The 220,056-nt window shown below is 75.9% G+C and carries 174 protein-coding genes, 1 tRNA gene, 1 pseudogene and 3 riboswitches; of the genes and pseudogenes, 89 read left to right on the forward strand and 87 right to left on the reverse strand.

From position 1 onward, the window contains the following. Both BM048_RS08880 and BM048_RS08885 read right to left on the reverse strand, forming a co-directional pair. On the reverse strand, nt 1-377 hold a 377-nt coding region (locus BM048_RS08880), incomplete at its 3' end, for a transposase (protein ID WP_175499425.1). Between the two features lie 59 nt (nt 378-436). Then, nucleotides 437-691: a hypothetical protein gene (locus tag BM048_RS08885; protein WP_139224387.1), complete on the reverse strand. Its 255-nt coding sequence runs from the start codon at nt 689-691 to the stop codon at nt 437-439. Nucleotides 692-747: 56 nt separating this feature from the next. Between BM048_RS08885 and BM048_RS08890 the strand changes: the two genes are divergently transcribed. The 4 genes from BM048_RS08890 to BM048_RS08905 all read left to right on the forward strand — a co-directional run bounded on the left by BM048_RS08890 (nt 748) and on the right by BM048_RS08905 (nt 3,859). Continuing rightward, on the forward strand, nt 748-1,182 hold the full coding sequence (locus BM048_RS08890) for a hypothetical protein (RefSeq protein WP_090032506.1): 435 nt from the start codon (nt 748-750) through the stop codon (nt 1,180-1,182). Nucleotides 1,183-1,306: 124 nt separating this feature from the next. Beyond that, nucleotides 1,307-1,792 carry a TIR domain-containing protein gene (locus tag BM048_RS08895; protein WP_090032508.1) on the forward strand — a complete coding sequence of 162 codons (486 nt, stop codon included), beginning with the start codon at nt 1,307-1,309 and terminating at the stop codon, nt 1,790-1,792. Next, nucleotides 1,762-2,694 carry an HIT domain-containing protein gene (locus BM048_RS08900; RefSeq protein ID WP_090032510.1) on the forward strand — a complete coding sequence of 311 codons (933 nt, stop codon included), beginning with the start codon at nt 1,762-1,764 and terminating at the stop codon, nt 2,692-2,694. The genes BM048_RS08895 and BM048_RS08900 overlap by 31 nt, the downstream gene beginning before the upstream one ends. A 118-nt stretch (nt 2,695-2,812) precedes the next feature. Then, nucleotides 2,813-3,859: an Abi family protein gene (locus tag BM048_RS08905; protein WP_203708900.1), complete on the forward strand. Its 1,047-nt coding sequence runs from the start codon at nt 2,813-2,815 to the stop codon at nt 3,857-3,859. An 88-nt stretch (nt 3,860-3,947) separates the two neighbouring features. Here the strand turns inward: BM048_RS08905 and BM048_RS08910 are convergent, their stop codons facing one another. Further along, nucleotides 3,948-4,787 carry a helix-turn-helix transcriptional regulator gene (locus BM048_RS08910; RefSeq protein WP_090032514.1) on the reverse strand — a complete coding sequence of 280 codons (840 nt, stop codon included), beginning with the start codon at nt 4,785-4,787 and terminating at the stop codon, nt 3,948-3,950. Between the two features lie 236 nt (nt 4,788-5,023). On the opposite strand from BM048_RS08910, the gene BM048_RS08915 reads away from it, so the two are divergent. Both BM048_RS08915 and BM048_RS08920 read left to right on the forward strand, forming a co-directional pair. Then, nucleotides 5,024-5,863, forward strand: coding sequence for a DUF3159 domain-containing protein (locus BM048_RS08915; protein ID WP_090032515.1), 840 nt, complete (start codon nt 5,024-5,026; stop codon nt 5,861-5,863). 73 nt (nt 5,864-5,936) lie between these two features. Beyond that, nucleotides 5,937-6,905, forward strand: coding sequence for an SDR family oxidoreductase (locus BM048_RS08920; RefSeq protein WP_090032517.1), 969 nt, complete (start codon nt 5,937-5,939; stop codon nt 6,903-6,905). A gap of 61 nt (nt 6,906-6,966) precedes the next feature. On the opposite strand, the gene BM048_RS08925 is transcribed toward BM048_RS08920, so the two are convergent. Continuing rightward, nucleotides 6,967-8,376 carry an MFS transporter gene (locus BM048_RS08925; protein WP_090032518.1) on the reverse strand — a complete coding sequence of 470 codons (1,410 nt, stop codon included), beginning with the start codon at nt 8,374-8,376 and terminating at the stop codon, nt 6,967-6,969. A gap of 211 nt (nt 8,377-8,587) precedes the next feature. On the opposite strand from BM048_RS08925, the gene BM048_RS08930 reads away from it, so the two are divergent. Beyond that, a complete protein-coding gene (locus BM048_RS08930; protein WP_090032718.1) occupies nt 8,588-12,022 on the forward strand; it encodes an ATP-binding cassette domain-containing protein in 3,435 nt (1,144 codons plus the stop codon). Nucleotide 12,023: 1 nt separating this feature from the next. Here the strand turns inward: BM048_RS08930 and BM048_RS08935 are convergent, their stop codons facing one another. After that, nucleotides 12,024-14,420: an FdhF/YdeP family oxidoreductase gene (locus tag BM048_RS08935; protein ID WP_090032520.1), complete on the reverse strand. Its 2,397-nt coding sequence runs from the start codon at nt 14,418-14,420 to the stop codon at nt 12,024-12,026. Between the two features lie 146 nt (nt 14,421-14,566). On the opposite strand from BM048_RS08935, the gene fdhD reads away from it, so the two are divergent. From fdhD to BM048_RS08965, 6 genes are all read left to right on the forward strand, one after another. Further along, on the forward strand, nt 14,567-15,427 hold the full coding sequence (gene fdhD / locus BM048_RS08940; RefSeq protein ID WP_239078896.1) for a formate dehydrogenase accessory sulfurtransferase FdhD: 861 nt from the start codon (nt 14,567-14,569) through the stop codon (nt 15,425-15,427). Then, nucleotides 15,424-16,182: a metallophosphoesterase family protein gene (locus BM048_RS08945; RefSeq protein ID WP_090032523.1), complete on the forward strand. Its 759-nt coding sequence runs from the start codon at nt 15,424-15,426 to the stop codon at nt 16,180-16,182. Before fdhD ends, BM048_RS08945 begins: the two co-directional genes overlap by 4 nt. 108 nt (nt 16,183-16,290) lie before the next feature. Continuing rightward, complete coding sequence (locus BM048_RS08950) at nt 16,291-17,832, forward strand: purine-cytosine permease family protein (RefSeq protein ID WP_090032525.1); 1,542 nt, start codon at nt 16,291-16,293, stop codon at nt 17,830-17,832. Beyond that, on the forward strand, nt 17,829-18,446 hold the full coding sequence (locus tag BM048_RS08955; RefSeq protein WP_090032526.1) for a cysteine hydrolase family protein: 618 nt from the start codon (nt 17,829-17,831) through the stop codon (nt 18,444-18,446). Before BM048_RS08950 ends, BM048_RS08955 begins: the two co-directional genes overlap by 4 nt. Before the next feature lie 2 nt (nt 18,447-18,448). Continuing rightward, a complete protein-coding gene (locus BM048_RS08960) occupies nt 18,449-19,048 on the forward strand; it encodes a YdeI/OmpD-associated family protein (RefSeq protein ID WP_090032528.1) in 600 nt (199 codons plus the stop codon). Nucleotides 19,049-19,072: 24 nt separating this feature from the next. After that, the gene (locus BM048_RS08965; protein WP_090032529.1) at nt 19,073-19,357 is read left to right on the forward strand and encodes a hypothetical protein; all 285 of its coding nucleotides are present in this window, start codon (nt 19,073-19,075) and stop codon (nt 19,355-19,357) included. A 90-nt stretch (nt 19,358-19,447) separates the two neighbouring features. On the opposite strand, the gene BM048_RS08970 is transcribed toward BM048_RS08965, so the two are convergent. Continuing rightward, nucleotides 19,448-20,695 carry an Nramp family divalent metal transporter gene (locus BM048_RS08970; protein ID WP_090032531.1) on the reverse strand — a complete coding sequence of 416 codons (1,248 nt, stop codon included), beginning with the start codon at nt 20,693-20,695 and terminating at the stop codon, nt 19,448-19,450. Between the two features lie 138 nt (nt 20,696-20,833). On the opposite strand from BM048_RS08970, the gene BM048_RS18155 reads away from it, so the two are divergent. Beyond that, complete coding sequence (locus BM048_RS18155) at nt 20,834-21,994, forward strand: GNAT family protein (RefSeq protein WP_175499426.1); 1,161 nt, start codon at nt 20,834-20,836, stop codon at nt 21,992-21,994. A gap of 34 nt (nt 21,995-22,028) precedes the next feature. Here BM048_RS18155 and BM048_RS08980 read toward each other — a convergent pair whose 3' ends face one another. The 4 genes from BM048_RS08980 to BM048_RS08995 are packed head-to-tail and all read right to left on the reverse strand — an operon-like array spanning nt 22,029 to nt 26,745. Then, complete coding sequence (locus tag BM048_RS08980; protein ID WP_203708902.1) at nt 22,029-22,730, reverse strand: haloacid dehalogenase type II; 702 nt, start codon at nt 22,728-22,730, stop codon at nt 22,029-22,031. Between the two features lie 8 nt (nt 22,731-22,738). Continuing rightward, a complete protein-coding gene (locus BM048_RS08985) occupies nt 22,739-23,782 on the reverse strand; it encodes an ABC transporter ATP-binding protein (RefSeq protein WP_373308442.1) in 1,044 nt (347 codons plus the stop codon). Then, nucleotides 23,776-25,593: an ABC transporter permease gene (locus tag BM048_RS08990; RefSeq protein ID WP_373308443.1), complete on the reverse strand. Its 1,818-nt coding sequence runs from the start codon at nt 25,591-25,593 to the stop codon at nt 23,776-23,778. The genes BM048_RS08985 and BM048_RS08990 overlap by 7 nt, the downstream gene beginning before the upstream one ends. An 18-nt stretch (nt 25,594-25,611) precedes the next feature. Continuing rightward, nucleotides 25,612-26,745, reverse strand: coding sequence for a thiamine ABC transporter substrate-binding protein (locus BM048_RS08995; protein WP_239078897.1), 1,134 nt, complete (start codon nt 26,743-26,745; stop codon nt 25,612-25,614). A 97-nt stretch (nt 26,746-26,842) separates the two neighbouring features. Then, a riboswitch (TPP riboswitch) is annotated at nt 26,843-26,972 on the reverse strand. 124 nt (nt 26,973-27,096) lie between these two features. Between BM048_RS08995 and BM048_RS09000 the strand changes: the two genes are divergently transcribed. Continuing rightward, on the forward strand, nt 27,097-27,387 hold the full coding sequence (locus BM048_RS09000; protein ID WP_090032534.1) for a DUF4235 domain-containing protein: 291 nt from the start codon (nt 27,097-27,099) through the stop codon (nt 27,385-27,387). Nucleotides 27,388-27,459: 72 nt separating this feature from the next. On the opposite strand, the gene BM048_RS09005 is transcribed toward BM048_RS09000, so the two are convergent. The 7 genes from BM048_RS09005 to BM048_RS09035 all read right to left on the reverse strand — a co-directional run bounded on the left by BM048_RS09005 (nt 27,460) and on the right by BM048_RS09035 (nt 34,723). Further along, nucleotides 27,460-27,816, reverse strand: coding sequence for a hypothetical protein (locus BM048_RS09005; protein ID WP_090032535.1), 357 nt, complete (start codon nt 27,814-27,816; stop codon nt 27,460-27,462). Between the two features lie 168 nt (nt 27,817-27,984). After that, nucleotides 27,985-28,449: a monovalent cation/H(+) antiporter subunit G gene (gene mnhG, locus BM048_RS09010; protein ID WP_090032537.1), complete on the reverse strand. Its 465-nt coding sequence runs from the start codon at nt 28,447-28,449 to the stop codon at nt 27,985-27,987. Beyond that, a complete protein-coding gene (locus tag BM048_RS09015; RefSeq protein ID WP_090032538.1) occupies nt 28,446-28,940 on the reverse strand; it encodes an MrpF/PhaF family protein in 495 nt (164 codons plus the stop codon). Before BM048_RS09015 ends, mnhG begins: the two co-directional genes overlap by 4 nt. Continuing rightward, a complete protein-coding gene (locus BM048_RS09020) occupies nt 28,937-29,500 on the reverse strand; it encodes a Na+/H+ antiporter subunit E (protein ID WP_090032540.1) in 564 nt (187 codons plus the stop codon). Before BM048_RS09020 ends, BM048_RS09015 begins: the two co-directional genes overlap by 4 nt. Continuing rightward, nucleotides 29,497-31,074 (reverse strand): Na+/H+ antiporter subunit D, encoded by a 1,578-nt coding sequence (locus BM048_RS09025; protein ID WP_090032541.1) that lies wholly within the window; start codon nt 31,072-31,074, stop codon nt 29,497-29,499. Before BM048_RS09025 ends, BM048_RS09020 begins: the two co-directional genes overlap by 4 nt. Beyond that, nucleotides 31,074-31,559 (reverse strand): Na(+)/H(+) antiporter subunit C, encoded by a 486-nt coding sequence (locus BM048_RS09030; protein ID WP_090032730.1) that lies wholly within the window; start codon nt 31,557-31,559, stop codon nt 31,074-31,076. Before BM048_RS09030 ends, BM048_RS09025 begins: the two co-directional genes overlap by 1 nt. Nucleotides 31,560-31,564: 5 nt before the next feature. After that, nucleotides 31,565-34,723 (reverse strand): Na+/H+ antiporter subunit A, encoded by a 3,159-nt coding sequence (locus tag BM048_RS09035; protein WP_090032543.1) that lies wholly within the window; start codon nt 34,721-34,723, stop codon nt 31,565-31,567. Nucleotides 34,724-34,997: 274 nt separating this feature from the next. Here BM048_RS09035 and BM048_RS09040 point away from each other — a divergent pair, with 274 nt between their 5' ends. After that, the gene (locus BM048_RS09040) at nt 34,998-37,340 is read left to right on the forward strand and encodes a (Fe-S)-binding protein (protein ID WP_090032732.1); all 2,343 of its coding nucleotides are present in this window, start codon (nt 34,998-35,000) and stop codon (nt 37,338-37,340) included. A gap of 40 nt (nt 37,341-37,380) precedes the next feature. Here BM048_RS09040 and BM048_RS09045 read toward each other — a convergent pair whose 3' ends face one another. Further along, nucleotides 37,381-38,187, reverse strand: coding sequence for an SDR family NAD(P)-dependent oxidoreductase (locus tag BM048_RS09045; RefSeq protein WP_090032733.1), 807 nt, complete (start codon nt 38,185-38,187; stop codon nt 37,381-37,383). Nucleotides 38,188-38,392: 205 nt separating this feature from the next. On the opposite strand from BM048_RS09045, the gene BM048_RS09050 reads away from it, so the two are divergent. Together BM048_RS09050 and BM048_RS09055 are read left to right on the forward strand one after the other, a co-directional pair. Beyond that, on the forward strand, nt 38,393-39,370 hold the full coding sequence (locus BM048_RS09050) for a L,D-transpeptidase family protein (RefSeq protein WP_090032544.1): 978 nt from the start codon (nt 38,393-38,395) through the stop codon (nt 39,368-39,370). A 19-nt stretch (nt 39,371-39,389) separates the two neighbouring features. After that, on the forward strand, nt 39,390-40,442 hold the full coding sequence (locus BM048_RS09055) for a glycoside hydrolase family 43 protein (RefSeq protein ID WP_090032545.1): 1,053 nt from the start codon (nt 39,390-39,392) through the stop codon (nt 40,440-40,442). Here BM048_RS09055 and narI read toward each other — a convergent pair. The 6 genes from narI to BM048_RS18160 all read right to left on the reverse strand — a co-directional run bounded on the left by narI (nt 40,346) and on the right by BM048_RS18160 (nt 49,393). Then, the gene (narI, locus tag BM048_RS09060; protein WP_090032546.1) at nt 40,346-41,113 is read right to left on the reverse strand and encodes a respiratory nitrate reductase subunit gamma; all 768 of its coding nucleotides are present in this window, start codon (nt 41,111-41,113) and stop codon (nt 40,346-40,348) included. The genes BM048_RS09055 and narI overlap by 97 nt on opposite strands. After that, nucleotides 41,110-41,877, reverse strand: a complete 768-nt coding sequence (gene narJ / locus BM048_RS09065; RefSeq protein ID WP_090032548.1) for a nitrate reductase molybdenum cofactor assembly chaperone — start codon at nt 41,875-41,877, stop codon at nt 41,110-41,112. Before narJ ends, narI begins: the two co-directional genes overlap by 4 nt. Further along, on the reverse strand, nt 41,874-43,640 hold the full coding sequence (gene narH, locus BM048_RS09070) for a nitrate reductase subunit beta (RefSeq protein ID WP_090032549.1): 1,767 nt from the start codon (nt 43,638-43,640) through the stop codon (nt 41,874-41,876). Before narH ends, narJ begins: the two co-directional genes overlap by 4 nt. Beyond that, complete coding sequence (locus BM048_RS09075) at nt 43,640-47,353, reverse strand: nitrate reductase subunit alpha (RefSeq protein ID WP_090032735.1); 3,714 nt, start codon at nt 47,351-47,353, stop codon at nt 43,640-43,642. Before BM048_RS09075 ends, narH begins: the two co-directional genes overlap by 1 nt. 132 nt (nt 47,354-47,485) lie before the next feature. Then, nucleotides 47,486-48,706: an MFS transporter gene (locus BM048_RS09080; RefSeq protein WP_090032550.1), complete on the reverse strand. Its 1,221-nt coding sequence runs from the start codon at nt 48,704-48,706 to the stop codon at nt 47,486-47,488. A gap of 198 nt (nt 48,707-48,904) precedes the next feature. Then, nucleotides 48,905-49,393: a MarR family winged helix-turn-helix transcriptional regulator gene (locus tag BM048_RS18160; RefSeq protein WP_175499428.1), complete on the reverse strand. Its 489-nt coding sequence runs from the start codon at nt 49,391-49,393 to the stop codon at nt 48,905-48,907. A 123-nt stretch (nt 49,394-49,516) separates the two neighbouring features. Between BM048_RS18160 and BM048_RS09090 the strand changes: the two genes are divergently transcribed. Next, nucleotides 49,517-51,406, forward strand: a complete 1,890-nt coding sequence (locus BM048_RS09090) for an ABC transporter ATP-binding protein (RefSeq protein ID WP_090032738.1) — start codon at nt 49,517-49,519, stop codon at nt 51,404-51,406. A gap of 3 nt (nt 51,407-51,409) precedes the next feature. On the opposite strand, the gene BM048_RS09095 is transcribed toward BM048_RS09090, so the two are convergent. After that, nucleotides 51,410-52,591 (reverse strand): hypothetical protein, encoded by a 1,182-nt coding sequence (locus BM048_RS09095; protein ID WP_090032553.1) that lies wholly within the window; start codon nt 52,589-52,591, stop codon nt 51,410-51,412. Beyond that, nucleotides 52,588-53,178: an NUDIX domain-containing protein gene (locus tag BM048_RS09100; RefSeq protein ID WP_090032554.1), complete on the reverse strand. Its 591-nt coding sequence runs from the start codon at nt 53,176-53,178 to the stop codon at nt 52,588-52,590. The genes BM048_RS09095 and BM048_RS09100 overlap by 4 nt, the downstream gene beginning before the upstream one ends. A gap of 91 nt (nt 53,179-53,269) precedes the next feature. Next, nucleotides 53,270-53,333, forward strand: a riboswitch (guanidine-III (ykkC-III) riboswitch). A 10-nt stretch (nt 53,334-53,343) separates the two neighbouring features. Here BM048_RS09100 and BM048_RS09105 point away from each other — a divergent pair. Beyond that, nucleotides 53,344-53,658, forward strand: a complete 315-nt coding sequence (locus BM048_RS09105; RefSeq protein ID WP_090032556.1) for a DMT family transporter — start codon at nt 53,344-53,346, stop codon at nt 53,656-53,658. 55 nt (nt 53,659-53,713) lie between these two features. On the opposite strand, the gene BM048_RS09110 is transcribed toward BM048_RS09105, so the two are convergent. Together BM048_RS09110 and BM048_RS09115 are read right to left on the reverse strand one after the other, a co-directional pair. After that, the gene (locus tag BM048_RS09110) at nt 53,714-54,514 is read right to left on the reverse strand and encodes an SDR family NAD(P)-dependent oxidoreductase (RefSeq protein WP_090032558.1); all 801 of its coding nucleotides are present in this window, start codon (nt 54,512-54,514) and stop codon (nt 53,714-53,716) included. 78 nt (nt 54,515-54,592) lie between these two features. Beyond that, nucleotides 54,593-55,177: a hypothetical protein gene (locus BM048_RS09115; protein ID WP_139224389.1), complete on the reverse strand. Its 585-nt coding sequence runs from the start codon at nt 55,175-55,177 to the stop codon at nt 54,593-54,595. Between the two features lie 129 nt (nt 55,178-55,306). Here BM048_RS09115 and BM048_RS09120 point away from each other — a divergent pair, with 129 nt between their 5' ends. Further along, nucleotides 55,307-58,459 carry a hypothetical protein gene (locus BM048_RS09120; protein ID WP_139224390.1) on the forward strand — a complete coding sequence of 1,051 codons (3,153 nt, stop codon included), beginning with the start codon at nt 55,307-55,309 and terminating at the stop codon, nt 58,457-58,459. A gap of 48 nt (nt 58,460-58,507) precedes the next feature. Here the strand turns inward: BM048_RS09120 and BM048_RS18490 are convergent, their stop codons facing one another. The 4 genes from BM048_RS18490 to dcd all read right to left on the reverse strand — a co-directional run bounded on the left by BM048_RS18490 (nt 58,508) and on the right by dcd (nt 60,761). Then, nucleotides 58,508-58,660, reverse strand: a complete 153-nt coding sequence (locus tag BM048_RS18490) for a VOC family protein (protein WP_203708904.1) — start codon at nt 58,658-58,660, stop codon at nt 58,508-58,510. After that, complete coding sequence (locus tag BM048_RS09125; protein WP_203708906.1) at nt 58,627-58,902, reverse strand: VOC family protein; 276 nt, start codon at nt 58,900-58,902, stop codon at nt 58,627-58,629. The genes BM048_RS18490 and BM048_RS09125 overlap by 34 nt, the downstream gene beginning before the upstream one ends. Nucleotides 58,903-59,013: 111 nt before the next feature. Beyond that, nucleotides 59,014-60,171, reverse strand: a complete 1,158-nt coding sequence (locus tag BM048_RS18165) for a hypothetical protein (RefSeq protein WP_090032739.1) — start codon at nt 60,169-60,171, stop codon at nt 59,014-59,016. A 14-nt stretch (nt 60,172-60,185) separates the two neighbouring features. Continuing rightward, on the reverse strand, nt 60,186-60,761 hold the full coding sequence (dcd, locus tag BM048_RS09135; protein WP_090032564.1) for a dCTP deaminase: 576 nt from the start codon (nt 60,759-60,761) through the stop codon (nt 60,186-60,188). A gap of 74 nt (nt 60,762-60,835) precedes the next feature. Here dcd and BM048_RS09140 point away from each other — a divergent pair, with 74 nt between their 5' ends. Further along, nucleotides 60,836-61,036, forward strand: coding sequence for a hypothetical protein (locus BM048_RS09140; RefSeq protein ID WP_090032565.1), 201 nt, complete (start codon nt 60,836-60,838; stop codon nt 61,034-61,036). Between the two features lie 72 nt (nt 61,037-61,108). Here BM048_RS09140 and BM048_RS09145 read toward each other — a convergent pair whose 3' ends face one another. The 3 genes from BM048_RS09145 to BM048_RS09155 are packed head-to-tail and all read right to left on the reverse strand — an operon-like array spanning nt 61,109 to nt 64,412. Next, entirely contained in the window at nt 61,109-62,182 is a 1,074-nt protein-coding gene (locus BM048_RS09145) for an Rv2578c family radical SAM protein (RefSeq protein WP_090032566.1), read from the reverse strand. A 44-nt stretch (nt 62,183-62,226) separates the two neighbouring features. Then, nucleotides 62,227-63,519, reverse strand: coding sequence for a D-arabinono-1,4-lactone oxidase (locus BM048_RS09150; protein ID WP_275407347.1), 1,293 nt, complete (start codon nt 63,517-63,519; stop codon nt 62,227-62,229). Nucleotides 63,520-63,575: 56 nt separating this feature from the next. Further along, on the reverse strand, nt 63,576-64,412 hold the full coding sequence (locus tag BM048_RS09155; protein ID WP_090032567.1) for an endo alpha-1,4 polygalactosaminidase: 837 nt from the start codon (nt 64,410-64,412) through the stop codon (nt 63,576-63,578). 123 nt (nt 64,413-64,535) lie between these two features. Between BM048_RS09155 and BM048_RS09160 the strand changes: the two genes are divergently transcribed. Together BM048_RS09160 and BM048_RS09170 are read left to right on the forward strand one after the other, a co-directional pair. After that, nucleotides 64,536-64,609 (forward strand) — tRNA-Gly (locus tag BM048_RS09160). A 521-nt stretch (nt 64,610-65,130) separates the two neighbouring features. Further along, entirely contained in the window at nt 65,131-65,916 is a 786-nt protein-coding gene (locus tag BM048_RS09170) for a tyrosine-type recombinase/integrase (protein WP_175499430.1), read from the forward strand. Nucleotides 65,917-66,461: 545 nt separating this feature from the next. Here the strand turns inward: BM048_RS09170 and BM048_RS09175 are convergent. Both BM048_RS09175 and dcm read right to left on the reverse strand, forming a co-directional pair. After that, nucleotides 66,462-67,805 (reverse strand): hypothetical protein, encoded by a 1,344-nt coding sequence (locus BM048_RS09175; RefSeq protein WP_090032571.1) that lies wholly within the window; start codon nt 67,803-67,805, stop codon nt 66,462-66,464. 11 nt (nt 67,806-67,816) lie between these two features. Further along, nucleotides 67,817-69,187, reverse strand: coding sequence for a DNA (cytosine-5-)-methyltransferase (dcm, locus tag BM048_RS09180; protein WP_090032742.1), 1,371 nt, complete (start codon nt 69,185-69,187; stop codon nt 67,817-67,819). Between the two features lie 117 nt (nt 69,188-69,304). Between dcm and BM048_RS09185 the strand changes: the two genes are divergently transcribed. From BM048_RS09185 to BM048_RS09195, 3 genes are all read left to right on the forward strand, one after another. Next, on the forward strand, nt 69,305-69,772 hold the full coding sequence (locus BM048_RS09185) for a very short patch repair endonuclease (protein WP_239078898.1): 468 nt from the start codon (nt 69,305-69,307) through the stop codon (nt 69,770-69,772). A 36-nt stretch (nt 69,773-69,808) separates the two neighbouring features. Further along, nucleotides 69,809-71,734, forward strand: coding sequence for a DUF262 domain-containing protein (locus tag BM048_RS09190; protein WP_175499432.1), 1,926 nt, complete (start codon nt 69,809-69,811; stop codon nt 71,732-71,734). 402 nt (nt 71,735-72,136) lie between these two features. Continuing rightward, nucleotides 72,137-72,355, forward strand: a complete 219-nt coding sequence (locus BM048_RS09195) for a helix-turn-helix domain-containing protein (RefSeq protein ID WP_090032574.1) — start codon at nt 72,137-72,139, stop codon at nt 72,353-72,355. 93 nt (nt 72,356-72,448) lie between these two features. Here the strand turns inward: BM048_RS09195 and BM048_RS09200 are convergent, their stop codons facing one another. Further along, complete coding sequence (locus BM048_RS09200; RefSeq protein WP_175499434.1) at nt 72,449-73,576, reverse strand: PIN domain-containing protein; 1,128 nt, start codon at nt 73,574-73,576, stop codon at nt 72,449-72,451. Between the two features lie 840 nt (nt 73,577-74,416). On the opposite strand from BM048_RS09200, the gene BM048_RS09205 reads away from it, so the two are divergent. The 5 genes from BM048_RS09205 to BM048_RS09225 all read left to right on the forward strand — a co-directional run bounded on the left by BM048_RS09205 (nt 74,417) and on the right by BM048_RS09225 (nt 81,733). Next, entirely contained in the window at nt 74,417-75,079 is a 663-nt protein-coding gene (locus BM048_RS09205; protein ID WP_090032577.1) for an SPFH domain-containing protein, read from the forward strand. A gap of 189 nt (nt 75,080-75,268) precedes the next feature. Continuing rightward, nucleotides 75,269-78,025, forward strand: coding sequence for a PAS domain S-box protein (locus BM048_RS09210; protein ID WP_275407348.1), 2,757 nt, complete (start codon nt 75,269-75,271; stop codon nt 78,023-78,025). After that, nucleotides 78,022-78,558 carry a GNAT family N-acetyltransferase gene (locus BM048_RS09215; protein WP_308439524.1) on the forward strand — a complete coding sequence of 179 codons (537 nt, stop codon included), beginning with the start codon at nt 78,022-78,024 and terminating at the stop codon, nt 78,556-78,558. Before BM048_RS09210 ends, BM048_RS09215 begins: the two co-directional genes overlap by 4 nt. 682 nt (nt 78,559-79,240) lie before the next feature. Beyond that, nucleotides 79,241-80,782, forward strand: a complete 1,542-nt coding sequence (locus tag BM048_RS09220; protein ID WP_175499436.1) for an HNH endonuclease signature motif containing protein — start codon at nt 79,241-79,243, stop codon at nt 80,780-80,782. 258 nt (nt 80,783-81,040) lie between these two features. Beyond that, nucleotides 81,041-81,733, forward strand: a complete 693-nt coding sequence (locus BM048_RS09225; RefSeq protein WP_175499438.1) for a biliverdin-producing heme oxygenase — start codon at nt 81,041-81,043, stop codon at nt 81,731-81,733. An 88-nt stretch (nt 81,734-81,821) separates the two neighbouring features. On the opposite strand, the gene BM048_RS09230 is transcribed toward BM048_RS09225, so the two are convergent. Continuing rightward, nucleotides 81,822-84,059, reverse strand: a complete 2,238-nt coding sequence (locus BM048_RS09230) for a SpoIIE family protein phosphatase (protein ID WP_175499440.1) — start codon at nt 84,057-84,059, stop codon at nt 81,822-81,824. Between the two features lie 208 nt (nt 84,060-84,267). Between BM048_RS09230 and BM048_RS09235 the strand changes: the two genes are divergently transcribed. From BM048_RS09235 to BM048_RS09245, 3 genes are all read left to right on the forward strand, one after another. Next, nucleotides 84,268-87,003: a diguanylate cyclase domain-containing protein gene (locus BM048_RS09235; protein ID WP_175499442.1), complete on the forward strand. Its 2,736-nt coding sequence runs from the start codon at nt 84,268-84,270 to the stop codon at nt 87,001-87,003. Between the two features lie 119 nt (nt 87,004-87,122). Next, nucleotides 87,123-87,836 carry a fasciclin domain-containing protein gene (locus tag BM048_RS09240; RefSeq protein WP_090032587.1) on the forward strand — a complete coding sequence of 238 codons (714 nt, stop codon included), beginning with the start codon at nt 87,123-87,125 and terminating at the stop codon, nt 87,834-87,836. Between the two features lie 263 nt (nt 87,837-88,099). Then, on the forward strand, nt 88,100-88,756 hold the full coding sequence (locus tag BM048_RS09245; protein WP_090032588.1) for a flavodoxin family protein: 657 nt from the start codon (nt 88,100-88,102) through the stop codon (nt 88,754-88,756). 84 nt (nt 88,757-88,840) lie between these two features. Here BM048_RS09245 and BM048_RS09250 read toward each other — a convergent pair whose 3' ends face one another. Both BM048_RS09250 and sigK read right to left on the reverse strand, forming a co-directional pair. Further along, nucleotides 88,841-89,773: an anti-sigma factor gene (locus tag BM048_RS09250; RefSeq protein WP_139224396.1), complete on the reverse strand. Its 933-nt coding sequence runs from the start codon at nt 89,771-89,773 to the stop codon at nt 88,841-88,843. Then, nucleotides 89,770-90,345: an ECF RNA polymerase sigma factor SigK gene (gene sigK / locus BM048_RS09255; RefSeq protein WP_239078773.1), complete on the reverse strand. Its 576-nt coding sequence runs from the start codon at nt 90,343-90,345 to the stop codon at nt 89,770-89,772. Before sigK ends, BM048_RS09250 begins: the two co-directional genes overlap by 4 nt. 360 nt (nt 90,346-90,705) lie before the next feature. Between sigK and BM048_RS09260 the strand changes: the two genes are divergently transcribed. From BM048_RS09260 to BM048_RS09285, 6 genes are all read left to right on the forward strand, one after another. Continuing rightward, entirely contained in the window at nt 90,706-93,531 is a 2,826-nt protein-coding gene (locus tag BM048_RS09260) for a circularly permuted type 2 ATP-grasp protein (RefSeq protein ID WP_239078772.1), read from the forward strand. After that, entirely contained in the window at nt 93,528-94,433 is a 906-nt protein-coding gene (locus BM048_RS09265) for a transglutaminase family protein (RefSeq protein ID WP_090032590.1), read from the forward strand. Before BM048_RS09260 ends, BM048_RS09265 begins: the two co-directional genes overlap by 4 nt. Before the next feature lie 139 nt (nt 94,434-94,572). Next, nucleotides 94,573-96,294 carry a CHASE3 domain-containing protein gene (locus BM048_RS09270; RefSeq protein ID WP_139224397.1) on the forward strand — a complete coding sequence of 574 codons (1,722 nt, stop codon included), beginning with the start codon at nt 94,573-94,575 and terminating at the stop codon, nt 96,292-96,294. Beyond that, a complete protein-coding gene (locus BM048_RS09275) occupies nt 96,258-98,123 on the forward strand; it encodes a putative bifunctional diguanylate cyclase/phosphodiesterase (protein WP_090032595.1) in 1,866 nt (621 codons plus the stop codon). Before BM048_RS09270 ends, BM048_RS09275 begins: the two co-directional genes overlap by 37 nt. Continuing rightward, nucleotides 98,120-100,063: a putative bifunctional diguanylate cyclase/phosphodiesterase gene (locus BM048_RS09280; protein WP_139224398.1), complete on the forward strand. Its 1,944-nt coding sequence runs from the start codon at nt 98,120-98,122 to the stop codon at nt 100,061-100,063. The genes BM048_RS09275 and BM048_RS09280 overlap by 4 nt, the downstream gene beginning before the upstream one ends. Nucleotides 100,064-100,177: 114 nt before the next feature. After that, nucleotides 100,178-101,326, forward strand: coding sequence for a GGDEF domain-containing protein (locus BM048_RS09285; RefSeq protein ID WP_090032598.1), 1,149 nt, complete (start codon nt 100,178-100,180; stop codon nt 101,324-101,326). A 3-nt stretch (nt 101,327-101,329) separates the two neighbouring features. On the opposite strand, the gene BM048_RS09290 is transcribed toward BM048_RS09285, so the two are convergent. The 5 genes from BM048_RS09290 to BM048_RS09310 all read right to left on the reverse strand — a co-directional run bounded on the left by BM048_RS09290 (nt 101,330) and on the right by BM048_RS09310 (nt 106,824). Continuing rightward, a complete protein-coding gene (locus BM048_RS09290; RefSeq protein WP_090032599.1) occupies nt 101,330-101,869 on the reverse strand; it encodes a DinB family protein in 540 nt (179 codons plus the stop codon). A 43-nt stretch (nt 101,870-101,912) separates the two neighbouring features. Next, on the reverse strand, nt 101,913-103,109 hold the full coding sequence (locus tag BM048_RS09295; RefSeq protein WP_239078771.1) for a poly(ethylene terephthalate) hydrolase family protein: 1,197 nt from the start codon (nt 103,107-103,109) through the stop codon (nt 101,913-101,915). A 96-nt stretch (nt 103,110-103,205) separates the two neighbouring features. Continuing rightward, nucleotides 103,206-103,613 carry a DUF779 domain-containing protein gene (locus BM048_RS09300; RefSeq protein ID WP_090032601.1) on the reverse strand — a complete coding sequence of 136 codons (408 nt, stop codon included), beginning with the start codon at nt 103,611-103,613 and terminating at the stop codon, nt 103,206-103,208. 83 nt (nt 103,614-103,696) lie between these two features. Then, nucleotides 103,697-105,220, reverse strand: coding sequence for an aldehyde dehydrogenase (adh, locus tag BM048_RS09305; protein WP_090032602.1), 1,524 nt, complete (start codon nt 105,218-105,220; stop codon nt 103,697-103,699). A 98-nt stretch (nt 105,221-105,318) separates the two neighbouring features. After that, entirely contained in the window at nt 105,319-106,824 is a 1,506-nt protein-coding gene (locus BM048_RS09310; RefSeq protein WP_239078770.1) for a helix-turn-helix domain-containing protein, read from the reverse strand. Nucleotides 106,825-106,950: 126 nt separating this feature from the next. Here BM048_RS09310 and BM048_RS09315 point away from each other — a divergent pair, with 126 nt between their 5' ends. Beyond that, nucleotides 106,951-107,562: a TetR/AcrR family transcriptional regulator gene (locus BM048_RS09315; RefSeq protein ID WP_090032603.1), complete on the forward strand. Its 612-nt coding sequence runs from the start codon at nt 106,951-106,953 to the stop codon at nt 107,560-107,562. 83 nt (nt 107,563-107,645) lie between these two features. Further along, nucleotides 107,646-108,842 (forward strand): class I SAM-dependent methyltransferase, encoded by a 1,197-nt coding sequence (locus BM048_RS09320; protein WP_239078769.1) that lies wholly within the window; start codon nt 107,646-107,648, stop codon nt 108,840-108,842. Here the strand turns inward: BM048_RS09320 and BM048_RS09325 are convergent. Next, a complete protein-coding gene (locus tag BM048_RS09325; protein ID WP_139224399.1) occupies nt 108,827-110,017 on the reverse strand; it encodes a DUF4214 domain-containing protein in 1,191 nt (396 codons plus the stop codon). The genes BM048_RS09320 and BM048_RS09325 overlap by 16 nt on opposite strands. A 153-nt stretch (nt 110,018-110,170) precedes the next feature. Here BM048_RS09325 and BM048_RS09330 point away from each other — a divergent pair, with 153 nt between their 5' ends. Both BM048_RS09330 and BM048_RS09335 read left to right on the forward strand, forming a co-directional pair. Beyond that, complete coding sequence (locus BM048_RS09330; RefSeq protein WP_090032607.1) at nt 110,171-111,238, forward strand: apurinic/apyrimidinic endonuclease family protein; 1,068 nt, start codon at nt 110,171-110,173, stop codon at nt 111,236-111,238. A gap of 104 nt (nt 111,239-111,342) precedes the next feature. Further along, nucleotides 111,343-112,263, forward strand: coding sequence for a glycosyltransferase family 2 protein (locus BM048_RS09335; protein WP_090032609.1), 921 nt, complete (start codon nt 111,343-111,345; stop codon nt 112,261-112,263). Between the two features lie 18 nt (nt 112,264-112,281). On the opposite strand, the gene BM048_RS09340 is transcribed toward BM048_RS09335, so the two are convergent. After that, on the reverse strand, nt 112,282-113,211 hold the full coding sequence (locus tag BM048_RS09340) for a glycosyltransferase family 2 protein (RefSeq protein ID WP_090032611.1): 930 nt from the start codon (nt 113,209-113,211) through the stop codon (nt 112,282-112,284). An 88-nt stretch (nt 113,212-113,299) separates the two neighbouring features. Between BM048_RS09340 and BM048_RS09345 the strand changes: the two genes are divergently transcribed. Then, nucleotides 113,300-115,303, forward strand: a complete 2,004-nt coding sequence (locus BM048_RS09345; protein ID WP_239078768.1) for an NHL domain-containing thioredoxin family protein — start codon at nt 113,300-113,302, stop codon at nt 115,301-115,303. A gap of 17 nt (nt 115,304-115,320) precedes the next feature. Here BM048_RS09345 and BM048_RS09350 read toward each other — a convergent pair whose 3' ends face one another. From BM048_RS09350 to BM048_RS09370, 5 genes are all read right to left on the reverse strand, one after another. After that, nucleotides 115,321-116,796, reverse strand: a complete 1,476-nt coding sequence (locus tag BM048_RS09350) for a GGDEF domain-containing protein (protein ID WP_275407336.1) — start codon at nt 116,794-116,796, stop codon at nt 115,321-115,323. Between the two features lie 127 nt (nt 116,797-116,923). Further along, nucleotides 116,924-117,181, reverse strand: coding sequence for a hypothetical protein (locus BM048_RS09355; protein WP_090032612.1), 258 nt, complete (start codon nt 117,179-117,181; stop codon nt 116,924-116,926). A 42-nt stretch (nt 117,182-117,223) separates the two neighbouring features. Next, nucleotides 117,224-118,273 (reverse strand): hypothetical protein, encoded by a 1,050-nt coding sequence (locus BM048_RS09360; protein ID WP_175499444.1) that lies wholly within the window; start codon nt 118,271-118,273, stop codon nt 117,224-117,226. 108 nt (nt 118,274-118,381) lie between these two features. Next, on the reverse strand, nt 118,382-120,505 hold the full coding sequence (locus tag BM048_RS09365; protein ID WP_239078767.1) for a S9 family peptidase: 2,124 nt from the start codon (nt 120,503-120,505) through the stop codon (nt 118,382-118,384). Between the two features lie 58 nt (nt 120,506-120,563). Then, the gene (locus BM048_RS09370) at nt 120,564-122,663 is read right to left on the reverse strand and encodes a bifunctional copper resistance protein CopD/cytochrome c oxidase assembly protein (protein ID WP_090032617.1); all 2,100 of its coding nucleotides are present in this window, start codon (nt 122,661-122,663) and stop codon (nt 120,564-120,566) included. Nucleotides 122,664-122,824: 161 nt separating this feature from the next. Between BM048_RS09370 and BM048_RS09375 the strand changes: the two genes are divergently transcribed. Then, nucleotides 122,825-123,262, forward strand: coding sequence for a nitroreductase family deazaflavin-dependent oxidoreductase (locus BM048_RS09375; RefSeq protein ID WP_090032618.1), 438 nt, complete (start codon nt 122,825-122,827; stop codon nt 123,260-123,262). A 21-nt stretch (nt 123,263-123,283) separates the two neighbouring features. Here the strand turns inward: BM048_RS09375 and BM048_RS09380 are convergent, their stop codons facing one another. From BM048_RS09380 to BM048_RS17840, 4 genes are all read right to left on the reverse strand, one after another. Next, nucleotides 123,284-124,849, reverse strand: coding sequence for a dihydrolipoamide acetyltransferase family protein (locus BM048_RS09380; protein WP_090032620.1), 1,566 nt, complete (start codon nt 124,847-124,849; stop codon nt 123,284-123,286). Nucleotides 124,850-124,880: 31 nt separating this feature from the next. Next, the gene (locus tag BM048_RS09385) at nt 124,881-125,873 is read right to left on the reverse strand and encodes an alpha-ketoacid dehydrogenase subunit beta (RefSeq protein WP_239078779.1); all 993 of its coding nucleotides are present in this window, start codon (nt 125,871-125,873) and stop codon (nt 124,881-124,883) included. A gap of 128 nt (nt 125,874-126,001) precedes the next feature. Next, nucleotides 126,002-127,228: a pyruvate dehydrogenase (acetyl-transferring) E1 component subunit alpha gene (gene pdhA, locus BM048_RS09390; RefSeq protein WP_175499446.1), complete on the reverse strand. Its 1,227-nt coding sequence runs from the start codon at nt 127,226-127,228 to the stop codon at nt 126,002-126,004. 44 nt (nt 127,229-127,272) lie between these two features. Beyond that, nucleotides 127,273-128,112 (reverse strand): glycosyltransferase family 2 protein, encoded by an 840-nt coding sequence (locus BM048_RS17840; RefSeq protein ID WP_203708801.1) that lies wholly within the window; start codon nt 128,110-128,112, stop codon nt 127,273-127,275. Between the two features lie 105 nt (nt 128,113-128,217). Here BM048_RS17840 and BM048_RS09400 point away from each other — a divergent pair, with 105 nt between their 5' ends. From BM048_RS09400 to BM048_RS09415, 4 genes are all read left to right on the forward strand, one after another. Further along, entirely contained in the window at nt 128,218-129,261 is a 1,044-nt protein-coding gene (locus tag BM048_RS09400; RefSeq protein ID WP_239078766.1) for a glycosyltransferase family 2 protein, read from the forward strand. Between the two features lie 307 nt (nt 129,262-129,568). Then, entirely contained in the window at nt 129,569-130,648 is a 1,080-nt protein-coding gene (locus tag BM048_RS09405; RefSeq protein WP_090032625.1) for an iron-containing redox enzyme family protein, read from the forward strand. Then, nucleotides 130,645-130,872, forward strand: a complete 228-nt coding sequence (locus tag BM048_RS09410) for a CDGSH iron-sulfur domain-containing protein (protein WP_090032626.1) — start codon at nt 130,645-130,647, stop codon at nt 130,870-130,872. Before BM048_RS09405 ends, BM048_RS09410 begins: the two co-directional genes overlap by 4 nt. A 160-nt stretch (nt 130,873-131,032) precedes the next feature. Beyond that, nucleotides 131,033-132,850: a putative bifunctional diguanylate cyclase/phosphodiesterase gene (locus BM048_RS09415; protein ID WP_090032628.1), complete on the forward strand. Its 1,818-nt coding sequence runs from the start codon at nt 131,033-131,035 to the stop codon at nt 132,848-132,850. 39 nt (nt 132,851-132,889) lie between these two features. Here BM048_RS09415 and BM048_RS09420 read toward each other — a convergent pair whose 3' ends face one another. The 5 genes from BM048_RS09420 to hisC all read right to left on the reverse strand — a co-directional run bounded on the left by BM048_RS09420 (nt 132,890) and on the right by hisC (nt 137,658). Then, the gene (locus BM048_RS09420) at nt 132,890-133,981 is read right to left on the reverse strand and encodes a YihY/virulence factor BrkB family protein (RefSeq protein ID WP_090032630.1); all 1,092 of its coding nucleotides are present in this window, start codon (nt 133,979-133,981) and stop codon (nt 132,890-132,892) included. A 78-nt stretch (nt 133,982-134,059) separates the two neighbouring features. After that, nucleotides 134,060-134,809 (reverse strand): DUF3618 domain-containing protein, encoded by a 750-nt coding sequence (locus BM048_RS09425; protein ID WP_090032632.1) that lies wholly within the window; start codon nt 134,807-134,809, stop codon nt 134,060-134,062. Next, nucleotides 134,806-135,258 carry a phage holin family protein gene (locus BM048_RS09430; RefSeq protein WP_373308416.1) on the reverse strand — a complete coding sequence of 151 codons (453 nt, stop codon included), beginning with the start codon at nt 135,256-135,258 and terminating at the stop codon, nt 134,806-134,808. The genes BM048_RS09425 and BM048_RS09430 overlap by 4 nt, the downstream gene beginning before the upstream one ends. Then, nucleotides 135,255-136,163: a hypothetical protein gene (locus tag BM048_RS09435; protein WP_090032634.1), complete on the reverse strand. Its 909-nt coding sequence runs from the start codon at nt 136,161-136,163 to the stop codon at nt 135,255-135,257. Before BM048_RS09435 ends, BM048_RS09430 begins: the two co-directional genes overlap by 4 nt. A gap of 439 nt (nt 136,164-136,602) precedes the next feature. Beyond that, complete coding sequence (hisC, locus tag BM048_RS09440; protein ID WP_090032636.1) at nt 136,603-137,658, reverse strand: histidinol-phosphate transaminase; 1,056 nt, start codon at nt 137,656-137,658, stop codon at nt 136,603-136,605. A 150-nt stretch (nt 137,659-137,808) separates the two neighbouring features. On the opposite strand from hisC, the gene BM048_RS09445 reads away from it, so the two are divergent. Continuing rightward, nucleotides 137,809-138,189, forward strand: coding sequence for a phage holin family protein (locus BM048_RS09445; RefSeq protein WP_090032638.1), 381 nt, complete (start codon nt 137,809-137,811; stop codon nt 138,187-138,189). 43 nt (nt 138,190-138,232) lie between these two features. Here BM048_RS09445 and BM048_RS09450 read toward each other — a convergent pair whose 3' ends face one another. The 3 genes from BM048_RS09450 to BM048_RS09460 all read right to left on the reverse strand — a co-directional run bounded on the left by BM048_RS09450 (nt 138,233) and on the right by BM048_RS09460 (nt 140,760). Then, the gene (locus tag BM048_RS09450; RefSeq protein ID WP_139224400.1) at nt 138,233-139,570 is read right to left on the reverse strand and encodes a hypothetical protein; all 1,338 of its coding nucleotides are present in this window, start codon (nt 139,568-139,570) and stop codon (nt 138,233-138,235) included. A 23-nt stretch (nt 139,571-139,593) separates the two neighbouring features. Beyond that, complete coding sequence (locus tag BM048_RS09455; protein WP_090032642.1) at nt 139,594-139,917, reverse strand: hypothetical protein; 324 nt, start codon at nt 139,915-139,917, stop codon at nt 139,594-139,596. A gap of 162 nt (nt 139,918-140,079) precedes the next feature. Continuing rightward, nucleotides 140,080-140,760 (reverse strand): DUF305 domain-containing protein, encoded by a 681-nt coding sequence (locus tag BM048_RS09460; RefSeq protein ID WP_090032643.1) that lies wholly within the window; start codon nt 140,758-140,760, stop codon nt 140,080-140,082. 270 nt (nt 140,761-141,030) lie between these two features. Between BM048_RS09460 and BM048_RS09465 the strand changes: the two genes are divergently transcribed. The 4 genes from BM048_RS09465 to purB are packed head-to-tail and all read left to right on the forward strand — an operon-like array spanning nt 141,031 to nt 144,373. Next, nucleotides 141,031-141,720 carry a response regulator transcription factor gene (locus tag BM048_RS09465; RefSeq protein WP_239078765.1) on the forward strand — a complete coding sequence of 230 codons (690 nt, stop codon included), beginning with the start codon at nt 141,031-141,033 and terminating at the stop codon, nt 141,718-141,720. After that, a complete protein-coding gene (locus tag BM048_RS19030) occupies nt 141,717-142,373 on the forward strand; it encodes a histidine kinase dimerization/phospho-acceptor domain-containing protein (RefSeq protein WP_308439501.1) in 657 nt (218 codons plus the stop codon). Before BM048_RS09465 ends, BM048_RS19030 begins: the two co-directional genes overlap by 4 nt. Next, nucleotides 142,370-142,849: a sensor histidine kinase gene (locus BM048_RS19035; RefSeq protein ID WP_308439500.1), complete on the forward strand. Its 480-nt coding sequence runs from the start codon at nt 142,370-142,372 to the stop codon at nt 142,847-142,849. Before BM048_RS19030 ends, BM048_RS19035 begins: the two co-directional genes overlap by 4 nt. Nucleotides 142,850-142,900: 51 nt before the next feature. Continuing rightward, nucleotides 142,901-144,373, forward strand: coding sequence for an adenylosuccinate lyase (gene purB, locus BM048_RS09475; protein ID WP_090032647.1), 1,473 nt, complete (start codon nt 142,901-142,903; stop codon nt 144,371-144,373). Between the two features lie 46 nt (nt 144,374-144,419). On the opposite strand, the gene BM048_RS09480 is transcribed toward purB, so the two are convergent. Further along, nucleotides 144,420-144,644 carry a hypothetical protein gene (locus BM048_RS09480; RefSeq protein WP_139224401.1) on the reverse strand — a complete coding sequence of 75 codons (225 nt, stop codon included), beginning with the start codon at nt 144,642-144,644 and terminating at the stop codon, nt 144,420-144,422. A 125-nt stretch (nt 144,645-144,769) separates the two neighbouring features. Then, on the reverse strand, nt 144,770-146,092 hold the full coding sequence (locus BM048_RS09485) for a glutamyl-tRNA reductase (protein WP_239078764.1): 1,323 nt from the start codon (nt 146,090-146,092) through the stop codon (nt 144,770-144,772). Between the two features lie 9 nt (nt 146,093-146,101). Between BM048_RS09485 and hemE the strand changes: the two genes are divergently transcribed. The 7 genes from hemE (at nt 146,102) to hemL (ending at nt 155,334) form a co-directional block, all read left to right on the forward strand. Beyond that, nucleotides 146,102-147,181: a uroporphyrinogen decarboxylase gene (gene hemE / locus BM048_RS09490; protein WP_090032762.1), complete on the forward strand. Its 1,080-nt coding sequence runs from the start codon at nt 146,102-146,104 to the stop codon at nt 147,179-147,181. Further along, nucleotides 147,178-148,668, forward strand: coding sequence for a protoporphyrinogen/coproporphyrinogen oxidase (locus BM048_RS09495; RefSeq protein WP_090032653.1), 1,491 nt, complete (start codon nt 147,178-147,180; stop codon nt 148,666-148,668). The genes hemE and BM048_RS09495 overlap by 4 nt, the downstream gene beginning before the upstream one ends. A 172-nt stretch (nt 148,669-148,840) precedes the next feature. Beyond that, a complete protein-coding gene (gene hemC / locus BM048_RS09500; RefSeq protein WP_090032655.1) occupies nt 148,841-149,842 on the forward strand; it encodes a hydroxymethylbilane synthase in 1,002 nt (333 codons plus the stop codon). Beyond that, entirely contained in the window at nt 149,839-150,753 is a 915-nt protein-coding gene (locus BM048_RS09505) for a uroporphyrinogen-III synthase (RefSeq protein ID WP_090032657.1), read from the forward strand. The genes hemC and BM048_RS09505 overlap by 4 nt, the downstream gene beginning before the upstream one ends. An 80-nt stretch (nt 150,754-150,833) precedes the next feature. Further along, complete coding sequence (hemB, locus tag BM048_RS09510) at nt 150,834-151,802, forward strand: porphobilinogen synthase (protein WP_090032764.1); 969 nt, start codon at nt 150,834-150,836, stop codon at nt 151,800-151,802. Nucleotides 151,803-151,937: 135 nt separating this feature from the next. Then, nucleotides 151,938-153,869 carry a reprolysin-like metallopeptidase gene (locus BM048_RS09515; RefSeq protein ID WP_139224402.1) on the forward strand — a complete coding sequence of 644 codons (1,932 nt, stop codon included), beginning with the start codon at nt 151,938-151,940 and terminating at the stop codon, nt 153,867-153,869. A 55-nt stretch (nt 153,870-153,924) separates the two neighbouring features. Next, a complete protein-coding gene (gene hemL / locus BM048_RS09520) occupies nt 153,925-155,334 on the forward strand; it encodes a glutamate-1-semialdehyde 2,1-aminomutase (protein WP_090032661.1) in 1,410 nt (469 codons plus the stop codon). 97 nt (nt 155,335-155,431) lie between these two features. Here hemL and BM048_RS09525 read toward each other — a convergent pair whose 3' ends face one another. The 3 genes from BM048_RS09525 to pulA all read right to left on the reverse strand — a co-directional run bounded on the left by BM048_RS09525 (nt 155,432) and on the right by pulA (nt 163,849). Beyond that, nucleotides 155,432-155,992 carry a DUF2382 domain-containing protein gene (locus BM048_RS09525; RefSeq protein ID WP_175499450.1) on the reverse strand — a complete coding sequence of 187 codons (561 nt, stop codon included), beginning with the start codon at nt 155,990-155,992 and terminating at the stop codon, nt 155,432-155,434. Nucleotides 155,993-156,200: 208 nt separating this feature from the next. Continuing rightward, on the reverse strand, nt 156,201-157,667 hold the full coding sequence (locus tag BM048_RS09530; RefSeq protein WP_090032666.1) for an HNH endonuclease signature motif containing protein: 1,467 nt from the start codon (nt 157,665-157,667) through the stop codon (nt 156,201-156,203). A 98-nt stretch (nt 157,668-157,765) separates the two neighbouring features. After that, nucleotides 157,766-163,849, reverse strand: a complete 6,084-nt coding sequence (gene pulA, locus BM048_RS09535) for a pullulanase-type alpha-1,6-glucosidase (RefSeq protein ID WP_239078763.1) — start codon at nt 163,847-163,849, stop codon at nt 157,766-157,768. A 376-nt stretch (nt 163,850-164,225) separates the two neighbouring features. Between pulA and BM048_RS09540 the strand changes: the two genes are divergently transcribed. The 8 genes from BM048_RS09540 to BM048_RS09575 all read left to right on the forward strand — a co-directional run bounded on the left by BM048_RS09540 (nt 164,226) and on the right by BM048_RS09575 (nt 174,574). Then, nucleotides 164,226-165,938, forward strand: coding sequence for an SdrD B-like domain-containing protein (locus tag BM048_RS09540; RefSeq protein ID WP_090032668.1), 1,713 nt, complete (start codon nt 164,226-164,228; stop codon nt 165,936-165,938). Between the two features lie 168 nt (nt 165,939-166,106). Then, nucleotides 166,107-166,403 carry a metal-sensitive transcriptional regulator gene (locus tag BM048_RS09545; protein ID WP_090032766.1) on the forward strand — a complete coding sequence of 99 codons (297 nt, stop codon included), beginning with the start codon at nt 166,107-166,109 and terminating at the stop codon, nt 166,401-166,403. Between the two features lie 76 nt (nt 166,404-166,479). Then, a complete protein-coding gene (locus tag BM048_RS09550; RefSeq protein WP_090032670.1) occupies nt 166,480-166,722 on the forward strand; it encodes a heavy-metal-associated domain-containing protein in 243 nt (80 codons plus the stop codon). Next, nucleotides 166,719-169,256 carry a heavy metal translocating P-type ATPase gene (locus BM048_RS09555; protein ID WP_275407335.1) on the forward strand — a complete coding sequence of 846 codons (2,538 nt, stop codon included), beginning with the start codon at nt 166,719-166,721 and terminating at the stop codon, nt 169,254-169,256. The genes BM048_RS09550 and BM048_RS09555 overlap by 4 nt, the downstream gene beginning before the upstream one ends. A gap of 177 nt (nt 169,257-169,433) precedes the next feature. Beyond that, nucleotides 169,434-170,201, forward strand: coding sequence for a CPBP family intramembrane glutamic endopeptidase (locus tag BM048_RS09560; protein WP_239078777.1), 768 nt, complete (start codon nt 169,434-169,436; stop codon nt 170,199-170,201). 52 nt (nt 170,202-170,253) lie between these two features. Beyond that, complete coding sequence (locus tag BM048_RS09565) at nt 170,254-172,779, forward strand: lysylphosphatidylglycerol synthase transmembrane domain-containing protein (RefSeq protein ID WP_090032671.1); 2,526 nt, start codon at nt 170,254-170,256, stop codon at nt 172,777-172,779. A 103-nt stretch (nt 172,780-172,882) separates the two neighbouring features. Next, a complete protein-coding gene (locus BM048_RS09570) occupies nt 172,883-173,212 on the forward strand; it encodes a YciI family protein (protein ID WP_090032673.1) in 330 nt (109 codons plus the stop codon). A gap of 126 nt (nt 173,213-173,338) precedes the next feature. Further along, on the forward strand, nt 173,339-174,574 hold the full coding sequence (locus BM048_RS09575) for an RNA polymerase sigma factor (RefSeq protein WP_090032770.1): 1,236 nt from the start codon (nt 173,339-173,341) through the stop codon (nt 174,572-174,574). Here the strand turns inward: BM048_RS09575 and BM048_RS09580 are convergent. The 7 genes and pseudogenes from BM048_RS09580 to dnaB all read right to left on the reverse strand — a co-directional run. Then, nucleotides 174,549-174,683: pseudogene (locus BM048_RS09580) on the reverse strand (VOC family protein); the annotation flags it as partial. The gene BM048_RS09575 and the pseudogene BM048_RS09580 overlap by 26 nt on opposite strands. A gap of 99 nt (nt 174,684-174,782) precedes the next feature. Then, nucleotides 174,783-174,947, reverse strand: a complete 165-nt coding sequence (locus tag BM048_RS18170) for a hypothetical protein (RefSeq protein ID WP_175499452.1) — start codon at nt 174,945-174,947, stop codon at nt 174,783-174,785. A gap of 16 nt (nt 174,948-174,963) precedes the next feature. Beyond that, nucleotides 174,964-175,039: riboswitch (cyclic di-GMP riboswitch) on the reverse strand. 275 nt (nt 175,040-175,314) lie between these two features. Next, the gene (locus tag BM048_RS09585; RefSeq protein WP_239078762.1) at nt 175,315-177,936 is read right to left on the reverse strand and encodes a glycoside hydrolase family 31 protein; all 2,622 of its coding nucleotides are present in this window, start codon (nt 177,934-177,936) and stop codon (nt 175,315-175,317) included. After that, nucleotides 177,933-178,757, reverse strand: coding sequence for a putative protein N(5)-glutamine methyltransferase (locus BM048_RS09590; RefSeq protein ID WP_090032675.1), 825 nt, complete (start codon nt 178,755-178,757; stop codon nt 177,933-177,935). The genes BM048_RS09585 and BM048_RS09590 overlap by 4 nt, the downstream gene beginning before the upstream one ends. A 46-nt stretch (nt 178,758-178,803) precedes the next feature. Continuing rightward, nucleotides 178,804-180,486: a histidine kinase N-terminal 7TM domain-containing diguanylate cyclase gene (locus tag BM048_RS09595; protein WP_239078776.1), complete on the reverse strand. Its 1,683-nt coding sequence runs from the start codon at nt 180,484-180,486 to the stop codon at nt 178,804-178,806. 240 nt (nt 180,487-180,726) lie between these two features. Then, on the reverse strand, nt 180,727-182,478 hold the full coding sequence (locus tag BM048_RS09600) for a histidine kinase N-terminal 7TM domain-containing diguanylate cyclase (protein WP_090032679.1): 1,752 nt from the start codon (nt 182,476-182,478) through the stop codon (nt 180,727-180,729). A gap of 204 nt (nt 182,479-182,682) precedes the next feature. Next, complete coding sequence (gene dnaB / locus BM048_RS09605; RefSeq protein ID WP_090032772.1) at nt 182,683-184,029, reverse strand: replicative DNA helicase; 1,347 nt, start codon at nt 184,027-184,029, stop codon at nt 182,683-182,685. 436 nt (nt 184,030-184,465) lie between these two features. On the opposite strand from dnaB, the gene BM048_RS09610 reads away from it, so the two are divergent. The 6 genes from BM048_RS09610 to BM048_RS09635 all read left to right on the forward strand — a co-directional run bounded on the left by BM048_RS09610 (nt 184,466) and on the right by BM048_RS09635 (nt 191,398). Continuing rightward, the gene (locus BM048_RS09610; RefSeq protein WP_373308414.1) at nt 184,466-185,758 is read left to right on the forward strand and encodes an MATE family efflux transporter; all 1,293 of its coding nucleotides are present in this window, start codon (nt 184,466-184,468) and stop codon (nt 185,756-185,758) included. A gap of 310 nt (nt 185,759-186,068) precedes the next feature. After that, nucleotides 186,069-187,328, forward strand: a complete 1,260-nt coding sequence (locus tag BM048_RS09615) for a branched-chain amino acid ABC transporter substrate-binding protein (protein ID WP_090032681.1) — start codon at nt 186,069-186,071, stop codon at nt 187,326-187,328. Nucleotides 187,329-187,406: 78 nt separating this feature from the next. Then, on the forward strand, nt 187,407-188,447 hold the full coding sequence (locus BM048_RS09620) for a branched-chain amino acid ABC transporter permease (protein WP_090032683.1): 1,041 nt from the start codon (nt 187,407-187,409) through the stop codon (nt 188,445-188,447). Then, nucleotides 188,444-189,700, forward strand: a complete 1,257-nt coding sequence (locus tag BM048_RS09625; protein ID WP_090032685.1) for a branched-chain amino acid ABC transporter permease — start codon at nt 188,444-188,446, stop codon at nt 189,698-189,700. Before BM048_RS09620 ends, BM048_RS09625 begins: the two co-directional genes overlap by 4 nt. Continuing rightward, nucleotides 189,697-190,692, forward strand: a complete 996-nt coding sequence (locus BM048_RS09630) for an ABC transporter ATP-binding protein (RefSeq protein WP_090032687.1) — start codon at nt 189,697-189,699, stop codon at nt 190,690-190,692. The genes BM048_RS09625 and BM048_RS09630 overlap by 4 nt, the downstream gene beginning before the upstream one ends. Continuing rightward, the gene (locus BM048_RS09635) at nt 190,679-191,398 is read left to right on the forward strand and encodes an ABC transporter ATP-binding protein (protein ID WP_090032689.1); all 720 of its coding nucleotides are present in this window, start codon (nt 190,679-190,681) and stop codon (nt 191,396-191,398) included. The genes BM048_RS09630 and BM048_RS09635 overlap by 14 nt, the downstream gene beginning before the upstream one ends. A 48-nt stretch (nt 191,399-191,446) precedes the next feature. On the opposite strand, the gene BM048_RS09640 is transcribed toward BM048_RS09635, so the two are convergent. The 6 genes from BM048_RS09640 to BM048_RS09665 all read right to left on the reverse strand — a co-directional run bounded on the left by BM048_RS09640 (nt 191,447) and on the right by BM048_RS09665 (nt 197,605). Next, nucleotides 191,447-193,225, reverse strand: a complete 1,779-nt coding sequence (locus tag BM048_RS09640; RefSeq protein ID WP_090032690.1) for a BCCT family transporter — start codon at nt 193,223-193,225, stop codon at nt 191,447-191,449. A gap of 195 nt (nt 193,226-193,420) precedes the next feature. Then, nucleotides 193,421-193,870, reverse strand: coding sequence for a 50S ribosomal protein L9 (gene rplI / locus BM048_RS09645; RefSeq protein WP_090032692.1), 450 nt, complete (start codon nt 193,868-193,870; stop codon nt 193,421-193,423). 14 nt (nt 193,871-193,884) lie between these two features. Beyond that, a complete protein-coding gene (rpsR, locus tag BM048_RS09650; protein WP_090032693.1) occupies nt 193,885-194,121 on the reverse strand; it encodes a 30S ribosomal protein S18 in 237 nt (78 codons plus the stop codon). 102 nt (nt 194,122-194,223) lie between these two features. Continuing rightward, entirely contained in the window at nt 194,224-194,769 is a 546-nt protein-coding gene (locus BM048_RS09655) for a single-stranded DNA-binding protein (protein WP_090032695.1), read from the reverse strand. 139 nt (nt 194,770-194,908) lie between these two features. Continuing rightward, nucleotides 194,909-195,202, reverse strand: coding sequence for a 30S ribosomal protein S6 (gene rpsF / locus BM048_RS09660; RefSeq protein ID WP_090032697.1), 294 nt, complete (start codon nt 195,200-195,202; stop codon nt 194,909-194,911). Nucleotides 195,203-195,313: 111 nt separating this feature from the next. Then, entirely contained in the window at nt 195,314-197,605 is a 2,292-nt protein-coding gene (locus BM048_RS09665; protein WP_139224403.1) for a transglycosylase domain-containing protein, read from the reverse strand. 464 nt (nt 197,606-198,069) lie between these two features. On the opposite strand from BM048_RS09665, the gene BM048_RS09670 reads away from it, so the two are divergent. From BM048_RS09670 to BM048_RS09685, 4 genes are all read left to right on the forward strand, one after another. After that, on the forward strand, nt 198,070-198,738 hold the full coding sequence (locus BM048_RS09670; RefSeq protein ID WP_090032773.1) for a PadR family transcriptional regulator: 669 nt from the start codon (nt 198,070-198,072) through the stop codon (nt 198,736-198,738). Next, nucleotides 198,735-199,826, forward strand: coding sequence for an inositol-3-phosphate synthase (locus BM048_RS09675; RefSeq protein WP_090032702.1), 1,092 nt, complete (start codon nt 198,735-198,737; stop codon nt 199,824-199,826). The genes BM048_RS09670 and BM048_RS09675 overlap by 4 nt, the downstream gene beginning before the upstream one ends. A gap of 160 nt (nt 199,827-199,986) precedes the next feature. Further along, a complete protein-coding gene (locus BM048_RS09680; RefSeq protein ID WP_090032704.1) occupies nt 199,987-201,294 on the forward strand; it encodes an MFS transporter in 1,308 nt (435 codons plus the stop codon). Continuing rightward, a complete protein-coding gene (locus BM048_RS09685; RefSeq protein ID WP_239078761.1) occupies nt 201,291-203,009 on the forward strand; it encodes a SpoIIE family protein phosphatase in 1,719 nt (572 codons plus the stop codon). Before BM048_RS09680 ends, BM048_RS09685 begins: the two co-directional genes overlap by 4 nt. A gap of 67 nt (nt 203,010-203,076) precedes the next feature. Here the strand turns inward: BM048_RS09685 and BM048_RS09690 are convergent, their stop codons facing one another. Next, entirely contained in the window at nt 203,077-204,525 is a 1,449-nt protein-coding gene (locus BM048_RS09690; protein WP_239078775.1) for a CCA tRNA nucleotidyltransferase, read from the reverse strand. A gap of 280 nt (nt 204,526-204,805) precedes the next feature. Here BM048_RS09690 and BM048_RS09695 point away from each other — a divergent pair, with 280 nt between their 5' ends. From BM048_RS09695 to BM048_RS09730, 8 genes are all read left to right on the forward strand, one after another. Further along, entirely contained in the window at nt 204,806-205,462 is a 657-nt protein-coding gene (locus BM048_RS09695) for an NUDIX hydrolase (protein ID WP_090032705.1), read from the forward strand. Then, nucleotides 205,459-207,972 carry a DUF6049 family protein gene (locus BM048_RS18175; RefSeq protein WP_090032707.1) on the forward strand — a complete coding sequence of 838 codons (2,514 nt, stop codon included), beginning with the start codon at nt 205,459-205,461 and terminating at the stop codon, nt 207,970-207,972. The genes BM048_RS09695 and BM048_RS18175 overlap by 4 nt, the downstream gene beginning before the upstream one ends. Continuing rightward, nucleotides 207,969-209,663: a murein biosynthesis integral membrane protein MurJ gene (gene murJ / locus BM048_RS09705; protein ID WP_239078760.1), complete on the forward strand. Its 1,695-nt coding sequence runs from the start codon at nt 207,969-207,971 to the stop codon at nt 209,661-209,663. Before BM048_RS18175 ends, murJ begins: the two co-directional genes overlap by 4 nt. Before the next feature lie 70 nt (nt 209,664-209,733). Further along, nucleotides 209,734-212,448, forward strand: coding sequence for a protein kinase family protein (locus BM048_RS09710; protein WP_090032709.1), 2,715 nt, complete (start codon nt 209,734-209,736; stop codon nt 212,446-212,448). 293 nt (nt 212,449-212,741) lie between these two features. After that, on the forward strand, nt 212,742-213,740 hold the full coding sequence (gene trxB, locus BM048_RS09715; RefSeq protein ID WP_090032779.1) for a thioredoxin-disulfide reductase: 999 nt from the start codon (nt 212,742-212,744) through the stop codon (nt 213,738-213,740). Further along, nucleotides 213,737-214,090, forward strand: a complete 354-nt coding sequence (gene trxA / locus BM048_RS09720; protein ID WP_090032712.1) for a thioredoxin — start codon at nt 213,737-213,739, stop codon at nt 214,088-214,090. The genes trxB and trxA overlap by 4 nt, the downstream gene beginning before the upstream one ends. 24 nt (nt 214,091-214,114) lie before the next feature. Beyond that, complete coding sequence (locus tag BM048_RS09725) at nt 214,115-215,458, forward strand: aminotransferase-like domain-containing protein (protein ID WP_090032713.1); 1,344 nt, start codon at nt 214,115-214,117, stop codon at nt 215,456-215,458. Nucleotides 215,459-215,592: 134 nt separating this feature from the next. After that, nucleotides 215,593-216,570: a D-alanine--D-alanine ligase family protein gene (locus BM048_RS09730; RefSeq protein ID WP_090032715.1), complete on the forward strand. Its 978-nt coding sequence runs from the start codon at nt 215,593-215,595 to the stop codon at nt 216,568-216,570. A 3-nt stretch (nt 216,571-216,573) separates the two neighbouring features. On the opposite strand, the gene BM048_RS09735 is transcribed toward BM048_RS09730, so the two are convergent. From BM048_RS09735 to BM048_RS09745, 3 genes are all read right to left on the reverse strand, one after another. Next, entirely contained in the window at nt 216,574-217,905 is a 1,332-nt protein-coding gene (locus tag BM048_RS09735; protein ID WP_090032716.1) for a ParB/RepB/Spo0J family partition protein, read from the reverse strand. Then, complete coding sequence (locus BM048_RS09740) at nt 217,902-218,834, reverse strand: ParA family protein (protein ID WP_090032781.1); 933 nt, start codon at nt 218,832-218,834, stop codon at nt 217,902-217,904. The genes BM048_RS09735 and BM048_RS09740 overlap by 4 nt, the downstream gene beginning before the upstream one ends. Nucleotides 218,835-219,804: 970 nt before the next feature. Continuing rightward, on the reverse strand, nt 219,805-220,056 hold a 252-nt coding region (locus BM048_RS09745; RefSeq protein ID WP_175499456.1), incomplete at its 5' end, for a transposase.

The raw sequence follows: 220,056 nt of genomic DNA on the forward strand, positions 1-220,056 counted from the left end.
GTGAGCGAGAGCACGAGCTCGTCCACGCCGTCCAGCCGCCGCTGACGCTTCTTGACGATCGCGGGCTCGAAGGTGCCCTCCCGATCGCGCGGGACGTCGATCTGCACCGGACCGATCTCGGTGATGACCCTCTTGGTCCTCGTCCCGTTGCGTTCGTTGGTGCCGGCCTTCGTGGCCCGGTCGCCGGCCGGATAGCCCAGGTGGTCGGTCAGCTCCTCCTCCAGCGCGGTCTCTAGGACCTGCTTGGTCAACCCGGCCAGCAGCCCGTCTGGGCCCACCAGGTCGATGCCGGCCTCACGCGCCTGGGCGACCAGCCGCTGGGCGAGCTCCTTCTTCTCCTCGTCGTCGAGCACCATGGGCTCGATCGTCTCGGTCATGCCGCCTGCTTCCCCGCCAAGCACCCGCCCGGCGCGTCAGGCCGACCCCCGCCCACCGTTCATCTGACAGACCCGAGGCCGGATGGCTCGACGGCGAGGGTGCGCCGATCGAACGCGAGTCGCTCCAGGCCGCTCGCGCTCTCCTGGCAGCGCTCACCGAGTTCCACGTCTCGTTGCCGCGCATCTACCCGACGCCGGCTGGCGGTGTGCAGCTCGAATGGCACGGGCCAGGCCCACGGGTCGAGGTCCTGCTTCTCGACCGCGTTCAGGAAGTCTTCGTGCTCCACGTCGACGGCAACGAGGACACCGTCCACGGGGTCGAGACATACGCCACCGCACGCATCGTCGCCGACCTGCTGGGTGGAGCATCGTGACCACGACGAACGGCTACGTGGCGCTCGAGCCGCACGAGATCGAGCTCGACCACGACGACGAGTTCTACTGGCGGCAGTGCCACCCCAGCTACCTCGACGGCGGGGTCCCGTCGGTCCAGATGTTCTGCGAGTCCACCGGCGACGACGGCAAGATCTCGGGTGCGCGCTCGGCCAAGGCAAGCGCGGAGCTCGCCTACGAGGAACGCCGCTCACGCGGCGGCCAGACCGCCGGGACGTGGGGCGTGACGGTCGCGGAGATCACGACGGCCGGCACCCGCGCGGTGGACGACTCGGACGGCGACGAGGGACTGCCGACCGGGCACACCTACGTCGACTACCGCCACCTCGACACGAAGCCGTCCCTGCGCGCGGTTCGATCACGCCTCCACGAGGCGGCAGTGTCCCGGCCGCGCCAGTGGCCAGCTTCCTGAGCGGGACGCATGCCCGCACGGCCGATTGCAAAGGATTACAAACGGAACGGGAGCCTTCGTGGTGCCGTCGTGTCGGTGGTCCGTGGCAGGCTCGAGCCACCATCGGCAAGAGGGAGAGTCTCGAGTGGCATCGTCCGTCTTCTACAGCTTCCACTACGAGCGCGACGTCAACCGCGTGCAGCTCGTGCAGAACATCAACGCGCTTGAAGGCCAGCCGCTCCTGACACCACAGGCGTGGGAGTCGGTGCGTCGACGGGGCACGGCCGCCGTTGCCGAGTGGATCGACGAGCAGATGAAGTACAAGAAGGCAGTCATCGTTCTCGTCGGACGCGAGACGGCGTCTCGCGACTGGGTCCAGTACGAGATCAACAAGGCGTGGGCAGACAAGCGTCCGCTCCTGGGGATCGCGATCCACGGCCTCTCGTCCTTCGGGTCGGTCGACTCCGCCGGACCGAATCCGTTCGACGCCGCCGGCCTCCCCGCCTCGCGCATCCCGCTCTTCGACCCGACCCAGCGCGACTACCTCGGGCGGATCGACTCGAAGGCGACGTACACTCGGCTCGCAGACAGCCTCGTCACGTGGTCGACGATGGGAGTGGTTCGCAAGTGACATCGCCCGGTTGCCCGTTCTGCCAGATCGCGGCGGCCCGGGTGCCCGATGCGCGGGTCGTCTACGAGGACCAGCACACCATCGCGTTCTTCCCCGATCGGCCGGCGACCCGCGGCCACACGCTGGTGGTGCCGAAGCGCCACGCCCCTTCGGTCTGGGACCTGACGCCCGAAGAGGGTGGGCAGCTCGCCCGGACCGTCCTGCTGGTGGCAGACGCAGTGCGCGAAGCCGTGCACCCCGACGGCATGAACATCGTGCAGTCGAACGGCGCCGTCGCGACACAGACCGTCGAGCACGTGCACGTTCATGTCGTCCCTCGCACGCGACGCGATCGTGTGACGTTGCGTTGGCCCCGTCGGGCCGCCGAGTCTGGCGTTGCCCTCGACGAGACGCGCCGCGCTGTGGCCGCTCGTGTGGGGCTGCAGAGCGGCAGCGCAGCACCTCAAACTCATAGCCGCGGTCCCGACACGATCTCGCCGGAGGATCGCCGCCAGCACCTCGAGTTCATCCAGTCAACGATCACCCGGATGTCGACGGCGTCGGCGAACGTGAAGACCTGGCTCTTGCCGATAGTGACGGCCGCCTACGGCTACGCAGCAATCCAGCGCTCATGGGGTGTAGCGGCGCTGGGGGCGGCCGCTGTGATGATCTTCGCCGTCCTGGACGCGAACTACCTCAAGCAGGAGCAGGCGTTCCGTCGCCTGTACGACTGCGTCGCCGCAGGCGACCCGATTCCGCAGTTTGCGATGAACCCCACGCTCGCTGCGCCCACCGGGGCGCGACGCGACTACTGGCCCGGCTGGGACCAGTTCCGGTCGTGGTCCATCGCGCTTGTCCATGGCCCGATGCTGTCGATCGGTCTCGCCCTGGTGGTCTGGGGCCTCGTTACAAGCTCACGATGAAGCACCAACGTCTGGGAGCGATCGCCGTTGCGCGTCCGCGCACTCTCGACGTATCCTCTCTCCAACACGCCCAGCCTTCCGCCTCGTTCTCGAGGGGGGAGGCTGGTTCTCTTTGTCCGTGACCTTCGTGCCCTACGAGAAGCCGTACCTCACGGTCGATGAGCAACTCGATCTGCTCCAGACGCGCGGCCTCGACCTCGGTGACCGCGCGGACGCCGTGGCGTGGCTGCGACGAGTCGGCTACTACCGGCTGAGCGGCTACTGGTATCCCTTCCGCGAGAGCCGCAAGCCGGCCGACGGACCTCGCGAGATCCTGGACACCTTCGTCCCGGGGACCACGCTCACGATGGTCACCGACCTGTACGAGTACGACCGCAAGCTCAGGCTGCTGGTCCTCGATGGCATCGAGCGCGTCGAGGTTGCAGTGCGGTTCCACGTCGGCCATGTCCTCGGACGGCGCGGAGCGTTCGCGCACGCCGACCCCGAGGCGATGTCAGATGAGTTCGCCGGCAAGGCGCCGAGCCGACCACCCGCTCTCGCGCACTGGATGAGCTCAGACCACGCCACCTGGCTCAAACGTCGCGCCGACGAAGAACGACGCTCCAAAGCCGACTTTGTGAAGCACTTTCAGGCGAAATACGGGCCGCCCCTGCCCGTATGGGTCGTCACCGAGATCCTCGACTTCGGGGGGCTCTCGATGCTCTACGCCGGCATGCTGCAGCGCGATCGCGACGAGGTCGCGGCCGCACTCGACCTGTTCGATGCCTCCGGCGCCGGCAACAGCGGAGCCCTCAAGGACTGGCTAAAGAACATCACGTACATCCGGAACGTCTGCGCGCACCACGGTCGGCTCTGGAACGTCAACGTCACGGAGCGGCTCAGCCCGAGCAAGCTGCGCCCCTTCTCGGAGCTCAGCCACATCAGCCGATCCGGCGCGACGTCGAGGCTCTACCCCACGCTCGCGATCCTGTCCCTGCTCACTAGGCGCATCCACCCGGGCGACGACTGGGCCGGCCGCATGGCAGCACTCGTCGGACAACTGCCGGCTGACCGCACCGAGGCAGAGATGGGGTTCCCTCATTCGTGGCGCGACCTGTCCGCGTGGTCCACCGACAGCAGTGTCCGGCACGAGTTCGAACACCGACGCGAGGATTCGGACAAGTAGGTGAGACGGCAGCGATCTCACTGACCTGTCCATCCGCAGGTCAGGGGACCGCCTCGGGGACAGGTGCGATGAGTTCCTACAGCAGCGCTCACCCCACGGGCTGTGCCCCCACGACGGCGAGCAGCTGCAGCCGTTCGTGGCTCTCGCTGCCCGGGACGGCGGTGTAGACGAGCAGGCGGTGCGACTGCTCGGGGTCCAGGAGCGTCTGGCACTGCAGCTCGAGCGGGCCGACCTGCGGGTGCACGAAGTGCTTGACGTCGTCGGGCCGGACCCCGACCTCGTGCCGCTCCCACAGGGTGCGCAGCTCCTCGCTGCGGGCCAGGGCCAGGTCCGCCAGCTGCGCCGCCCGTGAGCCGGGGCCGCGCAGCGTGACCAGCTGGCGCAGGTGGGAGGCGTAGAGCCGCGACAGCGACGCGTGGTCCTGGGGGCGGTACAACGACCGGGCGGCGGGGTCGGTGAACCACCGGTAGCCCAGGCTGCGGTCGGGTCCCGTGAACCGGGACTGGTCGCCGGTGAGGGCGACGCCGAGCGGCGTCTGGCGCAGCGTCTCGCCCAGCTCCGTGACGACCTCGGCGGGCGTGTCGACGAGCCGGTCGAGGATCCGCAGCAGCCCCGGGCCGACGTGCTCGCCGAGCGACCCCCGGACGGGCGGCCGGTGCCCCGCGAGGCGGAAGAGGTGGTCGCGCTCGTCGAGCGTCAGGTGCAGACCCTGCGCGATCGAGGCCACCATCTGCTCCGACGGCTGCGGGCCGCGCTCGCGCTCGAGGCGCGCGTAGTAGTCGGTCGACATGTGGCACAGCGCCGCCACCTCCTCGCGGCGCAGCCCCTCCGTCCGGCGTCGGGCGCCGCGCGGCAGCCCGACGTCCTGCGGCTGCAGCGCGTGCCTGCGGCTGCGCAGGAACCCCGCCAGCCCTGGTCGGTCGATCATCGCCTCGCGCCTCCGCCTCGTCGGGGCCGGTCCTCGTGCGGGGACGGGCCGTCGCGCCCTTTCGTACCGCGCCGCCGACGAGCGAGCCACGGCCTGACGATCCCCCGCTGCGGTGCGCCCGCCGCCAGGACCCGGGCGGGCGTCCGCGGCCCAGGGGCGGATCGGCAGGCCCTGGTTGCCCCTCCCGGGCCGCCGGAGGGTGGTGGCACCGCAGGCACCCCGACCGAGGAGGACGCATGAGCCACCCACCTGCCACCGCACACCGGCCCGCGAGCGCGCCGGGGGCGACCGCCGCTCCCGGGATTACCCCTGGCACCGGCGACGGCACCGGCAACAGCACCGGCAACAGCACCGGCACCACGCACGGCCCCGGCACCAGCGCGCTGGTCCGCCAGCTCCTCGGGCTGCCCGAGCCCGTCGTGCTGTCGACCGTCGGGCTCGCCCGCCGGCGGGCCCTCGAGCGCCTCGGCGGACCCGTCGGCCTCGTCGCCGGGACCGCCCCCACCGTCGCCTTCGTCGCGGTCGACGCCGCGGCCGGCCTCGGGCCGGCCCTCGCCGCCCTGGGGGTGACGGCCGTGCTCGCCGCCGGCCTGCGCCTGGCCCGCCGCGAGTCGCCGGGCGCGGCCGTGGCGGGGCTCCTCGTCGCCGGCGCGTGCGCGGGCGTCGCGGCGCTGGCGGGCGAGGCGCGGGCCTTCTTCCTGCCGACGATGGCGCTGCCCGTCGTGTTCGTCCTGGCGTACCTCGTCGCGTTCGCCGCCGGTCGGCCGCTGACCGGGCTCATGATCGGGAGGCTGTCCGGCAGCCCGCGCGACTGGTACCGGCACCGCGCCCTGCGCCGGGTCCACACGGTCGCCTCGCTCGTCGGGCTGACGATGGCGGTCGGCAACCTCGTCGCCCGGGTCGCCCTGTACCTGGCCGACGAGCCCGCGGCCCTCGCGGCGCTGCAGGTCGTCGCGACCAGCGCGTTCGCCGTCCACTTCGCCGTGACCCTCGTCGCCGCCCGCCGCGTCGTCGGGACGCTGCCGGGCGCGCCCGTCGCCGTCCCCGTCCCCGCCCCCGTCCCCGTCCGTGCCTGACGCCGTCCCGACGAGGACGACACCCGCCACGCACGGCACCACCACCCGCCCCAGCACACCGAGAGGTACCGCCATGACCCGCACGTCCCGCCACACCCCGTTCACCGTCCCCGACCTGTCCGGCCGCCGCGCCGTCCTCACCGGCGGGAGCGACGGGATCGGCCTCGTCATCGCCCGACGCCTCGCCGCCGCCGGGGCCGAGCTGGTCCTGCCCGTCCGCAACCGCGCGAAGGGGGAGGCCGCGGCGGCCGCCATCCGCCGCGAGCACCCCGGCGCGCAGGTCACGCTGCACGACCTCGAGCTGTCGTCGCTGCGGTCGGTGGCCGCTCTTGGCGCGGCGCTGCGGGCGGACGGCCGCCCGGTCCACCTGCTCGTCAACAACGCCGGCGTCATGACGCCGCCCGAGCGCTCGACGACCGCCGACGGCTTCGAGCTGCAGCTCGGCACGAACCACCTGGGGCACGTCGCGCTCGTCGCGCACCTGCTGCCGCTGCTCGTCGCGGGGCGTGCCCGCGTGACCTCGCAGATCAGCGTCGCCGCGCGCGGCGGCGCGATGGGCTGGGACGACCTCAACGAGGAGGGCACCTACGACGGCCGGCGCGCGTACGGGCGCTCCAAGGTCGCGATGGGCCTGTTCGGGCTCGAGCTCGACCGCCGCAGCCGCGCGGGGGGCTGGGGGATCACGAGCAACCTGTCGCACCCGGGCGTCGCGCCGACGAGCCTGCTCACCGCGCGGCCGGAGATCGGCCGGGACCGGGACACGCCGCAGATCGCGGTCATCCGTCGGCTGTCCCGCGCCGGCGTCCTGCTCGGCACGCCCGAGACCGCCGCGGAGCCCGCGCTGCTCGCCGCGACCTCCCCGCAGGCGCAGGGCGGCCGGCTCTACGGCCCGTCGGGTCCCGGGCACATGGGCGGCGCCCCCGCCGAGCAGGCGCTGTACCGACCCCTGCGGGACCCGCAGGACGCCGAGCGCGTCTGGCGGGTGTCGGAGCGGCTCGTCGGGGTCCCGCTGTCGCCCGACGGGGCCGTCCTCGCGGCCTGACCTCCGGCGCCCCTCCGGCCGCGGCGGTCCCGCGGCGGGAGGGGCGTCGGCGTGCGTCCGGTCAGGCGTCCCGTGCACCGGCCGGCGCGGGGGCGGGCTCGTCGTCGGGCGTGGGCGCGCCCTCCTGCAGGAGGCGCCGGCCGGACGGCGCGGCCGTCGCCAGCCCGACGACGACGAGCAGCGCCAGACCCGCCGCGACGAGGAGCACCTCGACGCTCACGCGGTCGGCCAGGGGGCCGAACACGGCCATGCCGACCGGCATCGCGACCGCCATGACGATCCCGACGAAGCCGAAGACCCGTCCCTGCTTCTCGGGCGGGACCGTCTCCTGCAGCACGGTCATCGTCGGCGTGGAGAAGAACGGCACGCCGAGCCCGATGAGGAACATGAAGGCGAAGAACAGCCACAGGGTGGGCGACAGGCCCAGGCCCACGTTGAGGACGCCGAACACCGCCGTGGTGCCCATGACGAGGGCGACGCGGTCCCGCGGCCCCCGGTTCCCGAACCGCCCTCCACCGCCCTCGCCGCCGCCCCACCAGGAGATGACGATCCCGCCGAGCAGCATGCCGACGCTGAAGGCGAGCTCGTTGACGGTCAGCTTCCACACCTCGTCGCCGAAGGTGCGCACGATCATCAGCGGCGTGAGGAACGACGGGGCCACGATGAGCAGGAAGACCACGCCCCAGAGCCCGAGCACCCAGCGCACGAACGGCGTCCGCGCGACGTAGCGCACGCCGCCGACGAGGTCGTCGACGTAGCCGCGCACGCCCGCGACCTGGTCGGTGCGCACGATCCGCGGCACGGGGACGAGCAGCAGCAGGCCGATCCCGACGAGGGCGGTGACGACGTCGACGAAGAAGATCGCCTCGATGGACGCGCTCGCGTAGATCCCGGCCGCCGCGGCGGGGGCGACGAGCATCATCGCGGACTGGATCGTGCCGTTGATGCCGTTGACGCGCAGCAGGTGGCGCGCCGGCGTGATCTGCGGCAGGAGGGCGCCGACCGCCGGCGTCTGGATCCCGGCGCCCGCCGACCGGACCGCCGAGACGAGGTAGAGCAGCCACAGCTCGCGGTAGCCGGACAGCATGAGCAGCGCGAGTGCCAGCGTCGTGGCCGCGATGGTGGCGTCCGCGGCGACGATCAGCAGCCTCCGGTCCAGCCGGTCCGCCCACACGCCGCCGAACACGGACACCACGGCCTGCGGCAGGAAACCGACGACGGCGTACACCGCCATGACCGTGCCCGAGCGCGTCTCCAGCGTCAGGTGCCACATGATCGCGTACTGCACGAGCATCGAGCCGAGCAGCGACGCCGTCTGGCCCGACAGGAAGAGCGTGACGTCGCGCCTCCAGCCGGGCCGGTCGGCGGGGTCGGCCGGGTCGGCCGCGTCGGCCGGGTCGGCGGGGCCGGCCGGGTCGGCAGGGCCGACGGCGGGGTCGCGGCCGTCGGCGGGCGGGTGGGCGTCGGTCATGCGGGGCCTCCTGGGTCGAGCGGCCGCGGCGGCCCCCTGCCGCCGCGCCCACACCTGCCGACCGGCGCTGGGGCCGGGACTCATCGGGCGAGCCCGGACGAGCCGGGACGAGCCGGGACGAGCCGAGCGGCCGTCGCTGAACACGTCGTGCCGTGTCGGCGGCGGCTGCCACCATGGCAGCACCGCTCCCCCGCTCGACGACAGAGGTCCCATGCGCCCCGCCCTCCACCCGTCCCCCTGGCGCCGGCTCGCCGGCCCGACGACGACGCTGGCCGTGCTGGCCGCGGCCGTCGCCGCGGCGGCCGAGACCGTCGGCACGGTGGTCGCCGGGCGGCTGGCGGAGGGGCCGACCGCGGCGGCGCTGACCGTGCTGGCCGTGCTCGTCGGCAGCGCGGTCCTGCTCGACACGGCGGGGCGGACGGCCTTCGCGGGCGTCATCGCGCGGGCGGAGGGCGGGCTGCGCCGGGACCTGCTGGCCGCGGCGCTCCGGCAGCCGCTGCCCGTGCTCGACGAGCAGGCGGTCGGGGAGGTGCTGGACCGCGTCGACGACGACCCGCGCCAGCTCGGCGCCCTGGCCCGGCGGACGGGGTGGGAGGTCGGGCGGGCCTGCCTGCGGGCCGTGCTCGCCTGGGTCGTCGCGGGGCTGACGTGGGCACCGGCGTGGGTGGTCTTCCCGCTGGTCGCCGCCGCGGCGCTGGCGGTGGCCCGGCCGCTGACGCGGGTCGTCGCCGGGCGCAAGGTGGCCGAGGAGGTGGCGTGGTCCGCGCACTCGGCGCAGCTCGAGGAGGCCGTGGCGGCGCGGGACGACGTGCGGTCCTCGCTGGGGCAGCCGCACGTCGTGCGGCAGTACGCGCAGCGCGCGTCCGAGGTGCTGACCCGGGTGCGGTCGGTGTCGTCGGCGTCGGCGCTCGTCGCCGGGCTGACGGGGACCGTGCTGCACGCGCTGGTCGCGGCGCTCGCGATCGGCGGCGTGGCGCTGGTGGCGCGGGGTCGCCTCGGCGTGGCCGAGCTCGTGACGCTGTGGCTGCTCGTGACGTCGTTCGTCGGGCAGCTCGGGCGCGTCGCGGACCAGCTCCCCGAGGTGCAGGCAGGGCTCGGCGCCCTGCAGCGCATCGACACGCTGCTGACCGCGGAGCCCGAGCCCACGGGCGGCGCGCCGGTGCCGGCCGGGCCCGTGGACCTCGAGCTGCGGGACCTCACGTTCACGTACCCCGGCGGTTTCGCGCTGCGCGGGGTGGACCTGCACGTGCCGGCGGGGACGAGCTGCGCGCTCGTCGGGCGGACGGGTGCGGGCAAGTCGACGCTCGTGCGCCTGCTCTCGCGCGCGGTGGAGCCGCCCCCGGGCACGGTCTTCGTCGGAGGGCAGGACGTCGCGGCGACCGACGTGGAGGACCTGCGGCGGGCGGTCGGCGTCGTCACCCAGCGGACGGAGATCCTGGCCGCCTCGCTGGCCGAGAACATCACGCTCCTGGCCGACGTGGCACCTGGCGTCGTCGAGGGGGCGGTCGAGGCCCTCGGCCTGACGGACTGGGTCGCGTCGCTGCCCGACGGGCTCGCGACGCCGCTCGGACCGGGCGGCACCACCCTCTCCGCCGGCGAGGAGCAGCTGGTCGCGTTCGCCCGGCTGCTGGTCCGCGACGTGCAGGTCGTGGTGCTCGACGAGGCGACGGCGCGCATGGACCCGCAGACCGAGGAGCTCGTCACCCGCGCGGCCGACCGGCTGCTGCACGGACGGACGGGCGTGGTCGTCGCGCACCGGCTGTCGACGACGCGGCGCTGCGACGCCGTCGCGGTGCTGGACGCGGGCCGGGTGGCGCAGCACGGGCCGCGCGCGGACCTGGCCACCACGCCCGGGCCGTTCCGCGACCTGCTCGTCGCGGCCGGGGCCACGGGCCGGGCCCAGCCGCCGGCCCCGCTGACCGCCCGCGTGGAGCGCCGCGAGCCGCGGCCCGCGCCGGCCGTGCCCCGCCCGTCGCTGGCGCGCACGGTCCTGCGGATGATCGGCTCCTACAAGCGCTGGGGCCTGCTGGGCGACGTGGGCTTCCTCGCGATCATGCTGCTCGGCGTCTCCGGGGCGGTGACGGGGTGGCTCTGGGGACGGCTCGCGGCGTCGCTGCAGGACGGCGGCGAGCCGTGGGGGGTGGCCTGGGCGCTGGCCGTCGGGGTGCTGGTGGCCCCGCTGGCGCTGGCCTTCGCCGTGAAGCGGTACTTCGTGTGGTGGCAGGCCGTCACGCTGCAGTCACGGCTGTCGGTGCTGGTCGGCCAGACGCGGCAGCACCGGCTGCCGCGCGTGCCGCCGGGCGAGGCGGTGGCGCGCGTGCTCGACAGCGAGCGCATGGTCCTCTACGTCGACCGCTGGGTCGACGTCGTCAACGGCCTGCTCGTCGTGCTGGTCACGGGCCTGCTCAGCGGCAGCGTGCTCGCGGCGGCCGTCGTCGGCGGGGTGCTCGTGCTCTCCGCTGCGATCTCCGCGGCCGGTGCGCCGGTGGCGGGGCGGACGGCGCGGCTGGCGGGCGACGAGCGCGCGCGTTTCGGGCACGCCCTGGCCTCCGTCCTGGACTGCGCACGCACGCTCAAGCTCGCCGCCGCGGTCGGGCCGGCCGAGGCGCACCTGCACCGCGTCGACGCCCGCCGGGTCGCCGCGTCGGTGCGCGAGCTGCGGGTGCGGGCCGCGCTCGAGGGGATCCCGCCGCTCCTGGTGCAGGCCGGGATCGTCGTGGGCTGGGGGCTGCACCTGGTCGGCACCTGGGACCTGGCCACGGCGCTGCTGGTCACCACCGCGGTGAGCGGCTCGGGCTGGTTCGGGACCGTGGCGGCGGCCGCCATCACCGAGGCCCCGGTCGCCCGGCGCTGGCTGGCCGCGACGGCCGAGCTCGCCGGGTCCGCGGACCTCATGCGCCTGCCGACGGGCGTCGACCTCGTGGCCGGCACAGCGCTGGGGCCGGACGCGCCGCCGCGCGTCCCGCTGCGGCGGCTGGAGCTCGAGGGCCTGACGGCCGTGCACGACGACGGGACCGTCGGAGTGACCGACGTCGACCTCACGGTGGACGCCGGGGAGCTCGTGCTCCTCGTCGGACGCGTGGGCTCCGGCAAGTCGAGCCTGCTCGCGGCGCTGGCGGGCCTCGTCGACCACGAGGGCACCGTGCGGTGGAACGGGCAGCCGGTCGACGACGCGCAGACGTTCCTGCGTCCCGGTCAGGTCGCCTACGTCGGCCAGGTGCCCCGCGTGCTGTCCGGGTCCTTCGCCGCCAACGTCCACCTCGACCACGACCGGCCGTGGCGGGAGGCGCTCGACGACGCGCGGCTGGGCAGCGACGTCGCGGCGGCCGGCGGGCACGAGGCCCTCGTCGGGCACCGCGGGGTGCGGCTGTCGGGCGGGCAGGTGCAGCGCCTCGCGCTGGCCCGTGCCCGCGCGACGGGCGCCGAGCTGCTCGTCGCCGACGACGTGTCCTCGGCGCTGGACGCGCGCACGGAGCTCGAGCTGTGGGACGGGCTGCGGGCCCGTGGCCTGACGGTCGTGGGCGCCTCGACCAAGGGGGCGGCGCTGGCCCGCGCCGACCGGGTGGTCGTGCTCGACGAGGGCCGCGTGGCGGCCAGCGGCCCGTGGGACGAGCTGCGGGAGAGCTGGGGCCACCTGGCCGGCTGAGTCAGGCCGGCGCGGGCACCGTCGCCGGCTCGAGCCGGACCAGCACCGACTTCGACGTGGGCGTGCGCGAGACGGCGGCGTAGGACGACAGCGGCACCAGGACGTTCGTCTCCGGGTAGTAGGCCGCCGCGTTGCCGCGCGGCGTGTCGTAGGCGACCGCGCGGAAGCCGGCGGCCCGGCGCTCGCGGCCGTCGTCGTGCACGCCGACGAGGTCCACGAGGTCACCCGCCGCGAGGCCGAGGTCGGCCAGGTCCGCGGGGTGCACGAAGACCACCCGGCGCCCGCCCCGGATGCCCCGGTAGCGGTCGTCGGGGCCGTAGACCGTGGTGTTGAACTGGTCGTGCGAGCGGATCGTCTGCAGCAGCAGCGTCCCCGGCGGGATCCGCGGGTACGTCAGCGCGTTGACGGTGAACCGCGCGCGGCCGCTCGGGGTCGCGAAGGTCCGGGTGTCCCGTGGCGGGTGCGGCAGGACGAAACCGCCGGGCTCGTCGAGGCGCGCCTCGTAGTCCTCGAACCCGGGCACGACGCGGCTGATCGCCGCCCGGATGCGCCGGTAGTCCTTCCGCCACCCGCGCCAGTCCACGCGCGGCGCGCCCGGGCGCCCGGCCAGAAGCCGCTCGGCCAGCTCGGTGATGATCGCGACCTCGCTGCGCAGCAGCGGCCCGGCGGGTTTGAGGCGCCCGGTCGAGGCGTGCACCGCGCTCATGGAGTCCTCGACGGACACCCGCTGACGGCCCGACGCCTGCACGTCGCGGTCCGTGCGGCCCAGGGTCGGCAGGATCAGGGCCCGCCGACCCGTGACCACGTGCGAGCGGTTGAGCTTCGTCGACACCTGCACGGTCAGCCGCGCCCGCCGCAGCGCCTCCTCCGTCGCCCCGGTGTCCGGCGTGGCCCGCGCGAAGTTGCCGCCCATCCCGACGAACACGTGCGCCCGCCCGTCGCGCAGCGCCTCGATGGCCGCCACGGTGTCCAGGCCGTGCGCCCGGGGCGAGGTGAAGCCGAACTCCCGGTCGATGGCGTCGTGGTACGCCGTGGGCATCCGCTCGAAGATGCCCATGGTCCGGTCGCCCTGCACGTTCGAGTGCCCGCGCACCGGGCACAACCCGGCTCCGGGCCGGCCGATGTCCCCGCGCAGCAGCAGCAGGCTGACGACGTCCTTGAGCGTGGCCACCGCGTGCGGGTGCTGGGTGAGGCCCATCGCCCAGCAGACGATCGTCGCCCGGGAGGCGGCGAACCGGTCCCCCAGCGCCCGGACGTCCGCCTCGGTCAGCCCCGTCGCCTCCTCGACCTGCGCCCATGGCAGCGCCCGCAGCGCCGCGGCGTAGTCCTCGAATCCCTCCGTGCTCCCGGCGAGGAACGCCGTGTCGAGGACCGACCCCGGGCGCGCCGCCTCGAGCTCGAGCAGGTGCTTGGCCAAGCCCTGGAACAGCCCCTGGTCCCCGCCCAGCCGCACCTGCAGGTAGTCGTCGGCCAGGTCGGTGCCGCGCCCGAGCGCCCCGGACGGCCGCTGCGGGTCGTCGAAGTGCAGCAGCCCGACCTCGCGCAGCGGGTTGACGGCGACGATCCTCGCCCCCGCCGCCTTCGCGCGCTGCAGCGCGGTGAGCATCCGCGGGTGGTTGGTGCCGGGGTTCTGCCCGGCGACGACGACGAGGTCGGCGCGCTCGAGGTCGGCCAGGTGCACGCTGCCCTTGCCGATGCCGATCGTCTCCGTCAGCGCGGATCCGCTCGACTCGTGGCACATGTTGGAGCAGTCGGGCAGGTTGTTCGTGCCGAATCCGCGGACCATGAGCGCGTAGGCGAAGGCGGCCTCGTTGGACGTGCGGCCCGAGGTGTAGAAGACGGCCTCGTCGGGCGAGGCCAGGGCCGCCAGCTCCCCGACGAGGACGTCGTAGGCCTCGTCCCACGTGACGGGCCGGTAGTGGGTGGCGCCCTCGTCGAGCAGGACGGGGTGAGTGAGGCGGCCCTGCTGACCGAGGGAGTGGTCGTCCCAGCCCGCCAGCTCGGCCACGGGGTGGTGGGCGAAGAAGGCCGGGCCGACCGTGCGCGTCGTCGCCTCCTCGGCGACGGCCTTGGCGCCGTTCTCGCAGAACTCCGCCGGCGAGCGGTGGGCGGCCTCCGGCCACGCGCAGCCGGGGCAGTCGAAGCCGTGGGTCTGGTTGACGCGGGTCAGAGTGCGGGCCGTGCGCACGGGTCCCATCTGCCGCAGCGCGACGTCGAGCGCGTGTGCCACACCGGGCAGGCCCGCCGCGTGCGTGGCGGGCGGGCCGACGCGCAGGCCGCTGAGCGTCGCGTCGTCGACGTCCTGGGCCCGGCGGAGCGCGCCGGCCGGCACCCGCTCCTCGTCGTGCTGCGCACCGGCGCGACCGCCCGCGGGGTCGCCCGTGATCCGTCCGGTCATCGTCGCTCCGTCCGCCAGGTCCGACGATCGTAGGCCCGACCCTCTCCCCGACACCGCGCCCGGGCCCGCGACCTACGATGGCCGCGGTCGACGACGACGCCGGGAGGCCCGATGAGCGCGCACGTGCCCGAGCACGCGAGCACCCCGTGAGCCGGGTGGTCGCGCGGCGGAGGGCCGTCGTCGTGCGCCTGGCCGGTGACGGCACCGGTGCCGCCACCGCGCACGAGCGCGAGCAGGCCCTGGCGGGCGAGGAGCCGCTGGAGATCCGGGCCGCCGGGCGCTCGCACAGCGTCACGATGCGCACGCCCGGCGAGGACTTCGACCTCGTCGCGGGGTTCCTGCTGTCCGAGGGCGTGCTGCGGGAGCGCGACGACCTCGTCGCCCTGCGCTACTGCACCGGCACGGACGCCGAGGGCTGGCAGACCTACAACGTCGTCGAGGCGTCCCTGGCCGCCGACGCCGCGCTGCGCGCGCTGGGCCGCGAGCGCCGCACCTACACGACGAGCGCGTGCGGGGTGTGCGGTCTGACGGCGATCGACGACGTCGAGGTGACCTCCGCGTTCGACGTGGCGGCCGACGACGTCGTCGTCGACGCGGAGGTGCTGGCCGGGCTGCCCGAGGCGCTGCGCGCGGCGCAGCCGCTGTTCGCGCGCACGGGTGGCGTGCACGCGGCCGGGCTCTTCACGGCCGGTGGCGACGCGCTCGTCGTGCGGGAGGACGTGGGCCGCCACAACGCGGTGGACAAGGTGCTGGGCCGGGCGCTGCGCGACGGGCTGCTGCCGCTGCGCGGGACGGTGCTGCAGGTGTCGGGCCGGGCGTCCTTCGAGCTCGTGCAGAAGGCGGTCATGGCCGGGGTGCCGGTGCTGGCCGCGGTCGGGGCGCCGTCCGACCTGGCCGTCGCGCTGGCCGAGCGCGCGGGGCTGACCCTCGTCGGGTTCTCGCGCGGGGACCGGCTCACGCTCTACACCCGGCCGGGGCGGGTGCGCGTGGGTAGCGTGCCCGTGTGACCGTCACCCGGATCGCCGTCCTGTCCGACGTGCACGGCAACCTGACGGCGTACGACGCGGTGCTCGCGGACATCGACCGGCGCGGTATCACGACGGTGCTCAACCTCGGGGACGTGGCGGGCAAGGGCCCGCGGGGGTCGGCGGCGATCGCGCGGACGCGCGAGCGCTGCGCCGTGACCGTCCGCGGGAACTGGGACGACGTCCTGCCGACGGGCGCGCCGTTCGCGGACCCGGCGGCGCAGTGGTGGCACGACGAGCTGTCGGCCGACGACCGCGCCTGGCTGACGTCGCTGCCGCTCGTGCACCACCTCGACCTCAGCGGCCGGCGCATCCGGCTGGTGCACGCGTCCGCGACGAGCGTCTACACACGCGTGCACTTCCACCACTCCGACGCGGAGTTCGACGCGATGTTCGCCACGACGGAGCTGACCGGGTCCGGACCGGAGCCTGCCGTCGTCGGCTACGGCGACGTGCACGACGCCTACGTCCGCAACGTCGACGGGCGCACCCTGTTCAACTGCGGCAGCGCCGGGAACCCGCTCGACGGGCCGGTGCCGTCGTACGCGGTCCTCGAGGGCGTGCCCGGCGGGACGCTCGACGACCCGTTCGTCCTCACGCTCGTGCGGGTGCCCTACGACGTCGAGGCGGAGCTCGACGTCGCGCGGGCGGTGGGCATGCCGGCCCTGCGCGAGTGGGAGATCGAGCTGCGCACGGGCATCTTCCGCGGGCGGCACGCGGGGCTCGGCCTGGTCTGACGCGCGCCGGGCGGCCGTGGGACGTCGTTGCCCGTGTCGGTGCTCGCCCCTACGGTCGTGCCAGGACGACCGTCCTCCCCACCGCACCCCTCCCACCCAGGAGCGCGCATGACCGCCGCAGCAGGACCCTCCGGACCGTCGGGTGCGACGGCCGCGAACCCCTCGGGCGGTGCGCTGCAGGTCGAGAGCCACGGCATCGACGTCATCGCCGACGCGGACCGCAAGGGCCGCCCGCGGGACCTGTTCTGGCCGTGGTTCGCCGCGAACGTCTCGGTCCTGGGGCTGTCGTACGGCGCGTGGGTGCTCGACTTCGGCATCTCCTTCGGCCAGGCCACCGCGGCGGCCGTCGTCGGGATCCTCTTCTCGTTCGTGCTGTGCGGGCTGGTCTCGCTGGCCGGCAAGCGCGGTTCCGCGCCGACGATGGTGCTCAGCCGGGCGGCGCTCGGCGTGCGCGGCAACCGCGTCGCCTCGGGGCTGTCGTGGTTGCTCACCGTCGGGTGGGAGACCGTGCTGGTCTCGTTGGCCACGTTGGCGACGGGCACCGTGCTCGGGCGGCTGGGCTGGGGCGGCGGGACGACGACGCAGGTCGTGGCGCTGCTGGTGGTGGCCGGGCTCGTCGTCGCCGGAGGCGTGTTCGGCTTCGACCTCATCATGCGGCTGCAGACGGTCATCACCGTGGTGACCGCGGTGCTCACGGTCGGCTACGTGCTGCTGGTGCTCGACGAGGTGGACCTCGACGCCGTGGCGGCGGTGCCGGCGGGCAGCGGGCAGGCCTTCGTCGGCGCGCTGGTGTTCATGATGACCGGCTTCGGGCTGGGCTGGGTGAACATGGCCGCCGACTACTCGCGCTACCTGCCGCGGACGAGCTCGTCGCGCGGGGTCGTGGGCTGGACGACGGTCGGCGCCTCGCTCGCGCCGCTGCTCCTGGTGGGCTTCGGCCTGCTGCTGGCGGCGTCCGACGACGAGCTGCGCGCCGCCATCTCGGCCGACCCGGTCGGGGCGCTCACCACGGTGCTGCCCCCCTGGTACCTCCTGCCGTTCGCGGTCGTCGCGGTGCTGGGCCTCGTCGGCGGGGCTGTGCTGGACCTGTACTCCTCCGGCCTCGCGCTCGTGGCGACCGGGCTGCCCGTGAAGCGACCCGTCGCGGCGGGCATCGACGGGGTCGTCATGGTCCTGGGCACGATCTACGTGGTGTTCGGCTCCGACGAGTTCTTCGGGGTGTTCCAGGGCTTCCTCATCACCCTCGGCGTGCCGATCGCCGCGTGGTGCGGGATCTTCCTGGCCGACATCGCGCTGCGCCGCCGCCCCTACGCCGAGCGCGACTTGTTCACCCCGGCCGGGCGCTACGGCGACGTCGTGGGCCCGACGCTGGCGGTCCTGGCCGTCGCCTCCTTCCTCGGATGGGGCCTCGTGGTCAACACCTACGCCGGCTGGCTGGCGTGGCAGGGCTACCTGCTCGGGCCGCTGGGTGGTCGCGAGGGCGCCTGGGCCTTCGCCAACCTCGGCGTGCTCGTCGCCCTGGCCGTCGGGTTCGTCGCCACGCTCGTGCTGCGCGCGGGTGCCGTGCGACGCCAGGAGAGCCTGCCGGCCGAGGCCGCCGTACCGGCCCGCGAGGTGGAGGCGTCGCTGCAGCCGGACGGCCGGCTGTGACGCCCGTCGGGTCGCGGACCGCGCTCGTCGTCGTCGACGCGCAGCGCGTCTTCACCGAGCCCGGTCAGCCCTGGGCGGCCCCGGCCTTCGCCGCGACGGTGGAGCCCGTGCGCTCCCTCGCCGCCGCCCACCCCGGCCGGACGCTGTTCACCCGGTTCCTGGCCCCGGCCGAGCCGCGCGGCGCCTGGCAGGCGTACTACGACGAGTGGCCCTTCGCGCTGCAGCCGGCCGACGCCCCGCTGTGGGAGGTCGTGCCGGCGCTCGCGGACCTCGTCGAGCGGCCGACGGTCGACGCGACGACGTTCGGCAAGTGGGACGCCCTCGTCCCCCGGCTGGCCACGATGGCGGACGAGGGGGGTGAGGCGCCGGTCCCGGTGGAGCGCGTCGTGCTGTGCGGGGTGAGCACGGACTGCTGCGTGCTGTCGACGGCCCTGGCCGCCGCCGAGTCCGGCGTGGAGGTCGTGGTGGCCGCGGACGCGTGCGCCGGCGCGAGCGACGCCGACCACGAGCGCGCGCTGGACGCCATGCGCCTGTACGCGCCGCTGATCCGCGTGACCACGACGGCGGCGGTGCTCGACGGGGTGACCGCCGAGGCCGCGGCGGCCCGGAGCTGATCGTGGCCGCCCACACGCCGCGCCCGGAGCAGCCCGAGCTCCTCGTCCCGGACGTGGCGGCCTGGCGCGCGTGGCTCGACGAGCACGAGGACACCTCCGACGGCGTGTGGCTGGTCCTGGCGAAGAAGGGCGCGGCCGCCCCGACGACCCTCGTCTACGCGACGGCGCTCGACGAGGCGCTGTGCAGCGGCTGGATCGACGGCCAGGCCCGCAGCGTCGACGACCGGATCTACCGGCAGCGCTTCACCCCGCGCCGGCAGCGCAGCATGTGGTCGGCCCGGAACGTCACGTACGTCGCGCGGCTGACCACCGAGGGCCGCATGCGCCCGCGCGGGATCGCCGAGGTCGAGCGCGCCCAGGCCGACGGCCGGTGGGACGCCGCCTACGCCGGCCCCGCCACCGCGGTCGTCCCGCCGGACCTGGAGGCGGCCCTCGACGCGACCCCCGCCGCGCGCGCGGCCTTCGACGCCCTCGACGCGACGAACCGCTACGCGATCCTCCACCGCGTCGGCGTCCCCCGGACGGAGAAGGGCCGAGCAGCAGCCGTCGAGCGCCTCGTCGGCCGCCTGGCGGAGGGCTGGCTGCCCCACCCCAAGCCCTGACCCCGACGGCGTTACTCTCCCCCGATGGGAGACGACCTCGCGCATCGGACGCGGGATGGCGACAGCTCGCCCCTCGCCGCGACCGGTGACAGCGACGGCGGGAGCACGACCGTCACGGGAGAGACCGGCACGCCGCGCGACTCCGTCGGTAGGCAGCGGCGGTTCGTCGACGCGAACGCCCTCAGGGCGCTCTACGAGAGCTCGCCGCTCACGGAAGACCAGGCCGAGGCCTGGAAGCGGGACATCCGTGCCGCGTTTGACGACGAGCTCGAGGACCCCTACGAGCGGGAGCGACGGCGCCGGGGCTGATCACCGCAACGACTCCACGGGGGAAGCACACCCTGACACGTGACGAGCGCACGACGTCGGCTTCTGGCCATCAGCCTGGATAGCAGGGCGCTACCCGCCCGCGAGGAGCGCCAGCAGGGCGACGTTCAGCGCGCCGACGAGGGCCGTGACGACCACGAGCAGGGCATGCACGACGCCGCGGGTCCGGTCCTCCCCCATGACCGACCGGCTGCGGGCCAGCAGCACGAGCGGGACCAGCACGAACGGCAGCCCGAAGCTCAGCACGACCTGGCTGAGCACGAGCGTCCACGTCGGATCCGCCCCGAGCGCGAGCAGCACGAGCGCCGGGAGGAGCGTCACCAGCCGGCGGACCAGCAGCGGGATCCGCCGGTGCAGCAGCCCGGCCATGATCGTCGCGCCGGCGTAGGCGCCCACCGACGTCGACGCGAGCCCGGCGGCCAGCAGTCCGATGCCGAAGGCGATCGCCACCACCGGTCCGAGGGCGGACTCGATCGCCGCGTGCGCACCCTCGATGGTGTCCGTGCCCTCGACACCCTGCAGGCCGGACGCCGCGAGGAGCAGCAGCGCGATGTTGACGACCCCGGCCACCGCGAGCGCGACGCCGACGTCCCACCGCGTCGCCCGCAGCAGCAGCCGACGCCCCTCCCCCGGCGCCGCCCGCCCGTGCCGGTCCCGCACGAGCGCGGAGTGCGCGTAGATCGCGTGCGGCATGACGGTGGCGCCCAGCATGCTCGCGGCCAGCAGCACCGCGTCCCCGTCGGGGAACCCCGGCACCATCCCGCCCAGCATCCCGCCGGCCGACGGCGGCGACACCAGCAGCCCCAGGCAGAACCCCACGGTGATGACCACGAGCAGCGCGACGACGACCTGCTCGAACCGCCGCGCGCCGTACCGGTCCTGCGTCAGGAGCAGCACCAGCGACACGACCCCGACGAGCGCGCCGCCGAGCGGCAGGGGCAGCCCGAACAGCAGCTGCAGCGCGAGCGCCCCGCCGACGACCTCGGCGACGTCGGTGGCCGCCGCGACGAGCTCCGCCTGCAGCCAGTACGCCCGCCGCGGCCACGGCCGCAGCCGCGTCCCGAGCAGGTCCGGGAGGGACTGCCCGGTGACGAGACCGACCTTCGCCGAGTGGTACTGCACCAGCACGGCCATGAGGTTCGCGGCCACGAGCACCCAGAGCAGCGCGTAGCCGTACCGGGCGCCGGCGGTGAGGTTGGCGGCGACGTTGCCGGGGTCGACGTAGGCCACGGCGGCGACGAAGGCCGGCCCGAGCAGCACCGGCACGCCGCCGCCGACCGGCCGCCGGCCGGCTCCCGCGCGCTCCTGCACCGCTGTCACGGCCCCTCCTCGTCGCCCGGGTTTCGGATGACCGAAACCTGCGCTCGGCAGCGTACGACTGCGGCGGCCGGGTCGCGAGGGAGGACGGGGGCCGAAATGCCGGTGACAGCGGCACGCCCTCGGCGGCACGCTCACCGGGTGACCGACACCGACGTCCCGTCCCCGCTCACCGCCGTCGCGTCCGACGCCCCGGACGGCGTCCGCGTGGTGCCGGTGCCGACGCCGGCCTCCCTCGACGCGCCGGACGCCTGGCTGCTGCACGGGCTGACCGCGGCGATGAACGAGGTCGTCGAGCACGAGACGGGGCTGCGCGACCACGCCGTGTCGCCGCTCGAGGTCCTCGCCCGCCTGCAGCAGGTGGTGCACCACCGCCGGGTCCGGCTCGTCGCCCTCGCGGACGACCCAACCGACCGCCCCGACCCGGCCCGGGTCCTCGGCTACGCCACCGCCGAGCTCCCGCTGACGGACAACACGACGGCCGCGGCGCTGGACCTCGGCGTCCGACCCGGTCACCGCGGGCGCGCCATCGGTGAGGCGCTGCACGTCGCGCTCCTCGAGGCGGTCGTCGCCGAGGGCCGGACGGTGCTCATGGTCTCCACCGACCAGCGCGACGAGCCCGGCGACGGACCCGACGCCCTCGCCCCGCCCACCGGCAGCGGCCACGTCCGGCGCAGCAGCCCCGGCGTCCGGTTCGCGCTGGCGCACGGCTACGTGCTGGAGCAGGTCGCCCGCTACTCCGCGCTGGACCTGCCCGTGCCCGACGAGCTGCTCACCCGCCTGCACGACGAGGCCCGCGCGGCGGCCGGTCCCGACTACCGGGTGGTCGCCTGGGACGGGCCCTGCCCCGACCGGTGGCTGGACGACCTGGCGGTGCTCTACAGCCGGATGAGCACCGACGACCCCTCCGCCGGGCTGCAGATCGAGGAGGAGCGCTGGGACCGCGCGCGCATCCGCGTCGCGGAGGCGCAGTGGGAGCGAGCCGGGCGGCTCGCCCGCACGGTCGCGGCCGAGCACGTGCCGACCGGGCGGCTCGTCGCCTTCACGACCGTCATCACGCGCGGCGAGGAGCCGGTCGCCGAGCAGGAGGACACGCTGGTCCTGGCGGAGCACCGCGGGCGTCGGCTCGGGATGCTCGTCAAGACCGAGCAGCTCCTGGGGCTGGCCCGGGAGCGGCCGTCCGTCCGGCGGATCGGCACGTGGAACGCCGAGGAGAACCGGTTCATGCTCGGGATCAACGTCGCGCTCGGCTTCCGCCCGGCCGGCGGCAGCGGCGAGTGGCAGCGGATCCTGCCGTCCTGAACGAGCTGCCGAGTTGCGCCGTCGCGCGGTGCCGTCAGGCGCCGAGCGCGGCAGCGAGCCCGACGAGGGACGGCACGGTCGAGGTCGGCCGCCGGAACACATCCGGGTACGGGGTCCCGGTGCGGTCGATCCACGCCGTCCGCAGACCGGCGCGCGACGCCCCGTCGACGTCCCACGGGTGCACGGCCGCGAGCATCATCTGCTCCGGCTCGGTGCCGCACCGCCGCGCCGCGTACGCGTAGGCGTTGCGCGCGGGCTTCCAGGCGCCGGCGTCGTCGACCGAGAGCACGTCGTCGACGAGGTGCGCGACCCCGCCCCGGTCGAGCAGCCCCCGCGTGGAGGCCACCGAGCCGTTGCTCAGGGTCACGCACCGGACGCCGAGGCCGGCCAGCCCCTCGAGCCCCTCCCGGACGTCCGGGTGCAGGCCCAGGTCGGACAGCCCCGCCAGCACGTGGTCGACCGACTCGTCGAGCGGGCGCGTGAGCGGCTGCGCCGCGAGCTGGACCCGCAGCGCTGCCCCGGCCACGTCGGTGAAGGCCGCCGGAGCACCCGCGGCCGTCAGCGCGAAGCCGTCCCGCAGGACGGTCGCGAACCAGGTCGTCACCAGGTGCTCGGGTGCGCCGACCTCCACGAGCCGGCCGCCCAGCGGCGCCATGTCCGAGAGCGTCTCGTTGACGTCGAGGACGACGACGTCGGGCCGGTCGTGCGTGTCGCTGCCGGCGGTGCTCTCGTCCACGGTGCTCCTCAGCCTGTCGCGCTCCTGGCGCCGACGGGGACGACCCGGTCGGGGTCCACCACCAGCGGCACGCTCGAGCCGACGGAGCCCGTCCAGCCGACGGGCGCCGCGGCGGTCACCACCCCGAGGCCCTGCACCGAGACGAGGACCTCCGTCCGGCCCCGGCGGGCACGGACCCGCACGACGCGGCCGTCGGTGGTCCCCGCGCCGGACGACGCGACGACGAGGGCGCCGGGGGCCAGCGCCACGGTCGCGGCGTCGCCCGCCCCCAGCACGGCCCGGGGCACGACCGCCTCGAACCCCAGGAACGCCGCCACCTCCGGGCCCGCCGGGGACCGCCACAGCTCCGTCGGCGTCCCCACCTGCAGCAGCCGCCCGGCGGACATCACGGCGACCCGGTCGGCCACCGCCGCGGCCTCGTCCTGGTCGTGCGTGACGAGGACCGCCGCGGTGCCCGTCGCCGCCAGGGCCGCGCGCAGGTCCTCGGCGAGCCGCTCCCGCAGGCCCTGGTCCAGCGCGGACAGGGGCTCGTCGAGCAGCAGGAGCCGGGGACGCGGCGCCAGCGCCCGGGCCAGCGCGACCCGCTGACGCTCCCCGCCCGACAGGGTGGCCACGGACCGGTCCGCGAAGCCCGCGAGCCCGACCAGCTCCAGCAGCTCGGCCACCCGGGCGCGACGGGTCGCGCGGGACGGGCGCGCGTCGCCCGGTCCCTCCAGCCCGTACGCGACGTTGCCCCCGACGTCGCGGTGCGGGAAGAGCTGCCCGTCCTGGAACAGCAGGCCGAACCCGCGCCGGTGCACGGGGACCTCGACCACCGACGCGCCGTCCCAGCGCACGTCCCCGCCGGCCACGGGCTCGAGCCCCGCGACGGCCCGCAGCAGCGAGGACTTGCCGCAGCCCGACGGCCCGAGCAGCGCCAGCACGCCGTCAGCCACCGCGAGGCTCACGCCGTCGACCGCAGCCGGTCCCGTGGCCGCGTACCGCACGACGAGGTCCCGCACCTCGAGCCCGCGCGCGGCACCCGGCCCCGCCGACGCCGTCTCGCTCACCAGTCGCTCACCGTCCCCGGCGCCCGCAGCCGCTCGCACGCGGCGATGACCACCGCCGTCAGCACCGCCAGCAGCACCGACGCCGCCAGCGCCTGCCCGTAGCTCTCCGCCCCCGGCCGGCCGATGAGCCGGTAGACCATGACGGGCAGCGTCGGCGCGTCGGCCCGGGCGACGAACGACGTCGCCCCGAACTCCCCGAGGGAGGCCGCGAGCGCGAACCCGACCGCCAGCCCGCCGGCCCGCGCGGCCAGCGCGCCGTCCACGGTCCGCAGCACGCGCCCCGGCCCGGCCCCGAGCGTCGCCGCGACCTGCGGCAGCCGCGGGTCCACCGACCGCAGGACGGGCAGCACCGTCCGCACGACGAGCGGCACCGCCACGACGGCCTGCGCGACCGGCACGAGCAGCGGGCTCGTCCGCAGGTCGAGGTCCAGCCCGAACGGCCGGTGGAGCGCCAGCAGGAACCCCAGCCCGACGGTCACCGCCGACACCCCCAGCGGCAGCATGACCACCGCGTCGAGCACGGACACCGCCCGCCGCCCCACCGCCGCGCGCGGCCGCCGCGACAGCACGAGCGCGACGAGCACCCCCACCACCAGCGCCAGCACGGTCGCGTCGAGCGCCGCCCGCACGGAGGTCACGGTCGCGTCGAGCACGCTCACCGGCATCCCGTCGGCGCGTCGTGCCAGCGCCCGGTAGTGGGCGAGCCCCCAGCCCTCGCCCACCCGCAGGGACCGCACGACGAGGTTGACCAGCGGGACGGCCAGCGCCACGACGGTCAGCGCCGTCACGACGACCGCCGCGACATCGCCCCCGCGTCCCTCGCCGCGCGGCGTCCCCGGCACCCGCCGCAGCCGCAGCACCCGCTCCGACGCCCGCCGCGTCCCCAGCGGCAGCGCCCGCTCGCGCCGCGCCCGCAGCCGCCCGGCGACGAGCAGCACCGACGCCACGAGCACGAGCTGCACCACCGACAGGACCGCCGCGGCCCGCAGGTCCAGCAGCTGCACGGTCTGGATCCAGATCTCGGTCTCCACCGTCCCGTGCCGCAGCCCCCCGAGCACCAGCACGGTCCCGAAGGACGTGGCGCAGAACAGGAACACGAGCGACGCCGCGGACGCGATCGCGGGCGCCAGCGCCGGCAGCGTCACCGTCCGCAGCACCCGCCCGGGCGAGGCGCCCAGCGAGCGCGCCGCCTGCGCGGGCCGCTCGTCGAGCTGCGCCCACGTCCCGCCCACGGTCCGCACGACCACCGCGTAGTTGAAGAACACGAGCGCCGCGACGATCCCCGCCAGCGACCCGTCCCACCCGAGGAACCCCAGCGGCCCGCCCTCGACGAGCAGCGACCGGAACGCCACGCCGACCACGACCGTGGGCAGCACGAACGGCACGGTCACCAGCGCCCGGACCAGGTCCCGCCCGGGGAACCGGCACCGGTGCAGCACGTACGCCCCCGGCACGCCGAGCCCCACCGCGACCACGGTGGCCACCGACGCCTGCAGCAGCGTCTGCCTGATGACGCGCCAGGTGCGGGGCCGGGCGAAGACGTCGCCGAACCCGGACAGGTCCAGCGCGCCGTCGGCGACGAACCCGCGGGTCACCGTCGCGACCACGGGCCACGCGAAGAACATCCCGAGCACGACGAGCGGCACGAGCACCGCCACGGTCCAGCCGAGCACCTGCGCGAGGGACGGCCGCGGCCCGCGCCCCTGCGCCGGGCCCCTGCGCGCGGCCCGCGCCCGCGCGGCAGGGACCCCGGCCGGCGGGCTCGCCGAGGGGACGCCGACCGGCAGCGGCGGGGCGGCGGTCTCCTCGCGCAGGGTCACCGGACGCGCCGCTCAGCCGGTCACGACGTCGGTCCAGCGCTGCAGCCACTCCTCGCGGTGCGCCTCGACGTCCGCGGCGGGCACCTCGAACGGCTGCTCGGCCAGGGGCGCCCAGCGCGCCCACTCCTCCGGCAGCTCCACCGCGGTGCTCACCGGGTACACGTACATGGACGTCGGCACGTCGGCCTGCACCTCGTCGGACAGGAGGAAGTCCAGCAGCTGCGCGGCGCCCTCCGGGTTCTCCGCGCCGGCCAGCACGCCGGCGTACTCGACCTGGCGGAAGCAGGTGTCGAGGAGGGCCGCGGTCGTCGGCTCGTCGCCGCCCTCGGGCACCGTGAAGGGGATGGACGAGGCGTACGAGAGCACGATCGGCCGCTCGCCCCCGCCGCCGCCCCCGCTGAAGTCGGTGTAGTACGCGTCGGACCAGCCGTCGACGACCCGCAGGCCGTTGTCGGTCAGGGCCTGCCAGTAGTCCGCCCAGCCGTCCTCGCCGAACGCCGCGACCGTCGTCAGCAGGAACGCCAGCCCGGGCGACGAGGAGACCGCGCTCGGGACCACGGTGAGGTCCCGGTACTCGGGCTTCGTGAGGTCCTCGAGGGTCGTCGGCTCGGCGAGGCCCTTCTCCGTGAACCAGGCGCGGTCGACGTTGAGGCACACGTCGCTGTAGTCGACCGCCGTCAGGGCGCCCTCGTCGTCGCCCTCCACCGCGTACTCCTGCGCGTCGGCGAGCGCCGCCGCGGACAGCTCCGCGGGCTCGACGACCCCCTCGCCCATCGCGCGGGAGGCGAAGGTGTTGTCGATGCCGAAGACGAGGTCGCCCAGCGGCGCGTCCTTGGTCAGCACCAGCTGGTTCGTCAGGGCACCGGCGTCGCCCTGCTGCAGGACCTCGACCTCCAGCCCGGTCTGCGCGGTGAAGTCCTCGAGCAGCCCCTCGGACAGGGCGAAGGACTCGTGGGTGACGAGGGTGACGGTGCCGGTTGCCGCGCCAGACGCATCGGCGGTGGCAGCGTCCTCGTCGGACGACGAGCCCGCGCCCACGGCCGAGCACGCGGCCAGGGCGGAGACGGACAGGGCGGCCGCCGACAGGCCGGCGACGACGCGTCGGCTGCCGCGCCTGCTGGTCCGTGCGGTCAGGGTGGTGCTCACGTGGTGCTCCTCCTCGAGGGTGCAGGAGGGGGTCGCCGCGGCGCGCCGGCCGCGCACGTCCCGTGGACCACGGGCCGGACGACGCCGACGACCACGAGGACTGAGAAGCCCGACTCCCTACGCCGGTGCGAACCGGATCAGGTGCGAGGGTCTGCGGAGATCCGCACTCTCAGCGTCCCGCACACCGGCCGGAGGGCCGGGGGGCGGACGCTCCCCTGTCGTTCGGGGCGAGCATAGACCGCGCCCGCCCGGCCCGCGCACGCCGTCCTCGCACGGGCGGGCGGGCGCGCGCCCCGCTAGGTTGACCGGCGAGATCTCTCGACGAGCACCCGACGAGCACGAGGAGACGTGATGGCGGACGACGAGTCCGAGTCGACGACCGCGAAGGTCATCGGGATGGTGACGGCCCTCGGCACCGCCTGGGTCGCGCGCAAGGTGCTGGCGGCCGTCTGGACGAAGGCGACCGGCCACGCGCCGCCCGACCCGGCCACGAAGGACCCGGACATCAAGCTGTCGGAGGCGCTGCTCGCCGCCGCCGTCACAGGTGCGGTCGCCTACCTCTCGCGTGCCGTCGCGACGCGCGGGACCGCCCGCATCTCGGGCCGCGTGCGCGCCGCCCGCCCGCCACTGCCCAAGCGCTGAGGACCGGCCCGACGGCCCGCACCCTCCCCGGGTGCGGGCCGTCGCCGTGCCCGCTCGGGCGCCGCCACCCGGTCAGCGATCCGGTCGGCCGTCCGCCCAGAGCTCCGGTCGCGCCCGCAGGCGCAGGGACGAGCGCAGGAAGAGCACGCCGAGGACGCCGTTCGTGGTGGCGGTCAGCAGCCGCACCGCGGCATTGGTCCCGTCGGGTCCTGGCGCCGTGACGGCGAGCTGGACGGCCTGGGCGAGCAGCAGCGCCCCCCACACGAGGCCGGACAGCGGTCGGCCCCTCAGGCGCCACCACGGTCGCGGGGGCGCGACCGCCTCCGCCGCCGGGTCCCGAAAGGTACGCACGGCCACCCCGACGACGAGGAGCTGCAGGGCGACGACGGCCGGGCCCGCCGCAGCCGGGCCGAACGTCGTCAGCAGCACCGCCAGGAGCAGCGCCGCCGCGAGGCCGGCCAGCAGGAAGTAGACGAACTTCCCGGCGGGCGTGGTGATGCGTACGCGGGCACGCTAGCGGGCCGCCCCGCGTGCGACCCCGGACCTCGTGCCCGTGACGGCGTGGGGCGGCCCGGAGCAGTCGCGCACGAGGCTCGGCTACCCGCGCCGGGCAGCCGGGCGCGGGTCGTCGTGGGGGTCGTCGTCCTGGCGGTCGCGGGTGCGGCGGGCGTCACCGCGCTCGTCCTGGTCGTCGAGGGCCTGCGCCTCGCGCTCGGCCTCGTCGAGGTCGGCCGTGAGCTCGTCGACGACGAGGGTGTCGTGGCGGACCTTGCCCGTGCGGTAGCCGGCGCGGCCCAGCAGGTGCGCGGCCACGGGGGCCGTGAGCATCTGGAAGACCGCGACCAGGACGAGGGCCCAGACGACGAGACCCGTCCGCAGCCGCAGGGCCAGGCCGAGCAGCACGAGGACCATGCCGAGCGTCTGCGGCTTGGTCGCGGCGTGCATGCGGGACAGCAGGTCGGGGAAGCGCACGGCGCCGACGCCCGCGACGAGCGCGAGCAGCGCGCCCGCGAGCAGCAGCACCGCCGAGGCGACGTCCGCCGTCGTCTCCCAGGCGCTCACCGGACCTCCCCCTCGGCGCCGCCGCCGTGCTCCTCCGGTGCGGCGTGCGCGCCGTGCTCGTCGGCGTGCTCGTCGGCGTGGCGGGTCTCGTCCGACGGGCCCTCGTCGGACGCGTCGCGGTCCTCGCGGCTCCTCGCGCCCGAGCGCTCGCGCTCGAGGGCCAGCGCCTCCTGGTGCTCCCGCTCCAGCGCCTCCGCGGCGATCTCCTCCTTCGTGCGCACACGCCCCTCGCCCTCGGGCTCGAGGTACGCGAAGCGCGCGATCGTCACCGAGCCGACGAACCCGACGAGGGACAGCGCGACGAGCACCGGCACGACGTCCGTCCGTCGCTCGACGGCGGCGAACACCGCGATCCCCGCGACCAGCACGGTGACGAGGATGTCGAGCGCGACGGTCCGGTCGAGCATCGAGGGACCGCGCTCGGCGCGGGTCAGCGCGAGCGCGGCGGCGACGACGAGCACCACCGCGCACACCACGGCGACCGCCGTCATGCGCGCACCTCCGCCCGGCCCGGCAGCAGGCCCGCCGCCCGCAGCTCCTCGTCGGAGGCGAAGGCGCGCAGCACGCGCTCCTCCTGGTCCAGCGCCTGCTGCCGCGCGCCCTCGACCCCGCCCGTGAGCCCGACGTCGAGGACGTGGATGTACAGCCGCCCCGTCAGCCGGTGCGCCTCCACGACGACCGACCCCGGCACGAGCGACAGCAGCTCGGCGGTCACCGTCATGTAGAGGTCGGAGTGCGAGCGCAGCTCCACCCGCACGACGGCGCTCCGCGGGCGCCGACCGGGCCGCAGCGCGACCCACGACACCTCGGCGCTGGCCCGGACCAGGTCGACGACGAACACCGCGACGAGGCGCACCAGCGCCAGCGGCCGCACCCGCCCGTGGAAGACCACCGGGGCCATCCGCAGCCCGCCGGTCACGAGGAGCCCGAGCAGCGCGCCGACCAGCACGTTCGCCACCGACAGGTCGCCCCAGAGCAGGACCCAGACGACCGTCAGCCACACGACGGTCAGCCACTGCGGCCGCCAGCGGCGGCGTGGGTGCAGGCTCATCCGCCACCCCCGCCCGTGGCGACCTCGTCCGACTCCCCGGTGCCGCGCAGCCCGTCGGGCAGGACGGCCTCGATGTACGGCGTGCGCTCGACGAGGGCCGTCGCCGCGCGCTCGGTGTACGCGTACAGCGGCCCGGCCGCGACCGTGAGCCCCAGGCCGACGACGACGAGCGCCGCGGCCGGCAGCACCATGCCCAGCGGCAGGTGGACCGGCCGGATCTCCTCCGGCGCCACCTGCCAGAACGCCTTGTTCCACGCCTTCACCAGCGCGTAGAGCGTGAGCAGCGACGTCACGACGGACCCGACGACGAGGACCATGGGCAGCCACGCGTCCTCCCGGACCCCGGCCTGCAGCAGCCCGAGCTTGCCCAGGAAGCCGGACAGCGGCGGGATGCCCGCGAGGTTCATCGCGGGCACGAAGAACAGGATCGCCAGCACGGGCGCGATGCGCGCCAGGCCGCCCAGCCGGTTCAGGGACGTCGTCCCACCGACGCGCTCGACGAGCCCCACGACGAGGAACAGCGCCGTCTGCACGGTGATGTGGTGCACGACGTAGTAGACCGCCGCGGTCCACCCCGCCGCCGACGACAGCGCGATGCCGAACACCATGTACCCGATGTGGCTGACGAGGGTGAACGACAGCAGCCGCTTCACGTCGTCCTGCGCGACGGCACCGAGGATCGCGATGACCATCGTCGCCAGCGCCGCCCACAGCAGGACGTCGTCGATGCGGCCCTCGGGGAACAGCAGCGACTGCGTGCGGATGATGGCGTAGACGCCGACCTTGGTCAGCAGGCCCGCGAACACGGCCGTCACGGGCGCGGGCGCCGTCGGGTAGGAGTCCGGCAGCCACGCCGACAGCGGGAAGATCGCCGCCTTGATGGCGAAGGCCGTCACGAGCATGACCTGCAGCACCAGCCGCACGCCGTCGTCGATCTCCGGCAGCCGCAGCGCGAGCTGGGCGAAGTTGAGGGTGCCCGTCGCGGCGTAGACGCCCGCGATGGCGACGAGGAACAGGACGGACGACAGCAGCGCCACGACCACGTAGATCGTCCCCGCGCGGATCCGCTCGGCCGAGCCGGACAGCGTGATGAGCACGTAGGACGCGACGAGCAGCACCTCGAACCCGACGTACAGGTTGAACAGGTCCCCGGACAGGAACGCGTTGTTCACGCCGGCCGCGAGCACGAGGAACGTCGGGTGGTAGATGGAGACGGGGGCCGACTCCTCCCCCTCGGTCTGGCCCTGGGCCAGCGAGTAGAGGAGGACGCAGAGGGTCACGGCGGCCGAGACGGTCAGCATGAGCGCTGCGAGGCGGTCCGCGACGAGCGAGATGCCGACGGGGGCGGCCCACCCGCCGACGTCCACCACCAGCGGGCCCCCGTCGGCGAGCACCGCGAGCGCGACGGCCACGACGAGGACGAGCGTGAGCACCACGACGCTGGTGAGCCGCTGCAGCCGCGGCCGCCGGTACAGCGCGAGCGCCAGGCCGGCGCCGGCCAGCGGCAGCACCACGGGGATGGGCACGAGCCAGGTGGCGTCGGTGGAGAGGGCCCAGCCGTCGAGCGGTCCCATCAGCGCGCACCTCCCCTGGTTCCCTCGTCCGTGTCGTCGTGCAGCTCGGCGGCCTCCTCGTCGAGCGACGAGCGGCCGCGCCCCGTGTCGGCCTCGGTGTCCGCATCGGTGAAGGCGCGTTCGTCGCGGGCGGCGAGGCGCGCGATGCGCCGGTCCTCCACGTCGTCCTGCACCTCGTCGTGGCGGTGCAGCTGCCAGGACCGGTACGCCATGGCCAGCAGGAACGCCGTCAGGCCCAGCGTGATGACGATGGCGGTGAGGGTCAGGGCCTGCGGCAGCGGGTCGCTGCTGGGACCCGGTCCCTCGTCGCCGGTCAGGGGCGGACGTCCGGCCGCACCGCCCGCGACGAGCAGCAGGAGGTTCACGCCGTTGCTCAGGAGCACGGCCCCGACGAGGACGCGGGTCAGGCTGCGCTCGAGCAGCAGGTAGACCCCGGTGCCGACAAGCACCGCGATGACCAGCACGAGGACGAGGCTGGGGCGCATGTCGATCACGGGCCCACCTCCGGACGGTCGCGCGGGGCGGGCGTCGCGGCGGGCGTGGCGGCGGTCGGCACCGCGGCGCCCGCCCCGTCGGAGGCGTCGGCGAACGAGCCACGCAGCTCGCTGCCGGCCGCTCCGACGAACGACCCGACCGCCCCGATGGCGTGCGACCCGTCGGCGACCTCGTCCTCGCCCGCCTCGGCGCGGCGGTCCAGCTCCGCGCCGAGGCTGCGCAGCACGTCCAGCACCACGCCGACCACCAGCAGGAACACCCCGATGTCGAACACGAGGCTCGTGACGACCTTCACGTGGCCGAGCAGCGGCACGTCCGTCTCGAGGATCCAGGACTGCAGCACGGTCCCCCCGGCCAGCAGCGCGGCCAGCCCGACCCCCGCCGACAGGAACAGGCCGAGCCCGAGCAGCACGCCGGGTTGCACGGGAGCCGCCTCGCCGAGCTCGTACCGCCCGCCCGCCAGGTACCGCACGACGAGGGCCGTGCCGACGACGAGCCCGGCGGCGAACCCGCCCCCGGGCTGGTTGTGCCCGCTGAACAGCAGGAACAGCCCGAAGACGACCATGGTGTGGAACAGCAGCCGCACGACGACCTCGAAGATCACCGAGCGCCGCTGCGGCGCGAGCGTCCGGGCCGACCGCAGCCACTCCGTCCGGCGCTCGAGGCCGGCGGCCGCGGCGCGCGGTCCGGCCCGCCGCAGGGCCGCCGTCGGGTCGGGCGACCCGCCCCACACGGCCCGGTCGGCGGGCGCCTCGTCGGCACGGAAGATCTGGCCGGAGCGGCGCTGGAGGAACACCAGGGACGCGACGCCGGTGGCGGCCACGAGCAGCACCGCGATCTCGCCCACGGTGTCCCAGGCGCGGATGTCGACGAGCGTCACGTTGACGACGTTCCTGCCGCCGCCGAACTCGTAGGCCTCCTCGGCGAAGTTCTCCGAGACCGGCGCGTGCACGCGGGCGGACGGCGCGACGAGCGCGACGCCCGCCACCGTCACCCCGGCCGCGACGCCGAGCGCCACGCGCACCCACCGGCTGGCCGCCAGCGGTCGATCGGAGAAGTACGCGGGCAGGCGGCGCAGCACCAGGACGAACACCACCAGGGTCACCGTCTCGACCAGGACCTGCGTCAGCGCGAGGTCCGGCGCCCCCTGGACGACGAACAGGCCGGCGATCGCGTAGCCGCACACGCCCAGCAGCACGACCGCCTTCAGCCGCCGCCGGGCCCGGGCGACGAGCAGCGCCGACAGCCCGGCGGCGACGGCGAACGGCAGCTGTGCGGGGTGGTCCCACGGGCGGGTGGCCACGTCCAGCGAGGTCCCGGTCAGGAGGGCGACGCCCGTGCCGGCGACGAACACGACGAGCACCACGCCGAGGTACACGGGCAGGGACCCGCGCTGGGTGATGGCCGTGACGTCGGCGGCGAGGTCGTCGAGCCGACGCATGGTGCGGCGGTAGACGAGGTCGGCGTCGGGCCCGCGGGACACGCGCGCGCCGAACGCCTCGAACGGTCCGCGGGCGACGAAGAGCAGGACGCCGACGGTCAGCACGGCGGCGGTGATGCCGAGCGCGGGGGTCAGGCCGGCCCAGAGGACCAGGTGGCCCGCCTCCCCCGTCGGCAGCGTGTCCGCGTAGGGGCTGAGGAGGTGCTCGCCGAGCGCGGGCAGCAGCGCCGTGGCCAGGCCGAGGACGGCGAGCACGAGCGCGGGCCACAGCAGGGTCAGCGACGGCCGCGTGACCTCGGCGGCGGCGTGCCGGTGGTGCGAGGCGTCCGGGACCGGTGCGGCGTCGGGGGTCCGTGCCAGCGGCGAGGCCGGGGCGGTGGCGGCGTGGGCCGGCGTCCCCTCGGGCACGACGGGCTTGGACGCGAAGGCGCCCCACCAGAACCGCAGGCCGTAGGCGACCGTGAACGCCGAGCCCACCGCGACGGCGACGACGAGCAGCGGCCCCTCCCAGCCGCCCTCGAGGTGCAGCAGCGCCTCGAGCCCGGCCTCCTTGGCGACGAACCCGGCGAACGGCGGCAGCCCGATCATCGAGGCGGTCGCGAGCGCGCCGGCGGTCGCCGTCCACGGCAGGGCCCGGCCCACCCCGGACAGCCGGCGCAGGTCCCGCGTGCCGGTGGCCGCGTCGACGATGCCGGTGACGAGGAACAGGGAGGCCTTGAACATCGCGTGCGCCCCGAGCAGGGCGACCCCCGCGAGCGCGGCGGCGCGCGTCCCGAGCCCGACGAGCAGGACGAGCAGCCCGAGCTGGCTGACCGTGCCGAAGGCCAGCACGAGCTTCAGGTCGTGCTGCCGCATGGCCCGGTACCCGCCGACGAGCAGCGTCGCCGACCCGAGCACCGCGACCGACCAGCGCCAGACCGGGTCGGCCGCGAACGCCGGCGCGAACCGCGCGACGAGGTAGACGCCGGCCTTGACCATCGCCGCGGCGTGCAGGTACGCGGACACCGGCGTCGGCGCCGCCATCGCCGCGGGCAGCCAGAAGTGGAACGGCACGAGCGCGGACTTCGTCACCGCGCCGAACAGCAGGCACGCGATCGCCGCGGTGGTGAGCGCCCCCGGCGGCGGGGGGTCGGCGATCACCGCGCTCATCCGGTACGTCCCCGCGGCCTCGCCGAGCAGCACGACGCCGACGAGCAGCGCCAGCCCGCCGGCGGTCGTGATGACGATGGCCTGCATCGCCGCCCGCCGGCTGGCCTTCTTGTCCGCGTTGTGGCCGATGAGCAGGTACGACGTCACCGTCGTCAGCTCCCACATGACGAACAGCAGGATCATGTCGTCGGCCAGGACCAGCCCGAGCATCGACCCGGCGAAGGCGAGGAACACCCCGGCGAACCGCCCGAGCCCGGCGGCCGAGGACTTGAAGTACGCCGAGCAGTAGGCGAGCACCAGGGCGCCCACGCCGCCGACCACGACGGTCATCAGCCACGCCAGCGTGTCGAGCCGGAAGGTCAGCTCGAGCCCCAGCGCCGGCACGTACCGCACCTGCTCGAGCGGCAGCTCGCCGCCCTGCACCCGCTCGCTCCACGTCAACGCCCACACCGCGGCGGAGGCGGGCACGAGGGCGAGCACGAGGAAGGCCCGCCGCCCCAGACGACCGACGAGTGCGGGCGCGACGAGGGCTGCGGCCAGGTGCAGGGCGAGCAGCATCAGCACGCGTCCGGCTCCGTCCTGTGGCTGGGCGGGTGGTCGGTCGTGGGTGGGACGTTGTGTTGTGGCGGACCGTATCGACGACGCCCGGCGGGTCATGCCGGGGTCAAGGAGGTGCGGGCAGCCTACCAAGGGGCGCTCGGACGAGCCCGGCGAGAGGGTCCGGGTCCACGGGCCGCGCAGCGCCGGGGGCGGGCTGGGGACGGCTCGGTGGCGGGCCGGTGGACGAGCCGGTGGACGAGCCGGTGGGGGCGTCGGCGGCCCGTCGTACCGTGTGCCCGTGAGCGTGCTGCAGGGGGTCTGCCTGGCGGTCGTCGCGGTGGCGACGGTGGTCGGCGTGGTGGTGTTCGCGCGGGGCGTCGCGACGATCGTGCGCACGGTCCGCGTCGGGGCGCCGCTGCCGGGACGGTGGCGTCCGGTCGGGCCGCGGCTGGCCGGGCTGGTCCGCGAGGTGCTGGGGCACGGGCGCTTCCAGCAGCGGCCGTTCGTCCGGTGGGCGCACTGGTGCGTGATGCTGTCGTTCCCCGTGCTGGTGCTGACGCTGGCGACCGGGTACGGCCAGCTCCTCGACCCCTCCTACGGGCTCCCGCTCGTCGGGCACCTGTGGCCGCTGGAGTGGGTGACCGAGGCGTTCGCCTGGGCGGGGCTCGTCTCGATCGTGTACCTCATGGCGCTACGGGCGCGGCTGCAGCCGAAGGCCGGGGACGACGAGGCGTCACGCCGCCGGTCCCGCTTCTTCGGCTCGAACGCCGCCGGTGCGTGGTTCGTCGAGGGCACGGTGCTCGTCGTCGTGCTGGCCGTGGTGGTGCTGCGCGGGCTGGAGTACGCGCTGGCGACGACGCAGGACCCCGAGATCGCCACCGCGCTGCACTTCCCGCTCACCGCGTGGCTGGGCGAGCTGTGGGCCGGTGCGTCCGTCGGGGCGCTCGGGACCGCGGTGCTGCTGGTCGCGACCGTGAAGATCCTCGTGTCGATGGCGTGGTTCGTCGTCGTCGGGCTGCAGCCGACGCTCGGGGTGGCGTGGCACCGGTTCCTGGCGATAGTGAACGTCTACGCACGGCGGGAGGTCGGCGGGGCGCCGGCACTCGGGCCGCTGCCGGCGCTGCGCGGCCCCGACGGGACGCCCCTGACCCTCGACGACCTGGCCGAGCTGCCCGACGACGTCCGGCTCGGCGCGGGCACGGTCGAGGACCTGCCCTGGAAGGGCCTGCTCGACGTCGCGACGTGCACGGAGTGCGGGCGCTGCCAGGACCAGTGCCCGGCGTGGGCGACGGGCAAGCCGCTCAGCCCGAAGCTGCTCGTCACGGCGCTGCGGGACCACGCCGCGGCGACGGCGCCCTACCTCGCGGCGTCGCGGGCGGCGGCGGGCGCGGCGGCCACCTCGTCCGGCACGGTGGACGGCGGGCCGGTGCCCGTGGAGGACCCGCATGCGCGCCTGGACCTGGTGCCCGACGTCATCGACCCCGACGTCCTGTGGGCCTGCACGACCTGCGGGGCCTGCGTGCAGCAGTGCCCGGTCGACATCGAGCACGTCGACACCATCGTCGACATCCGGCGGTACCAGGTCCTCATGGAGTCCGCGTTCCCCGCCGAGCTGGGCAAGACGTTCACGAAGCTCGAGCGGCAGGGCAACCCCTGGGGGCTGCCGGCCCGGCAGCGGCTGGCGTGGGCGAAGGACCTGCCGTTCGACGTGCCGGTGGTGGGCGTCGACGTGGAGTCCGCGGCGGAGGTCGAGTACCTGTTCTGGGTGGGCTGCGCGGGGGCCTACGAGGACCGCGCGAAGCGGACGACGAGGGCGGTGGCGGAGCTGCTCGACACGGCGGGCGTGTCCTTCGCGGTGCTGGGCGACGGCGAGACCTGCACGGGTGACCCGGCCCGGCGCTCGGGCAACGAGCTGCTGTTCCAGACGCTCGCGGCGCAGAACGTCGAGACCCTGACGGAGGCCGGAGCGCAGCGCATCGTCGTCACCTGCGCGCACTGCTTCAACACCATCGCGCGCGAGTACCCGCAGCTCGGCGGCCGGTTCGAGGTGCTGCACCACACGGAGCTCCTCGACCGGCTCGTGGCGGACGGCCGGCTGGTGCCCGCACCGCTCCCGGAGGACGACACGCAGAGCGTCACGTTCCACGACCCCTGCTACCTGGGCCGGCACAACGGCGTCTACACGCCGCCACGCGAGCTGCTCGCGGCGCTGCCCGGCGTGCAGCCGGTGGAGATGCCACGCTCGGGCTCCACCGCCTTCTGCTGCGGCGCCGGCGGGGCCCGCATGTGGATGGAGGAGTCCATCGGCACCCGCATCTCGACGACCCGCGCCGCCGAGGCGATGGCCACGGGCGCGGACGTCGTCGCGACGGCCTGCCCCTACTGCACGGTCATGCTGAGCGACGGCGTCGCCGCCAACGCGCGCGTGACCAGCTCCGCCACCGCGTCGGACGCGACCGGCACCACGGCCGGCGCGCCGACCGCCCGGGTCCCGGCGGGCGCGGTAGCCGGCAACCGCTCGGCCACCGGCACCGCGGCCCCATCCGCCCCGGACCGCGCCGCGATCGGCGTCCCGGAGGTCACGGACATCTCCCTGCTCCTCCTCGACCGCGTTCGCGCCGGCCGCCCCGCCGACCGCTGAGCCGTCCGGGGCGCCGGGATCGTCACGTCGGGGGGCGACGTCAGCCGGCGTGGTCCGGCTTGACGAAGGTCTCGTGGACGGCGGCCTTGGCCCTGTCGGGCAGCACGGCGGCGATCGCGCTCTGCATCTTGGTGCGGAGGCTCTTCACCTCGACCTTGTCCTTGCCGGCCAGGGCTGCCTCGATGCCCTCGCGGGCGACCTTCGCCGGGTCGTCCTTGCCGCCGCGGCCCGCCGTGGAGTCCTCGAGCTCGCCCTCGGCGAAGAAGTCGGTGTCCGTCGGTCCGGGGAGCAGCGTCGTGATGGTGACGCCCGAGTCCTTGACCTCGCGCCGCAGGGCCTCGAAGAAGGACTGCACGAAGGACTTCGACGCCGCGTAGGTGGCGTAGTACGGCCCCGGTTGCAGCGCGGCGACGCTGCTCGTCGCCAGCACGCGGCCCGTGCCGCGCGCGACCATCGCCGGCAGGAGCGCGTGGGTCAGCCGCACGTTGGCGAGGACGTCCAGCGCGATGGTCTTGAGGTTGTCCTCGAGCGGCCGCTCGAGGAACGCCCCGCCGGCCGCGGCGCCCGCGTTGAGGCAGAGGACGTCGACGGGACGCTCGACCGCCTTCACCGCGGCGACGAGCTCGTCGACGCCCGCGGTCGTCGTCAGGTCCGCACGCGTGGACCGGACCGCCCCGCCACCCGCTGACAGCGCGTCGGCCGCGAGGGTGATCTCCGCGTCCTCCGCGGTGACCAGCAGGTCGAACCCGCGCTCGGCGAGCTCGCGGGCCAGCTCGAGCCCGATCCCGCTCGAGGCGCCGGTCACGACGGCGAAGGGACGGGCCGCGTTCTCGATCAGGGTCTCCATGCCCTCGACGCTACGGCCGGGTGCTGCGACCGGCACCTGGGGCCGGTCCTGACCGGCCGCCGTCACGATCGGGCAACGATCCCCGTCGCCGAGCACACCACGTCGTCCGCGCGCCGCCCGATCCGCGAGGCTTGCCCCTCGACCCGGTCGGCCTCGAGGCGCCGGGCAGCAGCAGGCGAGCAGCACGACAGCAGCAGGGGGAGCGATGACGGCGGGGACGGGCGACGGGCACGGCCGGGGCTCACGGCGGCGCGGGCCGGTGGCGGCCGTGCGGGCCGCGACGGCAGCGCTGCTGGGGATCACGCTGCTGGCCGGGTGCACCACCGGCACGGACGCGGACCCCGGCGCGGCGGGTCCGGCCCCGACGGCCACCCCGTCCGCCCGGCCGTCGTCGGCCCCGCCGGGCGACCGGCCCACCGGCAGCCCGTCCCCTGACGCCTCCACCGCGCCGTCCGGATCACCGAGCACGTCACCGGTGCCGTCCCCGAGCGCGACGCCGAGCCTGACGCCCGCGCCGTCCCCGAGCGGGACGCCCACCCCGTCCGCGACGCCGTCCCCCGAGCCGACCGCACCCGCCGAGCCCGCCCCGCTGCGGCGCGGCGACGAGGGCGACGCCGTGCGGGTGCTGCAGGCACGCCTCGTCGAGCTCGGCTACGCGGTGGCCGAGCCCGACGGCCGGTTCGGGTCCGCGACGCAGCAGGCCGTGTGGGCGCTGCAGAAGGCGGCGGGGATCAGCCGCGACGGCCTCGTCGGGCCGCAGACGCAGGCTGCGCTCGACGCGGGGACCCGCCCCACGGCCCGCACCACGAGCGGTCGGGTCATCGAGGTCGACCTCGACCGGCAGCTCGTGCTGGCGGTGGACGGCGGTGTGGTGACCCGGGTCATCAACGCCTCGTCGGGCAACGGCGAGAGCTACGAGGCCGCGGGCCGGCCGCAGCGCGCGTACACACCGACGGGCGAGTACACGGTGGTCCGCGAGGTCGACGGGCTGCGCGAGTCCTCGCTCGAGCTGGGCACGCTGTACCGGCCGAAGTACTTCCGCGCGGGCTGGGCCGTGCACGGCTCGGACTCCGTGCCGCCGTGGCCGGCCTCCCACGGCTGCGTCCGCGTCGCCAACAGCGCGATGGACTGGATCTGGGACACCTGGGGCGCGCCGATCGGCACGCCGGTCGTCGTCTACTGAGGTCCTGTCTACTGGGCCCATGACGACGCCGTCCCCCGGCCGCACGCTCGCGGAGTTCTGGACCCACGACCCCTTCGTCCTCCCGCACGCGGCCAGCGGCACCTACCACCTGTACACGACCGACCCGGTGCTCGGCGCGGTCGTCACGTACACGAGCACCGACCTGCTCCTCTGGCACGGCCCGACCGAGGTGTTCCGTCTCCCGGAGGGTGCGTGGGCGTCGCCCGACGAGGCGCCCTGGGCGCCGGAGGTGCACGAGCACGCCGGCCGCTTCCACCTGTTCACGACGCTGCACGACTCGTCGACGCGGCTGCCGGACGCGGTCGTCGGCGGCACGCGGCTGCGGGCCTGGGGACCGGACGGCCGGGAGATGGTGCCGACGGCCCGCGGCACGGTCGTCGCGGTGGCCGACGACCCCGCGGGGCCGTTCCGGCTCGTGGACGCCGCCGCGTCCGTCGCCCCGGCGGCGTTCATGACGCTCGACGGCACGCTGTTCGTCGACGACGACGGCCGGCCCTGGATGGTCTACGCGCACGAGTGGGTGCAGACGGTCGACGGCACGATCGAGGCGGTGCCGCTGCGCCCCGACCTGTCGGGTGCCGACGGCGACCCCGTCCTGCTGCTGCGCGGCTCGTCGGCCTCCTGGCTCGACGAGGCCGTCCCCGGCCCGGCCGCCCTGCCGCCCTACGTCACGGACGGCCCACAGCTGCGCCGGTTGCCGGGCGGCGCGCTGCTCATGCTCTGGTCCTCCTACCAGCGCCGCCCCGCTGACGACCCCCGTGGTGCCGGCGACGACTACGTCCAGACCTGGGCCGTGTCGGACTCGGGTGCCCTGCGCGGGCCCTGGCGGCAGGGCGACGTCCTCGTCGGCGGCAACGCGGGTCACGGCATGACCTTCGACGCGTTCGACGGCACCTCGTTCCTCGTCCTGCACCGCGGCATGGGTACGTCGCCGCAGCCGCGGATGACGGGGCGTCAGCGGCGGCCCGCCGGCTCGCGGCGTTCGCTGCGCTCCCAGCCGGGGCGCGTGCCGCGCGAGCCGAGGCGGTCGCCACCGCCGCGCGAGCGGTAGACGACGTACGGCCGCCACAGGTACCCGACGGGTGCGCTGAACACGTGCACCAGGCGCGTGAACGGCCACAGCGCGAACAGCAGCATGGCGGTCATGCCGTGCAGCTGGAACCCCAGGGGCGCCGCCGCCATGAGCTCGGGGTGCAGGTCGAACCGGAAGATGCCGCGGAACCACACGGACACGCCCTCGCGGTAGTCGTAGTGCCCGCCCAGGTTGAGCACGGACCCGGCGACGGTGTTCCACAGCCCCAGGACGATGACCACGGTCAGGAACAGGTACATGACCTTGTCCATCCGGGTCGTCGCGCGGAACACCGGTCCGACGGTCCGCCGCCGGTAGATGAGCAGCGCGAGCCCCACGACCGTGCAGAACCCCGCAACCGCCCCGATCGACACCGCCAGGACGTGGTAGACCTCCTCGCTCATCCCCACCGCCTCGGTCCACGACTTGGGGATGCCCAGCCCCATGACGTGCCCCAGGAACACCGCGAGGATGCCGAAGTGGAACATCGGGCTGGCCCAGCGCAGCAGCCGGCGCTCGTAGAGCTGCGAGGAGCGCGTGGTCCAGCCGAACCTGTCGTACCGGTAGCGCCACACGTGCCCGAGCACGAAGACGGCCAGGCAGACGTAGGGGACGACGACCCACAGGACGACGTCGGCGGTGCTGGTCATCGGCGTGCTCTCCTCTTGGTCGAGGGCTGGGTCGAGGGCTGCCTCGAGGGCTGGCTCGAGGGTCGCGGGAAGGGGTGCGACGTGCTGTCCGGCATGTACGACGGCGGCGCGAACGGCTGCAGCCCGACCTCCTCGCCCGGCGGCCCCTCGGCGGCCAGCCGCGCGACGGCCGCGCGCTCGTCGCCGTCCAGGGGCGGCAGGGTGGCGCACACGGCGACGAGTGGGCCGGCCCAGGGCGAGCCCGCCTCGAGCAGCCCGAGCCGCAGCAGCTCCAGCCCCGCGCGGTGGGCCAGCAGCAGTCGCAGGGCCGCCTCCTGCGCGCGCTCGTCCCCCGACGAGCCGAACTCGAGCACGACGCACAGGTGGTCGGGCAGCTCGCCGTCGGGCAGGTCCTCCGACGTCGCCATGGTGAAGCCGGCGGCCCGGTACGCCTGCTTGAACTCGACCAGCGCCACGCCGCGCTTCCGGGTGTCGCCGTAGGCGTAGTAGGTCAGGTACAGCGACCGCCGCCGGGCCAGGTCGAAGGTGGTGACGTAAGCGGCCTCGAGCTCGCCGAGGTCGTGGGTGCGCAGGTGGTCCAGGGTTCCCTCGAGGGGTACCCGCAGGTGCGCCGGCAGCCCCTCGGCGGCGGCCGTCATCGTCGGGAGCAGGTCCAGCAGGTCGCGGGTCGGGTACTCCAGGAGCAGGGCGGCCAGACGCTGGACCACCGCGCTCTCGCGGCTCGCGACCCGGCGGGCGGCCGCGGCGCGGGCGACGCGGTTCACCGGTGGTCCCCCGAGCGCTCGCCGTCGTGCGTGCCCGTGGACCCCGGTGGGATGAGCGCAGCGGAGTCGTCGCCCTCGGGCTCGCGCAGGTCAGCGCCGTCCGGGCCCGGCCTGGGGGGGAACAGGCCCGCCGGTGCCCCCTTGCCGTCCCAGCTCAGCAGGTTCACGCGGGCCTTGCGGGTCGCCGGATCGGCGACCGTGTCCGTGGTCTGCCGCTCCTTGAGCATGTGGAAGTTCTCCACCGCGACGGGGTCGTTGCGGAACGCGCCCCCCGAGCCCTCGCCGAACGGCCCCGAGCCGCCCATGCCCGGTCCGCCGTCGTAGTCGAGCGAGCACTCCGTGGCCAGCTCCTCCAGGCGGTGCGCCTGCTCCGCGTGCGCGGTGGGGATGACGTAGCGCTCGTCGTACTTGGCCAGGGCGAGCAGGCGGTACATCTCCTGCATCGTCGCCTCGTCCAGGCCGACGGCCTCGGGGATCGCCGCCTTCCCGGGGCGGCCCATGTTCAGGTCGCGCATGTATGAGCGCATGGCCGCGAGCCGCTTGAGGACGGCCGTCACGGGCGCGGTGTCCCCGGCCGTGAACAGCTCCGCGAGGTACTCCACCGGGATGCGCAGGGCCTCCACGGCGGCGAACAGGTTGCCCGCGTCCTCCCCGTCCTCGCCCGTCTCGGCGACGACGTCGACGACCGGCGACAGCGGCGGGATGTACCAGACCATCGGCATCGTGCGGTACTCGGGGTGCAGCGGCAGGGCCACCTCGTACCGGTTGATCAGCGCCCACACCGGCGACCGCTGCGCGGCCAGCACCCAGTCGCGCGCGATGCCCGCCCGCTCGGCCTCTGCCTGCACCACGGGGTCGTCGGGATCGAGGAAGACGCGGCGCTGGGCCGCCAGCAGCTCGCGCTCGTCGGTCACCGAGGCCGCCTCCAGCACGCGATCGGCGTCGTAGAGGACCAGGCCGATGTAGCGCAGCCGCCCCACGCACGTCTCGGAGCACACGGTCGGCAGCCCGACCTCCACGCGCGGGAAGCAGAACGTGCACTTCTCGGCCTTGCCCGTGCGGTGGTTGAAGTAGACCTTCTTGTACGGGCAGCCCGTGACGCACTTGCGCCAGCCGCGGCACCGGTCCTGGTCCACCAGGACGATGCCGTCCTCCTCGCGCTTGTAGATCGCCCCCGACGGGCACGACGCCGCGCACGACGGGTTCAGGCAGTGCTCGCAGATCCGCGGCAGGTAGAACATGAACGTCTGCTCGAACTGGAGCTTGACCGTGTCGGAGACCTTCGCCAGTACGGGGTCGTCGGCCAGGAGTGCCGGCGCACCGCCCAGGTCGTCGTCCCAGTTGGCGCTCCACCGCACCTGCATGTCCTCGCCCGAGATGAGGGACTTCGGGCGGGCGACGGGGGTGTGCTCCTGCAGGGGCGCGTCGGTGAGGTTCTCGTAGTCGTACGTCCACGGCTCGTAGTACTCGTCGATGGACGGCATCTTCGGGCTCGCGAACACCGTGAGCAGGTTCTTCAGCCGGCCGCCGGCCTTGAGCTGCAGGCGGCCGCGGCGGTTGAGGGTCCAGCCGCCCTCCCACCTCTCCTGGTCCTCGTAGGTCCGCGGGTAGCCCTGCCCGGGCCGCGTCTCGACGTTGTTGAACCAGACGTACTCCGTGCCGGTGCGGTTGGTCCACGCCTGCTTGCAGGTGACCGAGCACGTGTGGCACCCGATGCACTTGTCGAGGTTCATCACCATCGCCATCTGGGCCATGACGCGCATCAGTACCGCACCTCCTGGGAGCGACGGCGCACGACCGTCACCTCGTCGCGCTGGTTGCCGGTCGGCCCCAGGTAGTTGAACGCGTAGGACAGCTGGGCGTACCCGCCGATGAGGTGGCTGGGCTTGACCAGCAGCCGCGTCAGGGAGTTGTGGATGCCGCCGCGCCGGCCCGTCGTCTCCGTCAGCGGCACGTCGATGAGCCGGTCCTGCGCGTGGTGCATGTAGACCGTCCCCTCCGGCATCCGGTGGGAGACGATCGCGCGGGCGACGACGACGCCGTTGCGGTTCACCGCCTCGATCCAGTCGTTGTCGGCGATGCCGACCTTGGCCGCGTCGACGTCGCTCATCCAGATGAGCGGCCCGCCGCGGGACAGCGACAGCATGAAGAGGTTGTCCTGGTACTCCGAGTGGATGGACCACTTGTTGTGCGGGGTCAGGTACCGCACGGTCACGCCGAGCCCCTCCAGGCCGTCCACCGGGCCGGTGTGCCCTACCGTCCGTTCGCCGAACAGCGCTCCCATGTCCAGCGGTGGCCGGAACACCGGCAGCCCCTCGCCGAGCTCGGTCATCCAGTCGTGGTCGAGGTAGAAGTGCTGGCGGCCGGTGAGGGTGTGCCAGGGCTTGAGCCGCTCGACGTTGACGGTGAACGGCGAGTACCGCCGGCCGCCGTGCTCGGTCCCGGACCACTCAGGTGAGGTGATGACGGTCGTCGGCGCCGCCTGCGTGTCCGCGAAGGTGATCCGCTTGCCCTCGTGCTCGGCGGCGAGGTCGGCCATCCGCGTGCCCGTGCGGCGCTCGAGGGTGTGGAAGCCCTGCGTGGCGAGGCGACCGTTCGTCGTGCCGGACAGGGTGAGCACCGCCTCGCACACGTGCACGTCGCGGCTGAGCAGCGGCCGGCCGTCGGCGACCGCGCCCGGCGCCCCGGGGCGGACGCGGGCGACGCCGTTGACCCGCCGCAGCAGGTCGATCTCCGGTACCACGTCGAAGGTCACGCCCTTCGTCGTGAGGCCCTGCGTGTCGGGGATCGGCCCGAGGGTGGCCAGCTTCGCGGCGACCGCGGCGTAGTCCCGCTCGAGGACGACGAGCTTCGGCATCGTGCGGCCCGGCACGGGGGCGCAGTCGCCGGCCTTCCAGTCCTGGACGCGGCCGTGCGGGTTGGCCATCTCGTCGGGGGTGTCGTGCAGCAGCGGGACCGCGACGACGTCCTCGCGCACGCCCAGGTGCCGCTCCGCGAGCCGGCTGAAGGCCTGCGCGATGGTGTGGAAGGCGTCGAAGTCCGTGCGGGTCTGCCACGGCGGCGCGATGGCCGGGGTGAAGGAGTTGACGAACGGGTGCATATCCGTGGTGTTGAGGTCGTGCTTCTCGTACCACGTGGCTGCCGGCAGGACGACGTCGGAGTAGACCGTCGTGCTCGTCATGCGGAAGTCCAGGGACAGCAGCAGGTCGAGCTTGCCGCTGGGGGCCTCGTCGCGCCAGACCACGTCCCGCGGCCGCGAGCCGGGCGGCGCCTCCTGCGCGCGGAGGTTGGTGTCCGTGCCGAGCAGGTGGTGCAGGAAGTACTCGTTGCCCTTGCTCGACGAGCCCAGCAGGTTCGCGCGCCAGACGGTGAGCACGCGCGGGAAGTTCTCCGGGGCGTCGGGGTCCTCGGCCGCGAACCGCAGGCGGCCCGCCGCGAGCTCGGCCGGGACGTACTGCTCGACGGGCTGCCCCGCGGCGGCGGCGTCGTCGGCCACCTGCAGCGGGCTGCGGTCGAAGGTGGGGTAGGACGGCATCCAGCCCATGCGCGCGCTCTGGGCGATGACGTCGGCGGTCGCCTTCCCCGCGAGGCCGCCGGTGCCCGGCAAGGCGGCGGCGAGGGTGTCGGCGCCGAACGCGTCGTAGCGGAACTGGTCCGTGTGCAGGTACCAGTAGGCCGTCTGGATCATCGTGCGCGGCGGCCGGTGCCAGTCCGTGCCCATGGCGTACATCTGCTGGCCGGTGACCGGGCGGACCTTCTCCTGGCCGACGTAGTGCGCCCAGCCGCCGCCGTTGACGCCCTGGCATCCCGTCAGCGTGGTGAGCGTGAGGAACGCCCGGTAGATGGTGTCGGAGTGGAACCAGTGATTGGTGCCGGCGCCCATGAGGATCATCGACCGGCCGCGGGACTCCTCGGCGTTGGCGGCGAACTCCCGGCCGATCCGCTCGGCCTTCGCCGCCGGCACACCCGTGAACTGCTCCTGCCACGCCGGCGTGCAGGGCTGCGACGGGTCGTCGTACCCGGTGGGCCACTCCCCCGGCAGACCGGGCCGGCCCACGCCGTACTGCGCGAGCAGCAGGTCCATGACCGTCGTGACGAGGTGCCCGCCGACGCGCCGCACGGGCACGCCCCGGCGGACGACCGCCGCCGTCCCGTCGAGCGTGTCGAACCGCGGCAGGTCGACGAGCACGGCGCCCTCGACACCCTCGCCCCCGGCGGTGAGCTGCGGGTCGACCTCCCCCAGGTCGAGGTTCCACCGGCCCTCGCCCTCCGGGCCGAACCGGTGGCCCAGCGACCCGCCCGGCACCACCGGCCGACCCGTGGCCGCGTCCAGCAGGACGGTCTTGAAGGCCGCGTGCTCGCTGCGGGCCTCCGCGCCCGGCAGGTCCTCCGCGGTGAGGAACTTGCCCGGCACGTACGCGCCGTCGTGCTCGTCGAGCCGGACGAGGAACGGCAGGTCCGTGAACCGCTTGACGTAGTCGGTGAAGTACGGGACCTCCCGCTCGACGAAGAACTCGCGCAGCGTCACGTGCCCCATCGCCATGGCCAGCGCGCCGTCGGTGCCGGGCGCCACCGCGAGCCACTCGTCGGCGAACTTCACGTTGTCCGCGTAGTCCGGGGCCACCGCGACGACCTTCTGGCCGCGGTAGCGGGCCTCCGCCATCCAGTGGGCGTCGGGCGTGCGGGTCACGGGCAGGTTGGAGCCCCACATGATGAGGTACCCGGCGTCCCACCAGTCCCCCGACTCCGGGACGTCGGTCTGGTCGCCGAACACCTGCGGCGAGGCCACGGGTAGGTCGGCGTACCAGTCGTAGAACGAGAGCATCGGGGCGCCGATCAGCGCGTGGTACCGGGCGCCGACGCCATGGGACACGATGGACATGGCCGGGATCGGCGAGAAGCCGGCGATCCGGTCGGGGCCGTAGCGGCGGATGGTGTGCACCTGGGCGGCCGCGACCATCTCGGTGGCCTCGTCCCACGTGGCGCGCACGAGCCCGCCCTTCCCGCGCGCCCGCTTGTACTGCCGGGCCGTGGCCGGGTCCTCGACGATGCTCGCCCACGCCTCGACGGGGTCGCCGAGCCGGGCCTTCGCCGCGCGGTAGAGGTCGAGCAGGACGCCGCGCACGTAGGGGTAGCGGATCCGCGTGGGCGAGTACGTGTACCAGGAGAAGGCGGCGCCGCGGGGGCAGCCGCGGGGCTCGTACTCCGGGCTGTCCGGGCCGACCGACGGGTAGTCGGTCTGCTGGGTCTCCCAGGTGATGATCCCGTCCTTGACGTAGACCTTCCACGAGCAGGACCCCGTGCAGTTCACGCCGTGCGTGGAGCGGACCACCTTGTCGTGGCTCCAGCGGTCCCGGTAGAACGTGTCGGCGTCGCGTCCGCCGATCTGGTGCAGCGTCCGCAGGTCGTCCGAGGTCTCGCCGCGGCGCAGGTGGCGGCTCAGGCGCAGCAGCGTGTCCGTGACGCCGCCGTCCATGCCGGGGGCGGCGCCCGTCCTCGCGCGGGTCCGCGCGTCGTCCTGCAGGGTCACGGGAGGGTCCTCTCGGTCGACGGTGCGTCGGGGGCTGCGGGCGGGGCGGCCGGTCCCGCGGTCGTCGGGGGCGGCCGGTCAGCGGCCCCGCGCGGCGGAGCGGCGGACCACCGTGTGCGTGAAGACGGCCGTCAGCAGGCAGACGACCGCCAGCAGACCCAGGCCCAGGCCGTAGTCGCCGAGCGCGTCGTAGACCGCGCCCATGACGAGCGGCGGCACGAACCCGCCGAGCCCGCCGGCGGCCCCGACGAGGCCCGTGACCGCCCCGACCTTCTCCGCCGGGGCGAGCCGGGCGACGAGCGCGAACGTCGCCCCGGAGGACGCGCCCAGCAGCGCCGCGAGCCCGAGGAAGGCGACCGTCCCCGTGGGCGCGAGCGGCAGCTCCAGCGCCGCGAGGCCCGCGAGCACGGCCGCGCCGAGGAAGCACACGACGCACACACTCACGGGGCCCACCCGGTCGGACAGCCACCCCCCGACGGGCCGCATGACCACCGCGAGCACGACGAACCCGGCGGTGCGCAGCGCCGCGTCGCCGGGCGTGAGCTCGAACGCGTTCCGCAGGTAGGCCGGCAGGTAGACGCTGAAGGCCACGAAGCCGCCGAACCCGACGGCGTAGAGCACCGACAGCTGGGCCGTGGCCGGCAGCTTCGCCGTGGCCCAGGTCCGGCCGAGGAACGAGCCCGTCGGCACCGGGCGGCCCGGCGCGTCGCGGACCAGCGCCGCCGCCAGCAGCGCGTACACGGTGAGCACACCCGCGACGATGAGGAACGGCGCCGATCGGCCGAGGGCGTCGGCCAGCCGGACCGTGGTGAAGGCGGCCACCGCGGCCCCGCCCATCCCGACGCCGAAGACGCCCAGCGCCGTGCCCCGCCGCGTCGGCGGGTACCAGGAGCTGACGAGCGGCACCCCGGCGGCGAAGGCCGTGCCGCCGATACCGAGGAAGAACCCGCCGACGATGAGCTCGCCGAAGCTGTCGGCGACGAGCCCGATGTACAGCACGGGCAGCACCGTCAGCAGGCTGACCGCCGGGAACATGACGCGCGCGCCGACCCGGTCCGTCAGCGCGCCGACCGGGATGCGGCCCAGCGACCCGACGACCACGGGGACCGCGACGAGCACCGCCTGCTGGAGGGCGGTCAGCCCCAGGCTCTCCCGGTAGCCGGCGCCCAGCGGCCCGAGGAGCGCCCACGCCCAGAAGTTGACGAGGAACCCGGCGGTCGCCAGCGCCAGGTTGCGCGGCGACCCCTGGACGGCGGCGCCGGTGCCGGCGCAGGGGGCCGTGCGGAGGGGTCCGTCGATCGCGTCGTCGCCATCGGTGCCTCGCGTGGGTCGTGCGACCGCGCCGGACGCCCGTGGGGCACGCCGGCGGCGGCGACGAGCACCCCCGGGTGGCTCCGGCGGGTGACGCCTGCGATCGACCGTAGTGCTTCACCCGTTCGGGGACCAGCCTCGTGGACGACCTGGTCAGAGGTGTGCGGCGATCGGCGTCACCCGCATCTACGGGGCGGGGGACACCGCCTGCGGGCGGGCTGCGGCGCCCGCGGGCCCATCGGCGTCGCCCGGGCCCGCGACCACCCGCAGGAGCCGCAGGAGCTCGGCACGATCGGCCTCCGGCAGGCGGGCGAGGCGCTCCTGCGCTCCCAGGTGCCGCCGGTGCGAGAGCCGCCGGAGGACCTCGCGCCCCGCCGGCGTCAGCTCGACGAGGGTCGCGCGGCGGTCGGTCGGGTCCGGCAGCCGGGCGACCAGCCCGTCGGCCTCGGCCTGGTCCACCTTCGACGTCATGGACCGCGGCGCGACGTCGAGCTCGGCCGCCAGCTCCCCCGGCCGCCGCGCGCAGCCGCAGCGCTCGAGGTGGCGCAGGAACCGCACCTGGCCCGGCGTCACGCCGTCGGGCTCACCGCTGGCTGAGGTCTCCCGGCGGAGCGCGTGCAGCAGCGTGTGCAGGAGCTCCAGGAACTCGGCACTCTCGTCAGGGCTGTCCGGCACGAGCCGAGCGTACCCCGGTGGTGTGTCAGGCACATAGTGAGTTAGACTCAGCACCGGCCCGGCTCCCCGATGCGACGACGCCCGCCGCCGGACGCCCGGACCAGGGAGGAGGCATCCGTGTCGATGCCCCACATGCCCGGTGGCGGCGGACCCATGTCGCGCACCTTCGGCCAGGACCGCAGCGTCGCCCGGCGCAAGCTCTCGCGCGCCACGCTGCGCCGCATCCTCGCCTTCGCCCGGCCCTACCGCGCCCGGCTGTCGGTCTTCCTCGTGCTCATCGCCGTCGAGGCCGGGCTGGGCGCGCTGACGCCGCTGCTGTTCCGGCACCTCATCGACGACGGCATCACGCCCGGCCGCACCGACGTCGTCGTCACCATCGCCGGGGTCGTCGCGCTCGTCGCCGTCGTCGGCGCCGCGCTGTCCGTCGCCGACCGGTGGGTCTCCGCCCAGGTCGGTGAGGGCCTCATCCAGGACCTGCGCACCGCCGTGTTCGACCACGTGCAGCGCATGCCGCTCGCCTTCTTCTCGCGCGCGAAGACCGGCGCGCTCGTCCAGCGCCTCAACGGCGACGTGCTGGGCGCGCAGCAGGCCTTCACCTCCACGCTGCAGAACGTCGTGTCCAACGCGCTGACCGTGGTGTTCGTCCTGGCGGCGATGCTGTCGATGTCGTGGCAGCTCACGCTCGTCTCGCTGGTGCTCGTGCCCGTCTTCGTGCTGCCCGCCCGCTGGTTCGGGCGCAAGATCGCCGCCATCACCCGCGAGAGCTACGAGCTCAACGCCGAGGCGGCGCAGACCATGACCGAGCGCTTCAACGTCGCCGGCGCACACCTCGTCAAGGTGTTCGGCGAGCCGGAGCGGGAGGCGGCCTCCTACGCCGGCCAGGTCGAGCGCGTCCGCGACATCGGCGTCAAGCGCGCCCTGTACTCCACGTGGTTCCGCGTCGGCCTGACGACGGTCGCGTCCGTCGCCGTCGCGATCGTCTACGGCCTCGGCGGCGTGCTTGCCATCCGCGGGGAGCTCACCGTCGGCGTCGTCGTCGCCCTCACCGCGTACCTCACGCGGCTCTACGGGCCGCTGACCGCGATGTCCAACGTCCAGGTCGACGTCATGACCGCGCTGGTGAGCTTCGAGCGCGTGCTCGAGGTGCTGGACCTGAAGCCGACGGTGACGGACCGCCCCGACGCCCGGGATCTCCGCGCGGCCGTGGCCCGGCGCGGCGCGGACGTCGAGCTCGTCGGCGTCGGCTTCCGCTACCCCGGCGGCGACGAGGTCTCGCTCGCCTCGCTGGAGTCCGTCGCGGTCCCGCAGCACGACGCGGCCGCGGACACCCTGCTCGACGTGTCGTTCCACGTGCCGGCCGGGCGCATGGTGGCCCTCGTCGGGCCGTCCGGCGCCGGCAAGACCACCATCTCCGCGCTGGTCACGCGCATGTACGACCCCACCCGCGGCGCCGTCCGGGTGGCGGGCGAGGACCTGCGCGACGTGACGCAGGCGTCGCTGCGCGCCACGGTCGGCATCGTGAGCCAGGAGGCGCACCTCTTCCACGACACCATCGCCGGCAACCTGCGCTACGCCCGTCCCGACGCCACCGACGAGGAGCTGTGGGCCGCGCTGCGCCAGGCGCACGTCGCCGACCTCGTCGCGGGGCTGCCCGACGGGATCGGCACGGTCGTCGGCGACCGCGGGTACCGGCTCTCGGGCGGCGAGCGCCAGCGGCTGGCCATCGCGCGGCTGCTGCTCAAGGCGCCGGACGTCGTCGTGCTCGACGAGGCGACGGCGCACCTCGACTCCGAGTCGGAGGCCGCCGTGCAGGCCGCGCTCGACCAGGCCCTCGCCGGCCGGACCAGCGTCGTCATCGCCCACCGGCTCTCGACCATCCGCCAGGCGGACCTCATCGTCGTCGTCGACCGCGGTCGCGTCGTGCAGCAGGGCACGCACGCCGAGCTGCTGGCCGCGGGCGGGCTCTACGCCGAGCTCTACCGCACCCAGTTCGCCCCCGCCGCGGCCGCCTGACGGCTACCCGTCACCGTCCGGACGCCAGCCGCGGCCCGGGTCGCGGTCGTCGCGCCGCCACGTGCGTGGCGCGCCCTGCTCGACGAGGGCCGCCCGCAGCCACAGCGTCGCGTCGGGGTCCCACCCGCCGAGGAAGGTCCGCGTGCCGGGTCGGCCGGGCACGGGCAGCGCACGGCCGGAGGTCTCGAGCCAGGCGAGCACGGTCAGGTGCACGCCGTCGGCGCCGTCCGCGAGCGCGTCGACGTCCGGGACGACCCAGCGGTCGTCGGCGCGGGATCGACCCGCCCCGGCCTCGCCGGGCAGCCCGCCGGTCGCCATCGACCAGAGGTACCCGCGCGACGAGGTCACCTCGAGCGGGTGCGCAGCCGTCAGCGCCGCCCAGCCGGCGGCCGACCGGACCTCGACGACGCGCGCCTCCGGGTCGACGACGGCCGCACCGACGTGCAGCGCCTCGTCGCCCGGGTGGTCCTCGACGAGGTCCAGCGCCCAAGGGACGCCGTCGGGCCCGTCGCCGGCGGTCGCCAGCGCCCCGTCCGCCGCCGTCGGGCGGCACCACCACGCCCCCGAGACCGGGGCCGGCGGCCGCCCCGCCGCCGCGCTCTCGGCGGCCCGCAGGTCCGCGCACCACCGGGCGACGACCTCGCGCGGGTCGGCGCGGTCGCGCAGGGAAGGCTGCGGCGGCGGCTCGTCGGCCCATCCGTGCTGCACCAGCCGCTGCGCACCGCGCTGCACCGGCGCATCCCAGGACGCGGCGGCGGGGTGGGCCAGCACCGCCGCGAGCGCCGGGGCCAGCGCATCGCGGACCGCGGGCTGCGCGAGCAGGCGGTCGAGCCCTTCAGGAGGCTGCCAGGAGCGGGCCGTGTCGACGACGGCGGCGAGCGTGGGCCGGGGGTCCGGCCCGCTGGCGAGCGCCTCGACCTCGACGCGGGCCAGTGCCGCGACGACGCCCGCCGGCCCCGGCGGCAGGCCCGCGGGGCGCAGGTCGTCGAGCGAGGGCACGCCGCCGCCGGACGCGCCGCGAACGGCGACCAGGGTCACGGTCGACCCGTCGTCGAGCGCCGTCGCCGGTGCGAGGGCCGCGAGCCGGAGGTCCTCGCCGCCGGGCGCGGTGGCGGCCGCCTCGAACGCCAACCGCCGCCCCCGCGGCCCGGCGAGCAGCCGGGCGACGAGGTCCTCGCCGCTCACCGGAACCGCCCGAGGTGGATCCCGGCGATCGCGAGCGCCGCGATGGTCTCGCCGTCGCGAATCGTCCCGTCGGCGACCAGGGCCAGCACCTGCGCGAACGGCACGCGTCGGACGGTGCTGATCCCCTCGGAGGCCTGCTCGGCGGCCGTCCCGGCGGCGCCGGCGGCCGGCAGCGGCTCGACGCCCTGCGCCAGCACGACGTGCTCCGGCGCGCGGGCGACGCCGTTGAGCGCCTCCATCCCGCCGAGCCGCGTCCACTCCCGCGCCGTCAGCCCGGTCTCCTCCGCGAGCTCGCGCCGCGCGGCGACGAGCGGGTCCTCGCCGTCGGTGCCGCCGCCGGGCAGCTCCACCGACCCCGGGCCGGTGGTGTACCGGTCCACGGTGACCAGCACGACGCGGTCCTCGTCGTCGAGCGCCACGACGAACACCGACGGCCGCCGCACCTCCACGACCCCGTACAGGCCGGCGCCGCCGTCCGGGCGGCGCACGCGATCCTCGCGGACGACGAGCCACGGGTTCTCGTAGGCGACACGGCTGTCGAGGGTCCCCCAGCCACCTGTGGACCCGCGCTCCTCGTCGTCCGCCATGGCCCGACCGTAGCGAGGGCCTCCGACAGGGGTGGAGAGGCACCTCACCACCTCCCGGCTGGACCCCCCGCACCGGCGTTGCGACCATGGCAGAGGCCCCGACGGTGGGGCGCCGGACGAGGGAGCCGTACCCGGAGCGCGACAAGACGGCCGGCGGAGGTCGTCATGTCGTGGGTCGTGCTCGTGCTGTCCGGGGTGCTCGAGGCCGTGTGGGCCACCGCCCTGGGCCGGTCGGAGGGGTTCAGCCGCCTCGGGCCGTCGGTGGTGTTCGGCGTCGCGCTCGTGCTGAGCATGGGCGGGCTCGCGTACGCGTTGCGGGAGATCCCGGTCGGCACGGGCTACGCGGTGTGGGTCGGCATCGGCGCGGTGCTCACCGTCGCGTGGGCGATGGCGACCGGCGCCGAGCCCGTGTCCGTGGTGCGCGTGCTCCTGCTGGCGGGGATCGTCGGCTGCGTCGTCGGCCTCAAGCTCGTGCACTGAGCCGGACGAGCGGGCCGGACGAGCGGGCCGGCGAGCGGGCCGGCGCACCCGCGCGTCAGATGGTCTGCACCGACCCGGCGTCGACGCGGTAGTTCGAGCCGTTGACGAACGACGCACGCTCGCTGACGAGGAAGCCGATGACGGCGGCGACCTCCTCGGGTCGGCCGCGGCGGCCGAGCTCCATGCCCGGCCGCTCCTCGGCGAGGAACGAGCGGATCGCCTCGTCGACCGAGGTGCCGTTCTCGTCCGCGCGCTCGTCCATCATCGCGTCCGTCATCGGCGTCTCGATGAACGCCGGCGAGACGGCGTTGACCAGCACGCCCTCCGACGCGTACGTCTTCGACAGGCCCTTGACCAGCGCGAGGACGCCCGCCTTCGCGACGCAGTACGGCAGCTCGTCGGGGTAGGGCTGCACCGCGTCCTCGGAGGCGACGAGCACGACCCGTCCCCAGCCCCGCGCACGCATCCCGTCGATGACGGCCCGCACCGCCCGCACGGCGGCGAACAGGTCCGTCTCGAGCGTCTGCCGCCAGCCGTCCTCGTCGATCTCGTGGAAGAGGCCCTGCGCGCCGGTGATCCCGGCGGCGTGGACCAGCACGTCGACCGCGCCGAACCGCTCGGTCGCCGCGGCGACGACCCGCTCGGCGCTGCCCGCCTCCGTGAGGTCGGCGGCGACGGTGAGCACGCGGTCCGCCGGGGCGTCCAGCGTCGCCGCGGCCTTCTCCAGGCGCTCGGCGTCGACGTCGGTGAGCACCACGCGGGCGCCCTCGTCGAGCAGCAGCGCCGCGGTGTGCAGGCCGATCCCGGAGTCGGCGCCGGTCACCAGCGCCACGCGTCCGTCGATGCCCAGGTCCATGCGAGGTCCTCTCTCCAGCGGGGGTTGCGGAGGGTGGTGTGGGTCGTGCACACCCGGACGATGCCGGGCGAGGTGCGCTCAGGGCCGGCGGTACGCCAGCTCGACGACGGGCGTGCGGCCGGCCGGCCGGCGTGCGGGGGCGGAGCCGGTGAGCGGTGCCGTGGGGCGCGGGGCGTACCGGTCGTCGTGCGCGGCGTTCCGGGGCGAGGACACGACGAGCGTCTTGGCGGTGTCGAGGACGACGAGGTCCTCGACCAGCGCGGCCCGCACGTCGGGCTGGAGCCACTCGGAGGAGGAGTCGGCGGCCCACTGCCGCCACGTGGCACCGGCGACGGAGCCGACGTACCCGCCCACCGCACCGGCCAGGAGGGCGACGAGGTGCGCGCCGCCACGGCGGTGCTCGAGGACCGACAGCGCCACGGCGCCGCCGGCGCCCGCGGCCACCCGCGCCGGCAGCATCGGCCACGCGAGCCGGCTGGGCGTCGTGGGCAGCTTGTCCGCCACCGCCTCCCCCACGAGCGCGGCACCCGCGGCGAGGCGCACGAGGGCCGCCCCCGGCCCGCGGCGGCCCTTGACGGCCACCAGTGCGGGGACCGCGAACCCCGTGGACGAACGACCACCGGCCGCGAGGCCCAGCGTCACCGATCGCGTCAGCACACCCATGGGGCGTGTCTACCGGGCACGGGGGGCGGCGGCATCTCGGCGGCGGCTCCGGGCAGGGACCGCGGCCACAGGTAGTGCTGCGGGCTGCGGCCCTCGTCGCCCCGGGTCCCGCGGCGGTACCGTCCACCCGTGGGACCAGGGGGCCAGGACCTCCCCGGGTGGCGGCGCGGCCCCCGGTGGGACGCGGTGCGCACCGGCGTGCTGGCCCGGCTGCGCGCGGGCGCGATCGCGGGCGGTGCCCGTCCGGCGCGCGTGCTGGCGGCCGTGCTCGTCGGCGCCACCGCCGTGGCGGCGCTCGTCGCCGACCCCGTCGTGACCCGCGCCGTCACCGAGCGGGCGCCCGCGACGAGCGGGGCCTACGACCTGCTGGTCACGGCGCCGGGGACGGAGGCCGTGCTCGACGGCTACGTCCCGCCGGCCCTGCTGGCCAACCTCCCGGAGCGCCTCGGGCTCGACGACGTCGCCCGCGTCCGGGCCGTCGACGGGGTGGAGGTCGCGGCGCCGCTGGGCGAGGTGCTGCTCGACGTGGCCGACGCGGACCAGGTGTCGTTCGTCGTGCCGGTCGACCGGTCCAACACGACGACCCCGAACCCGCAGGCGTACCGCCTCGAGCTGACGTGGACGACCGACGACGGGCTGGGCGAGCGCGTCGTGGACCACCGGCGGCTGGTGGCCGTGATCGACGACGCGGACCTGCCGCCCGTGGTGGACGACGACGTCGCCGCGCTGCCCGACGGGTGGTCCTGCACGGTCGACCGGCAGGTCTACTCCGCCGACGACCCGGAGTCCGCGCCGTGCCGCACGTACCCGCGCACGGCCGTGCAGGTCTCGGCGCTGGGCACGAGCTCGAGCTTCACGCAGGCGACCGCCAAGGAGGGCCTCATCTCCTTCGCGCTGGGCTTCACGCCGCGCGAGCGGTCGCGCGTGACCCTGGTCGACCCCGCCGCGGAGCGGGCCCTGCTGGGCGAGGCCGGCGCGTTCCTCGACCCGCTGGTCTCGGCGGCCGCCGCGGGGGCGGACGACGTGCCGTCGCTCGCCGCCTGGGCGGCCGAGCAGCCCGCGACCCCCTTCGTCGACGCCCTGCGGGCGATGTGGGAGCGGCAGGAGGCGGCCCGGACCGAGGGGCCGTGGGTGTCCTACGACTCCGAGGAGGAGCCGCCGTGGCCGGAGCCGCCGGTCGCGCCCGTCCTGGTCGCCGCCGGACGGTCCCCGCAGCTGCGGCTCACGGCGGAGGTCACGGCCGGCTTCGGCGAGGTGGGCGTCATCGGCGGACCCGGGCTGCAGACGTTCCTGCCGCCGGCCGGGGTGCAGGACGGCGTCGGTGAGCCCGTCGGCACCGCCGTCGTGGACGTCTCCCAGGCCGCCGACCCGCTGCTGTCCCGGGCGCAGCGCGTCGTGTGGCCGGGTGAGCAGGTGCCGAGCACCGACCGGCTGGCCTCGGCCCAGGACACCTGGGGGCTGCCCGCGGTGCTGGCGGCGACGACGACCACCCCGGTGCCGGCGCTACGCGAGAGCGACGGCGACCGCGTCCTGCGGCCCGAGGGGTTCGTCGCGCCGGACCGCGACGACTTCTGGGACGGCGGCGTCGGGATCACGACGGCGTCCGACGGCACCCCGGTGGGGCGCGAGGCCGCGTTCCAGGACGAGGTGGGTACGGGCTCCGCCGCGGCCGACGAGGACGGGTTCTTCGCGGGGACGTTCCTCGCGCCCGTCGCGCGCTACGACCCGGCGGACCTGCCCGGGCTGCTCGACGACGGCACCGGCGGCACGGCACCCCTGGGGCTGGCGGTGCCGGCACCGGTCCTCGTCGCCGACGCCGCGGGGCGGCCGCTGCGGGCGGCGGCGCTGCGGCCGACGCTGGCCGGGGTCGGGCTGGCCGACGCCGGGGCCACCGCGATCGCGGACGTGGCGTGGGGTGAGGCCTGGGGGGCCGACGCGGCGGTGAGCAGCGTCCGGGTGCGGGTGGCCCCGGCCGCGGACGTCGACGCGGTGGCCGCGGCGCTGCGCGCGGAGGGCTTCGTGGTGACGGCGGTCGCGGGGTCGGCGACCCGCACGGTGGACGTCGTCATCGAGCGGTACGCGCGCGGGACGGACGACCCGTCGGGCGCCCAGGCCGTCGGCGCCCTCGGCACCGTCCGGCAGGAGTGGGTGCGCGTCGGGCCGACGCACGTGGTCGCGGCGCCCGTGATCGGGGCCACGGCGACGCTGCGGCTCGTGGCGGTCGCGGCCCTGCTCCTGCTGCTCGCACCGGCCGCGGCCGGACTCCTGGCGCGACGCCGTGCCGCCGCCGTCGCGGTCGGCGGGGACAGCCTTCCCGCTCCCGCCGACGAGCCCCTCGGCGAGGAGCTCGCGCCGGCAGGCCGTCCTGGTCGGGGCGCGGCCCTCGTACGGGTGCGCGACGCGTGGCGGGACCGCGTGCGGGAGCGGCGCGCGCGGGCCGAGAGCGGTGTCGTCGACCTGACGGCCTGGGACGGCGACGGGTGGGACGACGACCGCTGGGACGACGACCGCTGGGCCGGCGACGGCTGGGGGCCGGGCGGTCCGGGAGCGGCGGGCTGGGCGACGTCCGACGCCTCGTCGTGGGAGGGGGAGCCGGTCCGCGGGCGTGCCGGCGCCGCAGCCGGGACCGCCCGTACCCGCAGCGGCTGGGCCGCGGTGGAGGACGAGGACGAGGGCGAGGGCGACGGCGACGGCCTGGCCGGCGGTGGCGAGCCCTCCCGGGACGCCGGTGTGCCGCCCGTGGTCGCCGCCGCCTGGGCCGCCCTGCGTCGGCGGGGCGCGACGTCGCAGGTGCTCGCGCCGCTGCTGGCCGCGCTCGCGGGCGGGGCAGCGACGGTGGTGGCGGCGCGGGCCGTCGTCGCGGCGGACGGGTCACTCGTCGCCGGAGCCGTGCTCGCCGGCGCGCTGCTGCCGCAGCTGGTGCTGGTCGCGGTGGTGCTCGTCGCCGCGGTGGCGGTCCTGCGCCGGGCGGCACGGCGGGTGCCCGTGGTCGCCGGGGCCGTCCTGGGCGCGGCGCTGGTCGGGGTGGGTGCCGCCGCCTGGACGCCCGTGGTCCTCGCCCTGGTGGCCGGGGTGATGGTCGGCGTGCTCGCCGGGACGACGGTGCGGGCCGCCGCATCGGACGGGGACGGGCACGAGGTCGGGCACGAGCCCGGTGACCTGTCCGACGACGTCGGGAACGACGGTGGCGCGGGGCAGGCCGACGGCGACGCCGCGGACGCGCCGGGTGACGGGGACCCCCACGACCCCCGCACCGCCGAGCCCGCACCCGCGCGCGGCTGAGCAGCACGACCGTCCGGCAGACCTCCCTCGGGCGCCGCGGCCGGTCCCCTACGCGCTGGCGAAGACGACCCAGAGGTGGTTCCCGTCCGGGTCGCGCAGGGAGAACATGAGCGGCGACCCGGGCACCTGCTGCGGCGCGGGGTCCAGGTCGAGGCCGCCCACGGCGGTCAGCCGGGCGTGCTCGGCGAGGACGTCCGCCACCTCGATGCCGATGGAGGACCCGCCGGGTGCGCCGCCCATGGGCGGTTCAGCGCCAGGCGCGCGACGGAGCCGGCGGGGGCCACCTCGACCCACCGGCCCTCGCCGTCGGCGCCGAAGCGGGTGTCGCCCCGGAGCTCCCACCCCAGGCGCCGGGTGTAGAAGGCGAGCGCGGCGTCCTGGTCGGCGACGGTGAACATGGCGGTGGTGAGGGAGGCGGTCACGGCCGGTGCGGTGGTGGTCATGGGCGTGCAGACCGGCCCGCCGTCGGGAACTCATCGGGCCGGGCGGCACGTCGTCCGCGTCCGCCGTCCGTCACGTCGGCCGGGCCGGCACGGGCCCGCGGGCGCGGCCCCTCAGGGCACGGCGACGACGTCCGCGGGGTCGACGACGAAGTCCGCCTCGTCGACGATCTCCCCGCCGACGACGTCGAGCACGGCCAGCGCCAGCGCGCCGACCGCGCCGGTCGCCCGACTGCGCGAGCCGCGGTGCTCGCGGGAGGTCCGCTCGAGGCCCAGCTCGGCGACGTCCGGCGGCTCCCACCGGACCCGGTACGCGACGACCTCGCCCTGCGCCCACGGCAGGTCGCGCACGAGCAGCGGGGGGTCCTCCCGCACGGACACCTCCACCGCGACGACGCCGTCCACGTCGAGGTCCACGACCACGCCGTGACCGGTGGGCGGCGGCGGGTCGGCGAGCACCGCCGCGTCGAGGTCGCGCGCGTCCGCCAGGAGCCGGTGCCGCCGCTCGGCGTCCGTGACGCCGTGCTCCTCCAGCGCGGCCCGCAGCGCGGCGAGGTCGGGCACGGCGGATGCCGCGACGCGCCGCCCGCGGCGGCCCGCCCGCTCGGCGACCGGGGAGGGCGGCGGCGGGCCGGTCGGCGGCTCGACGAGCGGGGCCGTGACCGTCGCGTCGACGAGGCGGCGCAGGTCGTCGGGCTCCACCCAGACGGACGTCAGCACGGTCAGGTCGACGGCGGCGTCCGGGTCGGGGACCAGCACGACTCCGCCGGCGTCCTCCTCCTCCGCGGTCCGGACAGCGCCGGTCAGGCGGCGGGCGGCGTCGACGAGCCAGCGCAGCACGCGCTCCTCCTCGCGTACCGGCGCGGCCGTGGGGAACGCGCGCCGCAGGCCCTCGCGATCCCCGCCGGGGCCCGGCGGCCCGCCGCGCTCGCGCGGGGCGTGCACCACCCACGCCACCGTCATGTCCTCCGGCAGGCCGAGGATGACGCCGGCGGCCGGCTCCAGCCGGTACGGCCCGACGAGACGCGACGACCGCCCCAGCCGCAGCGCCCGCACGGGCAGCGTGCGCGGCCCGACGACGCGCAGCGCCGTGGTCAGCGGCCGCCGCCCCCGCGCGGGCTCCGGCACGGCGGACCACCCGCTGCCGACGAAGCGGCTGGCCGCGAGCGTCTCGACCTCGTCGATGCCGACGCCGTCCGGAACCGCCAGCAGGTGCCGGGAGCGCACCTCGGGGTCGTCGGCGGGCAGGCGGGGCAGCAGCGACTCGGGCACGGGCAGGACCTGGCTCACACGTCGGTGCGGTGGAAGCCCTGCCAGGAGCGGGACGCCGTGGGCCCGCGCTGGCCCTGGTACCGGGACCCGTACGCGGCGGACCCGTACGGGTTCTCCGCCGCCGACGAGAGCCGGAAGAAGCAGAGCTGACCGATCTTCATGCCCGGCCACAGGAGGATCGGCAGGGTCGCCACGTTGGACAGCTCCAGCGTCACGTGCCCCGTGAAGCCCGGGTCGATGAAGCCGGCCGTGGAGTGCGTGAGCAGGCCGAGCCGGCCGAGCGAGGACTTGCCCTCGAGGCGGGCCGCGATGTCGTCGGGCAGCGTCACCTGCTCGAACGTCGAGCCCAGCACGAACTCGCCGGGGTGCAGCACGAAGGGTTCGCCGCCGTCGACCTCGACGAGCCGGGTCAGCTCCGGCTGCTCCGCCGCCGGGTCGATGACCGGGTACTTGTGGTTGTCGAAGAGCCGGAAGAACCGGTCGAGGCGCACGTCGATGCTCGACGGCTGCAGCATCGCCGGGTCGAGGGGCTCGAGGGCGATGCGCCCGGCGTCGAGCTCGGCCCGGATGTCGCGGTCGGAGAGCAGCACGGGGTCACGGTAGCCGGGCCGGGACCGACGCCGCGGACGCGCGGACCGGGCCGTCCGGGCGCAGGATGGCGGGCATGAGCGAGACCACACCTCTCCCCGGCCAGGACCCCGAGCTCGAGCAGCTCTCCGCCGAGCTCGACGCGCAGCCCGGCCCCGGCGACGACGACCCCACGCCCGACGCCGACGGCCAGGTCGGCGCGCTCGACCTCGTCGACGAGGAGGGCTCGACGTTCGAGCCGGAGGAGGACACCGACGCCGTCGAGCCGCCGGACTGACCCTGCCGACCCGACCTGCTGGACCCGACCTGCCGGCACCCCCGCCCGGCGCCGCCGCGCAGGACGGCGCCGTCAGAACAGCGTCGGCTGCGCCGCACCGGCAGGCGCACCCACCGCGGCCTCGAGGGCGTGCGCGTCGACCGCGCCCTCGGCGCCGGTGGTGGGCGTGCGCGCCGGGTTCCACGGCCGGTCGTCGTCGAAGCCGTGCCTCCGGCGGAGCGGCGCGACCCGCTCGCGGAGCCAGGTCCGGTACCCCTCGGGCACGTACGCGCCCCGCCCGTAGAGCTCCTCGTACCGCCCGACGAGGACCGGGTGCTCACGGCCGAGCCACTGCAGGAACCATGGCCGCACGGACCCGCGCAGGTGCAGCGGCATGATCGAGACGCTCGTGGCGCCGGCGTCGGCGAGCGCGCCGAGCAGGGCGTCGAGGTGCTCCTGCGAGTCGGTGAGCCACGGCAGGACGGGCGCGACCAGGACGCTGCAGTCCAGGCCCGCGTCGCGCACGGCCCGGACGAGACGCAGGCGGGCCCGCGCGTCCGGCGTGCCGGGCTCGACCGACTGCTGCAGCACCGGGTCGAGGACTGCGAGCGACACCGAGACCCCCACGGGGACGTCCTGCGCCGCGGCCCGCAGCAGGGGCAGGTCCCGCGCGAGCAGCGGGCCCTTGGTGAGCACCGACAGCGGCGTGCCGGACCGGGCCAGCGCCGCGAGGATCCCCGGCATGAGGCGGTACCGGCCCTCGGCGCGCTGGTAGGGGTCGGTGTTGGTGCCGAGGGCCACGTGCTCCCGCCGCCAGGAGGGCCGCGCCAGCTCGGCCTGCAGCACCTCGACGACGTTGGTCTTCACGACGATCTGCGTCTCGAAGTCGCGGCCCGCGTCGAGGTCGAGGTACTCGTGCGTCGGCCGGGCGAAGCAGTACGTGCACGCGTGCAGGCAGCCGCGCATGGGGTTCACCGTCCAGCGGAACGGCATGCGCGACGCCGCCGGCACCTTGTTCAGCGCGCTGCGGGCCGCCACCTCGTGGAACGTGACGCCGGCGAACTCCGGCGTGCGCACGCTGCGGACCAGCCCCTGCAGGGCCAGCCCGGGCAGGGCGTCGCCGTCGGTCCCCCCGTCACCGCCGACCCGCTGCCCGTCCCACCGCATGCCGTCATTCGAACACGCGTACGAGTCCCGCCGCAAGCCCTCGCTCAGACGAGGCCGTGCCGCTCCAGCCACGCGTTGTGGAACCGGCCCTGGGGGTCGTACCGGGCGAAGAGGGCGCGCGCGTCGTCGAACCGGGGGTAGGCCGCCGCGAGCGCGGCCGGCGAACCGGCGACCTCGGCCGTGAAGACCTTGCCCCAGTGCGGCCGCGCCCCCAGGGGCACGAGCGCCTCCTCGACGGCGGGCAGCACCCCCTCGACCTCCTCCTGGCGCCGCTGCCACGTGAAGTGCAGGGCGACGGAGTCCTGGCGGTAGGCCGTGCTGAGCCACAGGTCGTCGGCGGCGACGGTGCGCACCTCGCTGACGTGCAGCAGCGGCGTGATCCGCGGCGACAGGTCCCGCAGCCGCTGCATCGCCTCGGCGGCGTGCGCGCGCGGGAGCAGGTACTCCGACTGGATCTCCTCCCCCGCGCTGGGCGTGAACTCCATGCGGAAGTGGGGCAGCCGCTCGTGCCACGGCCCGGCGACACCGAGCTGCTCGGTCGGGCTCTGCGGGTCCCCGCCCGGGACGGGGTGCAGGGCGACGGTGGACGGGACGGCACCGGCCGGCGCCCGCCGCGGGTCCTCCGTGCCGTCCGCCCGCACGCGGCGCTTGCGCCAGAGCTGCCCGACGGCGTCGCCCGACCAGTCGGTGAAGAGGCTGACGGAGTCGGCGGTGGCGGTGACCGCGTCGTAGTCGGCGAGGACGAGGTCCCAGGGCAGACCGGTGGCGACCTCCTGGGCGACGTCGTAGGTCGGCTCGACGTCGAGCGTCAGCGCCGTGACGACGCCGATGGCCCCCAGGTGCACGACCGCCCCCGCGAGGTCGGCGTCGGCGCGGGTCAGCGTCCGGCGCTCGCCCGTCCCGTCGACGAGCTCGAGCCCGGCCACGGCCGCCGACAGGTTCTGCACGCCGTCGCCGGACCCGTGCGTGGCCGTGGCGGTCGAGCCCGCGACGGTGATGTGCGGCAGGGACGCCATCGTCGCCAGCGCCCAGCCCTGCGCGTGCAGCGCCGCGGCCACCTCCCCGTAGCGCAGGGGCCCGACGACGCGCACCTGCCGCGCGGCGGTGTCGACCTCGACGGACGCGGGCAGCGCGTCGAGCACGACGAGCTCGTCGGAGTCCGCGATGGCGTTGAAGCAGTGGCGGCTGCCGAGCGCCCGCAGCCGCGGCGCGCGCGCCACGAGGTCGGCCAGCTCCTCCACGCTGCGCGGCCGGTGCACGGCGCGGGCGGAGTAGGTGAGGTTGCCCGCCCAGTTGGTGAGGGTCGGTCCGTCCACGGCGGCGTCAGCGAGGGTCACCGGATCAGACTAGGTCGGGCAGGTCTCCGCCACGTGGCCGGGCGTGCCGGGGGTGCTCAGCGCGCGGTCGCGCAGCACGGTGGACGACGGCCGGTCGGGTCGGCGCAGGCGTCGGCCCAGCCGGCGACGGGGTCTGCACCGGCGCGCGCGTCGTCGGGGACGTACTCGACGTCGAGGACGTGCGGGCCGTAGACGGCCGCGTAGGCGGCGCACTCGTCGTACGCCACGCACTCCTCCGCGACCACGAGGTCGAACCCGGCCTCGTCCCGGCCGCGGGCGCCGAGGTCGGCCGCGTTCTTCTGCGCGACGGCCAGGCCGAGGCCGTGGGCGCGGGCGACGACGAGCCGGGCGAGCGCGAGCGCGTCGTCGGCGGTCAGCCGCCCGCCGGACCGCGTCCAGGAGTCGAGGTTGTCCAGCTCCACGGCGTCGAAGCCGGCGTCGGCGCAGCGCTGGAGGACGGAGTCGAGCCGCTCGGCGACGGCCGCGCGCCGGGCGGCGGTGGAGGTGTCGAGGAGCAGCTCGTCGGGCCAGCCGGGGTCGACGACGGGGGTGCCGCGGTCGCCGTGCAGGACGAGGTCGGGGTGGTCGGCCAGCCAGGTGTCGCGCTCCTGCGGCTGGGTCTGGAAGGCGTTGACGTAGCACGCGGACCAGAGCCCGGGGGCGGGGACGTCGGTGGCGTCGCGGACCACCCCGTCGATCCCGGGGGCCGGCGGGTAGGCGCCGCCGAGCTGGTAGTCGACGACGGCGTCGACGGGCGGCAGACGCCGTGCGGACGCGGCCTCGTCGCCGGCCGGGGTGCAGCCCACGAGCGGGACGAGCGCCACCAGCCCGAGCAGCACGCCCACGAGCCGTCGTGCACCGCCCCGGGCGCGCGCACGGGCACGGTCGCCCATCGGCGGTCCTCCCACGGTCGGCGCGGTCGTCCTGCACCACCCGCCGGGCGACCCCAGGAACCGGCACAGCCGTACCGGCGGAGCAGGTAGGATCGTCGGCGCACAGCCCCGCGGGGCCGTCGCGCGGGTGTAGTTCAATGGTAGAACTTCAGCTTCCCAAGCTGAGAGCGCGGGTTCGATTCCCGTCACCCGCTCCAGTATTTCCACAGGTCAGGGCTTTACGGCGGCCCTGTCAGACCTTGCTGGCCCCCTTCTGCTGGTCGGCTCGAGCCATAACGTGCCATAGCGAAGAGGTCCGACCATGACCGCTGCGACCGCATCCCGACGCCACCGCCGCGCCTCTGGCGCCGTCCGCCGACTGCCGTCCGGGAGGTGGCAGGCGCGGTTACGGGGCCTGACGGCGCGCTGCGAACCCTGGGACGTTCCCGACCAAGGTGGAGGCGGACCAGGAGCTGGCGCACGAGGTCTCGCGGATGGCGCGCGGCGTATGGCGGGACCCGCGGCTGGGCGAGCAGCCGCTTGGGGAGTGGTTCCGCGGGTGGATCGCGACCCGGACGGATCTGGCGCCGAGCACGCAGGCGTTGTACTCGCGGCCGCTCGAGCGGTGGATCGACGCTGAGGTGCCCGTGGTGGGCAAGGCGCGGCAGCGAGCCGTGCGGTTGGAGCGCAGTCGCTGGCGTCGGTGACGCCGGCGGTTGTGCGGGAGTGGGACGCCGCCGTGCTGGCCGAGGCGTCGCGGCGGGCCGCTGACCGGTGGTCGCGGGCGGCGTCGACGCCGAAGCGCGTCAACGCGGCGATCCGGACGTGGGCAATCGAGAACGCGCGCGCGGTCGCGGCGACCGGGCGGATGCTGGTCGAGCTGCGCGAGGCGTGGCTTGAGGCGACCGGTGGCGTCGTTGCGGGCCTGCGCGAGAGCCGACGGAACCTCGGCCACACCGAGGCGGCGCAGGCCTACCGGCTGCTGCACACCGGGATGGCTCAGGCCGTGTCCGATGGGCTCATCCCGGCCAACCCGTGCGCGGTCAAAGGCGCGAGCCAGCGCGATTCCCGACACCGGACGGAGCGGCGGGTGCTGGCGCCGGCCGAGCTGTGGGCACTCGCCGACGCTATGCCCGAGCGCTACCGCGCGGCCGTCGTGGTGTCGTTCCTGTCTGGACGGCGGGCGGGCGAGCTGTTCGCGCTCCAGCGGAAGCACGTCGACGTCGCGGCGGGGACGATCCGCGTCGAGCAGTCGCTCGCGCGCTCGGGCTCAGGCAGCGACGGCCCGTTCTCGGCGACGAAGTCCCGCGCCGGCCTCCGAACGGTCGCCGTGCCGGCCGTGGCTCTCGAGGTTCTCGCCGAGCACATGACGCGCGTCACGCCCGAACTAGGCAACGTCCTCGTTTACGGCACAGCGTCGGGCCGCCCGCTCACCAGCGGCAGCCGCTCGACGATGTTCGCCCGCGCCCGCCAAGCGATCGGCCGCGACGACCTCACTGGCACGACCTCCGCCACTCGGCGCTGACGCTCGTCGCACTCACCGGGGCGACACTCCCCGAGCTCATGCAGCGCGCTGGCCACTCCACACCCCGCGCAGCCCTCCACTACCAGCACGCCGCCGGCGACGCCCAACACCGCATCGCCAAGCGGCTCGAGGTTGTTCTCGCACCGCAGCGCCAAGAGGACGCAGCCACCATCCAGTTGATGAGCACGCTCTCGAGGTGCCGACAAGCCCGTGATTGGTCGCGCTATCTAGTCCGAGACCCGTGAGTCGGCGAAAATCGCCCGGGCGTATGCGGCTCCCTGGCGACCCCTCAGCCCACCCGGTCCGTCCGTCGGCATCATCTCGGCGGCCTTGCGGGAGTTAGTCTTGGAGAGAGAGCGGTTGATCTCCTTGCCGTCGCGCGTAACCCGAAGAAAGTCGCCGGGCACGGCGTAGGTGAAGGGCAGACCCGTGATCGTGTGGAACGTCTCGCCTGCGTGGGCCTGGATATGCCACCAGAGCCGCTCGCAGTCGTCTATCTCGCGAGTCTCGCCAGGTCCGGGCGAGCTGACGAGGCCGGCGCGTCGCTACTCCGTCGTCAAGGAGCGCGACGCCACCCTGCAGCCGCCGTACCCGTTCGCCGCGTCGAAGCGGATTTTCAGCTTCGGCTTCCGTGCATTCCCGTCCGGCTGTCTACCCTGCGCCATGACCGTGAACTGCCCATGCCGCATGGCTTCTTCGAGTGTGGGCTGATCTTGCAGGTGGTACGCGTCGAGACGCAGTGGCCTGAAGCCGGACTTGAGGGCGCGGGAACGCTCATGGGCCGGGCCAGCGCTCCGCTGCTCGCGATGCCAGGCGTCGAACGCCACGCTGTCGGAGTAGTCGGGGTCGCCCGTCAGCACGATGAAGCCGAGCCCGCCTGGCTCGGTCAGGCCAGCCTCGATCGCGTCGAGGTCGTTCAGGATCGCTGCGTTCTCTCGGCCAGTGCTGTGGGCCTTGAGGTCCCATGTGGTGCGCAGCGAGTAGTCGAACGAGGTGTTGAGGACGCGCTTGGGCCCGCCGCCGAACGTGTTGACGAGTGCGGCGATGCCGACGTACTCGAAGTGCCAGCCGATCCACTCCGTCTGGCGCCAGTGGCGGAACTCGGCGTCGCGCATCGCCTCCACGCAGCGCCGACCGTCCCATGTCGCGTCGATCGCGCCGTCGAGTGCTGCGAGGAGCGCGTGCGCCTCCTCGCCGGGTGTCGCGAAGGCGTCGGCAGGGCCCTGGCCAAGGAGGCCGAGGCGCCGTTCGCCGGCGGCCAGGAGCGCGTTGAGCCCTTCCAGGGTGATGGTCTGACCGGTGGACCAGTATCGCGGGCTCCAGGGTGCCCCGAGCCGTGCTGCGATGGCGGCGCCCAGGTCGACCTTGTTCAGCGCCGTGTCGACGTCGAGGCTGAGGCCGGTGGCGAGGTCCACCAGGACTGACTTGCGTTCCTTGCTGCCGGGGCCGAGGTCTTGAGGTCCGCTTCGGGTCAGGGCGGAGATCCGGTTGACGGCCTCGAGCTTGCTGCGAGCGGGACGGAAGCCGCCGATGCCGAGTTCTTCGGCGAACGCCTCCTCGACTGCGGAGCGGACGGCGCGTTGATGGAGCTCGAAGGTTGCGGCCTCGAGCAGCGTGTTCAGGCCGTGGAGGGTGATCGTGGAGCCGCGCGACCATGCGGCGGGCGTCCACTCGGCGTCGAGTGCGCGCGCGAGGTGGGCACCGAGTACGGGCTTGGCGGCGTGGTCGTCCACCGGCAGGTTCAGGCGGCGTGCGAGTGCGAGGAGGACCGACTTCTTTTCGGTGCTCCCTGGGCCGAGGGGCTCAGGTGGTGCGCCCGCGAGCGCGTAGAGCCGCGCGACCGCCTCGGCCTTCGAGGCAGCTGGGAGGAACTTCTCGGTCGGGACCATCAGCCGCGAGGCTAGCGGCCGGCGAGCATCTCCCGGAGGCGGTCGTCGGGCGAGCTCGGGGCGTCCAAGACAGCGGCGACGATGCGCTGGCCGACCGGCGTGCGCTTGAGTATGTCCTCGTCACGTGCGACGTGGGCTTTGAGGACGTTCCAGACGGCACCGACGTTCACGCCGTTGCCGAGCTGGCGGTACGTGGCTGAGGCAGGCTGGGTACCGAAGGTGAACTCGTCGGGCAGGCCCTGGAGCCGGGCGGCCTCGCGCGGGCTGAGCCGACGCCCGCGCGGTCCGATGATCGAGGTCTGGGTGATCGCGACGAGAGCAGGCAGGTACGTGGGCCGCTTGGCGCGGATCCCCGAGGGGCGGAAGTGCATGACGGTGTCCCACAGCCGCGGGGTGTCCTGCGCCTGCCACTCGAGCTTGCGGCGCGACGGGGGGAACGCCTCGGTGAAGACCCCCCACTTCGAGGCCCAACGGTCGATCACGCGGCGGTGGGCGTCGTAGAAGGCCGCGTTCTTCACGAGGAAGTCCCGCTTCCATGCGGGGGTCTCATGCGAACGGAACTGCTCAGCCAGGTCGGCAGCCTTGGCCGCAGTGGTGGGCCAGGAGTCGGCCCACAGCGGGAAGCCGGGCAGGCGGCGCCCCTCGCGCTCCTCCCACATCAGCTCGACAAAGTCGTTCCAAGCGTCGATCCACAGCTTCTCCTGAACGGACAGGTCGCAACCGGAGACGTGGTGGTCAGGGTCGAGGTAGTCGTCGAGCGACCACTCGGAGGCCGGATCGAACCCGTCCACGCGCGTGCGAGGGGTCACGACCGGCTCCGGCTCGATCCCTGCGCCGATGCCCTCGGGGTTGTAGGTCGCCGTGAGGAAGACCCGCTCGCGGACCTGCGGCCGGCCGCCGTGCGACCGCGGCAGCTGGTGGGGTGAGAAGACCGCAGGCGTCTCCGAAACCCGATAGCCCTCGTCGCGGAGCGTCTCGACGATGACCTGCCACTCGTGACGATGCCTGGGGCCGGCGAGATTCCGCACGTTCTCGAGCAGGAGCACCGAGGGGTGGTGGGCCCTGACGATGTTAAGGATGTTCCAGTACAGCGTCCCGCGCGTCTCCTCCATGCCGCGCTGGGCACCGGACTTGGAAAACGGCTGGCAAGGGAAGCCTGCGGCAAGCACGTCGTGCGCGGGGACGGTCATCTCGGTGTCCGTGGCGTCCCTGGTGACGTCGCCCAGCGGGCTGTGGCCCCAGTTGAGCTCGTAGACCCTCGCCGCGGCCGGGTCGATCTCGACCGAGTACACGCCCTTGCCCCCGAACGCCGCCAGCGCGGCGGCGAAGCCGCCGATGCCGGCGAACAGGTCAGCGAAGCGGAACGCCGGCTCGGAGGTCATACCCGAAGCGTAAAACGTCTGTTCGAGCCACTCAAGCTCCGTCACCGTGTCGCTGTGGGCACGTCGAGGTAGTCCAGGGCTGTGGATGGAGCGGGCTCGCGCGGCGAGGATGGTGGAGTGCCGCCCACCTTCCACGTCCCCACCCACCCCGGGTCCACGGGCGAGGCGGTGTCGCGGCGGATGAGCACCCTCAGACGGAAGGACAACGACGCCGAGCTCGCCGTCCGCAGGCTCCTTCACGCCGCCGGCTACCGGTACCGGGTCCACTACCCGATCCCAGGACTCCCGCGACGGACCATCGACATCGCCTTCACCCGCGCCAAGGTCGCGGTCTTCATCGACGGCTGCTTCTGGCACGGATGCCCGGACCACGGAACCGCGCCGCGCTCGAACGCCGCATGGTGGGAGGCCAAGCTCTCAGCGAACCGCCGTCGAGACAGCGACACTGCAGCTCACCTCCGCGACTCTGGCTGGACGGTGCTGCGCATTTGGGAGCACGAAGCACCACAGACGGCGGCCATCTCGATAACCGGCGCCCTATCGGGACGGACCGATATCCTCGGCAAGCACCCCACGGATCGGTGAGGCAGAGGGGTGGACACCGGGCAAGGAGGGGGAGTCGTGAGCACGAAACCTGAGCTGTGGTCTATTGGCGACCTTCGTGCCGCCCGACGCGCGCCTGCACCGACGGACCGCTACGTCTTGCGCATACCGCAGTTCCAGCGCGGCGTGGTCTGGGGTGAGCCGAAGCAGCGGGAACTGATCGCATCGATTGGCCTCGGCTACCCGATCGGCGCGCTACTCCTAGCACTGACAGGCTATGAGGATGTCCTCGACGGCTCGAACACGAAGCACTTGCCGGTCTACAGCCTGATCGACGGTCTACAGCGGACTACCGCACTGCTCAACTACATCGAAGAACCGCTGCTGCGGGATCCCGGCGACTTCCTGGAGGGGCCCGCACTGGACAATCTGACGGAGGAGTTTCGGCGCGCACTTCCCGACTGCGACTTCCTCAGCGCCGAAAGCGTCAAGACATCCATCATGGAGTGGATGCGAGCGACCAAGACCGTAGAGGTCACGAGCGGCTTCACTCCGTCCAAACTCTTGGCGCGCGTCGCCCATGACCACGACTTTGAGTACACGATGCCGATCATGGAGCGCCTGGAGGCCCCCCTCGGCGTCTTCCTTGCGAGCGTTAGCACGCACTGCGACATCAGCGGCGTGCAGATTCCTGTCCTGCTGTATTCGGGGCCGAGCGAAACGCTGCCAGAGGTCTTCAAACGCCTGAACAGCCAGGGAGCCCCGCTAACGAAGTACCAGATCTTCGCCGCCTCATGGAGTTCTGACAAGACGCGATTGGCGTCACCAGACATCCGCCAGGCGATCAAGGACCGGTACGACACCATCGTTGAGTCGGGATATGAGTTGGCGGACATTGACGCCGACGACCTGGGCGACTCCGTCAGCCTCTTCGACTACTTGACAGGACTTGGCCAGGTGTTGTCTCGCGCCACACCTCTCCTATTCGCAGAGTCCGAGCCCGACACCATTCAGTCCTTGGCGTTCTCCCTGGTCACGCTTGTCGCCGGGCGACGGCTCGAGGACATGGCCGCACTGCCTTCCTTCTTGAAGAAGCCCGGCTCGGACGAGATCGAACTTACTGCGTTCGAAGAGGCCGCGCGCTGGGCCTGTGGCTTCGTAGAAGGGCAACTCCGGGGCGTGCTCGGTTTCAAGCTAAACGCAGCGCAAGCGGGGTCCGGCGCCCACAGCGAGCTGCAAGTGGTCTCGATGGTCGCCGCTGCAGTCGTAAGCAGGTTCGATCCCGAGACCTGGAGTGAGCGGCCCAACTGGTCGGCGCGCGAGCCCCTCCTGAAGCGAGCAGTGACGCAGTACTACGTACTCGACATTCTGCGCCGAGAGTGGCGCGGAGGACTCTACTCGCTTGCCTTCTCTCGCGTCTGGAAGGAGCCAACAGAGAAGGGCTCGCGGGCCGTCGAGGTCGCTCCGTACTACTTGACCCCTCTCTCGCGCGAGCAGTTCGAGGAGCAACTGAAGTACTGGTTCGCAGAGGAGGTCGTCAAGGAGCAGAGGGAGCGCTCGCGCATGAGCTCGGCGGACCGTTTGCTGCTCAAGGTGGCCTACGCCCATACGATGACCTATGCGGATCACGAGTCCGACACCCTGTACGAGATCGACCACATTTTCCCGGTCAAGCGACTGAAGGCACTCATCCAGCAGGAGCCCGAAGGGGGTTGGCCGATCGGAGCGATCGGCAACCTCGCTCTCATTCCTAAGTCGCTCAACCGACGCAAGCGCGACGAGACCGTTCCGGAGTTCCTCGCCCGCGCAGGCGCGGCGGGGGCACCAGCGCTGGCTGCTTCAGCAGGAGCGATCGAGAATATGCTCTTCATGCCCGCGTCCGAGTTCGAGATACCCAAGGACCAGGACGGCGCTGACTGCATGACGAAGGAGCAGTACGTCGAGAAGGTGCGGGCCCGATGGACCATCCTCCAGGACTTCCTCCTTGACAAGCTCTGCGAGTGATCGTGCGCAAGGCCCGCGCACACCGTCGCCGCGCCGGGGATGGGACGCGAGGACCTGTACGTCGCGATGCCGCGCGGCCGCGAGATCAACCACGTGTACGTCGTCACGGACGGGGTCGACGACGAGTGCGTGCCCGGCGCGGCAACACCCGCGACGGCGTACCGGGACGTCCTCGACAGGATTCTCGCCACCTCCCACGCCGGGCCGAGTGCCACGGGACCTGGGAGACCTACCACCCGAGCATGCCGACGCATCTCCCGGTGCCGCCGCCCCTGCGCGCGCCACACGACTACGGCCAGTCAGCGCGTTCACGGCTCACCGCCTACCGGGCCCCCGAGGCCGCACCTTTTCTCGATCCGTCCACTCGATCGTTGTGACGAGCTGAGCACCCGAAGGAGCGCCATGTCCGCCATCGCCACCGGCTCGATGGGCCGGCCCTTCCTGACGGTCGCCGAGGCGGCCGACGAACTCGCCGTCACCGAGCGCTTCATCCGCAAACTCATCGCCGACGGCGACCTCCGCGCCGTCAAGGTCGGCGCCCGCGTCGTCCGCATCCGCAGAGCCGATCTCGAGGATCTCCTGAGGCCCGCTCGCGTGGTGCCGAGGCTCGGTCGGCACTAGTAGGCGTCGGCCAGACCCCCTGCAGCAGCCGGGTCGTCCGGCGGCGCTCGCCGATCACCGGGCATCGTCGTCGGGACAGGACTTGGAGTTACCTCACTCCGTTCCGCCGCCCTCGGGCCAGAGGGGCAGGCTTGGCTGATTCGGCTTTTCCTCCTGACGAGGTATTGGCTCTGCCAAACCCTCGACGCGGAAGTCCACGTAGTCCACATACAGTGGTGACTCCAAATCGCGCTCGTCGTGGACGACCGTCATCACCCCGACCATCGGCACGACCGTCAGGATCTCCTCCACGCCCGTCGCACTCCCTTCACCTGGGACGAAGCCGGCCTCCTTCGCGCTTTCGGTGCTGAGCGACAGCTCAAACTCGAACTCGATGGGGAACTCATAGACGATGCGGTCTGCACCGTCTTCATCCCGAGCGTGGCTGAGACGCTCAAGCGGCCCGCTCCCGCGATAGCTGATGTCATGGATTACTGCGTCCCGAGGGAGACCGGCTTCCTCTGCCGTGAACTCCGCGGCTTCGAACATGTCCCATGGCGCGAAGATCGACGCGAACTCCTCGTCGCGCGCGAGTGCCGCCGCCTCCCGGGGATCAGTTACGTCGCGCCAAGGGACCAATGGTGTGAGCCACTTGCCGAGATGCCTCACTAGGGTCACAGAGCCGGGTGTGCCTGCCACCTCCTCGGCAAGCGCCGGGGCCAACGTGCCGTCTCGACCGGCGAAGTCCTTGTCCTGACTGACGAGGTAGACCTCCTTGCCCGCGGCGGCCAACTCCACGCAGGTCATCCAAGTCAGCGTGTCGCGGTAGCCGCTGCCGCCCTCGTCGAAGGGTGGCCTGCGCGACACCGCTCGGGCGACAATCTCGTCGTGCGGCGTGGTCGGGACGCCGACGACCTCCACCCAGAGGCTCTCTAGGCGCTCCCTCAGGAGGTCGGCGTACGACATCTCCTCCGCCACGTTCCGTGTTGGCGCCGTATCCCGTCCGCCGACCCGTCTAAGGCTGTCCACGGCCTTGATGTACGTCTTCCTCGCCCTTGCGTACTCGCGTCCGTGATTAGCCACCGCCTCGGCCACCACCGAGGAGACAACGATCGGGCGGATGCCCGCCTCCCGTGCCAGGAAGCGAAGCAACTGGAACTCGAGGCCCGCGAGAAACCAGTCCCGATGGATCTCTGTGGCGTCGAGGACAACGACGACCCCGCGCGCAGTCCTGAAGTCCACGGTGGCGAGTCTAGGCATCCGAGTCAGCGATCCTCGGAGCAGTTGCCGTTGCTCGTGAGGTGGAGCGGCACGCTTAGGCTCCCAGCCAGGCGCGGGCCTCGCAGCGGTGCAGTGCGGCGGCACGCGCGAGGCTCCGGTTCCCGGGCGGAGAGAACCGAGTGGCATGCCATAACGTGCCATGAGGGGTTCAGATCGGTGCCTCTCTATTCGTCTCCATGTAGGCTCGCAAGCGTCTGACCAGCAGTTTCACTTCCTCACCAGGGCGTGGAAACGGGACGGAGTCCGATTCCCAGACTGAGGGCGCGGGTTCGATTCCCGTCACCTGCTCCTCTCCCCTCGTCGGAGCCACCGAGCCCCTGCCCCTCACGGGTGCAGGGGCTCTGTCGTCGTCCCGCATGCATACCGGAAGACGACCCGCTCCGGACGCGACGCCGTCGCCGGTCTCGACCCGGAACGGTCCCGACGGAAATGGCGGTGACCGGCAGCGGTCGCCCGTCCTATCGTCCTCCCGCTCCGGGTGCAGCAGCCGGACGGCGTCGCCGTCGCAGGTCCTGCGCACACCCGCGAGCGCCTGCCAGAGGAGCAGCGCCTGTCACGCGCCCGGGTTCGACTCCCGACCGCCGTGCGGCGCGCGGCCACCACCGGCGGGTGAGGTCTGCGACGCCGGTCCGCCGGGACGTCCCCCGCACCTGTCCGGCCGCGCGCCGTCCGGCCCGCGCGCGCCCCGGCCGCTCGTCGTCGGGCGAGGCGGGGTGAGGCAGGGCTGAGCGGGGCAGGGCAGGGCAGGTGACGGTGACGACCGACGGACGGTGCACCGGGTGACGGAGGGAGGGCAGAGCGATGCGGGTCGTCGTGCAGGAGTGGGAGCGGGTGCTGGTGTACCGCGACGGGCGGTTCGAGGCCGAGCTCGGCCCCGGCCGTCACCGGCTGCGGCCGTGGGTCGCGTGGAGCCGGCGGCGGACCGTGCGCGTGGCGGTCCGGCCGCGGCTCCTCGTCGTGCCCGCGCAGGAGGTCCTCACCGCCGACGGGCTGGGGGTGAAGGTCGGCCTGGCCGCCACGACGCGGGTCGTCGACGCGCGCGCGTGGCACGAGGCGGTGGAGGCCCCGGACGCGTTCGTGCGCACGGCGCTGCAGCTCGCGCTGCGGGAGGTCGTGGCGGCGCGCACCCTCGAGGGGCTGCTGGCCGACCGGTCCGCCGGCGCCCAGGTCCCGGCGGAGCTGCTCGCCGTCGCGACGCCGGCCGTCGCGGGTCTCGGGCTCGTCGTCGAGCGCCTCGCCGTGCGGGACGTCGTCGTGCCGGTCGAGCTGCGGCGGGCCGCGGCCGACCTCGCGACGGCCCGCGCGCAGGGCGCCGCCGCGCTCGAGCGGGCACGGTCGGAGGTGGCCGCCGTGCGGGCGCTGGCGAACGCCGCACGGCTCGTCGAGTCCCAGCCGGGCCTGCTGCGGCTGCGGACGCTGCAGGCCGTCGAGACCGGCGGCGCGACGGTCGTCCTGACGCCCTGACCGGCGCGGACGCCCTGCTGGTCACCCGATCGGGTGGACAGCAGGGCGTCGCGGTCGGAACGCGTACGGGTGCGGCCCGGACCGGACGATGAGGGCGGCATGGCGGCGACACTCTCGGCAGCGGCGTGAGGCCGCGCCCTGCGTGGCGCGTCGCGGTGGGGCGTCCGGCACCCCGTCGTCGCCCACGTCCTGTTAGCGCTCACGTACGCGCTCGCCGTCGTCGCCGGCCGGGCGACGCGGCTGCCCGGGTCGGGCCTCGCGCTCGTCTGGCCCGCGGCGGCGGTCGGCTTCGTCTGGCTCGCCTGGGCCTGGTCGCGACGGGTGGACCGCGCGGTCGCGGTGGTCACGCTCGCGGTGATCGCCGGGGCGACGAACGCGCTGACCGGCACGGGCGGCGCGCTGGGGACGGCCTTCGCCGCGGCGAACGCGGCACAGGCCGTCGTGGCGTGCGCCGTGACGCGCGGCCTCCAGCGCCGGCACGGGCGCGAGGCGTGGCGGCTGCGGGACCTCGCCGACCTGGCCGCGCTCGTCGCCGGGGCGGTCGCGGGGTCGGTGGCGGCGGCCGGGATCGGACCGGTCGCGCTGCACCTGCTGCGGGACGAGCCCCTGCTGCCCGCCGCCGGTGCGTGGGTCCTGCGGAACGCGGCGAGCACCTTCGTGCTCACCGCGGTGCTGCTGCGGGTGGCCGACCGCGCGGGCGACCGCTCGCGCCTGGCCGGGCCGCTGCGCGCGCGGCCGGCCGAGCTGCTCGCGGCCTGCGGCGTCGTCGTCGTCGGGTACGGCGTCGTCTTCGCCCAGCCCGTGCAGCTGCCGGTCGCCTTCCTGGTGCTGCCGCTGAGCATGTGGCTCGCGCTGCGGTTCGACACGACCGTGGCGGCGCTGCACCTCGTGCCGGTCGGGGTGCTCGTCGTCGTGGCCACCACGGCCGGGCTCGGCCCGTTCGCCGTGCACGGCCCCGCCGCGCGGGTGCTGCTCGCGCAGGCGTTCGTCGCGGTGGGCGCCCTGGTCACGCTCGTGCTGGCGCTGCAGCGCGACGAGCGGCACGCCGCGACGGAGCACCTCGTCGCCAGCGAGCGGCGGGCCGACCGCCACGCCGCCCTCATGGAGACGGTGTTCGCGACGACGGCCGACGCGCTGTCCGTGTACGACGAGCGCGGCGTCGCGGTGCTGCGCAACCCCGCGGCGCAGGAGATGTTCCCCGACCTGCCCGACGGCGTGGACCGGGAGGGGTGGGGCTCGTACTTCGGGCTGTCGCACGTCGACGGGGCGCCCGTGGACCCCGAGGAGCTCCCGGTCGTGCGCGCCCTGCGCGGCCAGGTCGTCGACGACGTGGACCTGCTCGTGCGCACGCCCGGCGAGCCCGACGGACGCGTCCTCAACCTGCGCGCGCACCCGATGCCGGGGTCGTCGCGCGCGGGGTGGAGCGGCGGCGCGGTGCTCGCGGCGCGCGACGTGACGGCGGTGCGGCGCGCGACGGAGCAGATCACGCACGCGCGGGACCGCTACGCCGCGCTGCTCGCCGCGGCGACGGAGCAGGCCATCGTCGCGTGCGACACCGACGGCGCCATCACCGTCTTCAACGCCGGCGCCGAGCGCATGCTCGGCTACCGCGCGGAGGAGGTCGTCGGGCGGCCGATCGCGCTGCTGCACGACCCGCGGGAGCTCGTCGAGCGGGGCACCGAGCTCGACGTGCCCGCCACCGCGGTCGTCGCCACGATGGCCGCCCGGCGTGACTCGACCGCCCGGCGCTGGACGTACCGCCGCCGGGACGGCGCGACGCTGCCCGTCTCGCTGACGATCAGCCCGACGAGCGACGAGTACGGGGACCGCGACGGGGCCATCTGCGTCGCCTCCGACATCACGTCGCAGGTCGCCACCGAGGCGCGCCTGCACGACTCCGAGCGGCTGTTCCGGCTGGCCTTCGACGAGGCGCCGATCGCCATGATGATCGTCGGCCTGCAGGGCGAGGACGCCGGGCTCGTCCTGCGGACCAACGCCACCACCAGCGTCTTCACCGGGCTGACCGAGGCCGAGCTGCGGCGGCGGGACGTGCACTCGCTCACGCACCCGGACGACCGCGACGCGTGCCGCGCCTCGTTCCGGCCGTTCCTCGACGGCGCGTGCGCGGAGACGCGCGAGGAGAAGCGGTACCTGCACGCCGACGGCACCGTGCGTCGGGGCATGATGACGGCGACCGTGGTGGCACCCGCCGACGGGGGCGGCACGACGATCGCGGAGCCGTACCTGCTGTGCCTCGTCGAGGACGTCACCGCGCGCCGGCAGGCGGAGGAGGCGCTGCGCCACCAGGCGCTGCACGACGCCCTGACGGGCCTGCCCAACCGCACCCTGCTCGTCGAACGGCTGGCCGCCGCGCTGGCGGACGGGGGCGCCGCGGACGGGCGCGAGGCGGACGGGCGGGCGCCGGCGGCCGGGCTGCTGTTCTGCGACCTCGACGGGTTCAAGTCCGTCAACGACTCCGCCGGGCACGCCGCGGGCGACGGGGTGCTGCGGGAGGTCGCGTCGCGCTTCGCCGCCTGCGTGGGGCCGGCGGTCACGCTCGCCCGGCTCGGCGGCGACGAGTTCGCCGTCGTGCTGCCCGGTGCCGTCGACGAGTCGGCTCTGCGCCGCGCGGCCGAGCGTCTCGTCGCCGCGCTGTGCACGCCGGTGCGCGCGGACGGCGCGGAGCACGTCCTGGGGGTGAGCGTGGGGACCGCCCTGGGGCTGCCCGACGAGAGCGCCGACGCCGTGATCGCCCGGGCCGATGCAGCGATGTACGCCGCGAAGCGGGCCGGCAAGAACCGCGTGCACGCGGCCGGGCTCCTGCCGCGGCCGCGTCCGGGCCCTGACGCCGAGCGGCTGGCGGGCGTCGCCAGCCGAGGGGCGGCCGAGGGGCGGCCGACGGGGTCGTCGCGCCACCTGCCCGCGCGTAGCAGCATGCGGGCGTGAGCAGCGATCCCTCCCCCGCCCGCGCAGGTGGCCCGGTCCGGATCACCGCCATGACCGGCACCCACGCCGAGGGCGTCCTGGAGGTGTACGCCGCCGGCATCGCCTCGGGGCACGCGACCTTCACCGCGTCGCCGCCCTCGTGGTCGGAGTTCGACGTCGGCCACCGGTCCGACCTGCGGCTGGTGGCGCTCGGCGACGACGACGAGGTGCTCGGGTGGGTGGCCGTCGCGGCGGTGTCGAGCCGGCCCGTGTACGCCGGCGTCGTCGAGGAGTCGGTCTACGTGGCGCCGCGTGCCGCGCGGCGGGGCGTCGGGGCGGCGCTGCTCGGGGCGCTGGTCGCGGCCGCGCCCACCGCGGGCGTCTGGACGCTGCAGGCCGGGGTGTTCCCCGAGAACGCGGGCAGCCTCGCGCTGCACGCGGCGTGCGAGTTCCGGGTCGTCGGGCGGCGCGAGCGGCTGGGCCTCATGACGCACGGGCCGCTGGCGGGGACCTGGCGGGACGTGCTGCTGCTCGAGCGCCGGCTGGGCGGCTGACGAGCACGTCGGCCGGTCCGCCGGGGCGCGGCTCCGTCGCCGGGCCGCGGGGGCCCTGCGCTCTCCCGAGGACGACGGAGGCCGGGGGAGCAGCTGCTCCCCCGGCCTCCGTGGTGCGCGGGCCCCGAGGGGCGCGCGAGAAATCAGATGCGCACGCGGATGGGGTTGCTCACGCTCGTCCACCGCTCGGACTCGAGCTCGGTCGTGACGTCGGTGCTCTGCTCGGACGTGGGGTTCATGGCCGGCCTCCCTGCGGTTCGTGGACGAGGTGTCGTACGCCGTGCTGGAACGCGAGTCTGCCGGTGATTCGTCCCATGTGCACCCCTTTCCACCCGAACAGTGGGTGACGTCACAACCAACGGGTGACGGCCGCCAGGGACTTCGGTCCCGGGTCTTCGAGGCCGTCGCGAGGTGGGCGACGTGGCGGTCGAACGGTTGGTGGTCGTCGGTCGAGGGGTCGCCCGCTGGAGGCGGTCGGCCTCAGGACGAACGGTCCGGAGCCGGCATGTCAGTGGTCCGGTGCATGCTGGACGGGTCACCTCTGCGCGACGTGGCGACACAGCCGGTTCTGGCACTTGACCTGCAAGAACACCCGATCGTGGCATGGTGTCCTGGGAGTCCTTCTCCTAGGCTTTGGCACAGACGTTCTACTGCTGCTGCCGCCACAGGAGGTGCCCGCGCCGTGTACCAGGACCTGCTGTCGTCCTTCGAGGCCGTGCGCGCTGCCCTGGGAGCGGTGGGCGCGCAGGCCGGTCAGGCCGGGGTGTTGAGCGGGCCGCAGCGCGCGCACGTGCTCTCGCTGTTCCAGGCGGCGTCAGGGGCGGTGGCGGGGGCGCGGTCGGCATGGATCGCCGCGGACAGCAGGCTGCGCATCCCGCGTGATGGGGACAAGGGTCCGGCGGAGGGCATCGCCGGGCGTGACGGGATCGGGCTGCCCGAGGCACGCCGGCAGGTGCGGCAGGCCGAGGCCGTCGAGGTGGTGCCCTCCTTCGCCGAGGCGGTGGCGGCGGGGTCACGGTCCGAGGCACACCTCGACGCGCTGGCCGGGGTGCTGGCCGAGACCTCGCCGAAGGTGCGGAGCGAGTTCGGGTCGCCTCTGGTGCAGGCGGAGCTGACGGACCTGGCGGGCCGGGTCGACCCGGGCACGTTCCGGACCAAGCTGCGGCAGAAGGCCGCCGAGATCGACCCGCCGGCCCTGGAGTCCCGGTTCGAGGCCCAGCGCCGGGGCCGGCACCTGCACCTGACCGACACCGAGATGGGCACGCGGATCCAGGGGTGCCTGGACCCCTCGGCAGGCGTGGCGTTGCGGCGGGCCTTGGAGCTGACCCGGCAGATCCCGGGCGAGGACCGCACGCCCGGCCAGGCGCAGGCCGACGCGCTGGAAGCCCTCGCACGGGGCGCGCTGGCGGAGAAGAAGGGCGGGGTGACCGGCGCGTCGGTGCGTCCGCACCTGACCCTGGTGACGGACCTGAGCACCTACACCTCCATCGCCGAGGCCCTGCGCGAGCACGAGACCGCGCGCCACGGCGCCGAGGCTGGTGGCGACGACCACGACGGGACCTCGCACGTGGCATGCACCGAGGACCTGCCCGACGTGGACGTCCTCGGCGCCGCGCTGACCGGGCGCACACCGGTCGTCGACGAGGACGGCAACGTGCTCGCGGTGACCACGGTGGCACGGACGTTGTGCGACGTGGACACCGCCGCACTCGTGCTCGGGCCGGACGGGCAGCCCACCGACCTGGGGCGCGAGGAGCGGCTGTTCACCGGGCACCAGCGCCGCGCGGTCATCCTGCGCGACCACGGGTGCGCGTTCCCCGGGTGCGAGACACCGGCCCGCTGGTCCGAGGTCCACCACATCCGCTGGTGGGCTCGCGACGACGGGGAGACCAGCATCGACAACGGCGTCGTCCTCTGCGGACGGCACCACCACGAGGTGCACCGCGCGGACCTGACCATCCGACGACTCGTCGACCCGGGACGACCACCACGGTCAGGACGGGTCAAGGCGACCGAGCTGCAACCGGCCCGGTACGAGTTCCGCGCACCCGACGGCAGGATCGTCGGCCACCGGAGGAACGAGGTCGGGAGGGTCGCGCCGGCAGTGTCCTCCCTCGCGCTGGGCGTGGGACAGCGAGATCACGGCGTCGTGTCGTCGACGCACCATGACGTCCGCGCGTCCGTGGAGGGCGCGCTGGTGCCGCTCGCCTCCGGAGATCGATGAGGTCGACCGCCTCGTACCCGCTCGAGCCTCGTACCGAGGCGTGGGCTGGGTGCCGGTGGGTGCGGTGCCGGTGAGTGCGGTGCCGGTGGGTGCGGTGGGTGGGGTGCGGTGCGGTGGGTGGGGTGCGGTGGGTGCGGTGCCGGGAGTGCGGTGCCGGTGGGTGCGATGCCGGTGGGTGCGATAGCCGGGGGTGGCGGCGAGGTCGGTGGCGGGAGGAGTTGCTGTCGGCGCGGGTCGTGGCGGCGGCAGACTGGTGGGGTGGAGCAGAGCGCCGAGGAGTCCTTGTCCGCGCGGCTGCGACGGGCGACGCGCGTCGCGCACGAGCGCGCGGAGGGGACGGCGTTCGTCGACGACCTGCTGGGCGGGCGGTTGGGGATCGACGCGCACACGGCGCTGATGCGGCAGCTGGTCCCGGTGTACGAGTCGCTGGAGGCGGCGTCGGGTGCGGGGAGCGCAGTCGTGGGCGACCTGCTGCCGGCCGTGGCGCGCGCAGCGGCGCTGCGGGCGGACCTGGAGGCAGCCGTCGGACCCGCGTGGCCGGAGCTGCCGCTCGTGCCGGGCGCGCACGACTACGCCGCCCGGGTGGGCGAAGTGGCCGGCTCAACAGGTGGTTGGGTGGCGCACGCCTACACGCGGTACCTCGGGGACCTCGCCGGGGGGCAGGTCGTGGCGACCGCCGTGCGACGGCACCACGGCGTCCCGGCCGACGCGCTGTCCTTCTACCGCTTCGACGCGGCGCCGGCGCCGGTCCTGCGGGCGCGCTTCCGGGAGCGGGTCGACGCGCTCGACCTGGCCGACGACGAGGTGGAGCAGGTGCTGGCGGAGGCGGTGACCGCCTTCGTGCTGAACGCCCGGGTGCTCGAGGACCTCGCCGCGGCGGGGCACGTGCCGGGAGCGGCGGCGCCCGTCGCCCAGGTCGTCGGGGAGACCGAGGCAGCACCGGCACGGTGAGGGCACGCCGCGCAGGGCCGGGGACCCGCTGCACCAGGAGGGCGGATCCCGGCAGAGCGCGGTGCCGCTGGCGCCGACGTGCTCCGGCTCAGGGGACGCGCTGGAGCACCAGGACGGTGAGGTCGTCGCCGGTGCCGGGGGCGGAGCGCGGCAGGCCGGCGACGAGGGCGTCGCGGTCGGGGCCGATGCCGGCCGCGCGGCGGCGCATGTCCTCCAGGCCGTCGGCGAGGAGCGAGCCCCGCGCCTCGACCAGCCCGTCCGTGAAGAGCACCAGGCAGTCGCCCGGCGCCAGGGTCGCGGTGGCCTGGACGTAGCCCCGGCCCTCGCGGTCCGGCACGCCGAGCGGCGCACCCCGCGCGCCCTCGACGAACGCCGCACCGTCGGCGCGCACGTGCAGCGGGGGCAGGTGGCCGGCGCGGGTGACGACGATGCCGCCGGTGACGGGGTCGAGCTCGGCGGCGACGACCGTCGCGAGCTCCCCCGGCACGAGGTCGGCGATGACCTCGTTGAGACGCGTGAGGGCTCGGTCCGCGGCCCCCTCGTCGACGAGGTAGGCACGCAGGGCGTGCCGGACCTGGGCCGTGATGGCCGCCACCGACATGCCGTGCCCGGCGACGTCGCCGACGAGGAAGGCCGTCCGGCCGTCGGGCAGCGTCGTGATGTCGTACCAATCACCGCCGAGCACGCTGGCGCCGCTGGGCTGGTAGTGCTGCGCGAGCGCGTACCCGTCCGGCAGCGGCGGCCGCTCGGTGAGCACGATGCGCTGCAGGGTCGCGGCGACGCGCTCGTCCTCGGCCCGCTGCCGGGCAACCGCCTCGTCGAGGTCCCGGACGAGCGCCTCCGCCGCCGCGACCTGGGCGGGCGTCCAGGGCTCCGACGTGCCGCGCACCTGCTCGACCCACGCCGCGAAGGACGCGCGCGGGGTCAGGCGCAGGCCGGCAGGCGTCGCCTCCAGCCCCTTGGCGTAGGGGTCGCCGGCCCAGTGCACCTCCTTGAGGACCTCGGGCCGGAACCACAGCACGACGTCCCGCGAGCCGCTCGCGGACGGCCGCACGCCGAGCACGCCGCTGGCCACGTCCGTCAGACGCCCGACGAGGTCGCTGCCCGGGAACTCGCGCAGCAGCGCGGAGACGGCCACCGTGCCGGTCCGACGCGTCCACAGCAGGTCCACCAGGGCGTCGACGTCGGCCGGTCCGGGCGTCCGGCCCAGGAGCCGCAGCTGCCCGTCGACCCGCACCGCGCAGCCCGTGGCCCCCTCGACGAGCTCGAGCAGGGCGTCGTCGGCGGTGAGGGCCCCGAGGGGGTCGCGCGGCGAGGCCGACAGCGCGCGCGTGAGCTCCGCGGACGACACCGCGAGCGCCATGCTGTCGACGTACCGCGCCTCGTCCTCCTTGCCCTGCAGGAGCAGGGAGCCCGTCCGCGCGAGGAACTCCGCCGCGGACCGCTGCGTGGGCGTGGGGTAGTGCGGCCCGGCGTAGTGGTGGCACGCGACGAGGCCCCACAGCCGCCCGTGCACCAGCAGCGAGACCGACATGGACGCCCGGACGCCCATGTTGGCGAGGTACTCCAGGTGCACCGGCGAGACGCTGCGCAGGGCGGCGTTCGACAGGTCCAGCGGCCGACCCGTCGACGGGACGACCGGGGGCACGAGCGGGCTGGCCGTGTACCGCGCGTCGGGGATGGACCGCAGCCACTGCGCCGCGTACAGGGCGCGGGCCTGCGCGGGGATGTCCGACGCGGGGTAGTGCAGGCCCAGGAAGGGCTCAAGCCCCGGTGCCGCCTCCTCGGCGACGACCTCGCCGTTCCAGTCCGCGTCGAAGCGGTAGACCATGACGCGGTCGAACCCCGTGATGGCCCGGACCTCGGCCGCCAGGATGCCGACGACCTGCTCCGGCGTGCCGGCGCGCTGCATCTGGCGCAGGGCGGGGCGCGCACCGCGCAGGCTGCCGTCGCCGGTGGCGGGCATGCGCGGCTCGAGCTCGACGACGAGCAGGTCGTCGCTGCGGTGCACGAGCGCCTCGAAGGACCGGAGCCGGCCCGCCACCACCACGTCGAGGGGCTGCGGGTCGACGGCCTCCTCGTCGAGCCGCAGCTCCCCGAGAGCGTCACCGAGCGCGTCGCCGAGGGGGCGGCCGAGGACGGCCTCCGTCGGCAGGCCGAGGTGCTCGGCCGTCGTGCCGGAGGCGACGACGACGCGCAGCGACCCCGGGTCGACCGCGAGCAGGACGCCGTGCGGTTGCACCGAGCCCGGCACGCGGATGGGCTCGTCGGCGCAGTCGACGACGGGGGTGCCCTCGGGCACGAGGGGCACGGTCAGGTCCGTCACGGCGTCCATCATCCCCGACGCCCGGCCGCCGCTGCCTTCACCGCGCGTCGGAGCGGCCGATTGGGAGGAAGGGGCGGACCGCCCCGCCGCACCCCGCGACCCCCGCCGGGTGCCCGGTGCGAGACGACGGACGACGGAGGTGCGCGCGCATGGGCTCGCCGTCGCTCGAGGTGCCGGGCGCACCGCGCTGGGACCGAGGGGCGCACCGGTGAGCGCCCCGACCTCGGCCGCCGCCCTGCCGCTGCTGAGGCACGCGGTCCCGGCCCTCGTGCTGGCGGCGGCGGTGCTCCTCGGCCGGTCGACCGTGGTCGAGGGCGGGACCTTCGCGCTCGTGTGGCCAGCGGCGGCCGTGGGGTCCGCGTGGGTCGTCGTCGACCGCGCCCGCGGGGCCCGCGGCGTGACGGCGCTGGTGGGCGTCACCCTCATCACCGGCGCGCTCAACGCGCTGACGGGCGCGCCGCCCGTGCTCGCGGCCGTGATGGCCCTCGCCAACGGGCTCCAGTCGCTGGTCACGGCGCTGCTGCTCGACACCCTGCCGCTCCCCCGGGGCGCGTCCCGCCGGCGGTTGCGCACGCCGGCCGACCTGCGCGTGCTCGTGCTCGCGGCGCTGCTCGGGGCGGCGACCGGTGCCGCGGTGTCGGCCGTCGGCGTCGCCGCGCTCGGCACGGGCGACCCCCTGGCGGTCCTGGGCGCGTGGACCCTGCGCAGCGGGTCGGCGACCCTCGTGCTGGGGGCGGCGGCGCTGCGGCTCGCGGACCCCGCGCGCTGGCCCTGGAGGGGCCTGCCGCGCCGCACCTTCGTCGTCCGGAGCGCGGAGGTCGCGGCCGTCGCGGGGGCCGTCGGTGCCGCCTACGCCGTGGTGTTCGGCTACCCGCAGGAGCTGCCCCTGCCGTTCCTGCTCGTCCCCTTCAGCGTCTGGGTCGCGCTGCGCCTGGACACCACCGCCGTCGCGCTGCACGGCGTCGCGGTGGGCGTGGTCGTCGTGGTGACCACCCTCGCCGGGCACGGGCCCCTCGTCGTCGTCGACCCGGACCTGCAGCCCGTCCTGGCCCAGGCGTTCGTCACGGTGGTGAGCGTCGTCGCGCTGCCGCTGGCCCTGGCCCGCGACGAGCGCGCCGCCCTCATCTCCGAGCTCAGCGAGGCGCAGGCCACCGCGTCCGAGCAGGCCCTCCTCCTGCGGACGGTCTTCGAGGCGTCGACCGAGGCGCTCAGCGTCCACGCCGCCGACGGCACCCGCGTGCTGCGCAACGCGGCCGCGACCCGCCTGCTCGCGGACCTCCCGGCGGACGACCTCCCCCTGGGCCGCGCGCTGGGCGGCGAGACGGTCGAGGGCGTCGACGTCGTCGTCGACGCGCCGGACGCACTCGGGCGCGTGCTGGACGTCAGCGCGCGCCGGGTGCCGGGCGCGGGCGGGCCCTGGGAGGGCGCGGTCGTGCTCGCCGCCCGCGACGTGACCGACGAGCGCCGGGCGAGCGCGCGCGTCGCCGCCGCCCGGGACCTGTACTCCGGCATCCTCGACGCGGCGACCGAGCAGGCGATCATCCGCTGCGACCCCGACGGCACCATCACCGTGTTCAGCACGGGCGCGCAGCGGATGACGGGATGGGGCGCGGAGGAGGTCGCGGGCCTGCCGCTGACGATCCTGCACGACCCCGCGGAGCTGTCCGCCGTGGCGGCCGCCCGCGGCCTGTCGCCGACGGACGTGCTGCTGCACGACGCCCGCAGCGGCTACCCCGTCACGCTGCGGTGGACGTGGCTGCGCGCCGACGCCTCGCGCCTGCACGCCATGGTCACGGTGAGCCCGCTCGTCGACACGGCCGGCCGGTGCACCGGCGTCATCGCTCTCGCCACGGACGTCACCGAGCAGGTCGTCGTGGAGCAGCGCCTGGCGGGGTCGGAGAGCCGGTTCCGCCGCGCCTTCGACACCGCCCCGGTCGCGATGGCGATCGTCGGCCTCGGCGGGCCGCAGGGGTCCGCGGTGCTGCAGGTCAACGCGACGATGTCCGAGCTGACCGGCCTGGCCGCGGAGGAGCTCCTGGCCCGCGACCTGCCGTCGCTGCTGCACCCCGACGACCGCCCCGCCTTCCTCGCGGCCCTGGGGCCGCTGGTGCACGGTGCCCTCGACGAGGTGCGCGTCGAGCAGCGCTTCCTGCACGCGGACGGCTCGGTGCGCCGCGGCCTCGTGCACGCGACGCTGTTCACGCCGGACGGCGAGGGGGGTGGAGGCGCCGGCGGGGGCGTCGGCGGCGGCGTCGGCGGGGGCGGGCAGGCGGGCGGGGGCGAGCGGCACCTGCTGTGCCTCGTCGAGGACGTGACCGCCCGCCGGGAGGCCGAGGAGGAGCTCGTCCGGCTCGCGCTGCACGACCCGCTGACCGGCCTGCCGAACCGGGCGCTGCTGCGCGAACGCCTCGGCGAGGCGCTGCGGGAGGCGGAGCACGAGGGCGCCCCCGGCTCGGGGGTCGGCGTGCTGTTCTGCGACCTCGACGGGTTCAAGGCGGTCAACGACGCCGCCGGGCACGCGGCCGGCGACGACGTCCTGCGCGCCGTGGCCGAGCGCTTCTGGCGGCTGCTGCGACCCGTGGACACGCTGGCACGGCTCGGGGGCGACGAGTTCGCGGTGGTGCTCCCGGGGGTGCCGTCGCCCGACGAGCTCGCCGCCGTCGCCGACGCGCTGCTCGCCGCGGTGGCCGCGCCCGTCGTGCTGCCAGCCGGCGCCTTCCGCATCGGGGTGAGCATCGGCACGGCCTGGGTGGGCGCCGACGAGCGGCATCGTGACGGGCTCGAGGACGCGCTCGAGGACGGGCTCGAGGACGGGCTCGAGGACGGGCTCGAGGACCGGCTCGACGCCCTCGTCGACGCCGCCGACGCCGCCATGTACGAGGCCAAGCGCGCCGGCAAGAACCGCGTGCGCCGGTACCGACCGGCACCCTCCTCGGTCGCCTGACAAGGGCACGTCCGCGGGTTTCACCCGGACGGGTGACCAACCGGCTCCCCCGCCGCCCCGAACCACGGGCATCGGAGGGCCGCACCGGTCCTCCCGCAGCACCACCGAGGGAGATCACGATGCGCACCACGACCCGCACCCGTCTGGCGGCCGCGTTCCTGCTGGCCTCCGGCCTCACGCTGACCGCCTGCAGCAGCTCCGACACCGCCGAGGCCGGCGCCGCCGCCTCCTCCGCCGCGGAGGACGTCACGGGCTCGGAGGGCACGGGCGACGACATGGCGAGCGAGTCCGCCGCCCCGAGCCCGTCCGAGGAGGAGGACATGACGACGGCCGACCCGGCCGCGATGCTCGTCGGCCCCGGCTGCGCCGACTACGCCGCGATGGTGCCCGAGGGCGCCGGCTCGGTCGAGGGCATGAGCGCCGACCCCGTCGCCACGGCCGCCTCGAACAACCCGCTGCTGAAGACCCTCGTCCAGGCCGTCTCCGGGCAGCTCAATTCCGAGGTGAACCTCGTCGACACGCTGAACGGCGGCGAGTTCACGGTGTTCGCGCCCGTCGACGACGCCTTCGCCAAGATCGACCCGGCGACGATCGAGTCCCTCAAGACCGACGCCGCGACGCTGTCGAGCATCCTCACCTACCACGTGGTCGAGGGCCAGGTGGCCCCGGACGAGATCGTCGGCGACCACGCGACCGTCCAGGGCGGCACGGTCACCGTCAGCGGCGAGGGCGACGCCCTCAAGGTGAACGACGCCAACGTCATCTGCGGTGGCGTGCAGACCGCCAACGCGACGGTCTACCTCATCGACTCGGTGCTCATGCCCACCATGTGACGCACCTGCCCGGACCCGCACGCGCCCCGGCGCACGCGGGTCCGCGGCGGTCCGGCCCCCTCCCTGCAGCAGCGCGGGGAGGGGGCCGCGCTGCGTCACGCCCGGGACGGCCGCCCGCCGCCGCGGGTCCGCCGTCCGGCGTCCCCCCTCCGTGTCCGCCGTCCGGGGTCCCCCGTCCGTGTCCCCCGCTCGTGTCCCCCGCTCGTGTCCCCCGTCCGTGTCCAGCGCTCGCGGCGCCTCCGCCCGCGGGGCAGCATCGCGGCATGTCGCAGACGACCTCGGCCGCCTCCCCCGACGACGTCGGCGAGCGCCCCGCCGACCTCACCGCCCTCGTGCTCGTGGGCACGCTGACCCCCTCGCCGGCGCCGTCCAGCAGCGAGCTCCTGGGCCGCCAGCTCCTCGAGGCGCTGCGCCCGCACGGCGTCACCGGCACGGTCGTGCGCCTCGTCGACCACGACGTGAAGCCCGGCGTGCAGGTGGACATGGGCGAGGGCGACGCCTGGCCGGCGATCCGGCAGCAGGTGCTCGCCGCGGACGTCCTCGTCCTCGCGACGCCCATCTGGATGGGGCAGCCGTCGAGCGTCATCAAGCGTGCGCTCGAGCGCCTGGACGCGGAGCTGTCGGAGACCGACGACGAGGGACGGCTGCTCACCTACGGCAAGGTCGCCGCGGTGGCCGTGGTCGGCAACGAGGACGGCGCGCACCACCTGAGCGCGGAGCTGTTCCAGGCGCTCGACGACGTCGGCTTCACGATCCCTGCGCAGGCCGTCACCTACTGGGTCGGCGAGGCGATGGGCGGCGTCGACTACCAGGACCTCGACCCGACGCCCGAGACCGTCACCAGCACGACGGCCACGGTCGCCGCGCACACCGCGCACCTGGCGCGGCTGCTCAAGGGCTCGCCCTACCCGCCCTCCTGAGACGACGAGGGCCGGCGCCGAGCTCGCGCGGCCGCCCGGACGGCGTGCGCGACGGGCGGGTCCGGCACGGACCCGCCCGTCGGCTCAGGCCTGGGTGAGGAGGACGACGGGAGTCGTCGTCGGCTGCTGCGACCCGCCCTCGGGCTCGACGGAGACGGCCAGCGAGCCGACCCCGCCCGTGTCGACGAGCCGCACGAGCGACCCGCCCTCGTCGGTGAGCACCCCGGCGGACGTGATGACGCCCTCGTCGACCAGCCAGAGCTGGTAGACGCTGCCCGCCTCGGGCTCGGGGACGCCGGTCGCGCTGAAGAGCGAGCGGTCGTCGGTGAAGACGGCGGTCGCCGTTCCGCCACCGGTGACGGAGCCGCGCACGAGCACGGCCGACGGGTCGGTGAGCAGGTCGGCGATCTGCTGCGCCGTGCGCCGCTGCACCTCCTCGACCTGCGCCTGCGCGAGCTCCGCCCGCTCGGCGCGCTGCGCCTGCTGCAGGGCCAGGGCCCCGGGCACCCCGGCGGCGACGACGAGCGCCGCCGCGACGCCGGCCCAGCGCACCGCCCGCGGCCGCCGCAACGGCACCACGGGGGCGAGCGGGCGCTCGTCGGGCGCGGGGTGGCTGTCAGCAGGGGCCGGCGGGGGCACGACGACCGGTGCGATCGGGACGTCGGCCGGGACGTCGGCCGGGACGTCGGCCCGGACGTCGGCCCGGGTATCGGCCTGGACGTCGACCCGCGCGCCCCCCGGCGCGCGACCCCCCGGACGCTCCTGCGCCTGACCGGCCACGGCCGCGAGCACGGCGGCACGCAGGGCGGCGGGCGGCTCGCCGGCGACGGCACCGCCGAGCTCGGCCGCGACGGCCCGCAGGTCCGCCAGCTCCGCGGCGGCCCCGGCGTCGGCGGCGACGAGCCGCTCGACGGCCCGGCGCTCGACGTCGTCCACCGCGTCGAGGGCGTAGGCGCCCAGCAGCGTGCGGACGTCGTCCGTGCCGTCCACGCCGGTCGTCCCCGTCACGCCGCTCACCGGTCCACCTCCAGGCAGTCGCGCAGGCGCAGCAGGCCGTCGCGGATCCGGGTCTTCACCGTGGGCAGCGGCACCTCCAGCTCGTCGGCGACCTCCCGGTAGGAGCGGCCGCCGTAGTAGGCCAGCACGATCGCGCCGCGCTGGCGCGGGGTCAGGGCGTCGAGGCAGCGACGCACGCCCTCGACCTCCAGGCCCTGCTCCACCTCCTCGACGACGACGTCGACCTCCACCTCGCCGCTGGCGTCGAGCACGCGCTGGTCGCGGTCGCGCTGTGCCTGCGTGGCGCGCACGCGGTCGACGGCGCGACGGTGGGCGAGCGTGACGGTCCAGGTGCGCGCCGACCCCAGCGTCGGGTCGAAGCGCGCGGCGGTCCGCCAGACCTCGAGCCAGACCTCCTGGGTGACCTCCGCCGCGTGGTCCGGGTCGCGGAGGACGCCCAGGCAGGTGCCGTAGACGGACCGCCCGATCTCGTCGTAGAGCCGGGCGAAGGCGTCCTGGTCCCCGTCGGCGCACGCCAGCAGGAGGGCGTCGGCCGCCCGGGGCCCCGCCGTGCGCTGGGAGGTGGCGTCCACGCGCGACAGTGTGGCCGACGCACCCCCGCCCTGCCCGGCGGTGCACCCGGCGCGGCGTGGACCTGCGCCCGGGTGCCTCACGGCGGGCGCGACGAGGCCCGTGGTCCCCCGGGGTGCGCCCCCTGACGCGCCCCGGGGGGCCGGCCGGGGGTGCACCGGGCCGTGCGGACCGGCGGACCGGCCGACGAGGGCGCGCGCCCGGTGGCGGGTGCGCGCACGTGTCACGCCCATGGCGGCCCTCCCCGTCCGGCCGCGACGCGGCACGTCGTGCAGCGCCCGGTCCGTGCGCCGGGCTGCCCTGCACCCGGTGTTCGGAGCCCGCCGCTGCCCGGACGGGTCCTGTGCGGCAGACTTCCCGGCGTGACCGACCTGCTGTCCTCCGTCCCCCTCGCGGGCGCCGACGGGCCGGACGGCCGGCGGGGTGGCCGGCGGGGTGGGGGCGTCGCGCACCGGCCGGACTGGGGCTGGCTCGAGGACCCGGCGGACGCCCCGACGCCCGAGGTGCTGGCGCGCGCCCGGGAGGCGGCGGACCGGCTCCTCGCCGACCACGGCGTCACCTACGGCGGCGACCGCAGGGACGGCGACGACGCCTGGCGCCTCGACCCCGAGCCCGTCATCGTCGACGAGGGCGAGTGGCAGCGCCTCGACCGCGGCCTCGCCCAGCGCGCGCTCCTGCTCGACGCCGTGCTCCAGGACCTGTACGGGCCCCGTCGCCTGCTCTCGGACCGGCTGCTGCCGCCGCACGTGGTGCTGGCCCACCCCGGCTTCCTGCGGGAGGTCGACGGGGTGCGGCTGCCGGGCCGCCGCGAGCTCGTGCTGACGGCCACGGACCTCGTGCGCGACGCGTCGGGCGGCTGGTGCGCGGTGGCGGACCGGACGCAGGCGCCGTCGGGCGCGGGCTACGCCATGGAGGACCGGCGGGTCGTCTCGCAGGTGATGGCCGGGGTGTACCGGCAGGCGTCGATCGCGCGCCTCGGCCCCTTCTTCCGCGCCCTGCGCACGGCCCTGCACGCCGTGCGGCCGGCCTCCTCCGACGGCGCGGGCGCGATCGTCCTGCTCACGAGCGGCGAGGCCAGCGAGACCGCCTTCGACCAGGCCTACCTGGCGTCCATGCTCGGCCTGCCGCTGGTGGAGGGCTCCGACCTCGTCGTGCGCGGCGGGCGGGTGTGGCTGCACGGGCTCGACGGGCTCGAGCGGGTGGACGTCGTCCTGCGCCGCCTCGACGCCGACTGGTGCGACCCGCTGGACCTGCGGGCGGGCTCCCGCCTCGGCGTCCCCGGCCTCGTGCGGGCGGTGCGCGGCGGCGCCGTCAGCGTCGTCAACCCGCTGGGCTCGTCCGTGCTGGAGAGCCCCGCCCTGCTGCGCTACCTGCCGCGGCTGGCCCGTGTCGTGCTCGACGAGGACCTGCTGCTGCCGTCCGCGCCGACCTGGTGGTGCGGGGAGGAGGCCGCGCGCGCCCACGTGCTCACGCGGCTGGACCGCCTCACCCTCCTGCCGACGACGCACGGCCCGGGCTCGGGCGCCGTCCTCGGCTGGCAGCTCGACGCCGCCGGCCGCGCCGCCCTGCGCGCCCGGATCGAGGCCGAGCCGTGGGCGTGGGTGGCGCAGGAGCCGGTGGGGCCGTCGGGGCCGGTCGTCGACCTGGCGGCGGCGGAGCCCGAGGGGCCGGACGCGCTCGTCCCGCCCCCGACGGGCGACCTCCTCCCGGCACCGGGAGCACCGGGGACCCCGGGGGGGCGCGCGGCCGACGCGGCCGGCGGCCCGGCGGCGGCGGTCCTGCGCACCTTCGCCGTCGCGCACCACGAGGGCTACACCGTCATGGCCGGCGGTCTCGCCCGGGTCTCGGCGGGGCCGGTCGTCTCGTCGGCGCTGGGAGCGGCCGCCAAGGACGTGTGGGTGCTGGCGAACCCGGACGCCGCGCGGCCGCCGACGCAGGAGATGCCGGTCGTCACGGTGACGGGGGTCGCGCGACGCGACGGCACCGGGGACGACCGCGGCGGCACGGTCGAGATGTCGGTCGAGATGTTCGACGAGGGCCCGCAGCGCGTCACGGGCCTGTCGCCGCGCACGGCGGAGAACCTGTGGTGGCTCGGCCGGTACGCCGAGCGCGCGGAGGACACCGTGCGCGTGCTGCGGGCCGTCGGCGACCGCTGGGACGACTACCACCGCACGCCGTGGTCGCCGGGGGGCCGGGCGCTCGCCGCCCTGCTGGCCAGCCTCGTGCCGGCGGCGGTACCGGCGGGTGCCTCGGCCGGCACGTCGGACGGCACCTCCGTCGTCCCCGTGGCCGGTCCCCCGCCGGGCACCGTCGACGCGGACGGCCGCCTCGTCGCCCCGCGCCTGCGCGACCTCATGCTCGACGACCGCACGCCCGGGACGGTGGCCGCGTCGGTGCGCCGCAGCGCGCGCGCCGCGGGGGCCGTCCGCGACCAGCTCTCCCCCGACGCCTTCGGGCCGCTGGCCCGCATCGAGCGCGCCCTGCGCGACGAGCGGCTGCGCGTGCGCCCGGGCTCCCCGGGCCAGGGGCCGGCCGTGACCGCCGGCCTGCGCGGGACGCTCGACCGCGTGCTCGAGGGGCTGCTGGCCCTGGCGGGGGTGTCGTCCGAGGGGCTCGTGCGCGACTCGGGGTGGCGGTTCCTCGACGCGGGCCGGCGCATCGAGCGGGCCCAGCACCTCGTGACCACGCTGCTGGGCACCGTCGTGCAGGCCCGGCCGCCGCAGGTGGACGACCTCGTCCTCGAGAGCGTCCTGCTCGTGCACGAGTCGGCCATGACCTACCGCCGGCGGCAGCAGGGCCGTGGCGTCGAGGCGGGCGGGCTGCTCGAGCTGCTCGTCCAGGACCGCACCAACCCCCGGTCGCTGGCCTACCAGCTGCACCGCCTGCGCGACGACCTCACCGCCGTCCCCGGCACCGGCCGCGCGCCGGACCAGCGCGACCACCTGCTGGCGGACGTCGTCGACCTCGTCGAGGAGCTCGAGGCCGTGCCGGTCGCCGCCGCCGTCGAGGACGACGGGCGGCGCGGGCGGCTCGCGGAGCAGCTCGAGTCCATGCGCTGGCGGCTGCTGGCGCTCGCCGACGAGGTCGAGCGCGTGCACATGGCCCGGCCGCTGCCGGTGCGCAGCCTCGAGGACCCGTGGGACGCCGGCGACCTGCGCGGCCCCCTGGACGGGCGGGGCACCCCGTGAGCCGCACCTACGACCTCGTCCACCGCACCCGGTACGTCTACACGGCCCCCGTGACCGGCTCCTACGGCCGCACGACGACGACCCCCCGCGACCTGCCGGACCAGCGATGCCTGACCACGGCGCTCGTCGTCGACCCCGAGCCGGCCGACACCGCCGCCCACACCGACTGGTTCGGCAACCGGACCACCTACTACGCCGTCACCACGCCGCACACCGAGCTCGTCGTCACCGCGCGCTCCCGCGTCGAGGTCACGCGCGTGGCGCCCGATCCGGCGACGCTGCCGGACCACGCCTGGGAGACGGTGGCCGAGCGGGTGGCGACGGGGGCCGTGGGCACGGACCTGCTCGCCGTCCGGGAGGCGGTGCTGCCCTCCGCGCACGTGGCCACGACCGACGCCGTCCGCGCCTGGGCGGCCCCGACGTTCACCGCCGGCCGCCCGCTGGCCGAGGTGCTCGTCGAGCTGGCGCACCGCATCCGCACGGAGCTGGCCTACCGCTCGGGCTCGACGACGGTGCGCACCACCCAGGACGAGCTCCTGGCCCAGGGCGCGGGCGTCTGCCAGGACTTCGCGCACCTCATGATCGCCGCGCTGCGTGCCCACGGGCTGCCCGCGCGGTACGTCAGCGGGTACATCGAGACGCGTCCGCGGCCCGGTCGGGAGAAGCTGCGCGGCGCCGACGCCTCCCACGCCTGGGTGGCCGCCTGGCTGCCCGGGGCCGGCTGGGTGGACGTCGACCCGACGAACGACCGGTTCGTCGACGACCAGTACGTCGTCCTGGGCTGGGGCCGCGACTACGACGACGTGCCGCCGCTGCGCGGGGTCATCTTCACCGAGCGGTCCGGCTCGAGCCTCACCGTCGAGGTCGACCTCGTGCCCGCCGGCAGCGACCCGTTCCTCTAGGCCGCGCCGCGCGCGGGGCCGTGGCGCCCGGGGCCGTGGCGCGCAGGTCCCCGCGTGGACAGGCGCGCGGGCGCCGGGGACGATGGGCCCGACGCGGGCGTCACCAGCACCGGGCCGCCCGCCGGCGACGGGGGCGGGTGTGCGGGCGCAGGGGCGACGGACGGTGCTGCTGGCGGTGCTGCTGGCGGCGCTGCTGGCGGCGCTGCTGGCGGGGGTGCTGGCCGTGCTGTGCGCGACGTCGGCGGTCGCCGTGGCCCGCGACCGGGACCGCGCCGACCGGTCGCAGCGGGTCTCGGCGGCCGCCGACGCGCTGCTCGTCGCGCTCCTCGATGCCGAGACGGGCCAGCGCGGCTACCTGCTGACCGGCGACGACGCGTTCCTGCAGCCCTACGAGGAGGGCCGGCAGCGCGTGCCCGCCGCCCTCGAGCGCCTGCAGGCCGAGGCCGCGGAGGTGCCGGCGGCCCGGGCCCCCGCCCAGCGGCTCGCCGCCGCGGTCGCGGCGAAGGACCGGCTCGTGCAGCGGATCGTCGCGCTGGCCCGCGCCGGGCAGACCGACGCGGCGGTGCGGGTCGTCACGGGCGGCACGGGCAAGGCCGCCATGGACGAGGTGCGCGTGCAGGTGGACGAGGTGCGCGCGGCCGCCGGTGCCGCCGCCGGCCGGGCACGGGCGGCGGCGGACCGGTGGCTCGTCGCCGCGCTGGCCGCCGCGGTCGCCCTCGCCGGTCTGGTGCTGACCCTCGCGCTGCGCCGCGCGGGGGCTGCCGCGCACCGGTGGCGGGTGGCGCACGGGCGGGGCGAGGACCGCTTCCGGCGGCTGTTCGAGGGCTCGGTGGTCGGGATGGCGGTCCTCGCGGTCCCACCGGCGGGCCCGGCCCGCGTGGTGGCCGTCAACCCCGTGCTCGCCGACCTCGTCCGCGTCCCGCGCGAGGGCCTGGTGGGCGCCGACCCGCTCGCGTTCGTCGGGCCGCAGGACGGCGCCGAGGTGGCCGACGGCGTGCGGCGCTGCGCCTCCGACGGGGTCGAGGAGTACCTCGGCGAGCGCACGCTGCAGCGCCCGGACGGCACCACCGCGTTCGTCGTCGTCAGCGTCCGGCCGCTGCCCGAGGTCGACGGGGACACCGGCTGCCTGCTGGAGGTGCTGGACGTCACCGAGCGCCGCGTGACCGAGGCCGCGCTCGCGCACCAGGCGCTGCACGACCCGCTGACCGACCTGCCGAACCGCGTGCTGGCGCTGGACCACCTCGAGCTCGCCGTGACGCGGCTGACCCGGGTCGGCGGGCTCGTGGCGGTGGTCTACGTCGACCTCGACGGGTTCAAGGACGTCAACGACCGCCGCGGGCACGCCGTCGGCGACCGCGTCCTCGTCGAGCAGGCCGCGCGGCTGCGGTCCGTCGTGCGGGACGCGGACACGGCGGCGCGCATGGGCGGCGACGAGTTCCTCGTCGTGTCGCCCGACCTCGCGTCCGCCGACGACGCCCTGCGGCTGGCGCGGCGGGTCGTGGACGCGCTGGGCCGACCCCTGTCGCTGGGCGGGCACGCGGGCGGCGGTGAGGAGGTCGTCGTCACCGCGAGTGCGGCGTGGCCGTGGGCGGGGCCGGCACGCCGCCGCTCGCGCTCGTCCGTGCGGCCGACAGCGCGCTGTACGACGCCAAGCGCCGCGGTCGGGCCCGGGCGGTACTGGCCGGCGACCCGACGGACCCGCGCCCGCCGGTGCCGGGGGAGCAGGCTTCACCCGCGCGCTGACGTGCGACGACGCCCCTGCGGGCGCATCCTGGTCCGCGCCCCGCGGGACGTGCGGCGGCGGGTCGGGCGTACCGTGCGGAGGTGGTGGTCGGCAGAGGGCGTCGGGACGCGTTGCTGACGGTCCTCGACGCCTTCACCACCGCGGCCGGTCCCCCGGGCGACGACGTCGACGCCGACGACGTGCTCGCGCGCCTCGCCGCGCGGGCCCCCGAGGTCCTCGGCCTGCCGCCCGGCACGGCCACCGCCCGGGTCCTCCTCCCCGGCGATCCCGTGGGCCCCCGGGTCGAGGGGCCCGCCGACGCCCCTGCCGACGAGCTCGTGGCCCGCCTGCCCCTCGAGGCACGCGGACGCACGTGGGCCGTGCTCGAGGTGCGCGCCGCGCCGGGGACGACCCCGCCCGACGACGACGGCCGCCGCGCGCTGGACCGCCTCGTCGGGCTGTCGACCGCCCTGCTCGTCGTCGACGCCGACCGCGGTGCGGCGCGCGCGGCGCGGGACGACCTCGCGCGGCGGGCCGGCCACGACCCGCTGACCGGGCTGCCCGTGCGGCGGGTCCTCCTCGAGCACGTCGACCGGGCGCTCGCCCGCCGCGCGCGCGGCGGGGAGGAGGTGGCGCTGCTGTTCCTCGACGTCGACGGCCTCAAGTACGTCAACGACACCTGGGGGCACGCCGCGGGCGACCGGCTGCTGCAGGCGTGCGCCGCGCGCCTGCGGGCCGGGCTGCGGGCCACGGACGTGGCGGCCCGCATGGGCGGCGACGAGCTGGCCGTGCTGCTCGCGGACGCCGGCGGGCCCGAGGCCGCCGTCGAGGTGGCCCGGCGGCTGACGGCGGCGGTCGGCGCACCGCTCGTCCTCGACCTGCCCTGGGGCGGCACGGTCACGCTGCACCCCTCGACGAGCACCGGCGTGGCCCTGGCCGACGAGCCGGGCGCCACCGCGGACGCGCTCGTCGCGCACGCCGACGCCGCCATGTACCGGGCCAAGCGGACCGGCCGCGGCTGCGTGGAGCTGTTCGAGCCGGCCCGCTACGCCGCGGACCGCGAGGCGACGGGCGAGGCCCGGCTGCTGGGGCAGCTGCGCGAGGCGCTCGACGAGAGCCGCCTCGAGCTGCACTACCAGCCCATCCACGCGCTGCCGGTGCCTGGGCCGACGAACGGGCCGACGAACGGGCCGACGAACGGGCCGACGAACGGGCCGACGAACGGGCTGACGAACGGGCCGGACGGGAGCGGGGGCGACGGGCCGGCGGTGCCCTGGGCCGTCGAGGCCCTGCTGCGGTGGCGCCATCCCGAGCGCGGCCTGCTGACGGCGGGCGCGTTCGTCGACGTCGCGGAGGCCGGCGGCCTGCTCGTCGACATCGGCGCGTGGGCCCTGCGGGAGGCGGTCACCCAGCTCGCGCGGTGGGACGCCGCCCTCGGCGCGCGCAGCCCGCAGCGGGTGTTCGTCAACGTCTCGGCGGCCGAGCTCGCGCAGCCCGACCTGCCGCGGCGGGTCGCGCAGGTCCTCGCGGACGTCGGGGTGCCGCCGCGCCGGCTCACGCTCGAGCTCACGGAGACAGGCCTGCTCAGCGAGCACGGCACGGCGGCGGTGCGCGCGCTGGAGGAGCTGGAGTGCGGCGTGGCGATCGACGACCTGGGCGTCGGGTACTCCTCGCTGTCGCGCGTGGTGGACATCCCCGACGCCGCGCTGAAGATCGACGGGTCGCTCACCCGCGAGCTGACGACGCGCCCGGAGGCGTCAGCGCTGGTCAAGGCCGTGCTGCTGATGGGTCGCACGCTCGGGCGGACCGTCGTGCTCGAGGGCGTGGAGGACGCCGCCACCCTCGACCTGGCCGCGGCCCTGGGCTGCACGCACGCGCAGGGCTACCACCTGGGCCGGCCGCAGCCCGCCGACGCGATCACCGCCGCGCTGCGGCCGCCGGCGCCGTGCGGGGGGCGGCCGGCATGACCGACCTCGACGCGCTCGAGCGCGTGCTCGCCACCTTCACCGGCGCCGTCCTCGGCGAGGTCGACGCCCACGAGGTGCTCCGGCTGCTCGCCGAGGGCGTGGCCGAGGTGCTCGCCCTGCCGGCGGCCGGCGTCCTCGTCGCCGACGAGGGGGGACGGCTGTCGGTGGTGCACACCACGGACCCCGCCAGCGCGGACGTGGAGGCCGTCCAGGCCGAGCAGCAGAGCGGGCCGGGCGTCGAGGCCCGCGCGTCGGGCGAGGTCCTCGACGTCGGTGACCTGGCCGCGGAGGGCCGGTGGCCCGCGTTCATGGCACGGGCCGCCGAGCGCGGGCTGGCCGCCGTGACGACCGTCCCGCTCGTCGCGCGCGGGCGGACGTGGGGCACGCTCGACGTCTTCCGCGCCGAGCCGGGTCGGCTGCCGGGCGAGGACCTAGCCGTCCTGGAAGGGCTGGCGCGGCTCGCCACGCTCTGGGTGGTGCTCGCCTCCGACCGCGACGAGGCGCGCACGGCCCGTGCCGAGCTGGCCGACCACGCCATGCACGACGCGCTGACGGGCCTGCCCCTGCGCTGGGTGCTGCTCGAGCTGCTGGAGCGGGCGCTGGCCCGGGCGGCGCGGGCCGGTGCGCGCGCGGGCAGCGGGGCGGGCGGCGGGACGAGCAGCGCGACGGGCGGCGGCACGGGCGGCGGGACGGGCAGCGGGACAGGCAGCGGGACGGGCACGGTGGCGCTGCTGTTCCTCGACGTCGACGGCCTCAAGTACGTCAACGACGTCGACGGGCACGCGGCGGGCGACGCGCTGCTGCGGGCGTGCGCCCGGCGCGCGCGGGCCCGGCTGCGGCCGCCGGACGTGCTGGCGCGGATCGGCGGCGACGAGCTCGTCGTCCTGCTCGAGGACGTGCGCTCCCCGGCCGAGGCGGTCGCGGTCGCCCAGCGGGTGGTCTCCGCCGTGGCCGAGCCGCTCGTGCTGCCCGGTCGGACGGTGACGCCGTCCGTCAGCGTGGGCGTCGCGGTGGCCGACGACCCCGCGGTCCGGCCCGAGACGCTCCTCGCGCGCGCCGACGCGGCGATGTACCGCGCCAAGCGCGCCGGGCGGGGCGGCGTCGCCGTCGAGGACCCGGAGGGCTACGCCCGCGACCTGGCCGCGCACGCCACGCCGTCCCTCGTCGCGGACCTGCGCGCCGCGCTGGACGCCGACGCGCTGGAGGTGCACTACCAGCCGGTGCAGGACGTCGGCCCGGACCCGTCGCGCGCGCCGACGGGCGCGGCCTGGGGCGTGGAGGCCCTCGTGCGGTGGCGGCACCCGGTGCGCGGGCTGCTCTCCGGCGGCCAGGTGCTCGACGTCGCCGGCGCGGGCGGCCTGGAGCGCCGGCTGGGGCGGTTCGTCGTCGCCCGCGCGGTCGCGCAGCTCGCGGACTGGGACCGGGGCCTGGGCGCCCGGTCGCCGCAGCGGCTCTTCGTCAACCTGTCGGCCGCGGAGCTCGCGGACCCGGCCCTGCCCGCGACCGTGCGGGCGCTGCTCGACGCCGGTGGCGTGGCGCCCGAGCGGCTGCTGCTCGACGTGACCGAGGGGAGCCTCCTGGGCGAGGAGGCCGAGCGGGGCGCGCGGGCCCTGGTCGCGGAAGGGTGCGGGCTGTCCCTCGACGACCTCGGCGGGGGGTGGTCGTCGCTGCGCCGCGTGCTCGACGTGCCGGCGCGGGTGCTCAAGGTCGACCGGTCCCTCACCCGGCGGCTGCGCCGGCGCGAGGCGGCCGCGGTCGTCGGCGCGCTGCTCGAGATGGGACGGGCGCTGGGCCGCGACGTCGTGCTCGAGGGCGTGGAGGACGAGGCGACCCTGGCCGTCGCGCGCGAGCTGGGCTGCGCCCACGTGCAGGGCTTCCACCTCGGCGCGCCGCAGACCGCCGACGAGCTGTCGGCCCGCCTGGGCGCCGCCGCGCGCTGAACCGCCGCACCCCGGTCGCCGCGCGCCGGCCGTCGCACGCTCGTCCGGGTGAATCCGCTGGTCCGGGCCCCGAGGTCCCGACGGGCGCCCCTCCTCGTCGCCCATGATCGGCGCATGCGTGCGGTGCTGACGGCCCTCGAGCCACGTGACCGGCTCTCCGCCGCCCGCGCCTGGTGGGTGGTCGTGCTGTTCGGCGGCGCCGCGACGCTCGCGTGGGAGCTGCTGGCCCAGCTCCAGGACCGGCCGGGCGCGACGGCCGCCAGCGCGCTGTCGGCCGTCGCCGTCGTCGCCGTCTACGTGCTGGTCGCGGTCGCGCAGCGCTGGTGGACCGACCGGGTGCCGGTGCTCGTGTGGCCGGCGGTCGCGGTGCTGGCGCCCGTGGTGACCGTGCTCGTGGCGGTGTCCGTCGACGACCCGTCGGCGGCCGGGCAGCTGGGCCTCGTCTACGCCGTGGTGTACGGCGCCTCGCAGTTCCGCCGCGGCTTCGCCTGGGGTATCACGGTCTTCGCGGTGCTGTGCGACGCGGTGATCGTGCTGACGCTGCTGCCGGTCGGCGACGCGCTGCGCGACCTGCTGCTGGCGGCCACGACGCTGCCCGTCATCACGGCCGTGCTCATGACCGCCGGCCGCGAGCGCGAGCGTCTCATCGACGAGCAGCGCCGGCTCATCGCCAGCCTCGACGAGCTGGCCTCCACCGACGACCTCACCGGCCTGCTGACCCGGCGGAGCCTCTCCGCCGCCGCGGAGGCCGCGCTCGTCACGGGCCGGCCGGGCGACGTCCGGCCGCACGTCGGCCTCGTGCTCCTCGACGTCGACGGGTTCAAGCAGGTCAACGACGTGCACGGGCACCCCGCCGGGGACGCCGCGCTCGTCGAGCTGGCGGCCGCGCTCCGGGCGGTCGCCGGTCCGTCCGACGTCCTGGCCCGGATCGGCGGCGACGAGCTGGCCGTGCTCGTCCGCGGCACGGGGCCGACGGTCGACGAGCGGGCCCGCGCGCTGCACACCGCCGCGCGCTCGTCCGGAGCGGGCACGGCCGGGGCGGGCACGGCCGGGGCGGGCACGGCCGGCAGCCCGCTGCGGCTGACGGTGTCCGTCGGCTACGCCGTCGCGCGTCCCGGCTGGTCGTTCGACGACCTGTACGCCGCCGCGGACCGCGCCCTCTACGCGGCCAAGGGCTCCGGTCGGGACCGCGTCGCCGCCGCCCGGCCCGAGCCGGACCCCGACCCGGAACCCCAGCCGGACCCCGAGCCGGACCTGGTGTAGCGGTCAGCCCCGCACGTCGTGCAGGTGGTGGCGCACGTCGTGCAGGAAGTACGCGCCGAGGGTCGCCAGGGTGAAGACCGAGCCGTTCGACCGCCGCCCGGGGCGCTCCCACGCGTCGTCGGGCACGGCGTCGAACAGCGCGGCGGTCGTCGCCGCCCGCCGGGCGAGCGCGCGGGCCACGTCGTCCGGGTGCTGCAGGTCGTAGCGCTCCGCCAGGGCGGTGGCGTCCTGGTCCCAGTTCGGGAACAGCGGGTCGTCCTCGTCGAGCACCAGCCGGACGCGCCCGGAGAAGACGTCCAGCACGTCGCGCACGTGCGCGGCGTACTCCGTCGGCGACCAGACGCCCGGGGCCGGCCGGCGCCGGGCGTCGGGCCGGGCCAGCACCGCCTGCCAGCGCGGCACGTCCGCGCGCACGGCGGCGCCGATCCCGCGGACGTCCACCGTGCGGGCGTCGAACCCGCAGTCGGGGCACGGGCGCTCGAGCACCCACGTCCAGTCCTTCGTGTCGGGCGCGGGTGCCTGCGGCTCGTCGGTGGCGGTCATGGCCGCACCGTAGCGGCAGCCGGCCCGCTCAGGGATGCCGGCCTCACATCGGGCAGCTCGTGCGCCAGTCGGACAGCGCACCGCCGGTCCCGGGCCCCGGGCAGAGGAAGGCCGTGTAGCGGGTGTCGTCGTCCACGAACCGCTTGAGCCACGCGATGCTGGTGGCGGCGATCGACGTGTTCGGGGAGTTCGGCGTGAAGTGGCTGGCCCCGTCGAGCTCGAGGTAGGCCCGCTCGCGCGCGTTGCCGAGGCTCTCGTAGAACGGGATCGCGTGCGACGCGACGGACGCCGTGGAGTCGTTCTCCGCCCCGATGATCAGCGTCGGGCTCGTCACCTCGGGCCACGTCTTGTCGGTGTTCCACGGCGTCAGGGGGATGACGGCGCGGATCGAGGGCCGGTCCTTGGCGGCCTCGAGCGAGCCGCCGCCGCCCATGGAGTGGCCCATGGCGGCCAGGCGGGTGGCGTCCACGCGGGTGCGCACGCTGCTCGCCGTCGTCAGGTGGTCCAGGGCGGCCAGGAGCTGGTCACCGCGCGAGGCGGGCTGGTCCGAGGTCGTCAAGGTGTCGATGGTGAAGACGACGAACCCCTGCGACGCCAGGCGCGGGCCCAGCCACGAGATGCTCGACTGCCGCGCGGTGTACCCGGGCGCGATCGCGACGGCTCCGAAGGTGCCGGCGGTCGTCGTCGTCGGGTAGTAGATCGTGCCGCCCCCGAAGCCGCGGACCGACGTCGACGACACCGTGGTGGTGGACACCGCGAACGGGCCCGTCGTCGCCTGGATCGAGGCCGTGGCGGCGGGCAGCTGCGTGCCGTAGGACGACGCGGTCCGCACGCCGACGACCTTGTCGGTCACCGTGGCGCCCTGGGAGTACCCGCCGAGGACGAACCGCGTGCCGGGGCAGGCGGCGGCGACGGCCTCGACGTGCGCGACCATGTCGGCCGAGCCGGGGACCGCGCTGGTCTGCGAGCTGTTCGCCTCGTAGTCCACCGCGTACGACGAGACGCTCGAGCCCGCCAGCTCCGCGGTGACGGCCCGGACGTACGACGTGCCGACGACGCCGAGCCCCGGCGTCTCGCCCGTGCCGCGCGCGAACGCCACGTCGACGTCGGCACAGGTGGCCGACTGGGCGCCGCCGGCGGTGGCCGTGACGACCACCCCCGCGAGCAGCGTGCTGAGCAGGGCGGTGACGGCGGTGGCCCGGGCGGGCCGGAGCGGACACTCTCGTGGACGCGCTCCCACGCGGTCAAGGGTCGGTGTGGAGAACGTTCGACACCAGCAGCGGCGTCGGCGCCGCGACCCGCTCAGCGGCACCACGGCCCGGCCGTCCGGCGCCCGTCAGACCAGGTGCGCGTCCTGCAGGGCCAGCCACTCCTCGTCGGAGAAGATCCGCGAGCGGATGAGGAACCGCCGGCCCTCCGGCGCCTCCAGCGAGAAGCCCGCGCCGCGCCCGTCGACGACGTCGATGGTCAGGTGCGTGTGCTTCCAGTACGCGTACTGCGCCCGCGTCATCCAGACCGGGACGACGGCGCCCCCGCCGATGTCGAGGTCGCCCAGGTGGACGTCGACGTCGCCCGTGAGGAACTCCCCGGCGGGGTAGCACATGGGCGACGAGCCGTCGCAGCACCCCCCGGACTGGTGGAACATCAGCTCGCCGTGCTGCGCCCGCAGGTCGCGCAGCAGTGCCGCGGCCTCCTCCGTGACGTCGACCCGCGACGGCACGGGTGCCGCTCCTGCCTCGGTCATGACCGCTCCCTCGCCGTGCGTGCACCTGCGGACCGGGGGCCGCCGCCGGGCCCGGGTCTGGACCCGACGGCGACCCGGCCCGGTCAGAAGAAGCCGAGCTTCTGGCCGGAGTAGCTGACCAGCAGGTTCTTCGTCTGCTGGTAGTGGTCGAGCATCATCTTGTGGTTCTCGCGGCCGACGCCCGAGCCCTTGTAGCCGCCGAACGCCGCGGCCGCGGGGTACGCGTGGTAGCAGTTCGTCCACACGCGGCCGGCCTCGATGTCCCGGCCCGCGCGGTAGGCGATGGACCCCTCGCGGGTCCAGACGCCGGCACCCAGGCCGTACAGCGTGTCGTTGGCGACGTGGATGGCGTCGGAGTAGTCGGAGAACGACGTCACAGCGACGACCGGGCCGAAGATCTCCTCCTGGAAGATCCGCATGGAGTTCTTGCCCTCGAAGATCGTCGGGCTGACGTAGTAGCCGCCGGCCAGGTCCCCGTCGAGGTGGGCCCGGCCCCCACCGGTGCGGACCTTCGCGCCCTCGCCCTTGCCGATCTCGATGTAGGACAGGATCTTCTCGAGCTGGTCGTTGGACGCCTGCGCGCCGATCATCGTCGCGGTGTCCAGCGGGTTGCCCTGGACGATGGCCTCCGTGCGCTTCACCGCGTCGGCGAGGAAGGAGTCGTAGATCGACTCCTGGATGAGCGCCCGCGACGGGCAGGTGCAGACCTCGCCCTGGTTGAGCGCGAACATCGCGAAGCCCTCGAGGGCCTTGTCGTAGAACGCGTCGTCGGCGCGCGCGACGTCCTCGAAGAAGATGTTCGGGCTCTTGCCGCCGAGCTCGAGGGTCACCGGGATGATGTTCTGCGAGGCGTACTGCATGATCAGCCGCCCGGTCGTCGTCTCCCCCGTGAAGGCGATCTTGCGGATGCGCGGGGAGGACGCCAGCGGCTTGCCCGCCTCGACGCCGAAGCCGTTGACGACGTTGACGACGCCCGGCGGCAGCAGGTCCGCGATGAGCTCCATGAGCACGAGGATCGACACCGGCGTCTGCTCGGCCGGCTTGATGACGACGGCGTTGCCCGCCGCCAGCGCCGGCGCCAGCTTCCACACCGCCATGAGGATGGGGAAGTTCCACGGGATGATCTGCCCGACGACACCCAGCGGCTCGTGGAAGTGGTACGCGATCGTGTCCTCGTCGATCTCGGAGATCGACCCCTCCTGCGCGCGCACCGCCCCCGCGAAGTAGCGGAAGTGGTCGATGGCCAGCGGCATGTCCGCCGCCAGCGTCTCGCGCACCGGCTTGCCGTTCTCCCACGTCTCGGCGACCGCGAGGAGCTCGAGGTTCTGCTCCATCCGGTCGGCGATCCGGTTGAGGATGTTCGCGCGCTCCGTGGCGGACGTCTTGCGCCACGTGCGGGCCGCGCCGTGCGCCGCGTCGAGGGCGCGCTCGATGTCGTCCGCGTCGCCGCGGGCCACCTGGCAGAACACCTGGCCGGTGACGGGCGTGCGGTTCTCGAAGTAGCGACCGTTGGCCGGGGCGACGTACTCGCCGCCGATCCAGTGGTCGTAGCGCTCGCGGAAGGTGGCCTTGCTGTCGGACTGGCCGGGTGCTGCGTAGACGGTCATGCCTGCTCCACCGATCTGCACGGTCGGGGGCTGCGGCCCGCCCTCGGCGGAGGGCCGCGCCCGGGTCGCGGCCTCCTCGCCGCGCTCCGGGGCCGACGTTAGGAGCGGGGGCGTTGCAGCGACGTTGCAGCTGCGGCGCGCGGGTGAGGGGCACCGCCCGTCCGGGTCCCGACGAGGGCCGACCCGACGAGGGCCGGTCCGACGAGGGCCGGTCCGACGAGGGCGGGCCCGACGAGGGCCGGTCCGGCGACGGCCAGCTCGTCGGACAGGCGGGCCAGCCGGGCGTGCGCCCGCAGGTGCACGGCCGAGCCGGGGGCCGTGAGGGCGGCCAGCCGGCACCAGGCGTCCCAGTCGTCGAGACCCTCGTCGGACGCCGTCCACCGCTGCAGCGCGCCGACGTCCCGGCCCGCGAGCACCGCGGCGCGCACGCACGCGGACAGGTCCTCCCGGACCCGCACGACCCCCGGCGCCACCGAGCGCGGCAGCACCGGCCCGGGGTACGCCGCGAGCGCCACGGCCAGGTCCTCGACGCCCAGCGCCGCCCGCACCGCGGCGAGGTCCGTCGTCACGGGCAGCGCCAGCCGGTAGGGCGACGAGGACGCCAGCAGGTCCCCCACCGCCCGCCGCAGCCGCGACACCTCCGCGCGGACCGTCACCGCCGACAGCTCGTCCTCGCACAGCAGGACCGCGAGCTCCTCCCCCGTCAGCCCGGCGGGGTGCTCCGCCAGCAGCAGGAGGATCTCCGCGTGGCGCCGCGACAGCCGGACGTCGCCGCCGCGCCCCTGCAGCGTCGGGGCCCCGGCACCCAGCACGGCCAGCCGGGGCACGTCGGTCGACGCATCGGCACCCGCATCGGCACCCGCATCGGCACCGGCACCCGCACCCGCACGGGCACCCGCACCGGCACGGGCGCCCACCCCCGCCACCGCGGCCTCGAGCGCCGCGGCCGTCGCGCGCACGAGCGAGCGCGCCATCGGGCTGGCCACCTCGCGCCCGCCCGTCACGTCGAGCACCCCGAGGACGGACCCGTCCGGCCCGTGCACCGGCGCGGCCACGCAGTTGTACGCCTGCACGGGCCGCGCCCAGTGCTCCGCGCCCAGCACCTGCACCACCTGGCCGGTGGCCAGGGCCGTGCCGGGGGCGTTGGTGCCGGCGCAGTCCTCGCGCCACACGGCGCCCTCGACGAACCCGACGGCACCCACCCGCCGGCGCACGGCGGCGTCGCCCTCGACCCACAGCAGCCGGCCCTCGGTGTCCGTCAGCGCGGCCACCCAGCCCAGCCCCGGCTCGACGAGGAGCCCCCGCCAGGCCGGCAGCGCTGCAGCGAGCGGGTGCCGCGCGCGGGCGGCCCGGAGGTCGGCGTCGGTGAGGTCCACCAGGGGCTCGGCGCGGTCGGGGTCGACGCCGCTGCGCACGCTGCGGGTCCAGGAGTCGGCCACGACCGGGCGGACGGCCTGCCGCGGCACCTGGCCCGTCGCCGCCGCGCGCTCGTGCGCCGCGCGCAGGGCCGGCCCGCGTCGGGCCGCCGGCGCGGGAGCAGCCGCGCGCGCCGTCGCGGCCTGGGACGCGGCGCGGGGTGCTCGCGCGGCGGGGGGAGCGGTCACCGTCGTCCTCTCGGTCCCGGTGCACGCCCACGGGCCCCGGTGCCGAGGAGTCTACGAGCGACCCCGGACGGGTGGCATCGTCCGACCGGTTGGAATTTTCCTGACACTCCGTGCGACGATGTCACCATGCCGAAGATCATCGGGGGCTCCCTGCACGAGCACCGCGAGCAGACCCGCCTGCGCCTCTTCGGCGCCCTGGCCCGCCTCATGGCCGAGCGCGGGTTCGACGCGGTGACGCTCGCCGAGATCGCGGCCGAGGCCGGGGTCGGGCGCACCGCCGTCTACAACCACTTCACGGACAAGGAGTCGCTGCTCGTCGGGTTCATCACCCACGAGACGGAGCTCTTCGTCGCGGACCTGCGCGCCGCGCTCGCGGGGCTCGAGGACCCCACCGAGCGGTTGCGCGCGTACGTGCGGCAGCAGGTGCAGCTCACGCGCGAGTACCACCTCGCGCCCGGGCCGGAGCTGCGCTCGGTGCTCTCCCGCGAGACGCAGGCCCGCGTGCGCGAGCACGTCGTCATGGTGGAGCGCATCCTGCGGGACGTCCTGGCCGAGGGGATCGCGAGCGGCGCCTTCCCGGACCAGGACCTCGACGTCACCGTCCCCCTGGTCAACGCCTGCCTGTCGGGCCGCGGCGTGCCGGCGCAGGACGGGCCGGAGCGGCGCCGGGCGGTCGCGGAGACCGAGGCCTTCGTCCTGCGCGCCGTCGGCGCCGCGCCCGCCCTGGTCCCCGCCTGAGCGCCCGACGACCGGCCGGGCGGGCTCGGCCCGCACCCCGCCGGGACGCGCCCGCCCGAGGGCGCCGCTCGGAGGCCCCGCGCGTGCCCACCACGCGGCTGGAGCTGACGTTCCTGCCCGGGCTCGGCGGCGTGGTGCACGACGAGGTCGTCGAGCGGCTCGCGCCGGCGCGTCCGCCGCGGCCGGTGCCAGGGCGGGAGGACGCGCTCGTCGTCGACGTCACCGGTCCGCTGCGGCCGGCGCTGGCGCTGCGCACGCCCGTCGCGGCCTGGGTCGCGCTGCACCTGGACGTGCCGCGGCCGCGCAGCCTCGTCAGCGGCGACCACCTGGCGCGCGTCGTGGGGGCCGTCCGGTCCGCGCAGCTCGCCGCCGCCGCGTCGAGCCTCCGCCTCGAGGCGGCGGGCAAGGACTCGCTCGTGCTGCAGCGGCTGGCGGCCGAGCTGTCGGCGGCGACGGGCCTGCCGCACGACCCGCGCGACGGCGAGCTCGTCGTGCGGCTGCGGCGGGGTGTGCCACCGGAGGGTGGCGCCGCACGCACCGAGGACCCCGGCTGGGACGTGCTCGTGCGGATCGGGCGGCGGCCGCTGTCCGCGCGGCCGTGGCGGGTCGTCGACTACCCGGGTGCCGCCAACGCGACCATCGCCGCGGCCCTCGTGCGGCTGGCCGGGGTGCGGCCGCAGGACCGCGTGCTGAACCTCATGGGCGGGTCGGGGACGCTGCTGGTGGAGCGCCTGCTGGCGGGGCCGGCGGCGGCCGCCGCGCTCGTCGACACGGCCGCCGGTGCCCGCGACGCCGCGCGCGCCAACCTCGCGGCGGCGGGGCTCGTCGTCGCCGGGGCGCCCGCACCGCCGCGCCGCGTCGCGGGGGCGCCCGTCGTCGCCGTCGTGGACGCCGACGCCACGGACTCTGTTGCGCTGGCGGGCGCACTGACGGGCGCACTGACGGGCGCACCGACGGGGACCCCCGCGGGCGCCCCGCCGGGCGGCGCCGCCGCCTGGGACCTCGTGCTCGCGGACCCGCCCTGGGGGACGCTGCACGGCACCCACGCGACGGCGGCCGACGTGCACGCCGGCCTCCTGCGCGGCGCCGCCGCCCTCACCGTGCCCGGCGGCCGGCTCGCGGTTCTCACGCACGAGGTCCGCGTCATGGAACGCTGCGTCGCGGCCGCCGCCGCCGACTGGCGCCCGGCCGCCGAACCCCTGCGCGTCTTCGCCAAGGGCCACCACCCCCGGATCTGGGTCCTGGAGCGGCGCGGCGGCACCGGTCAGCCGCGCCGGTAGTACTCCTCCGACCCGGCCAGGAACGCGGCGAGCTGCAGGTCGCCCTGGTCCCGGACGACCGGCGTCCACACCGCCATCGCCCCCGGCTCCGCCGACCGGCCGAGCAGCCGCTGGTAGAGCGCCTCGACGCGCACCTGGAGCGTCTCCTGGGACTGGTAGAAGCCGTACGCCAGCGTGGTGCGCGACATGCCGGCGCCCAGCGCGCGCACCCAGCCGTCGAGACCCGCGGCGTCGGGCTCGCGCAGGAGCAGGACGCGGTAGAGGTCGGTGACCCAGGCGGCGTCGTCGCCGCCGGCGACGGTCCGGTAGTACTCCTCCGAGGCGTAGAACGAGGCGGCGATCTCCGCGACCGGCAGCCCCGCGCGCGCCGCGGCCGTCCAGCCGGCGAGCCCGCCGGCGTCGGGGGCGCGGTGCAGCGTGTCCTCGTAGAAGCCCGTGACGACGACCGAGATCCACTCGTCGGAGCGCGACAGCTCGGCGGCGAGGTCGAAGCGGTTGGCCGTGCCGGCCTCGAGGCGCGCCACCTGGCCGGCGAGCTCGGCCGGCGCCGGGTCCCGGTCGAGGAAGTCCTGGTACAGCCGCACGACGACGGCCTGGTCCGCGCTGTCGGCCGGCGGTGCGGCGGGCGCGCACTCCACGGTCACCGACGTCGTCACCGACCGCTCGGCGTGCGCCACCGTGAGCGCGACGACCTGCCCCGTCACGAGGGCCAGGGGCGCCGCGCCGGGCGCACCGCCCGACGTGAGCACCTCCGTGGTCGCGGTGGCCACCGCGGCGTGGGCGTCGGGCCGGCTCAGGACGGTCGCGCCGTCCACCGTCACCGTGACGTCGCCGAGCCGCGCCTGCTCCACGCCGTCGACCGTGCGGGTCGGCCACCCGGCGTTGACCGCCGGCTGGAGGGTGACGACCGCGGTGCCGACAGGTCCGGCGCACTGCACGTCGACGCCCGCCGTGCTCGGCAGCCGGAACGCGTCCGACGGCTCGGCCAGCACGCGGTCGACGGGCAGGTCCTCCGCGGCCGACGCCCCCGACAGCAGCGCGGGCAGCGTCACCGGCACCACGCCCAGCACCACCGCGGCGGGCAGCGCCACCCCGAGGGCGCGCCGTCCGCGCCTCCTGGCCTCGGCCTCGACCACGCGCACCGCCCCGTTCGTCCCGGTCGGTGCCGTTCGCACCGCCCGGGCACTGTACGCACGGCGCGCCACGGACCGGCACCCCCCGGAGGGAGGACGCGCGGCGCGGGCGGTCCCGAGGAGCGGGGGACGTGGTGAAGGCCACGTCCCCCGCCCCGGCGTGCACGCTCCGCCGGGCCGGGGCAGCGTGAGGGCATGCAGACGCCCGTCCACCCCTACCGGCTCGGCTTCGCGGTGAAGATCGTCGGCGACGGCGGCATCCCGACCTCCGACGGGCGGCGCTGGCAGAGCGGGCCGCACCTCTCCCGCTCGCTGGAGCTCCTCGGGCCGGCCATCGACTACCTGGAGAAGATCGACGTCCGGGTGTTCCGGCTCTCGTCGAGCACCGTCCCCTACGGCACGCACCCCGACCTGCCCGAGCTGGACTACCGCCGGCAGATCGACCAGTGCGCCGACCAGCTCGCGGAGCTCGGCGCCCGCATCCGCGCCGCCGGCATCCGCCTGTCGACGCACCCGGGCCAGTACACGGTCATCAACGGCCCCGAGCCGGAGCTGTCCCGCAAGTCCTCGCTCGACCTCGAGCAGGACGCCGCGCTGCTCGACGCCCTGGGCCAGGGGCCGGAGGGCACGGTCGTCGTGCACGTGGGCGGGCTGTACAACGACCGGCCCTCCGCGCTGGACCGCTGGGCCGCCGCGTACGAGCGGCTGTCGGACCGGGCGCAGGCCCGCCTCGGCCTCGAGAACGACGACGGCCCCTTCGGCGTCGACGACGTCCTCGAGCTCAGCCGCCGCACCGGCGTCCGGGTCGTCTACGACCAGCACCACCACCGCACGCACGTGACCTCCGTCGGCATCCCGCCGGAGGAGGCGCTGGCCGCCGCGTACGCGACGTGGGCGCCCGGCGTCCGTCCGAAGGTGCACCTGTCCTCCGCGCGGCTCGACGTCGAGACCGTGGCGAAGAAGGTGCCCGGGACACGGAGGACCCAGCAGGTGCCCGTGCTCCCGCGGCTGACCCCGCACGCCGACCTCGTCTCGCCGTGGGACCTCGTCGAGCTGCTGCGGATCGCGCCCGGGCCGCTCGACGTCGTCCTGGAGGCCAAGGCCAAGGACCTGGCCCTGCTGCACGCGCGGGCCGCGCTGGAGAAGCTGTTCCCCGACGTGGCGGCGCGCGAGGAGCGGCGGCGGCCGGGCGACGACGCGGCCGCCGCGGAGGTGGTCGACACGGACGACCTGCTGGCGCCGGAGCGGGCCGTCGTGCCCTGAGGAGCCGGTGGGTCGTCGCGTCGCGGCCCTGGCCGGGCGTCGACGCGAGCAGGGTCACGTCCGGGGCCGCCGGACGACGCCCGCGGGCGCGCTAGCGTCGAGGGATGACCGCCGCCACCCCCGCCGGGCCGCCGCCCGGGCCCTCGACGCCCGACACGCCCGCCCCCCTCGCGTCCGTGGTCATCCCCGTCCGCAACGGGGCGGCGACGCTCCCGGCGCAGCTCGAGTCCCTGGCCCGCCAGCGCACCGCGCGGTCCTTCGAGGTGGTCGTGGCCGACAACGGGTCCACGGACGGCACGGCGGACGTCGTGCGGTCCTTCGAGGGCCGGGTCCCGGGGCTGCGCCTCGTCGACGCGAGCGGGCGCGCCGGCGCCAACCACGCCCGCAACGTCGGCACCGCGGCCGCGCGCGGCACGCAGGTGCTCATGTGCGACGCGGACGACGAGACGGACGAGGACTGGGTGGAGGTCATGTCGGCCGCGCTCGACACGGCGGACGCCGTCGCCGGCCGGGTCGACCGCACGCGGCTCAACGCCGACGTCGCCGCGCTCGGCCTGCGGGTCGACGGCATGAGCGGACTGTCGACGCAGCACGACTTCCTGCCCTGGCCCATCGGCGCCAACGCCGGCTACCGGCGGGCGGCGTGGGAGCAGGTCGGCGGCTTCGACGAGGACTACGTGCGCGGCGGCACGGAGACCGAGTTCTTCTGGCGGCTGCAGCTCGCGGGGTTCACGCTCGTCGACGTGCCGGGCTCGCTCGTCCACTACCGGATGCGGCCGGACGTGCAGAAGTCGGTCAAGCAGATGTACATCTGGGGCCGTCAGGCACCCATGCTGTACCGCGACTTCCGCCGCCACGGGATGCCGTGGAAGCCCGTCCGCAGCCTGCGCTACTGGCTGTGGGTGCTGAGCCTGGCGCCGCGGTCGGTCCGGGACCGCACCCGGCGGATCGAGCTGCGCCGCCACGCGGCCTACCTCGCCGGCCGGGTCGTCGGCAGCATCAAGTACCGCGTGCTCTACCTCTGACCCCGCCCGGCGGCGGGTCTACCGGCCGTGCACCGTCCGGTAGTCGTCGTACGTCGCGCCGACGAGGCCGAGGACCAGGCCCGCGCCCAGCGCCACCTCCTGCAGGCCTTTCGTCCGGCCGATCCGACCGCGTCCGACGACGACGAGCACGAGCCCCCGCAGGACGGTGAGCAACCCGTTGACGACCCGGCGCGCGTAGCGCAGGGGCGTGCCGCCGAGCAGGCGCAGCGACGCGCTGCGCGTCAGCCCGTAGCGGTAGGACCGTGCGACGAGCCACCGGACGCTGATGCGCGAGGCCGGCACGGTCTCGCGCACCACCGCCTCGTCGGCCCAGACGATCCGGCGCCCGCGGGCCACGGCCTGCGCGAAGAAGTGCGTGTCCTCCCCGCCCTGGCTGCCCGTGTGCTCGAACCGCAGCCCGTCCTGGGTGAACAGCCGCGTGTCGATGAGCACGTTGCTCGTGCGCGCGTACCCGATCTCCGTGCCCGTGGCGAAGCGCGGCCGCTCGTAGAACCCGCCCTGCACCGCCCAGGCGGGGGCGCCCGGCTCGAACTCCGGCTCGACCGTCGCGGTGACGACCTCGGCGCCCGTCGTGCGCCGGACCTCCAGCATCGTGCGCAGCCAGGCGGGGTCGGCGCGCTCGTCGTCGTCGAGGAAGAGCAGGACGTCGCACGGCTGCGAGAGCGCCGCGGCGACCGCCGCGTTGCGCGCGGCCGGGATGCCGGGCACCGGCTCGTGCACGTAGACGACCGGCCAGCGGTCCCCCGTGCGCGCCTCGACGCCCGCGCGGGCCGACGGCTCGGCGTCGTTGTCCACGACGACCACGCGCACGTCGACCGGCTCGTGGTCCGGGCCGACCGGGTCCTCCTGACGGGACAGGGAGTCCAGGAGCGCCGCCAGCCCCTGCGGCCTCAGCTTGGTGCACACGCAGACGGCGACGGAGAGCATGGGCGGGACACTACCGACCCAGGTCACCCGCCCGGGGGGCCGCCGCCCGTGACGCTCGACTCCTGCGGCCCCGGGCGATGATGGGGTCGTGCCGCCGACCGTGCCTCCCGCCGCCCGCCCCGCTCGCCCCGCCCGCCTGCCGCGCGTCCGTGCGTCGGAGCTCGTCGGGCGCGGGTGGCTCAACACCGGCGGGCGCGACCTGCGGCTGGCGGACCTGCGCGGCAAGGTCGTCGTGCTCGACTTCTGGACGTTCTGCTGCATCAACTGCCTGCACGTGCTCGACGAGCTGCGCGAGCTCGAGGAGAGCCACCGCGACGTGCTGGTCATCGTCGGGGTGCACTCCCCGAAGTTCGTGCACGAGGCGGACCCGGCGGCGCTGGCGGCGGCCGTCGAGCGGTACGACGTGCGCCACCCCGTGCTCGACGACCCGTCGCTGGTGACGTGGGGCGCCTACACGGCCCGGGCGTGGCCGACGCTCGTCGTCGTCGACCCCGAGGGGTACGTCGTGGCCCAGATGGCCGGGGAGGGGCACGGCCACAACCTCGCCGTGCTGGTCGACGAGCTCGTCGCCGAGCACGAGGCGAAGGGGACGCTGCACCGCGGCGACGGCCCCTACGTGCCGCCCGCGCCGACCGCGGGCACGCTGCGGTTCCCGGCGAAGGCCGTCGCGCTGCCGGACGGGCACCTGCTCGTGGCGGACGCCGGCCACCACTCCCTGGCCGAGCTCGCCGCCGACGGGGAGACGCTCGTGCGGCGGATCGGGTCCGGCGAGCGCGGGCTCGTCGACGGCGGGCCGGGCGCGGCGCGGTTCAGCGAGCCGAACGGCCTGTGCCTCGTGCCCGACGAGCTGCGGTCGTGGCTCGGCTACGACGTGCTGGTGGCGGACACGGTCAACCACGCGCTGCGCGGCGTGCGGCTGGCCGACGGGCACGTGACCACCGTGGCCGGGACCGGCGAGCAGTACATGGTGGGCGGCCCGGACAACCTCGTCGTGCGCGACGGGGTCCGCGTCGAGGAGGTGCGCGGGCTGCTGGACGACGCCCCCGGCTCCTACGCACCGCTCGACGTCCGCCTGTCCTCGCCCTGGGACGTCGTGTGGTCCCCGGACCTGGCCGCGTTCGTCGTCGCGATGGCCGGCAACCACACCCTGTGGGTGTTCGACGGCGAGCAGGGGTCGATCGGGCTGCTCGCGGGGACCATGAACGAGGGGCTCGTCGACGGCGACCCACTCGGGGCCTGGTTCGCACAGCCGTCGGGGCTGGCGCTCGGGCCGGACCGGCGGGTGTGGGTGGCGGACTCGGAGACCTCCGCGCTGCGCTGGCTCGACCCTCGGGCCGGCGGCACGTCGGCGGCCGTGCACACCGCCGTCGGCGAGGGCTTGTTCGACTTCGGGCACCGGGACGGCCCCGCCGACGAGGCGCGCCTGCAGCACCCGCTCGGCGTCGCCGTGCTGCCCGACGGGTCCGTCCTCGTCGCCGACACCTACAACGGCGCGCTGCGGCGCCTCGTCCCGCCTGCCGAGGGGACGCCGGACGGCACGCCGGGGACGGTCACCACCCTCGCCACCGGCCTGGCCGAGCCCAGCGGCGTCGTCGTCCTGCCCGGCGACGAGGGCGCCGCCCCGACGGTCCTCGTCGTGGAGTCGGCCGCCCACCGGCTGACCCGTGTGGCGCTGCCGGCGGACGTGGCCGGCGGACTCGTCGGGGACGTGCTCGACCACGGCGCCCACCGCACCCGCCGCCCCCCGACGGACGTCCCGCCCGGCGAGGTCCTGCTCGACGTGGTGTTCACGCCGGCCGCCGGGCAGAAGCTCGACGACCGCTGGGGGCCGTCGACGCGGCTGAGCGTGTCGGCCACGCCGCCCGGCCTGCTCCGGGCCGGGGCCGGCGACGGCACCGACCTCGTCCGCACCCTCGAGCTCGACCCCGCGGTGGCCGAGGGGGTCCTGCACGTGACCGCGCAGGCGGCCTCATGCGATGCCGCCGACGAGGTCGAGTTCCCCGCCTGCCACCTGCACCAGCAGGACTGGGGCGTCCCGGTGCGGGTCGTGCCGGGCACCGACGCGCGACTGGTGCTCCCGCTGCACGGCTGAGCCCTGCGGCGCGGTGCTCAGCCCTGCCGCGCGCCGACGGGCCGGTCGACGACGACGACGCTCCCGCCGACCGTCCCCTCCCGCGCGGCGAGCACGAGCACCGCCTCCACCGCGGTGAGCACGGCGGGCCCCGTGGAGGCGGTGCGCGAGGCCCCGATCTCGACCGCCCAGTCCCCGCGCTCGGCGACGACCGTGCGGGTGCCGGCGCTGCGGTCGGCGGCCACCCCGCCGCGGGCGACGACGACGAGGTCCGCCGGCGCGTCGGCAGCCTCCGCGCCCCCGTCGTCGGTCGCGCCCCCGACCCGCGCCAGCACCGCCCACTCCGCGCCGCCCAGCACCTCCGTGGCGGACGCGGCGAGCGCGCACAGCCGCGGCAGCGTCCCCTGCCGGGGGGCGGCGAGCGCCGTGCTGGCCGCGACCAGGACGCGCTCGGCGGTGACCGTCGGGTCGGCCAGCGGCACCGCCGCCGACCGGCGGGCCCGGGCCCGGGCCCGTTTGGCGCGGTACTGGGCCGCGTCCGCGCGCCGGAACAGGTGGCGGGCGGAGACCGCACCCGACACGGCGGTCGAGGCCACGCCGTAGGAGATGGACGCGCCGTGGGCGAGCGGGAAGGCGGCCACCGTCCGCTCCATCGCCTCCGCGACCGCGACGCGCGGCTGCCCGACGACGACGAGGCAGAACTCGTCGCCGCCGATGCGGGCGGGCGTGCAGCCGGGCAGCGCGTCGGCGACCCGGCGCAGCACGTCGGCGACCGAGCGCAGCAGGTCGTCGCCCACGTCGTGGCCCAGCTCGTCGTTGACGCGCTTGAGCCCGTCGACGTCGCACATGACGATGACCGTCTCCTCGCCGGAGGCGAGCGCGGAGGCCGCGGCCGTGTCCGCCACGCGGCGGTTGCCGAGCCCGGTCAGCGGGTCGTCGGCGACGAGGTGCGCGACCTGCTCCTCGAGGTCGACGCGGGCCACCGCACCGGTGAGCATCGCGGCGACGACCTCCGCCCGCGCGAGGTCCTCGGCCGTGAAGGGGCCGGAGCCGGCGCGCCGCCCGGCGATGACGTGCCCCCAGGTCGAGCCGTTCACCAGCAGCGGGACGTCGACGGCGCTGGCCATGCCGAAGTCGCGCAGGACCCCGACGTCCCCGCTGCCGCCCGGTGCGGCGGGGTGCACCGCCGGGTCGTGCCAGAAGTGCCCGGTCTGCTCGGCGATGAGCCGCGCGAGGTACGGGCGGTCCTCCGTGCGCACCTGCCGCGTCGCGAGCCACGTGTCGCGCGCGCCCGTCGGCACGGGGTCCACGGCGATGGAGGTGCTCGTGTGCTGCTCGATCCGCCGGACGCCGACGAGGTCCGCCCGCAGCACCTGCCGCGCGCCGGCGGCCCCGATGCGGGCCACCTCCTCCAGCGTGCCCCCGGCCTGCAGGCGGCGGGCGACGAGCGCGAGCCGGGACGCGTCGCCGAGCGGCGGCTCCGGCGTCGCGCCGGGCAGCCTCTGCGTCGTCACCGCGTCCTCCACGCGCCCATCTTGCTGTCCCCCGGGAACGGGCACGAGGGCACGGCCCTGTCCGGACGCACGCGTCACCCGTCCGGCAGACCCCGTGGCCTCGTCGAGGGGGGGTGAGGACGGGGGGCTACTGCGCGTGCAGCGCCCCGACCACGCGGACGTGCACGCCGACGCCGCGGACCGCCGCGGGCACGCCGTCGGTGGGCACGCCGTCCGTGGCGCCGGTCGCCGCACCGGCGCCGCGCTCGCCCGACAGGTTGACCTGGAGCTCGTAGTCGTCGCCCGGCGCGAGCCGCCGGATGCCGATGCCGCGCACGTCGTCCCGTCCCGCGAGCGCGGACGCCAGCTGCGCCTTCGCGACGCGGGCCTCCTCGATGCCGGCCATGGTCCCTGCCTCCCCCGGTCCCGCGGGGGCTGCGGGGACCGGTCAGACGAGCGTGGCGTCGAGCGCCGAGAGCACGGCGTCGATGGGGTTGACGTACGTCAGCCCGGTGCCATTCTCGCCCCCCGACTCCGACCCCGCAAAGAGCAGGCCCACGGCCACACCGCCCTGGGTGTACACGAGCGACCCGGAGTCACCACCACGGCTGAACGGGCCCGTGCCGGTGGACTCGACCTCGATCTGGTCGTCGAAGGCCAGGTCCCCCAGACCCTCGCCGTAGCCGACGACGACGTCGTCGAGCTCGATCGCGGTGATGCGCCCGGCCGTGACCGCGGTGGTGCGGCCCGTCTTGCCGACCGCCTCCCCGCCCAGGACGGCCGCCGTCGTGGTGATGCGGCCCACGGGGTACGTCGGGTCGACGGCCTCGGGGTCGTCGAGCAGGGCGACCGCCGCGTCGACGAGCGCGGTCCGTCCGGGGGCGAGCGGGACGGTCGCCGCGAGGGTCCCGATCCGGTCCCGGGAGGCGGTGCCGCCGTCCGCCGGGCCGGGCTGCACGACGACGTCGCCCACCTGCGCCGCGGGCGACCCGGCGAGGACGTGGTAGTTCGACAGCACGTGCAGCGCGCCGCCCACGGTGACGAACGCGCCCAGGGTGCCCGCGGAGACGTCCACGTGCGCCACCGAGATGCCCGGCCGCAGCGGCCGGGTGCGGTCGGTGGGGCCGAGCGCCAGGGCCGTGGCCACCGGTGGCCTCGGCCCGACCGTCCCCGCGAGCGGGCGGATGCGTCCGGTGCGCCGCACGTCCACCGCGCTCCCGCCCTCCTGCGCGAGCCGCCGGGCCACCGCGCGCACCTGCGGCAGCCCCAGCCGGTAGCGCACCGCCACGCCGAAGGACCCGTCGTGCCGGGGCGCCAGGCCCACGGCGACGGCCGGCCGCGCCTCCTCCGCCCCGGCCGCGCGCACCCGCGTGCTCTCGAGCTCACGGGCCAGCGCCAGCAGGTCCCCCTTCCGCCGGCGCGCCTCCTCGTGGCCGAGACCCGTGCCACCCGTCGTGCCACCCGTCGTGCCCTGCCGTGCTGCCCCCGTGCCGTTCATCCTCGTCCCCTCCGGCTCAACTCGTCCGACTCACCCGTCCGGCTCACTCGTCCGCGTGCCTGCAGTGTGCCGGGGACCACTGACACGCGGCCCGTGGACCCGGCGACCTCAGCCCAGCACCTCGGGGTACGCCACCGCGTCCTCGTCCGTGCGCCCCAGCACGTGCTCGGCGAGGAACGCCTCGACCGTCCCGTACCAGACGGCCGCGTGCTGCGGGGTGAGCACCCAGTGGTTCTCGTCGGGGAAGTAGAGGAACCGGTGGGGGCTGCGCCCCTCGTCGTCGGCGGGCAGGCCGGAGCGGGACTGCAGCTCCCACCACAGGCGCAGGCCCTCCCCGATCGGCACGCGGTAGTCCTTGTCCCCGTGCACGACGAGCACCGGCGTCACGATCCGCTCGACCGAGCGGTGCGGGGAGTAGGCGGCCTCCATCTCCGGCGTCATCTCCTCGCGCCAGTAGAAGGCGGCGTCCGTGGTGGGGCCGAACTGGTCGAGGGCCCAGAGGCTGGCGTGCGTGACGATCGCACGGAAGCGGTCCGTGTGCCCGGCGACCCAGTTGGCCATGTACCCGCCGAAGGACCCGCCCATGGCGGCCGTGCGGGTCTCGTCGACGTCCGGGCGGGCGACGGCGACGTCCGTGACCGCCATGAGGTCCGTGTACGGCTCGGCGCCCCACCGGCCCCAGCCCGCCTGCACGAAGTCCTGCCCGTACCCGGTGGACAGCGCGGGGTCCGGCAGGAGCACCGCGTAGCCGCGGGCGGCCATGATCCAGGGGTTCCACCGCCAGGACCAGGCGTTCCAGGAGCTCAGCGGACCGCCGTGGATCCACAGCAGCAGCGGGGCGGGGGCGTCGGCACCCGCCCCCTCGGGCAGGACGAGCCACGCCCGCACGGTCCGCCCGTCCTCGACGGTGGTCGAGACCTCGGTCAGCGTCCCGGGCAGCGGCGGCAGCGGGGCCGGCGCCCGCAGGGGCTCGGCGGCCACGGGCGCGCCGCCGGCGGCGACCGCCGCCAGGTCGAGGCGCACGGGGTGCGCGGGCGCGGCGTAGGACGTGCGCAGCGCGTAGACGGTCCGCCCGTCGGGCGACACCCGCACGTCGGTGAACGCCGCGTCATCGGCCGTGACGCGGACGGGCTCGCCGCCGTCGAGGTCGAGGCGGAAGACGGGCGCGCGGCCCTCGTCGTCGGCCACCACGAGCACGCCGGAGGAGTCCGGCAGCCACACGGGGCCGTGCGGCCAGCGGTCCCAGCCGGGCGCGAGGACGCGGACCTCGGGCAGCCCGCCGCCCTCCACGGGCGCGAGCGGGACCACGGCGACGTGCGTGGACGGGGCCGTCGTCGGGCTCGACCGCCGCTCCGCCGCGAACGCCACCCAGCGGCCGTCGGGGGAGACCTCCGGGTGGCCGGCGTCCGTCGTCGGGTCGTCGACGAGGGTGCGGCGCTCGCCCGTCGCGACGTCCACCGCGACGAGCAGGCTGCGCTGGCCGCCGCCGGCCGTCGGCCGCATCCAGCCCGTGACGAGCGTGCGCCCGTCCGGGCTGAGCGCGACGGGCTGCTCGCGCAGGGCGCCGCGGGCGTCGGGGGTGACGTCCGCCAGGGCGACCCGGGCGTCGCTCTCCGCGGCCGCCGCCGGCGTGGTGTCGAGGCTCCCGACGAAGGCGTGCGGCGTGCCCGGGCCCAGGTCGTGGTCCCAGTACCGCACGGGGTAGGACTCGTGCAGGACGGCCTTCACCTTGCGCTCGGTGCGCAGGTCGCGCAGGCGGTCGTCATCGGCGTCGTCCGTGGCGTGCGGCAGGACCTCGCTGGTGACGGCGACGACGGGGGCCGCCGTCGCGACGCGCAGCCCGCCGACCCCGGCGCCACGCCGGGCGACGAGGCGCGCCTCCCCGCCGTCGCGCGGCAGGAGCCACAGCGCCGGGCGGGGGTCGTCCTCGCCCTCGGCCTCCGGGTCGGGCCGGGCGGCCGTGACGAGCAGGTCGCCGTCGGGGGTGAAGGCGGCCCCGGACTCGCCGGTCGTGCCGCGGGTGAGGCGGCGCGCGGGCCGCTCACCTGCGGGGTCCACCTCCCACAACGCCGTCACGTACGCGGTGCGCTTGCGGTCGAGCGTCGCGACGGAGGTCACGAGACGCGTGCCGTCGGGCGAGAGCACGAGGCCCGCGGTCCGCGGCAGGGCGACGTAGGCGTCGAGGTCGTGGAAGGGCGTGGGCGCGTCGTTGGAGGTCACCGAGGAGGTCACGCCTCGTCCTACCACGCGGGTCCGCGGGCGGTCCTGGTGGACCCGCCGCGTCCGGCCGTCACCGGCCGGCGTCGCCCCCCGAGCGGCTCGACAGCCGCGCGAGCATCGCGTTGTAGTCCTCGAGCTCGGTGTCCCCCGTGCGGGCCACGGTCCGGTCGCGGCGCCGGGCCACGCGCTCGTCGTCGCGCGCCCAGGCGAACACGAGTCCGACCGCGAGCGCCAGCGTCGGCAGCTCGCCGATGCCCCACGTGATCGCGCCACCCGCCTGCTGGTCGGCGAGCGCCGACGCGCCCCACGGCCGCCCCATGAGGCCGAACCAGTCGGCGACGAGGAGCGAGCGCCCGGACACGAGCGCCACGCCGAAGAACGCGTGGAACGCCATCGTCGAGAACAGCAGGAGCAGCCGCTGCGGGAACCCCAGCCGCGTCGGACCCGGGTCGAGCCCGACCATCGCGTTGACGAACAGGTACCCCGCCACGGAGAAGTGCAGGATCATCGCGACGTGCCCGACGTGGCTCTCCAGGGCCCACCGGAAGGCGTCGGTGTAGTAGAAGGCGATCATCGAGCCGACGAAGTTCACCGCCGCGACGACCGGGTGCGCGAGGAACGACCCCACCCGGCTGTGCACGAGCACGAGGATCCACTCGCGCGGCCCGCGGGACGCGTCGCCGGGGGTGCGCGCGGCCCGCACGGGCAGCGCCCGCAGCGCGAGCGTCACGGGCGCGGACAGCGCGACGAGCACCGGCACCACCATGACGAGCACCATGTGCTCGAGCATGTGGGCGCTGAACAGCACCTTGCCGTAGGCGGCGGGGCCGCCGGAGGTGGTCCAGAAGAACACGGCCATGCCGGTGAGGAACGAGACCGTGCGCAGCACCGGCCACCGGTCCCCGCGGGCGCGCAGCCGCCGCACCCACCGCACGTAGACGACCGCCCCGCTGACGGCCGCCGTCGCGGCGAGGAGGTCCCAGCGCCACTCGGTCAGCCAGCGCAGCGCGGTGGGCTCGGGCGGGAGGGGCGCGCCGGTGAGGACCTCGGCCGGCGTGGGGTCGGTCGGCGCGTCGTCGGGCACGGGCGGCGCGGTGGACCCCAGCGCGACCGCGACCCCGGAGACGGCACCCATGACGGCGAGCTCGACCGCGACGAGCCGCCACAGCAGCCCCCGGACGGTGCCGACCCCCGGCCCGGCGGCGAGGCGGCCGACGACGCGGCGCCGGTGCGCCAGCCCCAGCAGCCCCAGCACCGCCAGCAGCCCGACCTTCGCCAGCAGCAGCAGGCCCCACGGCGTCGTGAGCCCGTCGAGCCCCGTCCGCAGGGCGCCGTTCACCGTGCCCGACACCGCGACGAGCACGAGGCACCACCCGGCGACGACCGAGAACCGCGACACCGCGGGCGCCACGTCGTCGCCCAGGCGGGGCCGCAGCACCGCGAGCGCCAGCAGGGCGCCCACCCAGATCGCGGCGCCGACGAGGTGCAGGAACATCGAGGAGACGGCGAGCTCGTGGCTGGCGGCCGCGGCGGAGTGGCCCGTCTGCGCCTGCTGCCACAGGGCCGCGAGCGCCACGAGGGACGTCCAGGCCGCCCCCGTCGGCGTCTGGACCAGCAGCGCCAGGACGGTGACGACGGCGGCGAGCGCGACCACCGACAGCGTCGTGCGGCCGAGCTCGATCTGCGTGACGTAGACGCCGAGCTGCGCCCCGAAGCCCGGGTCGAACGGCGCCTGCCCGGCCACCTGCGCGTACCGCAGCACGAGCCCGACGAGGGCCAGCACCGTCCACGCGCCGGCCGCGCCGGCGGCCAGCACACCGGCGGCCGGCCACGCCGTGCCGTCGACGACGGAAGAGCCCGGTCCGCGGCGGGAGCCGTCGCCCACCGCCGGCCGCCGGGGCAGGACGCCGACGGCGAGGACGAGCGCCCCCACGGTGAGCGCCGCCGCCAGCTCGGACAGCGTCGTGACGGCCGGCAGCCCCCAGCGGACGAGGGCGCCGGGGTCGACGAGCTCGGGGGCGTCGGCGGCCCCCGACAGCACGAGCCCGACGAGGACCGCGACGAGCCCGGCCGCGACCGTCAGGGCGAGCAGCGCCACGGGACCGGGCGCGCGGCGCGCCGGCCGCGCCGGGGCTGCCGGGGCGGCGGTCGTGCTCACCGGCGCGTCCACGCGTCCAGGGTAGGTGGCCCCCGCCGCGCGGCGGTCGCGCCGCCCGTCCCCTCTCAGGGGCGGCCCGGTGCACGACGACGCCGGTCACGACCCGGGGGCGACCCCGGTGAACGGAGGTGCTGGCGGGAATACGCGCCGCCCGGCCGGCCGTTGGCGCCGGCATGCCCCTCACCGGTGAGTACGCCCCGTCCGACTCCGACTGGGCCCGGCAGCAGGCCGAACGCTTCGAGGCGTCCGGCGGCTCCGAGGCCAACGAGCTGCGGGGGGTGCCGATCGTCGTCATGACGAGCGTCGGCGCGCGCTCCGGCAAGCTGCGCAAGACGCCCGTCATGCGCGTCGAGCACGGCGGCGAGTACGCGGTCGTCGCCTCCAAGGGCGGTGCCCCCGAGCACCCGACCTGGTACCACAACGTCGTCGCGCAGCCGCACGTGGAGCTGCAGGACGGCCCGGTGCGCAAGGACTACGACGCCCGCGTCGTCACGGGCGACGAGCGCGCCGCCTGGTGGGAGCGGGCCGTGGCCGTGTGGCCGGACTACGCCGACTACCAGACGAAGACCGACCGCGAGATCCCGGTCTTCGTCCTCACCCCGCGCGACTGAGGCCGGCCCCGGCGACCCGGCTCAGTAGCCCCAGACGAGGGCCTGGGCCGGGTCGTGCAGGACCGCGGCCACGTCGGCCAGGACCCGCGCGCCGAGCTCGCCGTCGACGAGGCGGTGGTCGAAGCTCAGCGCGAGCTGCGTGACATGGCGCGGCTTGACCTTGCCCTTGTGCACCCAGGGCTGCTGCCGGATCGCCCCGAACGCGAGGATGGCGGACTCGCCCGGGTTGAGGATGGGCGTGCCCGTGTCGATGCCGAAGACGCCGACGTTCGTGATGGTGATCGTGCCGTCCGCCATGTCGGTGGGCGACGTGCGGCCGGCGCGGGCGGTGGCCGTCAGGGCCGCGATCGACTCCGCCAGGTCGTGCAGGCTCTGGCGGTGCGCGTCCTTGATGTTGGGCACGACCAGGCCCCGCGGCGTCGCGGCGGCGATGCCGAGGTTGACGTAGTGCTTGTAGACGATCTCCTGCGCCGCCTCGTCCCAGGCCGCGTTGATCTCGGGGTGCCGGCGCACGGCCAGCGTGAGGGCCTTGGCGGCGACGAGCAGCGGCGTCACGCGCACGTCCGCGAACTCCCGGTCGCCGCGCAGCCGCTCGACGAGGCGCATCGTCGCCGTGACGTCGACCGTCTGGAACACCGTGACGTGGGGCGCCGTGAACGCGCTGCTCACCATCGCCTCCGCCGTCCGCTTGCGCACGGACCGCACGGGCACGCGCGTCTGACGGCCGTCGGGGGACACGGTGCCGCTGGCGAGCCACGGCGTGTCGTCGGCGGCGTAGGTGGCCAGGGCCCTGGGCTCGGCGCGACGGCTGTGGCCGAGGACGTCCTCGCGCGTGACGATCCCGCCCGGGCCGGTCGGCGTGACGGTGTCGAGGTCGATGCCGAGCTCCCGGGCGAGCTTGCGCACGGGCGGCTTGGCCAGCGCGTGGCGGGGCGTGCCCGGCGCCCGCGGTGCCGGGGGTGCCGGCGGCTCGGGCGCCGCGACGACGGTCGGCGCGCCCACGGCGACCGGCGCGGCCTCGAGGCGGGCCGGCGTCGCGGTGGCGGAGACAGGGGCTGAGACCGGGGCTGGGACAGGGACAGGGACAGGGGCTGGGGCAGGTGCCGGGGCAGGGGCAGGGGCGTCCGCTGCCGCCGGGGCGGAGGCCGCGGGGGTCACCGACGCCGGCTGCGCCTCCGCGGCGACCGGCGCGCCCGCGCCACGTCGGCGACGGCTGCCGCCGCCCTCCCCCAGCCCGTAGCCGACGAGCACCGCGCCCGACGTCTCGTCGCCGCCGGTGCCGTCGTCCGCACCGGACGCCCGCTCCTCCGGGCCCCCCGCCGCCGGCGCCGCCCGGCCGCCCGGGTCCACGTCCACCTCGATGATCGGCGTGCCGACCTCCACGGTCGCCCCCGGCTCGACGAGCAGCCGGTGCACGACGCCCGCCCACGGCGACGGCAGCTCGACGAGCGACTTGGCCGTCTCGATCTCGACGATCGGCTGGTTGACGCTCACGGTGTCGCCCGGGCCGACGAGCCAGGTGACGATGTCGGCCTCGGTCAGCCCCTCACCGGCGTCGGGGAGGAGGAACTGCTCGTACGTGGGCATGGCGGGGAGCTCCGGGGGAGATGGGGGCCGGTCAGAAGGCGAGGGCGCGGTCGACCGCGTCCAGGACCCGGTCCGTCGTCGGCAGGTACTCGTGCTCGAGGCGCGCCACCGGGTAGGGCGTCGCCCAGCCGCCGACCCGCAGCACCGGCGCCTCGAGGTGGAAGAAGCACTCCTCCGCGACGCGGGCGGCCACCTCGCCGCCGATGCCGTGCGCCACGGGGGCCTCGTGCACGACGACGCAGCGGCCCGTCCGGCGCACCGACGCCAGCACCGGCCCGAGGTCCAGCGGGCTCAGCGTGCGCAGGTCGACGACCTCCAGGCTCGTCCCCTCGCGCGCGGCCGCCTCCGCGGCCTTGAGCGCGGTGCCGACCGTGGGCCCGTAGGCGACCACGGTGACGTCGGTGCCGGCACGCACCACCCGCGCCCGGTCCAGCCCGCCCGCGCCCTCGTCGTCGGCGGGGTGCGCCGGCGGGAGAGCGGCGTCGAGGTCGACCTCGCCCTTCTCCCAGTAGCGGCCCTTGGGCTCGAAGAACAGCACCGGGTCCGGCGAGGCCACGGCCTGCTGGATCATCGTGTACGCGTCCGCCGGCGACGAGGGCGAGACGATCCGCAGGCCCGCCGTGTGCGCGAAGAGAGCCGTCGGGTCCTCGCTGTGGTGCTCCACCGCGCCGATGCCGCCGCCGTAGGGCACGCGGATGACGACGGGTACCTGGAGGCGCCCGCGCGACCGGTAGCGCATCTTCGCGAGCTGGGTCGTGATCTGGTCGTACGCCGGGAAGATGAACCCGTCGAACTGGATCTCGCACACCGGGCGGTAGCCCCGCAGCGCCAGGCCGATCGCCGTTCCGACGATGCCCGACTCGGCGAGCGGGGTGTCGACCACGCGGTCCTCGCCGAAGTCGGCCTGCAGCCCGTCGGTCACGCGGAAGACGCCGCCGAGCCGGCCGATGTCCTCGCCCATGAGCAGCACCTTCGGGTCCTGCTCGAGGGCGCGACGGAGGCCGAGGGTGATCGCGCGGGCCAGGGTGACGCGCTGCGTCCCGGTCGTGGGCTCGGGGGCGCGGCGCGGGCTGCCCGGGCGCGCACCCGGGGCGCCGGCGCCCTCGGCGGCGGGCGGCGTGTCGGCCTGCGTGCGCTGCGGGGTCGTGGTGCTCACCGTGCGTGGCCTCCCGTCGTGCCGGTCGTCATGCCGGTCGTCGTGCCCGTCGTCGTGCTCGTCGGGCCGCCCGTGCCCTCCATCGCCGCCTCGAACCGCTCGTAGGCGGCGCGGTCGGCGTCCACCCCGGCGTGCGGGGTGGCGTAGACGTGCTCGAACATCGACGCCGCCTCGGGACGGCCCATGGCCCGCACCGCCGTGCGGACGCGCTCCCCGAGCGCGTCCGCCTCGTGCGCCAGGTCGTCGACGAACGCGTCGGGCAGCTCCCCCGTCGCCTCGAGGTGGCGGCGCAGCCGGTCGATCGGGTCGCGGTCGCGCCAGTGCTGCTCCTCGTCGGCGGAGCGGTAGCGCGAGGGGTCGTCCGACGTCGTGTGCGCGCCCATGCGGTACGTGAACGCCTCGACGAAGGTCGGGCCGCCGCCGGACCGCGCCCGCTCGAGGGCAGCGGCCGTCACGGCGTAGGTCGCCAGCACGTCGTTGCCGTCCACGCGCACCGAGGGGACGCCGAAGCCCGGCGCGCGGTCCGCGATGGGCACCACGGCCTGCCGCGTCGTCGGCTCCGAGATGGCCCACTGGTTGTTCTGGCAGAACAGCACGACGGGCGCCCGGTTCACCGCGGCGAAGACGAGGGCCTCGCTGACGTCGCCCTGCGCGGTGGCGCCGTCGCCGAAGTAGGTGACGACGGCGGTGTCGCGGGAGGCGTCGCCCGTGCCGACGTCGCCGTCGCGCTGCACGCCCATCGCGTAGCCGACCGCGTGCAGCGTGTGGGAGCCGATGACGAGCGTGTACAGGTGGAAGCCGTGCGCGACGGGGTCCCACCCGCCGTGGTCGACGCCGCGGAACAGGCGCAGCACGTCGGCCAGGTCCACGCCGCGCGTGTGCGCGACGCCGTGCTCCCGGTAGGACGGGAAGACGTGGTCCTGCGGGGCCAGCGCCCGGCCGGAGCCGACCTGGGCCGCCTCCTGACCCAGGGCCTGCGCGAACAGCGCGAGCTCGCCCTGCCGCTGCAGGGCGGTGGCCTCCGTGTCGAAGCGGCGGACGAGCACCATGTCGCGGTACAGCCCGCGCAGGGCGGCGGCGTCCAGGTGCTCCACCCACGGGTCCCAGGCCGGGTCCCCCACGCGCTCGCCCGACGGGGTGAGCAGCTGCACGAGACCCTCGGCGTGCAGAGGCCCGGGCGCCTGCGCGGACGGCGCCGGGAGCGCGGCGGGGGGCTGGGGCACGGGTGCCTCCTCGGGCGGGGACGACGAACCTACGTCAGCGTAGGCTACGGGACCGTAGGTTGGCTCGGGACCCCCGCCACCGGCGCGTCCGGCGCCGCGTCCACGAGCTCGGGCGTGAGCACGGGCGCGGGCCGCCGGTGCCGCATCCACGGGCCCTGCTCGGGCCAGTGCACGAGCACCGAGCGGAACCCCCGCACCACGCGTCGGACGAGCCCACGGCCGCTGCGCAGCGGCCGCGCCGAGATGCCCACGGTCATCGCCGGCTCGTACCGCACCGACCCCGTCGGCAGGTGGAAGCTGAGGTCGAGGTCGTCGTGCAGGTCCACCTCCCGGTGCACCTCGTCGCGCACGTCCCGCCACGTCGCGGACCGCAGCGCCAGGCTCGACCCGAACAGCGGGGTCCCACCCAGCGTGACGCCGAGCAGCCCGAAGTAGGCGCGCATGTAGAGGACGTCGGCCAGGCGCGCCGCCACCGGTCCGAGCCCGCGGAACCGCCCGGGCCCGGTGACGGCGAGGCACGCCGGGTCCGCGAAGGCCGCCTCCACCGCCGCGAGCCAGCCGGGCGGCAGCGTGCTGTCCGCGTCGCAGCGGGCGATGACGTCGCCCGAGGCGGCGTCGTACCCCCGCGCGGCGGCGGGCCAGATCCCCCGCCGCGGCTCGACGAGCACCGTCGCCCCGGCAGCCCGCGCGAGGGCGGCGGTCGCGTCGCGGGACCCGTTGTCGACGACGAGCACCTCGTCGGCGGGCCGGTCCTGCGCCGCCAGCGACGCGAGGCACGCCGGCAGCAGGGCCTCCTCGTCGAGGGCGGGCACCACCACGCTGATCCGCAGGCGGCCCGCGCCGCCCGCACGCCTGGACGGGCCGTCGACCTCCGCGCTCGTCACGCCGCCATCGTCGCGCGTCCGGGCCCGGCGTGCGCGATGGTGTCCGCAGGGCCCCGACGTCCAGGCCGGGCGGGCGGCGGGCCCCGCACCACCCGTGAGGTCCCCGTGACGTCCGCCGTCGCACCCGCCCCCGCGTCCCCCGCGCCCCCGCCGGCACCGTCCGCCCACCTCGCCGACGCCCTCTACGTCCTGCCCCTGCGGTGGACCGACGACGAGGGCCTCGCCGAGCTCACCGCCTACCTCGCCGAGCTCGGCGCGCACCTGCCGGTGGTCGTCGTCGACGGGTCGCCCCCGGCCCGGTGGGCCGCCCACGCCGACGCCTGGCGGCCGCTCGTCGCGGGGGGGCTGCACCGCGTGCCGCCGGCGCCCTGGCCGGGTGCCAACGGCAAGGTCGCGGGCGTCATGACCGGCGTGCACCTGGCGGACCGCGAGCGCCTGGTGCTCGCCGACGACGACGTGCGCTGGGACCGACGGGGGCTGGAGCGGGCCCTGGCCCTGCTCGACGACGCCGACGTCGTGCGGCCGCAGAACCACTTCGACCCGCTGCCGTGGCACACGCTGTGGGACACGGGACGGACCCTCCTCAACCGGGCGTTCGGCTCGGACTACCCGGGCACGCTCGTCGTGCGGCGCTCGGTGCTGCTGCGCGCCGGCGGGTACGACGGGGACGTGCTGTTCGAGAACCTCGAGCTGCTGCGCACCGTCGTCGCCGCCGGGGGGCGCGAGCACCGCGCCGACGACCTGCTCGTCCGGCGGCTGCCGCCCACCGCCCGGCACTTCCTCGGGCAGCGGGTGCGGCAGGCGTACGACTCCCAGGCGCAGCCGGCGCGTCTCGCGGCCGAGCTCGCGGTGCTGCCGGCGCTGCTGGCCGCGCGCCGGCGCCCGGGGCTGGTGGCCGTCGCGGCCGCGGCGGTCGTGGCCGTGGCCGAGCGCGGGCGGCGGCGCGCCGGCGGCGGCCGCGTGCTGCCGGCGCGCGCGACGCTCCTGGCGCCGGCCTGGCTGCTCGAGCGCGGCGTGTGCGCCTGGTGGGCGCTCGCGCTGCGGGCGCGCGGCGGCGTGCCCTACGCGGGAGGCCGGTTGCGCCGGGCCGCCACCCCCACCTGTGTGCTGGCGGAGCGGTTGCGCGACGTCCGGGATGCGACGCGGTAGGGGCGGCGGCACGATCGCGGCAGGCGCCCCCCGGCCGCTCCGGCCGTCGCGCGCGCCCGCTCGTCCCGCTCGTCCCGCTCGCCCGCTCGTCCCGCTCGCCCGCTCGCCCGTCCGTCCCGCTCGCCCGTCCGTCCCCGCCACAGGTCCAGCCCCGGCCTGCGCCCGGCCGAGGAGGTCCTCGATGGCCCCGCACACCCTGTCCTCGCCTGCCCCGTCCTCATCCGCCCCGTCCTCGTCCGCCCCGTCTACCTCAGCGCCGGTCCTCCCCCAGCCGGCCGCGCCGACGACCACGGGTGCCCACGGCCCCATGCCCGTCCCCCCGCCGCGCGGCCCCGCCGGCCGCGCCCTCGCGGACGTGCTCCTCCGCCCGTCGCCCGGCCCGGCGGGCGACCTCGTCACGGAGGCCCTGCTCGCGACGTTCGACGACGCCGTCGTCGCCGCGCTGGCCGCCACCGACGACCTCCTCCGCGACGACGACCTGCAGGTCACGCTCCTGACCCTGCAGGAGCTGCACTACGGCGGCCTGGCCGGTGTGGACGACCGGTGGGAGTGGTCCCCGGAGCTGCTGCGCACGCGCGGTCGTCTCCAGGACGCGCAGGAGGCGGTCCTGCGCGAGCTGGTCCCCGTCCCCGACGTGCCCGCCGGCGCCACCGCGCAGGAGGTCGCCGAGGCCCTCTTCGCGCTCACGGGCGCCGAGGGCGGACCCGGGCTGTCGACCTACCTCGCCCGGACGGCCACGCTCGAGCAGGCCGCCGAGCTCGTCGTGCACCGCTCCCTGTACCACCTCAAGGAGGCGGACCCGCACACCTGGGCGATCCCGCGGCTGTCCGGGGTGCCGAAGGCGGCGCTCGTGGAGATCCAGGCCGACGAGTACGGCGGGGGCCTGGCGGACCGGATGCACGCGGCGCTGTTCGCCCGCACGATGCGGGCCCTCGGCCTCGACGACCAGCCGGGCGCGTACGTCGACCACATCCCCGCCGTGACGATCGCCTCCCTCACCACCATGTCCCTGCTCGGGCTGCAGCGCCGGCTGCGGGGCGCGGTCGCGGGGCACCTCGCGGCGTTCGAGATGACCTCGACCACGCCGAACCGGCTGTACGGCAACGGCTTCCGGCGCCTCGGCTTCGACGAGGAGGTCACGCGCTACTTCGACGAGCACGTCGAGGCCGATGCCGTGCACGAGCAGATCGCCGCCCGCGACCTCGCCGGGGCGCTGGCCGTCGACGACCCAGCGGTGCGCGACGACGTGCTGTTCGGGGCCGCGCTCTGCCTCGCCCTCGACACGTGGGTCGCCGAGGCGCAGGTCGCGGCCTGGCGCGAGGGCCGCTCGTCGCTGCGGCGCCCGCTGCCCGCCGGCGACGGCGCGACCCGGGACGGCGCCGCGTGAGCGGGGCCCCCACGCGCGTCGTCGCGTGCCCGGACGGGCCCCTCCTCGTGCGCGGCGACTTCGAGGTCGTCGACGCCGACGGCCGCCCCGTCGAGCGCACGCGCCGCACGGTGGCGCTGTGCCGGTGCGGCTCGACGGGCATCCCGCCGTGGTGCGACGGCTCGCACAAGGTCGTGGGCTACCGGACGCCCCGGACGGCGGCGGAGGACCCCCCGAGGGGGTGACGATCGGGTGACGGTCGGGCGTGCGCCACCCGACCGGGGGACCGCGCGCTCACGCCGCGCCGGGCGGCCCCGATGGACGGGGTTGGTCGGGGCGTCAGCACGCCGCGGCCGGCCCGTCCAGCAGCGGCGGGCGTCGCGTCGCGCGCCATGAGGAGGCCGCATGTCGAGCGCTCCCTCGCGCCCGCGGCGAGCCGCCCGCACCGCCGTGCCGACGTGGGCGGCACCCGCCGTGGCCAACCCGCGGACGATGGGTGCCGTCGCCGGCGGGTTCTGGACCGCCGGCGGCCTGCTGGGGCTGCTCGCGCTCGCCGTGCAGGGCGGTGACGTCCCGCACCTCGTGCCGCTGGCGACCCTCGCGGTGCTGTGCCTGGTGACGGGCCTCGCGCTGCTGCCCTCGGGGCCACGCCTCCCGCGCGCGGCCTTCCTGGTCATGCCGCCCGCCGGGGCGCTGGTCGTGACGACGGTCGTCCGGCTCGGCGCCGGCACCCCGCTCGCGGACGCCTACGGCACCTTCTACCTCTTCGTCGTCGTCGACACGTTCTTCTTCTTCTCCTGGCGGCTGGCCGCGTCGATGATGGCGGTCAGCGCGGTCCTGCACGTCGGCGTCGTCGTCGTGACCGGCGCGTCGACCACCCTCGCGGTGCTGCAGGAGGGCGTGTTCCTGTGCTGCGGGTCCTTCGTCGGCTGGCTGGTGCGGCGGGCCGCGGCGGCGACGGTCGACCCCGTCACCGAGCTGCCCAACAAGGCGGGCTTCGACCGGCTGCTCACGGAGGAGCTGCGCGCCGGCCGGGGCGCCCCCGCGGTGGTCCTGCTCGACCTCGACGGGTTCCGCCGGCTCAACGAGGTGGCGGGCGCGGAGGCCGGTGACCGGCTGCTGCGCGTCGTCGCCGCCCGCTCCCGCCGCACGCTCGGCGACGGCGTCGTCCTGGCCCGCTACGGCAGCGACGAGTTCACGGTGCTGCTGCCGCGCACGGGCGTCGACGAGGCCGCGGCGGTCGCCGACGCCCTCCGCGCCGCGTTGCTCCCCACGACGGCGGCCGCGGGTGCCGCGGTCGCCGAGCCCGACGACAGCCCGGCCGTCCTCCTGCACCGCGCGAAGACCGCCGCCTACCGTGCCCGGTCGCTCGGCGGCGACCGCACGGTGGTGCTCGACGCGGGCGGCACCAGCGCGGCCCGGCTGCGGCGCGCCATCGCCGAGGGCGAGCTCGTCGTGCACTACCAACCCGTGGTCACGCTCCCCGACGGTGCGGTCACCAGCGCGGAGGCCCTCGTGCGCTGGACGGACCCGGAACGCGGCCCCGTGCCGCCGGACGTCTTCGTGCCCCGCGCCGAGCGGGACGGGTCCGTCGTCGAGCTCGGGCGCTTCGTGCTCGACGAGGCCGTTGCCCAGCTCGTCGCCTGGCAGGGTCGGCCGGGCCTGCCGCGGACGGTCGCCGTCAACGTCTCCTACCTCGAGCTGTGCCGGCCCGACTACGCCGACGACGTCCTCGTGACGCTGCGCGCCGCCGGCCTGCCGCCGGCCGTCCTCGTCGTCGAGGTCACGGAGACCACGCTGGGCCGCAGCGAGGAGCACGTGCTGGAGAACCTCCGGGTGCTGCGCGAGGCGGGCGTGGGCGTGTCCATCGACGACTTCGGCACCGGCTACTCGTCCCTCAGCCGCCTCGAGCGGATGCCCGTCACGCAGCTCAAGGTCGACCGGTCGTTCGTCGCGCGGCTGGGGCCCGGCACGGAGCGCACGCCGGTCCTGGCGGCCGTCGTCGCGCTGGCCCGCGGGCTGGGGCTGCCCGTGGTCGCGGAGGGCGTGGAGACGGCCGAGCAGGCGGCGGCGCTGGCCGCGCTGGGCTGCACCCACGCGCAGGGCTACCACTTCGGCCGCCCGGCGCCGGCCGCGGTCCTGGGCACGGGCGACCCCGTGACGCGGCAGCGGGGCACCGGCGGCGTCGTCGTGCCGCTGCCGGTGCCCCGCCGGACCGCCTAGTGGACCGCCCGAGAAGCCGCCCGAGAGACCACCTGAGGGTCAGGAGCGGCCCTTCACCTCGTCCTTGGCGTCGTGCTCGCCGTGCGACATCCGCAGGGCGCGGCCCATCGCCTCGTCCTCCTCGCGCTTGGCCTGCTTCTTCTTCAGGCTGCGTACGTCGCGGGCGGGGAGCTGCAGCGCGATCTCCGCCGCGATGCCGCCCTGGAGCTCGCGGCCCCGCTCGATCTCGGCGTCGAGCTCCGCGCCGAAGAGCAGCGCGAGGTTCGTGATCCAGAGCCACAGCAGGAACGCGATGACACCACCGAAGGTGCCGTAGGTCTCGTTGTAGCTGCCGAAGTTCGCGACGTAGAAGCCGAACGCCACGGTGGCGAGGGCCCACGTGACGATCGCGAGCGCGGCGCCGAGGCTCGTCCAGCGGAACTTCGGCTGCTTGACGTTGGGCGTGAAGTTGTACAGCACGGCGACGGCGAGCACGACGAGGGCCACGATGACCGGCCACTTCGCGATGTTCCACACCGTGACGGTGACGTCGCTCAGCCCGACGAGGTCGCCGATGGACCGCGCGACCCCGCCGCTGAGCACGAGCGCGGCGATGACCACGGCCACGATGACGACGGTCACGAACGTGACGAGGATGTTCGTCGGGCGCAGCTTCCAGAACGGCCGGCCCTCCTCGACCTCGTACACCCGGTTCATGGCCCGGCCGAAGGCGCCCACGTACCCGGAGGCGGACCAGAGGGCCGTCGCGAGACCGATGACGAGCGCGAACCCGGCCGCCGGGGTCTGCGTGAACGCCGTGAGGATGGGGCCGATCGTCTCGCCCGCGTCCGGCGCCACCTGCTCCACGACGCCGACGGCCTGCTCGACGAGCTGCGCGCCGTCGCCCACGAGGCTGAGGACGCTGACGAGCGCCAGCAGTGCCGGCGCGAGCGCGAGCACCGCGTAGTAGGTGAGCGCGGCGGCGAGGTCGGTGCACTGGTCGTCCGTGAACTCGCGCACCGTCTTGCGGAGCACGTACTTCCAGGACGGCTTCGTCAGGTCGTCCGGAGAGTCCGGCTTGCGGGGGTCCTCGGGGTCCGGGCCCTGGGCCTGCTGGTCCGCGTCCTCGTGGACGGTTGGGGACGTGCTCATGTCGATCCTCCGGGGATGTGGGGCGGCCCGCCCCGACGCGGGGCGTCGGGGCGGGCCGGGGGTCCTACGGGTGCCGCGTCAGGAGGACGAGGAGGCGCGCACGTTCTGCGCGGCGTCGCCGGCCTGCTGCTTGACGCCCTGGGCGGCGTCGACGCCCTGCGCCTTGACGTCCTGCGCGGCCGCCTGGCCGTGCTCCTTGACGGTGGTGGCCGCCTCGGTGGCCCGCTCCTTGACGGCCTGGGCCGCGTCCTGCGCGGGCTCCTTGAGGTCCTGCGCGATGGAGCGCGCGACGCCCTTGGCCTCGTCGACCAGGCCCGACGCCTGCTCCTTGGCGGCCGAGGCCGCCTGGCGCTCCTTCTCGGAGCTCGGCAGCAGCGAGCCGAGGAGCCAGCCGGCGCCGAAGGCGATGAGACCGGCGGCGAGCGGGTTGCCCGTCGCCTGGTTCTTCACGCCGGCGGCGGCGCCGCGGGCGGAGCCCGTCGTCGAGTGCAGGGCGCCCTGGACGGACCCGGCCACGCCGTGGGCGCTGCCGGAGGCGTGGTCCTTGGCGCCGTGCAGGGTGCCGGAGACCGAGTCCTTCGCGCCGTGCAGCGAGTCCTTGGCCGAGTCGGTGGCGCCGTGCACGGTGTCCGTCACCTGGTCCTTCACACCCATCACCTTCTCGCGGACGGTCTCGACGGCGCCGCCGACGGCGCTGCGCGCCTTCTCCTTCTGGCGCTCGACGACGTTGTGCGGGTTGACCTTGTCGGTGAGGGCGTCGACGTCCGCGCTGAGCTCGCTACGGGTCCGCTCGATGTCGGCGCGGATCTGGTCCGGGTCGGTGCTCATGCGTTCTTCTCCTCGTGTCCGGTCAGTGCGTTCGGGATCTTCTTCGCCGTCTCCTGGGTGCGCGGGACGCCCTTCGTGCGGGCGAGCTCCTTCTTGCCGCGCAGGGCGAGGACGGCGGCGACGATGCCCCACAGGACCGCGACGACCACGGCCGCCCAGCCCAGGCTGTCGAACAGGGTGCCCAGCGCCCACATGAGCGCGAGCGACAGGAACAGCAGGACGAAGTGCCCCGCGACGCCCGCACCCGCGAGCATCCCGGCGCCCTTGCCCGCCTGCGTGGCCGACTCCTTGGCCTCGGCCTTGGCGAGCGCGACCTCCTGGCGCATGAGCGTCGACAGGTCGCGCGTCACCTCGCCGAGGAGCTCGCCCACGCTCGCCGACGGGCCCGGGCCGACGCCGGCGGAGCCGGCGGCGCTGGACCCGCCCGTCGTCTCGTAGGACGTGCTCACGGCAGGTCCTCCCGTCGCGTGGTGCCCGTGCCCGTGGCGTAGGAGTCACCCGTGGCGCCCGTGGCGGCGTCCGGGGTGGCCCACGGCTGGTCCGGGGAGCCGGAGGCGCCCAGCAGCGGGTCGGCGTCGTCGTCGACGAGGCCGGCCGTGCCGCCGAGGACGCCCGTGCCCGTGCTCGAGTCGTCGTCGTAGCCCGCCGTGTAGTCCGACGTGCCGGTCGCGAGGCCCGACGTGGCGTAGCCCGTCGTGGCGGGCGCACCGAGGCCGTACGACGAGGTCGTCGGCGCCGGCGTGTAGAGGCCGGCCGACGTGCCCGACGTCACGGAGCGGGGCACGGAGGACTGCTCGGAGGACTGCTGGGAGGCCGCGTCCTTGGCGCCGCGCGTGAGGCGGCCGAGCACGAGCCCCGTCGCGCCGGCGATGAGGAGGAACGTGCCCGGACGCTGCCGCGCGAAGCGGCGCACGTCGTCGAGCAGCTCGGCCGGCTCGGCGTTCTCGAGGCGCTGGGCCAGGGTCCCGACGCGCGAGGAGATCTCGTGCACCAGGTCGGTGGCGATGCCGCCCTCGGACGGGGTGGAGGCCATCTCGCCCAGCTGGTCGCTGACGGTGCGGAGCGTGCCGGCGAGCCGGCCCTGCTGCTCGCCCGCCTGGGAGGACAGCTGCGTCCGGGCCTGGCCGAACAGGTCGCGGGCCTGCTGCGTCGCGGCCTGCGCCACGCCGCTCGCCTCGGCCTTCGCGTCCCCGAGGACGCCCTTGGCGGCCTCGGCGCCGGATGCGGCGACGTCCTTGGCCTGGTCCTTGGCGGTGTGCGCGACGCCCGACGCCTCGTCGCGGGCGGTCTGCGTCGTCCCGGCGGTACCCGTGGTCCCGCCCGTGGCGATCCCACCCTCGGCTACGTGAGTCATGTCGTCTCCTCCAGGAGGGCCGCGCCCGGCGCCGGGGACGGCGACGGGCACGACCGGGCGGCCGCCCCGTGGCGGTCGCCGTTGCGTGGTGGGGTGCACGCCCTGCCCGGGGTGCACCCGGTCGTGCTGGACGGTGGGAGGACCGTGTGTGCTCACGGTCCGCCCGCGGCCGTGGCCGCGGTGCTGGCGTCCCGTCCGGCCGGGCGGTCCGCCTGTGCAGCTGTGCCGGCACGAACGCCGGCGGCCGGGTCCAGGAGGACCCGTCTGACGTCGACGCTAGGGCGACCCCGGCAGGTGCGCCACCGGAACGGGCGCGCAGCCGGGCTTACGGGTGCAGCCGGGAGGAATCGGGCAGGTCGGACGCAGGCCGGACGGAGCTCGGACGGAGCTCGACGGCCTCCGTCAGCCGGCCGGGTCGGACGGTCCGCCAGACCGTCCGTCAGACGGGCAGGTCCGCCGTCCACGACAGCAGGAGGTCCGTGGCCTCGGGCTCGCCGACGGAGACGCGCACGCCGTCGCCGGCGAAGGGCCGGACGAGCAGCCCGGCGGCGGCGGCCGCGGACGCGAAGGCCGCGGCGCCCTGGCCCAGCGGCAGCCAGACGAAGTTCGCCTCGCTGTCCGGCACCGTGCGCCCCTGCGCCCGGAGGCCGGCCAGGAGCCTGGCCCGCTCGGCGACGACCGCGTCGACCCGGGTCCGCATCTCCCCCTGCGCCCGCAGCGACGCCAGGGCCGCCACCTGCGCGAGGGCGTTCACCCCGAACGGCGTCGACGCCGCGCGGATGCCGGCGGCCAGCCGCGGCCGGGCCAGCGCGTAGCCCACCCGCAGCCCCGCCAGCCCGTACGCCTTGGAGAACGTGCGCAGCACGACGACGTTCGGGTGCTCGCGCAGGGCGGCCAGGCCGTCGGCCGCGTCGGGGTCGCGCACGAACTCGACGTAGGCCTCGTCCACGGCGACGAGCACGTCGGACGGCACGGCCGCCAGCAGCGCGGCCAGCTCGGGCGCGCGCACCGCGGGCCCCGTCGGGTTGTTCGGCGTGCAGACGAGGACCACGCGCGTGCGGCCCGTGACGGCCGCCGCCATCGCCGGCAGGTCCAGCCGCGCCTCGGGGGTCAGCGGCACGGGCACCGCCTGCGCCCCGGCCAGCCGGACGGCGATGGGGTAGGCCTCGAAGGACCGCCACGGCAGGACCACCTCGTCGCCCGGCTCGCACACCGCCGCCAGGACGTGCTCGAGGACCGCGACGGAGCCGCACCCGGCGACCACGCCCGCCGGGTCGACGCCGTGGTGGGCCGCGACCGCCTCGACGAGCTCCGAGGCGTACATGTCGGGGTAGCGGTTGAGGTCCGCGGCGGCGTCGGCCACGGCGGCGACGACCGAGGGCAGCGGGGGGTAGGGGTTCTCGTTCGACGAGAGCTTGTAGGCCGCGGCCCCGACGGCCGCCCGCGCTCCGGGCACGTAGGGCGGCAGGTCGGCGAGGGCGCGACGCAGCGGCACGTGCGGACGGTCCCCGCCCCGGTCTCGGCTCACGGTCGCCAAGGATGCCACCCGGGCGGGCGTGCCCGGGCAGGCGTGCCCGGGTGGGTCCGTCCGCGGCCGCCCGGGATCCGACCGCGGTCCCGGGGGTGCCTCTGGCAGGAACGCCGCATGGCCTTCGTCGGACGCGTGCTCGTCTCGGGGGCGGCGATCTGGGTCGCCACCCTGCTGCTGCCCGGCATGCGGCTGGTCGGCGCGGAGACCCTGCCCGGCCAGGTCGGGGTCGTGCTGCTCGTCGGGCTGCTGTTCGGGCTCGTCAACGCGGTCGTCAAACCGGTCGTCGCCGTGCTGTCGCTGCCGCTGTACGTCCTCACGCTCGGGCTGTTCCACCTCGTCGTCAACGCGCTCATGCTGCTGCTCACCGCCTGGATCAGCGAGCAGACGACGCTCGGCCTGCGCGTCGACGGCTTCGGCACGGCGTTCGTCGGCGCCCTGGTGGTGTCGGTCGTGAGCTGGCTGCTCTCCGCGCTGACGCGGCGCGACCGGGACTGAGCCCGCGCCGGGCCGGGACCACCCGTCCCGCCCTCGGGCGGCGTCACCGGTCCTCCGGCGGCCGCGCGAGCTCGACGACCGTCGTCGTCGCCGTGGTGCCGGCCGGCCCGAGCACGGCCGCGAGCGCGGCGTCGACGGCGGCCGTGCGCGGGTCGGGCCCGAGGGCCTCCGCGGCGCGGGCCGTCGCCACGTACGCCCCCAGCCCGTGGGCACGGCTCGCCGGCAGGCCGGGGTCCCGCCGCACGACGGTGACGTCCCCGCCCACCACGTCCGGCAGGCCGTCGAGCTGCGGCACCGGGTCCGTGGGGTGGCGGTAGTGCCGGACGGGGACGCCCGGCGGCAGCGCGCGGGGCACGTCCGGCGACCCGGCGGTCAGCACGCCCCGCACGGCGTACGTCCCGGCGGCGGCGCCCGCCACGGCCTGCACGACGAGCCCGCCCTGGCTGTGCCCGGCGAGCAGCACGGGCTCGTCCGGCCCGACGCCCGCGCCCGCCAGCACCGCGAGCGCGCCGGCCGTCAGGGGGTCGGACCGCCCGGCGACGAGCTGCAGGTCGCTCGTGAGGTCGGCGGGGACCGACGTCCCGGGCCGCCACTCGACCGTCCCGGGCACGAGCAGCAGCCACGCCCGGCCCCCGTCGGGGTGGTCGAGCCGCTGCAGGCCCACCACCGCCCGCGCCCCGGGCCGGCAGGCCCAGCCGGAGGCCACCGCGCCCACGGCGGCCAGCACCCCGGCGGCGTCCCGCGGCGCCGGCACCTGCGGCGGGTCGACGACGGGCCGCACGACGACGCCGTCCCCACCCGGCCCGTCGACGAGCCCGGCGAGGCGACCCGCGGCCACCGGCACGCCGCCGGGACCACCGACGACCTGACCCAGCACGGTCACCGCCGCGACCGGCAGGCCCCCGCCGACGAGCGCGGTCCACGCCTCACCCCGCCCCGTCCCCGCGCCGTCGAGGGGCAGGAGCGCGCGGGCGGCCGCGACCTGCGCGCGCAGGGCGAGCAGCGCGCGGCGCACCCCGTCGTCGGCCGCCGCGTAGCTCACCCGCACCTGACGCAGGTCCGCCGCCAGCGCCTCGGCGGACCGGGCCAGAGCGGCCGCTCCCCGGGGCGGCGCGGCGGCTGCCGCGATCGTCGCGCGCCCGGCGAGCGCCCCTGACGGGATCCCGCCCGGCCACCCGGCGGGCGGCCCCGGGTCGGCGAGGGCCCGGTCCGCCGCGTCGAGGGCGGCGGCGGCGCGGCGCAGGTCGGCGGCCACGCCGTCGAGGCGCGCGGCCACCACCGCGAGCAGCGCGAGGTCGGCGACGGTCGGCCCGGTCCCGCCCAGCACCTCGACCGGACCCGGCCTGACGACCCCCGCCGTGCCGACGGACCCGGTCACCACCCGCCCGGCTGCAGCTCCTTCCGTCACGGCCACCCCCGCGACGACCGCCACGACGCCGGTGCAGCCGTCGGCCAGGGCGCGACCGACGCTCCGCCGGCGCCGCCCCCCGCCGCGGCGCGCACCGCACCCGGGAGGTCGTCCACCACGTCGCGCAGGGCGGCCAGGCCGACCCGCAACCGCGTGAGCCGCTCCGTCGCCCCGTCCGCGGCCGGCCCGCGCCAGGCGTCGTCGAGCCCCGGCGGCAGCGCCGCCTGCGCCGACGCCACCGCCACCGCCGCGTGGTGCAGCAGCACGAGGACGTCGACCGGGAGGTCGGCGCCGGGCGCGGACGAGGGGGAGAGCGGCACGCGGGCGACGGTACGAGCGCACCGGCGCCCGCAGGGTCGACGGCGGCCGCGACGTGGGCGCGCGCGGCCGACGACGGGCTGGGGACGGCCCGATGACAGGCCCCGGTCCCGCGACTGCCGGGACGCGGGGGGCGACCGGCGCCCCGTCCGCCCGCACGCGTCCTAGAGCCCGGCGAGCAGCTCCCGCATCTGCGCGATCTCCGCCGTCTGGTCCTCGACGACGCGACCCGCCAGCTCGGTCGCCTCCGGCGCCCTGCCCTCCTCGAGCTCCTGCTCGGCCATCGTCACCGCGCCCTCGTGGTGGGCGACCATGAGCTCGAGGAAGCGCCGGTCGAACGCCGCGCCCTCGAGGCCCTCGAGCTCGGCCATCGCCTCCTCCTGCGTCAGGCCGTCCATGGTCATGCCCGCCATGTCGTGCCCGGACCCGCCGTGACCCTCCATGTCGTGGCCCTCCGTGTCGTGACCCTCCATGTCGTGGCCCGCCTCCGCGTCCGCGGACACGTCCTCGCCCCACGCCTCGAGCCACCCGGTCATCGTCGCGATCTCGGGCCCCTGCGCCGCGGAGATCCGCCCGGCCAGCGCCCTCACGTCCTCGCTGCCGGCGCGCTCCACGGCGAGGTCCGCCATGTCGATCGCGCCCTCGTGGTGCACGACCATCATCTGCGCGAACGCGACGTCGGCCGCGGCGTGGGTCGCGCCGGCGGACGCGGTCGCCCCGTCCGCCCCCGACGCCGCCCCCGACGCCGCCCCCGCGCCGCCGTCCGACCCGCCGCATGCGGCGAGCCCGGCGGCGACGACGAGGGCGGTCGCACCCGCGAGGAGGCGGTGGGTCGAGCGGGTCACGGCGGACCTCCGAGGGTGAGCGCGGCACGGGGCCGGGCGGGGGGGAACGGGGGCGTGCAGGACAGCACCTCCAGCATCACCCGCCCCCGGCCGTGCCGCGGCCCGGCCACGATGAAGATCCGATGTCGATCGCGCCCTCGTCACCCACGCGCCGCCCGCGACGACCCGGGTCCTCGCGATGATGACGCGGTGCAGTCCTCCTCCCAGCCGTTTCCGGCCCCCGCGTCCGGCGCGCCCGGAGCGTCCGGACCGCCCCGGCGGCGGGCGGTCGTGGTGGACGACGAGGTGCCGCTCGCCCGGCTCGTCGCCGGGTACCTCGAGCGCGAGGGGTTCGAGGTGCGGCTGTGCCACGACGGCGCCGCCGCCCTGCCGCTGCTGCGCGAGGTCGACCCGGACCTCGTCGTGCTCGACCTCGGCCTGCCGGGGCTCGACGGCCTCGACGTGTGCCGTCGGCTGCGCGAGTTCTCCGACTGCTACGTCCTCGTGCTGACGGCACGGGCCGAGGAGGCCGACACGCTCGTCGGGCTCGCCGCGGGTGCCGACGACTACGTCACCAAGCCCTTCAGCCCCCGCGAGCTCGTCGCCCGCGCGCAGGTGCTCATGCGTCGGCCCCGCCGGCCCGTACCCGCGCCGGACGCACCGCGCCCGCCGCGGCCGCCCCTCGTCGTCGGGGCCCTGGTGCTGGACCCCGAGGCCCGCGAGGTGCGGCTCGACGGCGTCGAGGTGCCGCTCACCCGCACCGAGTTCGACGTCCTGCACGCGCTCGCCGCGCGGCCGGGCACCGCGCTGACCCGCCGCGAGCTCGTCGACGCGGTGTGGGGGCCGGGCTGGGTGGGCGACGTGCACCTCGTCGACGTCCACGTGCTGCACCTGCGGCAGAAGCTCGGCGACACGGCCGAGCGGCAGCGCGTCGTCCGGACCGTACGCGGCGTGGGCTACCGGATCGGGGAGGGACGGTGAGCGCGTCCACCCGGTGGGGCCTCGGCCCCCGTCTCATGCTGGCCCTCGCGCTCGTGCTGCTCGTCGGCGGGCTCACGGCCGCGGCCGTCGCCCTCGCCGTCGGGCCGGGCGTGTTCCACGAGCACATGGTCCGGGCCGGGGTCGACGACCACGACGCCGCCGTCCTGCACGCCGAGGAGGCGTTCCGCTCGGCCGGCGGCTGGTCGCTGGCCCTCGCCCTCGGGGCGGCGGCGGTGACCTCGCTGGCCGTGTGCGCGCTGCTCACGCGCCGGGTCGGCCGGTCGCTCGGCGCCCTCGCGCACGCCGCGTCCGGCATCGGCGCCGGCCGGTACGGCGCACGTGTCGCACCCCCTGGGCTGGGGGCGGAGTTCGACGACCTCGCCGCGGCCTTCAACCGCATGGCCGACGACCTGGCGGAGGCGGACCGGCTGCGCTCGCGGCTGCTGGCCGACGTCGCGCACGAGCTCCGCACGCCGGTCGCGACGCTCGTCGGCTACCTCGAGGCGGTCGAGGACGGGGTGCAGCCCCTCGACGCCGGCACGGTCGCCGTCCTGCGCGCCCAGGGCGACCGGCTCACGCGCCTGGCCGGGGACCTCGCGCCGCCGTCACCCGCGCCGAGAGCGGCGAGCTCGTCCTCGACCGGCGTCCCGTGACGGCTGGCGCGCTGCTCGACGCCGCGGCGCGGGCCGCGGCGGACCGGGCCGTCGCCGCGGGAGTGGAGCTGACTGTGACGGGCTCGTCGGACGCCGTGGTCCACGTCGACGCCGACCGGGTCGCGCAGGTGCTGGACAACCTGCTCAGCAACGCGCTGCGGCACACGCCGCGCGGCGGGCGCGTGGTCCTCGACGCGCGGCGGGAGGGCGACCGCGTGCTGCTGCGCGTCGCCGACACCGGCGAGGGGATCGCGGCGGAGCACCTGCCGCACGTCTTCGAGCGCTTCTACCGCGCCGACACCGCCCGCGACCGGGACCACGGCGGCTCGGGCATCGGCCTGGCGATCAGCAGGGCCCTCGCCGAGGCGCACGGCGGCACGCTCACCGCGACGTCGCCGGGGCCCGGGCGCGGTACCGAGGTCGTGCTGGCGCTCGCCGCGGCGGACGGCCCGGCCCCGCGTCCGACGGCCGGCTGAGGCACGGGCACCCCGTCCGGCGGTGGGGGACGCGGTGGGATCATGACGCCCATGACGGCCCCCGACACCGCCCTGCCCCCGGTCCCCGCGCGCGTCGTGCTGGCCGACGTCGAGCCGGCCATCGCGCTGGGCCCGCTCGACGGCCGCTACCGCCCGACGGTCGCCCCGCTGGTGGACCACCTGTCGGAGGCGGCGCTCAACCGGGAGCGGTTGCACGTCGAGGTCGAGTGGGTGCTGCACCTCACCGAGCACGGCGTGGTGCCCGGCGCCCCGACGCTCGACGCCGTCGAGGCCGACTACCTGCGCGAGGTCGTCACGTCCTTCGGCGCCGACGAGATCGCCGAGCTGGCGGAGATCGAGCGCACGACGGTGCACGACGTGAAGGCCGTCGAGTACTTCCTCAAGCGCCGCCTGGCCGCCGCCCCCGAGGTGCTGGGCCGGCCGACCGTGCTGCCCGCCGCCGCCGAGCTCGTGCACTTCGCCTGCACCAGCGAGGACGTCAACAACCTGGCGTACGCCCGCATGGTCCGCGGCGCGGTGCGGGACGTGTGGGCGCCGGCCGCCACGGCCCTCGTCGACGAGGTCGCGGCCCTGGCGCACCGGTACGCGGAGGTGCCGCTGCTGGCCCTCACGCACGGCCAGCCCGCGACGCCGACGACGCTGGGCAAGGAGCTGGCCGTCCTCGCGCACCGGCTCCGGCGCCAGCTGCGGCGCGTGGCGGGCGACGAGTACCTCGGCAAGATCAACGGCGCCACGGGCACGTACGGCGCGCACGTGGTGGCGGTCCCCGGGGCGGATTGGGAGGTCGTCGCACGGACGTTCGTCGAGCGCCTCGGCCTGACGTGGAACCCGCTGACCACGCAGATCGAGTCGCACGACTGGCAGGCCGAGCTCTACGCCGACGTCGCCCGCTTCCACCGCGTCCTGCACAACCTGGCGACGGACGTGTGGTCCTACATCTCGCGCGGGGTGTTCCGGCAGGTGCCGGTGGCGGGCGCGACGGGCTCGTCGACGATGCCGCACAAGGTCAACCCCATCCGGTTCGAGAACGCCGAGGCCAACCTCGAGATCTCGTGCGCGCTGCTCGACACGCTGTCCGCGACCCTCGTCACCAGTCGCCTGCAGCGCGACCTGACGGACTCCACCACCCAGCGCAACATCGGCCCGGCCTTCGGGCACGGGCTGCTGGCCATCGACAACGTCCGCCGCGGGCTCCGCGCGCTCGACGTCGACACGGACCTGCTGGCGCGCGAGCTCGACGAGAACTGGGAGGTCCTCGGCGAGCCCGTGCAGTCCGTCATGCGCGCCGCGGCCGTCGCCGGGGTGCCCGGCATGGACAACCCCTACGAGCGGCTCAAGGACCTCACGCGCGGCCGCCGGCTCACGGCGCAGGACATGCGGGAGTTCGTCGCGGGTCTCGGGCTGCCCGACGAGGCCGCCGCGCGGCTGGCCGCGCTGACCCCGGCGACCTACACGGGGCTGGCCGCGTCGATCGTCGGGCACCTGGAGGACGCGCCGCGCTGACGGGCGCTCGCCACCTCCGGCGCGCTGCGCGCCGGACGACGAGGGGTCAGCGGCGCCCGCGCCGCCGCTGCCGACCGAGCAGGTCCGCCGCGCCCTGGACACCGCGCGTGAGGCGGGTGCGACCGGACCGGCGCTCGAGGCCGCGGCCGGCGGCGCCGAGCGCCTTCGCGCCCAGCGGCACCAGCACGGCGGCGATCACCCAGCGCCGCAGCGCTCGGGACAGGAACATCCACATGCGGGTCTCCTCGGGGTGGCGGTGTGCGCGGCGCACGTGCGCCGCCTCTGCCCCGATGCTCGCCCAGGTCGGTCCGCCCCGCGCGCCGAGGGGCGCACCGAGGGGTGCGCCGGTGGCGGCACCGAGGACGGCACCGAGGACGGCACCGAAGGGCCGTGGCGTCAGGCCGGGGCGCCCGCGTCGAGCGCCAGCACCGGCACGTCGATCGCGGCGAGCTGCGCCAGGGCCGCGGCGAAGCCGGCCCCGTCGCCGTCGCGGGCCGCCGCCCGCGCGCGCACGGTCGGCCCGTGCAGCGCGCGCCGCACGCGCCGGCGCAGCGCCCGCTCGGCACGCTCGTCGCGGGCGTCCTCCGGCAGGGCGGCCAGCGCCGCCTCGAGCCCGCCGAGCACGCGCGTGCGCTCGGCGACGACCGCCGGGTCCCACGCGCGGATGCGCCGCTCCGCCTCGAACCCCGCCGCCATCTCGGCGGCGACGGCGCGCGCCTCCGCGACGGCCGCGTGCTCGTCCGGCGCGTGCTCGGCGACCGTGTGCAGCGTGACGAGGTGCACGCCGGGCAGGTCCCCCACGCGGGGGTCGATGTCGTGCAGGAGGGCCAGGTCCAGCACGGTCAGCGGGCGCGGCGCGGCACCGTCCCGACCTGCCTCGTGCCGGGCCGCCTCGAGGTGCTCCGCGGTGAGCACGGGCCCGGCCGCGCCGCTGCAGGCGACGACGAGGTCGGCGTCGCGCACCTCGTCGGCCAGGTCGCGCCCCGGCGGGACGGCGTCGACGCCGCGGGCGGACGCGAAGTCCCCCGCGCGGCCGGACGGGGAGAACACGCGGACGTCGCCGCAGCCCCGGGCGCGCAGGGCCGCGAGGCTCGCACCGGCGTAGGACCCCGTGCCGACGAGCACGCAGCGCACCGCCGACCAGTCCGGCAGGTCCCGCTCGGCCAGGTCGAGGGCGACCCCGACGACCGACCGCCCGGTGGCACCGATGCCCGTGCGCGCCTCGACCGCCCGCGACGAGCGCGAGGCCGCCTGGAACAGCGTCTCGAGGTCCGGGGTCGTCGTGCCGTCCCGGCGCGCGGAGGCGAGGGCGCGCCGCACCTGGCCGGCGATCTCCCGCTCCCCGACGACCATGGACTCCAGGCCGCTGGCGACGCCGAACAGGTGCGCGCTGACCTCGCGGTCGACGAGCAGCCGCAGGTGCGCGGCCACGTCGGTGGGCGCCAGGCCGGAGCGCGCGCCCACCGCCCGGGCCACCGCGGTGCGGGCGTCGCCCACCGCGTCGGCGTCGGGCACGTCGACGTAGAGCTCCAGACGGTTGCACGTGGCGAGGGTCACGGCCCCACGGACCGGACCCCTGGCCGCCACGAGCTCGGCTCCGACGGCCGCAGCATCCGTGGAGAGCCTGTCGAGCACCGACAGGTCGAGGTCGTGGTGGCTCGCGACGAGACTGACGAGCACCACGTGCTCGATTGAAACACGCCGGTAATTGTCCGGCACAATCGTGTGGTGAGCCTCCCACAGCAGCACCCCCTCGTCGACGGCCGGACGACGAATTCGCCCCTCGTCCAGGCGTATACCGGACGGGGCGGGGCGACCCGTCCGGTGTGGTTCATGCGGCAGGCGGGGCGGTCGCTGCCGGAGTACCGGGCGGCCCGCGCGGGCACGGCGATGCTCGACTCGTGCCTCGACCCGGCGCTGGCGTCGGAGCTGACGCTGCAGCCCGTCCGGCGGCACGGCGTGGACGCCGGCATCTTCTTCTCGGACATCGTCGTGCCGCTGCGGCTCGTCGGCGTCGACGTGGAGATCAAGCCCGGCGTCGGGCCGGTCATCGCGGACCCGGTGCGCACGGCCGACGACGTCGCGCGGCTGCGCGACCTGGGACCCCTGACCGCGGAGCGCCTCGCGCCGGTGGCCGAGGGCGTCGCGCTCACGGTCGCGGCGCTGGGCACCACGCCGCTCATCGGCTTCGCGGGGGCGCCGTTCACGCTGGCCGCGTACCTCGTCGAGGGCGGGCCGTCGCGGGACCACCTGGCCGCCCGCACGCTCATGCACGCCGACCCGGCGGTCTGGGACGACCTGCTGACCTGGGCGGCCGACGTCACGGGCACCTTCCTGCGGGCCCAGGTCGAGGCGGGCACGAGCGCCGCGCAGCTCTTCGACTCCTGGGCCGGGTCGCTGTCGCTGGCGGACTACGAGGCACGGGTGGCGCCGGCGTCGGCGCGGGCGCTGGGGCACGTGCGCGACCTGGGCGTCCGCACCGTGCACTTCGGCACGGGGACGAGCGAGCTGCTCGTCGCCATGCGCGACGTGGGCGCGGACGTCGTCGGGGTGGACCACCGGCTCCCGCTCGACGAGGCCGTGCGCCGCCTCGGCGGCACCACCCCCGTGCAGGGCAACATCGACCCCGCGCTGCTGTTCGCGCCCTGGCCGGTGCTGGAGGCGCACGTCCGGGACGTGCTCGCGCGCGGTGCCGGCGCCCCCGGGCACGTGGTGAACCTCGGCCACGGCGTCCCGCCGGAGACGGACCCCGACGTGCTCACCCGCGTCGTGCGGCTCGTGCACGACGTGGAGGTCGGGGAGGCGTGACCGCGGCGCCGGACGGCGACGCCCGGGACCCCCACGCCTGGGACGTCGTCGTCGTCGGCGGCGGGGTGGCCGGGCTCGTGGCCGCGCGCGACCTCGCGCGGGGCGGGCGGCAGGTCCTGCTGCTCGAGGGCCGCGACGAGGTCGGCGGGGTGGTGGCGGCGCACCGCGTGGACGGGCTCGCGCTCGACGCCGGCGCGGAGTCCTTCGCGACGCGCGGCGGGGCCGTGGCCGCCCTCGCCGCCGAGCTCGGGCTCGCGGAGGCGCTGGTCAGGCCCGCGGAGGGCGGCTCCTGGGTGCACTCCCCGCGAGGAGACGGGCCGCTGCCGCGGACCGGGGTGCTCGGCATCCCCGGCGACCCGTGGGCCGCGGACGTGCGCGCGACGCTCGGCCGCCGCGCCGCCGCCCGGGCCGCGCTCGACCTCGTGCTCCCCGCCCGCGTGGGCGCGCGAGAGACCACCCTCGGCGGGCTCGTGCGCGCACGGATGGGGGACGCCGTGCTGACCGGGCTCGTCCGGCCCGTGGTCGGCGGGGTGCACGCGGCCGACCCCGACGCGCTGGCCCTCGACGCGGTGACGCCAGGGCTGGCGCAGGCCCGGGCCCGGACACGCTCGGGGTCGCTCGCCCGCGCGGTCGCGGCGCAGCGGGCGGCGGCTCCCGCGGGCAGCGCGGTGCTCGGCGTCGCCGGCGGGCTGCACCGGCTCGTCGGGGCGCTGCTCGACGACCTCGTCGCCGCCGGCGGGACCGTCCGGACGGGTGCGCAGGTCACCGGCCTCACTGCGGCACGGACGTCCTCGGGGGGCCACGCGGCCGACGGGCCCGACCCGGTGCACGTGCTGCACGTGGCCGGCGACGCGGCGCCGACCCGCGCGCGGGCCCTGGTCCTGACCACGCCCGGCGCGGCCTCGCTGCTCCCCGGTGTCCCCGCGGGCACCGCCACCGACCCGGGGGCGCGCATCGCGCTCGTGACCCTCGTCGTCGACGCCCCCGCCCTCGACGCCGCCCCGCGCGGCACGGGCGTGCTCGTCGCCCCCGAGGCGCGGGACGTGACGGCGAAGGCGCTGACCCACGCCACGGCGAAGTGGGCGTGGCTCGCGGCGGAGGCCGGACCGGGGCGGCACGTCCTGCGGCTGTCCTACGGGCGCGGCGGGGAGGACCCCGGGGCCGACGACGAGGCGCTCGTCGCCACGGCCCTGGCCGACGCGGGCACGCTGCTGGGGACGCCGCTCGCGGCGGCCGCGCTGCGGGCGTCGGCCGTCGTGCGGTGGTCGCAGGCGCTGCCCCGCCCGAGCGCCGCGCACCGGGCGGCCGTGGAGGCCGTCGCCACGGCGGCCGCCGCCCTGCCCGGGGTCCTGCTGACGGGTGCGTGGGTGGCCGGCAACGGCCTGGCCTCGGTCGTCCCGCACGCCCGGGTCACGGCTCGGACGTGCGTCCGGGGAGGCCTGCCCGCGAGCGCGGCCGACGCCCGGGACCCCCGGAGAAATGCGTAACTGACGCGTTGTCAGGATCGTCCTGACGGTCCGTCAGGAAAGGCTCACAAGAATGCGCCACAGAGCCCGGGACCGCGACCCCGCGAGCATTCTGAGGGACGCCCCCGACCGGTGTCCACGGCACATTCCCGGCGGATTTCGCGCCCCCGACCGACGGGGTGACACTGGACGCATGCCCGCTGTCCGCATCGGCACCCGCGCGAGCGCGCTCGCCCGCACCCAGACCGGCCACGTGGCCGACGCGCTCGTGGCGCTCGGCTGCCCCGCGGTCGAGACCGTGCACGTCCGCACCGAGGGCGACGTGTCGACCGCGCCGCTCTCGAGCCTGGGCGGGACGGGCGTCTTCGTCACGGCGCTGCGCGACGCGCTGCTCGACGGGCGGTGCGACGTCGCCGTCCACTCGTTCAAGGACCTGCCGACGGCCGCCGCCCCCGTGCTGCGCATCGCGGCGGTGCCCGTGCGCGAGGACACCCGGGACGTCCTGTGCGCGAGCGGCGGCCGGACGCTGGCCGACCTGCCCGCGGGCGCCCGGGTCGGCACCGGCTCCCCGCGGCGCGCGGCGCAGCTCCGGGCCGCGCGTCCCGACCTGGAGGTCGTCGACCTGCGCGGCAACGTCGACACCCGCCTGGGCCGCGTCACCTCCGGCGACCTGGACGCCGTGGTGCTCGCGCGGGCCGGCCTGGCGCGGCTGGGCCGGCTGGAGGCCGTCACGCAGACCTTCGGGCCCGACCTCATGGTGCCCGCGGCCGCGCAGGGGGCGCTGGCGGTCGAGGTGCGGGCCGACGAGGCCGACCCCGCGCTCCTCGCGGCCCTCGCCGCGCTCGACCACCGCACGTCCCGCCTCGAGGTCCTGGCCGAGCGCGCGGTGCTCGCCCAGCTGGAGGCCGGCTGCGCCGCGCCCGTGGGCGCCACCGCCTGGATCGACGAGGGGCGGTCGCCGGAGGGCGGGACCGGCCCCGTGCTGCACCTGCGGGCGGCCGTCGTCGCCGTCGACGGCCGGCGCGCGGTGCACCGCGAGGCCAGCGCCCCCCTGCCCGCCCCGGCCGCCGACCCCAGTGCCGCGACGGACCACCCCGACGACGCCGCCGTCGCGGCCACCCTGGGCGCCGGGCTGGCCGAGGCGCTGCTGGACGCGGGCGCCGCGGACGTCGCGGACCTGCGGGCGGCCAGGTGAGCGAGGCCGGAGGCCCGTCAGCAGGCCCCTCGGCAGGTCCGTCGGCAGGTCCGTCGGCAGGCCCGTCGGCAGGCCCCTCGGCAGGTCCGTCGGCAGGCCCGGGCGGCACGGGCCCGCTCGTCCTCGTCCCCGGCACCCCCGCCGGCGGCCCGGCGGCACGGACGTCGCTGGAGGCCGCCGGCGCGCGCGCCCTCGTCGTGCCGCTGCTGGTCACGGCCCCGCCCGCCGACCCCCGCCCGCTCGACGAGGCGCTGGCCGCCCTCGCGGCGGGCCGCTACGCGCGCCTCGCCGTGACGAGCACGGCCGCCGTCGCGTCCCTCCTGGAGGCGGCGGCCCGGTCGGGGCAGGCGCTGCCCGACGTGGTCGCCGCCGGCGGTGCGCGGGTCGCGGCCGTCGGGCCGGGCACCGCGCGGGCGCTGCGCGACGCGGGCGTGCGCGTGGACCTCGTGCCGCCCGCCGCCGTCGCCGCGGGGGCCGCCGGGCTGCTCGCCGTGTGGCCGCCGGCCCCCGCGGGCGGGGCCCGGGTCCTGTTCCCGCGCGGCGACCGCGCGCTGCCCACGCTGCCGACCGGGCTGCGGGCCCGCGGCTGGGACGTCGCGGAGGTCGTCGCCTACCGCACGGTCGACGGGCCCGACCCGGCGCCCGAGGTCGTCGCCGCCTGGCGGGACGGCGCGGTCGACGGCGTGCTGCTGACGTCGCCCTCCGCGGTCGACGCCGTGCTCGCGCGCCTCGGGCCGCCGCCCCCGACCACCCGGACCGCCTGCATCGGCGCCACCACCCGCGACGCCGCCGAGCGCCACGGGCTGCGCGTGGACGCCGTCGCCGACCGGCCGACCGCCGCCGCGCTCGTCGCCGCGCTCCTGGCCGTCCTGACCACCCCGCCGCCCCGTCCCCACCGGAGGACCCCGTGACCACCACCAGCACCAGCCTGACCAGCACCACCCCCGAGGGCGTCACCCGCGACGTCCCCCGCGTCGCCGTCCCGGGCCGCGTGCGCCCGCGCCGCCTGCGCGCCACGCCGACCGTCCGGCGGCTCGTGCAGCAGCACCGCGTGCACGCGTCCGACCTCGTGCTGCCGGTCTTCGTCCGGGAGGGGCTCGACGAGCCGCGCCCGCTGCAGGCCATGCCCGGGGTCGTCCAGCACACGCGGGACTCCCTGCGGCGCGCGGCCGTCGAGGCGGCGGAGGCCGGGCTCGGCGGGGTCATGGTCTTCGGCATCCCCGAGCACCGCGACGCGGTCGGGACGATGGCGAGCGACCCGGCCGGGGTCCTCAACGTCGCGCTGGCCGACCTCGCGGCGGAGGTCGGCGACGCGCTGTCGGTGCAGGCCGACCTGTGCCTCGACGAGTTCACCGACCACGGGCACTGCGGCGTCCTGACCGCAGACGGGCGCGTCGACAACGACGCCACGCTCGTGCGGTACGTGGACATGGCGCTCGCGCAGGCGGAGGCCGGGGCGGCGCTGCTGGGCCTGTCCGGGATGATGGACGGCCAGGTCGGAGCCGTGCGCGACGCCCTCGACGCGGCCGGCTACGGCGACGTGGCGGTCCTCGCGTACGCCGCGAAGTACGCCTCGGCGTTCTACGGGCCGTTCCGGGAGGCCGTGGAGTCGGAGCTGCAGGGCGACCGCCGCGCGTACCAGATGGACCCCGCCAACCGGCGCGAGGCCCTGCGCGAGGTCGAGCTCGACATCGCCGAGGGCGCCGACGTCGTCATGGTCAAGCCCGCGATGAGCTACCTCGACGTGCTCGCGGACGTCGCGGCGGTCTCGACCGTGCCCGTCGCCGCCTACCAGGTGTCCGGGGAGTACGCGATGATCGAGGCGGCCGCCGCCCAGGGGTGGATCGACCGGCGGCGGGCGGTCGAGGAGTCCGTCCTCGGCATCCGGCGCGCCGGTGCGGACGTCGTGCTGACGTACTGGGCCACCGAGCTCGCCGGCTGGCTGGCCGAGGGCCGCTGACCGGGGCGCCGTCCCCCGCACGGCGTCCGGTCGGGTGACGGGCCGGCGTCCGGCCGGGTGACGGGCCCGGCGCCGCCCGGGTGACCCGACGAGGTGCCGCTCACCGCCTCCGCGGGGTCGGTCGACCGGCCCGGTATGGGACGTGTGCACCGCCGGGGGACCGGCTCGCCCTCGCCGACCGGGCGGGTGCCGCTGCGGCGGGTCGTCGCGGGCCTGGCCGTCCTCGCGCTGACGGGCGGCGTCGCGGCCTGCGGGGTCGACGCGCGCACCGCGACGGGTCGGGGTGCTGCCGGCACGTCCGGCACGGCCGCCCCCCGCGCCGGGACCGACGTCCCCGCCCAGCCGCTCACGGCCGGCGCCTCGTCGGCGACACCGCGGCGCGCCACGTCCGCCGGCGCCGCGACGCCGCCGGCCGCCGGCCCGTCGGCGCTCGCCGCCGCGACCCCCGCCACCTCCGCCCTCGACCCCTCCACGGCCACGCCGTCCGCGAGCCCCTTCGGCGCCGCCGTCGCGAGCCGGGCCGTCGGCGAGCCCGAGGGGGGCGGGCCGCCCGGGGTGGCGCGCGCCCAGGACGTCCGCCTCGACGTCGCGGCCCTGCCCGCTCCCGGACCCGCGGCGGATCCCGTGACGAACCCCATGGCGGGCGGGGCCCCGGGCCTCGCGACCGAGGGCGCCGACGAGACCGGACCGACCACCGTCACGCTCGGGCTGCTCGACGGGGTGACCCTCGACGTCGCGCTCGCCGCGCCGACCGCCGCGGACCCCTCGACCACCGTCTGGGAGGGCGGGCTCGTCGACGACCCGGACGCCGCGACGGTGATCGTCGAGCGGGAGGGGTACCTCGCGGGCACGGTCACCGGCCCCGACGGGACGGTCTACGCGCTGCGCGCCGACCCCGACGGCACCGGCCGCGTCGAGGAGGTCGACCCCGACGCGCGCCCCGAGCACGACGACGGCGTCCGGGCCCCCGCCGAGGCGCTGACCGACGCCCCCGCGGGCGACGCGGCGGCGGACGCGGGGGCCCTCGCCGTCGCCACGGCCTCGACCGCGACCGCGACCGCGGTCACCGCCGGCGGCGCGGTCCCCGTCGCCGACGTCCTCGTCGGGTACACCACGGCCGCGCGCGTGGCCGCCGGCGGGCAGGGCCGCATCGAGGCGCAGATCTCCCACGCGGTCGCGCAGACCAACATGGCGTTCGTCGACTCCGGCGTCACCGCCCGGCTGCGGCTGGCGCGCGCCGTCGAGGTGCCGACCGACGGCGCCGTCACGGTCGCCACGCTCGATGCCCTCCGGCAGGCCGACGGCTGGAACGACACGCTGCTGGCGCTGCGGGACACCTCCCGCGCCGACCTCGTCTCGCTCGTCGTGGAGGGGACGTCCAACGGGTCCTGCGGCATCGGGTACGTCGCCGGCGGCGCGGGGTACGCCGGCCTGGCGTTCTCGGTCGTCGCCCGGTCGTGCGCCACGTCCCAGTACAGCTTCACGCACGAGCTCGGCCACAACTTCGGCGCGGCGCACGACCGCGGCGACTGGTCCGGCACGCCGCTGGCCGACTACGGCTACGACTGGGTGGACCGCGCGGGCGGCTGGCGCACGGTCATGGCCTACCAGAACGCGTGCGCCGGGTGCGGGCGCATCCTGCGGTTCTCCAACCCCGACCAGCTCTACGGGGGAGCGCCCCTCGGTGCCCCCGCGAGGGCCGCGAACGCCGCCGACAACCGCCTCCTGCTCTCGCTCACCGCGCCCACGGTGGCCGCCTACCGCAGCGCGGTGCCCCTCGCGGTCACCTCGCCGGCGACCGGGGCCCTCGGCACCGGCCGCACGACGACGGTGGGCTGGACCGCGGGGGCGACGAGCCTCGGCGGCACCGTGCGGGTCGACCTCGTCGCCGCGGACGGGTCGGTCAGGACCCTGGCCACCGGCGTGCCCGCGAGCGCCGGGAGCTGGACGTGGACGCCCGCCGCGACGCTCCCCGGCGGCGCCGGGTACCGGGTGCGGGTCACGGGCACCGGGGACGTGCCGGTCACCGCGGAGTCGCAGCCGTTCGTGCTGGTCGTCTGCCCCTGAGAGGGGGTCGGCACCGGCCGCGGCCGGTGCCGGGCCCGCGGCTAGGGTGGCGGGCATGAGGCATGCCAGCACCGACAGCACCGGGACCGCGGACGCGCTGGACGTGACGGGTGCCGGTCGCGTGGGCCGGGCCGGCACGACGACGAACGCCGACGCCTTCAGCCGCGCGCAGGGCGTCATCCCCGGCGGGGTGAACTCCCCCGTGCGCGCCTTCGGGTCCGTCGGCGGGACGCCCCGCTTCCTCGCCTCCGCGTCGGGGCCGACCGTCACGGACGTCGACGGGCGCACGTACGTCGACCTCGTGTGCTCCTGGGGCCCGGCGCTGCTGGGGCACGCGCACCCCGCCGTGGTCGCCGCCGTGCAGGAGGCCGCGTCCCGGGCGCTGAGCTTCGGCGCGCCGACGCTCACGGAGGTGGAGCTGGCCGACGAGGTCCGCCGCCGGGTGCCGGGCGCGGAGCGCGTGCGGCTCGTCTCGACGGGGACCGAGGCGACGATGACCGCGCTGCGCCTCGCCCGCGGTGCCACCGGCCGCGACCTCGTCGTGAAGTTCGCCGGGTGCTACCACGGTCACGTCGACGCGCTGCTGGCCGCCGCGGGCTCCGGCGTGGCGACCCTGGCCCTGCCCGGGTCCGCGGGCGTGACCGCGGCCGTCGCCGCGGAGACGCTCGTCCTGCCCTACAACGACCTCGCCGCGGTCGAGGCCGCCTTCGCGGCGCACCCCGGCCGGATCGCGGCCGTCATGACGGAGGCCGCGCCGGCGAACATGGGCGTCGTCCCGCCGGCGCCGGGGTTCAACGCCGGGCTGCGCCGCCTCACGGCCGAGCACGGCGCCCTCCTGGTCCAGGACGAGGTGCTGACCGGCTTCCGCGTGTCGGCCGCCGGGTGGTGGGGGCTCGAGGGCGCGCACGAGGGGTGGGCGCCCGACCTGTTCACGTTCGGCAAGGTGGTCGGCGGCGGGCTGCCGGTGGCCGCGCTGGCGGGCCGTGCCGAGGTCATGGACCTGCTGGCGCCGCTCGGTCCCGTGTACCAGGCGGGGACGCTCTCGGGGAACCCGGTCGCGACGGCCGCGGGCCTGGCGACGCTGCGGCTCGCCGACGAGGCCGTCTACGCCCGGGTCGACCACGTCGCCGACGTGCTCGGTCGCGAGGTCTCGGCGGCCCTGTCCGCCGCGGGGGTGCCGCACCGCGTGCAGCGCGCCGGCAACCTCTTCAGCACGGTCTTCGGCGAGGGGGCGGCCGAGGCAGAGGTGCGTGACTACGCCGGCATGCTGGCCAGCGAGTCCTGGCGCTACGCCCCCTTCTTCCACGCGCTCCTCGACGCCGGGGTGTACCCGCCGCCCTCGGCGTTCGAGGCCTGGTTCGTCTCGGCGGCCCACGACGACGACGCGGTCGGCCGCATCGTCGACGCCCTCCCGGCCGCCGCCCGCGCCGCCGCCGAGGCGACGCCGCCCACCCTCGCCGCGTAGGAGGAGCAGCCGACGCCCCGCACGCCCTCCGCCGGGCGCGGACGCCCCGGAGCGCGCGCTCCTCGGTACGGGCGGGACGGCCGGCGACCCCGTGACGTCACACGCTGCCGCGCAGCGCCCTCCCCGTCGCGACGTCGAGCACGTCGGGCGACCGCTCGTCCTCGTCGCGTGCGTGCGCGGCAGCGCCGTCGGCGTCCACCTCGACCACCTCGCGCGCGAGCGTCGTCGGCACCTCCACGGTCGAGCGCACCGCGTCCACGTGCACGCGGACCCGCTCCCGCGGCACGACACGGGTGACGACCTCGACCTCCTCCTCGGACAGGACGAGATCGAGCACCGGCTGGTCGGGCACGCGCAGCCGCCAGTCGTCGGCGGTCGGGCCGGTGCCCCCGGTGCCGGTGCCGGGAGCGTCCCCGTCGACGAGCGGCCGCTCCTCCACCACCAGCTCCTCGCGCCGGACCTGGACGGTGACCGTCCGCTCCTCCACGACGACGCGCTTGCCGACGACGACGCGCGCGACCGGGACGCGCTCGACCCCGGCCACCGCCCGCTCCTCGGACCGGAGGACCTCCGCGCGGTCGGCGGCGGCGACGGCGCCCGGGACGGGGACCCCGGGGGCACGGTCGGGGGACGCGGCCGTCAGGTGGTGCTGGTCCACGGTGGAGCTCCTTCGGTAGGACGACATGGCCCCCTCGTCGGAGGCACCCGTCCACCCTCGCGCGGCCGGGACCGCCCGGCATCCCGAAGGAGCCGGGCTGTGCTGGGCCGCGCCCGCACACAGCGGCCGGCAGATGGTCCGGCCGACACCCGCATCCAGCAGCTCCGTGCACTGAGCACACCCGCACGGCGCATCACCCGCCCTGTTCTCAGAAGGGTGGGTCATCCGGTTCGAGGTCGACCGCTCTCGCTTCCGGCGCTCGTGGTGGAGGCGGTGGGGGCGCCGGTGGGAACGCCGGGTGGGTGGTGCGGGTCCGCCCCGTCGGGCTGGTCCAGGTGAGCGTGCCGTCCTCTGCCTGCGTCATCCGCCACCGCGTCCGGTGCTTCAGCCGGTGGTGGTGCCGGCAGAGGTGGGCGTTGTTGCCGCGGTCCGAGCAGCCCCCCGCGGCCCACTCGACGGCATGGTCCACGTCGCACGCCGTCGTCGACCGCGAGCAGCCCGGGAAGCGGCACGTGCCGTCGCGGACCTGCAGGAACCGGCGACGGGCGCCGGTGACCGCGTACGTCGCACGGTCCACGTCCGTCACGGCGTCCGTGACGGGGTCGGTGAGCAGCCGGGTGAACGACGAGGCGGACGCCAGCAGCTCCCGAGCCGTGCGCGCGTCGACGGGCCCGTACCCCGCCAGCTCACCCGGCTCGTCACCACCGAGCGCGGTCCCGAGGGGCACGGTCACGAGGACCGTCGGCCGCCAGGCACGCCCCCGGCACCGCGGATCCGAGCACCGCGGCGATCCAGAGCCGTCGTCGACCGCGTCCCGCACGTCGTCCGACACGCGTGGTCCGTTGGTGTCGCGCGACGGGTCGGGCGTCGACGTCCCGGTCAGCTCGGGCAGCAGCAGGTCGACGAGCAGGTCCGCCCGGAGCTGCGGCACGAGGGCGTCCTGCGGGGACGCCGTCTCGTCCGCGCGCAGCATCCGGGCGCCGAAGGACAGCCCCTCGTAGATGGCCTGCGCGTGCGGCGCCGGCAGGAGCGCGTGCAGCCACGCCATGCCGTCGCGGTCCGGCTCCACCCACACGCGCCGACCCGCGCGTGCGCGCTCGTACCGCTCCGACATGGTGGTCGGGTCGTGCCGCTGCGCCCAGGACCGCGCGCGCCGGGCCAGCTGCGTCGGCGTCCAGGAACCGCAGCCCGGCAGCAGGGCGGCGTCCGCCTCGGCCTGCACGTCGGCGGGGAGGTGCCCGGTCTCCCGCAGCAGCACCTGCACGTGGCGATAGGCCACCCGGCCCGACGCCAGCGCCTCCAGCACCGCCGTCCGGGGCCCGGTCAGCGCGACGGCGTCGTCGAGCAGGCCACCCGTCGTGACCTCCGGGAGCTGCAGGACCGTCGCCAGCTCGGCCGTCACCGCGCGCTCCGCGAGGTCCCGGTCCTCCCGGCTGAGCTCGAGACCCTCCGCCGCGGCAGCCACCGTGTCGGCCAGGGCGGCCGTCCGCGCCGCCGTGGCGAGGGCGACCGCCCGGGCAGCCGTCGCCGCGCGCACCATGGCCTCGCACCGCTCGACGAACGACACCAGGTCGGCGTACCGCGCCCGCAGCGACTCCTCCGTCTCCGGCAGCGCGTCGTGCGGCGGGAGGGCCTCGAGCCCTTCCGGCGCAGCAGTCGCCGTCGTCGTCGTCATGGGGAGAGCCGACCACCGACCACTGACACGCGACGAGCACGTCACCACCCCTGTCCGGGGGTGGTGACGTGCTCGTCACCCGGGGTGGAGCAGGACCGCTACGCCTCGCAGGCCGGCACGGCGACGTCCCGCGACAGGTCGCGGTGCCACGCGCGCTGCAGGACGGGGCCGAGCAGGCCCTCACCCGTCGCGCGGTCGATCACCGCCGGCGGGTCGCCCTGCAGGCCGACCGTCCAGTCCTCCTGCACCGCCCAGCCGCGCCCGCACACACCGGCCGGCAGCTGCTCCGCGGTCACGCGCACCCGCTGGTGCCCCTCGACCGCGGCCACGAGCGTCTGCCGCCCGCTGTTGCTCCACATCGGCGGCAGGCCGGCGTCGAGCTTGCGGTAGACGTAGACGAGCGTGTGCTCGGCCGGCGCGGCGTCCTCGACGAGGACCGCGACCGTCCGGGCCGGCACGGTGACCGTGCCGGTGGCGGCGTCCCACGTCGTGCCGCGCACGACCGCGTCCGACCCCTGCTGCTGCACGTCGGACAGGCGGTACTGCCGTCCCGCCAGTGCCGCGACCGGCACGGACACCGGCTCCGGCGAGGCGTTGAGCACGGTGAGCACCCCGTCGAGCTCCGGGTCGACGTCGGTCCCGACGGTGTCGTCCACGTGCATCGCCACGACACCCGGCAGCGCGTCCGGGCCGGAGCCCGGGAACGTCAGCTTCTCCCGGATCAGCCCGGCGTCGCCGAGGCGGAACAGAGGCGTCGACGTCCGCAGCCGCAGCAGGTCCTGCGCCGCGGCGGTGGCGGTGGCCACGTCGGCGGCCGTCGGCTGCAGGGACGCGTCCGCCAGGAGCGGGCGCATGTACGGCCACTTCGCCTCGTTCGGCCCGGCCGGCGGCAGGCCCCGGCCGAAGCCGTTGTCCTCCCCCGTCCAGTCGAGCACGTTGAACCAGTCGCCCGAGTCGTAGCTGTCCCGGTCGAGCGACTTGGACCGCAGCAGGTCCGTGCCGGCGTGCCAGAACGAGGGCGTCTGCGCCAGGGCGGTCGTCGCCAGCGAGACCGTGTTCATGCGCACGCGGTCCGCCATGGGCGTGCCGGCGGGCAGCTTGTACGTCAGCGCGTCCCACAGCGTCTCGTTGTCGTGCGCGTCGACGTAGGTGACCACCTCCTCGGGGGAGTCGGCGTACCCGGCGGGCTGCCCGTTGTAGTCGAGCTCGTCGCCCCGCTGGACGACGCCCTCGCTCGTGAGGAACGCGTAGTCGCGCAGGTTGCCCGCCATGCCGAGCCGGACGAGGTCCGTCTCGTGCGCCAGGCGCGCCGCCTGCTCCTCGGGGGTGCCGTTGACCGCCACCCCGTTGTCGTCGGTCGCCAGCCCGCTGCCGAAGCCCTGCCGGCGCGGGTCCTCGTCGAAGGGGCCGCCGCCGCGCACCGCGTCGCGGAGCCGGTCGGAGAAGGTGCCGATGCCCGTGCCGCCGAGGTTGCCCTGCCGGGCCTGCTCGAACAGCGCGTCGTCCGCCACCTCGCCGAAGTTCCAGCCCTCGCCGTACAGGTACACCGCCGACCCGTCGACGCCGTCCTCCGCCACGGTCAGCGCGTCGAGCGCCGCCCGCACCGCGAGCATCGACGCGCGGCTGTGGTGACCCATGAGGTCGAAGCGGAAGCCGTCGACCTTGTAGTCCCGCGCCCACGTGACGACGGAGTCGACCATCATCTTCTCCGCCATGGCGTGCTCCGTGGCGATGTTCTGGCAGCACGTCGACGTCTCGACCGCACCCGTGGCGCTGAGCCGGTGGTAGTACCCCGGCACCACGCGGTCGAGCACGGACCGGGCGTCCTGCCCGCTCGCGCTCGTGTGGTTGAACACCTGGTCGAGCACGACCTGCAGGCCGTCGGCGTGCAGCGCGCCGACCATCGTCCGGAACTCCGCCACGCGCGCCCCGCCGAAGGGGTCACGGGCGTAGGAGCCCTCGGGCGCCGACCAGTGCAGCGGGTCGTAGCCCCAGTTGTAGCCGTCCCCCGGGCGCACCGGCTCGATGCACTCCTGCTGCCTCTCGGAGTCCGGGGCGTAGGAGCCGAGGTCGCACGCCGGCACGTCCTGCGCCGCGCGGTCCTCCTCGATCGTGGCGATGTCGAACGTCGGCAGCAGGTGCACGGTCGTCAGACCGGCGTCCGCGAGCGCCCGCAGGTGCTCGCGACCCGCGGTGCCCTCGGCCGCGAAGGCGCCGTACGTCCCGCGCAGCTCCGCCGGCACCGTCGTGTCGGAGATGGAGAAGTCCCGCACGTGCAGCTCGTAGATCGTCTGGTCGACGGGCGCGACCACGGGCTGCGCCGCCTTCTCCCACGCCTTCGGCCGGAAGGCCTTGTCCGCGAGGTCGACGAGCACCGAGTGGGTCGAGTTCACGGTGAGCGCCACCGAGGCGGGGTCGGTCACCTCGTTGACCTCGACCTGGCCGGTCGAGGGCACGAAGACCGTCACGGCGTACCGGTACGCGGCCCCCTTCCAGGAGGACTGCCCGCGGACCGACCACGTGCCGTCCGCGGCGCGCGTCATGCCGACGCGCTGCGGGTCGGCCGTGAGGTCCGGCTGCGCGCCCTTGCGAGCAGCAGGCCACAGCAGCACGTCGACGTCCGTGGCCGTCGGCGCCCACAGGCGCAGCGTGGGCCGGTTGCCCTGCCACGACGCCCCGAGCACGGCGTCGGCCGCCGCGTCGGCGTAGAGGTCGTCGACCACGCCGGGGATCTGCACGCCGGTCGCGGCGACGAGCGCGTCGTCCGCGCCCGACCCCACGACGAGCAGCTGGCCCTGCAGGAGGGACGCGACCGTCGCCTCGTCGGGCCCGGTGCCGTCCGCCGTGCGCACCCGCAGGACCGTCGCGTCGACGAGGTGCGGGAACGCCTCCGCCAGGTCCGCCGGGAGGCCGGCCGGATCGGGCTCGAGCGCGAGCTCGGTCGCCCCCTCCGGCACGGTCACGGCGCCGTCCTCGACGACGAGCCCGCCGGACGCCGCACCCCACAGGGCGTAGGTGCCCGCCGGGAAGTCGCCCGGGACCACCAGCACGTCCTGCGCCAGCCACTGCGCGGCCGCCTGGCCGAGCCCGGCGACGCCCTCCGTCGCCCCGCCGACCGTGAGCAGGTGGGTGACGGGGTCGTAGGTCAGCGTGACGGCGTCGCCGTCCGCGACCTCGACGGGGATGTTGCCGCCGCCCGGGGCGCCGCCGGCTCCGTAGTTGACGTCCCAGGACATGCCGTGCGTCACCTTCACCTCGTAGCTGCCACCCGGCAGGGCGTCCGTCGTGTAGGTGAAGAGCCCGTCGTCGTCCGCGTCGGTCAGCATCGTGGCCAGGCAGTCCGGCGACCAGTCCGCCGGGCAGCCGAGCTCGCTCTGCAGGCTCCCCGCGAGCGTGTACACGGGGTGCATCGCGGTGGTGAAGAGGTCCTTCGTCGCCGGGTCGAAGTACATCGACACGCTGCCACCGCGGTGCGTGTACGGCACGTTGGGGCCGTTGAGCGCGCCGCCGGCGCCGAAGTTGACGTCCCAGGCGCCGTCGACGGCGGCCTTGAACTCGTAGTCGCCCGCCGGCAGCTCGAACGTGCCCTCCCAGACGCCGTCCTCCCGTGCGGTCAGCTGCGCCTGCGCGCAGGCGGGCTGCCAGTCGGCCGCGCAGCCCATCTCGCTGTTGTGGCTGCCGGGCACGGACACCGCGTCGTACAGCGGCACCTCGCCGGACCCGCCGTCGTCGACGACGCCGTCCACCGCGACGCCGACCGAGGCGAACGTCGAGGCGGCCGTGCGCGTGCCGGCGGCGTCCACGGACACCGCCCGGTACTCGACGAGGGTGCCCTCTGCCAGGTCGCGCACGTCGGTGTAGACGCGCGGCTCGTCGTCCTCCGCCGTGCCGAGCGGCGTCCACGCGTCGTCCCCGACGACGCGCCACGCGAAGGACGTCTCCGCCCACCGGTGGTCGGCCACGTCCGCCTGCACCGGCGCGAGGTCGGTGACCGCAGCGCCCGCCGAGGGCACGGTGACGGTGAGCGTCGGGTCGGCCGTCGCGGCGACCTCGCGGTCCGCCACGAGGAGCACGACCCCGCGGGCGGGCACGGTCAGCGTCACGGCGCCGGCGTCGTCGGCGGTCACGGACGCGTCCGTGCCGAGCAGCGGCTCGTAGGTCGCACCCGGGGTCAGCGTGGTCACGGTGACCTCCGCCGCCGCGTCACCGGAGTTCGCGGCGACGAGGTGCTCCACCTTCTCGTCCCGGTCCACCCGGGCGAAGGCGTACGTCGACCCCTCGGCCAGCAGCTCGACCTGGGCGCCCTGGCCGAGCGCCGGGTGCGCCTCCCGCAGCGCCGCGAGCGCCGCGATGTGCTCGTACAGCGGCGCGTCGGTGTCGTACCGGTCCACCGACCCCGCGACCTTACCGGTCAGCAGCGCCTGGTCGGCGTACTCGCCCACCTGCGTGGCGAAGAGAGACTGCCGCGCGGACTTGTCGTTGATCGACCCGTCGGCCCCGAGGCCGACGAAGCCCTGCTCGTCGCCGTAGTAGACGACGGGCTGCCCGCGGGTGAGGTACATGAGCGAGTGCGCGAGCTCCGACCGCTCGAGCGGCGCCTGTGCGGTCCGGACGAAGGCGCCGATGCGCCCCATGTCGTGGTTGCCGAGGAACGTCGGCAGGGCGGTCGCCGACGAGTCCGGCGTCGTGTACCGGTCGTCCCCGGCGAAGAGCCGCTGGAGCTGCGTGGCGGGCCCGCCGGCGGCGAACGCGCTCGTCGCCGCCTGGAAGGTGAAGTCGAGGACGGAGCTCATCTCCGTCTCGCGCACGTACGGCGCGAGCAGGGCCGGGTCGGCGTCGTACACCTCGCCGAACATGAAGAAGTCGTCGTTGCCGATCGAGCGGGCGTGGTCCATGACGCCGGCCGACCACTCCTCCCAGAACTCGCGGTTGACGTGCTTGACCGTGTCGATGCGGAAGCCGTCGATGCCGAGGTCGACCCACGTGGAGTAGACGTCGACGAAGCCGTCCACGACGCGCGGGTCCTCCGTCATGAGGTCGTCGAGCCCGTCGAAGTCGCCGTACGTCACCGACTCGCCCTCCCACGTCGTGTTGCCACGGTTGTGGTAGACGGTCGGGTCGTTCAGCCAGTCCGGGACGAGCGTCGGCGCGTCGGGCCCGCGCACCGGCGTCCGCGGGAAGGACGTCGCGGGGTCGAGCGCCGGGAAGGCGTCCGAGCCGGCCAGCGCGGCGACGTCCACGGGCGCGCCGGCGGCATCGGTCCAGGGGCGGTCGGCGATGTCGACGTAGGAGTAGTCGTCGCCCTCGTACGAGATCACGTCGGCCGTGTGGTTCGTGATGATGTCGAAGTAGACCTTGATGCCCCGCGCGTGGGCCCCGTCGATGAGCTCCGCCAGCTCCTCGTTGGTCCCGAGGTGCGGGTCGATGCGGGTGAAGTCCGTGACCCAGTAGCCGTGGTAGCCCGCGGAGGCGTCGGCCCCGGTGCCCTGGACGGGCCGGTTCGCGAAGGACGGGGTCAGCCAGATGGCGGTCGTGCCCAGGCCCTCGACGTAGTCGAGCCGGTCGATGAGGCCGCGCAGGTCCCCGCCCTGGTAGAAGCCGCGGTCCGTGGGGTCGAAGCCCGTCGTCCCGCGGTCGCCCGTCAGGCCGCCCGTGTCGTTCGCGGCGTCCCCGTTGGCGAAGCGGTCGGTCATGACGAAGTAGAAGCGCTCGTCGCTGCCCGGCTGCCGGACGGGCGGGGCGACGAGGGACGCGTCGTCGGCGCCGTACGCGCCGGCGAGGTCCAGCGGGGTCACCGCGATGCGGTGCGTCGTGTCGTCGTACGTGAACCGCACGGGGGTGCTGCCCGCGACCGTCAGCGGGACGTTCGCGTCGCCGCCGTCGCGGCCGTACGCCTCGTCCCACGCGCCGTCCAGCGCGACCTTGTACTCCCACGAGCCCGCCGGCACGACGAGGTCGGCGGCGTAGACACCGGCGGCGTCGGTGGGCGCCAGCACCGTGGCGGTGCAGTCCGGCTGCCAGTCGCCCGGGCATCCGAGCTCGGACTGCAGGGACCCGACGAGCGTCACGGTCCGCGCCGCGGCCGGCTCGACCGCGGCCGCGAGCGCGGCGCGCGCAGCACCCGCGCTGGTCAGGGCCCCGGGCCCGGCGCCCGCGGCGGGGAGCGACGCGCCGGCGAGCACGCCGGTCAGCGCGAGGGCCGCCGAGGTCGCGGCCGCCAGCGGGCGGCGCGTGCGCGCTCGTCGGCCGGTCGGCGGGGTGGGGCGGGGGTGCTGACGTGCGGGCAGGGGACGGATCCACGATGAGCGCAACGTGACTCCCTCGTCACTCGGGCCGCGGCCGGTCGGCCGACGTGCTGGAGCAGCATACCGCGCACCTCCTCTGCGGTGCAACGGTCCTGCACAGCGTGAACACGGTTTGCAGTGGCGAGGGCTGCATCTCATCTCGCGGACGCCGACCACCCGGGGAGGTGACGCTCCTCCACGACGCCTCACACGGGTAGGGGTCCCGTCGAAGGGAGGGGAACCCACGCAGCCCCTTGCCAGCAGGAGCCCTCCCATGTCCTCGACCAACCGTCGACGCCCCGCGAGGGGCGCGGCCGTCATGACCGTCCTCGGCGCGGTCCTGCTGACCATGTTGCCGGTGATGGAGCTCCTGCCGGCTGCGGAGGCGGCACCGTCCAACAAGGTGACGATCTGCCACCGGACGGCGTCCCACACGAACCCCTACCGGCGGATCACCGTGGCCAAGACGGCGGTCGACGGCGGCGGGGGCAGCGACCACACCTCGCACACCGGCGCGCCGTACAGCTCGACCACGACGTACCAGCCGAGCCAGAAGTGGGGCGACATCATCCGGCCCGTCCGCACGGGCGGCAACACCTCCACCGCCGGGCTGAACTGGCTGGTGCCCACCACGAGCACGCTCGACGCCGCCATCGCCGCGGCCGGCCTCCCCGCCACGGCGTGCCGGGGGATGACGGCGCAGAAGTTCGTCAACGTGCAGCTCGACGCCCGCGTGCCCCTGGCGGACGTCCTCGCCGACCTCAAGGAGCAGGGGACCATCGGCGACCCGGCGCCCGAGCAGATCGACACCATGGACCGGGACCCGAACCTCGGGCCCGGGGACGGCTTCACGGTCGTCGACGAGGAGACCGGCGAGGAGACGACCGCCGCACCGACGACGACGGCGCCTGGGACGACGTCCCCGGCGACCACGTCCCCCGCGACCACGCCGGCCACGACGCCCAGCGCCACGCCGTCGGAGACACCCACCGGCACCCCGTCCGGGACGCCCACGCCCACGCCGACCGTGACCCCGTCCGAGACGCCCACGGCCACGCCGACCGCGACACCCACCGCGACGCCCACCGCCACACCCACCGCGACGCCCACCGCCACACCCACCGTCACCCCGACCCCGACCCCGACGGCCACCCCCACCGCGACGCCCTCCCCGACCCCGGGCGCGCCGCTGCAGACCATCGACGGCACGGTGTGGCTGGACCTGGACGCCGACGGCGTCCAGGACGCCCGCGAGCGCGGCGTCCCCGGCATCCGCGTGCAGCTCGTGCGCACCAGCATCACGCCGGCCGACATCGCCCCCGGCGTCGGCGGCCCCGGGCGCGTCGCGTCGGCCCGCGTCGCGGCCGCGTCCACCGTGGAGGCGACCCAGGTCACCGACGCCTCCGGGGCCTTCAGCTTCGGGGAGCTGCCCGCCGGGGACTACGTCGTCGTCGCGGAGCAGCCGGCGTCCCTCGCGATCACGTACGACGAGGACCAGGACCTGGACGGGTCCGCCGCGGTGACCCTGCCCGAGGGCGGGCACGAGCAGGCGGACGTCGGGCTCGTCGGGTCCAGCACCGTGCGCTCGGCCGTCCTCACCCCCGGCGGCACGCCGGCCACGGGCGACGTCGTCGTCCGGTGGTCGGGGCTCGACGCCGTCCTGCGGACCTCGGACGACGTGCTCCTGACCGTGACGCTCGTCGACGGCGTCCTCGTCCAGGGCGGCCTGCCTTCCGGGCCGGTGTCCCTCGAGACCACCGACGGGCTGGTCTCCGCGGTGTTCACGCTGACGGACGGCGGCGCCTACACCGCCCCCGTCGCGCTCGTGCCCGCGGTCACGCCGAGCCCGACGACCGTGGCGGCGTCCCTGCCGACGCGGCTGGCGGCCACGGGCGCAGGCGTGCGCGCCGCGGCCCTCCTCGGAGGTGTCCTGCTGCTCGCCGGCAGCGGCCTCCTCCTCGTCGAGCGGCGGCGCCCGACCGCCTGAGCCCACCCGCGAGCCGACGCGCAACGGCCGGTCCCGTCCTCGACGGGGCCGGCCGTCGTCGTGCGCCCGATGCGGTGCTCGCGCCGCGCCGGACGCCGGCGGGCAGCACGCCGACAGCCGCGGGCCGGGCACCGGAATACCCCGGGGGGGTACCGTGTTCGGGTGGGCATGACGGACAGCGCGCAGCACGGGTACACCGACGCCAAGGCCGAGTACCTGCGTCGGCTCAAGCGCATCGAGGGGCAGGTCCGCGGCATCGCGCGGATGGTCGACGAGGACGTGTACTGCATCGACGTCCTCACGCAGGTCTCCGCCGTGACCAAGGCGCTGCAGGCCGTGAGCATCGGCCTCGTCGAGGACCACCTCGGCCACTGCGTCGTCGACGCCGCCCGGCGCTCCCCCGAGGAGGGCGAGGCGAAGGTCAAGGAGGCCGCCGACGCCATCGCCCGCCTCGTGCGGAGCTGAGCGCGCCGGCCGCAGGCCGTCCCGTCCGTCCCCCGACCGCGCCCAGCGACCCACCACCATCCCGAGAGGCACGCCCATGAGCACCCAGACCGTCACCACCACCCTGTCCGTCGACGGCATGACCTGCGGCCACTGCGTCCGCGCGGTCACCGAGGAGCTGTCCGCGCTGCCCGGCGTCGAGGACGTGCAGGTCGACCTCGTCGCGGGCGGCTCGTCGCCCGTGGTCGTCACCTCGCAGGGCCCGCTCGACGACGCCGCCGTCGGCGCGGCCGTCACCGAGGCCGGCTACGCCCTCACCCCGCGCCGGAGCCTGCTGTGAGCGCCCCGACGACCCGTGGCGACGGGCGTGGCGACGCGCGCGACCCGGGCGTCGTCAGCGTCGACCTCGCGGTCGAGGGGATGACCTGCGCCTCGTGCGTCGCGCGCGTCGAGAAGAAGCTCAACCGCGTCCCGGGCGCGACCGCCACCGTCAACCTCGCCCTCGAGTCCGCGCACGTCACGCTCGTGCCCGACGAGGGTGCCGGCACGTCCACGGGCACCGCCGACCCCGAGGCCCTGCTGGCCGCCGTGCGCAGCGCCGGGTACGACGCGCGCGTCACGGCCGTCCACGACCCGAACGCCCCAGTCCGGCTCACCGCCGGGCGCGCCGAGCACGGGCAGGAGCACGGGCACGGGCACGGGCACGACCCCCTCGACCACGCCCTGTCCGGCCACACCATGGCCCCCGGCCACGACATGGACCCCGACGAGGACACCTCCGCGCCGACCGACGCCCGCGGGACCGAGCTGCGGTCGCGGCTGCGCGTCGCGGCGGTGCTCACCGTGCCCGTCGTCGCCCTGTCGATGCTGCCGGCGCTGCAGTTCGGCGGCTGGCAGTGGGTGGTCGCGGCGCTGGCCCTGCCCGTGGCGACGTGGGCGGCCTGGCCGTTCCACCGCGCCGCCGCGCGTGCGGCCCGGCACCGCGCGTCGACGATGGACACGCTCGTGTCGATCGGGATCGTCGCGGCGACGGCCTGGTCGCTGTGGGCCCTGCTCCTCGGGGGCGCCGGGCGCCTCGGCATGACGATGGAGCCGACGCTCTGGCCCGCCGCCAGCGCCGCGCACGCCGGCATGCCCGAGCTGTACTTCGAGGTGGCGGCGGTCGTCACCACGTTCCTGCTGGCGGGTCGGTACCTCGAGCACCGCTCGCGCCGCCGCGCCGGCGACGCCCTGCGCGCCCTGCTCGACCTCGGCGCCAAGGACGTCACGCTGCTCGTCGCCGACGACCCCGGCGGCCGCCGCCGCGAGGAGCGCGTCCCCGTCGACCGCCTGGCCGTCGACGACCTCTTCGTCGTGCGCCCCGGGGAGAAGGTCGCCACCGACGGCGTCGTCGTCGAGGGCACGAGCGCCGTGGACACCTCGCTGCTCACGGGCGAGCCCGTGCCGGTCGACGTCGGCCCCGGCGACCCCGTCACCGGCGCGACCGTCAACAGCGCCGGCCACCTCGTCGTGCGGGCCACCCGCGTCGGCGCGGAGACGCAGCTCGCGCAGATCGGGCGCCTCGTCGCCGCCGCGCAGACGGGCAAGGCCCCCGTGCAGCGCCTCGCGGACCGCATCTCGGCGGTGTTCGTGCCCGTCGTGCTGGTGCTCGCGCTCGGCACGCTCGTCACGTGGCTCGTGCTCGGCGGCGACGTGCAGGCCGCCTTCACCGCGGCCGTCGCCGTCCTCATCATCGCGTGCCCCTGCGCGCTGGGGCTCGCGACGCCGACCGCCCTGCTGGCCGGCACGGGCCGCGGTGCGCAGCTCGGCGTGCTCATCAAGGGCCCCGAGGTGCTCGAGCGGACGCGCCGCGTCGACACGGTCGTGCTCGACAAGACCGGCACGGTGACGCAGGGCCGGATGGCCCTCGTCGACGTCGTCCCGCTGGGCGGCACCGACCGCGACGAGGCGCTGCGCCTCGCGGCCGCGGTCGAGGCCCGCGCGGAGCACCCCATCGGCCGGGCCGTCGCGGCGGCGGTCCCGGTGCCCGCCGACGACGCCCCCGTCGGCGGCGACGGCGTCGTGGTCGGCTCCGACCAGGTCCTCGACTTCCGCGCCGACGCCGGCCACGGCGTCAGCGGGGTCGTGCGGACGGCGCACTCCGGCGTCGGGCTGGGTCGGCGCGTCCTCGTCGGACGCCTCGGCTGGCTCGCCGACCAGGGCGTCGACGTCGGTCCCGCGCGCGCCGAGGTCGCGGCGGCGCAGGACGCCGGCGCGACCGCGGTCGTCGTCGCGTGGGACGGGAGCGCCCGCGGCGTGCTCGTCCTGCGCGACCCCGTGAAGGACGACGCCCGGACCGCCCTCGACGAGCTGCGCGCCCTCGGGCTGCACCCCGTCCTGCTCACCGGCGACAACGCCGGTGCCGCCCGGGCCGTCGCGGCCGAGGTGGGCATCGCGCCCGACGACGTCGTCGCCGAGGTGCTGCCCGCCGACAAGGTGGCGGTCGTGGAGCGGCTCCAGCGCGAGGGCCGGACGGTCGCGATGGTCGGCGACGGCGTCAACGACGCCGCCGCCCTGGCCGCCGCGGACCTGGGGCTGGCCATGGGCACGGGGACGGACGTGGCCATCGACGCCGCCGACCTCACGCTCGTGCGCGGGGACCTGCGGTCGGTGGGCCGCGCGATCCGGCTGTCGCGGGCGACCCTGCGGGTGATCCGCCAGAACCTGTTCTGGGCGTTCGCCTACAACGTCGCCGCGATCCCGCTGGCGGCGCTGGGCCTGCTCAACCCGATGATCGCGGGCGCGGCGATGGCCTTCTCCTCGGTGCTCGTCGTCGCGAACTCCCTGCGGCTGCGGGCGTTCGACCGCGTGCCGGCCGCCGCCCCGCGGGCGTGAGGACCGGCCTGCGGACCAGCACGAGGACCGGCACGAGAGCCGGCACGACACCGACGCCGCCCCGGCGGCGCCCAGGACTCTCCCGGGCGCCGTCCAGGGGCGGCGTCTAGCGTGCCGCGGGTGAGCGCCGACGTCCCCGCCGCAGCCGTCCCCGGAGCCGGCGCCGGAACCCCGCCCGTGTCCGGCGCGGCGTGGCGGCGACGGCTGACGGTCGAGGTGTGGATCGTGCTGGGGTTGTCGCTCGGGCGGTCCGGCGTCTACGCCGTCGTCACGATCCTCGACCGCGTGACCCGGCCCGAGGCCCTCGGCGCCCAGACCGCCACGCTGAACCCGAGCCGCGCCGACCGGCCCTGGCTCGACCTCACCTACCAGCTCCTGTCGCTCGGGTTCGCGCTCGTGCCGGTCGCGCTGGCGCTCTACCTGCTCTCCGCCCAGGGCCGGTCGGCGCTGCGGCGCATCGGGCTGGACCGGGCGCGGCCGGGCCGGGACCTGCTCGTCGGGGCCGGGCTCGCGGCCCTCATCGGGATCCCCGGGCTGGGCCTGTACGTCGTGGGGCGCCTGCTGGGCGTCACGGTCGAGGTCCGGGCCGCCGCGCTGGACGCCGCCTGGTGGACCGTGCCCGTCCTCCTGCTCTCGGCGCTGCAGAACGCGCTCCTCGAGGAGGTCGTCGCGGTCGGCTACCTCGTGGAGCGGCTGCGCGAGCTGCGGTGGGGGCCCGTGGCGACCGTCGCCGCGAGCGCCCTGCTGCGCGGGTCGTACCACCTCTACCAGGGGTGGGGGCCGTTCGTCGGCAACGTCGTCATGGGCGTCGTGTTCGCCGAGTACTACCGGCGACGAGGGCGCGTCGGCCCGCTCGTCGTCGCCCACACGCTCATGGACGCCGTCGTGTTCGTGGGCTACGCGCTGGTGCCCGACGACATCAGGACCTCGCTCGGCCTCTCGTGAGGCGCGCGCCGGACCCGGCCCGCGCGCCGGACCGGCTGCCTAGACTCGCGGCATGTCGGTGACGGACCAGCCCGCGGACCCGCGGGCCACCGACGACCCCGCGCGGCCGGACGGCGGCGCCGCCGCAGGCACCGCGCGCCGCCGGGGGGCCTCCGCGTGGGACGGACGGTCCACGCCCGTCCCCGTCGTCGGCGACGAGCCCGGGGACGGCCGGGCGCGCCGCGTGCACCACCCCTCCGACCTCGTCGACACGGTGGTCGCCGCGCTCGGCGTCGTCCTCGTCATGGTCGCCGCGGTCTACGCGCAGAACACCGCGACGGGCGTCGCGGAGGACGTCCAGGCGTCCGCCGAGCTGCTGCGCCGCGTGCTCTTCGTCCCGGTCGCGGTGCTCGAGGGCACTGTCACGCTGCTCGCGCCGCTGGCCGTCCTCACCGAGCTCGCCGTGCGCCGCCTGGGCCGGCAGGTCCTCGAGGTGCTGGCCGGCGCGGTCGCCGCGGTCGTGCTGAGCGCGGTCCTCGTCGCGCTGGTCCGGGTGCTCGGCTCCGCGGAGCTGCAGGCCGGGCTGTCCGTCGTGCGCGGCGGTGCACGCGTCGTGGAGGTGCCGGGGTACCTGGCGATGCTCGTCGGGCTGCTGACCGTCGCCGGGCCGCGCACGCGTCGCCGCAGCGTGCGGTGGTCGTGGAACGGCCTGTGGGTCGCCACGGGGGTCCTGCTCGTCACGGCTCAGGCGGCCCTGCCGGCCATCGCCGTGGCGCTCCTCGTCGGGCGCACGGCGGGGCAGGGCGTGCGGTACGCGCTGGGCGTCCGGTCCGAGCGGGCGTACGGCGTGCGGCTGGTCGAGGCCGTCCGACGGGCGGGTTTCGCCGCGGCGTCGCTACAGCGCGCGGGCGACGACGAGCCGCTCACCCGGACGACCGACCACCGCGTCTACACGCTCACCACGACCGACGGGGGCCGGCACGCCCTCGTCGCCATGGACGGGGACCGGCAGGTCGTCGGCGGGCTCGCGCGGCTGTGGCGGTCCCTGCGCCTGCGCGGGATCGAGGGCCGGTCGGTGGTGTCGCTGCGGCAGGCGGCCGAGCGGTTCGCGCTGCTCAACCACGCCGCGCAGGCGGCCGGCGTGCGGGTGCCCGCGCTCGAGGGCATGGGGCAGGCGGACGACACGATGGTGCTCGTCCTGCAGGAGCCCGCGCGCGCCCGGGCGCTGTCCGACGTCCCGGCGGCGGAGATCACCGACGCCGTCCTGCGGGCGGCCTGGGAGGAGCTGGCGCGGGCGCACGCGGCCGGGGTCGCCCACCGCGGCATCACCGCCGACGCGATCCTCCTCGCCCCGGGCGACGAGGGGACGCCCCAGGTGTGGTTCACCGCCTGGGACCAGGGCGACGTCGCCTGCTCGGACCTGGCCCGCCGGCTCGACCTCGCCCAGCTCGTCGCCGTCCTGGCGCTGCGCGTCGGCGCGACGCGGGCCATCGCCGCGGCCGCCGACGTGCTGCCCGACGCCGACCTCGTCAGCATCGGGCCGCTCCTGCAGCCCATCACCCTGCCGCGCCGGACGCGCATGGAGCTGCGCGACCACAAGGAGGTGCTGCCGGACCTGCGCGAGGAGCTCGTCGCCCGCATCCCCGAGGCGGACGTCGCACCCGAGCAGCTGACGCGGTTCGGCGCGCGGACGCTGCTGTCGATCCTCGTGACGATCCTCGCGCTGTTCGTCGTCCTCACGTCGATCAACGTCTCGACGATCGCGGAGGCGCTCGAGCAGAGCGATTGGCGGTGGAGCGTCGTGGCGTTCGCGCTGGGGCTGGTGACGCTGCTGGGAGCGGCGCTCACGATCGTCGCGTTCTCGCCGGTGCGGCTGTCGGTGTGGCGGGCGACGATCGTGCAGACGGCCGCGACCTTCGTCGCCCTGGCCGCACCCGCCGGGGTGGGGCCCGCGGCCCTCAACCTGCGCATGCTCACACGGCGGGGGGTGAGCACGTCGCTCGCCGGCGCCACCGTCGCGCTCGTGCAGGTGAGCCAGTTCGTCGTCACCGTCCTGCTGCTGCTGGGGCTGTCCGTGGTGACCGGGCGGGGCGAGGAGTCGACGCTGCCCATCTCGCCCGCGATGCTCGTGGCGGTGGGCGTCATCGCGGCCCTCGTCGCCGCCGCGCTGCTGGTGCCCAAGGTCCGGCAGTGGGCGGTCGCCCGGATCCTGCCGGTGCTCGCGCAGACCTGGCCGCGGCTCATCGCGGTGCTGGGGCAGCCGTGGCGGCTGGCGCTGGCCGTGACGGGGAACCTCGTCATGACGCTGGGGTACGTGTTCGCGCTGGACGCGTGCCTGGCCGCGTTCGGGCGGGACGCGCTGCTCGTGCCCGTGGCGCTGGCGTACCTGGCGGGCAACACCGCGGGCTCGCTGGTGCCGACCCCCGGCGGCGTGGGCACGGTCGAGCTGGCGCTGGCCGGTTCGCTGGCGAGCCTGACGGGTGTGAACGTCGGCATCGCGACGTCCGTGGCGGTGCTGTTCCGCGTGCTGACCTACTGGCTGCGGGTGCCGCTGGGCTGGGCCGCGATGCGGTACCTGCAGAAGCGGGGCGAGCTGTAGGGCCGGTCCGGCCGGCCCGGGTCGGCGTCGATGTCCTCCCGGGCCGTGGTGGTGCGTCAGGGGGTGGAGTGGCCGCACGGGCCACGGCTGAGGAGGAACGACCATGCAGTTCGTGCTGTTCATCTGCACCGACCCGACCGGTGAGCCCTACGACGAGTCGGCCGACGACGTCGAGGCCTGGTTCACGACGCTGCAGGAGCAGGGCCGGCACCTGGCCGGGGACCGGCTGCGGCCCGTCGAGGACGCCGTCACCGTGCGCGTCCGCGGTGGCGACCGCCTGGTGACCGACGGCCCGTTCGCCGAGACGCGGGAGTGGATCGCGGGCTTCGACCTGGTCGAGGCGGCGGACCGGGACGAGGCGGTGGCGATCGCGGCGGCCCACCCGATGGCGCGGTTCGGGCGCATCGAGGTCCGCGCCGTCTGGCCGCTGTGAGCCGTGCCGGCGGGGGCGGGTGCTGGGGCGGGTGCTGCGGCGGTGCCGGTGGCCGACGCGCCCGTCGCTGACACGTCGGTCGCGGCCGCCCTCGCTCGGGCGGTCGCGACCGACCACGCGCGGGTCATGGCCGCCGTCATCGCGACGGTCGTCGACTGGCAGGTGGCCGAGGACGCCGTGCAGGACGCCTGCGAGCGCGCGCTGACGGCGTGGGCGCGCGAGGGCGTGCCCGCCAACCCTGCGGGGTGGCTGGTGACGACCGCTCGTCGTCGGGGCATCGACCTGCTGCGCCGGGCCGGGGGGCGCCGCGCGACGCTGCAGCGGTACGGGGTCGCGGTGGAGCGGGGGCTGCTGGAGCCGGCCGGGCCCGGCGAGGCGGAGGACCCCGACGAGCGCGTCGGCGACGACCGGCTGCGGCTCGTGCTCACGTGCGCGCACTCCGTCCTGCCGCTCGGGTCGCGCGTCGCGCTGACGCTGCGGACGGTGCTGGGCTGGACGCCCGACGAGATCGCGCGCGCGTTCCTCGTCTCGGAGGCGGCCGTCGCCAAGCGGCTGGTGCGGGCGCGGGCGGCCCTGGCCTCGTCGGGCCTGCCGTACCGGGTGCCGGGACCGGCCGAGCTGCCCGAGCGGGTCGACGGGGTGCTGGCGGTGGTCTACCTCGTCTTCACCGAGGGGTACGCCGACCCCGCGAGCCGCGGGGCCCTCGCGCCGGAGGCGGTCCGGCTGGCGCGGCTGGTGCGGGACCTGCTCGACCCCGCGCGGCCCGAGCGCCTGGAGGCGTCGGGGCTGCTCGCGCTGCTGCTGGCCCAGCACGCGCGGCACGGGGCACGGGTGGGGCCGGACGGCGGGACGGTCCCGCTGGACCGTCAGGACCGGTCGCTGTGGGACCGGGCGGCGCTGGCCGAGGCCGAGGGGCTCGTCGCCGACGTGCTGCAGCACGCCGCGCACAGCCGGCGCCCCGTGGGGCGGTACACGCTGCAGGCGGCGATCGCCCTGGAGCACGACCGGCCGTCGACCGCGCAGGAGACGGACTGGGTGCGGATCGCGCGGCTGCACGAGCTGCTGAACCGGCTCGACGACGTGCCGGCGCAGCGCATCGCGTGGGCCGTGGCGGTCGGGCGGGCCGAGGGGCCCGAGCGCGGGCTGGCGGTGCTCGACGGCGTGCGGCGCGGCGAGCGGCTGCACCTGCTGCACGCGGCGCGCGGGGACCTGCTGGAGGCGGCCGGGCGGTGCGACGAGGCCGCGGCCGCCTACGCGCGGGCCGCCGAGCTCGCTCCCGGTGAGGTGGAGGGGCGGGTCCTGCGCGCGCGGTCGGAGGGGCTGGCGCGGGGGCCCGTCACAGCGGGGCCAGGCGCCGCCTGAGGAGGCAGAAGACGTTGCCCTCCGGGTCCTGCAGCACGTGCCAGGACTCCTGGCCGGTCTGCCCGACGTCCGCGGGCCGCGCGCCGAGCGCGAGGAGCCGCTCGAGCTGATCCGGCACGCCATGCCGTCACCGGTCCTCTCCTCGGGTCCGACGTCGGCGGGCCGCGCGCTCGTGGCACCGCCGGGGGACGGTGCCACGAGGCGTGGGTCAGGCGGCGACCGTGGGGCGCTGCGTCGGGACGCCGGCGGCGGCGACGCGCGAGGCCATGCGCGCCCAGGCCTGCACACGGGCGGCGGGGAGGGCGACGACGCGGTCGGTGACGAACTCGTCGACGAGGCCGGTGTCGGTCGGCTCGAGGGAGAAGCGCTCCATGGCGGTGTCCTGTCTGTTCGGTGGCCCGGCTGACCGTCGTGGGTCCCGTGGCTTTGCGTCCCCTCCTTGCGGAGGGTTTGCCGTTTCGCTGACGGAGGAGACAATACGGCAGCGCCCTACCCCGGTGCGAGCCCCTGCCGCGGCTTTTCACCCCCGACACGCCGACAGATCGCGTGATCCACAGCCGGCACCGGTCGGGAGGACGACGGATCAGCAGGTCAGGGCCGTCCGACGGCCGGATCGGGTGCGGTGGGCCGTCAGGGTGGCGCCACCGCAGAAGTCCTCCGCGGTGCGCCGACCGGGTGACGCGGACGGCGGTCGCCCGCCGCCCGCGGCCGCGCACAGGGGCGCACAGGGGCACGTGCGCTCAGCCCGCGGCGAGCAGGACGTCCTCCAGAGCGCCACGCAGGGCGGCGGGCAGGTCGAGGGCCGCCAGGTGACCCAGCCGCACGTGCAGCGGCGCCCCGCTCGTCGCCACCTGCAGGGCGTGCGCCTTCTCCTCGTAGTCGGACCGGGCCGCGTCGAGGACCGCGACGAGCCGCGCCCGGACGTCGTCGGCAGCGGGACGGGCCTGCGGCCCGACCACCACCTCGACCTCCTGCCCGACCGGCACCTCCGCGACGGTCACCCGCACCAGGTGCGCGGTGCGCGTGACCCGGGCCGCACCGGCGGGCGGGAGGTCGTCACCCTGTCCCGGACCAGCACCGCCGACCCACGGCAGCGCCAGCGGACCAGCGAGCAGGACGTCCGCGGGGCGGTGCTCGGCGGCCGCTCGTCCCGGCGTGACGGCGGGCGGGCGGACCTCGTCGAGCGGGACCGCCGTCCCCGCGACGCGGACCTCGGGTACCCGCCCGGGGTCGACGAGCAGCGTCACGGTCCACGCCCGCCGCGCCGGCAGCCACGGGGGGGCCGTCGTCGCCGTCGGAGGGTCGGCGACGGTGCTGGTGGCGTCGGTGGTGGTGGCCGTGCTGGTGGCGTCGGTGGACGTGCCCGTGCGGGCGGCGCCGATGCGCAGGGTGCCGGTGGCCTGGTCCCAGGTGAGGGGCGTCCGGGCGGTAAGGGTCTCGTCGAGCCCGTCGCCGGAGCCGTCGTCCTCCACGAGCTCGCCGAGGCCGTCCGCACCCGGCACGACCACGACCTCGACGTGCGACGGGGGGACGGGGTCGTCGGCGGGGACGGCGGCGGCGTCGAGCGGGAGGACGGTGCCGAGCGGGGCGAGGACCGGCGCCGCTGGCAGGTGCCGGTGCAGGACGGCCTCCCGCCCGCCGTCGTAGACCTGGCCGGAGACGAGGTCGACCCACGTGCCGGGCGGCAGCCAGACGTCCACCGCGGCCGTCCGGCTGACCGGGTCGAGGGGTGTGACGACGGGGGCGACGAGCAGGCCGTCGCCGAACCGCGCCTGCGCGGGGTGCCGGTAGGCCGCCCGCTCGTGGGGCCAGCCGTGGTACAGCGGCGTGACCAGCGGGACGCCCTCGCGCGCCGCACGGTGGTTCATCGCGTGCAGCCACGGCACCAGCCGGTGCCGGAGCCGCAGCCAGCGGGTCTGCACCTCCTGCTCGGCCCTGCCGAACGCCCACGGCTCCTTCGTCATGAAGGGGTTGGCCGACGAGTGCAGGCGCAGGACGGGCGACACCACGCCGAGCTGGACCCATCGCGTCGCCAGCTCGTCGTCCTTGGCGCCGAACATGTGGCCGCCGATGTCGTGGCTCCACCAGCCGTAGCCGATGTTCGCGGCGCGCGCGGTGAACTCCGGCTGGAAGGCCAGCGACGCCCACGACACCACCGTGTCGCCCGAGAAGCCGACGGGGTAGCGGTGCGAGCCGGGGCCCGCGTACCGGGAGAAGGTCAGCGGCCGGCGGTCGTCCCGCCCGGAGTCCAGGAAGTGCAGGTGGTTGAGCACCCACAGGGGGTCGACCCCCGCGCGCCGCGAGTACGGCCCCGACTGCCAGTCGAGCCACCAGAAGTCGACGCCCTCCTCCTCGCGGGGGTGGTGGGCGTGCTCGAGGTAGGCAGCGAGGAACGCGGGGTCGGTGACGTCGAAGGCGACGGGCTCGCCGTCCGCGGGGTCGCGGCCGAGCGCGGCGCAGACGGCGGCGTAGGCGTCCTCGTAGGCACGGATGCCGTCGGCGGGGTGGACGTTGAGCGTCACCCGCAGGCCGCGGCGGTGCAGGTCGGCCAGGAACGCCGGCGGGTCGGGGAACAGCGCGCGGTCCCAGGTGTAGCCCGTCCAGCCCGAGCCGTAGCGGGGGTCGACGTCCGTGAGGTGCCAGTCCATGTCCAGGACGGCCACCGAGAACGGCACCCCCTCCGAGGCGAACCGGTCGAGGAGGGCCGCGTACTCCTCCGCGTCGTAGCGGTGGTAGCGGCTCCACCAGTTGCCCAGGGCCCACCGCGGCAGCACGGGCTGCGGACCGGACAGGGCGTACAGCGCCCGGACGGCCTCGACGTGGTCGAGGCCGTAGGCGAAGACGTAGAGGTCCTGACGGTCGCCCGGGACGCGGGGCTCGAGCGACCCGTCGTCGCCCAGCAACGGGGTGGCGGAGTCGTCGAGGACGGCGTAGCCGCGGCGGGAGACCACGCCCGGCTCCAGGGGGACGGCCCCGTCGGCGCCGTCGAGGGTGCGGGCCGTGCCGCCGAGGTCCTCCGGCGGCTCCCCGTACCGCCAGACCGAGTGGTACGAGCTCACGCCGCCGAGCACCTCGACCATGAGACCGCTCGGCGTGAACGGGCCGCGGTCGTAGGTGAGCCGCAGGCGGGAGGTGGTCAGGACGAGGTGCGTCCCCGTGTCCTCGACGCGGAAGTCGGGCACCGGCTGCCGGCGGTGCAGGGCGAGCGTGGAGGGCCGGTCCTCGACGGCGTCGTCGGCGGCGTGCTCGAGGCGCAGGAGGCCGTCGGTCAGCACGGTGAGGCGGAAGCCCGGACCGCGCACCACCGCCGCGGGGTCGGCCACGGGGTGCGTGGCGAGGCGCGGCAGCGGGGCGGGGCTCATGCGGGGTCTCCTGGGGACTGGGGTGCGGCGGGACGGTCGGGGGCGTGGTCGGCGCGGAGCGTCCCGACGACCACCGTGGCGTCGTGCTCCTCGTCGCGCACGGCGACGGGGTCGAACCCGTGCGCCGCGAAGGCCGCGGCGGTCAGCGGGACCTGGTCCTCGCCTGTCTCCACGAGCAGCGTGCCGCCCGGGCGCAGCCAGCGCGCGGCGGCGGCGACCACGCGACGCTGGACGTCGACGCCGTCGACGCCGCCGTCGAGGGCGACGGCGGGCTCGTGGTCGCGGGCCTCGGGTGGCATGCCCGCGATGGCGGCGGTGGGGACGTACGGGGCGTTGGCGACGACGACGTCGACGCCTCCGAGGAGCGTCACCGGCAGGGCGTCGGCCACGTCGCCGGCGTGCACGTGCCCGCCGACGGCCGCGAGGTTGCGACGCGCGCAGCGCACCGCCACGGGGTCGAGGTCGACCGCGTGCAGGTCGACGCCGGGGACGGCCGTCGCCACGGCGAGGCCCACCGCGCCCGTCCCGCAGCAGAGGTCGGCGACGACGGCACCGGGTCGCACGCGTGCGACCGCCTCGGTGACGAGGAGCTCGCTGCGCCGACGCGGTACGAAGACGCCGGGTTCCACGTGGACCCGCAGCCCCGCGAAGGCGGCCCAGCCGAGCACCTGCTCGAGCGGCTCGCCGCCGACGCGTCGGGCCGTGCGGCGCTCGAGCTCGTCGGGGTCGGGGGTCTCGTCGAGCAGCAGCGCCGCCTCGTCCTCCGCGAACACGCAGCCCGCGGCGCGCAGGCGCCGCACGAGGGTGTCGACGTCAGCCACCCACCCATCCTGCCGTGCCGGACCGGGAGGGCAGGTCCGCGGGCGGTCAGGCGGCGAGGACCACGCGGTCGCGGCCGGCGCGCTTCGCCGCGTAGAGGGCGCGGTCGGCGGCGGCGACGAGGGCCTGCGCGTCGAGCCCCGGCGCCGCCACGCCGACCCCGACCGACACCGTGACCTGCAGGTGCGTCCCGGCGGGCCGCGCCAAAGACAGCCCCGCGCAGCGCCGCCGCAGGTCCTCGGCGCGGTCGAGCGCCGCCTCGGGGGCGAGGCCCGGCAGGACGACGACGAACTCCTCGCCGCCGCTGCGCACGAGCGTGTCGCCGGGCCGGACCCCCGCCTGCAGCGCCTGGGCGACCGCGCGGAGGGCCAGGTCGCCGGCGGCGTGGCCGTGGGTGTCGTTGAGCACCTTGAAGCGGTCGAGGTCGACGACGAGCACCGCCGCGGGCGTCCCGGCCGCGAGCGCCGCGGTCAGCGCCGGCGCGAGCGCCCGCCGGTTGGCGACGCCGGTCAGGGCGTCGGTCGCGGCCTCGCGGTCCAGCCGCTCGCGGAGGCGCTCGTTGACCTCGAGCTCGGCGGCGAGGCGCTCGTGCGTGCGGGTCAGCCGGCGCTGCTGCTGCTCGAGGCGGCGCGCGGTGTCGTCGAGCGCGACCTGCTGCGCGACCTCCTCCGACACGTCCCGCAGCACGACGACGCGGCCGAGGGGACGTCCTCGCCGGTCATGGACGGTCGAGGTCCGGGCCTCGGCGTGCAGCCCGGGGGCGAGCTGCAGCGTGCGGCGACCGCCGACGTCGGCGCGGCCGGCGGCCAGGGGGTGGGACGGCCCGAGCGGCAGGACCTCGGCGACGTCGTGCCCCACGTACGGCTCGGGCAGGTCGGGCCGCAGGCGGCGGACGAGTGCGCGCCCGGCGGCGTTGAGGTCGACCACGCGGTCGTGCGGGTCGAGGACCGCGACGGCGTCGGCGATCCGCTCGACGACGTGCTCGCGGACCACCGGGACGACGCTGAGCAGCCCCTGCCGGAACAGCGCGTGGGCGCACGTCAGGCCGGTCACCACGAACCCGAGCGGGGCCACGTCGACCATGCCGCGGTCCCCGGCCTCGATGGGGCCCGCGAGGGTCAGCACGATGGGCGGCACCGCCGCGACCAGGAGGCTCGTGAGCTGCCGTCGGAAGTAGCGGTGCGCCGCGGGCCAGGCGCGCACGAGCCGCCACAGCCCTGCCGCCGACAGGGCGTAGCAGTAGGCGCTGTGGAGCCAGTAGCCCAGCACCGGGTAGGACACGAGGCGCGGGACGTCGGGGGCCCAGGGGTAGGCGGCGGGCGACCCCGCCGGCTCGACCGTCTCGGCGAAGAACAGCTCGCGCCACGGGTTCAGCGTGATCGCGACGAGCACGACGACCGGCACGACGGCGAACCGCCCGAGCGTCCGCCGGTCGAGCCGGTGCTCCCCGCCGACGGACGTCACGTCGCGGCAGAGCGCCCACAGCCCGAAGGTCACCGCGTGCACGCACAGGTACGTGCTCCACCGGGCGGCGTACTGCAGCCAGAGCGGCACGGGCAGCGCGGCCACGACGGCGACGAGGCACCACACGGCCGCCACGACCATGATCCCGGCGAGGGTCCGCGCGGCCGGCGTGCGGCGGCGGCGCCGCCAGCACAGCGCCGCGACGGCGGCGCTCCCGCCCGCGGCCACGACGAGGCCCAGCACGAGCACGAGCCGCAGGAACGGCATGGTCACGCCGCACCTCCAGCGCCGGGTCCGCCCTGCACCGGCCGGACGCGGGCGCGCAGGGTGCCGGCACGGCACGGGTGGCTCGACCGCGCACGACGCCCCTCCCATCGGGGCCCGCGCCCCGTCCGAGAGGGGCACCGGCGGCCGTCACCCCCAGGGACGCGGCGACGGCTGACGGGTCGGGCACCGGTGCGCGGCGGGCGGGAGCGCGACGGCGCGGCGCGGCGCGGCGCGGCGCCGTCAGCGGGGCGAGGCGGCGGAGGCGGCGACGACGACGTCCCGGCCGGCGGCCTTCGCGGCGTACAGCGCGGCGTCGGCGGCGGCGAGGAGCGCGTCCGGCGTCTCCCCGTCGCCCGGACCGGTGGCCACGCCGACCGACACCGTCACGCCGATCGTGGGAGCGGGCGCGGGGGTGGACCGGGCGACCGGGGCCACGCCGACCGGTGCGACCGGGGCGGTGGGGACGGTCGGAGCGGGGGACACGACGTCCTCCCGGCGCAGCGGGACACGCAGGCGGGCGCACGCGGCGCGCAGGTCCTCCGCGCGGCGGAGGGCGGCGCGGCGGTCCGTCGCCGGCAGGACGACGACGAACTCCTCCCCGCCGAGCCGGACCACCGTGCCAGGCCCGCCCGCCGCGTCGACGAGGGCGGCGGAGACCGCGCGCAGCACCCGGTCGCCCGCCTCGTGGCCGTGCCGGTCGTTGACCTCCTTGAAGTGGTCGAGGTCCACGAGGAGGACCGACGCCGCCGATCGGAGTCCGCGCGCCTCCGCGAGGGCGGCCGCGAGCGCGGGCTCGAGCCCCCGCCGGTTGTGCACGCCCGTGAGGGGGTCGCGCGCGGCGTCCTCGGCCAGCCGCTCGCGCAGCACCGCGTTGACCGCGAGCTGGTCGGTCAGGCGCGCGTTGGCCGCGAGGAGCACCTCGCCCTGCGCGCGCAGCCGGGCCGTGGCGTCCTCGAGCCGGGCGCGGCGCAGCTCGGTGGCCGTGACGTCGCGGACGACCACGACGCGGCCGAGGTCCCGCCCGCGCGCGTCGGCGAGGACGGAGGTGCGCGCGTCGACGTGCAGGTCGGGTGCGAGGGCGACCGTCAGCCGGCCCTCGCCGTCCGGCCCCGGCGGCTCCAGCACGTCGCCGGACAGCACGTCGGTCGCGGGCCGCCCGACGAACGGCTCGGCCAGCCCGGGTCGCACCATCCGCGCCAGCCGCGTCGCCTCCCGGTTGAGGTCGACGAGCACCCCGGCGCGGTCGACGACCGCCACCGCGTCGGCGATCTCCTCGAGGACCTGGGCCCGGGCGACCGGCAGGATGCTCGTCCAGCCCTGCCGGGTGAGCGCCCAGGTGCACAGGAGGGCGGTGACGAGGAACCCCAGCGGCGTCCAGTCGACGACCGGCCGACCCGTCGCCGACGCCACCACCGGCACGAGCGAGACGACGACGGGCGGCATCGTCGAGACCACGAGGGTGCGCAGCTGCCGGCGCTCGTACCAGCCCGCACGCCGCCACGAGCGCAGCAGCGACCCCGTCGCCGCGACCATGAGGCCGTAGGCCCACGCGAGCCCCAGCCAGAAGCCGGCTCGCGGACGGTCGACGAGCGTGTCCGGGTGCGCGGGGTCGATCGTGTCCGCGGCCATGACCTCGTGCAGGCCGTTCGTCGCCCAGAGCGCCAGCAGGGCGACGGCCGGCAGCGCGAGGGCCGCCAGCGTCCGGCGGGACACCCGCCAGCCGGGGCGCGTGCCCGCCCGCGCCAGGCACCACAGGGCCGCGGCCGTCCCGTAGACGCCGGCGAACTGCAGCCCGCGCGCGACGAGGAACGCGTCCGCGCTCGGCGCGACGAGACGCCCCGCGGACGCCAGCGACCACAGCGCGACGCCCAGCGACACGGCCGTCAGGACCCCCGCCGCCGGCGTGCGCGCCCGGCGCCGCCACGCGACGACCGCGACGCCCACGGCGACGACGGCCGCGAGCGCGAAGGTCAGCACCACCCCGTCCGGCACGCCACCTCCCGATCACCGCTCGTCCGTGCAGCCCCGCGCGCGGTGCTCACCGCCGACCAGGGCCGGGCCGCCGCGCCTCCGCACGGCTCCCCGGTCCGATCGGCAGGGCCACCGGCACGCTGAGGAGCCGGCGGCGGGACGCACCCGGTCGAACCCGGACCACGGTCAGCCCTGACGGGCGACGTGTCATCCGCCGCGCGGTCCTCAGACCTGCATGTCGACGAAGCGCGAGAAGTGGCCCTGGAACGCCACGGTGAGCGTGGCCGTCGGGCCGTTGCGGTGCTTGGCGACGATGAGGTCGGCCTCGCCGGCGCGGGGGGACTCCTTCTCGTAGGCGTCCTCGCGGTGCAGGAGGATCACCATGTCGGCGTCCTGCTCGATGGAGCCCGACTCGCGCAGGTCGCTCATCGCCGGCTTCTTGTCGGTGCGCTGCTCCGGACCACGGTTGAGCTGCGAGATCGCGATGACCGGGACCTCGAGCTCCTTGGCCAGCAGCTTGAGGGCGCGGGAGAACTCCGAGACCTCCTGCTGGCGGCTCTCGACGCGCTTGCCCGAGGTCATGAGCTGGAGGTAGTCGATGACGACGAGCTTGAGGTCGTGGCGCTGCTTGAGCCGCCGGCACTTGGCGCGGATCTCCATGAGCGACATGTTCGGCGAGTCGTCGATGAACAGCGGCGCCTCGGAGATCCGGCCCGTCGTCGTCGCGATCCGGGACCAGTCGTCCTCGCCCATCTGCCCGGACCGCATGCGCTGCAAGTGCACCCGTGCCTCGGCCGACAGCATGCGCATCGTGATCTCGTTCCGGCTCATCTCGAGCGAGAAGATCACGGCCGTCATGTTATTGTGAATTGCCGCGGCGCGGACAATATCTATTCCTATGGTACTTTTGCCAATTGCAGGTCTCGCTGCAATAACAATCATCTGCCCGGAATGCAGGCCGTTCGTCAGGCGGTCGAGGTCGGCGAATCCCGTCGGGACGCCGACCATGCCCTCGCCGCGGTGGCTGGCCGCCTCGATCTCGTCGACGGTGCCGTTGATGATGTCGCGCAGCGGCAGGTAGTCCTCCGAGCTGCGGCGCTCGGTGACGGCGTAGACCTCGGCCTGGGCGTTGTTGACCAGCTCGTCGACGTCGCCGCCGTCCGTGGCGTAGCCGAGCTGGACGATGCGCGTGCCCGCCTCGACGAGCTTGCGCAGCACCGCGCGCTCCCGCACGATCCGCGCGTAGTACCCGGCGTTCGCGGCGGTGGGGACGCTCGCGATGAGGGTGTGCAGGTACGGGGCGCCGCCGATGCGGGTCAGGTCCCCCCGCTTGGACAGCTCGTCGGCCACGGTGACGGCGTCCGCCGGCTCCCCGCGGCCGTACAGGTCGAGGATCGCGTCGTACACCGCCTCGTGGGAGGGGCGGTAGAAGTCAGTGCCGCGCAGCTGCTCCACGACGTCCGCGATGGCGTCCTTGGAGATCATCATCCCGCCGAGGACGCTGCGCTCCGCGTCGAGGTCCTGCGGCGGGGTGCGGTCGAAGCCGCCGCCGTTCCGCGCCGGGGACTGCATCCCCAGCTCGTGGTCCTCGATCGTCACGCGCCCCACCCTCCGCTCGTCCCCGGACCGCCTCGGCGGCCACCGCCGGTGCGGTTCTACCCCCGCCCACCGACACGCCACCGGCAGCGCCGCCGGGACACCTCGCGTGCCCCGACCCGGGCACCACCGGCACCCGCGGGCCCGACGACCGGACGACGGCTGGCAGGCTAGGTGCGTCGCCGCCGGCCCCACAAACAGCCCTGTGGACGCAGATGTGGACGGCGTGTGGACCGGAGGGCGTCCGCCGCTCCGCTCCGTCCACAGGACGTGGACGGCGGTGTGGACGACGACACCGACGACCGCCGCCGGACGCCGCTGACGTGCGGCGGGACCGTGCACCGCTGTGGACCCGAGAGGACGGCCGACCATCCCACCTGCTGGACACACGCCGTCGGTCGACCGCGAGATCGTGGCCCTGGCCGTCCCCGCGCTGGGCGCCCTCGTCGCCGAGCCCCTGTTCGTCCTCGTCGACACCGCCGTGGTCGGCAGCCTCGGCACCGCGCCGCTGGCCGGGCTCGCGCTCGCCTCCACGGTGCTCGTGACCGTCGTCGGCCTGTGCGTCGTGCTCGCCTACGCGACCACGGCGGCCGTGGCCCGGCGCTCGGGCGCGGGGGACGCGGCCGGCGCGATGCGGCTGGGCGTCGACGGCCTCTGGCTCGCCCTCGGGCTCGGCGTCGTGCTGGCGGCCGTGCTCGTGCCCGCGGCCCCGTGGCTCGTCGCCGCGCTCGGCGCCCGGGGCGACGTCGCGACGGCCGCCGTCGCCTACCTGCGCTGGTCGGCCCCCGGGCTGCCGGGGATGCTCGTCGTGCTCGCCGCCACCGGCGCCCTCCGCGGGCTCCGGGACACGCGCACGCCGCTCGTCGTCGCCGCGTCCGGCGCGGCGCTCAACGCGGTGCTGTGCGTCGCCCTGGCGCTCGGGCTGGACCGGGGCGTCGCCGGGTCGGGCGCCGCCACGGCGGTGACGCAGCTGCTCATGGGGGCCGCGCTCGGCCTCGTCGTGCTCCGCGGTGCCCGGCGGGCGGGCACCGCCCTCCTGCCCGGCCGCGCCGGCGTGCTCGGTCACGCCCGGGCGGGCGTGCCGCTGCTGGTCCGCACCCTCACGCTGCGCGCGGCCGTCCTGCTCGCCGCGGCGGTCGCCACGGCGCTCGGGCCCGTGGCGCTGGCCGGGCACGGCGTCGTGGCGGCGGTGTGGGGCCTGACGGCCTTCGCGCTCGACGCCCTCGCCATCGCCGCGCAGGCGCTCGTCGGGCACGCGCTCGGCGCCGCCGACCCGGACCGCGCCCGTGCCGTCCTGACCCGCTGCCTGCGCTGGGGCGTCGGGGCGGGCGTGGTGCTCGGGCTCGTGGTCGGCGGGCTCGCCCCCGTGCTGGCGCGCCTGTTCTCCGCCGACGACGAGGTGCGGGCCGCGGCCACCCTCGGGCTCCTCGTCGTCGCGGTGTCGCTGCCCGTCGCCGGCTGGGTGTTCGTCCTCGACGGGGTGCTCATCGGCGCCGGGGACGGCCGCTACCTCGCCGTGGCCGGGGTCGTGACCCTCGTCGTGTACGCGCCCGCCGCAGTCGCCGTGCTGCGGCTGGCGCCCCACGGCGCCGCCGGGCTCGCGTGGTCCTGGGCCGCCTTCGCAGGCCTGTTCATGCTCGCGCGGGCGGTCACGACCGGCGTGCGGGCCCGGGGCACGGGCTGGTACCGGCTCGGCGCCGCGTGAGGGCCGACGACGAGCGCCGCCGGCGCTCATCGGGGACGGGTCCGCCACCCGTCCGGGTGCGGACGCGGTCCGCATGGCGTGTGACGGGTGCCACATGTCGGGACGGCGCGCGTCGTCGAGCCCCAGGTGGGTGATCGTCACGGCGCGACCGATATGGGAGTGTGACCCAACCGTGTCCGGGACGAGACCGTCACCCGTGTCCCATTAACGGTCCCGAAACGCAGCACGCCTAAGTTGCGCCACAGCCCGGCACGCGGTGCCGGATCGTGCCGCCCCTGCCGGCGGACGACGAACTGATGGAGGTTCCCCCATGCGCACACGCACCCCCCGGGTCGCGGGTCTCGCGCTCGTGCTGGCGGCCGGTCTCGCGGTCGCGGGCTGCGCCGACCGCTCCACCACCGGCGGCACGGAGGCCGACCCGACGGCCTCGGGCTCGGCGGCCGAGGGCGGCGGCACCAGCGCCGCCGACCTGTCGATCCAGCCGCTCGTCCAGGTCGACGCCGAGGGTGCCGAGGTCGAGGCGGCGGGCGACGGCAGCGAGGCCGCCGACCCGGCCGGCGACGGCTCCGCGTCCTGCTCGGGCATCGCCATCGCGATGGCCGGCGCCCTGACCGGCCCGAACGCGGCCCTCGGCACGAACATCCTCAACGGCGCCACCCTCGCGGTGGACCAGCACAACGAGGCCAACCCCGACTGCCAGGTCGAGATCAAGCAGTTCGACACGCAGGGCGACCCGCAGGCCGCCACGCAGGTGGCGCCGACGATCGTCTCCGACACCTCGGTCATCGGCCTGCTCGGCCCGGCCTTCTCGGGCGAGACGAACGCGACCGGCCCGATCTTCAACCAGGCCAACCTGCTCTCGCTCACGGCCTCGGCGACGAACCCCTCGCTCACCCAGAACGGGTGGACGAACTTCTTCCGCGGCCTGGGCAACGACAACTCGCAGGGTGCGGCGGTCGCCAACTACCTGACGGGCGAGCTCGGCTTCAGCACGGTCTGCGTCGTCCAGGACGACTCCGACTACGGCATCGGCCTCGCCGAGGTCGTCACCGAGACGCTCGGCGAGGCGGCGAACCCCGACTGCGCCGCCGAGGTCAAGACGGGTGACAAGGACTTCTCCGCGACGGTCCAGATCATCGCGGACGCCGCCCCCGACGCCGTCTACTACGCCGGCTACTACGCCGAGGCCGCCCCGCTGCTGTCCCAGCTGCGCTCCGGCGGCGTCGAGGCGGCCTTCGCCTCCGGCGACGGCTCCAACGACGCGCAGTTCGTCTCCCAGGCCGGCTCGGACTCCGAGGGCGCCTACCTGTCCTGCCCGTGCGGCCCGGCCCCCGAGCCGTTCGCGGCGGACTACGAGGCGGCGTTCGGCCAGGCGCCCGGCGTCTACTCGGTCGAGGGCTACGACCTGGCGACGATCATGCTCAAGGGCATCGACTCCGGCGTGTCCGACCGGGCCGGGCTCGTCGAGTTCGTCTCCTCCTACTCGGGCGTCGGCCTCGCCAAGCCCTACGAGTGGGACTCCACGGGCGAGCTCGCCTCGACGACCACGTGGCTCTACGAGGTCCAGTGACCTGACGGCGGCGGCCGGGTCCTCCGGGGCCCGGCCGTCGTCGCGCGTCCGACCTCTCCACCCCTGCGAAGGAGCACGATGAGTGCACTCGTCCTGGCCGGCGGCCAGGTGCTCGCGGACGGCGTCATCGACTTCAACGTCGGCGCCCTCGGCCGCAACTTCTGGTCGCTGACGGTCAGCGGCCTGACCTACGGCTCGATCTACGCGCTCGTCGCCGTCGGCTACACGCTCGTGTACGGCGTGCTGCGCCTCATCAACTTCGCGCACTCCGAGATCTTCATGCTCGGCATGTTCGGGCAGTACGCGACGCTCATGCTGCTCGGCTTCAACCCCAGCGGCGACGTCTACCAGCAGGGCGTGCTGCTCACGATCGTCTTCCTCGCCGTCGCCATGGTCGGCGGCATGGTGGTCTCCGGCGGCGCTGCCGTGGGCCTCGAGCGGATCGCCTACCGGCCGCTGCGCCGGCGCGGGGCGCCGCCGCTCGTCTTCCTCATCACCGCCATCGGCGCGTCGTTCGTCATCCAGGAGTTCGTGCACTTCGTGCTCCCGAGCCTGACCGGCAACACCCTCGGCGGCGTCAACGCCCAGCAGCCCATCCGCCTCGTGCAGCCCGCGACGCAGTTCGAGGTCTTCGGCGCACGGGTCTCGAACGTCGACCTCGTCATCGTCGCGTCCGCCCTCGTCCTCGCCTTCGCCGTCGACCGGTTCGTCAACGCGACGAAGTTCGGCCGCGGCATCCGGGCCGTGGCGCAGGACCCGGTGACGGCCACGCTCATGGGTGTGTCCCGCGAGCGCGTCATCATGCTGACGTTCCTCATCGGCGGCGTGCTCGCCGGCGCCGCGGCGCTGCTCTACACGCTCCGCGTGCCCAGCGGCATCATCTACTCCGGCGGCTTCATCCTCGGCATCAAGGCGTTCTCCGCCGCCGTCCTCGGCGGCATCGGCAACCTGCGCGGCGCGCTGCTCGGCGGCCTGCTCCTCGGCGTGATGGAGCTCTACGGCCAGGCCCTGTTCGGCACCGAGTGGCGCGACGTCGTGGCGTTCGTCCTGCTCATCCTCGTCCTCATGTTCCGGCCCACCGGCATCCTGGGCGAGTCCCTCGGGAAGGCACGCGCATGAGCACCGAGCTCACCACCACCGCCCCCGCCGCACCCCACCTGGGCGTCGGCGACCGCGTCCGCCTGTGGTGGGACGCCCTGCCCCGGCAGGCCCAGTGGGTCGTCGGCGTCGTCGGCGTCCTGCTCATCGCCCTGCTGCCGGTCCTGCGACCGCCGGTCCTCACGACCGTCGGCACGGACTTCGGCGGCGTGCTCGCGCAGTTCGGCATGTACGCGCTCCTCGCGATCGGGCTCAACGTGGTCGTCGGCCAGGCCGGCCTGCTCGACCTCGGCTACGTGGGCTTCTACGCCATCGGCGCCTACACCGTCGGCCTGCTGACCAGCCCGAGCAGCCCGTGGAACGCCACGGACGACTGGCTGTCGCGGGACTGGGCGTGGCTGGCGGCCCTGCCGCTCGCCGTGGCGGTCACCGCGGTCTCGGGGCTGATCCTCGGCACGCCGACCCTGCGGCTGCGCGGGGACTACCTGGCGATCGTCACCCTCGGCTTCGGCGAGATCGTCCGGCTCCTGGCCGACAACCTGTCGACCGTGACGGGCGGAGGGCGCGGCCTCAACCAGATCGCCTACCCGGTCGTCGCGCAGTCCGAGACGCGGCCCAACGGCATCTTCTCCGCCGGCAACACCGCGGTGCCGTTCAACTCCGGCACCTTCTGGTTCTGGCTGAGCCTCGTGCTCATCGTCGTGGTGCTCGTGATCGTGGGGAACCTCGAGCGCTCCCGCGTCGGCCGGGCCTGGGTGGCCATCCGCGAGGACGAGGACGCGGCCGAGATCATGGGCGTGCCCACCTTCAAGTTCAAGCTGTGGGCATTCCTCATCGGCGCCTCCATCGGCGGCCTGTCCGGGGCGCTGTACGCGGGCCAGGTGCAGTTCGTCGTGCCGACGACGTTCAACGTCATCAACTCGATGCTGTTCCTCTGCGCCGTCGTCCTCGGCGGCCAGGGCAACAAGCTCGGCGTCATCCTCGGGGCGTTCGCGGTGGTCTACCTGCCGAACTTCTTCCTCGGGCGCACCGAGCTGTTCGGCATCCCGATCGACGGCAACGCGATCGCCAACTACCGCTACCTGTTCTTCGGCGTCGCGCTCATGGTGCTCATGGTGTTCCGGCCGCAGGGCCTGTTCCCCGCGCGGCAGAAGCTGCTGACGTACGGCCGCGAGGTCTACGTCATGGCCCGCAAGGCGGCCACGGCCCTCGCGGGCCGCGGCGCGGGCACCGCCGCGGCGACGACGACCGACCGGCCCGGAGGTGCCCGATGACCCAGCCCGGAGGCATGGCCGCCGGTTCCGAGCACGGCGACGAGCACCTCGGCGACCCGGGGCGCGCGAACCGCCAGACGCCGGAGCAGTACCTGCCCGACGGCGGGGTGGAGCCGCCGGCCGCGTTCGACGTCGCCGACGTCCACCCCGAGCTGGCCGACGAGGCCGTCGTCGCGGAGATCGTCGCCCCCGACCGCGACATCCGCGCCGAGGTGGGCGAGCCGCTGCTGCAGATGCAGGGCGTGACGATGCGGTTCGGCGGCCTCACCGCCCTGGACGCCGTCACCTTCGACATCCGCCGCGGCGAGATCCTCGGCCTCATCGGCCCCAACGGCGCCGGCAAGACGACGTGCTTCAACGCGATGACCGGCGTCTACCGGCCCACCGAGGGCCAGGTCGTCTTCGACGGCAAGCCCCTGGGGAAGATCAAGCGCAACGAGATCACGCGCCTCGGCATCGCGCGCACCTTCCAGAACATCCGGCTCTTCAGCGACATGACGGCGCTGGAGAACGTGGTGGTGGGCACCGACGCGCGGCACCGGACCTCCGTGCCGGGGGCGGTCTTCCGCTCCAAGCGGCACCGCGCCGAGGAGCGCGACGCCCTCGACCGCGCGATGGCCCTCCTCGAGTTCGTCGGGGTCGGCAAGCGCGCCACCCAGCAGGCCCGCAACCTGCCGTACGGCGACCAGCGTCGCCTCGAGATCGCCCGGGCGCTGGCCACCGAGCCCAAGCTCCTCTGCCTCGACGAGCCGGCCGCCGGGTTCAACCCGGCCGAGAAGGTCGAGCTCATGGAGCTCATCCGCAAGATCCGCGACGACGGCTACACCGTCCTGCTCATCGAGCACGACATGCGCCTCGTCATGGGCGTGACCGACCGGGTCGTGGTGCTCGAGTTCGGCCGCAAGATCGCCGACGGCCTGCCGCGCGACGTCTCCGCCGACCCGGCCGTCATCGCCGCCTACCTGGGGGTCCCCGACGATGCCACTGCTTGAGCTCAAGGACCTGACGGTCTCCTACGGCCGCATCGAGGCCGTCCGCGGCATCTCGCTGACGGTGGAGGAGGGTGAGCTCGTCACCCTCATCGGCGCCAACGGCGCAGGCAAGACGACGACGATGCGTGCGGTCTCCGGCGTCCGGCCGCTGTCGCGCGGATCGGTGTGGTTCGACGGCCAGGACATCGCCAGGGTGAAGGCGCACGACCGCGTCAACCTCGGCATCGTCCAGGCGCCCGAGGGCCGCGGCGTGTTCCCGGGAATGACGGTCCTCGAGAACCTCGAGATGGGCTGCTACTCGCGCACGTTCCCGACGAGGGCCGCGCACGACGAGATGCTCGAGCACGTCCTCGAGCTGTTCCCGCGCCTGCGCGAGCGCAAGGACCAGCTCGGCGGGACGCTGTCCGGCGGCGAGCAGCAGATGGTCGCGATCGGCCGCGCGCTCATGGCCCGCCCGCGGCTCCTGCTGCTCGACGAGCCGTCGATGGGCCTCGCGCCGCTGGTCATCCAGCAGATCTTCCGGATCATCTCCGAGATCAACGGCGAGGGCACGACCATCCTCCTCGTCGAGCAGAACGCGCAGCAGGCGCTGTCGCGCTCGCACCGCGCGTACATCCTCGAGACGGGCGAGGTCATCAAGACCGGCGCCGGCAAGGACCTCCTCGCCGACCCGGCCGTCAAGGAGGCCTACCTGGGCGTCGCCTAGGGGGGCGGGTCCCGCGCGCCGTCGCGCGGGACCCGTCCCGCACGACGGTCAGGCGGTGCCGCTCGGGCCGGCCCCGGTCGCCGGCACAGCCGTCGCGCCCCGCTCGCGGCCCCCGTCGTCGACGGCGGAGGAGTCGTCCGTCGCGGCCTGCGGTACGGCAGCACGTGCCGGCCGCAGCCGGCGACGGAGGCCGGGGAGACGTCGACCACCGTCGGCGGGCGAGACGTCGACCACCGTCGCCCCCTCGACCTCGAGGCCGTCGTACTCGCCGATGTGGTCGACGAGCGCCGCCCGGCGTGCCCGCTCGTACGCGCGCGCCTCGCGGCCGAACGCGCGCACGGTGGCCCAGCAGATGAGGAGCATGACGACGCTGAAGGGCAGCGCGATGATGATCGCCGCCGTCTGCAGCGCGCCGAGACCCCCGGAGAGCAGGAGGGCCACGGCCAGCAGCGCGGAGACGAGCACGAAGAACACGCGCACCCAGCGCCGGGGCTCGATCTCGCCGCCGCTCGCGATCATCGCCATGACCAGCGCGCCGGAGTCGGACGAGGTGACGAAGAAGAGCGCGACGAGCACGATCGCCCCGACCACGAGCGCCGGCCCCGCGGGCAGCGTCTGCAGCACCGCGAACAGGGCGCCCTCGAGGTCCACGGTGCCGTCCGCACCCACCAGACCGCCCTCGCCGAACACCTCGCGGTGCAGCGCCGTCCCACCGAGCACCGCGAACCACACGAACGTCACCAGCGTGGGCACGAGCAGCACGCCGAGCACGAACTGCCGCACGGTCCGCCCCCGCGAGATGCGGGCGATGAAGATGCCGACGAAGGGCGCCCAGGAGATCCACCAGCCCCAGTAGAAGCTCGTCCAGGACGCCTGCCACGCCTCCCCGGCAGCGCCACGGAACGCGGTGACGTGGAAGGACACGCCGACCACGTTCTGCAGGTACACGCCGATGCCCTGCACGAGGTCCCGGAGCAGGAACAGCGTCGGCCCGGCGACGAGCACCACCACGACGAGCAGCCCCGCGAGCACGAGGTTCGCGTTCGAGAGCCACTTCATGGCCCGTGTCACGCCCGACAGGACCGAGGCCAGCACGGCCAGCGTGGTGACGCCGGTGAGGACGACCTGCAGCCCGGTGCTCACCTGCAGCAGGCCGATGCTGCTGAGGCCGGAGCTGATCTGCACGACGCCGAAGCCGAGCGACGTCGCGACGCCGAACAGGGTGCCGACCAGGGCCACGACGTCGACGAGGTCGCCCCAGCCGCCCCGCACCCGGCGACCGAGCAGGGGCTCGAGCGCCCACCGGATCGAGACCGGCCGGCCGCGCCGGTGGATGGCGTACGCGAGGGCGAGACCCACCACGACGTAGATCGCCCAGGCGTGCAGCCCCCAGTGCAGGTAGGTCTGCGCCAGGGCCTGCTGCGCGAGCTCCGAGGGGGTGCCGGTGACACCGGGGCGCGGGGACGCGAAGTGGCTGAGGGGCTCGCTCACGCCGTAGAACACGAGGCCGATCCCCATCCCCGCGGCGAAGAGCAGGGCGAACCAGGAACGGGTGCTGAACTCCGGTGTGTCGTCGTCGCGCCCGAGCCGCAGGTCGCCGTGCCGGCCGAAGCCGAACCACAGGCTCATGGCGACGAAGAACGCCACGACGAGGACGTAGTACCAGCTGAAGCCGCGGACGATCGACCCCTGCACCGCGGACAGCGCACCGCCGACGGCGCGGGGCGCGAGGATCGCGGCGAGGGCCGCCGAGACGGTGAGCACCGCGGCCGGCCAGAAGACCCGGCGGGCGACGGACGGGCGGGGTGCGGCGTGGGTCTGGCTCATGGGTTCTCTCCGGCCGGGAGCGGGGTGCCGACCGCCAGGACGACGGCCTCGCTGCCGGGTCTCGACGCGCGCCGTAGGTGCCGACACCGTACGCCGCCCGGCAGCACGACGCCCCGCCGTCCAGGAGGACGGCGGGGCGTCGTCGTCACCGGCGCCCGGGGAGCAGGTCCCCGGTGCCGGTGGGTGCTGCGGGTGTCAGGCCGCGACGACCTTGACGGTCACCGTGGCGGCGACCTCGGCGTGCAGCCGGACGGACACCTTGTACTCGCCCGTGGCCTTGATGGGCTGGGCGATCTCGATCTTGCGGCGGTCGACCGCGGGCGCGCCGGCCTCCGTCACCGCGGCGGCGATGTCGGCGGTCGTCACCGCGCCGAACAGCCGCCCGCCGGCACCGGCGGTGGCCCGCACGACGACCGGCCGGGACTGCAGGGAGTCGCGCGTGGCGCGCGCCTCGTCGAGCGTCGCGATCTCGCGCGCCTTGCGGGCCTTGCGGATGGCGGAGACGTCCTTCTCGGCGCCCTTGCTCCACGCCGTGGCGAGGCCGCGGGGCACGAGGTAGTTGCGGGCGTACCCGTCCTTCACCTCGACGACGTCCCCGGGGGCACCGAGACCGGTGACCTCGTGGGTCAGGATGAGCTTGGCCATGGTGGTCCCCTCTCTCAGCGCGCCGACGACGAGTACGGCAGCAGGGCCATCTCGCGCGCGTTCTTGACGGCGCGGGCGATCGCGCGCTGCTCCTGCACGGACACCCCGGTCACCCGGCGCGCACGGATCTTCCCGCGGTCGGAGATGAACTTGCGCAGCAGCGCGGTGTCCTTGTAGTCGACCACGTCGATCTTGGCGACCTTGAGCGGGTTCTGCTTCTTCTTGGGCTTGCGGACGACGGGCTTGGCCATCGCGGTGCTCCTTCTGCTGGAGCCCCGAGCGTTGCCGTGCTCGGGGATGTGGGTGTCAGGGGTGGGTCGCACCCGTCAGGCGCGACCCGGTGGGGACGTCGGTCAGAACGGGGGCTCGTCGGAGTAGCCGCCGCCGGACGAGCCGCTCGCGGGCGTGGCCCACGGGTCGTCGGCCTGGCCGCCGCCGCCGGAGGACGAGCCGCCGCCGTAGCCGCCGCCTCCGCTGCCGCCGCCGTAGCCGCCACCACCTCCGCCGCCGAACCCCCCGCCGCCGCCACCGGACCGCTGGGTCCGGGTGACCTTGGCCGAGGCGTAGCGCAGGGAGGGGCCGACCTCGTCGACCTGCAGCTCGACGACGGTGCGCTTCTCGCCCTCGCGCGTCTCGTACTCGCGCTGGACGAGCCGGCCGACCGCGATGACGCGGGTGCCCTTCGTCAGCGACTCGGCGACCTGCTCGGCCGCCTCGCGCCAGATGGAGCAGCGCATGAACAGCGTGGTCCCGTCCTTCCACTCGTTCGACTGGCGGTCGAACGTGCGGGGGGTCGAGGCCACCGTGAAGTTGGCGACGGCTGCGCCCGAGGGCGTGAACCGCAGCTCCGGGTCACCCGTGAGGTTCCCGATGACCGTGATGACGGTCTCTCCTGCCATGACTGCTGCTCCCTCCGAGAGCTGGACCTGCGACGCGACGACGGACGTGCGACGGCCGCCCGCGGGCGGCCCCGCCGGTCACCCTAGGGACGGGCGCCCACACGCGTGGACGGTCGTCCCCAGGACCGGCGGTGCGACGTCACTTCTCGGCGCGGAGGACCTTCGTGCGCAGGACGGCCTCGTTCAGGCCGAGCTGGCGGTCGAGCTCCTTGGCCGTGGCCGGGGTCGCCTGGAAGTCGACGACCGCGTAGATGCCCTCGGACTTCTTCGCGATGTCGTAGGCGAGGCGACGGCGGCCCCAGATGTCGACCTTGTCCACGCTGCCGCCGTCGGTCTTGACGACGGTCAGGTAGCGGTCGAGCGACGGGGCGACGGTGCGCTCCTCGATCTCGGGGTCGAGGATGATCATGATCTCGTACTGACGCAGGCTCATACCCACCTCCTCTGGTCTCGGCGGTCACGGTCGGTCCGTGACAGGAGGGTGTGTGCGTCGCGGCGCCGTCCCGGCCGGGAGGCAGGGGTGCAGGCGCAGCAGCGGACCAGGCTACCCGGTCGGCGCCGCGCCCGACGAATCCCCTGCCCCGCCGCCCGCACCGTCCCCGGCGTCCTCGCCGCCGGGGGCCGGGGTGGGCGCGGTCGTCGCCGGCGGTGCCGTCGGCGCCGGCGCGGCGGGCGCCCCGGACGACACCACGACCCGCACGGCGTCGCCCGCCGCGAGCGCGGCCCCGGCCCCCGGCTCGAGCCGCACGACGCGCCCCGCGGCGATCTCCGCGGAGGGCTCGGCGACGACCTCCGCCGCCAGCCCGGCGCCCTGCAGCGCGGCGACGGCGTCGGCCTGCAGCGTCCCGACGAGGCCCGACGGCACGGTCACGGCCGCCGGCTCCGCGGTCGGCGTCGCGCTCGGCGTGGGCGTCGGGGTCGCGGACGGCGTCGTCGTCGGCGTGGCGCGGCCGCCCACCCCGGCGCGCGGCGGGAAGTCCCGCACCGCGGCGAACCGGGGCTGGTCGAGCACGGGGTCCATGTAGGTCGCCCACAGGACCGCCGGCCACGTGCTCCCCGTGATCTCGCGGACGCCGCCGAACGGCGTGACGGTGACGGGGTTCTTGCCGAACCCGCCCTCGTCGTACTGCGTGAGGACCACGGCGGTGGCGATGGTCGGCGTGTACCCGACGAACCACGCCGACAGGTTGTCCGTCGAGGAGCCGGTCTTGCCCGCGACGGGCACGTCGATGACGCGCCCCACGTTCCGCTGCCCCGTGCCCCGCTCGACGACCTGCGTCATGGCGTACGTCGCGTCGGCCATGACGTCGGCCGCGAACACCTGCGTCCGGGTGCTCTGCGCCGTGTACGCCACCGTCCCGTCGGAGTAGGTCGCGGACCGCACCACGAACGGGTCGGAGTGGAAGCCCTGCGCGGCGAACGTGGCGAAGGCGTCCGCCATGTCGAGCGGGTGCACGAAGTCGATGCCCAGCACGTTCGACGCCCTGTCCGGCATCACGGCCGTCCGGATGCCGGCGCGCTGCGCGACGTCCGCGGTCGCCGCCGGCCCCACCTGCACGTTGAGCTGCGCGTAGACCGTGTTGACCGAGTCCTGCGTGGCACGGACGAGGTCGATGCGTCCGTAGTCCGTGCCGCCGAAGTTGCTCACGTCCTCGCCGGGGTTCCCCCAGCCCTCCGGCTCCTGCGGCGAGTTGCCGTTGTACGTCGTCGTCAGCGGGATGCCCTGCTCGAGGGCCGCCACCAGCGTGAACGGCTTGAACGTCGAGGCCGCCTGCGCGGTGAGGTAGGTGGCCGCGTCGCGCGCGTCGGCCAGGTAGTCCTGCCCGCCGTACAGGGCGACGACGCCGCCGTCCGCCGGGTCGACGGAGACGATCGCCAGCCGCGCGGCGGGGTCCGGGGCCGACCCGCCCGCGAGCGTGCCGTCCCAGAGGCTCGTCGCGGTGGCGACGGCCTGGTCCTGCGCCGCCTTGTCGAACGTCGTGTCGATGGCCAGGCCTGCGCGCTTGAGCTCGTCCTCGGTCATCCCGAGCCGGTCCTGCGCCTCGGCCTCGACGAGCTTGAGCAGGTACCCCGTCGGCCCGGCGTAGGTCTGCGACTCCTCCTCGACGACCGTCTCCGGGAACACCGCCGCGTCCCGGTCGGCGGCCGTGATCCACCCGTCCTCGGTCATGAGGTCCAGCACCCGCTCCCAGCGCTGCTGCGCGCGCTCGGGGTTCGTCGCCGGTTCCCAGTTGTTGGGCGAGGGGATGATCCCGGCCAGGAGCGCCGCCTGGCTGATGGTCAGCTGCGCGGCGTCGACGCCGAAGTAGGCCTGGGACGCCTCCTGGATGCCGTAGGTGTCGCGGCCGAAGTACACGGTGTTGAGGTAGCGGTCGAGGACCTGGTCCTTCGACTCCTGCCGCGAGATCTTCAGCGCCAGCAGGGCCTCCTTGGCCTTGCCGACGTACCCGATCGTCGAGCGCTCCGTGTAGTAGTTCTTCACGTACTGCTGGGTGAGCGTCGAGGCGCCCTGCGTGTCCCCGCCGCGCACGTTGTTGACGAACGCGCGCGCGATCCCCGTCACGGAGATCCCGCGGTTCGTCCAGAACGAGCGGTCCTCCGAGGCGACCACGGCGTTGCCGACGTAGTCGGGCAGGGTCGAGGTGTCGACGATCGTCCGCTGCAGCCCGGGCAGCTCGCCCATGACCTCGCCGCGGGTGCCGTCGGCGTTGCCCCAGTAGACCGTCGTCGTCTGGTACGTGGCCTCCTCGCCCGGCGCGGGCACGTCCACCAGCGCGTACGCGGCGACGCCGAGGCCCACGACGAGCAGCAGCAGCCCGACGAGGGACCCGAGCACGACGCGCCAGGTCGGCGCGAACCGCCGCCAGCCCGTCCGCCGACGACGGCCGGCGCGACCGCGTCCCGCGCCCCCGGACGGGGCCGCCCCGGCAGCACCCGTCGTGCGGCCGCCGGGCCCGCGCCCGGTGGCGCGTCCGGCCCCGCTCGCGGCCGTGCGCGGCACGCGTCGCGGCGCGCCCGACCCCTGTCCGTCCCTGCCGGCCACTGCTGCCACACCCCTCGTCGTCCGGGCCGGGAGGTGCCCCGGCGACGGTCCAGTATGCGGCGGGCCCTCCCACCCGCCGCCGCCCGGGACCGCCGGCGGGACGCACGTCCCCCGGACCGGCGCGCGACCTCCACAGGACACGCACACGCCGTACCACGTCCCCGGTTGTCGCCCGGGGCGCGCGCCCCCTAGTCTCCCGATGTATCCACTCGATACATCGGGTGCACGACGAGCAGGACGAGGGGCAGGTGACCACGGTGCGCGCACGCCAGCAGGTGCTCGAGACCGCGATCCTCGGCCTCCTGCACGACGCCCCCATGCACGGGTACGAGCTGCGCAAGCACCTCAACCTCGTGCTCGGGTCGTTCCGCGCGCTGTCCTACGGCTCGCTGTACCCGTGCCTGCGGGGCCTCGTGTCCCGCGGCTGGATCGAGGGCACCGAGACCATGGACGGTCCGGCCGTGTCCACCCGGCGGGCACGCATCGTCTACGCGCTGACGCCCGCGGGCAAGGAGCACCTCCAGGCGGAGCTGGCCACGTCCGGCCCCGCCTCGTGGGAGGACGAGCACTTCGACGTCCGGTTCGCCTTCTTCGGGCAGACGGACGCCGAGACACGGCTGCGCATCCTCGAGGGCCGCCGCTCGCGGCTCACCGAGCGGCTCGACACCGTCCGCCAGGGCCTGGACCGGGCCCGCGGCCGCGTCGACGAGTACACCCTCGAGCTCCAGCGCCACGGCCTGGACCTCGTCGAGCGCGAGGTCCGCTGGCTCGACGAGCTCATCGCCCACGAGCGGGGCAGCACCACCCACCCGACCACCGGTGGCGGCCGTCCGGCCGACCCCGGTCCCACCGACGCCATGCGGGCGGTGCGGCAGGACAGGCCTGTCGTCGACCCCGGGCGCACCACCCAGAAGGAGCGAGGATGACCTCCATCCGCGTCGCCATCGCCGGCGTCGGCAACTGCGCCGCGTCGCTGGTCCAGGGCGTGCACTTCTACGCCGACGCCGACCCGCAGCAGCGGGTCCCGGGCCTCATGCACGTCGAGCTCGGCGGCTACCACGTGCGCGACATCGAGTTCGTCGCCGCGTTCGACGTCGACGCGAAGAAGGTCGGCTTCGACCTCTCGGAGGCGATCCTCGCCTCGGAGAACAACACCATCAAGATCGCGGACGTCCCGCCGCTGGGCGTCACGGTCCAGCGCGGCCCGACGAGCGACGGCCTGGGCAAGTACTACTCCGCGACGATCGAGGAGTCGGACGCCGAGCCCGTCGACGTCGTCCAGGCGCTGAAGGACGCGAAGGTCGACGTCCTCATCTCCTACCTGCCCGTGGGCTCGGAGGATGCCGACAAGTTCTACGCGCAGTGCGCGATCGACGCCGGCGTCGCCTTCGTCAACGCGCTGCCGGTCTTCATCGCCTCCGACCCCGAGTGGGCCAAGAAGTTCGAGGACGCGGGCGTGCCGATCGTCGGCGACGACATCAAGTCCCAGGTCGGCGCGACGATCACGCACCGCGTGCTCGCCCGCCTCTTCGAGGACCGCGGCGTCGTGCTGGACCGCACCTACCAGCTCAACGTCGGCGGCAACATGGACTTCAAGAACATGCTCGAGCGCGAGCGCCTGGAGTCCAAGAAGCTGTCGAAGACGCAGGCCGTCACGTCGAACATCGACGAGGGCCCGCTGGCCGGCAAGAAGGAGGACCGCAACGTCCACATCGGCCCCTCGGACTACGTCGCGTGGCTCGACGACCGCAAGTGGGCGTACGTGCGCCTCGAGGGCCGCGCCTTCGGCGAGGTCCCGCTGAACCTCGAGTACAAGCTCGAGGTGTGGGACTCCCCGAACTCCGCGGGCATCATCATCGACGCCCTGCGCTGCGCCAAGATCGCCAAGGACCGCGGCGTCGGCGGACCGGTGGACCCGGCCTCGACGTACTTCATGAAGTCGCCGCGCGTGCAGCTCGAGGACCAGCGGGGCCGCCAGGTCCTCGAGGCCTTCATCGCGGGTGAGGACGCCTGACGCGTCGTCCCCCCGCAGGTCCGCACGTCACGACGACCCCGGTGCGCCCGCGCCGGGGTCGTCGTGCGTCCGTCCGTGCGTCCGTCCGTGCGTCCGTCCGTGCGTCCGGTGCCGGACGCGGACGTGGTGGCCTGTCGGCGCGGGGTCGTAGCCTGCGCGGGTGCAGGTGATCGACGACCTCCGGGCCCTGGTGCCGCTGCCCGGGTTCCGGCGGCTGCTCGCCGTGCGCCTGACGAGCCAGACCGGGGACGGGCTGTTCCAGGCCGGGCTGGCGACCCTGTTCTTCTTCTCGCCCGAGAGCGCGAGCACCGCGACCGGGGTCGCGACGGCGTTCGCCGTGCTCCTGCTGCCGTTCACCGTCGTCGGCCCCTGGGCGGGAGTCCTGCTCGACCGGTGGCGGCGGCGGGGGGTCCTCGTCGTCGGCAACCTCGTGCGCGTCGCGCTGACGCTCGTCCTCGCGGCGCTCATGGTGACGGTCGGGGTGGGTCCGGCCGTCTACGTCCTGGCGCTCGTCTGCCTGTCCGTGAACCGCTTCCTCCTCGCGGCGCTCTCCACGTCGCTGCCCCGGGTCGTCGAGGGCGAGCGGCTGCTCACCGCCAACGCGCTCACGCCGACCCTCGGCGCGGCCGCCGCCGGTGCCGCCGCGGGGGCCGGGGTGCTGCTCGGCGTCGTCGTGCCGGCGGGCGGGGTGCGGGACGTCGTCCCGCTGCTCCTCGCCGCGGCGGCGATGGCGGTGGCCGCCGCACTGGCGTCGCGGTTCGCGCCGGACGGGCTCGGGCCCGACGCCGTCGTGGCCGGCGCCGCGCTCGCGCGGGCCCTGCGCTCGCTGGTCGGGGGGCTGGCGGAGGGCGCGCGGCACCTCGTCGCCCGCCGCACGCCGGCCGCGGCGCTCGGCGTCATGGCCTGGCACCGCTTCCTCTACGGCACCGTGTTCATGGCGAGCATCCTCATCTCCCGCAACCTGCTCGCCGACCCGGCCGATCCCGCGGCCGGCCTCGCGGTCTTCGGCGGGGTGCTGGCGGCGTCCGGCGCGGGCTTCGCGCTGGCGGTCGTCGTCACGCCCCTCGTCGCGCCGCGCCTCGGCCCCCAGCGCTGGGTCGTCGTCTGCCTGCTCGTCGCCGCCGCGAGCCAGCTCCTCGTCACGGTCACCGTGGCGCGGTGGGCGCTGCTGCTGGCGGCGGCGGTGCTGGGGCTGGCGGCGCAGGCGGCCAAGATCGCGGTGGACACCGTGGTGCAGCGGGACACCGCCGACGCGTACCGGGGCCGGGCCTTCGCCCTCTACGACGTCCTCTACAACGCGGCCTTCGTCGGGGCCGCCGCGCTCGGCGCCGCCGCCCTGCCCGACGACGGGTGGTCGCCGCCGCTGTTCGCCGCCCTCGCCGTGGCGTACGTCGCCGGGGCCGCCGGGTACGCGGCCGTGTCCCGCACCGACCGGCGCACGGGCGACCTCGAGCGGGTGGCGGCGTGAGCGGGGACCGCGCCGTGACCGCCACCGGCTGGTCCGCGGAGGACGCCGCGGACCTCGTCTCCGACCACCTGCTCGTGCGTGCCGCCCGCGACAGCGGCGTGGCGGTCACGCTGTCCGACCCGCACCTGCCCGACGAGCCCGTCGTCTGGGTCAACGACGCGTTCACGGCGCTCACCGGGTACACCCCGGCCGACGTGCTCGGTCGCAACTGCCGGTTCCTCCAGGGGCCCGGCACCGACCGGACCGCCGCGGCCACCCTCGACCGCCGCGTGAGCCTCGCCGACACGCAGACGCAGGTGCTGCTCAACTACCGCAAGGACGGCACGCCGTTCTGGAACCAGATGATCATCGCGCCGGTGCACGACGAGGCGGGCCGCATCACCCACCGCATCGGCATCCAGGTCGACGCCACCGACCGCGTGCGTCTCGAGCAGGTCCGCGACGTCGAGCTGGAGCTCGCGCAGGCGACGACCGCGCGGCTGGACCTGCTGGCCCGGGTGAGCGACGCGCTCGCCTCCCGGCTCGACTACGCCGACGCGGTGGACACGCTGGCCGACGTGGCGGTCCCGGCCCTGGCCACGTGGGGCTTCGTCGTCACCACCGACGAGGCGCGGCGGGTGGAGCGGCTGCACGTCGTCACCCGGGACCGGGCGCGGCGGGAGGACGCCCTGGCGCTCGAGCACGACACCATCGGCTGGCTGTCGCGCTCCCCGCGCGTCAACGCGGCGCTGCGCGGCGAGGACCAGCACGTGTCGGCGCCCTGGGACGTGGTGCCGGATGAGGTGGCGACGCGCACGACGCCCGAGCAGTTCCGCATCCTGGAGCGCCTCGGCCTCGGCAGCGCCCTCGTCGTGCCGTTGCGCGCCCGCGGACGGGTCATCGGCGCCATCGTCCTCGTGCACCGCGAGGCGGGCGGGTTCGGCGCCGAGACCGTCGTGACGGCGGCCCACCTCGGCCGCCGGGCCGGGCTCACGCTCGACAACGTGCGGCTCTACCTGCGCGAGCGGACGTCCGCCCTGACCCTGCAGCACAGCCTGCTGCCGGAGATCCCGGACCTGCCCGGCATGGACGTGGCGGCCCGTTACCTGCCGTCCGGGCAGCGGGCCGAGGTCGGCGGGGACTGGTTCGACGTGCTGCCGCTGAAGTCGGGGCGCGTGGGGCTCGCGGTCGGGGACGTCGTCGGTCACGACATGCAGGCCGCCGGCGCCATGGGCCAGCTCCGGTCGATGCTGCGCTCGGCGGCGTGGCGCGAGACGGACCCCGTGGCCGCCCTCGCCGAGGTCGACGAGCTCGTGCGCGCGCTCGACATCGGCGCCATCGCCACGGTCGTGCACCTGGTCTGGGACCAGGACGGCGACGGCGCGCGGGTCGTCTTCGCGCAGGCCGGGCACCCGCCCGCGCTCGTGCGTCGCCCCGACGGCACGGTGGAGCGGCTCGACGGCGCCCTGAGCCGTCCCGTCGGCCTCGGCCCGATGGACCCCACGGCCCAGCGCGAGGTCCGGCTCGAGCTGGGTGCGGTGCTCGTCGCCTACAGTGACGGGCTCGTCGAGCGGCGCGACCGTCCCCTGGTCGAGGGGATCGCCGCCCTCGAGCGGGCGCTGGCCGAGGCGCCGTTCGACGCGGGGTCCGCCGGCGTGCGCGACCACCTGCTGGCGCGGCTGGTGCCGGAGCGCCCGGAGGACGACCTCTGCCTGCTGGTGGTCCGGCACCGGTAGCAGCACCGGTAGCAGCACCGGTAGCGGCACCGGAGGAGCCACCCCGGGCGGTCCGACGGCACGGCCCTCAGGACCCCGCGGCGCCCGTCCGGTCGGCCCACCAGCGCAGGAGTTCCGCGCGAGCGACGTCCTCGCCCAGCGGGCCGCGCTCCATCCGCAGCCCGAGCAGGTAGCCGTAGGCGGCGCCGACCTCCCGGCCCGGCGGGATGCCGAGGACCTCCATGATCTGCGTGCCGTCGAGGTCCGGGCGGACCGCCGCCAGCTCCTCGGCCTCCTGCAGCCGGACGATGCGCGCCTCGAGGTCGTCGTAGGCCGCCGAGAGCCGCCGCGCCTTGCGCACGTTGCGCGTCGTGCAGTCCGAACGCGTCAGGCGGTGCAGGCGCTGCAGCAGCGGCCCGGCGTCCGTGACGTACCGGCGCACGGCCGAGTCCGTCCACTCGCCCTCGCCGTAGCCGTGGAACCGCAGGTGCAGCTCCGTCAGCCGGGCGACGTCCTTCACGGTCTGCTTGTCGAACCGCAGGGCCTTGAGCCGCGCGGACGCGAGCTTGGCGCCCACCACCTCGTGGTGGTGGAAGCTGACCCCGCCACCCGTCTCGAAACGGCGCGTGCGCGGCTTGCCGACGTCGTGCAGCAGGGCGGCCAGCCGCAGGACGAGGTCGGGCCCCGGCACCGGGCCGTCGGGACCCGTCTCCAGCGCGATCGCCCGGTCGAGCACGGTCAGCGAGTGCTCGTACACGTCCTTGTGCCGGTGGTGCTCGTCGATCTCGAGCTGCAGCGCCGGCAGCTCCGGCAGCACGTGGGCGGCCAGGCCGGAGTCGACGAGGAGCTCCAGCCCGGGCCGGGGCCGGGCCGCCAGCAGCAGCTTCGTCAGCTCGTCGCGCACCCGCTCGGCGGAGACGATCGTGATCCGGTCGGCCATCGCCCGGACCGCCGCGTCCGCCGCCGGGTCCAGCGCCATGCCGAGCTGCGCCGCGAAGCGCGCCGCGCGCATCATGCGCAGGGGGTCGTCGTCGAAGGACCGGTCCGGTGCGATGGGCGTGCGCAGCACCCCGGCCGCCAGGTCCGCCAGCCCGTCGAACGGGTCGACGAACACGAGGTCCGGCAGACGCACCGCCATGGCGTTGACGGTGAAGTCGCGCCGCGACAGGTCGCCCTCGAGCGTGTCCCCGAAGGCGACGAGGGGCTTGCGGGAGGCCGGGTCGTAGGCGTCGGTGCGGTAGGTCGTCACCTCGGCGACGACGTCCTGCCCGCCCGCCACCCGGCGCCGGGCGCCGATGGTCCCGAAGGCCTTGCCGATGTCCCAGTGCGCGTCGCCCCAGCGGGCGAGCAGCCGCTGCGTCTCGTCGGGGGAGGCAGAGGTGGCGAAGTCGAGGTCGGCGCTCACGCGCCCGAGGAAGGCGTCGCGAACCGGCCCGCCGACGAGCGCGAGCTCGTGCCCCGCCGCGCGGAACCGCTCCCCGAGCTCGCGCGCCTCCGCCGGGAGACCGGCCAGGACCCCCGCGGCGCGCCGGCGCAGGGCGTCGAGGTCGGCACCCGCCGCACCACCGACCACACCCCCCGACACGCCACCCTGCGGACGCGGCGTCCCTCCGGCGACGAGGGGCTCCCCGTCGCCGGGCGCGTCCGGACGGGTCGTCGGCCTGGGCTCGTGCGCGAGGTCGGCCGGCTGCTCGTGCGCGAGGTCGGCCGGCTGCTCGTGCGCGGGGTCGGCGGGCTGCTCGTGCGGGGGCTCGGAGGGCTGGGGCACGGGGTCCAAGCCTGCCAGACCGCGCAGGGGGAGCGTTTACAGTGGCCGCATGCCCAGCGCCGCCCTGCCCCCGGTGCCCCGGGGTGTGCCCGGCGGCCGCTCGGGCGGCCCGCCCGGGGCTGCGGGCGGTGGCCTGCCCGGGCTGCCGGGCGTGCGCGGCGGCGCCCCTCCGGCTCCGGCGGGACGTCTTCCCGTCCCCGCCCCGCCGGGCGGGCACGCCCTGCGGATCGACCCGAGCGTCCCGCCCCGCCGGACGACCCCGCTGCCGGTGGTCGACGAGACGTCGGCCGGCGGCCTCGTCGTCACGCGCGAGGGCGGCGTGCACCTGGCAGCCGTCATCGCACGGCGCAACCGTGCCGGACGCCTCGAGTGGTGCCTGCCCAAGGGGCACCTCGAGGGCGACGAGACGCCCGAGCAGGCGGCAGTCCGCGAGATCGCCGAGGAGACGGGGATCGACGGCCGGATCCTGCGGCGGCTGGGCGTCATCGACTACTGGTTCAGCGGCGACGACCGCCGCGTGCACAAGGTCGTGCACCACTTCCTGCTCGGCGCGGTCGGGGGCGAGCTCACGGTCGAGGGCGACCCGGACGGCGAGGCCGAGGACGTCGCGTGGATCGCGGTGGCCTCGCTGCACGAGCGGCTGGCCTACCCCAACGAGCGACGGCTGGCGCAGGCGGCGCTCGCGCTGCTCGACCGCACCCCGTGACGGCGACCGGCGCGCGGGTCGCACCGGCACGCGTGCCTCCCGGCGGGACCGACGGGCGCCGGCGGGTCCGGACGGGTCTGCTCGCCGCCCTGGTGCTCGCCCTGCTCGGCGTGCTCGTCGTGCCCGCCGCCGGCCCGGCCGCGGCCGCGGGCGCGGGCGCGCTGCCCGTGACGGTCGCCGTCACGTCCGTCGAGCCGGCGGTCCTGCGCCCCGACGTCGACCTCGTCGTCACGGCCTCCGTCCGCAACGACGGGGACGAGGAGGTATCGGCGCCGCAGGTGTCCCTGCTGCTCAGCCGCTTCCGGCTGGGGGCGCGCAGCGAGGTGGCGGCGTGGGCCGACGCCGGCCCGGACGACGCCGCCGGCAGCCGCGTCGTCGCCGTGCCGCTGGCGGGGCCGCTCCCGCCCGGCGGGTCCGCGGACGTCACGCTCACCCTGCCCGCCGAGGACGTGCGCCTGCTCGACCTGCCCGACGTGTGGGGCCCTCGCGGGCTGGCGGTCGAGGTGACCGTGGGCCGCAGCCGGCTGGGGCTGGCCCGCACCTACGTGCTCTGGCAGCCGGACGGGGAGGTCGCCCGCGCGCGCGTCGCCGTCGTCGTCCCCGTGGTCGGGCCGGCCGCGGTCGCCGACGGGGCGGCGCCCGGCACGGGGGGCGACCCGGCGTCCGGGTCGGAGGACGAGGCACAGCCCGACAGCACGCCCGACGCCATGTCCGGCACGCAGCCCGAGGCAGGTCCTGGAGCCGACCCCGACGCAGGGCACGGCGCGGAGACCGGCACGGAGACCGGCAACCAGACCGGCACGGAGACCGGCACGGAGACCGGCGACAACCCCGGAGCAGGAACCGAGGCCGGACCAGACGCCGACGGGGTGGCGGCTGCGGCGACGGACGACCTGGAGGCGCTCACCGCGCCCGAGGGACGGCTCGGGCGGTTGCTCGCCGCCACCGCCGGCCAGGACGCGGTGACGTGGGCGGTGGACCCCGCCCTCGTGGCCGGTGCCGCCGCGGGCGGTCCGCTGGCACGGGCGTGGGCGACGACGGCGCTCGACGGGCCGGCAGCCGACGGCTGGGCGCTGCCCTGGGGCGACCCCGACGCCGCGGCGCTCGCGCACGCGGCCCGCGGCGGGCTGCTCGGCGTCGCCACGGCCCTGGGCGCGGAGGCCGCGGCGACGACCGGTGCCGGCGGGGCGGGCGACGTGGTCTGGACGGCCGGCGCGGCCGACGACGCCACGGTCGCGGCCGCCGCCGCGGCGGGTGCGGACGTGCTCGTGGTCGACGACCCCGGCGCCGCGACCGCCGGCGGCCTGGCGACCGCGACGACCGCGCAGGGCGACCTCGTCGTCGCCACGCCGGACCCGCTGCTGACGGCGCTGCTCGTCGAGGGCCGCGCGCCGGACGGCGCGGCCGAGGTCGCGGGGAGCACGGGCACTGGCCCGACCCCGACCCCGACCCCGAGCACGAGCACGAGCACGAGCACGATCGTGGGCACGGACGACGAGGACGCGGCGGCGGGCGCGCCCGCGACGACCGCCACCGCCCGCCAGCGCCTGCTGGCCGAGACAGCCGTGGCCGCGCGGACGGCGGCCGGGGACCGGCTGCTGATCGCCCCCGGTCGGGACTGGGAGCCCCAGGAGGAGCGCACGGCGGTCCTCCTGGCGGCCCTGGCGGACGCCCCGTGGGTGACGACGACGGACCTCGCCGGGCTCGTGGCCGGCGGGGACGACAGCCCTGCCGCCGACCTGCCAGGCCGCGTCGTCGACGAGGACGAGACCGACCCCGACGACGTCCGCGCCCTCGCCGACGCGCGGGCGGCCGCCCGCTCGTTCGCCGCCGTCGCGAGCGATCCCGACGCGCTCCTCGCGGGCGTCGACGCGACCACGCTGCTCCCGCTCTCGGTCGCGTGGCGCGCCGACCCCGCCGGTCGCGACGCCGCGGTCGCCGCCGCGCTGGAGGCCCTGCGGGGGCGGGCCGCGGGGCTGTCCGTCGCGCCCGTCAGCACGGTGAACGTCGTGTCCGCGCAGTCCGAGCTGCGGCTGTCGGTGCGCAGCGCGCTGCCGGCCGACGCCACCGTGCGGCTGCGCGTCGACCCCGACCGGGCCTGCCTCGCCGCCGACCGGTCGCCCACCGTGACCGTGCCCGCCGGCGCGGAGGTCGCCGTGCCGGTGCACCTCGTCGCCACGGCCAACTGCGACGTCACCGTGCGCGTCTCGCTGACGACCGCCGACGGCATCCCTGTCGGCGAGCCGGTGGCCTTCGAGGCCCGGGTCTCGCCGACCATCGAGAGCGTCGGCGTGGTGGTGGTCGGCGCGCTGCTGGCCGTGTTCCTCGTCGTCGGGATCGTCCGGACCGTGCGGCGCGGGCAGAGCTCGACGCGTGGCGCCGGCTCCGGCGCGGAACCGGGGTCGCTCGGCGTCCTCGGCGGCCGCGGCACGGACACCGGCGCGCACCCCGTCGTCCCGGACCCCTCGACGACCGACGACGTGCCCGCCGACCGGGGCACCCGGCCGTGACCGGCGCGACCACCGCCACGGGCGCCGGTGGCGGCGGCGTCCGCCGGGGCGCGGCCCTCATGGCGTCGGGCACCGCGGTGTCCCGCGTGCTGGGCCTCCTGCGCGGCATGGTGCTCGTCGCCGCCATCGGAGCCACGGGCCAGGCCGCCGACGCCTTCGCCGTCGCCAACAAGCTGCCCAACGTCCTGTACATGGTGCTGGCCGGCGGGCTGCTCAACGCCGTGCTCGTGCCGCAGGTGGTGCGCGCGTACCGGCGCGGCGCCGGCCAGGAGTACGTCGACCGCCTCCTGACCCTGGGGTTCGTCGTGCTGGCGGGGCTGACGGTGCTGCTGACCCTCGCCGCGCCGCTGCTCGTCACCCTCTACGCCGACGACGCCGCCGGCCCGCGCCGGGCGCTGGCCGTCGCGTTCGCCACCTGGTGCGTGCCGCAGCTGTTCTTCTACGGCGTCTACGCCCTGCTGGGGCAGGTCCTCAACGCGCGCGGGTCCTTCGGGCCGTACATGTGGGCGCCGGTGGTCAACAACGTCGTGGCGATCGCCGGCTTCGGCGTCTTCATCGCCGTGTTCGGCGGCGCCGGGGGCGACGGCGCGGGAGCGGGCGGCGGCCTGCAGGACGCGTCGACGTGGTCCTCGTCGACGGTCGCCGTGCTGGCCGCCGCCGCGACGCTCGGCGTCGTCGCCCAGGCCGCCGTGCTCGTGCCCTCGCTGCGGCGCGCCGGCGTGCGGTACCGGCCGCGGCTGGACCTGCGGGGGTCCGGGCTGGGACGGGCCGGGACCGTGGTCGGCTGGACCTTCGCGGGCCTCGTCGTCGGGCAGCTCGCGTACGTGGTCGTCTCCCGCGTGGCGTGGGACGCGCCCGCCGCCGCGGGGACGGTCCAGGGCGTCGCGGGCAACGCCGCCTACGACTACGGCTTCCTCGTGTTCATGCTGCCGCACTCGCTCGTCACGGTGTCGCTGGCGACGGCGCTGTTCACGCGCCTCGCCGCCCAGGCGCACGACGAGGACCTGCCCGCCGTGCGCGGCACGCTGTCCCTGGGGCTGCGCGTCGTCGGGCTGTTCACGGTCCTGGCCGCCGCCGTGGTGCTGGTCCTCGCGGTGCCCGTCACGCGCCTCGTCCTCGTCACGGGGGCGGCGGCGGACGTCCCGGCCGTCGCCGGCGTGGTGACGGCGATGGTCGTCGGGCTGCCGGCCTTCGGTGCGTGGTCGATGGCCCAGCGCGTGTACTACGCGTACGAGGACGCGCGGGGCCTGCTGCCGGTGCAGGTGGCCATGGCCGTGGTGGTCGCCGGTGGCGCGCTGCTGGGCCGCGCGGTGCTCCCCCCCTCGTCGTGGGTCGCGGGCGCCGGCGTCGCCATGTCGGTGTCCTACGTGCTGGGCGCCCTCGTCGCGCTCGTGCGGCTGCGCGGGCGGCTGCGCCGCCTGGACGGACGGCGCGTGCTCCGGACGCACGTGCAGGCGGTCGTCGCCGCGCTCGTCGCCGCGGGGCTCGGTCTCGCCGTGCTGCGCGGGCTCGAGGCGCTGCTGGCGGACACCGTCGGCGCGCGCCTGCTCGAGTGCGTCGTCGTCGGCACGGTGATGGGGCTGGTCTACCTCGGCGGGCTGCGGCTCATGCACGTCGCGGAGCTGGAGGTGCTGCTGGGACCGGCGGCCCGGGTGCTGCGCCGCCTGCTCGCGCGGGGCCGACGACGCTGACGGCCCGTAGCATGCCCGTACCCCGCCGGCACCGCTCCGCCGGCACCCGCACGACCGGACGGAGGGCGTCGTGACCGAGGCCGTGGGCCCCCTGCGCGTGGAGCCGGGGACGCTGCTGGCCGGCCGCTACGCGCTCGACCGACCCGTGGGCAGCGACGTGGCGGGGACGCGTGCCTGGGCCGCCACCGACCGGATCCTCGACCGTCCGGTGCGCGTGCTGCTCCTGGCGGACGGGCCGGTCGCGCGTGCGCTGGACGCCGCCCGGCGCGCGGCCCTCGTCCCCGACCCGCGGCTGGCCCGCGTGCTCGACGTCGGTCAGGCCGCGGACGTCGGCGGGTACGTCGTCGGCGAGCGCGTGGACGGCCCGACCCTCGCCGACCTGACCGCGCGGGGGCCGCTGACGGGTCCGCAGGCGCGCGCCCTCGTCGGGGAGGCCGCGAGCGCGCTGGAGGCCGCACGCCACCGCGGCGTGCACCACCTCGCCCTGCGCCCCTCGGTGCTGCACGTGACGACGACCGGCCGGGTGCTGCTCACCGGCCTGGCCCTCGACGGGGTGCTCCTCGACCAGCCCGACGGCGACGCCCGTGCGACCGCCCGCGCCGACGCGGTCGGCCTCGTCCGCCTGCTCTACACCGCCCTGACCGGCCGCTGGCCCGGCGACGAGGCGTCGGCGGGAGGGCTGCCGCCGGCCCCGCTGGTGGAGGGCCGGCCCGTGCCGCCCGCCGACCTCGTCCCCGACGTGCCGAACGACCTGGACACCCTGTGCGCGGTCACCCTGGGACCGCACGACGACGGCCCGTGGACGCCCGCCGAGCTCGTGCGCGACCTGGAGCCGTGGGGCGAGATCCGTGCCACGGCGCTCGGCCCCACGGGCGGCCCCGCCCTGGTCGGCCCCGCCACGGGCAGCGTCCCCGTCGTCGCGCCGCCCCCGCCCGGGGCGCCCCAGTGGTCGTCCGTGCGGAGCTGGTCGGACGTGCTCGCGCCGGCGGACGAGGCGGCCGCCGGCTCGCCGGTGCTGGCGTGGGCCCCCGTGGCGGCCCCCGGCACGACCCCGGCCGCGGACGCCGACGACGACGCACCCGACGACGCACCCGACGAGGACGTGACGGACGAGCACGTGACGGACGACGAGGCGCACGGCGACGCGATCGACCACGCGGTGGACGACGCGATGGACGACGCGATGGACGACGCGGTGGACGACACGGTGCGCGAGGACGTGACGGACGACGGCGTGGCCGACGACGACGAGCCCGGGGGCGACGAGCGCGGGGGCGACGAGCTGCGGGACCACGGGGGCCCGACCGACGGGGGCCCGACCGACGGAGCCGCCGACGAGCAGCCGTCCGACGACGAGCCCGTCGACGGGCGCCCCTTCGGTGCCGGGACCCCCGAGCCCGGGGACGACGGCACGCCCGACGCGTCCCCGGCCGGTCCCGTCTCCGCTCCCGTCCGCCGGACCTCGGTCCGCGAGGTCGTCCAGGCGCGCCCGTCGCTGCGCCCCGGCACCCCGCCACCCGCGTTCCCACCCGCACGACTGCGGCACCGGGGGCACCGGCCCAGCGGCGGCGGCTCGACCGCCGCCGGCGCAGCCGCCTTCGGGGCCGGTGCTGCCGGTGCCGCCGCGGTCGCAGCCGCCGCCGCGCGCCGCCCGGACGGGCCGGACGGGACGACCGCGGACCCGAGGTCGGAGGCGGTCGAGCAGGCCGCGGTCCCGCACGCCTCGGTCCTGCCGGACCCCTACGGCCCGGCCGCCTCGGCCCCGACGCCGCCCACGGGCACCCCCATGGCAGCCGGGACCTCCGGGGAGCAGCCGACCGTCGGTACCCGTCCCGGCCACGACGAGCCGCCCGCCACGACCGGCTCGGTCGCCCTCGGGGACGGCGTCCTCGACGTCGGCCCGGGTGCGGTCGGAGACCCGGTGACCGTCTCCACCCCGAGGCGCATCCCGCTGATCGCCCGCACGGGCGTCCCGTCGAGCGGGACGACCACCACGCCGCCCGCGGCGACGAGCGAGCCCCCGGTCACGGGCGCGGGCACGGGCACCGACCCCGTCGCCGCAGCCGCGGCCGCACCCTCCGCCCCGGACCCCGTCGACGAGGAGTGGGACGTCATCGGCGTCATCGCCGACGACGACGAGCCCCGCCGACGCGGTCTCGACGGCGGGGTCGTCGCCCTCCTGCTCGTCCTCGTCCTCGTCGTCGCCGGGGTGGCCGTGGCCACCCGGTCGCTGCTCGCGCCCGTGACCGCCGACCCCGCGCCGACGACGAGCGACCCCGCCGCGGCCGCGGAGCCCACGGCACCGGAGGGGGAGCCGGCGGCTTCCGCGCCCGAGGCACCACCCCCGCCCGCCCCGCCCGCGATCGCCGGCCTCACCTCCATCGACCCGACCGACCCCGCCGGCGAGCACCCGGAGGCGGTGGCCGCCGCCCTCGACGGCGACCCGGCGACGGCCTGGTACACCTACACGTACCGCACCTCCGCCCTCGGCGGCCTCAAGGCCGGGGTCGGCCTCGCCGTCACGCTCGCCCAGCCGGCCACGGTCACCACGGTGACCCTGCGCGTCAACGGCCCGGGCGGCACCTCCGTGGAGCTGCGGTCGACGGACGCCGCCAACCCGACCGCCGGGGACGTCCTCGCGTCCGGGACGGTCGGGCCCGAGACGGTGCTGACGCTCGCGACCCCGACGGAGACGGCGTCGCTCGTCCTGTGGTTCCCGGCGGTCCCGCCCGCACCGGACGGCGACCGCTTCCGCCTCGAGGTCGCCGAGCTCGCGGTCTCCTGACCGCCGGCGCCGTCCCACCCGGTCCTCGCGCCGCACCTGTGGCGACCGGTCCCCGAGGGGACGTGGGCGTCCCGGGCCGCGGAACAACCGCCGACTACGATCCGTTGAGCGCCTCAGCACGCCACCCCCGATCACCGGAGCACCCCGTGACCTCGTTCCCCGCCAACCTCGCCGCGACGTCCGCCCTCGACGGCCTCCTGGCCGGCACGCAGGCCGGCACGCAGGACGGCACGTCGGACAGCACGCAGGACACCTCCACGGACGCGACCACCGCCGCCACCCCCGAGGACGACGTGCGCGACCTCGTCATCGTCGGGTCCGGCCCCGCGGGGTACACCGCGGCGATCTACGCCGCGCGCGCCGGCCTGCGCCCGGTCGTCGTCGCCGGCTCCATCAGCGCGGGCGGCTGGCTCATGCAGACCACCGAGGTCGAGAACTTCCCGGGCTTCCCCGAGGGCGTGCAGGGCCCGGACCTCATGGAGAACATGCGCGCCCAGGCCGAGCGCTTCGGCGCCGAGATCATCTGGGACGACGCGACGGAGCTCGAGCTGACGGGCGACGTCAAGCGCATCGTGACCGGCGGCGGCGAGGAGTACCGCGCGCGCGCCGTCATCCTCAGCACGGGCTCGGCCTACCGCCGGCTCGGGCTCGAGGAGGAGGACCGCTTCTCCGGGCGGGGCGTCTCGTGGTGCGCCACCTGCGACGGGTTCTTCTTCCGTGATCAGGACGTCGTGGTCGTCGGTGGCGGCGACTCCGCCGTCGAGGAGGCCACCTTCCTCACGCGGTTCGCCCGCAGCGTCCTCATGGTGCACCGCCGCGACGCGCTGCGGGCGTCGAAGATCATGCAGGACCGCGCGTTCGCGGACCCGAAGATCTCGTTCGCCTGGAACAGCGAGGTCGTCGCCGTGCAGGGCGAGGACAAGGTGAGCGGCGTGACGCTGCGCGACGTCGCGACGGGCGAGACCCGCCAGGTCGACGCCACGGGCCTGTTCGTCGCCATCGGCCACCTGCCGCGCACCGACCTGCTCGTCGGCCAGGTGGATCTCGACGAGGAGGGCTACATCGCCGTCGAGGGCCGCACCACGAGGACCAACCTCCGGGGTGTCTTCGCCGCGGGTGACGTCGTGGACCACACCTACCGCCAGGCGATCACCGCGGCCGGCTCGGGCTGCGCCGCCGCGCTCGACGCCCAGCACTTCCTGGCCTCGCTCGCCGACGCGGCGCCCGGCGTCCCGGACCCGATGGTCACCACCTCGGTGCCGGTGCTCGTCGGGGAGGGCGCGGGGGCGTGACCGGCCCGGCGTCCCCCGTCGAGCCGGTCACGGACGCGACGTTCGAGGCCGCCGTGCTCGACGCGGACCTGCCCGTCGTCGTCGACTTCTGGGCGGCCTGGTGCAGCCCGTGCCGCGCGGTGGCGCCGGTGCTCGCCGAGCTGGCGCGCCAGTACGACGGCCGGGTACGGGTGGTGTCGGTGGACACCGACGCCAACCCGCGCGTCGTCGCCGACTACGGCATCGTCTCCATCCCGACGCTGCACGTCTTCCGCGACGGCGAGCTCGTCGACACCGTCGTCGGCGCGCGGCCGAAGGCGGACCTGGCGCGGCACTTCGAGGCGGCGGCGGGCGGCTCGGCCGCGTCCTGAGCAGCGCGTGCGACACTGGCGCGCATGACCTCCTCGCCCGTGCCCACGCGTCAGACGTCGGGCCAGCCCCCCACGTCCGCCGCCGCCGGCACGCGCCTGGACCCCTGGTTCGGCTCCTACGCCGAGCGCACCCACGGCATGCGCGCCTCGGAGATCCGTGCGCTGTTCGCCGTCGCCAACCGGCCCGAGGTCGTCTCGCTCGCCGGCGGGATGCCGTTCCTGCAGGGGCTGCCCCTGGACACGCTGGCCGAGCTCGCGCAGCAGGTCGTCGCCACGCGCGGCCTGACGGCGCTGCAGTACGGCTCGGGCCAGGGCGACGAGACGCTGCGGGAGCAGGTCCTCGAGGTCATGCGCCTCGAGGGGATCGAGGCGCACCCCGACGACGTCGTCGTCACCACCGGGTCGCAGCAGGCCCTCGACCTCGTCACGCGCGTCTTCATCGACCCGGGCGACGTCGTCGTCGCCGAGGCGCCGTCCTACGTCGGCGCGCTGGGTGTCTTCCGCGCGTACCAGGCGGAGGTCGTGCACGTGCCGCTCGACGAGGACGGCCTCGTCCCCGAGCTGCTCGAGGAGACCCTGACCCGCCTCGAGGCCGCGGGCCGCCGGGTCAAGTTCCTCTACCTCGTGCCGAACTTCCACAACCCCGCGGGCGTCTCCATCTCCCTCGAGCGCCGCCCGCGCATCCTCGAGATCGCCCGCCGGCACCACGTCCTCGTCCTCGAGGACAATCCCTACGGCTTGTTGTCCTTCGACGGCGACGTGCTCCCCGCGCTGCGCTCCTGGGACGACGAGGGCGTCATCTACCTCGGGTCGTTCTCGAAGACGTTCGCCCCCGGGTACCGGGTCGGCTGGGCCGTCGCGCCGCACGCCGTCCGCGAGAAGCTGGTCCTGGCCAGCGAGTCGGCCATCCTCTGCCCCTCCAACGCCTCGCAGCTGGCCATCAGCACGTACCTGGCCAACCACGACTGGAAGGGCCAGATCAAGGTCTACCGGGAGCAGTACCGGGAGCGGCGGGACGCCACGATCTCCGCCCTCGCCGAGTACCTGCCCGACGCGAGCTGGACCGTCCCCACCGGCGGCTTCTACACGTGGGTGAAGCTGCCCGAGGGCCTGGACGCGCGCGACATGCTCCCGCGGGCCGTCACGGCGCGGGTGGCCTACGTGCCGGGCACGGCGTTCTACTTCGACGGCCAGGGCGCGGACCACATGCGGCTGTCGTACTGCTTCCCGACGCCGGAGCGCATCCGGGAGGGCGTACGCCGCCTGGCGGGCGTCGTGTCGGGGGAGGCCGAGCTCGTCGAGCTGTTCGGCACCTCCCGCGGCCCCGCCGACGACGAGGTGCAGGCGCCCGCGCCCGACGTGTCCTGACCCGGCGGCGCGGTCCCGCGTCCGCCGACGATGACGTCGTCCCGGTCGCGCCCCCGGCCCCCGCGGCACTGCAGCCGCCCATCCGCCCCCAGCCCCTGGTCCGCCCGGACCACCGACCGACCGGAGCCCGCACCGTGCCCCTCGCCCCGTCCCCGCGCGTCGCCGTCCTCGCCGGCGGGCTGTCCCACGAGCGCGACGTGTCCCTGCGGTCGGGCCGCCGCGTCGCGGAGGCGCTGCGCAGCGCCGGCGTCGAGGTCTCCGTGCACGACGTCGACCAGCGCCTGCTGCCGACGCTGGCGTCCATCGGGCCGGACCTCGTCTGGCCGCTGCTGCACGGCGCCGGCGGCGAGGACGGGTCGATCCGGGACGTGCTGGCCCTCGCCGGTCACCGCGTGCTGGGCACGGGACCGCGCGCGAGCCGGGTCGCCTGGTCCAAGCCCATCGCCAAGACGGCCGTGTCGCGCGCCGGCCTCGCGACCCCCGAGTTCGTGACGCTCCCGCAGTCGCTGTTCCGGGAGCTCGGGGCCGGGCAGGTGCTCGACGCCATCGCCGGCCGCCTGGGCCTGCCCGTGGTGGTCAAGCCCTCGCAGGGTGGGTCGGCGCTCGGCGTCACCCTCGTCGACGACGCCACCGGCCTCCCGCACGCGATGGTGGACTGCTTCTCCTACGCCGGCACCGCCCTGGTCGAGCGGGCGGTGCAGGGCACGGAGATCGCGGTCAGCGTGGTGGACACGGGCGACGGGCCCGTCGCGCTGCCGGCCGTCGAGATCGTCACCGACGGCCCCTACGACTACGACGCCCGGTACAACCCCGGTCGCACCGAGTACTTCACGCCCGCCCGGCTCGACGAGGACCTGGCCGCCCGCGTGGGCGCCGCGGCGGTCCTGGCTCACCGCGAGCTCGGTCTGCGGCGCCTGTCCCGGACGGACCTCGTCGTCGACGAGGACGGGACCGTCTGGTTCCTCGAGGTCAACGTCGCTCCCGGCATGACCGAGACCTCGCTGCTCCCGCAGGCGGCGGAGGCAGCGGGGCACCAGCTCTCCGACTTGTACGCGGCTCTCGTCCGGGCGGAGCTGGCGGCAGGCGTGCCCGCCGACGACGGGCACGCCTGACCGTCAGACGGCGGCGAGCCCCGGGTCGTCGGGAGCCAGGCTCGCGAGGATGCGGTTGAGGTCGTCCACGGAGGCGAACTCCACGGTGAGCTTGCCGCGCGACCGGCCGAGGCTGACCTTGACGCGCGTGTCGAACCGGTCGGACAGGCGTCCGGCCAGGTCGTCGAGCGCAGGCGTCACCAGCTCCCCCCGCGGACGCAGCTGACGCAGCGGCGCGCGGTCCTCGTCGCCGCCCAGAGCCACGATCTCCTCCACCGCGCGCACCGACAGGCCTTCGGCGACGATCCGCTGCGCCAACCGCTCGATGGCCGCGCCGTCCGCGAGCCCGAGGAGCGCCCGGGCGTGACCGGCCGAGAGCACGCCGGCCGCGACGCGCCGCTGCACGGTGGCGGGCAGGCGCAGCAGGCGCAGCGTGTTGGAGATCTGCGGTCGCGAGCGCTGGATGCGGGCGGCGAGCTCGTCGTGCGTGCACCCGAAGTCCTGGAGGAGCTGCTGGTACGCAGCCGCCTCCTCGAGCGGGTTGAGGTCGGAGCGGTGGAGGTTCTCCAGCAGCGCGTCACGCAGGAGGTCCGCGTCCTCGGTGTCCCGGATGATGGCCGGCACGGACTCCAGGCCCGCCTCCTGCGACGCGCGCCAGCGTCGCTCGCCCATGATGAGCTCGTAGCCGTCGCCCGCCTGCCGCACGACCACCGGCTGCAGCACGCCGACCTCGCGGATCGAGCCGACGAGCTCGGCCAGCGCGTCCTCGTCGAAGACGGCACGCGGCTGCTTCGGGTTGGGCCGGATCGCCGTCACCGGGAGCTCGGCGAAGCGCGCCCCGGGGACCTGCACGAGGCCGTCCGGCGTGGTGACCGTCGCGTCCGGCTGCACCCCGGACGACGCCTCCGCGCCGGCGTCGTCCGGGGTCACGTCTTCCTGGACGCCGTCCTCGACGTCGGTGTCCACGGCGTCGTCCGTCGCCGCGGCCTCGTCGAGGAGCTCGGCAGCCGTACCCGGCTCCTCCGCCGCCGCGCGAACATCCTCGGCTGCGGGCGTGGGCGCAGCGCCGCCTGCACGGCGCGCGGGCCGCTCCCGCGCCGCGGTGCTGCCCGCGTACGCCGGGACGGGGGCACGGCGTCGTCGGGCCGGCGCCTTCGTCGTGGTGGCCACGGCCGTCGTCGGGGGCTCGTCGGCCGACGGGACGTCCTCCGGCGTCGTCCGCGTCGTCCTCGCGGGACGCGCCTCGGGGAAGAACACGTCGACCGGCCGCTCCGGTGCACGCACCTCGGCCGCCTCCGCGCTCTGGGGGATCAGGGCCCCGAGGCCTCGACCCAGACCGCGCCGCTTGTCGTTCACCGTTCCTCCTGCCGGCGGGCGGACCCACCCTGGTCACCGTCGTGCTCGTCGTGCTGCTGCGTGCGGTCGCCGCGTCCGCGCTCGGCGATCTCGCGGGCCGCCTCGAGGTACGCCAGCGCGCCCGAGGAGCCGGGGTCGTACGTGATCACCGTCTGGCCGTGGCTCGGCGCCTCCGAGACGCGGACGGACCGGGGGACCGTCGTGCGGAGCGTCTGCACGGGGAAGTGCTCCCGCACCTCGTCGGCCACCTCCCGGGCGAGGTTCGTGCGTGCGTCGTACATCGTCAGGACGATCGTCGACAGGTGCAGGTCGGGGTTGAGGTGGGCGCGGATCATGTCCACGGTCTTGAGCAGCTGGCTCAGGCCCTCGAGCGCGTAGTACTCGCACTGGATCGGGATGAGGACCTCGCGCCCCACGACGAACGCGTTGACCGTCAGCAGACCCAGGCTCGGCGGGCAGTCGACCAGGACGTAGTCCAACCGCGGGAGGCCCTGCTCGTCCCGCCAGCCCAGGTAGGCGTCGAGCGCCCGCTTGAGCCGCGTCTCGCGCGCGACCAGTGACACCAGCTCGATCTCGGCACCCGACAGGTCGAGGGTGGCGGGCACGCACCAGAGGCCGGGCACGTGCGGCGACTCCTGCACGGCCTGGTGCATCGGGAGCCCGTCGACGAGCACCTCGTACACCGAGGCCGTCCCGGAGCGGTGGTCGACGCCGAGCGCGGTCGACGCGTTCCCCTGGGGATCGTTGTCGATGACGAGCACCTGCAGTCCCGACTGTGCCAGCGCCGCCGCCAGGTTGACCGCCGTCGTGGTCTTCCCGACCCCACCCTTCTGGTTGGCGATCGTCAGGACGCGCGTCTCCGGAGGCGCCGGGAAGCGCCGACCACGCAGCTCGATCCGCCGACGCGCATCCACCCGGAGCGCGGCCATCAGGGGAGTGTCCTCGTCGGCCGCCGGAAGGCTCTGCACCAGCGCTGCTCGGCGCAGCTCGTCCGACGTCTCCGTCGTCGCGCTCCCCCGGTCCACAGTCACGCGTCCACCCGTCCGTCGCCTCCTTGTCGCACGTCGCCGCGCGCCCGGTGCAGCCTAGCCGCGACCCCGCCACGCGAGCCGCACCCCTGTGGGCGCGCCGCTTGATCGACTCTGCGCGTCGCCTGATCGTCACCGGCGAGGCCGGCGAGGGCACCGCACGATATCCGCCCGCGGTCGTGCCGCTTGCGGTCCTGGTTCTGGTTCTGGCCGATCCTGGTCCTGGTGGTGCTCCTACTGTTAGGTCGGGCGTGCCGTGGGGCACCTGAGTACGTCGCGAGACCGTCCTGGCCACCAAACGGAGCATAAGTCTCCTGGCGCACGCCGCGTTTCACGTGAAACGCAACGCATTCCTCGTGCCTCGACCGTCGACTGCACAGCCGCGGACCACGTCTCCCGCGCGTATGGTGGAGCACGTACGTTCCCCGGCGGACGTCGGGTCCACAGCCTCGAACGGCCGCGCGCGGATCTCGCGCACGTTCGTCCGCCACGAACACAGATGGCGAGGCGACGCGTGGCGCTGTCGAGAGCGCCATACCGCAGGCCTGGGCCCATAACGCTGCGGTTCACGTGGAACAGATCTTCAGGCAACGCACGTACGCCCGCCGACGTCCGCGGGTTCGTCGTCGGCTCGGCCGGCGCCGCCGAACGAGTGCGTTTCACGTGAAACACCATGGCGCTCCGGCGTGGGCGCGTGACAGGTAACGCTTGTTCGGTGTTTCCGGGCGTACGACGGGTCCACGCCCGCAGTACAGCCGACACGCGGCTCCGGCTAACAACTCGCGAGCGACGTGGCTCACGCCCGCCATACAAGGCGTTCTGGTCAAGTCCTGGGTAGTGGTGTAGCGGTTCGGCGTGATCCTGGTGTTGTTCAGGCGGTCAGGGCCAGGGTGTTGTCGGTGGTGTTGATCTGCGGGTTCGGGTCGGGGAGGGCCTGGAGGCGGGCCTTGGCCAGGACGTCGAGGGCGAAGTAGCGGCGGCCTTCGGCCCATTCGTCGTGCTGTTCGGCTAGGACGGCGCCGACGAGCCGGGTGACGGCGTTGCGGTCGGGGAAGATGCCGACGACGTCGGTGCGGCGGCGGATCTCGCGGTTGAGCCGCTCGTTGGGGTTGTTGGACCAGAT

This window comes from Cellulomonas marina (assembly GCF_900111925.1).
Classification (GTDB): Bacteria; Actinomycetota; Actinomycetes; order Actinomycetales; family Cellulomonadaceae; genus Cellulomonas; species Cellulomonas marina.

Bases quoted from the DNA above. Each gene is read 5' to 3' on its own strand.
- BM048_RS09015 (WP_090032538.1), bottom strand. From the start codon at position 28,940: ATGACGGCGGTCGCCGTGGTGTGCGCGGTGGTGCTCGTCGTCGCCGCC.
- BM048_RS08910 (WP_090032514.1), bottom strand. From the start codon at position 4,787: ATGATCGACCGACCAGGGCTGGCGGGGTTCCTGCGCAGCCGCAGGCAC.
- dnaB (WP_090032772.1), bottom strand. From the start codon at position 184,029: ATGCAGTCCCCGGCGCGGAACGGCGGCGGCTTCGACCGCACCCCGCCG.
- BM048_RS09020 (WP_090032540.1), bottom strand. From the start codon at position 29,500: ATGAGCCTGCACCCACGCCGCCGCTGGCGGCCGCAGTGGCTGACCGTC.
- BM048_RS09245 (WP_090032588.1), top strand. From the start codon at position 88,100: ATGTCGCAGACGACCTCGGCCGCCTCCCCCGACGACGTCGGCGAGCGC.
- BM048_RS09155 (WP_090032567.1), bottom strand. From the start codon at position 64,412: ATGGGCGACCGTGCCCGTGCGCGCGCCCGGGGCGGTGCACGACGGCTC.
- BM048_RS09595 (WP_239078776.1), bottom strand. From the start codon at position 180,486: ATGCCGTTCCTGCGGCTCGTGCTCGTGCTGGGCCTCGTCGTGGCCGCG.
- BM048_RS09360 (WP_175499444.1), bottom strand. From the start codon at position 118,273: ATGAACGGCACGGGGGCAGCACGGCAGGGCACGACGGGTGGCACGACG.
- BM048_RS09380 (WP_090032620.1), bottom strand. From the start codon at position 124,849: ATGCCCACGTACGAGCAGTTCCTCCTCCCCGACGCCGGTGAGGGGCTG.
- BM048_RS09420 (WP_090032630.1), bottom strand. From the start codon at position 133,981: ATGAGCACGTCCCCAACCGTCCACGAGGACGCGGACCAGCAGGCCCAG.
- BM048_RS08965 (WP_090032529.1), top strand. From the start codon at position 19,073: ATGGGAGACGACCTCGCGCATCGGACGCGGGATGGCGACAGCTCGCCC.
- BM048_RS09425 (WP_090032632.1), bottom strand. From the start codon at position 134,809: ATGAGCACCGACCCGGACCAGATCCGCGCCGACATCGAGCGGACCCGT.
- BM048_RS09000 (WP_090032534.1), top strand. From the start codon at position 27,097: ATGGCGGACGACGAGTCCGAGTCGACGACCGCGAAGGTCATCGGGATG.
- BM048_RS09675 (WP_090032702.1), top strand. From the start codon at position 198,735: ATGACCTCCATCCGCGTCGCCATCGCCGGCGTCGGCAACTGCGCCGCG.
- BM048_RS09615 (WP_090032681.1), top strand. From the start codon at position 186,069: ATGCGCACACGCACCCCCCGGGTCGCGGGTCTCGCGCTCGTGCTGGCG.
- BM048_RS09030 (WP_090032730.1), bottom strand. From the start codon at position 31,559: ATGCGCCCCAGCCTCGTCCTCGTGCTGGTCATCGCGGTGCTTGTCGGC.
- BM048_RS09240 (WP_090032587.1), top strand. From the start codon at position 87,123: ATGCGCACCACGACCCGCACCCGTCTGGCGGCCGCGTTCCTGCTGGCC.
- BM048_RS09515 (WP_139224402.1), top strand. From the start codon at position 151,938: ATGGGACGTGTGCACCGCCGGGGGACCGGCTCGCCCTCGCCGACCGGG.
- BM048_RS09545 (WP_090032766.1), top strand. From the start codon at position 166,107: ATGACGGACAGCGCGCAGCACGGGTACACCGACGCCAAGGCCGAGTAC.
- BM048_RS09565 (WP_090032671.1), top strand. From the start codon at position 170,254: ATGTCGGTGACGGACCAGCCCGCGGACCCGCGGGCCACCGACGACCCC.
- BM048_RS09280 (WP_139224398.1), top strand. From the start codon at position 98,120: ATGACCGACCTCGACGCGCTCGAGCGCGTGCTCGCCACCTTCACCGGC.
- BM048_RS09205 (WP_090032577.1), top strand. From the start codon at position 74,417: ATGCGGGTCGTCGTGCAGGAGTGGGAGCGGGTGCTGGTGTACCGCGAC.
- rplI (WP_090032692.1), bottom strand. From the start codon at position 193,870: ATGGCCAAGCTCATCCTGACCCACGAGGTCACCGGTCTCGGTGCCCCC.
- BM048_RS09290 (WP_090032599.1), bottom strand. From the start codon at position 101,869: ATGACCGCCACCGACGAGCCGCAGGCACCCGCGCCCGACACGAAGGAC.
- BM048_RS08925 (WP_090032518.1), bottom strand. From the start codon at position 8,376: ATGACCGACGCCCACCCGCCCGCCGACGGCCGCGACCCCGCCGTCGGC.
- BM048_RS09445 (WP_090032638.1), top strand. From the start codon at position 137,809: ATGGCCTTCGTCGGACGCGTGCTCGTCTCGGGGGCGGCGATCTGGGTC.
- BM048_RS09570 (WP_090032673.1), top strand. From the start codon at position 172,883: ATGCAGTTCGTGCTGTTCATCTGCACCGACCCGACCGGTGAGCCCTAC.
- BM048_RS09655 (WP_090032695.1), bottom strand. From the start codon at position 194,769: ATGGCAGGAGAGACCGTCATCACGGTCATCGGGAACCTCACGGGTGAC.
- BM048_RS09640 (WP_090032690.1), bottom strand. From the start codon at position 193,225: ATGAGCCAGACCCACGCCGCACCCCGCCCGTCCGTCGCCCGCCGGGTC.
- BM048_RS09550 (WP_090032670.1), top strand. From the start codon at position 166,480: ATGAGCACCCAGACCGTCACCACCACCCTGTCCGTCGACGGCATGACC.
- hemL (WP_090032661.1), top strand. From the start codon at position 153,925: ATGAGGCATGCCAGCACCGACAGCACCGGGACCGCGGACGCGCTGGAC.
- BM048_RS09105 (WP_090032556.1), top strand. From the start codon at position 53,344: ATGTCGTGGGTCGTGCTCGTGCTGTCCGGGGTGCTCGAGGCCGTGTGG.
- BM048_RS09725 (WP_090032713.1), top strand. From the start codon at position 214,115: ATGACCTCCTCGCCCGTGCCCACGCGTCAGACGTCGGGCCAGCCCCCC.
- BM048_RS08915 (WP_090032515.1), top strand. From the start codon at position 5,024: ATGAGCCACCCACCTGCCACCGCACACCGGCCCGCGAGCGCGCCGGGG.
- BM048_RS09405 (WP_090032625.1), top strand. From the start codon at position 129,569: ATGCCCGTCCCCCCGCCGCGCGGCCCCGCCGGCCGCGCCCTCGCGGAC.
- dcm (WP_090032742.1), bottom strand. From the start codon at position 69,187: ATGACCTCCGAGCCGGCGTTCCGCTTCGCTGACCTGTTCGCCGGCATC.
- BM048_RS09630 (WP_090032687.1), top strand. From the start codon at position 189,697: ATGACCCAGCCCGGAGGCATGGCCGCCGGTTCCGAGCACGGCGACGAG.
- BM048_RS09090 (WP_090032738.1), top strand. From the start codon at position 49,517: ATGCCCCACATGCCCGGTGGCGGCGGACCCATGTCGCGCACCTTCGGC.
- BM048_RS09375 (WP_090032618.1), top strand. From the start codon at position 122,825: ATGCCCCTCACCGGTGAGTACGCCCCGTCCGACTCCGACTGGGCCCGG.
- BM048_RS09140 (WP_090032565.1), top strand. From the start codon at position 60,836: ATGAGCGAGACCACACCTCTCCCCGGCCAGGACCCCGAGCTCGAGCAG.
- BM048_RS09335 (WP_090032609.1), top strand. From the start codon at position 111,343: ATGACCGCCGCCACCCCCGCCGGGCCGCCGCCCGGGCCCTCGACGCCC.
- BM048_RS09045 (WP_090032733.1), bottom strand. From the start codon at position 38,187: ATGGAGACCCTGATCGAGAACGCGGCCCGTCCCTTCGCCGTCGTGACC.
- BM048_RS09635 (WP_090032689.1), top strand. From the start codon at position 190,679: ATGCCACTGCTTGAGCTCAAGGACCTGACGGTCTCCTACGGCCGCATC.
- BM048_RS09145 (WP_090032566.1), bottom strand. From the start codon at position 62,182: ATGCGGTGGGACGGGCAGCGGGTCGGCGGTGACGGGGGGACCGACGGC.
- hemC (WP_090032655.1), top strand. From the start codon at position 148,841: ATGCCCGCTGTCCGCATCGGCACCCGCGCGAGCGCGCTCGCCCGCACC.
- BM048_RS09330 (WP_090032607.1), top strand. From the start codon at position 110,171: ATGCAGACGCCCGTCCACCCCTACCGGCTCGGCTTCGCGGTGAAGATC.
- BM048_RS09575 (WP_090032770.1), top strand. From the start codon at position 173,339: ATGGCCGCCGTCATCGCGACGGTCGTCGACTGGCAGGTGGCCGAGGAC.
- BM048_RS09075 (WP_090032735.1), bottom strand. From the start codon at position 47,353: ATGGACGGCGGCGTCACGGACACGCTGCTGCGCCTGAGCCGCCACCTG.
- BM048_RS09125 (WP_203708906.1), bottom strand. From the start codon at position 58,902: ATGACCACCACCGCACCGGCCGTGACCGCCTCCCTCACCACCGCCATG.
- BM048_RS09025 (WP_090032541.1), bottom strand. From the start codon at position 31,074: ATGGGACCGCTCGACGGCTGGGCCCTCTCCACCGACGCCACCTGGCTC.
- purB (WP_090032647.1), top strand. From the start codon at position 142,901: ATGACGGCCCCCGACACCGCCCTGCCCCCGGTCCCCGCGCGCGTCGTG.
- BM048_RS09530 (WP_090032666.1), bottom strand. From the start codon at position 157,667: ATGACGACGACGACGGCGACTGCTGCGCCGGAAGGGCTCGAGGCCCTC.
- BM048_RS09115 (WP_139224389.1), bottom strand. From the start codon at position 55,177: ATGGGTGTGCTGACGCGATCGGTGACGCTGGGCCTCGCGGCCGGTGGT.
- BM048_RS09100 (WP_090032554.1), bottom strand. From the start codon at position 53,178: ATGGCGGACGACGAGGAGCGCGGGTCCACAGGTGGCTGGGGGACCCTC.
- BM048_RS09175 (WP_090032571.1), bottom strand. From the start codon at position 67,805: ATGGTCCCGACCGAGAAGTTCCTCCCAGCTGCCTCGAAGGCCGAGGCG.
- BM048_RS09050 (WP_090032544.1), top strand. From the start codon at position 38,393: ATGACGGCGGGGACGGGCGACGGGCACGGCCGGGGCTCACGGCGGCGC.
- BM048_RS08920 (WP_090032517.1), top strand. From the start codon at position 5,937: ATGACCCGCACGTCCCGCCACACCCCGTTCACCGTCCCCGACCTGTCC.
- BM048_RS09355 (WP_090032612.1), bottom strand. From the start codon at position 117,181: ATGGCCGGCATCGAGGAGGCCCGCGTCGCGAAGGCGCAGCTGGCGTCC.
- BM048_RS09110 (WP_090032558.1), bottom strand. From the start codon at position 54,514: ATGGACCTGGGCATCGACGGACGCGTGGCGCTGGTGACCGGCGCCGAC.
- BM048_RS18170 (WP_175499452.1), bottom strand. From the start codon at position 174,947: ATGGAGCGCTTCTCCCTCGAGCCGACCGACACCGGCCTCGTCGACGAG.
- BM048_RS08950 (WP_090032525.1), top strand. From the start codon at position 16,291: ATGACCGCCGCAGCAGGACCCTCCGGACCGTCGGGTGCGACGGCCGCG.
- narI (WP_090032546.1), bottom strand. From the start codon at position 41,113: ATGACCAGCACCGCCGACGTCGTCCTGTGGGTCGTCGTCCCCTACGTC.
- BM048_RS09055 (WP_090032545.1), top strand. From the start codon at position 39,390: ATGACGACGCCGTCCCCCGGCCGCACGCTCGCGGAGTTCTGGACCCAC.
- BM048_RS09415 (WP_090032628.1), top strand. From the start codon at position 131,033: ATGTCGAGCGCTCCCTCGCGCCCGCGGCGAGCCGCCCGCACCGCCGTG.
- BM048_RS09300 (WP_090032601.1), bottom strand. From the start codon at position 103,613: ATGACCGAGGCAGGAGCGGCACCCGTGCCGTCGCGGGTCGACGTCACG.
- BM048_RS09695 (WP_090032705.1), top strand. From the start codon at position 204,806: ATGCCCAGCGCCGCCCTGCCCCCGGTGCCCCGGGGTGTGCCCGGCGGC.
- BM048_RS09540 (WP_090032668.1), top strand. From the start codon at position 164,226: ATGTCCTCGACCAACCGTCGACGCCCCGCGAGGGGCGCGGCCGTCATG.
- BM048_RS09620 (WP_090032683.1), top strand. From the start codon at position 187,407: ATGAGTGCACTCGTCCTGGCCGGCGGCCAGGTGCTCGCGGACGGCGTC.
- BM048_RS09740 (WP_090032781.1), bottom strand. From the start codon at position 218,834: ATGGCCGCGCTCCGGGTGGATGCGCGTCGGCGGATCGAGCTGCGTGGT.
- BM048_RS09340 (WP_090032611.1), bottom strand. From the start codon at position 113,211: ATGCTCTCCGTCGCCGTCTGCGTGTGCACCAAGCTGAGGCCGCAGGGG.
- BM048_RS09315 (WP_090032603.1), top strand. From the start codon at position 106,951: ATGCCGAAGATCATCGGGGGCTCCCTGCACGAGCACCGCGAGCAGACC.
- rpsR (WP_090032693.1), bottom strand. From the start codon at position 194,121: ATGGCCAAGCCCGTCGTCCGCAAGCCCAAGAAGAAGCAGAACCCGCTC.
- BM048_RS09585 (WP_239078762.1), bottom strand. From the start codon at position 177,936: ATGAGCCCCGCCCCGCTGCCGCGCCTCGCCACGCACCCCGTGGCCGAC.
- BM048_RS08930 (WP_090032718.1), top strand. From the start codon at position 8,588: ATGCGCCCCGCCCTCCACCCGTCCCCCTGGCGCCGGCTCGCCGGCCCG.
- rpsF (WP_090032697.1), bottom strand. From the start codon at position 195,202: ATGAGCCTGCGTCAGTACGAGATCATGATCATCCTCGACCCCGAGATC.
- BM048_RS09625 (WP_090032685.1), top strand. From the start codon at position 188,444: ATGAGCACCGAGCTCACCACCACCGCCCCCGCCGCACCCCACCTGGGC.
- BM048_RS09195 (WP_090032574.1), top strand. From the start codon at position 72,137: ATGTCCGCCATCGCCACCGGCTCGATGGGCCGGCCCTTCCTGACGGTC.
- BM048_RS09435 (WP_090032634.1), bottom strand. From the start codon at position 136,163: ATGACTCACGTAGCCGAGGGTGGGATCGCCACGGGCGGGACCACGGGT.
- narH (WP_090032549.1), bottom strand. From the start codon at position 43,640: ATGCGCGTCATGGCCCAGATGGCGATGGTGATGAACCTCGACAAGTGC.
- BM048_RS08935 (WP_090032520.1), bottom strand. From the start codon at position 14,420: ATGACCGGACGGATCACGGGCGACCCCGCGGGCGGTCGCGCCGGTGCG.
- BM048_RS09285 (WP_090032598.1), top strand. From the start codon at position 100,178: ATGCGTGCGGTGCTGACGGCCCTCGAGCCACGTGACCGGCTCTCCGCC.
- adh (WP_090032602.1), bottom strand. From the start codon at position 105,220: ATGACCGTCTACGCAGCACCCGGCCAGTCCGACAGCAAGGCCACCTTC.